Origin of the sequence: Clostridioides sp. ZZV14-6154 (assembly GCF_020657785.1) — a bacterium.
GTDB lineage: Bacteria > Bacillota > Clostridia > Peptostreptococcales > Peptostreptococcaceae > Clostridioides.
Window position 1 is genome coordinate 115,344 of sequence record NZ_JAGWCY010000002.1, and the last position, 230,686, is coordinate 346,029.

The 230,686-nt window shown below is 28.4% G+C and carries 200 protein-coding genes, 1 tRNA gene, 2 pseudogenes and 2 other annotated features (2 of these 205 only partly in view); of the genes and pseudogenes, 172 read left to right on the forward strand and 31 right to left on the reverse strand.

Annotation, left to right across the window (positions count from 1 at the left end; translation table 11 throughout):
• The 3 genes from ileS to KGF45_RS07055 all read left to right on the forward strand — a co-directional run.
• Nucleotides 1-2,512, forward strand: the 3' portion of a protein-coding gene (ileS, locus tag KGF45_RS07045) for an isoleucine--tRNA ligase (RefSeq protein WP_227829146.1). It extends 596 nt beyond the left edge of the window; the window shows 2,512 of its 3,108 coding nt (coding positions 597-3,108); its start codon lies off the left edge, out of view; its stop codon occupies nucleotides 2,510-2,512.
• A gap of 326 nt (nucleotides 2,513-2,838) precedes the next feature.
• Nucleotides 2,839-3,711 (forward strand): YitT family protein, encoded by an 873-nt coding sequence (locus KGF45_RS07050; RefSeq protein WP_227829145.1) that lies wholly within the window; start codon nucleotides 2,839-2,841, stop codon nucleotides 3,709-3,711.
• A 111-nt stretch (nucleotides 3,712-3,822) separates the two neighbouring features.
• Nucleotides 3,823-4,095, forward strand: coding sequence for a hypothetical protein (locus KGF45_RS07055; RefSeq protein ID WP_227829144.1), 273 nt, complete (start codon nucleotides 3,823-3,825; stop codon nucleotides 4,093-4,095).
• A 144-nt stretch (nucleotides 4,096-4,239) separates the two neighbouring features.
• Here the strand turns inward: KGF45_RS07055 and KGF45_RS07060 are convergent, their stop codons facing one another.
• The gene (locus KGF45_RS07060; protein WP_227829143.1) at nucleotides 4,240-4,812 is read right to left on the reverse strand and encodes a TetR/AcrR family transcriptional regulator; all 573 of its coding nucleotides are present in this window, start codon (nucleotides 4,810-4,812) and stop codon (nucleotides 4,240-4,242) included.
• A 184-nt stretch (nucleotides 4,813-4,996) separates the two neighbouring features.
• On the opposite strand from KGF45_RS07060, the gene KGF45_RS07065 reads away from it, so the two are divergent.
• Nucleotides 4,997-5,839: a DegV family protein gene (locus tag KGF45_RS07065; protein WP_227829142.1), complete on the forward strand. Its 843-nt coding sequence runs from the start codon at nucleotides 4,997-4,999 to the stop codon at nucleotides 5,837-5,839.
• A gap of 88 nt (nucleotides 5,840-5,927) precedes the next feature.
• On the opposite strand, the gene KGF45_RS07070 is transcribed toward KGF45_RS07065, so the two are convergent.
• Complete coding sequence (locus KGF45_RS07070; protein ID WP_227432453.1) at nucleotides 5,928-7,004, reverse strand: M24 family metallopeptidase; 1,077 nt, start codon at nucleotides 7,002-7,004, stop codon at nucleotides 5,928-5,930.
• Between the two features lie 494 nt (nucleotides 7,005-7,498).
• Here KGF45_RS07070 and KGF45_RS07075 point away from each other — a divergent pair, with 494 nt between their 5' ends.
• From KGF45_RS07075 to cplR, 13 genes are all read left to right on the forward strand, one after another.
• A complete protein-coding gene (locus KGF45_RS07075; protein WP_227828094.1) occupies nucleotides 7,499-8,902 on the forward strand; it encodes an amino acid permease in 1,404 nt (467 codons plus the stop codon).
• Between the two features lie 93 nt (nucleotides 8,903-8,995).
• Nucleotides 8,996-9,236, forward strand: a binding site (T-box leader).
• Nucleotides 9,237-9,278: 42 nt separating this feature from the next.
• Complete coding sequence (locus tag KGF45_RS07080) at nucleotides 9,279-9,977, forward strand: 5'-methylthioadenosine/adenosylhomocysteine nucleosidase (protein WP_227828095.1); 699 nt, start codon at nucleotides 9,279-9,281, stop codon at nucleotides 9,975-9,977.
• Between the two features lie 23 nt (nucleotides 9,978-10,000).
• The gene (gene trpS, locus KGF45_RS07085) at nucleotides 10,001-11,002 is read left to right on the forward strand and encodes a tryptophan--tRNA ligase (protein ID WP_227482885.1); all 1,002 of its coding nucleotides are present in this window, start codon (nucleotides 10,001-10,003) and stop codon (nucleotides 11,000-11,002) included.
• A gap of 529 nt (nucleotides 11,003-11,531) precedes the next feature.
• Nucleotides 11,532-12,734: a LytS/YhcK type 5TM receptor domain-containing protein gene (locus KGF45_RS07090; RefSeq protein WP_227842069.1), complete on the forward strand. Its 1,203-nt coding sequence runs from the start codon at nucleotides 11,532-11,534 to the stop codon at nucleotides 12,732-12,734.
• A 4-nt stretch (nucleotides 12,735-12,738) separates the two neighbouring features.
• Entirely contained in the window at nucleotides 12,739-13,509 is a 771-nt protein-coding gene (locus KGF45_RS07095; RefSeq protein ID WP_227828098.1) for a LytR/AlgR family response regulator transcription factor, read from the forward strand.
• A 146-nt stretch (nucleotides 13,510-13,655) separates the two neighbouring features.
• Nucleotides 13,656-15,077 carry a carbon starvation protein A gene (locus KGF45_RS07100; protein WP_227828099.1) on the forward strand — a complete coding sequence of 474 codons (1,422 nt, stop codon included), beginning with the start codon at nucleotides 13,656-13,658 and terminating at the stop codon, nucleotides 15,075-15,077.
• Nucleotides 15,078-15,261: 184 nt separating this feature from the next.
• A complete protein-coding gene (locus tag KGF45_RS07105) occupies nucleotides 15,262-15,744 on the forward strand; it encodes a TraR/DksA C4-type zinc finger protein (protein ID WP_227828100.1) in 483 nt (160 codons plus the stop codon).
• Between the two features lie 50 nt (nucleotides 15,745-15,794).
• A complete protein-coding gene (locus tag KGF45_RS07110) occupies nucleotides 15,795-16,559 on the forward strand; it encodes a polysaccharide deacetylase family protein (protein ID WP_227842071.1) in 765 nt (254 codons plus the stop codon).
• A gap of 301 nt (nucleotides 16,560-16,860) precedes the next feature.
• A complete protein-coding gene (gene lspA, locus KGF45_RS07115) occupies nucleotides 16,861-17,307 on the forward strand; it encodes a signal peptidase II (RefSeq protein ID WP_227828102.1) in 447 nt (148 codons plus the stop codon).
• Complete coding sequence (locus KGF45_RS07120) at nucleotides 17,276-18,223, forward strand: RluA family pseudouridine synthase (RefSeq protein ID WP_227842073.1); 948 nt, start codon at nucleotides 17,276-17,278, stop codon at nucleotides 18,221-18,223. Before lspA ends, KGF45_RS07120 begins: the two co-directional genes overlap by 32 nt.
• A gap of 361 nt (nucleotides 18,224-18,584) precedes the next feature.
• Entirely contained in the window at nucleotides 18,585-19,118 is a 534-nt protein-coding gene (gene pyrR, locus KGF45_RS07125; RefSeq protein WP_227828104.1) for a bifunctional pyr operon transcriptional regulator/uracil phosphoribosyltransferase PyrR, read from the forward strand.
• A gap of 284 nt (nucleotides 19,119-19,402) precedes the next feature.
• Complete coding sequence (locus tag KGF45_RS07130; protein WP_227828105.1) at nucleotides 19,403-20,611, forward strand: uracil-xanthine permease family protein; 1,209 nt, start codon at nucleotides 19,403-19,405, stop codon at nucleotides 20,609-20,611.
• Nucleotides 20,612-20,903: 292 nt separating this feature from the next.
• Complete coding sequence (gene cplR / locus KGF45_RS07135) at nucleotides 20,904-22,562, forward strand: ABC-F type ribosomal protection protein CplR (RefSeq protein ID WP_227842075.1); 1,659 nt, start codon at nucleotides 20,904-20,906, stop codon at nucleotides 22,560-22,562.
• A 189-nt stretch (nucleotides 22,563-22,751) separates the two neighbouring features.
• Here cplR and KGF45_RS07140 read toward each other — a convergent pair whose 3' ends face one another.
• Nucleotides 22,752-24,527, reverse strand: a complete 1,776-nt coding sequence (locus KGF45_RS07140) for an NFACT family protein (RefSeq protein ID WP_227842077.1) — start codon at nucleotides 24,525-24,527, stop codon at nucleotides 22,752-22,754.
• A gap of 310 nt (nucleotides 24,528-24,837) precedes the next feature.
• Here KGF45_RS07140 and ltaE point away from each other — a divergent pair, with 310 nt between their 5' ends.
• The 23 genes from ltaE (at nucleotide 24,838) to KGF45_RS07255 (ending at nucleotide 48,959) form a co-directional block, all read left to right on the forward strand.
• Nucleotides 24,838-25,872: a low-specificity L-threonine aldolase gene (gene ltaE / locus KGF45_RS07145; protein WP_227828108.1), complete on the forward strand. Its 1,035-nt coding sequence runs from the start codon at nucleotides 24,838-24,840 to the stop codon at nucleotides 25,870-25,872.
• Nucleotides 25,873-26,160: 288 nt separating this feature from the next.
• Complete coding sequence (gene dapF, locus KGF45_RS07150) at nucleotides 26,161-26,991, forward strand: diaminopimelate epimerase (RefSeq protein ID WP_227828109.1); 831 nt, start codon at nucleotides 26,161-26,163, stop codon at nucleotides 26,989-26,991.
• Nucleotides 26,992-26,994: 3 nt separating this feature from the next.
• Entirely contained in the window at nucleotides 26,995-27,876 is an 882-nt protein-coding gene (locus tag KGF45_RS07155; protein ID WP_227828110.1) for a YicC/YloC family endoribonuclease, read from the forward strand.
• Between the two features lie 29 nt (nucleotides 27,877-27,905).
• Nucleotides 27,906-28,523: a guanylate kinase gene (gene gmk, locus KGF45_RS07160; protein ID WP_227828111.1), complete on the forward strand. Its 618-nt coding sequence runs from the start codon at nucleotides 27,906-27,908 to the stop codon at nucleotides 28,521-28,523.
• Between the two features lie 2 nt (nucleotides 28,524-28,525).
• Nucleotides 28,526-28,792 (forward strand): DNA-directed RNA polymerase subunit omega, encoded by a 267-nt coding sequence (gene rpoZ, locus KGF45_RS07165; protein WP_227828112.1) that lies wholly within the window; start codon nucleotides 28,526-28,528, stop codon nucleotides 28,790-28,792.
• Nucleotides 28,793-28,796: 4 nt separating this feature from the next.
• The gene (gene coaBC / locus KGF45_RS07170; protein ID WP_227842079.1) at nucleotides 28,797-29,996 is read left to right on the forward strand and encodes a bifunctional phosphopantothenoylcysteine decarboxylase/phosphopantothenate--cysteine ligase CoaBC; all 1,200 of its coding nucleotides are present in this window, start codon (nucleotides 28,797-28,799) and stop codon (nucleotides 29,994-29,996) included.
• Nucleotides 29,997-30,275: 279 nt separating this feature from the next.
• Nucleotides 30,276-32,765 (forward strand): primosomal protein N', encoded by a 2,490-nt coding sequence (priA, locus tag KGF45_RS07175; protein WP_227842081.1) that lies wholly within the window; start codon nucleotides 30,276-30,278, stop codon nucleotides 32,763-32,765.
• 17 nt (nucleotides 32,766-32,782) lie between these two features.
• On the forward strand, nucleotides 32,783-33,223 hold the full coding sequence (gene def, locus KGF45_RS07180) for a peptide deformylase (protein WP_227840365.1): 441 nt from the start codon (nucleotides 32,783-32,785) through the stop codon (nucleotides 33,221-33,223).
• A 14-nt stretch (nucleotides 33,224-33,237) separates the two neighbouring features.
• Nucleotides 33,238-34,167, forward strand: a complete 930-nt coding sequence (fmt, locus tag KGF45_RS07185) for a methionyl-tRNA formyltransferase (protein ID WP_227842083.1) — start codon at nucleotides 33,238-33,240, stop codon at nucleotides 34,165-34,167.
• 9 nt (nucleotides 34,168-34,176) lie between these two features.
• The gene (locus tag KGF45_RS07190) at nucleotides 34,177-34,917 is read left to right on the forward strand and encodes a DUF116 domain-containing protein (RefSeq protein WP_227828117.1); all 741 of its coding nucleotides are present in this window, start codon (nucleotides 34,177-34,179) and stop codon (nucleotides 34,915-34,917) included.
• A gap of 80 nt (nucleotides 34,918-34,997) precedes the next feature.
• The gene (locus KGF45_RS07195; protein ID WP_227842085.1) at nucleotides 34,998-35,699 is read left to right on the forward strand and encodes a zinc metallopeptidase; all 702 of its coding nucleotides are present in this window, start codon (nucleotides 34,998-35,000) and stop codon (nucleotides 35,697-35,699) included.
• A 61-nt stretch (nucleotides 35,700-35,760) separates the two neighbouring features.
• A complete protein-coding gene (gene rsmB, locus KGF45_RS07200) occupies nucleotides 35,761-37,086 on the forward strand; it encodes a 16S rRNA (cytosine(967)-C(5))-methyltransferase RsmB (protein ID WP_227842086.1) in 1,326 nt (441 codons plus the stop codon).
• A gap of 8 nt (nucleotides 37,087-37,094) precedes the next feature.
• Nucleotides 37,095-38,126 (forward strand): 23S rRNA (adenine(2503)-C(2))-methyltransferase RlmN, encoded by a 1,032-nt coding sequence (gene rlmN / locus KGF45_RS07205; protein ID WP_227828119.1) that lies wholly within the window; start codon nucleotides 37,095-37,097, stop codon nucleotides 38,124-38,126.
• 19 nt (nucleotides 38,127-38,145) lie between these two features.
• Nucleotides 38,146-38,898 (forward strand): Stp1/IreP family PP2C-type Ser/Thr phosphatase, encoded by a 753-nt coding sequence (locus tag KGF45_RS07210; protein WP_227432480.1) that lies wholly within the window; start codon nucleotides 38,146-38,148, stop codon nucleotides 38,896-38,898.
• Nucleotides 38,899-38,914: 16 nt separating this feature from the next.
• Nucleotides 38,915-40,897 carry a Stk1 family PASTA domain-containing Ser/Thr kinase gene (gene pknB / locus KGF45_RS07215; RefSeq protein WP_227828120.1) on the forward strand — a complete coding sequence of 661 codons (1,983 nt, stop codon included), beginning with the start codon at nucleotides 38,915-38,917 and terminating at the stop codon, nucleotides 40,895-40,897.
• Between the two features lie 107 nt (nucleotides 40,898-41,004).
• Complete coding sequence (gene ymfI / locus KGF45_RS07220; protein ID WP_227828121.1) at nucleotides 41,005-41,748, forward strand: elongation factor P 5-aminopentanone reductase; 744 nt, start codon at nucleotides 41,005-41,007, stop codon at nucleotides 41,746-41,748.
• A 96-nt stretch (nucleotides 41,749-41,844) separates the two neighbouring features.
• Entirely contained in the window at nucleotides 41,845-42,729 is an 885-nt protein-coding gene (rsgA, locus tag KGF45_RS07225; RefSeq protein WP_227828122.1) for a ribosome small subunit-dependent GTPase A, read from the forward strand.
• A 4-nt stretch (nucleotides 42,730-42,733) separates the two neighbouring features.
• Complete coding sequence (gene rpe / locus KGF45_RS07230; RefSeq protein WP_227828123.1) at nucleotides 42,734-43,405, forward strand: ribulose-phosphate 3-epimerase; 672 nt, start codon at nucleotides 42,734-42,736, stop codon at nucleotides 43,403-43,405.
• Between the two features lie 8 nt (nucleotides 43,406-43,413).
• Nucleotides 43,414-44,055: a thiamine diphosphokinase gene (locus KGF45_RS07235; protein WP_227828124.1), complete on the forward strand. Its 642-nt coding sequence runs from the start codon at nucleotides 43,414-43,416 to the stop codon at nucleotides 44,053-44,055.
• Nucleotides 44,056-44,185: 130 nt separating this feature from the next.
• Nucleotides 44,186-44,815 carry an HAD family hydrolase gene (locus tag KGF45_RS07240; protein WP_227828125.1) on the forward strand — a complete coding sequence of 210 codons (630 nt, stop codon included), beginning with the start codon at nucleotides 44,186-44,188 and terminating at the stop codon, nucleotides 44,813-44,815.
• Nucleotides 44,816-44,870: 55 nt separating this feature from the next.
• Complete coding sequence (locus tag KGF45_RS07245; protein ID WP_227828126.1) at nucleotides 44,871-45,527, forward strand: nitroreductase family protein; 657 nt, start codon at nucleotides 44,871-44,873, stop codon at nucleotides 45,525-45,527.
• 401 nt (nucleotides 45,528-45,928) lie between these two features.
• A complete protein-coding gene (locus KGF45_RS07250; RefSeq protein WP_227828127.1) occupies nucleotides 45,929-46,645 on the forward strand; it encodes a response regulator transcription factor in 717 nt (238 codons plus the stop codon).
• Nucleotides 46,617-48,959: a sensor histidine kinase gene (locus tag KGF45_RS07255; RefSeq protein ID WP_227828128.1), complete on the forward strand. Its 2,343-nt coding sequence runs from the start codon at nucleotides 46,617-46,619 to the stop codon at nucleotides 48,957-48,959. The genes KGF45_RS07250 and KGF45_RS07255 overlap by 29 nt, the downstream gene beginning before the upstream one ends.
• A 102-nt stretch (nucleotides 48,960-49,061) precedes the next feature.
• Here KGF45_RS07255 and KGF45_RS07260 read toward each other — a convergent pair whose 3' ends face one another.
• Nucleotides 49,062-49,817 (reverse strand): MerR family transcriptional regulator, encoded by a 756-nt coding sequence (locus tag KGF45_RS07260; protein ID WP_227828129.1) that lies wholly within the window; start codon nucleotides 49,815-49,817, stop codon nucleotides 49,062-49,064.
• A 218-nt stretch (nucleotides 49,818-50,035) separates the two neighbouring features.
• Between KGF45_RS07260 and KGF45_RS07265 the strand changes: the two genes are divergently transcribed.
• On the forward strand, nucleotides 50,036-50,512 hold the full coding sequence (locus KGF45_RS07265) for an Rpn family recombination-promoting nuclease/putative transposase (protein ID WP_227828130.1): 477 nt from the start codon (nucleotides 50,036-50,038) through the stop codon (nucleotides 50,510-50,512).
• A gap of 97 nt (nucleotides 50,513-50,609) precedes the next feature.
• Nucleotides 50,610-50,762, forward strand: a complete 153-nt coding sequence (locus tag KGF45_RS07270; protein ID WP_009893656.1) for a hypothetical protein — start codon at nucleotides 50,610-50,612, stop codon at nucleotides 50,760-50,762.
• A 160-nt stretch (nucleotides 50,763-50,922) separates the two neighbouring features.
• Here the strand turns inward: KGF45_RS07270 and rpmB are convergent, their stop codons facing one another.
• Nucleotides 50,923-51,111 carry a 50S ribosomal protein L28 gene (gene rpmB / locus KGF45_RS07275; RefSeq protein WP_003416297.1) on the reverse strand — a complete coding sequence of 63 codons (189 nt, stop codon included), beginning with the start codon at nucleotides 51,109-51,111 and terminating at the stop codon, nucleotides 50,923-50,925.
• Nucleotides 51,112-51,471: 360 nt separating this feature from the next.
• On the opposite strand from rpmB, the gene KGF45_RS07280 reads away from it, so the two are divergent.
• From KGF45_RS07280 to KGF45_RS07350, 15 genes are all read left to right on the forward strand, one after another.
• A complete protein-coding gene (locus tag KGF45_RS07280) occupies nucleotides 51,472-51,822 on the forward strand; it encodes an Asp23/Gls24 family envelope stress response protein (RefSeq protein ID WP_227432491.1) in 351 nt (116 codons plus the stop codon).
• An 18-nt stretch (nucleotides 51,823-51,840) separates the two neighbouring features.
• Entirely contained in the window at nucleotides 51,841-53,484 is a 1,644-nt protein-coding gene (locus KGF45_RS07285; RefSeq protein WP_227828131.1) for a DAK2 domain-containing protein, read from the forward strand.
• A gap of 80 nt (nucleotides 53,485-53,564) precedes the next feature.
• On the forward strand, nucleotides 53,565-55,622 hold the full coding sequence (gene recG, locus KGF45_RS07290) for an ATP-dependent DNA helicase RecG (protein ID WP_227842087.1): 2,058 nt from the start codon (nucleotides 53,565-53,567) through the stop codon (nucleotides 55,620-55,622).
• Between the two features lie 58 nt (nucleotides 55,623-55,680).
• Entirely contained in the window at nucleotides 55,681-56,235 is a 555-nt protein-coding gene (gene rsmD, locus KGF45_RS07295; RefSeq protein ID WP_227828133.1) for a 16S rRNA (guanine(966)-N(2))-methyltransferase RsmD, read from the forward strand.
• 1 nt (nucleotide 56,236) lies between these two features.
• The gene (gene coaD, locus KGF45_RS07300; RefSeq protein WP_227432495.1) at nucleotides 56,237-56,734 is read left to right on the forward strand and encodes a pantetheine-phosphate adenylyltransferase; all 498 of its coding nucleotides are present in this window, start codon (nucleotides 56,237-56,239) and stop codon (nucleotides 56,732-56,734) included.
• A 3-nt stretch (nucleotides 56,735-56,737) separates the two neighbouring features.
• A complete protein-coding gene (locus KGF45_RS07305; protein ID WP_227828134.1) occupies nucleotides 56,738-57,262 on the forward strand; it encodes a hypothetical protein in 525 nt (174 codons plus the stop codon).
• Nucleotides 57,263-57,526: 264 nt separating this feature from the next.
• On the forward strand, nucleotides 57,527-58,843 hold the full coding sequence (locus KGF45_RS07310; RefSeq protein WP_227828135.1) for an ABC transporter substrate-binding protein: 1,317 nt from the start codon (nucleotides 57,527-57,529) through the stop codon (nucleotides 58,841-58,843).
• A gap of 98 nt (nucleotides 58,844-58,941) precedes the next feature.
• Nucleotides 58,942-59,859, forward strand: coding sequence for a carbohydrate ABC transporter permease (locus KGF45_RS07315; protein WP_227828136.1), 918 nt, complete (start codon nucleotides 58,942-58,944; stop codon nucleotides 59,857-59,859).
• A 15-nt stretch (nucleotides 59,860-59,874) separates the two neighbouring features.
• Nucleotides 59,875-60,684 carry a carbohydrate ABC transporter permease gene (locus KGF45_RS07320; protein ID WP_227828137.1) on the forward strand — a complete coding sequence of 270 codons (810 nt, stop codon included), beginning with the start codon at nucleotides 59,875-59,877 and terminating at the stop codon, nucleotides 60,682-60,684.
• A 55-nt stretch (nucleotides 60,685-60,739) separates the two neighbouring features.
• Complete coding sequence (locus KGF45_RS07325; protein ID WP_227842088.1) at nucleotides 60,740-62,488, forward strand: DUF4091 domain-containing protein; 1,749 nt, start codon at nucleotides 60,740-60,742, stop codon at nucleotides 62,486-62,488.
• 321 nt (nucleotides 62,489-62,809) lie between these two features.
• A complete protein-coding gene (locus tag KGF45_RS07330; RefSeq protein ID WP_227842089.1) occupies nucleotides 62,810-63,721 on the forward strand; it encodes a glycoside hydrolase family 5 protein in 912 nt (303 codons plus the stop codon).
• 4 nt (nucleotides 63,722-63,725) lie between these two features.
• Nucleotides 63,726-66,029 carry a glycosyltransferase gene (locus tag KGF45_RS07335; RefSeq protein ID WP_227842090.1) on the forward strand — a complete coding sequence of 768 codons (2,304 nt, stop codon included), beginning with the start codon at nucleotides 63,726-63,728 and terminating at the stop codon, nucleotides 66,027-66,029.
• Between the two features lie 10 nt (nucleotides 66,030-66,039).
• The gene (locus KGF45_RS07340) at nucleotides 66,040-67,116 is read left to right on the forward strand and encodes a hypothetical protein (RefSeq protein WP_227842091.1); all 1,077 of its coding nucleotides are present in this window, start codon (nucleotides 66,040-66,042) and stop codon (nucleotides 67,114-67,116) included.
• 16 nt (nucleotides 67,117-67,132) lie between these two features.
• Nucleotides 67,133-68,551 (forward strand): MBOAT family O-acyltransferase, encoded by a 1,419-nt coding sequence (locus KGF45_RS07345; RefSeq protein ID WP_227842093.1) that lies wholly within the window; start codon nucleotides 67,133-67,135, stop codon nucleotides 68,549-68,551.
• A 15-nt stretch (nucleotides 68,552-68,566) separates the two neighbouring features.
• Nucleotides 68,567-69,775 (forward strand): alginate O-acetyltransferase AlgX-related protein, encoded by a 1,209-nt coding sequence (locus KGF45_RS07350; RefSeq protein ID WP_227842095.1) that lies wholly within the window; start codon nucleotides 68,567-68,569, stop codon nucleotides 69,773-69,775.
• Nucleotides 69,776-69,834: 59 nt separating this feature from the next.
• Here KGF45_RS07350 and KGF45_RS07355 read toward each other — a convergent pair whose 3' ends face one another.
• Nucleotides 69,835-71,223, reverse strand: coding sequence for a cation:dicarboxylate symporter family transporter (locus tag KGF45_RS07355; protein WP_227842097.1), 1,389 nt, complete (start codon nucleotides 71,221-71,223; stop codon nucleotides 69,835-69,837).
• A gap of 339 nt (nucleotides 71,224-71,562) precedes the next feature.
• Between KGF45_RS07355 and KGF45_RS07360 the strand changes: the two genes are divergently transcribed.
• Nucleotides 71,563-72,897 (forward strand): CoA-disulfide reductase, encoded by a 1,335-nt coding sequence (locus KGF45_RS07360; RefSeq protein ID WP_227842098.1) that lies wholly within the window; start codon nucleotides 71,563-71,565, stop codon nucleotides 72,895-72,897.
• Between the two features lie 140 nt (nucleotides 72,898-73,037).
• Here the strand turns inward: KGF45_RS07360 and KGF45_RS07365 are convergent, their stop codons facing one another.
• On the reverse strand, nucleotides 73,038-73,955 hold the full coding sequence (locus KGF45_RS07365) for a ribonuclease Z (RefSeq protein ID WP_227828146.1): 918 nt from the start codon (nucleotides 73,953-73,955) through the stop codon (nucleotides 73,038-73,040).
• A gap of 206 nt (nucleotides 73,956-74,161) precedes the next feature.
• On the opposite strand from KGF45_RS07365, the gene KGF45_RS07370 reads away from it, so the two are divergent.
• From KGF45_RS07370 to KGF45_RS07415, 10 genes are all read left to right on the forward strand, one after another.
• Complete coding sequence (locus KGF45_RS07370) at nucleotides 74,162-75,046, forward strand: DUF4846 domain-containing protein (protein ID WP_227842099.1); 885 nt, start codon at nucleotides 74,162-74,164, stop codon at nucleotides 75,044-75,046.
• A gap of 210 nt (nucleotides 75,047-75,256) precedes the next feature.
• Complete coding sequence (locus tag KGF45_RS07375; protein WP_227842100.1) at nucleotides 75,257-77,101, forward strand: bifunctional metallophosphatase/5'-nucleotidase; 1,845 nt, start codon at nucleotides 75,257-75,259, stop codon at nucleotides 77,099-77,101.
• Between the two features lie 327 nt (nucleotides 77,102-77,428).
• Nucleotides 77,429-78,136 (forward strand): response regulator transcription factor, encoded by a 708-nt coding sequence (locus KGF45_RS07380; protein ID WP_227828149.1) that lies wholly within the window; start codon nucleotides 77,429-77,431, stop codon nucleotides 78,134-78,136.
• Nucleotides 78,130-79,440, forward strand: coding sequence for a sensor histidine kinase (locus KGF45_RS07385; protein ID WP_227828150.1), 1,311 nt, complete (start codon nucleotides 78,130-78,132; stop codon nucleotides 79,438-79,440). Before KGF45_RS07380 ends, KGF45_RS07385 begins: the two co-directional genes overlap by 7 nt.
• Before the next feature lie 115 nt (nucleotides 79,441-79,555).
• On the forward strand, nucleotides 79,556-80,239 hold the full coding sequence (locus KGF45_RS07390) for an ABC transporter ATP-binding protein (RefSeq protein ID WP_227828151.1): 684 nt from the start codon (nucleotides 79,556-79,558) through the stop codon (nucleotides 80,237-80,239).
• A complete protein-coding gene (locus tag KGF45_RS07395; RefSeq protein ID WP_227842105.1) occupies nucleotides 80,232-82,616 on the forward strand; it encodes an FtsX-like permease family protein in 2,385 nt (794 codons plus the stop codon). Before KGF45_RS07390 ends, KGF45_RS07395 begins: the two co-directional genes overlap by 8 nt.
• Nucleotides 82,617-83,003: 387 nt before the next feature.
• Nucleotides 83,004-84,146: a pyridoxal-phosphate-dependent aminotransferase family protein gene (locus KGF45_RS07400; RefSeq protein ID WP_227842107.1), complete on the forward strand. Its 1,143-nt coding sequence runs from the start codon at nucleotides 83,004-83,006 to the stop codon at nucleotides 84,144-84,146.
• Between the two features lie 25 nt (nucleotides 84,147-84,171).
• Nucleotides 84,172-84,696, forward strand: a complete 525-nt coding sequence (locus KGF45_RS07405; protein WP_227828154.1) for an ECF transporter S component — start codon at nucleotides 84,172-84,174, stop codon at nucleotides 84,694-84,696.
• Between the two features lie 99 nt (nucleotides 84,697-84,795).
• Nucleotides 84,796-85,614, forward strand: a complete 819-nt coding sequence (locus KGF45_RS07410; RefSeq protein WP_227828155.1) for a helix-turn-helix domain-containing protein — start codon at nucleotides 84,796-84,798, stop codon at nucleotides 85,612-85,614.
• Between the two features lie 78 nt (nucleotides 85,615-85,692).
• A complete protein-coding gene (locus KGF45_RS07415; RefSeq protein WP_227828156.1) occupies nucleotides 85,693-86,004 on the forward strand; it encodes an antibiotic biosynthesis monooxygenase in 312 nt (103 codons plus the stop codon).
• A 101-nt stretch (nucleotides 86,005-86,105) separates the two neighbouring features.
• On the opposite strand, the gene KGF45_RS07420 is transcribed toward KGF45_RS07415, so the two are convergent.
• The 4 genes and pseudogenes from KGF45_RS07420 to KGF45_RS07435 form a co-directional block, all read right to left on the reverse strand.
• Nucleotides 86,106-88,109: an alpha-amylase family glycosyl hydrolase gene (locus tag KGF45_RS07420; RefSeq protein ID WP_227842118.1), complete on the reverse strand. Its 2,004-nt coding sequence runs from the start codon at nucleotides 88,107-88,109 to the stop codon at nucleotides 86,106-86,108.
• A 162-nt stretch (nucleotides 88,110-88,271) separates the two neighbouring features.
• Nucleotides 88,272-88,910 carry a recombination regulator RecX gene (gene recX / locus KGF45_RS07425; RefSeq protein WP_227432519.1) on the reverse strand — a complete coding sequence of 213 codons (639 nt, stop codon included), beginning with the start codon at nucleotides 88,908-88,910 and terminating at the stop codon, nucleotides 88,272-88,274.
• A 182-nt stretch (nucleotides 88,911-89,092) separates the two neighbouring features.
• Complete coding sequence (locus tag KGF45_RS07430) at nucleotides 89,093-90,256, reverse strand: transposase (RefSeq protein WP_227842355.1); 1,164 nt, start codon at nucleotides 90,254-90,256, stop codon at nucleotides 89,093-89,095.
• Nucleotides 90,228-90,857: pseudogene (locus KGF45_RS07435) on the reverse strand (IS607 family transposase). The gene KGF45_RS07430 and the pseudogene KGF45_RS07435 overlap by 29 nt, the downstream one beginning before the upstream one ends.
• Before the next feature lie 341 nt (nucleotides 90,858-91,198).
• Between KGF45_RS07435 and nadD the strand changes: the two are divergent.
• From nadD to leuS, 4 genes are all read left to right on the forward strand, one after another.
• Nucleotides 91,199-91,888 (forward strand): nicotinate-nucleotide adenylyltransferase, encoded by a 690-nt coding sequence (nadD, locus tag KGF45_RS07440; protein ID WP_227828158.1) that lies wholly within the window; start codon nucleotides 91,199-91,201, stop codon nucleotides 91,886-91,888.
• On the forward strand, nucleotides 91,889-92,461 hold the full coding sequence (gene yqeK, locus KGF45_RS07445) for a bis(5'-nucleosyl)-tetraphosphatase (symmetrical) YqeK (protein ID WP_227432521.1): 573 nt from the start codon (nucleotides 91,889-91,891) through the stop codon (nucleotides 92,459-92,461). It begins immediately after the preceding gene.
• Between the two features lie 116 nt (nucleotides 92,462-92,577).
• Nucleotides 92,578-92,928, forward strand: coding sequence for a ribosome silencing factor (rsfS, locus tag KGF45_RS07450; RefSeq protein WP_227828159.1), 351 nt, complete (start codon nucleotides 92,578-92,580; stop codon nucleotides 92,926-92,928).
• A 350-nt stretch (nucleotides 92,929-93,278) separates the two neighbouring features.
• Nucleotides 93,279-95,699 (forward strand): leucine--tRNA ligase, encoded by a 2,421-nt coding sequence (leuS, locus tag KGF45_RS07455; protein WP_227842120.1) that lies wholly within the window; start codon nucleotides 93,279-93,281, stop codon nucleotides 95,697-95,699.
• Between the two features lie 126 nt (nucleotides 95,700-95,825).
• Here the strand turns inward: leuS and KGF45_RS07460 are convergent, their stop codons facing one another.
• A complete protein-coding gene (locus KGF45_RS07460) occupies nucleotides 95,826-96,821 on the reverse strand; it encodes an asparaginase (RefSeq protein ID WP_227828161.1) in 996 nt (331 codons plus the stop codon).
• 120 nt (nucleotides 96,822-96,941) lie between these two features.
• Complete coding sequence (aspD, locus tag KGF45_RS07465; protein WP_227828162.1) at nucleotides 96,942-98,570, reverse strand: aspartate 4-decarboxylase; 1,629 nt, start codon at nucleotides 98,568-98,570, stop codon at nucleotides 96,942-96,944.
• Between the two features lie 655 nt (nucleotides 98,571-99,225).
• Here aspD and ilvA point away from each other — a divergent pair.
• On the forward strand, nucleotides 99,226-100,443 hold the full coding sequence (ilvA, locus tag KGF45_RS07470; protein WP_227828163.1) for a threonine ammonia-lyase: 1,218 nt from the start codon (nucleotides 99,226-99,228) through the stop codon (nucleotides 100,441-100,443).
• A 94-nt stretch (nucleotides 100,444-100,537) separates the two neighbouring features.
• The gene (locus KGF45_RS07475; protein WP_227432527.1) at nucleotides 100,538-100,918 is read left to right on the forward strand and encodes a RidA family protein; all 381 of its coding nucleotides are present in this window, start codon (nucleotides 100,538-100,540) and stop codon (nucleotides 100,916-100,918) included.
• 158 nt (nucleotides 100,919-101,076) lie between these two features.
• Here KGF45_RS07475 and KGF45_RS07480 read toward each other — a convergent pair whose 3' ends face one another.
• Together KGF45_RS07480 and KGF45_RS07485 are read right to left on the reverse strand one after the other, a co-directional pair.
• Nucleotides 101,077-102,486: an MDR family MFS transporter gene (locus KGF45_RS07480; protein WP_227828164.1), complete on the reverse strand. Its 1,410-nt coding sequence runs from the start codon at nucleotides 102,484-102,486 to the stop codon at nucleotides 101,077-101,079.
• 3 nt (nucleotides 102,487-102,489) lie between these two features.
• Nucleotides 102,490-103,398 (reverse strand): TetR/AcrR family transcriptional regulator, encoded by a 909-nt coding sequence (locus KGF45_RS07485; protein WP_227828165.1) that lies wholly within the window; start codon nucleotides 103,396-103,398, stop codon nucleotides 102,490-102,492.
• A 261-nt stretch (nucleotides 103,399-103,659) separates the two neighbouring features.
• Between KGF45_RS07485 and KGF45_RS07490 the strand changes: the two genes are divergently transcribed.
• Both KGF45_RS07490 and KGF45_RS07495 read left to right on the forward strand, forming a co-directional pair.
• Nucleotides 103,660-104,307, forward strand: coding sequence for a D-alanyl-D-alanine carboxypeptidase family protein (locus KGF45_RS07490; RefSeq protein WP_227828166.1), 648 nt, complete (start codon nucleotides 103,660-103,662; stop codon nucleotides 104,305-104,307).
• A 325-nt stretch (nucleotides 104,308-104,632) separates the two neighbouring features.
• Nucleotides 104,633-107,272: a cation-translocating P-type ATPase gene (locus tag KGF45_RS07495; protein WP_227842121.1), complete on the forward strand. Its 2,640-nt coding sequence runs from the start codon at nucleotides 104,633-104,635 to the stop codon at nucleotides 107,270-107,272.
• A gap of 62 nt (nucleotides 107,273-107,334) precedes the next feature.
• Here KGF45_RS07495 and KGF45_RS07500 read toward each other — a convergent pair whose 3' ends face one another.
• Nucleotides 107,335-108,438 carry a pyridoxal phosphate-dependent aminotransferase gene (locus KGF45_RS07500; RefSeq protein ID WP_227842123.1) on the reverse strand — a complete coding sequence of 368 codons (1,104 nt, stop codon included), beginning with the start codon at nucleotides 108,436-108,438 and terminating at the stop codon, nucleotides 107,335-107,337.
• Nucleotides 108,439-108,780: 342 nt separating this feature from the next.
• Between KGF45_RS07500 and KGF45_RS07505 the strand changes: the two genes are divergently transcribed.
• The 6 genes from KGF45_RS07505 (at nucleotide 108,781) to panC (ending at nucleotide 114,971) form a co-directional block, all read left to right on the forward strand.
• Nucleotides 108,781-109,620, forward strand: a complete 840-nt coding sequence (locus tag KGF45_RS07505; RefSeq protein WP_227842125.1) for a Cof-type HAD-IIB family hydrolase — start codon at nucleotides 108,781-108,783, stop codon at nucleotides 109,618-109,620.
• A 78-nt stretch (nucleotides 109,621-109,698) separates the two neighbouring features.
• Nucleotides 109,699-109,909, forward strand: a binding site (T-box leader).
• Between the two features lie 87 nt (nucleotides 109,910-109,996).
• The gene (gene argH, locus KGF45_RS07510) at nucleotides 109,997-111,313 is read left to right on the forward strand and encodes an argininosuccinate lyase (protein ID WP_227828170.1); all 1,317 of its coding nucleotides are present in this window, start codon (nucleotides 109,997-109,999) and stop codon (nucleotides 111,311-111,313) included.
• Between the two features lie 283 nt (nucleotides 111,314-111,596).
• Nucleotides 111,597-111,935, forward strand: coding sequence for a DUF2325 domain-containing protein (locus KGF45_RS07515; RefSeq protein ID WP_021385441.1), 339 nt, complete (start codon nucleotides 111,597-111,599; stop codon nucleotides 111,933-111,935).
• Nucleotides 111,936-112,363: 428 nt separating this feature from the next.
• On the forward strand, nucleotides 112,364-113,302 hold the full coding sequence (locus KGF45_RS07520) for a DUF2520 domain-containing protein (RefSeq protein ID WP_227861053.1): 939 nt from the start codon (nucleotides 112,364-112,366) through the stop codon (nucleotides 113,300-113,302).
• Entirely contained in the window at nucleotides 113,277-114,104 is an 828-nt protein-coding gene (panB, locus tag KGF45_RS07525) for a 3-methyl-2-oxobutanoate hydroxymethyltransferase (protein WP_227828171.1), read from the forward strand. Before KGF45_RS07520 ends, panB begins: the two co-directional genes overlap by 26 nt.
• Nucleotides 114,105-114,122: 18 nt before the next feature.
• Entirely contained in the window at nucleotides 114,123-114,971 is an 849-nt protein-coding gene (gene panC, locus KGF45_RS07530; RefSeq protein WP_227828172.1) for a pantoate--beta-alanine ligase, read from the forward strand.
• A gap of 306 nt (nucleotides 114,972-115,277) precedes the next feature.
• Here the strand turns inward: panC and KGF45_RS07535 are convergent, their stop codons facing one another.
• Nucleotides 115,278-116,567 carry a D-alanyl-D-alanine carboxypeptidase family protein gene (locus KGF45_RS07535; protein WP_227828173.1) on the reverse strand — a complete coding sequence of 430 codons (1,290 nt, stop codon included), beginning with the start codon at nucleotides 116,565-116,567 and terminating at the stop codon, nucleotides 115,278-115,280.
• A gap of 79 nt (nucleotides 116,568-116,646) precedes the next feature.
• On the opposite strand from KGF45_RS07535, the gene KGF45_RS07540 reads away from it, so the two are divergent.
• The 5 genes from KGF45_RS07540 (at nucleotide 116,647) to KGF45_RS07560 (ending at nucleotide 124,726) form a co-directional block, all read left to right on the forward strand.
• Complete coding sequence (locus tag KGF45_RS07540; protein ID WP_227828174.1) at nucleotides 116,647-117,351, forward strand: DUF655 domain-containing protein; 705 nt, start codon at nucleotides 116,647-116,649, stop codon at nucleotides 117,349-117,351.
• Between the two features lie 92 nt (nucleotides 117,352-117,443).
• Complete coding sequence (gene selD / locus KGF45_RS07545) at nucleotides 117,444-118,490, forward strand: selenide, water dikinase SelD (RefSeq protein ID WP_227839960.1); 1,047 nt, start codon at nucleotides 117,444-117,446, stop codon at nucleotides 118,488-118,490.
• Nucleotides 118,491-118,544: 54 nt separating this feature from the next.
• Nucleotides 118,545-119,924 carry an L-seryl-tRNA(Sec) selenium transferase gene (gene selA / locus KGF45_RS07550; RefSeq protein WP_227842364.1) on the forward strand — a complete coding sequence of 460 codons (1,380 nt, stop codon included), beginning with the start codon at nucleotides 118,545-118,547 and terminating at the stop codon, nucleotides 119,922-119,924.
• Nucleotides 119,925-119,998: 74 nt separating this feature from the next.
• Nucleotides 119,999-121,882, forward strand: coding sequence for a selenocysteine-specific translation elongation factor (selB, locus tag KGF45_RS07555; protein ID WP_227842126.1), 1,884 nt, complete (start codon nucleotides 119,999-120,001; stop codon nucleotides 121,880-121,882).
• 105 nt (nucleotides 121,883-121,987) lie between these two features.
• Complete coding sequence (locus KGF45_RS07560) at nucleotides 121,988-124,726, forward strand: ATP-binding protein (protein ID WP_227839964.1); 2,739 nt, start codon at nucleotides 121,988-121,990, stop codon at nucleotides 124,724-124,726.
• Nucleotides 124,727-124,852: 126 nt separating this feature from the next.
• On the opposite strand, the gene manA is transcribed toward KGF45_RS07560, so the two are convergent.
• Entirely contained in the window at nucleotides 124,853-125,797 is a 945-nt protein-coding gene (gene manA, locus KGF45_RS07565) for a mannose-6-phosphate isomerase, class I (RefSeq protein WP_227828177.1), read from the reverse strand.
• 172 nt (nucleotides 125,798-125,969) lie between these two features.
• Between manA and KGF45_RS07570 the strand changes: the two genes are divergently transcribed.
• The 9 genes from KGF45_RS07570 (at nucleotide 125,970) to KGF45_RS07610 (ending at nucleotide 134,729) form a co-directional block, all read left to right on the forward strand.
• Nucleotides 125,970-127,331, forward strand: coding sequence for a Sapep family Mn(2+)-dependent dipeptidase (locus KGF45_RS07570; protein WP_227828178.1), 1,362 nt, complete (start codon nucleotides 125,970-125,972; stop codon nucleotides 127,329-127,331).
• Nucleotides 127,332-127,418: 87 nt separating this feature from the next.
• Complete coding sequence (locus KGF45_RS07575; protein WP_227828179.1) at nucleotides 127,419-129,308, forward strand: BglG family transcription antiterminator; 1,890 nt, start codon at nucleotides 127,419-127,421, stop codon at nucleotides 129,306-129,308.
• A gap of 14 nt (nucleotides 129,309-129,322) precedes the next feature.
• Nucleotides 129,323-129,778: a PTS sugar transporter subunit IIA gene (locus KGF45_RS07580; protein WP_227828180.1), complete on the forward strand. Its 456-nt coding sequence runs from the start codon at nucleotides 129,323-129,325 to the stop codon at nucleotides 129,776-129,778.
• 55 nt (nucleotides 129,779-129,833) lie between these two features.
• Entirely contained in the window at nucleotides 129,834-130,151 is a 318-nt protein-coding gene (locus KGF45_RS07585) for a PTS fructose transporter subunit IIB (RefSeq protein WP_227432546.1), read from the forward strand.
• Nucleotides 130,152-130,175: 24 nt separating this feature from the next.
• Nucleotides 130,176-131,438 (forward strand): PTS fructose transporter subunit IIC, encoded by a 1,263-nt coding sequence (locus tag KGF45_RS07590; RefSeq protein WP_227828181.1) that lies wholly within the window; start codon nucleotides 130,176-130,178, stop codon nucleotides 131,436-131,438.
• A 104-nt stretch (nucleotides 131,439-131,542) separates the two neighbouring features.
• Complete coding sequence (locus tag KGF45_RS07595) at nucleotides 131,543-132,607, forward strand: aminopeptidase P family protein (RefSeq protein WP_227828182.1); 1,065 nt, start codon at nucleotides 131,543-131,545, stop codon at nucleotides 132,605-132,607.
• Nucleotides 132,608-132,663: 56 nt separating this feature from the next.
• Nucleotides 132,664-133,842, forward strand: a complete 1,179-nt coding sequence (locus KGF45_RS07600) for a MalY/PatB family protein (protein WP_227842127.1) — start codon at nucleotides 132,664-132,666, stop codon at nucleotides 133,840-133,842.
• A 251-nt stretch (nucleotides 133,843-134,093) separates the two neighbouring features.
• Entirely contained in the window at nucleotides 134,094-134,291 is a 198-nt protein-coding gene (locus KGF45_RS07605) for a helix-turn-helix transcriptional regulator (RefSeq protein ID WP_227828184.1), read from the forward strand.
• A gap of 3 nt (nucleotides 134,292-134,294) precedes the next feature.
• Nucleotides 134,295-134,729, forward strand: a complete 435-nt coding sequence (locus KGF45_RS07610; RefSeq protein ID WP_227828185.1) for a tellurium resistance protein TerC — start codon at nucleotides 134,295-134,297, stop codon at nucleotides 134,727-134,729.
• A gap of 173 nt (nucleotides 134,730-134,902) precedes the next feature.
• On the opposite strand, the gene KGF45_RS07615 is transcribed toward KGF45_RS07610, so the two are convergent.
• Nucleotides 134,903-135,958: an FAD:protein FMN transferase gene (locus KGF45_RS07615; RefSeq protein WP_227828186.1), complete on the reverse strand. Its 1,056-nt coding sequence runs from the start codon at nucleotides 135,956-135,958 to the stop codon at nucleotides 134,903-134,905.
• Nucleotides 135,959-136,024: 66 nt separating this feature from the next.
• Between KGF45_RS07615 and KGF45_RS07620 the strand changes: the two genes are divergently transcribed.
• The 5 genes from KGF45_RS07620 (at nucleotide 136,025) to KGF45_RS07640 (ending at nucleotide 139,397) form a co-directional block, all read left to right on the forward strand.
• Nucleotides 136,025-136,396 (forward strand): NusG domain II-containing protein, encoded by a 372-nt coding sequence (locus KGF45_RS07620; RefSeq protein WP_227842128.1) that lies wholly within the window; start codon nucleotides 136,025-136,027, stop codon nucleotides 136,394-136,396.
• A gap of 40 nt (nucleotides 136,397-136,436) precedes the next feature.
• Entirely contained in the window at nucleotides 136,437-137,111 is a 675-nt protein-coding gene (locus tag KGF45_RS07625) for a uracil-DNA glycosylase (RefSeq protein WP_227828188.1), read from the forward strand.
• Nucleotides 137,112-137,352: 241 nt separating this feature from the next.
• A complete protein-coding gene (locus KGF45_RS07630) occupies nucleotides 137,353-138,192 on the forward strand; it encodes a G5 domain-containing protein (RefSeq protein WP_227828189.1) in 840 nt (279 codons plus the stop codon).
• Between the two features lie 244 nt (nucleotides 138,193-138,436).
• A tRNA-Sec gene (locus KGF45_RS07635) sits at nucleotides 138,437-138,533 on the forward strand.
• A 156-nt stretch (nucleotides 138,534-138,689) separates the two neighbouring features.
• Entirely contained in the window at nucleotides 138,690-139,397 is a 708-nt protein-coding gene (locus KGF45_RS07640; RefSeq protein ID WP_227828190.1) for a ThiF family adenylyltransferase, read from the forward strand.
• Between the two features lie 126 nt (nucleotides 139,398-139,523).
• On the opposite strand, the gene KGF45_RS07645 is transcribed toward KGF45_RS07640, so the two are convergent.
• Nucleotides 139,524-140,360, reverse strand: a complete 837-nt coding sequence (locus KGF45_RS07645) for a ComEC/Rec2 family competence protein (RefSeq protein ID WP_227839984.1) — start codon at nucleotides 140,358-140,360, stop codon at nucleotides 139,524-139,526.
• A gap of 186 nt (nucleotides 140,361-140,546) precedes the next feature.
• On the opposite strand from KGF45_RS07645, the gene KGF45_RS07650 reads away from it, so the two are divergent.
• From KGF45_RS07650 to holA, 4 genes are all read left to right on the forward strand, one after another.
• Nucleotides 140,547-141,452, forward strand: a complete 906-nt coding sequence (locus tag KGF45_RS07650) for a DUF2156 domain-containing protein (protein WP_227828192.1) — start codon at nucleotides 140,547-140,549, stop codon at nucleotides 141,450-141,452.
• 8 nt (nucleotides 141,453-141,460) lie between these two features.
• Nucleotides 141,461-142,645, forward strand: coding sequence for a GNAT family N-acetyltransferase (gene eis, locus KGF45_RS07655; protein WP_227828193.1), 1,185 nt, complete (start codon nucleotides 141,461-141,463; stop codon nucleotides 142,643-142,645).
• 129 nt (nucleotides 142,646-142,774) lie between these two features.
• Nucleotides 142,775-144,055, forward strand: a complete 1,281-nt coding sequence (locus KGF45_RS07660; RefSeq protein WP_227828194.1) for a ComEC/Rec2 family competence protein — start codon at nucleotides 142,775-142,777, stop codon at nucleotides 144,053-144,055.
• A complete protein-coding gene (gene holA, locus KGF45_RS07665; RefSeq protein WP_227828195.1) occupies nucleotides 144,018-145,061 on the forward strand; it encodes a DNA polymerase III subunit delta in 1,044 nt (347 codons plus the stop codon). The genes KGF45_RS07660 and holA overlap by 38 nt, the downstream gene beginning before the upstream one ends.
• A gap of 189 nt (nucleotides 145,062-145,250) precedes the next feature.
• On the opposite strand, the gene rpsT is transcribed toward holA, so the two are convergent.
• Nucleotides 145,251-145,517, reverse strand: a complete 267-nt coding sequence (gene rpsT / locus KGF45_RS07670; protein WP_227432754.1) for a 30S ribosomal protein S20 — start codon at nucleotides 145,515-145,517, stop codon at nucleotides 145,251-145,253.
• A 458-nt stretch (nucleotides 145,518-145,975) separates the two neighbouring features.
• Here rpsT and KGF45_RS07675 point away from each other — a divergent pair, with 458 nt between their 5' ends.
• The 16 genes from KGF45_RS07675 (at nucleotide 145,976) to KGF45_RS07750 (ending at nucleotide 166,883) form a co-directional block, all read left to right on the forward strand.
• On the forward strand, nucleotides 145,976-147,628 hold the full coding sequence (locus KGF45_RS07675; protein WP_227842129.1) for a cell wall-binding repeat-containing protein: 1,653 nt from the start codon (nucleotides 145,976-145,978) through the stop codon (nucleotides 147,626-147,628).
• Nucleotides 147,629-147,900: 272 nt separating this feature from the next.
• Nucleotides 147,901-148,422, forward strand: coding sequence for a helix-turn-helix domain-containing protein (locus KGF45_RS07680; RefSeq protein ID WP_227842130.1), 522 nt, complete (start codon nucleotides 147,901-147,903; stop codon nucleotides 148,420-148,422).
• Between the two features lie 75 nt (nucleotides 148,423-148,497).
• Entirely contained in the window at nucleotides 148,498-149,232 is a 735-nt protein-coding gene (locus tag KGF45_RS07685; protein ID WP_413926589.1) for an alpha/beta fold hydrolase, read from the forward strand.
• A gap of 484 nt (nucleotides 149,233-149,716) precedes the next feature.
• A complete protein-coding gene (gpr, locus tag KGF45_RS07690; RefSeq protein WP_227828199.1) occupies nucleotides 149,717-150,667 on the forward strand; it encodes a GPR endopeptidase in 951 nt (316 codons plus the stop codon).
• A 17-nt stretch (nucleotides 150,668-150,684) separates the two neighbouring features.
• A complete protein-coding gene (spoIIP, locus tag KGF45_RS07695; RefSeq protein ID WP_227828200.1) occupies nucleotides 150,685-151,692 on the forward strand; it encodes a stage II sporulation protein P in 1,008 nt (335 codons plus the stop codon).
• A 29-nt stretch (nucleotides 151,693-151,721) separates the two neighbouring features.
• A complete protein-coding gene (locus KGF45_RS07700; protein WP_227842133.1) occupies nucleotides 151,722-151,985 on the forward strand; it encodes a hypothetical protein in 264 nt (87 codons plus the stop codon).
• A gap of 282 nt (nucleotides 151,986-152,267) precedes the next feature.
• Nucleotides 152,268-154,073: a translation elongation factor 4 gene (lepA, locus tag KGF45_RS07705; RefSeq protein ID WP_227861032.1), complete on the forward strand. Its 1,806-nt coding sequence runs from the start codon at nucleotides 152,268-152,270 to the stop codon at nucleotides 154,071-154,073.
• A gap of 161 nt (nucleotides 154,074-154,234) precedes the next feature.
• Nucleotides 154,235-155,572 carry a CCA tRNA nucleotidyltransferase gene (locus KGF45_RS07710; protein WP_227842135.1) on the forward strand — a complete coding sequence of 446 codons (1,338 nt, stop codon included), beginning with the start codon at nucleotides 154,235-154,237 and terminating at the stop codon, nucleotides 155,570-155,572.
• A gap of 231 nt (nucleotides 155,573-155,803) precedes the next feature.
• Entirely contained in the window at nucleotides 155,804-157,117 is a 1,314-nt protein-coding gene (locus tag KGF45_RS07715) for an APC family permease (protein ID WP_227842137.1), read from the forward strand.
• 173 nt (nucleotides 157,118-157,290) lie between these two features.
• Nucleotides 157,291-158,466: a radical SAM family heme chaperone HemW gene (gene hemW / locus KGF45_RS07720; RefSeq protein ID WP_227842140.1), complete on the forward strand. Its 1,176-nt coding sequence runs from the start codon at nucleotides 157,291-157,293 to the stop codon at nucleotides 158,464-158,466.
• Between the two features lie 102 nt (nucleotides 158,467-158,568).
• Nucleotides 158,569-159,588: a heat-inducible transcriptional repressor HrcA gene (hrcA, locus tag KGF45_RS07725; protein WP_227828206.1), complete on the forward strand. Its 1,020-nt coding sequence runs from the start codon at nucleotides 158,569-158,571 to the stop codon at nucleotides 159,586-159,588.
• Between the two features lie 29 nt (nucleotides 159,589-159,617).
• Complete coding sequence (gene grpE / locus KGF45_RS07730; protein ID WP_227432572.1) at nucleotides 159,618-160,238, forward strand: nucleotide exchange factor GrpE; 621 nt, start codon at nucleotides 159,618-159,620, stop codon at nucleotides 160,236-160,238.
• Between the two features lie 93 nt (nucleotides 160,239-160,331).
• Nucleotides 160,332-162,179, forward strand: coding sequence for a molecular chaperone DnaK (gene dnaK, locus KGF45_RS07735; protein WP_227828207.1), 1,848 nt, complete (start codon nucleotides 160,332-160,334; stop codon nucleotides 162,177-162,179).
• Nucleotides 162,180-162,387: 208 nt separating this feature from the next.
• A complete protein-coding gene (gene dnaJ / locus KGF45_RS07740; RefSeq protein WP_227432574.1) occupies nucleotides 162,388-163,542 on the forward strand; it encodes a molecular chaperone DnaJ in 1,155 nt (384 codons plus the stop codon).
• A 999-nt stretch (nucleotides 163,543-164,541) separates the two neighbouring features.
• Nucleotides 164,542-165,477: an ROK family protein gene (locus KGF45_RS07745; RefSeq protein WP_227828208.1), complete on the forward strand. Its 936-nt coding sequence runs from the start codon at nucleotides 164,542-164,544 to the stop codon at nucleotides 165,475-165,477.
• Nucleotides 165,478-165,509: 32 nt separating this feature from the next.
• Nucleotides 165,510-166,883 (forward strand): MFS transporter, encoded by a 1,374-nt coding sequence (locus KGF45_RS07750; protein WP_227828209.1) that lies wholly within the window; start codon nucleotides 165,510-165,512, stop codon nucleotides 166,881-166,883.
• 175 nt (nucleotides 166,884-167,058) lie between these two features.
• On the opposite strand, the gene KGF45_RS07755 is transcribed toward KGF45_RS07750, so the two are convergent.
• Both KGF45_RS07755 and KGF45_RS07760 read right to left on the reverse strand, forming a co-directional pair.
• The gene (locus KGF45_RS07755; protein WP_227842142.1) at nucleotides 167,059-167,826 is read right to left on the reverse strand and encodes a PucR family transcriptional regulator; all 768 of its coding nucleotides are present in this window, start codon (nucleotides 167,824-167,826) and stop codon (nucleotides 167,059-167,061) included.
• A 29-nt stretch (nucleotides 167,827-167,855) separates the two neighbouring features.
• Nucleotides 167,856-168,965 (reverse strand): ABC transporter ATP-binding protein, encoded by a 1,110-nt coding sequence (locus KGF45_RS07760; protein ID WP_227828211.1) that lies wholly within the window; start codon nucleotides 168,963-168,965, stop codon nucleotides 167,856-167,858.
• 338 nt (nucleotides 168,966-169,303) lie between these two features.
• Here KGF45_RS07760 and prmA point away from each other — a divergent pair, with 338 nt between their 5' ends.
• The 21 genes from prmA (at nucleotide 169,304) to glyS (ending at nucleotide 186,538) form a co-directional block, all read left to right on the forward strand.
• On the forward strand, nucleotides 169,304-170,251 hold the full coding sequence (gene prmA / locus KGF45_RS07765; protein ID WP_227842144.1) for a 50S ribosomal protein L11 methyltransferase: 948 nt from the start codon (nucleotides 169,304-169,306) through the stop codon (nucleotides 170,249-170,251).
• Between the two features lie 18 nt (nucleotides 170,252-170,269).
• On the forward strand, nucleotides 170,270-171,025 hold the full coding sequence (locus KGF45_RS07770; protein ID WP_227842146.1) for a 16S rRNA (uracil(1498)-N(3))-methyltransferase: 756 nt from the start codon (nucleotides 170,270-170,272) through the stop codon (nucleotides 171,023-171,025).
• A gap of 4 nt (nucleotides 171,026-171,029) precedes the next feature.
• Nucleotides 171,030-172,328 carry a tRNA (N(6)-L-threonylcarbamoyladenosine(37)-C(2))-methylthiotransferase MtaB gene (gene mtaB, locus KGF45_RS07775; protein WP_227828214.1) on the forward strand — a complete coding sequence of 433 codons (1,299 nt, stop codon included), beginning with the start codon at nucleotides 171,030-171,032 and terminating at the stop codon, nucleotides 172,326-172,328.
• A 43-nt stretch (nucleotides 172,329-172,371) separates the two neighbouring features.
• Complete coding sequence (locus tag KGF45_RS07780) at nucleotides 172,372-172,722, forward strand: histidine triad nucleotide-binding protein (protein ID WP_227432586.1); 351 nt, start codon at nucleotides 172,372-172,374, stop codon at nucleotides 172,720-172,722.
• Between the two features lie 162 nt (nucleotides 172,723-172,884).
• Nucleotides 172,885-173,064, forward strand: coding sequence for a 30S ribosomal protein S21 (gene rpsU / locus KGF45_RS07785; protein ID WP_003416618.1), 180 nt, complete (start codon nucleotides 172,885-172,887; stop codon nucleotides 173,062-173,064).
• Nucleotides 173,065-173,093: 29 nt separating this feature from the next.
• Entirely contained in the window at nucleotides 173,094-173,537 is a 444-nt protein-coding gene (locus KGF45_RS07790; RefSeq protein WP_227828215.1) for a GatB/YqeY domain-containing protein, read from the forward strand.
• Nucleotides 173,538-173,647: 110 nt separating this feature from the next.
• Nucleotides 173,648-174,145, forward strand: a complete 498-nt coding sequence (locus KGF45_RS07795) for a TspO/MBR family protein (protein ID WP_227828216.1) — start codon at nucleotides 173,648-173,650, stop codon at nucleotides 174,143-174,145.
• Nucleotides 174,146-174,337: 192 nt separating this feature from the next.
• Entirely contained in the window at nucleotides 174,338-174,901 is a 564-nt protein-coding gene (gene hpf / locus KGF45_RS07800) for a ribosome hibernation-promoting factor, HPF/YfiA family (RefSeq protein WP_227828217.1), read from the forward strand.
• Between the two features lie 215 nt (nucleotides 174,902-175,116).
• Nucleotides 175,117-175,353, forward strand: a complete 237-nt coding sequence (locus KGF45_RS07805) for a YabP/YqfC family sporulation protein (RefSeq protein ID WP_227432590.1) — start codon at nucleotides 175,117-175,119, stop codon at nucleotides 175,351-175,353.
• Nucleotides 175,354-175,365: 12 nt separating this feature from the next.
• Nucleotides 175,366-176,709: a sporulation protein YqfD gene (gene yqfD / locus KGF45_RS07810; protein WP_227828218.1), complete on the forward strand. Its 1,344-nt coding sequence runs from the start codon at nucleotides 175,366-175,368 to the stop codon at nucleotides 176,707-176,709.
• 37 nt (nucleotides 176,710-176,746) lie between these two features.
• A complete protein-coding gene (locus KGF45_RS07815) occupies nucleotides 176,747-177,763 on the forward strand; it encodes a PhoH family protein (RefSeq protein ID WP_227482837.1) in 1,017 nt (338 codons plus the stop codon).
• A 56-nt stretch (nucleotides 177,764-177,819) separates the two neighbouring features.
• Nucleotides 177,820-178,281: an rRNA maturation RNase YbeY gene (ybeY, locus tag KGF45_RS07820; RefSeq protein ID WP_227828219.1), complete on the forward strand. Its 462-nt coding sequence runs from the start codon at nucleotides 177,820-177,822 to the stop codon at nucleotides 178,279-178,281.
• A 5-nt stretch (nucleotides 178,282-178,286) separates the two neighbouring features.
• Nucleotides 178,287-179,006, forward strand: a complete 720-nt coding sequence (locus KGF45_RS07825) for a diacylglycerol kinase (protein WP_227828220.1) — start codon at nucleotides 178,287-178,289, stop codon at nucleotides 179,004-179,006.
• A 118-nt stretch (nucleotides 179,007-179,124) separates the two neighbouring features.
• Nucleotides 179,125-179,526, forward strand: coding sequence for a cytidine deaminase (locus KGF45_RS07830; protein ID WP_227432595.1), 402 nt, complete (start codon nucleotides 179,125-179,127; stop codon nucleotides 179,524-179,526).
• 64 nt (nucleotides 179,527-179,590) lie between these two features.
• Nucleotides 179,591-180,484 (forward strand): GTPase Era, encoded by an 894-nt coding sequence (gene era, locus KGF45_RS07835; protein WP_227828221.1) that lies wholly within the window; start codon nucleotides 179,591-179,593, stop codon nucleotides 180,482-180,484.
• An 11-nt stretch (nucleotides 180,485-180,495) separates the two neighbouring features.
• On the forward strand, nucleotides 180,496-181,875 hold the full coding sequence (mgtE, locus tag KGF45_RS07840) for a magnesium transporter (protein ID WP_227842148.1): 1,380 nt from the start codon (nucleotides 180,496-180,498) through the stop codon (nucleotides 181,873-181,875).
• Nucleotides 181,876-181,947: 72 nt separating this feature from the next.
• Nucleotides 181,948-182,103 (forward strand): YqzL family protein, encoded by a 156-nt coding sequence (locus KGF45_RS07845; RefSeq protein WP_227828222.1) that lies wholly within the window; start codon nucleotides 181,948-181,950, stop codon nucleotides 182,101-182,103.
• On the forward strand, nucleotides 182,069-182,842 hold the full coding sequence (recO, locus tag KGF45_RS07850; RefSeq protein WP_227840734.1) for a DNA repair protein RecO: 774 nt from the start codon (nucleotides 182,069-182,071) through the stop codon (nucleotides 182,840-182,842). Before KGF45_RS07845 ends, recO begins: the two co-directional genes overlap by 35 nt.
• Nucleotides 182,835-183,434, forward strand: a complete 600-nt coding sequence (locus KGF45_RS07855) for a DUF4342 domain-containing protein (RefSeq protein WP_227842150.1) — start codon at nucleotides 182,835-182,837, stop codon at nucleotides 183,432-183,434. The genes recO and KGF45_RS07855 overlap by 8 nt, the downstream gene beginning before the upstream one ends.
• Nucleotides 183,435-183,593: 159 nt before the next feature.
• A complete protein-coding gene (gene glyQ / locus KGF45_RS07860; RefSeq protein WP_227432601.1) occupies nucleotides 183,594-184,472 on the forward strand; it encodes a glycine--tRNA ligase subunit alpha in 879 nt (292 codons plus the stop codon).
• Nucleotides 184,472-186,538: a glycine--tRNA ligase subunit beta gene (glyS, locus tag KGF45_RS07865; protein ID WP_227828224.1), complete on the forward strand. Its 2,067-nt coding sequence runs from the start codon at nucleotides 184,472-184,474 to the stop codon at nucleotides 186,536-186,538. Before glyQ ends, glyS begins: the two co-directional genes overlap by 1 nt.
• Nucleotides 186,539-186,596: 58 nt before the next feature.
• Here the strand turns inward: glyS and KGF45_RS07870 are convergent, their stop codons facing one another.
• Nucleotides 186,597-188,144 (reverse strand): nitrite/sulfite reductase, encoded by a 1,548-nt coding sequence (locus KGF45_RS07870; RefSeq protein WP_227842152.1) that lies wholly within the window; start codon nucleotides 188,142-188,144, stop codon nucleotides 186,597-186,599.
• 277 nt (nucleotides 188,145-188,421) lie between these two features.
• Between KGF45_RS07870 and KGF45_RS07875 the strand changes: the two genes are divergently transcribed.
• The 24 genes and pseudogenes from KGF45_RS07875 to KGF45_RS07990 all read left to right on the forward strand — a co-directional run bounded on the left by KGF45_RS07875 (nucleotide 188,422) and on the right by KGF45_RS07990 (nucleotide 215,619).
• Nucleotides 188,422-189,189, forward strand: a complete 768-nt coding sequence (locus KGF45_RS07875; protein WP_227828226.1) for an IclR family transcriptional regulator — start codon at nucleotides 188,422-188,424, stop codon at nucleotides 189,187-189,189.
• Between the two features lie 291 nt (nucleotides 189,190-189,480).
• Nucleotides 189,481-189,678 carry a 4Fe-4S dicluster domain-containing protein gene (locus tag KGF45_RS07880; RefSeq protein ID WP_227432605.1) on the forward strand — a complete coding sequence of 66 codons (198 nt, stop codon included), beginning with the start codon at nucleotides 189,481-189,483 and terminating at the stop codon, nucleotides 189,676-189,678.
• 29 nt (nucleotides 189,679-189,707) lie between these two features.
• Nucleotides 189,708-190,784, forward strand: a complete 1,077-nt coding sequence (gene vorB / locus KGF45_RS07885; RefSeq protein ID WP_227828227.1) for a 3-methyl-2-oxobutanoate dehydrogenase subunit VorB — start codon at nucleotides 189,708-189,710, stop codon at nucleotides 190,782-190,784.
• 2 nt (nucleotides 190,785-190,786) lie between these two features.
• Nucleotides 190,787-191,506: a thiamine pyrophosphate-dependent enzyme gene (locus KGF45_RS07890; RefSeq protein WP_227432607.1), complete on the forward strand. Its 720-nt coding sequence runs from the start codon at nucleotides 190,787-190,789 to the stop codon at nucleotides 191,504-191,506.
• Between the two features lie 12 nt (nucleotides 191,507-191,518).
• Nucleotides 191,519-192,058, forward strand: a complete 540-nt coding sequence (locus KGF45_RS07895) for a 2-oxoacid:acceptor oxidoreductase family protein (RefSeq protein WP_227828228.1) — start codon at nucleotides 191,519-191,521, stop codon at nucleotides 192,056-192,058.
• A gap of 158 nt (nucleotides 192,059-192,216) precedes the next feature.
• Nucleotides 192,217-193,275, forward strand: coding sequence for a butyrate kinase (gene buk, locus KGF45_RS07900; RefSeq protein WP_227828229.1), 1,059 nt, complete (start codon nucleotides 192,217-192,219; stop codon nucleotides 193,273-193,275).
• Nucleotides 193,276-193,292: 17 nt separating this feature from the next.
• Nucleotides 193,293-194,186, forward strand: a complete 894-nt coding sequence (locus KGF45_RS07905; RefSeq protein ID WP_227842153.1) for a bifunctional enoyl-CoA hydratase/phosphate acetyltransferase — start codon at nucleotides 193,293-193,295, stop codon at nucleotides 194,184-194,186.
• Between the two features lie 28 nt (nucleotides 194,187-194,214).
• Nucleotides 194,215-195,423, forward strand: coding sequence for a PLP-dependent aminotransferase family protein (locus KGF45_RS07910; protein ID WP_227828231.1), 1,209 nt, complete (start codon nucleotides 194,215-194,217; stop codon nucleotides 195,421-195,423).
• Between the two features lie 23 nt (nucleotides 195,424-195,446).
• Complete coding sequence (locus KGF45_RS07915; RefSeq protein WP_227828232.1) at nucleotides 195,447-196,709, forward strand: MFS transporter; 1,263 nt, start codon at nucleotides 195,447-195,449, stop codon at nucleotides 196,707-196,709.
• 649 nt (nucleotides 196,710-197,358) lie between these two features.
• Entirely contained in the window at nucleotides 197,359-198,822 is a 1,464-nt protein-coding gene (locus tag KGF45_RS07920) for an alanine/glycine:cation symporter family protein (RefSeq protein WP_227828233.1), read from the forward strand.
• A gap of 376 nt (nucleotides 198,823-199,198) precedes the next feature.
• Nucleotides 199,199-200,338: a M20 family metallopeptidase gene (locus KGF45_RS07925; RefSeq protein ID WP_227828234.1), complete on the forward strand. Its 1,140-nt coding sequence runs from the start codon at nucleotides 199,199-199,201 to the stop codon at nucleotides 200,336-200,338.
• A 23-nt stretch (nucleotides 200,339-200,361) separates the two neighbouring features.
• Nucleotides 200,362-201,780, forward strand: a pseudogene (locus tag KGF45_RS07930) (YfcC family protein).
• Nucleotides 201,781-202,095: 315 nt separating this feature from the next.
• A complete protein-coding gene (locus KGF45_RS07935) occupies nucleotides 202,096-203,214 on the forward strand; it encodes a C45 family autoproteolytic acyltransferase/hydolase (protein WP_227828235.1) in 1,119 nt (372 codons plus the stop codon).
• Nucleotides 203,215-203,367: 153 nt separating this feature from the next.
• Nucleotides 203,368-204,237 (forward strand): AraC family transcriptional regulator, encoded by an 870-nt coding sequence (locus KGF45_RS07940; RefSeq protein WP_227828236.1) that lies wholly within the window; start codon nucleotides 203,368-203,370, stop codon nucleotides 204,235-204,237.
• 379 nt (nucleotides 204,238-204,616) lie between these two features.
• On the forward strand, nucleotides 204,617-205,162 hold the full coding sequence (locus tag KGF45_RS07945; RefSeq protein WP_227828237.1) for a PTS glucitol/sorbitol transporter subunit IIC: 546 nt from the start codon (nucleotides 204,617-204,619) through the stop codon (nucleotides 205,160-205,162).
• Between the two features lie 12 nt (nucleotides 205,163-205,174).
• Nucleotides 205,175-206,188 (forward strand): PTS glucitol/sorbitol transporter subunit IIB, encoded by a 1,014-nt coding sequence (locus KGF45_RS07950; protein ID WP_227842154.1) that lies wholly within the window; start codon nucleotides 205,175-205,177, stop codon nucleotides 206,186-206,188.
• A gap of 220 nt (nucleotides 206,189-206,408) precedes the next feature.
• Nucleotides 206,409-208,382, forward strand: coding sequence for a BglG family transcription antiterminator (locus tag KGF45_RS07955; protein ID WP_227828239.1), 1,974 nt, complete (start codon nucleotides 206,409-206,411; stop codon nucleotides 208,380-208,382).
• A gap of 50 nt (nucleotides 208,383-208,432) precedes the next feature.
• Nucleotides 208,433-208,792, forward strand: coding sequence for a transcriptional regulator GutM (locus KGF45_RS07960; RefSeq protein WP_227828240.1), 360 nt, complete (start codon nucleotides 208,433-208,435; stop codon nucleotides 208,790-208,792).
• Nucleotides 208,793-208,820: 28 nt separating this feature from the next.
• Nucleotides 208,821-209,177 carry a PTS glucitol/sorbitol transporter subunit IIA gene (locus KGF45_RS07965; protein ID WP_227828241.1) on the forward strand — a complete coding sequence of 119 codons (357 nt, stop codon included), beginning with the start codon at nucleotides 208,821-208,823 and terminating at the stop codon, nucleotides 209,175-209,177.
• 38 nt (nucleotides 209,178-209,215) lie between these two features.
• Nucleotides 209,216-210,508, forward strand: a complete 1,293-nt coding sequence (locus tag KGF45_RS07970; RefSeq protein WP_227432625.1) for an NAD(P)H-dependent oxidoreductase — start codon at nucleotides 209,216-209,218, stop codon at nucleotides 210,506-210,508.
• Between the two features lie 459 nt (nucleotides 210,509-210,967).
• Nucleotides 210,968-211,606, forward strand: a complete 639-nt coding sequence (locus KGF45_RS07975; RefSeq protein ID WP_227828242.1) for a helix-turn-helix transcriptional regulator — start codon at nucleotides 210,968-210,970, stop codon at nucleotides 211,604-211,606.
• Nucleotides 211,607-211,612: 6 nt separating this feature from the next.
• Nucleotides 211,613-212,455, forward strand: coding sequence for a pyruvate, water dikinase regulatory protein (locus KGF45_RS07980; RefSeq protein ID WP_227432627.1), 843 nt, complete (start codon nucleotides 211,613-211,615; stop codon nucleotides 212,453-212,455).
• A gap of 63 nt (nucleotides 212,456-212,518) precedes the next feature.
• Nucleotides 212,519-215,146 carry a pyruvate, phosphate dikinase gene (gene ppdK, locus KGF45_RS07985; RefSeq protein ID WP_227842155.1) on the forward strand — a complete coding sequence of 876 codons (2,628 nt, stop codon included), beginning with the start codon at nucleotides 212,519-212,521 and terminating at the stop codon, nucleotides 215,144-215,146.
• Nucleotides 215,147-215,373: 227 nt separating this feature from the next.
• Entirely contained in the window at nucleotides 215,374-215,619 is a 246-nt protein-coding gene (locus KGF45_RS07990) for a hypothetical protein (protein ID WP_227432629.1), read from the forward strand.
• Nucleotides 215,620-215,784: 165 nt separating this feature from the next.
• Here the strand turns inward: KGF45_RS07990 and KGF45_RS07995 are convergent, their stop codons facing one another.
• Genes KGF45_RS07995 through KGF45_RS08005 form a run of 3 tightly spaced genes read right to left on the reverse strand, consistent with a single transcriptional unit; the run spans nucleotide 215,785 to nucleotide 221,483 of the window.
• Nucleotides 215,785-217,101: a TolC family protein gene (locus KGF45_RS07995; RefSeq protein WP_227828244.1), complete on the reverse strand. Its 1,317-nt coding sequence runs from the start codon at nucleotides 217,099-217,101 to the stop codon at nucleotides 215,785-215,787.
• Between the two features lie 22 nt (nucleotides 217,102-217,123).
• Nucleotides 217,124-220,255 carry an efflux RND transporter permease subunit gene (locus KGF45_RS08000; protein ID WP_227842156.1) on the reverse strand — a complete coding sequence of 1,044 codons (3,132 nt, stop codon included), beginning with the start codon at nucleotides 220,253-220,255 and terminating at the stop codon, nucleotides 217,124-217,126.
• A gap of 4 nt (nucleotides 220,256-220,259) precedes the next feature.
• Entirely contained in the window at nucleotides 220,260-221,483 is a 1,224-nt protein-coding gene (locus KGF45_RS08005; protein ID WP_227842157.1) for an efflux RND transporter periplasmic adaptor subunit, read from the reverse strand.
• Nucleotides 221,484-221,733: 250 nt separating this feature from the next.
• On the opposite strand from KGF45_RS08005, the gene KGF45_RS08010 reads away from it, so the two are divergent.
• A complete protein-coding gene (locus KGF45_RS08010) occupies nucleotides 221,734-222,219 on the forward strand; it encodes a MarR family winged helix-turn-helix transcriptional regulator (protein ID WP_227828247.1) in 486 nt (161 codons plus the stop codon).
• 115 nt (nucleotides 222,220-222,334) lie between these two features.
• Here the strand turns inward: KGF45_RS08010 and KGF45_RS08015 are convergent, their stop codons facing one another.
• The gene (locus tag KGF45_RS08015) at nucleotides 222,335-224,575 is read right to left on the reverse strand and encodes a type IA DNA topoisomerase (RefSeq protein ID WP_227828248.1); all 2,241 of its coding nucleotides are present in this window, start codon (nucleotides 224,573-224,575) and stop codon (nucleotides 222,335-222,337) included.
• Between the two features lie 112 nt (nucleotides 224,576-224,687).
• Between KGF45_RS08015 and dut the strand changes: the two genes are divergently transcribed.
• A complete protein-coding gene (gene dut / locus KGF45_RS08020) occupies nucleotides 224,688-225,119 on the forward strand; it encodes a dUTP diphosphatase (protein ID WP_227828249.1) in 432 nt (143 codons plus the stop codon).
• A gap of 261 nt (nucleotides 225,120-225,380) precedes the next feature.
• Nucleotides 225,381-226,571, forward strand: coding sequence for a C40 family peptidase (locus KGF45_RS08025; protein ID WP_227842159.1), 1,191 nt, complete (start codon nucleotides 225,381-225,383; stop codon nucleotides 226,569-226,571).
• Between the two features lie 256 nt (nucleotides 226,572-226,827).
• Here KGF45_RS08025 and KGF45_RS08030 read toward each other — a convergent pair whose 3' ends face one another.
• The 3 genes from KGF45_RS08030 to KGF45_RS08040 are packed head-to-tail and all read right to left on the reverse strand — an operon-like array spanning nucleotide 226,828 to nucleotide 227,904.
• The gene (locus KGF45_RS08030) at nucleotides 226,828-227,400 is read right to left on the reverse strand and encodes a manganese catalase family protein (RefSeq protein WP_227828251.1); all 573 of its coding nucleotides are present in this window, start codon (nucleotides 227,398-227,400) and stop codon (nucleotides 226,828-226,830) included.
• A gap of 28 nt (nucleotides 227,401-227,428) precedes the next feature.
• Nucleotides 227,429-227,695 (reverse strand): spore coat protein CotJB, encoded by a 267-nt coding sequence (locus tag KGF45_RS08035; RefSeq protein WP_021385274.1) that lies wholly within the window; start codon nucleotides 227,693-227,695, stop codon nucleotides 227,429-227,431.
• Nucleotides 227,695-227,904, reverse strand: a complete 210-nt coding sequence (locus KGF45_RS08040) for a spore coat associated protein CotJA (protein WP_227828252.1) — start codon at nucleotides 227,902-227,904, stop codon at nucleotides 227,695-227,697. The genes KGF45_RS08035 and KGF45_RS08040 overlap by 1 nt, the downstream gene beginning before the upstream one ends.
• Before the next feature lie 268 nt (nucleotides 227,905-228,172).
• Between KGF45_RS08040 and KGF45_RS08045 the strand changes: the two genes are divergently transcribed.
• The 3 genes from KGF45_RS08045 to KGF45_RS08055 form a co-directional block, all read left to right on the forward strand.
• A complete protein-coding gene (locus KGF45_RS08045) occupies nucleotides 228,173-229,033 on the forward strand; it encodes a tRNA 2-thiocytidine biosynthesis TtcA family protein (RefSeq protein WP_227828253.1) in 861 nt (286 codons plus the stop codon).
• 37 nt (nucleotides 229,034-229,070) lie between these two features.
• A complete protein-coding gene (locus KGF45_RS08050) occupies nucleotides 229,071-230,108 on the forward strand; it encodes a 3'-5' exonuclease (RefSeq protein ID WP_227842160.1) in 1,038 nt (345 codons plus the stop codon).
• A 373-nt stretch (nucleotides 230,109-230,481) separates the two neighbouring features.
• A protein-coding gene (locus KGF45_RS08055; protein ID WP_227842162.1) for a flavin reductase crosses the window boundary here: on the forward strand, nucleotides 230,482-230,686 show its beginning. Its footprint extends 302 nt past the window's final position; the window shows 205 of its 507 coding nt (coding positions 1-205); it begins with the start codon at nucleotides 230,482-230,484; its stop codon lies beyond the right edge, outside the window.

Here is a 230,686-nt window from a genome sequence, read left to right on the forward strand (position 1 = left end):
TAAAGAGGTAAAGACAAATACAGTTGTAGCTAAATTTAAGAAAAAAGATGCTAATGAATACTTCTTAGCATGGACGACTACTCCATGGACTTTACCATCAAATGTTTCATTAACAGTAAATGCTGATGTTGATTACTTAAAAGTTAAAAAAGGTGATGAGGTATATTATGTATCTAAACCTTTAGCTAATAAAGTATTAGGTGAAGACTATGAAGTTTTAGAAGAAATGAAAGGTAAAGATTTAGAAGGATTAGAATATGAACAATTAATGCCTTTTGTAGAAGTTGATAAAAAAGCATTTTTCATTACAGTAGGAGATTATGTAACTACTGAAGATGGTACTGGAATAGTTCATACAGCACCAGCATTTGGTGAAGATGACTACAATACAGGTAAAAGATACGATTTACCAGTTGTACAGCCAGTAGATGAAACTGGTAAATTTACAGCTACTCCTTGGGAAGGTAGATTTGTAATGGAAGATGGGCTAGATGTTGAAATAATAAAATGGCTAGCTTCTGAAAATAAACTATATAGTAAGGAAAAAGTAGTTCATAATTATCCACATTGTTGGAGATGTCAAACTCCACTTGTGTACTATGCAAAACCAAGCTGGTATATAGAAATGACTAAGCTTAAAGATAAATTAATAGAAAATAATAATGGTGTAAAATGGTTCCCAAGCTTTGTAGGTGAAAAGAGATTTGGAAACTGGTTAGAAAATCTAAATGATTGGGCAATATCAAGAACTAGATATTGGGGAACTCCACTTCCTATATGGAGATGTGAATGTGGCCATACAGATTCAGTTGGTTCAAGAGCAGAATTAGCTGAAAAAGCTGTAGAAGATGTAAACCCAGAAACTGTAGAACTTCATAGACCATATGTAGATGATATACACTTAAAGTGTGAAAAATGTGGAAAACCAATGACAAGAGTAACAGAAGTTATAGACTGCTGGTTTGATAGTGGAGCTATGCCATTTGCACAACACCACTATCCATTTGAAAACAAAGAAAACTTTGATAAACTATTCCCAGCTGATTATATATCAGAAGGTATAGACCAAACTAGAGGTTGGTTCTACTCATTACTTGCAGTATCAACATTTGTATTAGGAAAAGCACCATATAAGAGTGTCTTAGTTCCAGACCTTGTACTTGATAAAGATGGAAAGAAAATGAGTAAATCAAGAGGAAATACAGTAAATCCTATGCAGTTGTTTGACCAATATGGAGCAGATGCACTAAGATGGTATTTACTATATGTTTCTCCACCATGGACTCCAACTAAATTTGATATGGATGGATTAAAAGAAATCCAAAGTAAATTTATAGGTACTATGAAGAATGTATATAACTTCTTTACTTTATATGCAAATACAGATGATATAAATCCAACTGAATTCTTTGTAGAATACAAAGATAGACCAGAACTTGACAGATGGATACTATCTAAATTCAATAATTTAATGAAAGATGTAGAAGAAAACTTAGAGATATTTGAATTAAATAAAACTTTAAGAATGATACAAGATTTCATAAATGATGATTTATCTAACTGGTATATAAGACGTTCAAGAAGAAGATTCTGGGCAACTGAATTAACAGAAGATAAAAAAGCTGTATACAATACAACTTATGAATTATTACATGGACTTTGCAGAGCTATAGCACCATTTGCTCCATATATGTCAGAAGAAATGTATAGAAATCTAACTGGAGAAGTATCTGTTCATTTAGCTGAATATCCTAAGTTTAATGAGAGTCTAATTGATACTAAATTAGAAGAAAAAATGGATTTAGCTAAGAATCTAGTTACTTTAGGTAGAGCTTCAAGAGAAGTTGAGAGAATAAAAGTTCGTCAACCGTTACAAAAAGTATTAGTAGATGGTAAGTTTGAAGATACAATAAGTGATGTAGTTGATTTAATAAAAGAAGAACTTAATGTTAAAGAAGTAGTATTTGCTAAAGATTTGGATGAATATATGAACTTTAGCTTAAAACCAAACTTTAAAGAAGCAGGACCAGTATTAGGTGCTAAGATGAACTTATTTGTAGGAGCATTAAATAAATTAAATGCACATGAAACTGCTAATAAACTTGAAAATGGTGAAACTTTAACAGTTGATTTAAATGGTGAAGCTTTTGAGTTTAATAAAGACTTAGTATTAATAGGTATAACTGCTAAAGAAGGATTTAATGTATCTGTTGAAAATAATCTTTTCGTTATATTAGATACTAAATTAACTGATGAGTTAATTGATGAAGGATATGCTAGAGAATTTATATCTAAAGTACAACAATTGAGAAAATCTAGCAATTTTGAAGTATTAGACAACATAGTAATAGATTACTGTGGTGATGATGAAATTGCTAAGGCTGTTGAGCATTTTAATGAATACATCAAGTCTGAGACTTTAGCTTTAGAAATAAATAGAGTGGATGATAAATCTTTAGAAGAACAAAACTTAAATGACCATATGACAGGTATAAAAGTTACAAGAAAATAAAAAATAATAAGTTGTTAATTAAGAGCCCTATAGAAATTTATTTGTAAATTTCTATAGGGCTTTTTTTAAAAAGATAGCTTATTTCTTTATTTAATTAATTGCTTTAGTAGACTAATAATTAAATGTTTTAATATTCCAAAATTTACAATAAATAAATTTATATAAATCATATAAATTATTTATAGCATATGATAAAATGTTAGTGAATAAACGTTTAAGTGAGGATGAATAATATTTTAGAGTTAACTACTTCTGGTAAATTTATTTTTGAATTTATTGTGCATTATGCAGGGTAGTTTATTTATTATGCAAAGGGGTGCGTTTTGATGTATGGTGAAAGCAAAAAACTAAGTATTGATAATAACATATTTTTGCAATATGGTCTTATTATATTGGGAATGATTTTATCAACCATAGGAATAAATTTATATCTAGCACCAGCCAAGTTGTTAAGTGGAGGAGTAGCTGGAATTTGTGTTATATTATATAAGTTATTTGGTATAAATCAGGGATTATCTAGTTTTTTGATGAACATACCGATATTTATTATAGCTAAAAAGTATTTTGATAATAAATTTTTGTTAATAAGTTTTGTCAATATGTTGCTATTTTCTGTTGCACTTGGGGTAACACAAGATATTGCTAAATATTTTCCTATAAATGATACTATGCTGCAGTGTATTTATGGTGGTGTTTTAACTGGTATAGGTATGGGGTTAACATTTAAAGCAAGAGCTACTGCTGGAGGACTTGATATAATAGCAGCTATAATGAAAAGAAAGTATGATATACCAATGAAAAATACATTTTTATTTATTAATTTTTTTGTAGTATGTGCAGGTGCATTTTTATTTGGAGCAAAATTGGTAATGTACACTCTAATTACTATGTATATAATTTCTTTTACAATGGATATAGCAAAAGATTGCTTCGATAGAAAAAAATCTATACTCTTAATATCAAATAGATATGAAGAAATATCAAAAGTAATAATGAATAAGATGGGTAGAGGCGTAACTTTTTTAGAAGCAGAAGGAGCATATACGCAGAATAAGAAAAAAATGATTTACTGTATCATATCTGCAAATGAAGTAGGTAAATTTAAGGATTTAATTTATGATATGGATAGTGAAGCTTTTATTTCTGTAAACAATGTAGAAGAAGTAAAAGGTGGAGGTTTTAAAGATAAATTTCTATAAGATATAAGTGTTAAAAAATACCATATATCTTGTTATTGTACCTAGTTAGATGTATACTGTAACTAATGGGGCACATGAAGTGCTCAATAATATACTAGGAGGTATAATAATATGTTAAGAGAAAGATTTGTAGTAAGAAATCATCATAATCCACATGCAAATGGATGCTGTGGAACTGGAGGAGAAGGATGTTGTGGAGGAGATAGCAATCAACATTCACATGAACATTCTCACAGTCATGGGCATGAACATGAGCACGTAAACGGTGTAGGGCATGACCATAATCATGATGATGGATTTTCAGGGACTCATGAGCATGGGCATGAACATACACATACACATGGGCATGAACATTTAGATGGGCATACACATCAACATAAATAGAAATATTTTAAATTAATAAAATGATTTTTATTTTGTGATTCCATGAAGGTTTAAATAAAAATTATTCATAGCAAATAAAAAAGTGAACTGTTTAAAGTAAAAAACTTTAATGGTTCACTTTTATTAATTATTAAAATATTAAGTTTAAATCCAATGATTAACTAAAAAAGAAGCAATATTTTCATAAGGTATTTTTTCTGTTTTTAACAAGCTTTGGACAACCAAACCATCAACTATAGACATAAGTAAAAAAGAAAAAGATTCAGCATCCTGTTCATTTTCATCACCACTATATTTTTCAAGGGATTCAATAATTTCAGATTTAAGGGTAGTTCGCCATTCAATATATTTTAATCTCATTCTTTCTTTCAAATCATCATTTGAAGTAATAGCCTCACAAATAAGATACATATGTACTCTACCACGACTTTCTATAGTAGATATTTTTTCTAGTATTAAGTTGACCATTTCTATTTGAGAATTTTTGGATTTGACATTTTTTACACAGTTTAATATAGCACTAGTTATAACTTCTAAATGAGTATCGGCAATGTCATATATAATATCATTTTTAGATGAGTAGTGATAATACAATGTACCCTTACTTATATTCACATCTTTTGCAATATCAGCAAGACTAGTATTTTGAACTCCATTTTTGGCTATTAAATTAGTAGCAGATAATAAAATAGCCTGTTTCATATTATTTGTTTTCATAAAACCTACCTTTCTATGTATATTTATAACAAATTAATAACATTATAAGCTTATAGAAAATTATTGTCAATAAAGCAAGAATCTATATCTATTGACTTTTTTTAATTCAAAATATAAAATAATAATTAAATCGGTCGTACGACCGACTGAATAAACAAAAACAATATATTATAGTGAGGTTAATATGGATAAAATAAAATTGATAGTAGACAGTGCATGTGACTTACCTAATCATATAATAGAGAAATACAATATTGAAGTTATTGGTTTAAATGTATCTTTTGGAGAAGAGAGCTATATATCTGGGAAGGAAATAGATAATGAAACTTTCTACAGAAAAATGGATGAAAGTAAATTATTGCCAAAAACATCATGTCCTTCGCCAGATAAGTTTTTAGAGGCATATCAATGTGAAGAGGAAAGTATATTAGTAATTAATATAAGTTCAGGATTATCTGGAACTTATAATAGTGCACTTTTGGCAAAAGATATGTTCGAAAAAGAAGGAAATAATAAAAAAATCGAAATTATAGATTCACTTAGTGGGTCAATTGGCATAGGACAATTAATATTAAAAGCGGCAATATTAATAAAAGAAGGAAAAGAACTTGAAGAAATTGTTTCAATAATAGATAGATATAAAGACAATCCACCATTTTATGGAACTCTAGAGACGCTAGAAAACGCTATCAAAGGAGGGCGAATAAATCCAATAGCAGGAAAAATTATAAATACATTAAATTTTAAGGCTATAATACAAGTTGCAGATGGGATTGTAACTCCAATAGATAAGGCAAGAGGTGAAGGGAATAGCTTGAAAAAACTGATTCAGTTAGTAGAATCAAAAATTATAGATAAAGAAGATAAGGTTTTATTTATAGGACATGCTAACTGCCCTGAAAAGGCTCAAAAAGTAAGAGAAGCTATGGAAAAGGATGTTAAATATAAAGATGTTGTAATCTGTGAAGTTGGTTCAGTAATGGGAACATATACTTCAAAAGGTGCAATTTTGATAACTGCAATATAAATAATAAATTAAAAAGTTAAAGCTGTATAAAAATGAATAAAATCATTTTTATACAGCTTATTTTGATGTTACTAAGTTAATCTTATAATTAACCAACTACACATATTTCTTTGTCATATTTGTTTAGTATTTCGCAACCATCTTCAGTAACTAGTACTAAATCTTCTATTCTAACTCCAAACTCTCCTGGTAAATATATACCTGGTTCTATAGAGAATATCATTCCTGGTTGTACAGTATCTGTATTTATAGAAGATACATCTCCCTTATCATGAACTTCAAGTCCTATAGAGTGACCTGTTCTATGAGTGAAGTATTGTCCATATCCTTTTTCAGTTATGTAATCACGAGCAGCTGCATCTATATCACAGAATCTAACTCCTGGTTTTACAATAGCTTCAGCTCTCTTATTGGCTTCAAGAACTATTTCAAATATTTCTCTACCTTTTTCAGGTATTTCTTTATAGAATACAGTTCTTGTCATATCAGCACAATAGTTATCTTTTATGCAACCTATATCTAATATTATTGCGTCACCTGGTTTTACAAGAGCATTTCCTGGTTCTCCATGTGGATTGGCTCCATTAGGACCAAATCCTATGATAGGGTCAAATGAAAATCCATCAGCACCTAAGTCTTCATATATTTTAGATAATTTACCAACAAGTTGTTTTTCTGTAAGTTCACCAGAAACAGTAGCTTTAAGTTGTTCCATACCTTTGTCATTTAATCTTGAAGCTATTCTCATTAATTCTTTTTCTTCTTCATCTTTACACATTCTTAAAGTATCTATTATATAAGATGAGTTTACAAATTTGCTTCCTCCACCTGATTCTATTAAGCTTAATAAGAATCTAGCTGGCCAGTTTTTGTCAACACCCATAGTAGCATTTTTGTCTACATGTTCAGTTACTATTTCTATTGGATTTTGAGTATCATTAAACCAAACCATTTCAACACCTAAATCTTCTGCAACTGGGAATAATTCATTTATAAATAATTTATTATTACCATTTAAATTTAGGTATAAAGCTAGTAGTCTTTCACCTGGGTGGATTAGTAATCCTGTTAAATAAAATATTGAAGTAGGATCACTTACCAACATTTGAGAAATATCATCTTTTTTCATTTGTTCAAGTACAGCATTTAATCTTTGAGTCTTCATAATAATTTCCTCCTAATCAAAATTCGATACAAATCAATTTTAGCACTATTAAACAAAAATTAGTATACTTTTCTTCTAGAAATATAAAAAATTTTTAACATATATCTTTTATATTAAATTTAATTCCTCATTTTACATTAAAAGAAAAGTAAAATCAGTTTATATTGTGAAAATTTTATAAAAATAATAACTTGAATAAGTAAAAATATATATTTGAGATAGTTATATAATTATGAAAATTAATAAAAAAATTTTTATATTAAAATAATATTGAAACAATTTTAAAAATTTAGTATCATTAAAGAGAAAGTGATGGAACTTTCAAAATTTATCACTTTTAGTAAATTTTGATTTCAAAATATCTAAATTTGAAGTATAAATATTTCTATTTAAAGTATTTTATAGGTTAAATTGAAGTATTTTATAGGCTGAATCTATTTTAACAGTTATGAAATCAATTTTTAATTAATAAAGAGAGGGGAAATTATAATAGGATGGAAAAGAAAAAAATAGGCCTATGGAGTTTGGTATTTATGAATGTATCAGCTTTATATGGTATAAGATGGATAGCTAAGTCGACAGCGTCAAGCTTCGGTTTAGGATTAGGTGCAATACCTATGTGGTTATTATTCTCATTTATATATTTCGTACCAGGAGCTTTAATTTGTGCTGAATTAGCTTCTACATACCAAAAAGGTGATGGAGGTTTATATGATTGGGTTAAGGAAGCCTTTGGAGAAAAATATGGATTTTTAGTTTCTTGGTTAAACTGGACAGCTAAAATATTTTGGTATTCTTCATTCCTAACTTTTTTAGCAGTAAATGTTTCTTATACAATAGGAAATCCAGCACTTGCAGATAATAAGATATTTGTACTTATATTATCTTTAGTAATATTCTGGGTATTATCTATTATAGCAACTAAAGGAATAAGTTTTACAAAAATATTCACTAATACAGGTGCATTAGGTTCAACAATACCAAGTGCTATACTTATAATATTTTCATTTTTAGCAGTATTAGTATTGAAAAAACATGATATAGCTTCAACATATACAATAGCTTCAATGACTCCAAAACTTAATATGGATGCATTTGTTGCTATATCAGCTATAATGTTTGGTTTAGCAGGAGCAGAAACTGCAGCTAACTTTATAACAGAAATAGATAAGCCTGAAAAGAACTTCCCTAAAGCTATATTAATATCAGCTGGAATAGTTGCTTCATTATATGTATTAGGTTCTATTGCAATAACAATGATAATACCACCAGACCAAATTACTGCTTCTAAAGGTGTATTAGATGCACTTGCAGCTGTTTGTGAATCTTTAGGAATAGGTTCTTGGTTAGTTCAATTGATAGCTTTTGGTATAGCTTTTTCAATATTAGGAGCAATAGTTCTTTATATAGCATCACCAATAAAAATGTTATTTGGTAGTGTTAAAAAAGGAGTATTTCCAGATAGTTTGGTAGAAGTAAATAAACATAAGATACCTTCTAAAGCAGTTATACTTCAAGCAATAATAGTTACTATAATATTATTGGTGACTACATTAATGCCTTCTGTTGATGCTATATACAATGTTCTTGTAACTATGACAGCATTAACTGCATTATTCCCATATGTGTTGTTATATGCTTCTTATATTAAACTAAGAAAAGAGAGACCAGATGAAATTAGACCATATACTATGGCAAAATCAACAAGTACTTGTATAGGTTTAGCTAAAATGGTTTTAACTGTAACTGTAGTTGGTATATTGTTATCAGCAGCACCAGTTATGCCTACATTTGCTGAAAATATCATATATGAAATAGAAATGATTGGTGGAGGTCTTCTAGTTATCTTATCTGGTCTATGGTTATGGAATAGATACGAAAAGAGATCAGCTAAATAAAAATGTATTTTAAATATATATTTTGGATATTATTATATATATAGTTGACAATTTATATCATAAGGAATATTATAAAATAAAGAAATTAATAAATTAAATCCTGAGATAAGAAAGAGTAAATAAATAGACTTTTACACAGAGAATTAAGGGTGCTGAGAGCTTAATAAAAAGTGTTTATTGAATGGGTCTTTGAGGAGTAAGGTGAAATGCAGTTTAAGACTGTAGATTATCTGATATCGTGTGTGCACGTTATAGCATATATTAAGATATATATATTCAGATTTGAGTATATATAAATTTAGGTGGTACCACGGAAAATATATCCGTCCTATTGATTTAGGACGGATTTTTTAATATAGAAAATTTAGGAGGCAAAATGAACGTAATAGGAATTATAGGTGCAATGGATGAAGAAGTAAGTATATTAGTAAATTTAATGGATATTAAAGAAATTGTAAAAAAAGCTAGCTTAGAATTTCATAAAGGAACTTTAGAAGGAAAAAATGTTGTATTAGTAAAATGTGGTATAGGAAAAGTTAACTCTGCTCTTTGTGCACAAATATTAATAAGTGAATTTAAAGTTGATGCTATTGTTAATACAGGTGTTGCAGGGGCTTTAAATGAAAATCTTGATGTCAATGATATAGTAATTTCAACTGATGCGATACAATACGATATAGATACTACTGCATTTGGAGACCCTAAAGGTGTTATACCAAGAATGGAAACATCTGTATTTAAAGCAGATGAAAGACTCGTAGAAGCTGCCTATAAATCTTCTGTAGAAGAAACAAAAACTCATAAAGTATTAAAAGGAAGAGTAGTAACAGGAGATATATTTATAAACTCTAAAGAATTAAAAGAAGAATTAGTAAATGATTTTGGCGGGTATTGTGGAGAGATGGAAGGTGGAGCTATAGCTCATGTATGTTACTTAAATAATGTTCCATTTGTTATAATAAGAGCGATGTCTGATAAAGCAGATGGAAGTGCTGGTGTTGCATATGAAGTATTTGTACATGAGGCAGCCAACAATTCTAAAGATATCGTATTAAGCATGTTAAAATCAATATAAATATATAAGGAGGTACAAATCATATGAGTGAAAAAAAGGTTATATTTAGTGGTGCACAACCATCAGGTAAGATGACTCTAGGAAACTATTTAGGAGCTATAAAAAACTGGACTGAACTTCAAGAAAATTATAATTGTTATTATAGTATTGTTGATTTACATGCAATAACAGTACCTCAAGACCCTAAAGTTTTGAGAGCCAATACTATAGAATTACTTGCTCAATATCTAGCTTGTGGATTAGACCCAGAAAAAAATACTATATTTATACAATCACATGTTAAAGAACATGTTGAACTTATGTGGATATTAAATACAATGACTTATATGGGTGAATTAAGTAGAATGACTCAATTTAAAGATAAATCACAAAAGAGTGAAGCAAATCTAAATGCAGGATTATTTACGTATCCAGTTCTTATGGCTGCTGATATACTATTATATCAAGCTGATTTGGTTCCAGTTGGAGATGACCAAAAACAGCATTTAGAATTATCTCGTGATTTAGCAAATAGATTTAACAATAGATTTTCACCTACATTTGTAGTTCCAGAAGGATACTATCCAAAAGGTGGAGCAAGAGTAATGAGTTTACAAGAACCAACTAAGAAAATGAGTAAATCTGATTCAAATGACAATGCATTTATATTATTGGCAGATGATTCAGATACTATAAAGAGAAAGATTAAGAGAAGTGTTACTGATTCTTTAGGTGTTGTAAAGTACACTGACGAACAACCTGGTATTAAAAACTTACTTGATATATATTCTAATTTAAGCAAAAAGAGTGTAGAAGAAATTGTAAATATGTATGAAGGTAAAGGTTATGGAGTATTTAAAGAAGATGTAGCTGAAGTAGTATCAGAAGCTTTAAGACCGATAAGAGAAAAATACGTTGACCTTCTTAATAATAAAGATTATTTAGAAAAAATATATACTATGGGAGCTGAAAAGGCTGAAAAACAAGCTAGAAAAACTCTTAGAAAAGTTTATAAAAAAGTTGGATTTATAGAGAGAAGATATTAATTATATTATATATCTTCTTTAGTAAACAAATTTTAAAGTTATTAAAAAAGTATATTATAGGAAATAGAGAGGATATTATTAAGATAATATCCTCTTTAGTTTTGTAATAAAAAAAGATGAGCTTTTGCTCATCTCAAAGGGGTTAGATTATTCTTACTTTGGGGAAAGTAGAATAAAGGTAAAAGTTAACTGACGTTAACTTTGTTCTTTTTTGCATATCACTACTGAGCATAAAAAAATCAGAAAACCAGAGCCTTCTGAACTAACCTTGAACATACATCCATTATACTTTATACTCAATATGTAATTTATGAATTAATTTTAACTCTTATAAAGAAAATTGTCAATAATATATCAAAAAAACGTTTTAAAAAATTTATATATATAATTAAATGAGTTTGATTTTATGTTTAACTGATATGATACAATAATTAAGGCAATTATTTTTTATGTATTTAATAAACCATAAAAATAATACCAATAACATATGTAAAAATTATTTTTAACAGGGAAAATAAGAGGGAAAAACATGAAAACATCAATTTTAATAGCATTAATAGAAAAAACAAGTCTTATTGTAGTATTATTTCTTCTAATAACAAAGCTAAAAACATTTAAACAAATATTTCAAAAAGAAGAATATAGCTTGAATGATTTGATTTGTATATCTTTAGTTTTTACTTTTCTAGCTATATTTGGTACTTACAATGGTATAAATTATATGGGGTCAATAGTAAATACTCGAATAATATCTATAGTATCAGGTGGTGTTTTATTTGGACCAATTGTAGGTATTACAGCAGGGTTGCTGTCAGGTATACATAGGTATTTTATGGATATTGGAGGTATAACATCCATGCCCTGCCTTTTATCAAGCATACTAGCAGGTGTGTTATCAGGGTTTTTATATAAAAAGATACCAAAAAAGCATAGAGTGATATATGGAATACTAGTAGGTATGATTTCTGAAAGTTTTACTATATTACTTATATATTTAATATCACAGCCTCATTCTCTGGCAATTAAAATAATTAATGTGATATATTTACCTTTAATTGTCGGACAAATTGGTATAGGGTTTGTTATATCTATAGTTGAGGGAATTGAAAAAGATAAAAAGGATATAGAAGCAAGAAATAAAGCGGAAATAAAAGCACTTCAAAGGCAAATTAATCCACATTTTTTATTTAATTCTTTAAATACGATAGCATCCTTTATAAGATTTAATCCAGATAAAGCTAGAGAACTCATAATAAATTTATCAACTTATTTGAGATACAATCTTGAATATAGTGATAACTTGATAGACATAAATAAAGAGATTGAGCAAGTTAAATCTTTTGTAGAAATAGAAAAGGCTAGATTTGGAGATTTATTGACTATAATTTATGATATAGATGATGTAAATATAAAAATTCCAAGCTTAATTATACAGCCAATAGTAGAGAATGCAATAATACATGGGATTTTGGAAAGTGGAAGAGCTGGTGTAGTAAAAATATCTATAAAAAAGTTACAACATTCATTAGAAAATACTGTGAGAATATCGATTGAGGATGATGGTATAGGTATAAGTGAAGAAGTTATAAATAATGTATATCAAGATAATATGCCAGAAAATAAGATTGGCCTTTATAATGTTCATTTAAGACTTAAGCTAATGTATGGAAGTGGTCTTAATATGAGAAGAACTGATAAAGGAACTTTAATTATGTTTTATGTAAAGGAGTAGGAAGATGAAAGCGATAATAGTTGAGGATGAGTTTCCAGCAAGAAAGGAATTAAGATATTTTATTGAAAATAAAAGCAAGATTGAGGTAGTAAGTGAATTTACTAATGGTATAGAGGTACTAGATTTTATTCAAGAAAATAAAATAGATGTAATTTTTTTGGACATAAATATACCTCATCTTGATGGAATGTTACTTGCAAAAACATTAAATCAATTTAAAGCAAGACCCAAAATAGTTTTTATAACGGCATATGAAAATTATGCAGTAGATGCTTTTTCATTAGGTGTATTTGACTATGTACTTAAGCCTTATTCTGAGGATAGAATTACATCAATGTTGGATAAGTTAGAGAAAAGTGAAACAAATAGTAGTGAAATATCTAGTGATAATAATTATGTATCTAGTGATAAAAAAGGTACAATAAATCAAAATATAGAGGAAATAACACATAAAATTAGCCTTTGGAAAGGTGATAAATTGGTTGTAATAGATATTGATGATATATACTACTGTGAGGCTAATGAAAGACAGACATTTATATATACTGAAAAGGAAACTTTTATACTGAAAGAGGGCATATCAGAAGTAGAAAATATAATAAATGATAAAACTTTTTTTAGAACACATAGGTCTTACATAGTAAATTTAACTAAAGTAAAAGAAATTATCCCATGGTTTAATAATACATACATATTGAAGTTAAAAGATAGCAATTATGAAGTAACTGTAAGTAGAAGTAAAATAAAAGAATTCAGGCTATTAATGCATATATAAAGTCATTTCATGTACTTAAATATGCACTTAATGTGATTAACATTTATATTAGTACAAAAAAGTATTACTATTTGAACTGGAAATAGTTTTCTTAAACTTATAAAAATTTATAAAGCAATTATATAAAAAACTAAGGGGATGAATTTATGGTAAGTTTTTTAGGTTCAATAGTGGTACTTATAGTAGGTTATTTTATTTATGGTACATTTGTAGAAAAGGTTTTTGGAATTAATGATAAAAATCAAACTCCAGCTATAGCTTGTAGAGATGGTGTAGATTATGTTCCAATGAAATGGAAAAGAATTTTCTTAATTCAATTCTTAAATATCGCAGGTTTAGGTCCTATATTTGGTGCTATACAAGGTGCATTATTTGGGCCATCAGCATTTTTATGGATAGTATTTGGGACAATTTTTGCAGGTGGTGTACATGACTTTGCTTCTGGATATTTATCAATGAAGAATAAAGGTACATCTGCGTCAGAATTAGTAGGTCTTTACTTAGGTAATAGTGCAAAAATAGCAATGAGAATATTTAGTGTTATTCTTTTGGTATTGGTTGGAGTTGTTTTTGTAACAGGTCCAGCAGGATTACTAAAAACATTAACAGGAGTAAATACACAAATATGGGTTGGAGTAATAATTCTTTATTATATAATGGCTACTGTTTTACCAATAGATAAGTTAATTGGAAAAATATATCCTTTATTTGGAGCTGCTTTATTAATTATGGCAGTAGGTGTAGCAGGAGGATTAATAATAAAGGGTTATAACATACCAAATATAAATTTACAAAATATGAATCCAAATGGAACACCTCTATTCCCATATTTATTTATAACAATAGCATGTGGGGCAATATCAGGTTTTCATGCAACACAATCACCACTTATGGCAAGATGTGTTGAAAGAGAGAGTGAAGCAAGACCAGTATTTTATGGTTCAATGGTTGCAGAAGGAATAATAGCTTTAGTTTGGGCAGCAGCAGCTATGTCATATTTCCATGGTATACCTCAACTTAATGTAATATTTAATGATGGTGGAGCAGCTACTGTTGTAAATACAGTGTCTGTTGGATTAATGGGACCTATTGGAGGAGCTTTGGCTATACTTGGTGTTGTAGCATGTCCTATAACTTCAGGTGATACAGCATTTAGGAGTGCCAGATTAACAATAGCTGATGCAATGAACTACAATCAAGATGCAGTTAAAAATAGATTTTTAATAGCTTTACCATTGTTTGCAGTAGGTGTTGCTCTTACGTTTATAGATTTTAATATAATCTGGAGATACTTCTCTTGGGCAAATCAAACACTTGCTATGATAATGTTGTGGACTGGTTCTGCATATTTGGTTAAAGCAAATAAAAATCACTACATAACTACATTGCCAGCACTTTTTATGACTGTAGTGACATTTAGTTATATAATGCAAGCAAAAGAAGGTTTTAGACTACCAGTAAATATATCTAATGGAATAGGTATTGCTGTTGCAATAATTCTTGGTATTTTATTCTTTAAAAAAGCTAAAGATATAAAAGAACAAAATACTCATAAATTAGCAAGTTAATACAATCATTACAAAAAATAAAAAATATAAAATTTAAATTATGTTTTAAAAATTTGTAGGTGAATTTAAAATTTGCCTACAAATTTTTTTTGAAAAAATCAAATCTTACTTTTTATTGTATTTTTAATTTAGTTTTCCACATACTATTTTTACAATATAAATATTAAAATTAGAGGTGTTGAAAATGGATACTAACAAATACAAAGATAAATTATTGAAAGAAAGAGAAAATTTGACTAATTTAGTGGGAGATATGAAAGACAATACTTTATTTGGAGATACAACTAAACATACCAGTGAAAAGTATTCATCAGGAGAGTTATCTAGTTATGATAATCATATAGGAGATATGGGAACAGATTTATATATGCAAAATATGCAAAATAGTTTAATAAATCATGAAGAAGGCAGATTATATCAAATAGATTTGGCATTATCTAAAATAGAAAATGGAACATACGGACTTTGTGATTTATGTCATAATCAAATAGATTTAGAAAGATTGGATATACTACCTGATACAAATTTATGTAATGAGTGTGCAAAAAAAGAAGAGGATTTATTAGGAGATGCAAGTGAAAATCCTGATGTGGAGGATTCTAATTTTTATTCAACAGACTTAACAAATTTAACTGATTTAAACAAAAATGGAACATTAAGAGATTAAAAAATTGACATCATATATTGTTAGAATGAATTAAGAAAAGAGGTAATGACATGAAAAAAGCAATGTGGGGTATATGTATATTCGTATTATCAATAGTAGGTGTATATACATATAATCAAAATATCTCAAAAGAAGCCTATAGTTTAAATGACAATATAAAGGACGATTATGAAGATGTAATAATCAAGAAAGGAAATGATGACGAAAAAATTCTAGCATTGACTTTTGATGATGGACCAGATGAGGACTTTACACCACAAGTACTTGATATATTAAAGAAAAATGATGTAAAGGCAACTTTTTTTGTAGTTGGAGAAAAAGTTGAATATAACAAAGAATTGCTAAAAAGACAGTATGAAGAAGGTCATGAGATAGGAAATCATACATTTACACATATAAATGTTGAAAAAAATAGCTATAATAAAGTAGAAAAAGAAATAACAGATACACAAAATGCTGTAAAGAGTGTAATTGGAGTAGAGCCAAAAATATTTAGACCTCCATATAGAGCCATGAGCAAAAGTGTTTGTGATATTATAGTTTCTAAACGTATGAATATAATTCTTTGGTCAAACTTAGACCCTAGAGACTGGTCAAATCCTGGTGTTGATAGTATTATTAATACTATTCTTACAAAAGTACAAAACGGAAATATAATACTTTTACATGATTACAATAATAAGAGAAATAATAAATCTCAGACTATACAGGCTTTGGAAGTAGTAATTCCCAAGTTAAAAGAAAAAGGGTATAAATTTGTAACAGTATCTGAACTTATACAACATTTAGATAAAAATGAACAAGTGCAAAAATAAAGGATATTTGTTTAAAGATTAATGATGCTTGTAAATTTAAAATACAAGCATCATTAATCTTTAAGCTATAAAATACACAAAAGTATTGAATAATAGAGTACTTTTAAATCTTTTATATATAATAATACAATTTTAAATGTGTAACGGTTTATAATACAGAAAGGTTAATATTATTTTTGATTAGTTTCACTAAAAAATTCAATTTTAACAGAGTTGCTCTTTATAGTATTTTTTTTGTATAATGGTAATAGTGAATTTAAATCAAAATTGATTTTTAAATAATTTATAGGGGGAAAAATCATTGTTATATGTGTTAATAATAATTCTGCTTATAGGATTAGACCAATTGTCTAAACTATGGGTGTTAAACAATTTGGTTAATGTATCTACAATACCAATAATAAAGAATGTATTTCATCTAACTTACGTTGAAAATAGAGGTGCAGCATTTGGACTATTACAAAATAATCAATGGATATTTATAATAGTTGCATTACTTGCAACAGTGTTTGGGTTATACTATCTCAATACAAGAAAAGTACATACATCTGGGAAGTTGGGAATCATATTAATAATATCTGGTGCATTAGGAAATCTAATTGATAGAGTTAGATTAGGGTTTGTAGTAGATTATTTTGACTTTAGGATTATATGGGAGTATGTATTTAATGTAGCAGATGTATTTGTAGTTGTAGGAACTGTATTTTTATGTATATATGTTTTATTTTTTGAAAGTAAAAGTAGGTGATTTGATGGAGAATGTAAGAGAGTTTTTAGTGCTTGAAGAGGAAGAAGAGGTTAGACTTGATGTTTATCTAGCAGAACAATTAGGAGATATGTCAAGAAGCTACATACAAAAAATTATAAAAGATGGTAAAGTAAAAGTTAATAATAAAGTAGAAAAAGCAAAATATTTAGTTAAAGAAGAAGATAAGATTATTATAGAAATACCAGAACCTAAAGTTTTAGAGGTTGTAGCTCAAGATATACCAATAAATATTGTATATGAAGATGATGATATTTTAATAATTAATAAATCTCAGGATATGGTTGTTCACCCTGCTCCTGGAAATTATGAAAATACATTGGTAAATGGAATTTTGTATCATTGTAAAGATAAGTTATCATCAATAAATGGTGTTATTAGACCTGGCATAGTTCATAGAATAGACAAAGATACTTCTGGTCTTCTTATGGTAGCTAAAAATAATTATGCACATAATTTTTTAGCAGAACAATTAAAAGAGCATTCTATAACTAGGGAGTATGAATTTATATGTTATGGTGTAGTTAAAGAAGATAAAATAACTGTAGACAAACCTATAGGAAGAAATCCTAAGGATAGATTAAAAATGGCTGTAGTAAAAGATGGAAGAAATGCAGTAACTCATTTTGAAGTGGTAGATAGGTTTGATAAATTTACTCATATGAGAGCTAGACTTGAAACTGGTAGAACTCATCAAATAAGAGTGCATGCTTTATCTATAAATCATCCACTTTTAGGTGATAGTGTATATGGACCTAAAGAAAATAAGTTTAAACTAAAGGGACAAACTTTACATGCTAAGAAATTGGGATTTATACATCCTACCACTAAGGAATATATTGAATTTGATTCAGAATTACCAGAATACTTTAAGGAAGTTCTTAGAAAAATTAAATAAAAATTTATATGATATTATAAATCATCTAATTAGATTTATACAAGTCATAAAATTAGTGAAGTTTAGCTAAAATATTTTATATTAAAGTATTTTGATTAAAAAAGCTTGAAAAATTTGAAATATAAATATATAATTTGAGTTAATGGAGTATAAAAATTATCTTTAAACGATACAGAGATATCGTAAGACAATTGCTGAATTAGACTATATATTTTTTATATAAAAGCTTCTTGTCTTGTGATGAGAAGTTTTTTGTTGTTTAAATTGAAAATTTTAATAAAGTGGTGTTGTAAAAATTTAAGAGAGAGGAGTAGATTTGTCAAAATAAAAGAGAGTATATTTTTTTGACAATAGTTATGATATGGTAGAAAAAGCTCAATTAATGGATGAAAAGGCTATAGCAAGAGCAATTACTAGGATAAGTCATGAGATAATTGAAAGAAATAAAGGTGTAGAAAACCTAGTATTAGTTGGAATAAAGACTAGAGGTGTACCAATTGCAAATAGAATCTCTAAAAGAATAGAACAAATAGAAGGAACAAAAGTAGACACTGGAGATATTGATATAACACTTTATAGAGATGACTTAGAAAAAGTTAATGTTGAACCAGTAGTCAAGGGAACATATCTAGACTTTAATGTAGATGATAAAACAGTAGTTTTAGTTGATGATGTGTTATATACAGGAAGAACTGTAAGAGCAGCACTTGACGCTATTATTGATATAGGAAGACCTAAATCAATACAATTAGCAGTATTAGTGGACAGAGGACATAGAGAGTTGCCTATAAGAGCAGATTATGTAGGAAAAAATGTCCCTACTTCAAGACATGAAATTATATCTGTTAGTTTATTAGAAATTGATGGAGAAGATTCAGTTACAATCAAAGAATAGTGATTTTTTAATATTATATAAAAGCTCAGCATTGTATAGTCATGGAGGAGGATAAAGCTTACATATATTGCACAAAATAAATAATACAAGTTTATTAATGTGTAGATTAATGTAGTTTCTATTCTCCTTTATTTGGGCTTTCAATGTCGTAAAATGTAAAAAAATGATGATTTGCATAATAAGTATATAGAGATTAAAAAATAGAATCTAGGGAATTATAATTAATTAAAATATATTAATTGAACAAAGGATTTATTCATATATAATAATTTTTGGAGGTTTTTATGAAAAAAACGATAATGTCTTTACAACATTTATTGGCCATGTTTGGAGCGACAGTATTAGTTCCCATTTTAACAGGCTTTAACCCATCAGTTGCAATTTTTTGCGCTGGTGTTGGTACATTGATATTTCATTTTTGCACAGAAGGAAAAGTACCTGCATTTTTAGGTTCAAGTTTTGCTTTTATTCCTGTTATACTAGCAGCTAAAGAAGCTTATGGAGGAGATTTAGCATATGCTCAGGGTGGTATAATAGTAGCAGGATTAATTTATATTATAATGTCAATTATAGTGAAAGTAGTTGGGGTGGATAAAATTAAGTTATATTTTCCAGCACAAGTTACAGGAGCTATGATAGCAGTTATAGGTTTAAACTTATTGCCAACAGCTTTTAATATGGCTTCAGCTAATTTTATAATAGCATTCATGACCTTAGCAATAGCAATTTTGACTAATAAGTTTGGTAGAGGATTTATAAAACAATTAGGTATATTAATAGCCGTTTTTTCTGGATATATAATATGTTTGGTACTGGGATTAGTAGATATAACTACAATTACAGAAGCAAGTTTACTTGCGATACCTAACTTTACAATTCCTAAGTTTAGTTTAGGTGCAATTGTGATTATATCTCCAGTTGTTTTAGCTGTATTTATGGAGCATATAGGAGATATGACTACTAATGGTGCCGTTGTAGGAAAAAACTTTATAGAGAATCCAGGATTAAACAGAACGTTACTTGGTGATGGATTTGCAACTATAGTAGCAGGTTGCTTAGGTGGACCAGCTAACACAACTTATGGAGAAAATACAGCAGTACTTGCCATAACTAAAAACTATGACCCTTCAATACTTAGACGTACAGCAGTATTTGCTATATTGCTTGCATGTGTAGGGAAGTTTGGAGGATTTCTTCAAAGTATACCAGGTTCAGTTATGGGTGGAATCAGTATAATGTTATTTTCAATGATAACTTATGTTGGATTAAAAACTATAAGAGATAGCTCTTGTGTAGAAAGTAAAGTAAATATATTGATAATAGCAGTTATATTATTGATAGGTCTTGGAACAACTTACTTATCTAATAAAGGGATTTCTATAGGAATTCCTATAACAAGTACTGTAAAGATAACTGGTCTTAGTTTGGCTGCAATTGTCGGTATTGTACTAAATAGAATATTGAATAATCAAGATTTTAAAGTTGAAAAATAATAATTAATTAAGTATATATTATTTTAAATAATTAATTTTATATAGACATTAGTAACTAATGTTGATATAATGATTAAAAATAAATAAAAGAAAGGGTAAGGTAACTGGGAAGATGAGAATATAATCTATTTTTTATAATTTAAAGTATTGTAAATTTTGAAAAGCCTATATTGGTGGCTTTATTTATGATGCTTAAATTAAGGAGAGTAGATTATAGTCTATACGTTTAGTTATTGTGCCTATTTATGTAAATCTCTCCTTATATTTAAGTATACCAGGGAGGGATTTTTTTATGATGTTAGTAAAAGTAGAAAATTTAAAAAAATATTATGCTGATAAATTAATTTTGGATATAGATAAACTTGAAATATTAGAGAATGAGAGAATAGGTTTAGTTGGTTCAAATGGTCAAGGAAAAACAACTTTATTAAAAGCAATATTAGGTGAAATAGAAATTGATGAAGGTTGTGTCTATCTTACAGATAGCTATTCATATATAAGTCAGAGTGAAAATAATATTGAAAAATGTAATGATAGTAAAGAAAAGAGTCTATTAAATGCACCAGATAAATTTGAAGATTATTTATCTGGTGGAGAAAAAGTTAAGCTAAAGATAGCAGATGCACTGAATAATAAGAAAAATATAATAATAGCAGATGAACCAACTTCAAATTTAGATAAAAAGGGTATAGATATTTTGGAAAATATGTTTAAAAGACATAAAGGAGCATTATTATTAATATCTCATGACAGACGTTTTTTAGATGAATTATGTACAACTATATTGGAGCTGGAAAGTGGGAAATTAAAAGCTTATAAAGGTAATTACACTGATTATTTAGAACAAAAGGATGAAGAAATAAAAAGAGCTGACTTTGAATATCATGAATATATAAATGAGAAAAAAAGATTGGAGAAGGCTCTTTTAGGTAAAAAATCTTTAAGTGATGGTATAAGGAAGACTCCAAAACGAATGGGGAATTCAGAAGCTAGATTGCATAAAATGGGTGGTCAAAAAAATAAGAAAAAAGTAGACTCAAGTGTAAAAGCATTAGAAGGTAGAATTGAAAAATTGGAAGTGAAAGATAAACCTAAGGTCTCTGCAGATATGAATATTAAAATACAGGATGGTATGGAAATAATCAGCAAAAACTTAGTGGAATTAAAGGATTTAACTTTAAAGGTAGGAAATAAGCTTTTATTGGATAATATTTCTTTCAAGGTAAAAAGAGGGAAGAAAATAGCTTTATTAGGTGATAATGGATGTGGAAAAAGTACTCTGATAAGAGAAATACTTAGTAATAAAAACGATTGTATAAAGATAAATAACAAGGTAAAGATAGGTTATTTTGACCAAAACCAAGATTCATTAGATAAGGAAAAGAGTATTTTGTACAATATCAAATCAAATAGTTCATTTGATGAGTCTTTTATAAGAATAAACTTAAGTTTATTTGGATTTAAAGGTGATACTGTTTATAAAAAAGTTAAGGTTCTTAGTGGAGGAGAAACGGTAAAGATAGCTCTATGTAAAATAATACTAGAAGATAATAATTTTTTAGTTCTTGATGAGCCAACTAATTACTTGGATATAAAATCTATGGAAGCATTGGAAAAAGCATTGATAAATACTGATAAAACTGTGCTTATAGTGTCTCATGATAGAGTATTTATATCTCATATTTGTGACTATTTTTTAGAAATAAAAGATAGGCATATAAAGGAGTTTGATTGTAATTATAATGATTATATCATTAGTAGAAATAAAAAAACTCCTAGTAGAGAAAGTAAAGTTAAACAAGAAAAACTTTTAGTATTAGAAAACAGACTTACAAACATTATATCTATGCTGTCAATAGAAAAAGATAACTTAAAAAAAGAGTGTTATGAATTAGAATATAATGAGTTATTAAAACAAATTAGAAGTATAAAAAATAGTTCTCAAAATTAAACTAATTGTTGGATTTTTATAAAAACAGAAATTAATTGATTTAAATATATACATTAGTTATTAAAGAGCTAAAAATAAATAAAATTAAAAGTGGCATTCTTATATAATAAGAATGCCACTACTTTTAGTTAATATGATAAATATATTATTATTTATCAGTCAGTAATTTTTATATTTATGAGATATACTTTATTCAGATTTAATCTTAAGTTTAGCTACCATTTCTTCTTCAGGAGTAACATAAATAGTACTATTAGTTTCATAGATAACCATACCAGGTTTAGAGCCACTAGGTTTTTTTACATTTTTTTTCTTTGTATAATCTACAGGTACTTGAGAAGAAAGCTTTGACTTGCTAAAAAATGCAGCTAACATAGCTCCCTCAAATATAGTGTTATCAGGGACTTCTTTACCAGCAGATTTTATTATTACATGAGAACCTGGAATATTTTTTGTATGCATCCATAAATCATCATTATCAGCAAGTCTTAGTGTAAGATAATCATTTTGTTTGTTGTTTTTTCCAACTAAGATTTTAAATCCATCAGAAGAAATAAATTCATGAGGTTTTGTAGAAGGCATAGTGTCTTTTTTACTACTTTTCTTTTGTGCTTTGATATATCCAACTTTACCAAGTTCTTCTTTTATATCTTGTAATTCAGCCAAATTTTCACAGTTTTCAATACTCAAAATTATGTTTTCTAAGTAATCTATTTCTTCTTTGTTCAATGAAATTTGGTGAGATATTTCAACTTTGGCATGTTTCATTTTAGTATACTTTTTAAAATATTTTTGAGCGTTTTCAGATGGAGTCAAGTTTTTATTTAATTCTATTGTTACATTTTTACACTCTTCATCATAGAAATTGGCAACCTCAACACTTTCCATCCCTTTCTCTACCATATATATATAAGACGTAATTAGTTCACCCTTTACTTTATAAATAGCTGCATTTTCAGACTCTAACAATTCTTCTTCTTGCTTTCTAAGTTTGTTATAAAGTCTATCCAGTTTAACAGATATGCTTTTCTTTAAGTCAGATGAACGTTGATTGATTCTATCTTTAATATCTTTATTTCTGTAGAAATCTTCTAGTATAGTAGACATACTTTCCTTATTGATATATGATAAATCATTAAACAATGTAAGATTGACACAACTGAAATCAACCACTTTATCTAATTTTTTATCTATAACAATACAAGGTGAAAATTTATTAGAGTTTATATCATTAAATAAACTACAAAATTCCTTGTATAAAGAATCAAACTGCTGACTAGATATATCTTTGATAATATCATTTTGATTTACATCTGCCCTATAACAAATTTCTTTGGCGATAGTAGGGCTTATACCTAAAAATTTAGAATATATGGACTTAAAAATAGGGCCGTCAAATTCATTTAGATTGCCAATAAATGAATCTTTAGATATATTATCAAGAGGGTTAAGTTTATCTTGCTTTGGTGGCAATGAGTAACTATGACCAGGTAAAACCTGACGAACTCTACTTATACTAAAAGGCACTCTTTTTATAGAATCTATAATTTTATCATCTTCATTATGAGTTACTATTATATTACTATGTCTTCCCATAATTTCAATTATAATATTTTTGATTGTCTTTTCTTTTAATTCATCTAAAGACTCAACACTGATTTTTATTATTCTTTCAAAACCAATTTGAGAAATTTCTATAATATTTCCACCTTGTATATATTTTCTAAGCAACATACAAAACATAGGAGCCTTTAGGGGATTTTCTTTTTTATAATTGCTTGTTAAATAAACCCTAGGATTTGAAGCACTTGCACTTAAAACCAATCTAAAATTTTCTTTGTTGTTTCTTATATTAAAAATTACCTCATCATCTTCAGGTTGATGAATCTTATCTATTTTTCCACCTGTAAGTTTTGATGATAATTCATCTACTATTGAATGTATAACTAATCCATCTAATGCCATATATAGCACCCCTTTCTTTGACCAAAATAAGTCAGTAAATTAATTATACACATAATATATGCTCTATGACTAGGGGGAATTTAAACAACATGGATTAATGTATAAATTTTATAATTATTTATACTTACAGGATATACTCACAATAGAATCAGCATTATATTTTCAAATTAATAATTTAAATTTGCTTAAATATAAAACAAATGTAGTATAATTAGTGTGTAAAGAATAACTTATAAGAGTATATAAACTTTACAAAACTAAATAAATATTAAAGCTGTATAATATATAAATATGAAAGAAGGTTGAAAAAATGAAATTTATTGATTTAAGAAGTGATACTGTTACTATGCCTACTGATGAAATGAGAGAAGCCATGGCAAAGGCTCCTGTTGGAGATTCAATCTTTAGAGATGACCCTACTGTAAATAAACTTGAAGAATTAGCAGCTGCTAAAGTTGGAAAAGAAGATGCTATTTTCCTTCCAAGTGGAACCTTTGGAAATCAATTAGCTTTGTTTACTCACTGCCTAAGAGGTCAAGAAATCATTATTGGTAAAGGATATCATATTGTGACTCATGAAGTTGGAGCACCTGCTGTAATAGCTGGAGTTCAACTTAGAACTATAGATGAAGATGAAAGTGGAGCTCTTAATCCTGAGCTTGTTGAGAAGGCAATTAGGAGAGATGATATACATGAACCACAAACAGGTCTTATATGTGTAGAAAATGCATACTCAGGTGGAACTGTTGTAAGTCTTGACAATTTAAAAGAAATTAAAAAAATAGCTGAAAAACACAATTTACCAGTGCATTTAGATGGAGCGAGATTATTTAATGCAGCATTAACTTTAGGTGTAGAAGCTAAAGAAATTGCACAATGTTGTGACAGTGTTATGTTCTGTGTATCAAAAGGTTTAGCTGCACCAATGGGTTCTATTCTTGCTGGAAGTAAAGAATTTATAGCAAAAGCTAGAAGAAAGCAAAAAGTTATGGGTGGTGGAATGAGACAAGTTGGTATAGTTGCAGCAGCTGGTATAATTGCTATTGAAAAAATGACACTGAGATTAAATGAAGACCATGATAATGCAAAATATTTAGCTTGTGAGTTGGATAAAATTGAAGGCATTGAAGTAAATAACACTAATCCAGACCTGAGTATGGTATTCTTTAAAATGAGTGAAGATGTAATAAAAGAAGATGTTTTAATAAAAGAGTTTTTTGAAAGAAATATAAAAATCAATAAAATGGAAAATGGGGAGTATAGATTTGTAACTCATGTAGATATTACTAGAGAAGATTTAGATTATGTTTTAAAAACACTTAAAGAATTAATAGGTGTATGCTAATTAGGTATGTTCAAAAAAACTAAATAGCATATGTTAAATATTTTATTTTAAAAATTCATATACAGTTTAAATAAACTATACATAAAATTCATATAGAAATATTATTATATAAACATAGAAAGAACTAGCTTAAAAACATAATATAATTACCCTAATTGTAATGGCAACTCTCCCTCACATCCTCAAATTATAGTTGTCATTACAAAACTTTTCCCATAAATTATAAGTTTATGGGAATTTTTTTATGTTATAATAGTTTAAGTGTTAATTTACAAAGGAGCGATACTTATGAAATTTTGGAAACTACATGGAATAGGCAATGATTTTATTGCAATAGATGGAAGATTTGACCAAATAGATTCATCAAATTATACTGTTTTAGCAAAAAAAGTATGCCATAGAAGATTTTCTGTAGGAGCGGATGGGTTACTAGTTGTGAAAAATTCAGAAATTGCAGATGTAGAAATGGTGTATTATAATTCTGATGGTTCAAGAGCAGCTATGTGTGGAAATGGACTTAGATGTTTTTGTAAGTTTGTTTATGATAATGGCATAGTTAAAAAAGAAAACTTTACAGTAGATACACTAGATGGTATAAAAAATATAAAAATAAACACTATAAATGGAGAAATAAATACTATAAAAGTTAATATGGGAAAAGGAAGTTTTTTAGCTAAAGATGTTCCTGTGTTAACTGATAAAGAACATTTTGTACAAGAAAATATAAAAGTTTTAGATAAAGAGTTTAAGATTACATCTATGTTGATGGGGGTTCCTCACACTGTGGTTATAGTGGATGAATTAAATGTAGATGAAGTTTGTAAATATGGAAAAGAGATTGAAAATAATAAAATATTTCCTAAAAAAACGAATGTAAATTTTGTAAAAGTAGAAGATAAGTATAATATACATGTCTATACTTGGGAAAGAGGTTGTGGATATACTTTAGGATGTGGAACAGGTATGACTGCATCAGCAATAGTATGTAATCTACTTAATATGGTAGAAAATAGTGTAAATGTGACTTCTCAAGGAGGAACAGTACGTATAGATATAGGAGATTTTTCTTATATGACAGGTCCAGCAGTAAAAATATGTGAAGGTGTTTTGGAGGTTTAGGTAATGGCTATAAGTATGACTGGTTTTGGAAGAGGAGAATACAAAGACGACAACTATTATTTTTTAGTAGAATGTAAAACAATAAATCATAAATATTCAGATATAAATATACGTCTTCCAAGAAAAATTTCATTTTTAGAGGATAAAGTTAGAAATTTAGTAAAAAACTATGTAAAAAGAGGAAGAGTTGATTTATACATAAAATTTGACTTACTAGGCAAAGAAGATGTAAACTTAAATTTCGATGAAGGATTAGCATCTCAATATATAGATATATTAAAAGAAATAAAAAACAAATTTGATATTATAGATGATATTAGTGTTATGAATGTTGCAAGATTTCCTGATATTATAAAAATAGAAGAAAAAGATGAAGATGAAGATTTATTATGGTCGATGTTGAATCAAGCTGTAGAAGATGCAATGATAAAACTAAGAGAAATGAGAAGTGAAGAAGGTAAAAAACTAGCTGAAGATATTACAATGAGATGTGACTTATTAAAAAATCATATAGAAGAAATTGAAAAACATTCAAATAGTGTTGTAGAAGACTATAGAGAAAAACTAAATTCAAGAATAAGTGAAATGCTAGAAGACCCAAGTATAATAGATGAAAATAGGTTAGCACAAGAAGTTGCAATATATGCAGATAAAAGTAGTATAACAGAAGAGATAGTTAGATTTAAAAGTCATATTGGTCAGCTTAAAAAAACTATATTTAAAGACGATTCTATAGGTAGAAAAATTGATTTCTTAATACAAGAGATGAACAGAGAAACTAATACAATAGGTTCAAAATCATCTGATATAAATATAACTAATTTAGTAGTAGAAGTGAAAAGTGAGTTAGAAAAAATAAGAGAACAAATACAAAATATAGAGTAAGAATACAATATTAGAAGGGGAATATTTAAATGTTTACAAAAAAAGGATTATTGCTAGTTGTATCAGGTCCATCAGGTGCAGGAAAAGGTACTATTTGCAAAGAACTACTTAGAGAGAATGATACAATAAAACTTTCTGTATCAGCTACTACAAGAAAACCAAGAGCAGGAGAAGTTGATGGAGTAAATTATTTCTTCATAAGTAAAGAAAAGTTTGAAGATATGATAGGAAAAGGTGAGTTTTTGGAGTATGCTCAAATTTATGATAATTTTTATGGAACTCCAAAAGCAGCAATAATGGAATGTTTAGAAAAAGGACAGGATGTGCTACTAGAAATTGAAATGCAAGGAGCAAAACAAATAAAAGAGGTTTGTCCAGAAGGCGTATTTATATTTGTCCTACCTCCATCACTTAAAGAATTAAAAAATAGGATTGTTGGAAGAGGTACAGAGACAGAAGAAGAAATAGAAAAGAGATTTAGTTGTGCATATGAAGAAATAAAAATGATTAAGGATTATGATTATTTTATATTTAATGAAGATGTAAAAATATCTGCTAAAGAAATAGAAGGTATAATATCATCTGAAAAGAATAAAGTTAGCAGATATAAAAATATTATAATAGAGAAATTCAAGGAGGAATTATAATTATGTTAAAACCATCTATCAATGAGGTACTAGAAAAAATAGACAACAGATATTATTTAGTAGGGACTGTTTCAAAGAGAGCAAGAAAATTAATTGATGGAGAAGAGCCATATGTTCCAAACAAAGATAAAGAAAAGCCTGTATGTGTAGCTACTAAAGAAGTTGCAAGTGGAAAGATAACATATAGATTATTAACAGAAGAAGAAATAGAGATAGAAGAAGCTAGACACTACGCTGAGCAACACCAACAAATTTCAGAAGAGGAGTAAGGTAATGCTAAAAAATAAGACTGTTGTAATTGGCATAAGCGGCGGAATAGCTGCATACAAGGCTTGTGATGTTGTAAGTAAATTAAAAAAGTTAAATGCAAATATCCATGTTATAATGACAAAATCAGCAACAGAATTTGTTAGACCACTTACACTTCAATCACTAAGTCAAAATTATGTAGTAGAGGATATGTTTGAAGAACCAAAATCTTGGGAAGTTGAACATATATCATTAGCGAAAAAAGCAGATTTGTTTTTAATAGTACCAGCAAGTGCAAATGTTATAGGAAAAATTGCAAATGGTATAGCTGATGATATGCTAACAACTACTGTTATGGCAACAAAAGCACAAGTTTTAATAGCACCAGCTATGAATACTAATATGTATGAAAATACAATTGTCCAAAAAAATATAAAAACTTTAGAGGAATTTGGATATAAATTTATAGAACCAGAAAGTGGAAGACTTGCATGTGGAGATATTGGAGCAGGAAAACTAGCTAAATCAGATGTAATAGTAGAGGCAGTTTTAGCTAATCTTACGAAAGAGCAAGATTTAAAAGGTCAAAGTATAATAGTTACAGCTGGACCAACTGTAGAAAGTATAGACCCAGTAAGGTATTTAACTAATAGGTCTTCTGGTAAAATGGGATATTCTATAGCTAAAGAGGCTATATCTAGAGGTGCTGATGTAACATTAATATCAGGTCCTACAAATCTCTCTATTCCACAAAACCTTAAAAAATTTGTACAAATAGAATCAGCACAAGATTTGTATGAGGCAGTAGTATCAAATTTAAACGAAAATAAAATAGTAATTCAAAGTGCAGCAGTTGCAGATTATAAGCCAAAAACTTATTCTGACAAAAAGATTAAAAAGAATAATGATGATTTATCAATAGAATTAAGTAGGAATTATGACATTGCTTATGAAATAGGAAAAATAAAGGAAGATAGGATATTAGTTGGATTTGCTGCTGAAACTAACGACCTAATAGAACATGCCAAAGGAAAAATTGAAAAGAAAAATTTAGATTTTATTGTGGCAAATGATTTAACTAAAGAGGGAGCTGGTTTTAGAACTGATACTAATATTGTAAAAATAATAGATACAGAAGGAAATATTACTGAGTACCCTAAAATGAAAAAGGAAGAAGTAGCTAATGTTATCTTAAATAAGATTAAAGTGTTACTTGAGAAATAAGAACTTTTTTAAATATGATATTTGTGTATTTTATCACAGCTAAAGTGGCTGAAAGCTACAATTTACTTTTAGCGAGTAAAAACTCGCAAATGTCAGTTAAATTGTGGTTTTCAGCATTTATTTTGCCATAAAGTATAAAATATGATTAATAGTTAATTATTAAGATATATCTAATATTAGTAATAACTTGAAACTTTTTAGGTATGCTGAGATTTTTTGATATATTATAAAATGTGTTAAAATATGAGCAGTAGATTAATTTTAAGTAGGGGTTTTACAATGAAAAAATATGCAAAGGTAATAGTTAGAAGTAATACTATATACACAGACAATTTATTTACATATCAAATTCCTGTATTTTTAGAGGAAGTTATAAGTGTTGGGCATAGAATATTAGTGCCATTTGGAAGAGGTAATAAACCAACAGAAGCCTTTGTATTTCAACTTACAGATAATTTAGATGAAAAAATAAAGACTAAAGAAATCATAGATATATTAGATGAAAATCCAATATTTAGAGAAGAAGATTTAGAGTTGGTTTACTGGATGAAAAATAGATATTTGTGTACTTATATAGAGTGTATAAATTTGATATATCCAAAAGGATATAAACTAAATAATTACAAAGTAGTTTTACTAGGTGAAAAGCTAAATGGATTAAGTGAGACTGAATTAGATGAAAAGATATCGAAGCTGAGTGATAAAAATAAAGAGATAGTAGAAAAAGTAGTTGAGAGTAAAGGAAAAATTAAGGTTGATAAGTTAAAATATATACCGAATCTAAATAATTCTCTATATACAATGAATAAAAATGGAATTATAAAATTATGCTGGGAATACAAAAATCATAAAAATGAGAAGAAAGTATGCTATGTATCTTTGAGTTTAGAAAATGATAAAATTGATGATTATATAGAACAAAATAAAATAAGCATAGGAAGCAAGCAAAAAGAGATATTAAATTTTCTTAAAAACAATGAAAATGTAGAGATAAATGATTTATTGGATTTATTAAATGCTTCAAAGCAGAGTATAAATTCTTTAAGTAAGAAAGAGTTAGTAACTTTAGAATTTAAAGATTATTATAGAGAGCCAAAAAGTATTTACAAATCTATATCAAAAAGTATAAAATTAAACAATGAGCAACAACAAGCGGTTGATGAGATAAATTCAAGTATGTTTATAGATGATAAAAAGCCATATTTAATTCATGGTATAACTGGAAGTGGAAAGACTGAAGTTTATATGGAAATAATAGAATTTGCATTAAGCCAAGGTTTAGATAGTATATTTTTGGTTCCTGAGATAGCATTAACTCCCCAAACTATAGATAGATTAAAGAGTAGGTTTGGGGATTTAGTTGGAGTGTTTCACAGTAAACTATCTGAAGGAGAAAAACACGATGTTTATAAAGCTGTTAAAGCTGGAAAGATAAGAGTTTTAATTGGTGCTAGGTCAGCACTATTTGCTCCTTTTAATTCTTTAGGATTGATAATAATTGATGAATTTCATGAGTCATCATATAAGTCTGAAAAAAATCCTAAGTTTAACGCTATAGAAGTAGCTAGATTTATGGCATTAAAAAATAATCTAACTCTTATTTTAGGTTCAGCAACACCTTCAATTGAAGAGTATTATAGAGCAAAAACTGGTGAATATAAACTTATAAATATAAAAAATAGAGCAAACAATAAACCACTTCCAAATATTGAAGTTGTAGACATGAAAGATGAATTAGATAGAGGTAATAGAAGTATATTTAGCTTAAAACTTCAAAGAGAAATAAGTTGGGCGATTGAAGAAAATAGTCAGGTAATACTATTTTTAAATAGAAGAGGTTATGCAAATTTTGTATCATGTAGAAAGTGTGGTTATGTGTTTCAATGTGAAAATTGCGATATATCTTTGACATATCATAAAAAAAGTAATATTGGAAGATGCCATTATTGTGGATATGAAAGAGAAATTCCAAAAGAATGTCCAGAATGTGGAAGTCATTATGTCAAGCCATTTGGAGTAGGAACTCAAAAAATCGAGGAAGAGTTAAAATGTATTTTTCCAAATATAAAAACTTTGCGAATGGATAAAGATACAACCTCAAAAAAGGGTTCATTAGAGGAAATACTAAATAAGTTCAAAGATAAAGAAGCAGATGTATTGATAGGAACGCAGATGTTAAGTAAAGGATTGGATTTTGACAATGTAACTTTGGTAGGCATTTTATCAGCAGACATGATACTAAATTTTCCTGATTTTAAAAGTTTTGAAACAACCTTTCAGTTGATAACTCAAGTTTCTGGAAGGGCAGGAAGAGCAGATAAAGAAGGTAAAGTAGTACTTCAAACATATGATACTGAGCATTATGCTATTAAACATGCCATAGAGTACAATTATGAAGGTTTTTATGAAGATGAGATAAAGATAAGAAGGGCATTTGGATATTCTCCTTTTAATAACATGTTAAGTGTAGTTGTTAGTGGCGAAGATGAAAGATTAGTTATAAAAAATATAAAAAATATGCATGCATCTTTGATTTATTTATTAGAAAAAAGGAGTATAAATGACTTAGAGTTTATATTAGGACCCAATCCATGCTCAATATCAAAAATAAATCAAAATTATAGATGGCAGATACTCTTTAAAGATGAAAATATTGAAATTAATCTCTTAAAGGGTATAATAAAATATATATGTATAACAAAACGAGATTTGATATTTGATAAGAATATTAATGTATCTATAGATATTAATCCAAATAGTGTATTATAAATTTAGGAGGAAGTGTAATGGCTTTAAGACAAATAGTTCAAATAGGAGAACCAGTACTAAGAAAGAAATCAAAAAAAGTTGAAAAAATTGATGCAAAAATAATACAATTGTTAGACGATATGGCAGAAACTATGTACGATGCAGATGGTGTTGGACTGGCTGCACCTCAAGTTGGAATTTTAAAAAGAGTGGTAGTAATTGATATTGGAGAAGAACTTATAGAACTTATAAATCCAGAAATAATAGAAACATCTGGAGAACAAATAGATGATGAAGGTTGTTTAAGTGTTGTTGGAGAATCTGGAGAGGTTAAAAGACCAAACTATGTAAAAGTTAGAGCTTTAAATAGAAATGGAGAAACAATAGAGTTAGAAGGGGAAGAACTTTTAGCTAGAGCATTTTGTCATGAAATAGACCATCTAGATGGAATACTATTTGTTGATAAAATAGAAAAATAGTAGGGGTTGATTTGATGAATATAGTATTTATGGGAACTCCTGATATAGCAGTTCCTTGTTTACAAAAAATAATAGATGAAAAGTATGAAATACTAGGAGTTGTAACTCAGCCAGATAAACCAAAAGGAAGAGGTAAAAAACTTGGCATGAGTCCAGTAAAAGAGCTTGCAATTGAAAATAATATACCTGTATATCAACCAATTAAAGCTAGAGACAAAGATTTTATAGACACAATGAAATCTTTAAATCCAGATGTAATGGTAGTAGTGGCTTTTGGGCAGATACTTCCAAAAGAAATATTAGAAATTCCTAAGTTTGGATGTATAAATGTACATGTTTCTTTACTTCCAAAATATAGAGGTGCGGCACCTATAAATTGGGTAATAATCAATGGCGAAGAAAAAACTGGTGTTACAACTATGTATATGGATGAAGGCTTAGACACTGGAGATATGATATTAAAGACAGAAGTAAATCTTGATGAAAATATAACAGCAGGAGAACTTCATGATAAAATGATGAATATAGGAGCAGAAACTTTAAAAGAAACATTAAAGTTGATAGAAGAAGGAACTGCCCCAAGAGAAGTACAAAATCATGAGGAATTTTCTTATGCACCAATAATGAATAAATCACTAGGTAATATAGACTTTTCAAAAAATGCTAAGGAAATACACAATCTAGTTAGAGGTGTAAATCCATGGCCAAGTGCTTATACTACTTATAATGGTGTAACAATGAAAATTTGGAAAACTAAAGTATTAGAGGAAGAAAGTACCAAAGATGCAGGTACAATAATTGAGGTAAATAAAGATGGCATAAAAGTAAGTACTAAAGATAAGGTACTTTTAATTGAAGAAATTCAGATGCCAAATAAGAAGAAAATGCTGGTTGGAGAATATATAAAAGGAAATACTATAGAAATTGGTGTAGTATTGAGTTAGGTGAAAAATATGACAGATATAAAAAAGTATTTAACAAGTGTTGGTATTTTAGTCTTAATATTAGGGATTTTAATGGGAGTTACAAACTTTTTTATAATTAGTTTGACTCAAATATTTTCCTTAGGAATAAATACTGTAGTAATATCACTAATACTTATAATACTATGCTCAACAATAGTTACGTATAGAGTAATTAAAGGAAAAAATGTTAACTCAAATATAATGAAAATAAATTTTAAAATTGTTAGTGTATTATTTCCCATTATATCTTTTATTGCATCATCATTTGGTATGTCAAAAAGTGAAATTAGAAGAATATATATAAAGTTAAATAATGAATATATATACAGTAATAAATATAATTTTAATCCAGAGGATATAATAATTTTAATACCTCATTGTATTCAAGAGAATAGTTGCAAACTAAAAGTTACTAATGATATAGATAATTGTAAGAAATGTGGAAAATGCAATATAGGAGAATTAGCTGAGCTAAATAAAAGTGTTAAAGTAAAAGTATTTGTAGCTACAGGAGGGACTCTAGCTAGAAAAATTATAATTGACAATAAACCTAAAGCTGTTATAGCTGTTGCATGTGAGAGAGATTTAACATCTGGAATACAAGACATTAAAAAAATTCCTGTTTTAGGGGTATTTAACAAAAGACCTAATGGACCTTGTATAAATACTAATGTAGATATAGTGGATATTAAAAAAGCTATAAGTTTTTTAACAGGAAAAGTATATTAGCTTGTAATTAAACTGTTTTTAAGTTATGTGAATATTAAAGAGGATGTATAATAAAAATATATTTTAGGAGAGTGTTATTTATGTACCCTGTATATGGCGGTTTTTGGGGATTTGACCCAACGATGATTATATTAATTCCAGCTATATTATTCACTGCATATGCTCAATTTAAAGTGAGCTCAACAACAAATAAGTATTTAAGAGTAAGTACACGTAGAGGATATACTGGAGAACAGACAGCAAGAAGAGTACTTGATTCAAATGGTTTGTATGATGTAAGGATAGAAATGGTTAGAGGGCATTTAAGTGACCACTATGACCCAAGAAGAAAAACTGTAAGATTATCAGAGGATGTATATTATGGAACATCAATAACTTCTGTTGCAGTAGCTGCACATGAATGTGGTCATGCAATGCAACATGCTAAAGGTTATGCACCTCTTCAAATAAGAAGTAGTTTGGTGCCAGTAGTAAACTTTGCTTCAAGCATTTCTTGGTTTTTAATATTTCTAGGATTTATTATGGCTGGACCATTTCTAAAAATTGGGATATTATTGTTTTCAGCTTCAGTACTATTCCAAATAATAACATTGCCTGTAGAATTTAATGCTTCTAGCAGAGCAATTGTTCAACTTGGAAATCTAGGTATTATAGATGAGGGTGAGGTAAGACAAAGTAGAAAAGTGCTTTCAGCAGCAGCCTTAACATATGTTGCAGCAGCACTAGTTTCAATACTTCAATTACTTAGATTGTTACTAATAGCTCAAAGAAGAGATGACTAAAAATAAAGTGGGTTGTTTAGAAACAACCCTTTTTTATGTTTAATAAAAGGGAGAAATTTATATGGATGCAAGAGAAATTGGATTTAAAGTATTATGCGATATAGAGAAAAATAATAACTATTCAAATATTGCAATAAATAAGCATTTTAAAAACTTAGAAATAAGCGACATGGATAGAGGACTTGCAACAGAGTTAATCTATGGAGTAGTAGAAAATAAATATTACTTAGATTATATAATTAATAAACTTTCAAAAATAAAAGTAAAAAAAATGTCAACTTATGTTAAAATCTTTTTAAGAATGGGAACATATCAAATTTTATTTTTAAATAGTATATCAGATTATGCAGCAGTTAATGAAACTGTAAAATTATCTAAAAAATATGATAAAAAATCTTCTGGTTTTATAAATGCTATTCTTAGAAATGAAATAAGAAATAAAGATACTATAATGGACATAACTGAGGAAGATAGTGTAAAATACTTATCTATAAAGTATTCTTACAACTCTTGGATTATAAAAAATTGGATAGATAATTTTGGACAAGAATTTACTGAAGATTTATTAGAAGCAAACAATGAAAAGCCTAGTATTTATATAAGAACAAATACACTTAAAATCAGCAGAGAAGAGCTTATTGAAAAATTAAATCAAGAGGGTATTATGTGTTTGAAAGTCCCTATGGTGGAAGAAGCTATAAAAGTCGAAAAATTAAAAAATATAGAAAATAATGAGTTATTTAAGGCTGGTTTATTTACAATTCAAGATATAAGTTCTATGATAGTAGGGAAAGTAATTAATCCAAAGGAAGATTCATTGATTTTGGATGTATGTAGTGCTCCTGGTGGAAAATCTACTCACTTAGCCACTTTAATGAATAATACAGGTCAAGTAATAGCTAGAGATATTTTTGAGCATAAACTAAAGCTTATAAAAGTTACTGTAAATAGACTTGGTCTTAAAAATGTATGTGTAGAAGGATTTGATGCTTCTGAAATTGATGAAAATAGCATAAATAAATTTGATTATGTTTTAGCAGATGTTCCTTGTTCTGGCCTTGGTATAATAAGACGTAAACCAGAAATTAAATACAAGAAAGAAGAAGAGTTAGAAGATATTACTTCTATACAAAAGAAAATATTAGAAAATGCATCAAAGTATGTTAAAATTGGAGGAACTTTAGTATATAGTACATGTACAGTTCAAGACATGGAAAACATAAATATAATTAATTCTTTTATTGAAGAAAACAATAATTTTGAATTGACTCCAATTGATACAATAAATGTAGATTTAGACAATCAAGATAAAGGATATTTAAAAATATATCCCAATATTCATGGTATAGATGGTTTTTTTATAGCAAAATTAAAGAGAATAAGGTAGTGAATAGAATGGAAGAGAAAAAAATAGTATTAAAAAACTTGACTGAAGATGAACTCAAGGAATTTATGAAAACTATAGATGAAAAACCTTTTAGAGGGAGCCAAATATTTTCTTGGATATATAAAGGTGCAAAAACTTTCGATGACATGAATAATATACCAAAAAGTTTGAGAAATAAATTAGAAGAAGTTTCATGTATAGGTCATATAGATATAGAATTAAAGTTAGAATCTAAGGTAGATGGGACAAAAAAATATTTGTTTTTATTAGATGATGGAAATATAATAGAAACTGTGATGATGGATTATGACAGTAGGGTTACTGTTTGTGTTTCTAATCAAGTAGGATGTAGAATGGGATGTAACTTCTGTGCATCTACAATGGATGGACTGATTAGAAATTTAGAACCATGGGAGATTTTAGACCAAGTTATTAAGATTCAAGAAGATACTGGCAAAAGAGTATCAAATCTTGTCTTAATGGGAAGTGGTGAACCACTTGACAATTTTGAAAATACAAAACAATTTTTAAAAATAATTAATGAAAAAAATGGTCTTAATATAGGGTATAGACATATAACTCTTTCAACTTGTGGGATAGTGCCAAAAATGTACGAGTTGGCTGATTTGAAAATAGCTATAAATTTGGCTTTATCACTTCATTCACCATATGATGAAGAAAGAAGAAAGATTATGCCTGTAGCAAATGCCTATTCTATTAAAGAAATACTAGATGCATGTAGATATTATATAAAAAAGACAAATAGAAGGGTTACATTTGAATACTCTCTTATAAAAGGTGTAAATGACTCAGAAAATGAGGCAAAGGCACTAGCAAAGCTTTTAAAAGGTATGCTATGCCATGTAAATTTAATACCAATAAATAAGGTTGAAGAAAGAGAATATGAAAAGCCAGACAAGGCATTTATTTATAAGTTTAGAGATAGTTTAGAGAAAAACAATATACCTGCTACAGTTAGAATGTCTATGGGTTCTGATATTAGTGGAGCTTGTGGCCAATTGAGAAGAAAATACAAGTAATATGTAAGGAGGAAGTCGTATGGTTTATAGTTGTGCCTCCCATATAGGAAAAGTAAGAAAAAACAATGAAGACTATTGTGAGGGAGAAGTTATAGATACAGAACATGGTCCAATAGGAATATTTGCCATAGCTGATGGAATGGGTGGACATAAAAAAGGGGAAGTCGCCAGTAAGTTAGCAGTAGAAAATATAATTGATTTTCTAAAAGAAAACTTATTACAGCATGATAATGTAAAAATAGACTATATAGATGATATACTAAAACAGGCTTATAATAATGTAAACTCAATTGTGCACAAGAAATCTATGGAAGATATAGCATTTGAAGGAATGGGAACTACATTAGTTACAGCGATAGTGTATAATAATGTCTTGTATGTGGCAAATGTTGGAGATAGCAGATGTTATTTGTTAACAGATGAAAAATTTGATAAAATAACTATAGACCATTCTGTGGTTGAAGAACTTATGATGGCTCATGTTATTACAGAAGAAGAAGCGAGAAGACATCCACAGAGAAATAGAATAACTAGAGCAATTGGAACAGATGATATGGTTGTTGTAGATATTTTTAAGAAGGAAATCAAAAAAAGTGATATAATACTTCTTGCAACAGATGGATTAACCGGGTTTATTTATGACGAAGATATAAGAAGTTTAATATTAGATTATGAATATGAGAGAATTAGTGATATAAGTGATGAATTGATAAGCATGGCCAATGATGTTTCTGGTAAAGATAATGTTTCGGTGATAGTAATAAAAGTATAATTAGGACGGTGATATTGTGGGAGATACAATTTTAGGAAATAGATATGAAATCATCAGGAAGATTGGTGATGGAGGAATGGCCTTTGTATATGAGGCTAAAGACAGATTATTAAACAGGACTGTTGCACTTAAAGTACTCAGACCTGAATTTGTAGATGATGATGAATTTTTAACAAAATTTAAAAGAGAAGCAGAAGCAGTAGCAAGCCTTTCACATCCAAATATAGTAAATGTATATGATGTTGGGGAAGATGGAAAAGTTCACTACATTGTAATGGAATTTGTAGATGGAAAAAATTTAAAGGAAATTATACAGGATGAAGGGATATTAGACGAATATACTGCACTAGATATAACAAAACAAATAGCTATGGCACTTAGTGCTGCACATAAAAAGGGGATTATACATAGAGATATAAAACCTCATAATATTCTCATATCCAATGAAGGAAGAGTAGTAAAAGTAGCTGATTTTGGTATAGCCAAAGCTGTCTCAAATTCAACAATGACTAATATTGGTAGTATAATAGGTTCAGTACACTATTTTTCACCAGAGCAAGCTAAAGGAAAGTTTGTAACTAATAATGCAGACTTGTATTCTTTAGGTATAGTTTTATATGAAATGCTGATAGGAAAAGTACCATTTAGAGGAGATAGTCCAATTTCTATCGCACTTCAACATATTAATGATGATATAGATTTTACATCAGAAGAAAAAGTTAGGATTCCTCAAAGTGTAAGAACTACAATAAAAAAGCTTACAGAAAAATCTAGTGCAGATAGATACCAAACTGCTGAAGAGTTAATAGAAGATATAGATTATATAGAAAAAAATATTGACTTAGATTTTATAAAGGAATATGATGATTTTGCAACGAAGAAAATTGATGAAAAAGAAATTAGTAAAGCTGTAAATCCAGTACTTGCAAAGCCAGTTCCAGAAAAAGTAGTTAAACCTATAGAAGTTGCTGATTTAGATGAAGATGATGATTTTTATGAAGAAGATGAAGATGAGGAAGAGATAATGAGAGCTAAAAAGAATCAAAAACCTAAGAATACTCAAAGTAAGAGGGCTAAGAAAAAGAAGAAAAAACAAGAAAGTCCTAAAGCTAGAAAAAGACTAAAGGTAGTCGCAGCAGTTTTGATAGTAATCTTATGTGCACAAGTATTCTTAGCATATAAATTTTTATTTGCTGGAGGATTTGGTAGTAAAGATTTAACTGTTCCTAATCTTGTGAATATGACATTAGAGGAAGCACAAAGTGAAGTTGAAAAAGAAGGATTGTCCTTAAGTGTAAAAAGTGAAGAGTATAGCAGTGAGGTTGACAAAAATTGTATAATATCGCAAACACCTGAAGGTGGAAGTACAAATATTAAAAAAGGTGACACTATAAATGTCGTTGTAAGTAAAGGTGCAAATGAAGCTTCAGTTCCCAATGTAGTAGGTATTACTTTAACTAATGCAAAAAAAGTTATAGAGGAAAATAAATTGAAAGTTGGTACTGTCAAGTACGAATATAGTTCAGTATATAAAGAAGGTACAGTTTTAAGTCAGAGCCCTAGTTCTGGTTCATCAAGTGTTCAAGAAGGTGATGAAATAGACCTATATGTTAGCAAAGGCCCAGAAAAATCAAATACGCCAACGCCAACAACACCAAATAAGACTCCAACAACACCAAACGAGGATGATACAACAACACCTGGTTCAAACTCAGGAAATAGTGGAGGAAATTCAGGAGGTTCAAACTCAGGAAATAGTGGAGGAAGCTCAGGAGGTTCAAACTCAGGAAATAATGGAGGTAATTCAGGAAATAATGGAGATAATTCAGGAAATAGTGGAGATAACTCAGGAAATAGTGGAGGAAACTCAGGAAATAATGGAGATAATTCAGGAGGCTCAAACTCAGGAAATAGTGGAGATAACTCAGGAGGTTCAAACTCAGGAAATACTGGAGAAACTCCATCAGGAACTGGTGGAAATATTGGCAAATCAGAATAAATATTAGCTAAAAATAAAAAGCTGTCCTTTTATAGAAATTATTTTCTTTAAAGGGGCAGTTTGTTTTGTATAAAATATTAGATTAATTATAAGGGAGATAAATATTTATGAATAAAAATAATAAAACAGTTTTGGTCACAGGAGGCTCTAGAGGAATTGGAAGAGCAATATCTAAAACATTTGCAAAAGATGGGTATAATGTATTGATAAACTTTAATAAATCAGAAAATGAGGCTAAAGAACTATACACTGTATTAAATGAAAAAGGTTTTTCTGTAAAATTATTTAAAGCTAATATTTCAAATAGAGAAGAAGTTGAAAATATGATAGATTATTGCATAAAGGAGTTTGGAGGATTGGATGTACTTATAAATAATGCTGGTATAAGTCAAGATAAGTTATTTACAGATATAACTGATGAAGATTGGGATAATATGATGAATATTAACTTAAAAGGAAGTTTTTATTGTTCACAAATTGCTTTAAAATACATGATATCAGAAAAAAAAGGAAACATAATTAATATATCTTCAATTTGGGGTATATCAGGTGCTTCTTGTGAGGTACATTATTCTGTATCAAAAGCAGGTATAATAGGAATGACAAAGGCATTAGCTAAAGAAGTTGCTCCATCAAATATTAGAGTAAATAGCATAGCACCAGGAGTTATTAATACAGATATGTTATCTGAATATAATGAAGATGAGATAGATGCTCTTGTAGAGGAAACTCCTTTAATGAGATTAGGAACACCAGAAGATATAGCAAATTGTGCTATTTTTTTAGCATCTGATAAATCAAGTTTTATTACTGGTCAGGTAATTAGTCCAAACGGAGGATTTGTTATTTAAAAAAAATGTGGTATTATATAAAAATAGGAAAGAATAACACTATATACTACTCATAAACAGCATATGTTTATATAATTTTATAAAGGGAGGTATTTGATGCTAGAAGGAAAAATTATAAAAGGGATTAGTGGATTTTATTATGTAGATACAGAGAAAGGTCTTTATGAATGTAAGGCTAGAGGTATATTTAGAAAGCAAAAAGTAACACCTTTAGTTGGTGACAGAGTTAAAATAAGTGTTGTTGATGAAGATGAAAAAAAGGGAATTGTGGAAGAAATAGATAGTAGAGATACAGAACTTATAAGACCACCTATAGCAAATGTAGATAAGGCACTAATAGTATTTGCAATAAAAAATCCTAAACCAAACTTATCTCTTTTAGATAGATTTATAGTTTTGGCAGAAAAAGAAAATTTAGAAACTGTAATAATCCTTACAAAAGCAGATTTAGATGATGATAACATATTAGAGCATGTTAAAAATATATACGAGCTTAGTGGATATAAGGTTATTCCTGTAAGCAATGTCACTAAGTTAAATATAGATAAAGTAAAAGATGAATTAAAAGAAAATGTAGTAGTATTTGCAGGACCATCTGGAGTTGGAAAATCAAGCTTATTAAATGAAATAGATGAAAATTTTAAACTGCAAACAGGTGTAGTAAGTGATAAAATAAAAAGAGGAAAACATACCACTCGTCATGCTGAACTTTTAAAGTTAGAGTTTGGTGGAATGGTTGCAGATACACCAGGTTTTAGTTCACTTGCACTTGAAGACATAGAAGAAGTTGAACTTAAAGATTATTTTATAGAATTTGATAAATTTAATGATTGTAAGTTTGGTTCAAAATGTATTCATGAAAATGAACCTAATTGTGCTATAAAAGAAGCTGTTGCAAATGGAGAAATATCTAAAGAAAGATATGATAGTTATATACAGCTACTAAATGAAATAAGACAAAATAACAGTAGGAGGTATTAGAAACATGATTAAATTAGCACCATCAATATTATCAGCAGATTTTGCAAAATTATTAGAGGATGTAAGAAAAGTGGAAAGTGCAGGATGTGAATATCTTCATATCGATGTAATGGATGGACATTTTGTACCAAATATTACACTAGGACCACTTGTAGTTAAAAGTTTAAAAAAAGAGAATATAAATATGGTATTTGATGCTCATCTTATGATAGAAAATCCAGACCAATATATTGAAGATTTCGTAAAAGCAGGATGTGATATAATAACTGTTCATCAGGAAGCTTGTACACATCTACATAGAACTATACAAAATATAAAATCACATGGAATAAAGGCAGGTGTAGTACTTAATCCAGCAACACCAATAGATACTATTAAACATGTACTATCTGATTTAGATATGGTGCTTTTAATGTCTGTTAATCCTGGATTTGGAGGACAATCATTCATACCTTGTGTGCTAGATAAAATTAAAGAGTTAAAAACACTTATAGATAGTAAAGGATTAAATATTGATATAGAAGTTGATGGTGGTATAAGTCCTAAAAATGTAGCTGAAGTTGTACAAGCAGGAGCTAACGTAATAGTAGCAGGCTCTGCAATATTTGGAAGTGATGACATTCAAGAAACAGTTAATTTATTTAGAAAGAATGCTTCTCTTGAAGAATTAGTTTAGACTTAGGTATGAAAATCTGTATTGTTTTAAATGGTGAAATTGAAGACTATAAAATTACAAGAGATATTATACTTAAAGAATGTTATGACTGCATAATATGTGCAGATGGAGGCGCAAATCACACCTATAAAATGGATATAATACCAGATTATATCTTAGGAGATTTAGATTCAGTAGAAGAAGAGAAGATAAATTTCTATATAAATCAAGGTGTTAAATTTGAAAAATTTCCATCTAAAAAGGATGAAACTGATACAGAGCTATGTCTCTTTTTAGCTAAAACTATTAAAGCTAACCATATTGATTTTTTTGGTGCCTTAGGTGGAAGAATTGACCATACCCTTGCAAATATAAAGCTATTATATTATTTAAAAGAAGATGGAATATATTCTAGGATACTCTCAGATAAAGAAGAGATGTATATAGTTGAAAATGAAGAATTTACCTTGTTTGGAAACAAAGGAGATACTATTTCTGTAATAGCTGTAAAAGGAGATGCTAAAGGAGTAACACTTACTGGTTTAGAATATCCTTTGGATGATTATTATATGAAGTATTCAGTACCTATTGGAATATCCAATGTTATGTTAGGGAATTCTTGTAAAATTAAAGTAGAGCAAGGATGTGTACTTGTAGTTAGAAATTTATAAAAATGGACTTTAATAATTGATTTTATATTACAGAGCAGATACAATCAAGTAAAATATATTTATAATTGTATCTGCTTTTTAGTATATAATTATAAATATATAATAACTTTTGACGCAAGGGGGATTTTTTGTGATAGACAGTATTATTTTCGATTTAGATGGAACTCTATGGGATTCAACTGAAGGAGTATGTAAGGTATGGCAAGAGGTCTTAGATAAACGTGAGGATATAGGTTTAAATGTTACAGTAGAATTATTTAGAAGTGTTATGGGTCTTTCATTTGATGAAATAGCAAAGCGTTTATTTCCAGATTTAGATGAAGAACAAAGAATGAATCTATTAGATGAATGTTCTGCAGGAGAATGTGATTACTTATCTGAACATGGAGGTAAATTATTTGAAGATATAGAAAATACTCTTGAGAAATTATCTGAAAAATATAAATTATTTATAGTAAGTAATTGTCAAAAAGGATATATAGAATCTTTTTTAAAAGCACACAAGCTAGAAAAGTACTTTATAGATTTTGAGTGTCCTGGCAATACTGGATTGCATAAAGGTGAAAATAATAAACTCATAATTGATAGAAATAAACTAACTAACCCAATCTATATTGGAGACACTCAAGGGGATGCAAATAGTGCTAAATTTGCTGGGATTCCTTTTGTATATGCAAAATATGGTTTTGGAAATGTGGATGAATATGATTATTCTATAGAGTCATTTAAAGATTTGTTAGAACATGATATATTAAAATAAGAGAAGTATAAAGTTTGTTTTTAAATAACAAAAATAATCTACAGGGGGACTTAAAATGGAATTACAAGATACTATTTACAAAAGACAAAGTGTAAGAAAATTTAAAGAACAAGATGTTTTAGATGAAGATATTTTGAAAATGGTAAAAGCTGCAGGGGCAGCTCCATCAGGTAAAAACATTCAAAACTGGCATTTTGTAGTTATAAAGCGTCGTGATTTAATGGAAAAGATAGCAGATGTGATAACTAAAAAACAGCAAGAAATACTTGTAGAGATGGATAAAATATCAGTAGAAAAAGCTAATAGATTTAGAAAATTTGTGCCAAACTTTACTTTATTTTATTTAAAAGCTCCAGTTTTGGTATTAGTTTTTACAAAGGTATACAATCCATCTGGCTATTATGAGTTAGAACTTATAAATGCACCTAAAGAGACTATAGATAAGTTGTTTGTAAGAAATCCAGGCATGCAAAGTTTAGGAGCAGCAATTGAAAACTTTACATTATCAGCAATTGAACTTGGGTATGGTTCTTGTTGGTTGACAAGCCAGAACTATGCAGCAGATGAGATAGAAGCTGTTTTAGAGAAAGAAACAGGATTTGAAAAAGGCGAATATTTCTTGGGAGCAATGTTGGCACTTGGAGTACCAGAAGATAACTTAAGAAGTCCATCTAAAAAACCAGTAGAAGACATATGTACATTTATAAAATAAAAACAAAAATTTTTATAAAAAATAAATAAATTAAAAATAAATATGCAAAAATTAAAAAGTAGATTTTATTGATATTAAATTTATATTTCAGGTTGTTGATTTAATTAATACAATAAGGCCTACTTTTTTTGTGTATATTAAAACAAGTAAATTTAAATCTTTAGAAAATCTTTAGAAAAGTATCTATAATATCTTAAGTTTTTAGCTTTAATATTAGATATATAAATAAGGTAAAACAGTATTGAAGTTAAATTAAAGGGAGGGTTCTGAAATGGACATTAAAGATAAATAATTAGAATAGACCACTATAAATTTATAAAAAAATGGAAAAACTTCTATCATATTGTATAATCATATATGTAAAGGTAGTTTATAAATTAATTGATATAAAGGAGATTAAAATGAATTCATATAATATTTTGGTGGTAGAAGATGAAAAGGAAATAGCAGATGCTATAGAAATATACCTTTTAAATCAAGGGTATAATGTTTTTAAAGGTTACAATGGATTGGAAGGTCTTAAAATTATAGAAAGCCAAGAAATACACTTAGCTATAGTTGATATAATGATGCCTCAAATGGATGGAATAACGCTTACAATGAAGCTTAGAGAAAATCATAATTTTCCAGTGATAATGCTATCTGCAAAATCAGAAGAAGTTGATAAAATAATGGGGCTTAACATAGGCGCGGATGATTATGTAACAAAACCCTTTAAGCCATTAGAGTTATTGGCTAGAGTTAATTCTCAACTTAGAAGATATACTAAGTATCTAAATATGATAAAAAATAAAGAAGAAAGTTCAGAAAGTAATGAAGGTGTATTTGTAATAGGTGGATTAGAATTAAATGAAAATACAAAAGAAGTTAGTATTGATGGAAATTATATAAAAACAACTCCTATAGAATTTAAGATATTAAGTTTACTTATGAGAAATGCAGGAAGGGTCTTTTCTGCAGACGAAATATATGAAAGAGTTTGGAATGAAAATGCTGTAAATACAGATACAGTCATGGTGCATGTTAGAAATATAAGGGAGAAGATAGAAATCGACCCAAAAAATCCAAAATATTTAAAGGTGGTGTGGGGTGTTGGATACAAAATTGAAAAAATTTAAGGAAAAATATATAATTAGTGTGATAGTTTTTATACTTATGTTATTAGCATCATTAGGTATGATTAGTCAATATCCAACTATACAGGCAGCTGCTAAAGGTGGAGCTAAAAATCCATTTGAGCAAGAAGGATTTGTAGATGACATATATAAAGGAAGTTATGTTTTATATCACAATATGAAAGAAGAACAAGAAGGTAAGATGATACAACCTTCGAAGCTTTTTTTAAGTGAAGAAACTATAAATTATATAAAAAATGCTAGTAAAGAAAAAAGCACATATGAAGGTTCAGAGAACTATTATTCTGATGATAGTATTAATGCAGATTTTAATGAAAACTTTGATGAATGGGAATCTTTTATTAATAATTCAAGTAAAAATTTAAAATATTATTTAGTTGATAAAGAAAATAACTTTGAGCTTTTTAATGAAAATAAAGAATTAAAAGCACTTGATACAACAAAAAATGATGTATCAAAAGAAGAGTCTGATAAAAATCAGCCTCAAGATACAACTATGAATGATGAAGAAAGACAAGAAAAGATTAAAAATATAAAAGCAAATTATAGATTTTATCTTGTAATGAATTTTGATAAAGATGGAAAAGTAAATATTGTAGACTCTTATGGAGTAAATCAAAACATTATCAGCCAAATGTTATTATCTAAATCTAGAGAAGATTTGATGGATACAGATTTAGGTGGGAATTCAATCTCATATAAATTATCTCCAATAAAAAATAAAACATTAGTATATGCTGTACCTAAAGTAATAAGCCAAGATAGTTCATATAGCTCATATAATGATTATGGAATGATTTATAGTAGTGATGATATAAGTGGATATATAAATAATGTAGAGAATAATTCGTATTATAAGATTTCTGCAATGATTATAAAAATCATAGTATCTATAGTTGTAATTGTAGCTGTAGTATTTCCATATAGAAAATTTAAAGAGTTATTAGGGTTTGAGATAATCACAAGAATACCATTAGAGATACTTTTTATTGCTATTGCTATTATACAGGGTATTGTAGATTTATATCCTACTGGTATAATAAGTAACACATTGAATGGAAATTATGTAAAGTATCTAATAAATAATGATATAAGTAGTAAAATGGCAAATATATTAGTAAGCTCAATGAATTTAATTTATTGGTTTGTAGTCTTCTCAATAATATTTGTATTTATAGCACTTTTAAAACATATTTTAAACTTTGGAATAAAAGAATACTTTGTAAAAAATACTTTGACAGGAATGTTTTTAAAATGGTTTAAAAAATCAAGTAAGGTAGTTATTAATCAAGTTAGAATGACAAATTTAAAAGAAAAGCCAAATAAAACTATAGCTATAATTCTATCAGTAAACTTATTAATTATAGTTATAATGTGTAGTATGTGGTTCTTTGGAATAATACTTGCATTAATTTACTCAGTAGTTTTATTTAAGTTATTGTCAGACTACTCTAAGAAAACAATATGTGAATACAATCAACTTTTAGATGTTACAAAGAAAATTTCAGATGGAAATTTAGAAGTAAATATGGAAGATGATTTAGGGTTCTTTAATCCTATCAAAGATGAGCTTGGAAATATTCAATCTGGATTTAAAAAAGCTGTCGATGAAGAAGTTAAAAGTCAAAAGATGAAAACAGAGCTTATATCAAATGTATCACATGACTTAAAAACACCTTTGACATCTATAATCACTTATATAGATTTACTAAAGGATGAAAATATAACAGATGAAAATCGTAAAATATATATTGATACATTGGATAGAAAGTCACAAAGACTACAACACTTAATAGAAGATTTATTTGAAGTGAGCAAGGTAAATAGTGGAGATGTGCATTTAAATATAGTAAATGTAGATATTATATCTCTAATGAAACAGACATTACTGGAATTAGATGATAAAATAGCAGAGTCATCACTGAAGGTAAGAAATAATTTTTCAAGTGAAAAAATAATATTACCATTAGATAGTCAACGCACATTTAGAGTATTTGAGAATCTTATAATAAATATAAGTAAATACGCAATGCCAAATTCAAGAGTATATGTTGATATTTTAGAAACAGATAGACAAGTAAATATCATGCTTAAAAATATGTCAGCAACTGAAATTGATTTTAGTGTAGATGATATAATGGAGAGATTTGTAAGAGGAGATAAATCACGTAATACAGAAGGTTCTGGACTTGGTCTAGCAATAGCAAAAAGTTTTGTAGAGCTACAAGGTGGTAAAATGAAGATAGATATAGATGGAGATTTATTTAAAGTTACAATTACTTTTAATAAAAACTAAGTTAGATTTTTATCACAGATTATAACTATAGAATTTGCAAAATAAAATTTTTTAAGAGTGCTATTTTAAAGTAGCACTCTTTTTATTGCTTTACATTGAGTATTATCTTGTATAGAATACTATGGAATCTCTCAGAAACTTTGCCAGCCCAGGTTGTTCTTTATCATAATATGATGTAAAACGTTCATCATCTACATACATCTGCGCTAAAGTAGCATGAGCCTCCTTAGAGTACGTATTCCAAGTGTAACTCAACCATTTTTGATGTAATATTGCAACTTCTTGAGAAAGTTCATTAGATGCATCACCAGTTTCAAAAGCTTGTTTGAGTTTACTAATTATCTCAGCACTTAAATCTTGCCAATCCTCATAATCTTTTTTAGACATATTTTTAAATTTTTTATTTGATTGATTGATTACATCTTCACCATATTTTTCTCTAATTTCAGTTCCATAATTTTTTTCATTTTCATCAATCATCTTTTCTTTAAAACCTTCAAATTTTTCTAAATCTGTCATAATATATTTTCCTTCCTTTAATGCTATAGTTTTAGTTACATTTTCTATCAGTAAGTCAATTTGTTTTCTTTTAGCTAGTAATTTGCTATGATGTTGTTTTAATGCACTTAGACTGTCAAAAGTTGGTGAATTTATAATTCTTTTTATATCTTCTAAGCTGATGCCTAATTCTCTATAAAAAAGTATTTGTTGTAGCTTATTAACTTCATTTTGACCATATATACGATAACCTGAGGAATTTATTTTAAGTGGCTTAAGAAGCTCGATTTCATCATAGTATCTAAGGGTTCTAGTACTTATACCAGCTATTTTACTTAATTTCTGAACTGTATATTCCATAAGTAATACCTCCTATAAATTAAATATACACTTTTACGTAACGTCAATGTCAATACATTAAAATATAAAAATTTATATCTTTTAATAAAAATATAAAAAAATATCTTTATTGGATATTTTAATCATAAGTGTCAATAATCACTAGTGAAAATTAAAAAATAAAATTTATAGATTATTTTTATCAAAAGATAGAGAATCTATAACCTGGGAGGAATTGTATGAATTTAAAAAGAAGCAAAGAAAAACGTGAAGAATATAGAAGGCTGTATTCAGATAAAGAAAGTTTTTTAAGTTTGATTCAAAATTTTACAAGCGTCTCAATAGCAAAGGAATTAACTCTTAAAAATATAGAGTTAGAAACATCTTTCATATGTGAATATAAAGGAAAGGAGGTAGATATAATTTATAAAGTTTTTTCTAAAAATCGTAAAATTTCACACTATATAGTGTTGGAGTTTCAAACAGAAATGGATACAGAGATTGTACCAAGGTTAAAATCATACAGAGAGCAAATTTGGAAAAGCTTTATAATGAAAAAGAGTCTTGAAGAAATAGAGCGCAAAGATTTTAAACTCCCAAAAGTTATACCAGTAGTTTTATATAGTGGACCTGAAAGGTTAAGTAAAAAAAGAGGTATTTTAGATATTATAGAATCTGCATCAGAAGATAGTAATAATTCCAGTATAAAAAATTAAAATTACATAATGTGTTTATCGGTCTAAAATGGGAACTTATCGCATAAACTTAAATATGAAAATATTTGTAGATACAAGTTCTATGTGGAGGTGTTCCATGAGAAATAACAAGTCTAAGGTATTGCTAGGAATACTGTGTCTAGCAACAGGAATGGCAGTAATTTTATCTATGTTGCTTCCTGGCTGGATTTGGTCAGCACTTACCGCATTAATACTTATTGGATGTGGAGCATTATTATTTTTTTGTTAAAATAATTTTAACTATAAAGTGTGGGGTGAGTATTGATGAAAGTAGTAACAATAAAGTTACCAAAATGGATTTCAAACATAGTTTTAAAATTTATGAGAAAGAGTAAAAATGATTAAATTTAAAAAGCCTACTTTCGGAAGTAGGCTTTTAAACGTGGCTATTAAGCTCTTTCAATTTTACCAGAACGTAAACATCTAGTACAAACTTTTACTCTCTTAGGAGCTCCATCTATAATCGCTCTTACGCTTCTTAAATTAGCTGACCATGTTCTTTTATTATGTTTATTTGAGTGTGATACTTGGTTTCCAGAAACCTTACCTTTACCACATACGCTACATACTTTTGCCATCTACGCACACCTCCTTAAAATGATAACTATTTAAAGACTAAAAACATATTTATATTATCATAAATAACAAAAATTTGCAATAGAAATATATATTTGCCTTACATATATTGAAGAATTTCTTATTATCATATAAAATTATATATATAATTTTATATAAAGTAAATATATTTGAAAAATAATTATTATTTTTCTTTAAATATATAGACAATACAAGAAATTTTATCCAAAAACTTTTCTAGGTTTAAATTATACCATATTTATAGTATGATATGATTATAATTTTATATAATAAATAAGTAAAAATAGTAAAAAATAAATTAAGAACCATTTTTAATAAAAATAAACTTAAGGGGGTCAACCATGAGTGCAAAGGTAATGAATCAATATGGAAGTATAGAAATAGATAATCAAGTAATAGCTCAAGTCACATATAGAGCTGCAATGGAAAGTTATGGTCTAGTAGGTTTAGCATCTAAATCTAAAGGAATAGTAGAATTATTAAAAGGTGAAAATGCTACTAAAGGTGTTAGAGTAGAAGAAGTAGAAGAAGATGCCATAGCAATAGAACTTTATGTTATAATACAATATGGTACAAATATATCTACAGTTGCAAATAACATAATAGATAGAGTTAAATATGTAGTTGAAAAGATGACTGGCGTAAGAGTCACTAAAATTGATATTAATGTACAAGGAATAAGAGTTAAGTAATTTTATAGGAGGAAAGAAATGATTCAGTATATAGATGGTAAAAGGTTAAGAGAGATGTTCATTTCAGGTGCAAACAATCTCCAAAACAATAAAGATTTAGTTGACAAATTAAATGTATTCCCTGTACCAGATGGAGATACAGGGACCAATATGTCCTTAACTATATCTTATGCCTTAAAAGAGTTAGCGAAAGTAGACAATGATAATATATCAGACATCGGAAAAGCATTATCTAAAGGCTCTTTAATGGGTGCGAGAGGAAACTCAGGAGTTATACTTTCACAAATAATTAGAGGTATAGCTAAGTCTATAGAGGGAAAAAGTAAATTATCGACAGATGATTTAGCAAAAGCTTTTAAAAATGGTGCTGATACAGCTTATAAAGCTGTAATAAAACCAATTGAAGGAACTATACTTACTGTAGTTAGAGAGAGCGGAGAGTTTGCAGTAAAAGCTGCTAAAAAAGAAAAAGATGTAGTAAAGTTTTTAAGTATGCTTGTAAAGGAGTCAAATGCTTCACTAGAAAGAACTCCAGACCTCCTAAAAAATCTAAAGGATGCTGGTGTAGTTGATTCTGGAGGAAAAGGGCTTGTACTTATATATGAAGGTATGTTAGCTTCTATAAAGGGTAACAATATAGAAATAAAAAGTGTTAGCCTAGACACTAATGTTGCAACAAATATAGACTTCCCAAAGAATAGCACTAGCACAGATGATATAAAATACTGTTATTGTACAGAATTTATACTAGAAAGTTCTAAAGTAGAAGATACGAAAATACGAGATATAATGATGGCTTATGGTGATAGTCTAGCAGTAGTTGGAGATGATGGAGTCATAAAGGTACATGTACACACTAATGACCCAGGAGACGTGCTTCAAGAAGCTCTAAAGTATGGTCAATTATTAACTATAAAAATAGAAAATATGAAGTTACAACATGAAAATACAATATTGGAAGTAGAAGAAAAAAAAGAAAATGATAGTGAGCCTTTAGAAGAAGAAAGAGAATTTGGATTCATAGCGACTTCTATGGGTGAAGGATTAGCAAATATATTTAAAGATTTTGGTGTTGACCATATAATAGAAGGTGGTCAAACTATGAATCCAAGTACTGAAGACTTTATGAATGCCATAAGGGATATAAATGCTAAAAATATATTTATTTTCCCAAATAACAGCAATATAATAATGGCTGCTAACCAAGCTAAAGAATTGAGTGATAAAAATATAATAGTTATACCTACAAAAAACACACCTCAAGGATTTGCTGCATTAGTAACATTTAATGGAGAATTAAGTGAAGATGAAAATGAAGAAGCTATGATGAATGCTTTAAATTCAGTTAAATCAGGTCAGGTAACTTTTGCTGTTAGGGATACAGTAATGAATGAAATTGATGTTAAAGAAGGTAATATAATTGGAATTGCAGAAGGTAAATTATTATCAGCAGGGGATTATGTAGATGAAGTAACATCAAATCTTATTGAAAAATTGGTTGATGAGGATACTGCTATAATAACTTTATTCTTTGGTGAAGATGTTACAGAATCTCAGGCAAATGAACTTCGTACTTCTTTAGAAGAAAAATTTGAAGATGTAGATGTGGAATTATATTATGGAGGACAACCTCTTTATTATTACTTAATTTCAGTTGAATAATGATTATAAGAACCTGTATGACCATGTAGCTTTTATAAAGTTGGTTGTACAGGATTTTTGTGTAGTAGGTGATATATTTGTTGGATTTATATAAAGATGTTCAATATGTTAAAGGAATAGGCCCTAAAAAAGCATGTAAGCTAAATAAGTTGGGTATATTCACATTAAAGGACCTATTGTATTATTTTCCAAGGCAATTTGAAGATAGAAACAATCTTAAGAAAATAGCACAATTGGAGAATGATGAAAAAGCTACAATAAAAGCAGTAATATCAAGTATAAATACATTTAGTCCAAAAGAAGGAATGACTTTAACAAAGATTGATGTAAAAGATGAAACTGGTTCGGCTAAGTTAGTATTTTTTAATAAAACTTATATAAAAAATACATTTAGACCTGGAGATTCAATATTAGTTTTTGGAAAAGTTAAGAAAAGATTTAATAACTTAGAACTTACATCATGTGAATTAGAATATCTTACTAATTCACCTAAAAATACATGTAGATTTATGCCTGTGTATCAACTTACATATGGTGTTACAAATAAAGAGATTATGAGTATAATTAAGACTGTACTTGAAGATAAGGAATTAATTATACAAGAATACATGCCACAAAGAATTATAGAAAAATATAGATTATGTAACATAGATTTTGCAGTTAGAAACATTCATTCACCAAGCAATAAGGAATCGTTAAAAATAGCTTTATATAGAATTGTATTTGAAGAATTACTTATATTACAGTTGGGACTGTTTGTATTTAAAAGTGGAAGAAATAAAGAAAATGGAATAAAATTTACAATAAGTGAAAGTTTAAAAAATATAATAAGTTCTTTACCATTTAAATTAACTAAAGCTCAGAATAGAGCATTAGATGAAATTATAAATGATATGAATTCCGATAAAATAATGAATAGATTGCTTCAAGGTGATGTAGGTAGTGGTAAAACAGTAGTTGCTCTCTTAGCACTTGCAAATTGTGTCTTAAATGGTTATCAAGGCGCTTTGATGGCACCTACAGAGATATTAGCAGGACAGCATTATATTTCACTTACTGAAACCTTAAAAGATTTTGGCATAAATGTAGGCTTATTAATAGGTAGCCTTACAAAAAAACAAAAAGATACGGTATTAGAACAAATTAAAAATAATGAAATTGATATATTGATAGGAACACATGCGTTAATTGAAGATAAAGTTGAATTTAATAATATTGGTCTAGTTATAACAGATGAGCAGCATAGATTTGGAGTTATGCAAAGAAGTAGACTTTCATTAAAAGGAATAAATCCAGATATACTAGTAATGACAGCAACACCAATACCAAGAACATTAGCACTTATACTTTATGGAGATTTAGATATTTCTATTATAGATGAACTCCCACCAGGGAGACAGCCAATAGAAACACTTGCTATTGAAAAGAGCAAGAGAGATAGAGCTTATAATAACCTAGTAAGAAGAGAAGTTGAATCGGGAAGGCAAGTATATATTGTATGTCCATTAGTGGAAGAAAGTGAAGCAATAGAAGCTAAGTCAGCTGTTGAATTAGTAGAGGAATTAAGAGCTGAATACTTCTCAGATTTAAGACTTGGACTTCTTCATGGGAAAATGAAATCAAGTGAAAAAGATGAAGTAATGAGTAACTTTAAGAATAAAGAAATAGATATTCTGGTTTCAACAACAGTTATAGAAGTTGGTGTCAATGTGCCAAATGCAACTCTAATGATAATAGAGAATGCTGAAAGGTTTGGTCTTGCACAATTACATCAGCTTCGAGGTAGAGTTGGGAGAGGAAGCCATAAGTCATATTGTGTACTAATTTATGACTCTAAAACAGATGTATGCAGGCAGAGAATGTCTATAATGGAAGAAACAAATGATGGATTTAGAATTTCAGAAAAGGATTTAGAAATAAGAGGCCCTGGAGAGTTTTTTGGGACTAGACAACATGGACTTCCAGAATTAAAAGTAGCAAATTTGTTTAAGCATATAAAAATATTAAAGTTAGCACAGCAGGAAGCACGATATATATTAGGTGAAGATAATAATCTACAATTGAAAGAGAATATTCCACTTAAAAATGAAATTATAGATAAATTTAAAGATACATTGGAAGAAATTTCATTAAATTAATTTTAATTTATGTTAAAATATTATTGATGTAAGAATGTGCTGAAGGGAGATTGTCATATTGAGAGTAATTTCAGGAAAAGCAAGAGGATTAAAATTAAATACTCCAAAAAATGAAGATGTAAGGCCAACAACAGACAGAGTAAAAGAATCTTTATTTAATATAATAAATTCATATATAATGGAAAGTGAAGTTCTAGATTTGTTTGCTGGAACTGGTTCTTTAGGGATAGAGTGTTTGTCCAGAGGTGCAAAAGCATGTACTTTTGTAGATATTAGTAAAGAAAGCATAGAAATTGTTAAATCTAATATAAAAAAAGCAAGGGTTGAAAATGAGAGTTTTATTTTAAACCTTGATTTTAAAACTGCTATAGATAAGCTTAAGTTACAAAATAGTAAATTTGACATAATTTTTATGGACCCTCCATATTATAAAAATATGTTTATAGAAGCTATTGAAAAAATTGATAATTCCAATTTATTGAATGAAGATGGAATAATAGTTGTAGAGCATGATACTAATGATTTATTTCCAGATAAAATATGTAAGTTACAAAAAACTAAAGATAAAAAATATGGAAATACTACATTAACTTTTTATAAGGTGGAGGCATAAAATGGAAAATAAACCTAGAAAAGCTATATTTGCAGGAAGCTTTGACCCAATTACTAATGGACATTTAGATATTATTTGCAGGGCTTCGAAGTTATTTGACGAATTACAAATAGGAGTCCTAAATAATCCTAATAAAAAAGGTCTATTTAGCTTTGATGAAAGAGTAGAACTTATAAAAAAAAGTACAAGCCATCTAGAGAATATAAAAGTTGTAACTTTTGATGGGCTATTAATAAGTTACTGTCAAGAAAATGGAATTGGAGCATTAGTTAGAGGTGTAAGAAGTGGTGCTGATGTTGATTATGAGCTTCAAATGGCTCATATGAATAGAGAGCTTAATCCAGATATAGAGACTATAATTTTACCAAGTTGTACAAAATATTCATTTATAAGTTCATCTTTAATAAAAGAGGTTTTGCTCTTTGATGCTGATATAAAAAATTTGGTTCCAAAAATTGTTTTGGAAGAATTAAAGAAAAAAACTACTGGGGGTAATTGATATATGAAGATAGATTTAGAAATGATTGAACTATTTGATCAATTAGAGGAGATAATTAGAAGTGCTTCTACAATTCCTTTTTCACATAAATGTACTGTAGATAAGGATGAAGTTCTAGCAATAGTTAATGATATAAGAACTTTAATACCAGAAGAAGTAACACAGGCAGTTTGGATAAATAAAGAAAGAAATAAAATAATAAGCCAAGCTAAACAAGATGCTACAAACATAGTTGAACAAGCACAAAAAGAAGCTGAAAGAATACAACAAGAATATCAGGAAAATATAGAAGAATTAAAGAAAAATTCTGAAGATGTAGTAAAAGCATATGTAGAGTCAAGCGAACCTGTTGTTCAAGCAGACCAAAGAGCTAAGGATATAGTTGACAGAGCTGAAAGAATAGCCAATGAGATAAGAATTGGTTCAATTGAATATGCAGAAGATGTACTTTCTAGTGTTGAGTATAATTTAAAAGAAATATTAGAAGAAATAAAAAGAGATAAAGCTGAACTTAGACCTAAAAAATAAATTTTTTTAAGTAGATAAAAACAGACCATATAATTATATGGTCTGTTTTTTATGGAGCAATTTAATAAAAGAGATTTTAAAATCAAAAATTTCACTAAAAAATTCTAGTTTATCTTAACTATATTAATTACTATAAAAAATAAAAATAGCAACGTTGCTATAGAAAAAAACTATAATAGAAAAATATATATAGAAAAAACTGATTAGACAAGAAATACATGCTTTGATAATATTTTAAATGGAGTAAAATTATGTAGAATTACAATGAAAAAAGAAAAACCAAACAAGATGGAGGGAATTAAAGTGAGTATGTTGAAAAAATTGTGTTCACTAGCTATGGTGGTAATTATGACTACAACACTTATAACAGGGTGTTCAAGTGGTAGTGGAAAAGATGCAAAAAAGGATGGAGAAAAAGAAAAGCTAGTTCTTTGGATGCCACCAGTAGAAGATAATATGAAGGAAGTTTGGGACCCTATTTTAGATAAATTTGAGGAAAAAAATAACTGTGAAGTAGATTTACAGATAATTCCTTGGGAAAATTATTCAGAAAAATTTGCAACAGCCATAAGTGCTGATGAAGGCCCTGATGTTGGGTATATGTATGCAGAAATGTATCCTCAGTTTATACAAAGTGGAGCAGTAGAAGATTTAACTAACTATGCAACTAAAGAAGATAAAGAACAATCTATTTACATAAAAACATCTGAAATGATGGGTGGAATGTATGGAATGCCATTCCAAGCAGCAAATCCAGGTGTATTATACTATAACAAAGATATTCTAGATAAGATAGGAGAAAAACCTCCTAAAACATGGGAAGATTTTAAAAGAATCTGCCAAAAAGCAACAAAGGATACTGATGGCGATGGAAAAGTAGACCAATGGGGATTAGCTCAAGGATGGGGAGCTAAAACTTTTGGTAACATGAACTGGAACTGGTATCCATATTTATGGCAAGCTGGTGGAGACATATTTAATGACGATTTAAAATCAGTTAAATTTAATGATAAGAGTGGTTTAGACGCGGCTAATTTCTTAAAAGAATTACAAGCATATGTACCTGAAGATTCTTTATCTAAAGATAGTAATGAAATGATAGAAAGTGTATTTGGACCAGGAAAAGCAGCATTTACTATAATGTTGTCTTCTGCTGCAACAAGTGTATTTGATAAGTCATTTCCAGATTTAAATTGGGGATTTGTAACTGGTTTAGAAGATAAGAAAGCTGCAACTTTTGGAGCAGTAGACCATTTATCTTTAATGTCATCAGCAAAAGATAAAAAACTTGCATATAAATTAATACAACATATGTTAAGTGTTGAATCAATGACAGAATTCCATAAAGCAATACCAAGAGCACCAATAACAAAAGGTGAACCATATCAAGGTGATGAAAGATTTAAAGAAATGGTTGAAAATGATAAGGATGTATATAGACCATTAGTAGTAGGACCACATGGTGTTGAAATATATGAATATTTATGGAAAGAACTTCAAACTATGATTTCAGGAGATAAAACTCCAAAACAAGCATTAGATGATGCTGCAAAATATTCAAATGATTTATTAGCACAATAAAAGTTTAAGGCTGTAAGATGTTATAAAATACTTTACAGATTAAAATTAGCATTGTATTTATAAGTACAATGCTAATATTTATATTGGAGAGGATAAAAATGAATAACTTAGTTAGAGAGTTTGAAGAAAATTCAACAAGAAAAAAATTAAAACTAAATATTAAACCATATATATACATATTACCATTGGGCATAATTTTAGTGACATTTTATGTATTACCAATAATAATGTCAATATACTTTAGTTTTACAAAGTACAATATTATTAGTCCAGCAACATTTATAGGTTTAGAAAATTATAAAAAATTATTCACAGATGAAACATTAAAAGTATCTATTATAAATACAATTAAATTTGCTGTTGTAGTAGTACCTTGCCAGACTATTTTATCATTGATTTTGGCAGTTTGGATTACAGGAAAAGGAAATAGTAAAATAGCTTCATTTGCTAAAGGAGCTATATTTATACCTGTATTATCATCTATGGTTTTGATTGGTATGGTATGGAGAGCTTTATTAAATGGAGAAGGTTCAATTATATATCAATTATTAGGTGCTTTTGGAATAGAATCATCTAAACTTTTGGGTGATAGTAAGACAGCACTTCCTACACTTATGTTTATATCTATGTGGAAAAACATAGGATATTTTATGGTAATTTATATTTCAGCTATAATGAATTTACCAAAACATTGTTATGAGGTGGCAAAGGTTGATGGAGCTACAAAACTTCAAGAATTTATGAAAATAACAGTTCCATTACTAAAGCCAACTACAATAATGGTTGTGTTTTTAGGAACAATATGGTCGTTACAAGTGTTTGACTTGGTTTATACTGTGACAGGTGGAGGTCCAGGTATATCTACTATGAGTATAGTTATGCACGCATTTAACTTAAACTTTAAAAATTTCAATTCTGGATATGCAATGACTGTAGCAAATGTATTATTTTTGTTGATAGCAGTAGTTTCAATTTTACAAAATAAGCTTGTAAAACGAGACAGTTCAGATTTTTAGAAAGGTAGGTATAATATGAAAACAACAAAGAGATTATTGAGTGATGGGTTGCTGTTATTTATAGCATGTGCAAGCTTAGTACCATTTATATATATGTTGATAATATCATTAAAGGTAACATATAATTCGTACAATTTGGATATATCTTTTTCAACAGTAACACTTCAAAACTATATAGATATATTTACCAAAAAAGGATTTATGCAATATTTTTTAAACACAACTATAGTATCTTTTTCAGGAGTACTGTTAAATTTAGTATTTAGTACATTAGCAGGGTATTCTTTTGCGAAGATGGATTTTAAAGGTAGTGATAAGTTATTTTTATTTATGATAATGACTTTAATTATACCATCTCAAGTTACAATGATACCACTTTATATAATAATGAAACACTTAGGATGGATAAATAGTTATTTGGCTCTTATTATGCCAATACCAACTGCATTTGGTGTATTTATAATGAGACAAGCTATTTTAGGAGTACCAAAAGAACTCTTAGAATCAGCAAAAATAGATGGTTGTTCAGACCTTAGAATTTTAGTACAAATAGTGTTACCTCTAATCAAACCAGCATTAATTACACTAGCTATATTTACTTTTATGGGAGCATGGAATGAGTTTATGTGGCCTCTTATAGCAACAACTAAAGATGCAATGAGGACATTAACAGTAGGGCTATCCACTCTTAAGACATTCCAGATAACGAATTATGGACAAATGATGGCAGGAGCAACAATAACATTTTTACCTCCATTTATTTTCTATTTAATTTTACAAAGTAAATTTGTTGAAGGTGTATCTTTATCTGGTATAAAAGGTTAAATAGTCTATTTTAAAAATACAAAATAAAATTTATAGATGCGGAGGAAATTAAAACATGGAAATTTCATATGTATTGAAAGATTGCACATTTAAACACAATAAATACTCAGTTATAGAAGCTGAAACTTGGGAACATAAGGATTTAAATATTGTAGTAGCTAGAGGTGAAAAATTTGCCTTTCAAATTATGTTGAAAGCTACAGAAGAATTTAATTGCACAATTGATGGTAGTAGTGCTATATCATGGAAAGGCTTGGGAAATAGAGTAAGATTAGAACTAAATGTGTCTGATGGATTAGAAAACAATTTTAGTATAAATATATTAGGGTATGTTCAAGATGATACAAAAGCATTTGTAAATGATGCTATTTTGAGAGATAAAGATGTGCTAGTGGAACAATATTTGCCTCAAACGTTTTGGATTGAAGGGCAAGTACCTGAGGCTTTTTTAGGAAATAACTTTAATATAAGTATTGATATATTTAAAAGCTTTGGATATGAAGATGAAGAAAAAGTTTGTACAGTTGATGTGCCAATAGAAGTAAAAAATGTTGTGTTAAAGCCTTTAGACGAAAGTAAATTCTTTTTAGATTTATGGCAACATCCAAGTTGTCTAGCTAGAATGTATAAAGTTGAATTGTGGTCTGATATACATTTTGAGATAATAGATAATTATCTCAAAGAACTAGCATCTTTAGGAGAAAAAGTTGCAACAGTTATAGTTTCAGATTATCCATGGGCAGGTCAAAGTTGTTATAAAGTTTATAAAAATCCATCAAACTTATACGAATACAATATGGTGGGTGTATCAAAAGATTTAGATGGAAATATCAAGTGTAATTTTGAAAGCATGGACAAATATATAAGTATAGCTAGTAAGTACAAAATGGCTCAGGAGATAGATTTATTTGGTCTGTTGGGTAATTGGTGTGCTGGAGAGTTTGGAAACCCGATAGAGGGCTACAAAGACCCTATAAGAGTAAGATACTTTGATGAAAAAGACAAAGTGTTTAAATTTATAAATAATACAGATGATTTAAAAGCGTATATAGGGTTAGTATTAAATCATTTAATAGAATGTGATCTATGGGATAGCGTCAGAATTATAGCTGATGAACCAAATAATCCAGAGGTCGTAAAAGAGTGTATCGAATTTATAAACTCTACTGTAAGTACTCATCAAGTTAAATATAAATCAGCAACTCATGACCAAAATTTTTTAGATAGAGCCAAAGATGAAGTTGATGATATGTCAATAAATTTAAAACTTACTATTCAAAATTATAAAGATATAGAAAATCTAAAGAAAAAAATGCATGATAAAGGCGGAATATTGACTTGGTTTGTTTGTTGTTTCCCAGAAAAACCAAATAGTTTTATAAGTTCTCCTTTTGTAGAAAATAGAATAATAGGGTGGTATACTTATTGTTTTGGTCTTGATGGATTTTTAAGATGGGATTATAATTTATGGACAGAAGACCCTTGGAAAGACGCAAGTTATAAATTCCCTATTTGGAAAGCTGGAGACATGTTCTTTGTTTATCCTGGAAAAGACTTAAAGCCTGTTAGAAGTGTTAGAATGGAAAACTTAAGATTTGGCATACAAGATTTTGAGTTATTCACCATGTTAGAAAAAGAAAAGGGAAGAGAATATATAGAAGTTGAGCTTATGCAAACTTTGTTAAATAAAAAAGAAAATGCTGAGATTAAAGGTTTTGGAAATATAGAGCTTGGATATTCACTAGATAATTGTGGATATGATAAGATAAAAAAACAAGTTTTAGATTTGTTAGATAAATTGTAAAAAAAATAAGGGCAGTATATCTTAAAATAATTTTAATTATTTTAAGATATACTGCCCTTATTTTTTAAAGAATATTTGAGAAAAAATTTATAAAGAAGCATAATTAGACATGACATGATATAATTTAAATTGTTATAATAGGGTATTAATTATATTAAGGCTACTGCGGATAGAATAAACTTATTAAAATGTATCATACAAAAATGAAATTGTTAGGAGGAGAGTAATATAAAAAGAATAGGTATTAGTATAACAGCTTTTTTAAGTATAGTTTTTGTTGGCGTTTGTTTTGTAATAAGGGGAAATAGTGATACAGTTACAATGCAACGAGGAATAAATATAGGAAATTCATTGGAATCACCAAAAGATTTTCCTTGGGATGTTAAAATGTCAAATAAATATTTTGATGATATAAAAAAGGCAGGTTTTGATACAGTTCGTATACCAGTAAGATTTTCTGATTACACCTCAGATTCTAATGATTATAAAATTGATGAAGAATTCTTCAAAAAGATTGATGGGCATATAAAGTATGCATTGGATAAGGATTTAGTAGTTGTGCTAGATTTACATCACTTTGAAGAAATTATGCAAGAACCACAAACTAATAAAGAAAAGTTTTTAAAAATATGGCAGCAAATAGCTAGTAGGTACAAAAACTATGATAAAAACTTGGTATTTGAATTATTAAATGAACCTAAAGAAAGTTTGTCTTCACAATTACTAAATGAATACTTTGAAGAAGCTATAAATATAATTAGAAAAACTAACCATAAAAGGACAATTATAGTAGGTCCATACAATTACTATCAAATTGACTATTTAAAGGATTTGAATATTCCTAAAAATTCTAATATAGTAGTTTCATTTCACTATTATGAACCAAATGATTTTGCATTCCAAGGAAATATTTATCATAAAGGGTTTGAGCACTTAAGTAATATTACTTGGGAAGGAACAAATGAACAACTTGAGTATCTAAAGAAAAGATTTGATACAGTAGAGAAGTGGGCTAATAAAAATAATGTAAAAGTTTTCTTGGGAGAGTTTGGAATAACAAAAGAGGCACCAGAAGCTTCAAGAGTAGCTTGGATAAAAGCAGTAAGAGAAGAGGCTGAAAAACGAAATTTTTCATGGGCTTATTGGGAACTTGCTTCTGGATTTGGAATATATAATCAAGTTGAAGGTACTTGGGATGAAGATATATTGAATGCACTAATAGGAAAGAGGTGATTTGGTGAAGAAAAATTCAAAAAAGGTACTTATAACCTTAACTATTATTACTAATATCATATATATATTGTGGAGAATTTTTTATACAATACCCAAAGAAGAAGGGGCGTTTGCATTAATCTGTGCGATAATACTACTTTCAGTGGAGCTAATAGGAATGATGGAAATGTTTGTACATTATTATGGAATGTCTAATATTGAGTATCCTGAAAAGCCAATTATAAGTGAAGAACTTTATCCACATGTAGATGTATTTATTGCAACATATAATGAGTCTGTTGATTTGGTGAGAAAAACAATAAATGGATGTCTTCATATGCAATATCCTGATAAGAAAAAGGTGCATATATACATATGTGATGATGGTAATCGTGAGGAAATGCGTCTTCTGTCAGAAAAAATGGGTGTCAATTATATAACTCGAACAGAAAGAGAAGGCGCTAAAGCTGGAAACCTAAATAATGCAATGCAACAGACAAACTCTCCTTTAATTGCTACGTTTGACGCAGATATGATACCTATGCATGATTTTTTAATTGATACAGTACCATACTTTTTAAAAAATGAGCAAGCTAAAAAAGATGGAGAAAAAGAACAATACGAAAAGATTGGTTTTGTGCAAACACCACAAAGTTTCTATAATCCAGATTTATTTCAATTTAATTTACACTCTGAAGGTAGAATTCCAAATGAACAAGATTATTTTTATAGAGATATTCAGTTAGCTAGAAATAAAACCAATTCTGTAATTTATGGTGGTAGTAATACAGTTATTTCAAGAGAAGCTTTAAACGAAGTTGGAGGATTTTATACTTTTTCTATCACAGAAGATTTTGCAACAGGGATTTTAATCCAAAGTAAAGGATATAGATGCTATGCTATTCCAGAGGTATATGCATCAGGATTGTCTCCAACAGATTTAAAAAGCCTTATTAAACAACGTGAAAGATGGGCACGTGGATGTATACAGACGGGCAGACGATTAAATATTTTGTTTAGAAAAGGTTTAGGATTTTGGCAGAAAATAAGTTATATTTCTTCAATTACTTATTGGTATGCAAGTATAAAGCGCTTTACTTATATAATGGCTCCCATTTTATTTTCAGTCTTTAATGTAATTGTTGTAAAATGCACATTACTTCAAGTATTGATATTTTGGTTGCCTATGTATATTTTAAGTAGTCTATCTCTTAAAATATTTTCTCAAAATATAAGAAATACAAGATGGACTAACATATATGAAACTATAATGTTTCAGTCTTTAATGCCAGCAGTAATACTTGAAACATTTGCAATATCTAAGAATAAGTTTTCAGTGACTAATAAAAATAAAGCAGAAGAAAAAATAATATATAAGGTCTTGCAGGGAGCACCATATTTTATCTATATAGTGTTATCTATAATAGGAATCTTAAAGATGTTTATATCAATATTTAAAATGAATTCAATGACATACTCAGTTGTACTGTTTTGGTTAATTGGAAATCTTTTTAACCTTATTATGGCAATGTTGTTTATATCAGGAAGACAGCAATTGAGAAAATCTGAGCGTTATGTTGCTGAAATTGATTTTAAACTAAAGCAAAATTCGTACATTCTTTCTTCAAAAACGATTGATATATCAGAAAATGGATTTGCATTTTTGTTGGAAAATCCAGAGTATATTTCTCCAGAAGAATTTGAGATAGAGTTTAGAGAAAAATCAGGAAATGAAATATATATAGCTAGTATGAAGGCAAAAATAGTTAATGTTGTGGAAATAAACTCGAAATGGAAGTATGCATGTTACATTACACACATTGAAGATAATCAATTTGATAATTGGATGTGTATTGTTCATGATAGGGTACCTACTTTGCCAATGACAATATCTAATCAATTAGGTTTTTTTGATGACTTGCAAATTAATGTAAAAAAACGTATTGAAAAATCCAAAACTTTATCGCGAAGAAGTCCAAGAATTAATACAGATTTTGAACGCACTATAGAAAATATAGGTAAGGTAAAACTGGTAAATTTTAATTATCAGTATGTATTACTAAGTTTTGAAAATAAAAATATTTATCCTCAAAAAATAGAAATAGAACTTAATGAAGATATTATACTTGAATGTGATTTATGTGAAGGTAAAGCTGATGTGAGAGGTGTTCTATACAAGGTAAATAATATTGATAGTATAATGCAAAATTTATTTTTAAGAGAGGAAATGATGGAGTGGATATTACAACATAAAACAATTATAATTTCAAAACCTAATGAAAAGAAAGACGAATGCACAGATGAGTTTGAGCCCATGAAATATATTTAGGAGAGATAAAATGAAAATTTTAAAAGTGTTTTTGTGTTATTTAAAATATTTTATTTTAGTGTTTATTTTTTTTATAAACAGTATTTTTATAAGTTCAGCAATAAGTAATAAAAATTTAGATTTATCTTTTAAAAAGGTGGAAAGTAATTTAAGTGCTAACATTATACATGAAAATACAAGCATAAAAATAGAGACAGAGAGTTCTAAAAATAATAAAGAACGTTATCTATATATTTATAAAAATATAAAAGAGGACTGGAATGGATTCCATAATTTTTATATTGAGATTCAAAATAAAAATAAAAGTTCTCAGCGAATTAATTTAAATATACAAAGTAAGGATATGCTTAACTTTAAGTTAAAAGAAGGTAGCGAAATATTTATTGAAAATCAAAATATAATATATTCAGATAAAATAAAAGATGGATGCATAGATATACCAGGTGAGTTTGAGGGAAAAATTTATGTAAATTTTAGCAGTTTTATAAATGATAAAAATAATGTCGTGTTAGATTCAAATGTGCTATCAGATATTAATGGGTGGGGAATTACATTTATTCCATCTAATGAAGAACATAATGTTATTACAATAAGAAAAGTATCTTTACTTTTAGAGGAGCAACTTGAATCCTTGCATAATATTAAAATAATTGGTGATGAAGAAGTACAAATACCTGTATTGGGTCAAAGTATAAGTCAATATAAAGTGTCAGGACTAGAAAATAGTTCAAAAATTAAGTACTCATTTGTAGAAAAACAAAACAATGTAAATATATCTCAAGAAGGTAAATTAACATTAAATAATGAAGTACAACCTGGAGAAATTATTTTACAAGTTAATGTTGATGACAAATTTAAAGTTGGAAAGAAGATAGCATTGACTCAGTCTTGGAGTATTAATCAAAAAGATAAAGATGGTGTTCCATATACTTTAGTAGCTCCTAAACAATCACCAACAGTACAAAATATGAAAACAGTAAATTTTATAAATAACAGTTTAAATTTTATTCGCATTTTATTTATATCCTTAGTAGTAATATGTTTAGGTATATACTTATATTGGAAAAAATACTCAAAAACTGAGTAAAGAGAGGAGGTATAGCATGTTATTTTCAAGTTTGATTTTTTTATTTTATTTTTTGCCAACAACTCTGGTATTATATTATTTATTTAGATTTAATCGGACAATCCAAAATATGATATTACTTATTGTTAGTTTATTTTTTTATGCATGGGGAGAACCGAAATTTGTTGTTATTATGATAGCTTCGATAATAATGAACTATATATTTGGTTTACTAGTAGATAGATACAGAAAAAGTAAAGGAAAAGTAAGGCTTATTTTGATTTTGATGTGTATATATAATATAGGTGTTCTATTTATATTTAAATATCTAGCTTTTGCATTAAGAAATATTAGTTCACTTATTAATACAGAACTTGCCATTCCAAGTATTGTTTTACCTATAGGTATTTCATTTTTTACCTTCCAAGGAATGTCTTATGTTATAGATGTTTATCGTAGACATGGAGAAGTTCAAAAGAACCCTTTTTATGTAGGATTATATATAGCTTTTTTCCCACAATTAATAGCAGGACCTATAGTTAGATATGAAAGTGTTGCAGAACAAATTCATAACAGAAAAGAAACATGGAATAAATTTTCTATTGGAACCTGTAGGTTTATAACTGGTTTAGGTAAAAAAGTATTAATTTCTAATAATATGGCAATAGTAGCAGATTATATTTACACTATGAATAGTCAAGGTTCAATAGCTACATCGTTGGCTTGGCTTGGTTCAATAGCTTATACTTTACAAATATTTTTTGACTTTTCTGCGTATTCGGATATGGCCATAGGTTTAGGTCTTATGTTTGGTTTTAAATTTGAAGAAAACTTTAATTATCCATATATTTCAAAATCAATTTCCGAGTTTTGGAGAAGATGGCATATTTCTTTAGGAATGTGGTTTAAGAGTTATATATACTTTCCACTTGGTGGTTCTAGAGTTTTAAATAAAGACATTATGATTAGAAATATGTTTATAGTATGGTTATTTACTGGAATATGGCATGGTGCAGAATGGACATTTGTGATTTGGGGGATTTTGAATTTTGTTTTTTTAATTATAGAGAGATTCATAATGTTTGAAAAGATTGAAAATTATAATCTCATAAAACATATCTATACTTTACTAGTAGTAAACTTTGGATGGGTACTGTTCAGAGCTCCAAATTTAAATGAAGCATATAACTATTTTAAAGCTATGTTTGGTGCAAGTGGAGTTATATGGAGTGATTATACATATATGTTCTTGAAAGAATATTTGATTTTCTTTATATTTGCATTTATTTTTAGTGTACCTATTGCAAAGAAAGTTAATAAATTTGTTGTTGAACAAGCTAAATACAGTACATTATTTAATTTATTTTATCCAATTTGTTCTATTTTATTGTTCTTTATTTCTGTGACATATTTAGTAACTGGAAGTTATAATCCATTTATTTACTTTAATTTTTAGCTGAGGAGGAAAAGTATGAATAGATTTTTTAAAGTAAGGCTAATAACTACAATTATATTCTTAGTTGTTTTATTCACCTTCTCTATCTCTAATATCTGTTATTCTGGAAAGGATATGATACAAGAAATAAAAAATTCAATTAATGATAAGAATAGTTTAAAGGATACTATATCGTCTATTGATAATACAGTAAATGACAAAGTGATATATAAAAATACTTTTATTGAAACTTATGGATATTTACAAAAACTAATGGGTAAAAATGAATTTTCAAAGTTTAGTGTTGTGAAAGATACTTCTGGAAAAATGCATTACACATATTTTGCTAAATCTCCAAATCAAGTTGATGTATTGGTAGATAGAGTAAGTAAGTTCTCTAAGGAAATGGATAAACAAAATACTAAATTGGTTTATTTAATGACTCCAGATAAATATATAAAAGGAGTGACACAGTTTCCTAAAGGCATACCTTATTCCTATAGTAATGAGACAGCAGATAATTTTTTAAATGAGCTAAAAAAGGATAATGTTGACTATATAGATTTTAGAGAAAATATTTTAAAAAGTGGTATTTCAAAAGATGATTTATTCTTTAAAACAGACCACCATTGGAAAGTAGAGACTTCTTTTTGGGCATTTGGAGAATTAATTGAACAGCTTAATAAAAAATATAATATGAAATTAGATGAAAATTATTATTATAGAGATAAGGAGAACTATAATTCGATTGTATATCCTAGGTCATTTCTTGGTTCTATGGGAAGAAAGACAGGAGTTTTATATGGCGGGATAGATGATTTTACACTAATTTATCCTAAATTTAAGACAAATTATACATACTATACAGATTCTAAATCTCAAAAATTTGAATTAAAAGGAAGATTTGAAGAGAGTTTGATATTATCATACCCTTTTAATGCTGACCTTAATTTAATGGATGGACAATCAGATAAATATTTTACATATTTATTGGGGAATCGTCCACTAGTTAAAATTAAAAATATAGAAAATCCAGAAGGATTAAAAGTGTTATTTGTTAAGGACTCATTAATTGTACCAACAGCAGCATTCTTTTCTTCTGTTTGTTCAACTATGGATATGATAGACCCTAGATATTATGATGGAGATATATTAGAATATGCAAAGTCTCAAGATTATGACTTTGTTTTTATATCTGTATATCCTCAAAACCTTACAAAAGAATTTTTTCCATTTTGTAAATAAAATAAAAAATAAATGGCTAACTTTGTACTATGTCAGCCATTTATTTTTTATGATTCCTTTTAAGAAATATTTTTCTTATTGAATACTTCTTTATCAACTTTTCCAAGTGATTTACCTACAGTAATTGAAGATACCATAGCTCCATTGACATTTATCATTGTACGTCCCATATCTAGTATAGGGTCTATTGCAAGTATTCCACCAACTAGTGGGAAATAAGAACCAAGACCTACTCCAGAAATAACAACCGAAACAGCTATTGTAGCAGTCCCTGGAAGTCCTGCTATCCCAAGTGAACTAATTGTTATAACAATTAACAGCATAACATAAAAACTGATATCCATATTTACTCCAGCCATATTAGCAAGAGTAACAGCCATTAAAGCAGGATATATGCCAGCACAACCATTCATACCCATATTTGCACCTAAACTTGCTGTAAAGCTTGATACACCCTCATCAACTCCGTGATTTTGTACTAAACTTTCTATCGTAACAGGCAATGTTCCCAAACTAGAACGTGAAGTAAATGCTAGAAGTAGAGCTTCAGTTGAATTTTTTATATAAGTAATAGGATTTAGACCATTTAAAGTTATAAAAATTAAATGTATAACAAATAATATTGCAACTGATATATAAAGAGCTAATATAAAATATAAAACAGAAATTATTGAACTAATACCTTGTGAAGTTATTGTATTTGCAAGTAGTGCAACTACAGCATAAGGCATAAATTTGATAACAGTCATAGAGACACTAACAATTATTTTGTAAGATGCTTCTATAAAATCTATAAATGGCTTTATAGTTTCAAAATGTTTTTTACTTAATCTCTTTATTGAGGTACCTATAAATGTAGCAAATATTATTGTAGCTACAATATTTCCATTTGCCATAGCCATTACAGGGTTTGATGGCAATAATCCTCTTAAAGTATCTACAAGAGAGTTTATTTCCTTAAGTTCTTGATTTCCACCTAAACTAGATAAATCAGCTCCTACTCCTAATTTCATTGTGTTTGCAACAACAATTCCAACAATTGCTGCTATAGCCGTAGTAATAAGGAGCATTCCTAGAGATTTAAATGTTAAAGTTCCAAGATTATTATCTTTCATGTTAATAATTACTTTTATAATTGATAAGAAAACCAAAGGTATTACTAACATTTTTAATAAGTCCATAAATCCAGAACCAAATAAACTATACCATTTGCTTACTTCTTGCAACCAAGTAATTTGAGTTGTATCAGTAGGAAAACCAGCAAAAGCTTGAATAATAATTCCTAATATAAGACCAATTATTGTAGCATATATTGTTCTCAATGAAAATTTGATTTTTTTCTTTTCAAATTGTCTAACAATAAAAAATATACCTATAAGTAATACTATGAAAAAAATCGTTTTAAAATCTGTAATCATAAGAAATTGTGATAAGAATGAGCTTTCCAATATTTTTTCTCCTTTGTCTAAAAATAAATTTTTCTAAGTTTAAATGATATCAATATATTAAAAAAATGTCAATATTATATCACAATTTACCGAGATAGAATAAAATGATTTAATTTATCAAAATGTGATTAAATAGATGGAAATGGGGTATAATATATGTTTAAAGACTTTGGATTAGGGTAATAGATGTAAGAATAACTTTTATAAAATTTGATTTCAAATAAAAAAATGTTAAAAAAATAACTAAAAATTACCATGAAAATATATACATAGAATAGATATCAAATGAAAAGTTTAAAATAAGTAGAGAAATTAATTAGACGTCTAAGGAGAGATAAAATGAGAGTAATAATAATTGGTGGTGTTGCAGCTGGTATGAGTGCTGCAGCGAAATTAAAAAGAATTAAACCTGAATATGAGGTTGTAGTTTATGAAAAAACTGAAATAGTGTCTTTTGGAGCTTGTGGATTGCCATATTTTGTAGGTGGTTTTTTTGATGATGCTAATGATTTATTGGCAAGAACACCTGAAAAACTTAGAGAATCTGGTATTGATTTAAACATATTTAGAGAAGTTATTGCAGTTGATACTGAGTCTAAGAAAATAAAAATAAAAAATGTAAAAACAGATGAGATATACGAAGATTACTATGATAAATTGATGATAGCAACTGGGGCAAGAAGCATAATGCCTCCTATAAAAAATATAAATTTAAAAAATGTTTCTACACTAAAAAGCTTATATGATGGAGAATATCTAAAAAAATTATTAAGTGGAAAAGAAATAAAAAAAATAACTATAATAGGTGCTGGATTTATAGGATTAGAAGCAGTTGAAGCATGCAAGAAATTGGGTAAAGATGTACAAGTAGTTCAATTGGAAGAGAGAATATTACCACAAGTATTTGATAAGGAAATTACAGATGTCTTAGAGGATGAAATAAGGAATCACGATGTCAAATTGCATTTGAATGAGATAGTTGTAGAATTGTCTGGAAAAGATAGAGTGGAAAAAGTAATAACAAATAAAGGTGAAATAGATACAGATGTTGTGATAATTGCTACTGGTGTAAAACCAAACACGGAATTTTTACAAAACACAAATATAAAAACATTAAAAAATGGAGCTATAATAGTTGATGAATATGGAAGAACTTCTGTTGAAGATATATATTCTGCTGGCGATTGTGCGACTATAAAGAATATAGTAAGCAATGAAAACGCATATATACCTTTAGCAACTGGAGCAAATAAATTAGGTAGGATAGTAGGAGAAAATCTAGCAGGTAAAGAAGTCTCTTATCAAGGTTCTCTATCTTCAAGTTGTATAAAGGTTATGGATATGGAGGCTGCCTCAACTGGAATTACAGAGAAACAAGCTAATGCTTTGGGATTAAACTTCAAATCCAAATTTATTTCTGATTATAATCAAACTCATTATTATCCTGGAAGAAATAAAATATATGTAAAACTTATTTATGATGCAGATACAAAAGTTATTTTAGGTGGGCAAGTAGCTGGTTTTAAAGATGCTGTTCAAAGAACTAATGTGTTAGCAGCTGCTATCTTTGGAAAAATGACTACAAGTCAACTTGGTATGTTAGATTTATGTTATGCTCCACCATTTGCAAGAACATGGGATGTATTAAATGTAGCTGGAAATGTATCTAAATAATTTTATCTAAGCAACTATTAATAATTAAATAATAGTAATAAATATTAAAGGAATGAGTTTACCCTAAAATAATTTTATCTAAGGTAAGCTCATTCCTAAATTTTTATTACGGATAATTTTTACTAAAGCTATAAAATTAATTATTCATCAAAGTTTAAGTGTAAACTAAGTCTATCTTCACCAATAATCGTATTTTCAAAAACATTAGTAGCATTTTCTAAGTACATGTTAGGCATATCTAATGATGGGCTAAAGTGTGTCAATAAAAGTTGCTTAACATTTCCTAGTTTTGCAAGATTTGCAGCTTCTCTAAAAGTCATATGCTTGTTTTTGACAGCTTTTGAAATATCTAAATCATCACCATACATAGCTTCACATATAAATAAATCACTATCTTTTATAAAGTTAGGTATTGAGTCTATAGGTCTTGTGTCTGTTGTAAGACTTATTTTAACTCCTTTTCTTGATTCTCCTAAAACCATGTCTGGAGTGTATTTTTTTGAATTTAAAACAATACTTTGACCATTTTGAAGCTTTTTCCATATTGTTTTAGGAACTTTATTTTGAGTTGCTTTATTTATATCAAATTTAGGATTTCTTTTAAAATTAAAACTATATCCTATACACTCTATAGAATGTTCTAAAGGAATTGTTGAAATCTCTATGTTTTTTAAATACTCATTATCTAAAGAAAAACTACCTTGAGGATTTTCTATAATTTTTAAAGTATAGGGTATATATTCTACTAAATTTCTCATAGAACGAATACAATCAATTATTCCAATAGGGCCAACTATAGTTAAATCACTTGTACGACCGCTATTTCCAATCGTTGATAGAAGCCCTAAAAGTCCGAATATATGGTCACCATGTAAATGTGTTATACAAATCAAGTCTATATCTTTAAAGCCACATTTTTTCAACTTCATAGATACTTGAGTGCCTTCACCACAGTCAATTAGTATTTTTCTACCTTTATAATTCATAAATACAGAAGATAGAAATCTATGTGGCATGGGTACATTTCCACCACATCCAAGTAAAGTTAAATCTATCATTTTTTCCCCTTTCTAAAATTAACACAAATCTGTTGTTTGTTTTTATTATGATATCCTATTATAATTATTTTAACATTAAATACAACAATAAATGTGTATTTGAGTCAAGAAATATTAGTAAATAGAAATTTTGTATAATAATATACAAAAACTCTATAAGTATAACTTTACATTTATTTTTGAAAAATTTATAGGAGGTAAGTCTAATGAAACTGTCAAAGAGAATTATTATTTTATCATTGATGATACTGACTTTAGTAGGATGTAGTAATGGGGAAAGTAAAAAAACAGTTGAAGGTTCTAACAAAATTCAAGGTTCTAAAAAAGAAGAGCAAGCTATTGTAGTACATAAAGATGAAAATATATTAAAAGATAGGTATGAACCACCAAAAGGATTTAAAAGGGTTGAGGTAGAAAAAGGTAGTTTTGAAAGTTTTTTGAGGAATACTAAGTTGAAAAATTATGGTGAGAAAGTCAAGTATTACGATGGTAGGACTAAGGAATCAAAAGGCATCTATGATAGTGTATTCGATGTCGATATTGGCGATAGAGATTTGCATCAATGTGCAGATGCAATTATGCTTATGAGAGCAGAATACCTGTATCAGAATAAGAGATATGATGAAATAAGTTTTGACTTTGTGGATGGTTTTAAGGCTAAGTATTCAAAATGGGCAGAAGGTTATAGGATTTCAGTAAAAGATAGTGGTTCAAGTTGGTATAAAGCAAGTGAATATTCAACATCATATGAGAGTTTTAGAAAATTTATGGATATAGTATTTGCTTATTCAGGTACTTTATCGCTTGAAAAAGAATTAAAACCTGTACAACTTGATGATATGAAAATAGGGGATGTTTTTATAGTTGGAGGCAGTCCAGGACATGCAAGTATAATTATGGATATGGCAGAAAATGAAAAAACTGGAGAAAAGGTCTTTATGATAGCTCAAAGTTATATGCCTGCTCAACAAACTCAGCTTCTTATTAATCGTAAACAACCAAATTTAAGTCCTTGGTATAACTTGAATTTTGAGGGGGATTTAACAATTCCTCAATGGACTTTTAAAAGAGACCAGCTAAAAAGGTTCTAAAAAAATACATATAAAATAAATGAAAAATATAAGTGTGAAAAAATGTAATTAGATTAAAACCTGTTGGATATGGACAAAATTAAATTGATAGATAAATATTAAAAATCGAAATGATTAACTTTGTATATTTAAATATTTATCTAAAAAGCTTTATCTTAAAATAAGAGTCTTATTTTAAAGCTGAAACTAATTTTAGGAGGATAACTTATATTGAAAATTAGAAGATATTTAATTTTAGTAATTATAATTCTAATTACAACAGGCCAGAGTTTTATTTCTTATGGACTAGAGAGCTTTGAAGAAATAACTATTTTTCACACTAATGACATACATGGAAGATATGCTGAAGGTGATGAGTATATACAAATAGGTAATCTAGCTACATTAAAAAAGGAAACTCCAAATTCAATTTTAGTAGATGCAGGAGATTGCTTACATGGGTTACCAATAGTAAATATGAATAAAGGTGAAGATGCAATTGAATTAATTAAAAGTGTTGGATATGACTATATTACTCCAGGAAATCATGACTTCAATTATGGAAAGGATAGATTATTAGAGCTATCCAAAATTGCTAATTCAGGAGATAAAACTTTAAAATTTTTAGCATCAAATATATTTGAAGATGATAAGAGCATATTTGACAGTAATGATATAAAAGAAATAGATGGTATAAAAATAGGATTTTTTGGGCTTACAACTCAAGAAACAAAAAGTAAGACAGGCTCTAAAAATGTAGAAGGATTAGAGTTTAGAAATCCTATAGAAAGTGCAAAAGAGCAAGTAAATGAATTAAAAAGAAAAGGAGCTGATGTAATAGTTGCAATATCACATATTGGAACTAATAGTTTAAGTAAGCCAAATAGTATAGATATAGCAAATAAAGTTCATGGTATTGATTTAATTATTGATGGTCATAGCCATACTAAGTTTGAAAATGGTAAACAGGTTGGTGATACACTGATTGTAAGTACAGGGCAATACCTAGAACATATTGGTGAAGTAAAGTTAACATTGGATACTAATGATACAGAACATATAAAAATAGAAAATAAATCAGCAAGATTAATTGAAAAAGAAGAAGCATTAGAGTATAAGCTTGATTCTAACGTAAGTGAAAAGATTGGTGAAATAAAGAAACAGCAGGAAAAAGTTTTAGATAAAGTGATAGGAGTAACAAAAAATACTCTAGATGGCTCATATGAAAATGTAAGGACAAAAGAAACGAATCTAGGAAATTTAATAAATGATATCTTATTAGATAAAACTAAAGCAGATATTTCGCTATTTAACGGGGGGAATATAAGAGATACAATTGAAAAAGGGGATATAACAATAGGAAGTATTGCAGATGTATTCCCTTTTAGAAACACTATAGTTACTAAAAAACTTACAGGAGAACAAATTAAAAGTGTTTTAGAACATGGAGTAAAACTTTATCCAGAAAAAAATTCAGCCTTTTTACAAGTGGGTGGAATCTCATACTATTTTGACCCAAAGCAGAAAGAAGGAGAAAAAATAACTGGTATTATGAAAGATGGAAAATCTCTAGACATGAATAAAGGGTATACAGTTGCAACTAATGATTATATAGCACTAGGTGGAGATGAATTTCCTTGTTTATCAAAAGAGCCAATGTTAAAAGATTTTGGAAGTTTAGAAAGCGCAGTAATTGAGTATATAGAGTATAAAAAAGAAATCTGTAAGAGTGTAGATGGAAGAATTAGCATTAAAACCAAGGAAGAATTGATAATTAAAAGTAATGAGAGTAACTTAGTATTAAATGGTGATGAAGACAATTTAAATGATAGTGAAGACAGTATAAATAATGAGGATACTAAAAACTCAAATGAGAATAAACGTAAAAATTTAGACAAAATGAAAGCTAGAGAAAGTTCTAATATAAAAGCATCCAAAGCAGAAATTAAAGAGAAATCTCCTAAAACAGGCGATTTAGGTATAAAAGATAGTATGTTTATATTTGCAGCTTCAAGTGTTTTAATTTACTTATTTAACACTAACCAGATAAATTTAAAAAAGAAAAAATTAAAATGAAATAAATAATAAAATAGACTCAATATCTATTTATTAATAAATAGATATTGAGTCTTAGATAAAATATAAACTTAAGCAAAGGTAATTGGATGTTTAAATACTGGATTATCTTTGTTTTTTTATATTTAGTATAGTAATATCCAATCAATAATTGTACTCTTGATTAAAAATAAATATATTATTAACTTATTATTGGTATGTTTATTTTATTATCTAAGTGTGTAAAATCTTCTTGGTGATTAAAAAATATTTATAAATTGTCAAATAAAATGGCTTAGTTAGTATGATATAATTTAGCTAGTATACATAATAATGGAGGGGAAAAGCATGAATAATATATTACTTTTAGAAGATGATAAATCTTTAAATAGAGGGATTAGCTTTAAATTAAAAAAAGAAGGATACAATGTTTTTAATACATTTAGTATAGAAGAGGCAAGAGGTATTTTTTTTAAGGAGGATATAAATTTAATTATTTCTGATATAGGTCTACCAGATGGAAGTGGGTTTGATTTTTGTGAGGAGATTAGAAAGAAAAGTGATGTTTACATAATAATGCTTACAGCGCTTGATGAAGAAGTGGATATTGTTACAGGTTATGATTTAGGAGCAGATGATTATATTACAAAGCCATTTAGTTTGATGGTGTTAATCTCAAAAGTAAATGCATTTATGAAAAGGGTAAACACAGTAAAGAATTATACTTTATTGGTTTGTGATGATTTGTTTTTTTATTATATAGAAAATAAATTGGTTATAAAAAATGATGACAAAGAAGAAGAAATAATTTTAAGTAAAACGGAAACTAAACTATTAAGATATTTGATGGAAAATTCAATGCAAGCTTTGACTAAAGAACAACTATTAGAATCTTTATGGGATAGTAGTGGTAATTTTGTAGATGATAATACAGTCGCAGTAAATATAAGAAGACTTAGACAAAAAGTAGAAAAAAATCCTTCTGAACCTAAGTATATAAAAACAGTAAGAGGAGTGGGATATATATGGGGAGAAAGGAGTATAAAAAAATGTTAAAAGATATAAATATCAAAGATAATTTGAGCATTAAAGAAGATTATATAATGAAAAAGGTTGTTATATATTCTATTTTATCTATGCTTGTAGTAACACTTGTATTTATATTTTTTGAATACAATAGACTATATGACTTATATGAATATCAAATAAAAAATACTCAAAGTATTGCAGGTATGTTGATTGAAAAATATCCAGATGATGAGGTAGATATAATAAAGTCTATTTATAACTTTGACTATAGCAAGGCAGAGGTTGGAGAAAAAGCACTTGAAAAATTCGGATATGGGCTAGAAAATAAAATGTCAAATGATAAAAACTTTGGCATATATTTAAAATCTTTTTTTAAAGAATCAATTTTTGTTTTTTTAATAATGTTTATAGCTGTTACAGGAATAATATATTATTTTATAAGATATATAAACAAAAGATTAAGCAAGATTTATTTTATAGTGGAGCAAATGTCACAAGAGAATTATTTAAAAGAAGGTACCAAGTTAGATAGTTCTGGATATTTAGTAGAATACAATGAATATTTTAAAGAGGGTACATTTAGTAAGATTAACAACTGTCTGTATGAGTTAAATAGGAGCTTAAAGATAAAGTTTATTAAATTAGAAAAAGAAAAAGAAAGTGTAAAATCATTGGTAACAGATATTTCCCACCAATTAAAAACTCCTTTAGCATCATTAAAATTATACAATACATTACTTATAGAAGAAGATTTAGACGAAGATGAAGCACAGGAATTTTTATTGACTAATAAAAATTCTATAAATAAATTGGAAAATTTAATAAATTCTTTAGTCAACATATCAAGGTTAGAGATTAGTATGATAAGCATAAAAAAAGAAGATAATGACATAAAAAGTACTATTTTAAATGCTATAGAAAGTGTAACTCCTAAAGCAAGAAGTAAAAATATAACATTAAAATTAAGTGAATTTAATAGTAGAATTATACCTCATGATAAAAAATGGACTGAGGAAAGTATTTTTAATGTACTAGATAATGCTGTTAAGTATACAGAAAGAAATGGAGAAGTAAATATATCTATAGAAGAGACTGTAAACTATTTTAAAATCATAATAGAGGATAATGGTAGAGGAATTGTAAAAAACGAATTTAATAATATATTTAAACGTTTTTATAGAGGAATAGATGAAGAAATTGAATCCATAGAAGGTAGTGGTGTAGGATTGTATTTGAGTAGAAAAATTTTAGAAGAACAAGGTGGTAATATTATGGTATCTTCTAACCTAGGAAAAGGAAGTAAATTTTCTTTGTTTCTTACAACTATGTAATGTTTACTGAAAGGAGAATGTAATCCTCTACATATATTATATAAGTATAAACAGCTCCACAAATTAAAAGTAAATGATTAAGGAGCAACATAACTTAGAGTGAGGGGATAATTTTATGAAAATATTATATACTGAAAGTTTATCAAAACATTATGGAAAAGGAGAAAGCCTAGTAAAAGCTTTAGATGATGTAAATTTAGAAATAAATGAAGGTGAATTTGTAGCTATAATAGGTAAATCTGGTTCTGGAAAAAGTACATTATTACATATGATAGGTGGTCTTGATATACCTACATCTGGCAAGGTATACATTGATAATAAAAACATATTTACATTGAAAGAAGAAGAACTTGCCGTATTTAGAAGAAGAAAAATAGGCTTTATATTTCAAAGTTACAATTTGATTCCATCTCTTAATGTGTGGGAAAATGTAGTATTACCAATAGGTCTAGATGGAAGAGCTGTGGATGAAAACTTTATAAGAGACCTTTTAAAATCTTTGGGACTTGAAAATAAACATGATGTTTTACCAAATACATTATCAGGAGGTCAACAACAAAGAGTAGCAATAGCAAGAGCTTTGGCAACAAGACCAGCTATAATACTTGCTGATGAACCGACTGGAAACTTAGATTCTAAAACATCAGATGAAGTTATGAGTATACTAAAGTCCATGTCTAAGAAATATAGTCAAACTTTAGTTATGATAACTCATGATGATAGTATAGCTCAAATGGCTGATAGAGTTATATTTATAGAGGACGGCAAGGTATCAAAGGTTGGTGACAAAAATGATTAATACTACTAAAATAGCAAAAAATAATGTAAAACAAAATAAATCAAAAAGTATATTAATAATAATCACTATAATACTTTCAACATTGATGCTTTCATCTATAGGTATTTATATTGTCGATACAAGAGAATATCAAAAGGAAAATACAATAAAGTATGCAGGAAATTATCAAGGAGTATTAGCAAATGTAAATGAAAAACAAGCTGACATATTAAGTAATCACGCAGATATTGAGCTAACTGGAAAAATGAATGGAGTAGGTGTTGAGAAACTAGAAGATGATACAACTATTTCATTATCATATATGAATGAAGAGGGCTTAAAATTAAATAATTTTGAATTTATAAAAGGAAAATTACCAACAAAAGAAAATGAAATAGTACTAGATAGTGGAGCTTTAAAAGCATTAGGTCATGGTCAAAAATTAGGTGAAAAAATAAAAGTAGCTTATGATGATTATAAAAGCGACAAAAGAATGGAAAAAGAATTTATAATAACTGGAATCTTAGAAACTAGTGAAATATATGAAGCAGGAAAGTATTATTCTGCTATTATATCAGAAACATATATGAAAAATACTAGAGATATGTCACAAGAAGATTTCAATATATATGTTAGATTAAAAGATAAGAGCGATTTATCTATAGAACAGGCAAAAGAAAAATTAAATAAGATTGCTAATGATATAGGATTAGATACTAATAATGTACTTGTAAATGAAAATTATATAAATGCTTTAAAACCAGATATGGAAACAATTATGGGTGGAGTTTTTATAGGCTTAGTAATTGTATTATCTAGTATTTTGGTAATATATAATATATTTTACATCTCAATAGTTACCAAAGTTCAAGAATTTGGAAAACTTAGAGCAATTGGTGCAACTAAAAAACAAGTAAAAACGATAGTGTTTAAGGAAGGCTTTATATTAGCTGGGATAGCAATACCAGTAGGAATAATTTTAGGCTATGCACTTGCAAATATTATAATAAAATCATTTATGGATGTAGATGTAAAATCATCACAATTACCAGTGTTATTATTAGTTGTGGTAATAAGTTTTATATCTGTTGTTTTATCACTTTTGAAACCAATGAAAGTAGCTTCAAAAGTATCTATAGTTGATGCAGTAAGATATACTGGAAATGAAATAAGTGGTAAAAAGAATAGAAAAGGGCATAAAAATATAAATTTAAAGAACTTATCAAAAGCGAATTTAGAAAGAAATAAAAAGCGTACTTATATGACATTGACATCTCTTATATTAAGTGGAACTATATTTATAACAGTATCGACTGCTTTAGAAAGTTTTAACGCTGAGAAGATGGCTAGAGAGCATTTCCCTTATGATATAGAAGTTAGATTTACTGGATATGAAATGAATAGCGACAAGAATCCTGAAAATAATTTGAATATTCTACAAATGAATAATCCATTAGGTAAAGATTTTTTAAATCAAATAAAGAGTATAGAGGGAGTCAAAAAAACTGAATTAGGAAACTCTGTAAAAATTGGAATGGAAGATTATAATGTTGAATTTGAACATGACCTTTTACAGAGCATAAACGAAAATGATGTGAATTCATTAAATAAAAATCTAATAGATGGAAAAATAAATTTTGAAAGGTTACAAACAGGAGATGAAATAGTCATTACTCACCTTGATACAGCAAAAGAAATGGGTGTAAAGGCTGGAGATAAAATAAAATTAACTCTATATGATGGAGATAAAGAGATAAAAAAAGAATTTAAAGTTCAAGCAATAGCTATGGGAACTCCAAGTTTTGGGATAGGAAAAGATTTTATAGATAGAACTTTGAAATATGACACAACAAGTACCATTGGAATATATACTGAAGAAGGAAAGTATCAAGAAGTTAAAGACACTATAAAGAAAATTGCTAAATCTAACGGATATTTAGAAACGGATTTTATAGATAGTAGAATCGAATCAAATAAGGCTACAATCTCATTTATAAAAATAATGGGCTATACTTTAACTGGTATAATAGGTGTTATTGGATTTATGAATCTTGTAAATACAATGATAACTAGTATAGTTACTAGAAAAAAAGAACTTGGGATGCTTCAAGCAATTGGACTTACTAATAAGCAATTAGTAAAAATGCTTAATTCAGAAGCTATATATTACACTTCTAGAATGATGATAGGAAGTATCGTCTTTGGAGGTACGTTAGGATACTTTGCAGTTGTATTTTTAAGAAAAACTGGATTATCATATGCAACATACGCTTTACCAATAGTACCAATTTTATTTATGGTTGTATTTATCCTTATAGCTCAATTTATAACAACTTACTTAATAGGAAGAAGTTTTAACAAAGAATCTCTTATTGATAGAGTAAGATATAGTGAATAAAAATGTATAGAAAGCTATATTTAATTTTTAAACAGAATTAGAGAAAATATAAAAATAGAATTAAATTAGGTTGATAATATATACAAATACAGGGCAAGTGGCTTAAATGTTCATATGTCCTGTTTTTTGTCGTTTTTATTGTTATAAAATTTTTATTAATATAACTTATCAATTTAAGTGGTAAGTGATAGTGTGTTTAACGTTCAGAAGATTGTTATCAGAAAAAATGTATAGATTTAAGTAGTAAATAAGAGTATGTTTAATATTCAGAAGATTGTTATTAGAAAAAAATGTATCGGTACAATTTTAAAAAAACTTAAAATTGTACCCTAAAAAATGAAAATTTTGTATAATAATCGTATAGAAAATAAAAAGGAGCTGATATATATGAATAATAAAATCAATTATGCACCAGGGCCAACAGAAACTAGAGAAAATGTAAGATTAATAAGAGCAGAGAAAACAACTAACCCAGATATAGATGTTGATTTTGTTGAATTTTATAAGAAGACATGTGAAAAATTTGGAAATATAGTTGGTACAAAGAACGATATTTACATATTAAGTGGTGAAGGAATATTGGGACTTGAAGCAGCTTGTGCATCACTGACTGAGAAGGGTGATAGAGTTCTTGTAATTGACAATGGTATATATGGAGAGGGATTTAAAGACTTTGTAAAGATGTATGGTGGGGAGTATGTGCTTTTTTCAAGTGAATATACAAAAAGTATAGATGTTGATGAGCTAAGAAAGTTTTTAGAAAAGGATAATGATTTTAAATATGCAACAGTGGTTCATTGTGATACTCCAACAGGTGTATTAAATGATGTAAGTAAGATATGTCCGCTATTGAAGGAATATGGAATCTTAACTGTAGTTGATTCTGTAGCAGGTATGGTGGGAGAAAGGTTAAATGTAGATGAATCTAAAATAGATGTAATATTAGGAGGTTCTCAAAAAGCTATTTCTGCACCTGCGGGTCTTACTATAGTTGGTATAAGTCAAGATGCAAAGAATTGTATAAAAAATAGAAAAACAGACATAGTAGGTTTTTATTGTAATTTAAGTATATGGGAAGGATATTATGAAAAAAAATATTTCCCTTATACAATGCCAATAAGTGACATAATGGGTCTTGATAGAGCATTAGACAATATACTAGAAGAGGGTGTAGAAAAGGTATTAAGTAGACATGAGAAAATAGCTTCTAGTGTAAGACAAGCTGTTAAGGAATATGGTTTAGAATTATTTTTAGAAGAAGGATATTCTAATACAGTGACAGCAATAAAAATACCTGAAAGTATAGGAGCATTAAAACTTACTGATTATATGCTTGAAAATTACAATACACTTGTTGCAACATCGTTAAATCAATATATGGATACTATTTTGAGAATAGGTCATATGGGGGAAAATGCTAATCTTGATAAAATAGTTCACATATTAAATGTATTAGATAAAAGTTTAAAAGAACTAGAATTTGATGCAAATGGAAGTTTAATAGATTTATTTAATAAATATTATTTTTAGTCACAATATAAAAGGGGGATACGGTATGGAAGCTACAGCTAAACAGAAGTTTACAACAAAAGATTTGGTGGAAACTTCACTATTAATAGCGTTGGTATTTGTTGCAACTAAATTTATAAATATAAGATTGCCAATATCTATAAATGGAGGTCTTGTACATTTAGGAACAGCAATGTTATTTATATCAGCAATAGTATTTGGAAGTAAAAAAGGTGCTTTATCTGGTGCTATTGGGATGGCTCTCTTTGATTTGATATCTGGGTGGACTCTATGGGCTCCATTTACATTTATAGTCAGAGGTGTCATGGGGTATTTACTTGGAAAGATTGTATGGGCAAATGGCAAGAATGGAGAAAATTTTTTGATTAATGTAATAGGAGTAGTAGTTTCATCAATTTGGATGTTGTTTGGATATTATGTAACAGAGGTTATACTTTATGGTAATTTTATAACTCCACTTACTTCAATACCAGGCAATTTAATGCAGGTATTAATAGGTCTTATAATAGCACTTCCTATTTCTAAAGCATTAAAAAAATGTATAAGATAGATATAGAATAGATTAAGTTTTTGATAGGATAAATTATATTGTATAATATTAAGATAGAGTATATAATGATAAAAAAATTTAGGATAGAGGTTAATTACGATGTTATCAGTTACAAGGTATGCAGTTAGAAATGCTCGTTTAAAACCCTGGGTAAAGTTTATTTGGTATCTTGAGACAAAATCAAATATATTGCTAAATAATAAGTTATTGCCTACAGATAGTGTAGATATTATCATTAATCTTTCTGATGTTATGGAATATAAGATTGAAAATAAAAATTATAATGCAAGTAATATACATTTTAATGGAATAAGAGATAAACATGGATTTGTTATTCAACGTGGAAATATACGTGTTATGGGTATTTCTTTTTATCCATTTGGGCTTTATCCATTTTTAAAGATACCAATTTCAGAGTTTAAGAGTCAAATTGTTGATTTAAAACAAGTATCAGAAGGTTTTGTTGGGAAATTGGAAAGTACATTAAATCAAATATCATCAATAGAAGATATAGTTTTACATTTAGAAAAAATATTAGTATCTGTACTAGATGAAGATTTAGTTGCAAATAAGATGGTAAATCTTCTGGATTTATTTATATATAATAATCAATATAGCACTATAAAATTGTTTTGTGATGATATGAACATAAATATTAAAACGTTAGAAAGAGCTTGTTTAAAATATACTGGATATACACCTAAAACACTAAGGAAAATATATAGATTTAAAATGGCAAGCAATCAGCTCATTTATAACTCTAAAAATAATGACTTAATTGACCTGATTTATGAAAATGAATATTATGACCAAGCTCATTTTATTAAAGAATTTAAACAGTTTTCAGGAGTATCGCCAATTAAATTTATTAATGAGCATAAAACTATTAAAGAAAATACAAAGTATAACTATTTATAATTATATTGTCGATTTTTTACAATACCTTTAATTTACTTCTTGTTATGATGTAAGAAATATAAATTGGAGGGTTTGTATATGAAAATTATTACAGAAATAGTAGAATTTAATGTGGAAGAGCATTTATCAAAAGATGCATTTGTAGAGATTGTAAATGATTTAGAAATAAATTTTCACTCTGTTCAATCGGGATTTATTGATACTGAGCTTTTATATGACGAAAAAAATCAAAAATGGATTATGATACAACACTGGGATTCTATGGAAAATCTTAAAAGTGCTTCTAGTAAAATGTTTAAAAATATATCTACTGAAAAATTTAGAAATGCTTTAAAGACACAGACTGTTAAGATGAATATAATGCCACAAATTAAAAATTGGAAGTTATAATGTCAGATGTAAAAAATAATTAAGTAGCAAGAAAATAAATTAGCCAAATAACATTTTGTATCAAAATCAAAATTGTTATTTGGCTTTTAGTAGTTATTTATCTAGATAGTATTATTTAAAAGTACTATTGCTGTGCGAGATGCAATAGGTATTTTAGAAGATGGAGGAGTAGAAGTAAAATAGATATCGTAGTCTATTAAGTTTTCTGGTCTTGTTTTTCCTCCAAATTCTATCATATCAGTACTTAATACTGTCTTGTATTTTTTGTCTTGGAACTTTGATATGTCTACTGATTGCATCAGATTAGGATGAAAATTAAATATAAATAAATATTTATCCTTACTGTATATTAAAAGTTTTTTCTCATTATCCATATGTACAAGTTCATAGCTATTCTGTGTAAAAATATCACTGTATTTTGTAAGTTCAAGCATAGATTTATCAAAGTTTAATAGTTGTTTATATTTTAAGTTATCATTTTCTGAAAGACTCCATTGTCTTCTAGCATATTTATAACTCCAATTGTTTCCTTCACGTGGAAAATCAATCCATTCAGGGTGTCCAAATTCATTTCCCATAAAATTTAGGTATCCTTCACCAGCTAGAGAAAATGTTGCTAATTTAATTAGTTTGTTTAGAGCCATAGCTCTATTAATAATATGATTATTTGAGTTTATTTCCATATTCCAGTACATTTCTTTATCTGCTAACCAAAATATAATTGTCTTGTCACCAACTAATGCTTGGTCATGAGATTCACAATATCCAATGTTTTTTTCACCAGGGCGTCTAGTAGTAAGCTCGTGCCACATTTTGCCTAAATCCCAATTTTCATCATAAGAATTTGAAATAGTCTTTATCCAAAAATCAGGTACTCCCATTGCTAATCTATAGTCAAAGCCAATTCCACCATCTCTTATAGGTATACACATTCCAGGCATTCCACTCATATCTTCTGCAATGCTTATTGAATTAGGTTTGATTTCTTTTATTAGTTCATTTGCAAATTGAAGGTATGTTATAGCTTCCATATCTGTGTTTGTACTGAAATACTTTTTATAGCTGTCAAATGAAACTCCAAGACCATGGTTATGATATAGCATTGAGGTTACACCATCAAATCTAAAACCATCAAAATGATACTCATTTAGCCAAAATTTTATATTTGAAAGTAAAAAATGAATTACCTCAGGTTTACCGTAGTTAAAGAGCTTTGTTCCCCAAGCAGGGTGATTACCTTTTGAACCTGAATGGAAAAATTGATGCTCACTTCCATCAAATTCATTTATTCCCTCTAAAGTATTTTTTACAGCATGAGAGTGAACTAAATCTAACAAAACAGCAATTCCCATTGAATGAGCCGTATTTATAAGATTTTTTAAGTCTTCAGGTGTACCAAACCTAGATGAAATTGCATAAAAGTTTGAAACTTGGTATCCAAAAGAAGCATAATATGGATGTTCCATGATAGCCATAAGTTGAATAGTATTGTATCCAGCTTTCTTTATCCTAGGAAGTATGTTTTCAGTAAATTCATTATAAGTTCCAATAGATTCTTTTTCAGTAGCCATACCTATGTGACATTCGTAGATTAAAGGAGAAGTTATGTTTTTTAAGTCAAATTCATTATCAGTCCAACTAAATCGAGTTTTTGGTTGCCATATCTGCCCATTAAAGTTACCAGAATCTTTTTGTATTACCCTCTTTATGTATAATGGTATACGGTCAAATATTTCACCATTTGCAGTGACCTGTACCTTCACCTCGGATTTATGAGGTAAGCTGTTTTTATCAGGTATGAAAATTTCCCAATTACCAGAATCTATTTTTTTTAGAGGATGGGATTTTCTACTCCAATTATTAAAGTCACCAATTAATGATAAACTATCTGCATTTGGAGCCCACTCTCTATAAAACCATCCATCATTTGTTTGATGGAATCCATAATAAAGATGACCATTTGCAAAAGAACTAAAATTTTCACAGTTAGTTAATATTTTTGCTTTTACATCTTCATAGTGTTTCATTCTTTTTTTTATGTCAGACTCGAATGGTTGTAGGTAAATATCAACATCTAAAATTTTAAATCTTTTTTGACTTTTCATTTGATTTCCCCTCCATAATAAATATTATATTTTAATAAAATAATACTTATCTCATACTATCTTCTCTATATAATTGATATATATTATATAATCCTAATAAAAAGCTTAAACCACCAATAATTAGTTTCATAATTTACCTCCTTAGTATATTTAAAAATATACTTATATATCAGATTCATCAAAATTTAAAAGTTTATTTAAAACTCTTTTAATAATATCATAATCAAAGCCTTTATAGGAAAGATGTTGAGAAATTTTTTGATATATTTTCTTTTTATCTTCTTTTTTTACTCTCTCATATCTTTTTTTTGCTAGATACATGGCATTTTCAAATTCAGTATCTTTGTCTAATTCTGATACTGCTTCATCAATTGCACTTCTCTCAATACCTTTATTGTATAAATTTTGTTTAATTCTGTTTTTACCACATTTGTTTAAATTAACGTTGGTATTAACTATTTTCTGAGCTAATATATTGTCATTTACAAGATTATAATTTTTAAGAAAATCTATAACTCTATCAATTGTATCTTCCTCAAAATCTGCTGATAGTTTTTCTTTCATTTTTTTTTCAGACTGGTCAGCACGAGATAAAATATTTAATGCTTTATTTTTAGCTTTTATATACATCTCATCATCTAAAATAGATTTTAATTCCTCTTCATTTACTTCATTTCCTTTTTTTAAATTAAATGTATAAACAAGTTCTTTAAATATAGCAATAAAAAATTTATCATCAACATAAATATTTACTCTATCATCATTTCTTTTTTGTTGTTCTATTTTTGTAATTATACTCATAATTCCTGCTACTCAAAATATGGTCAAATATATCCATATCGAGATTTTTCCTTCTTCACTGAACCTCGCCTTGCCTAAGCTACTACGATTTGGTATAGTTCTCCAAAGGCTTAAATTCCGAAGTTAGCCCTCCGTACATATATAAGTACTTTTAAGCCACGTGTGGGCGAATCACTTTGATTTTAAGCTATCTTATATTTTTTAGCATTTTTAAGATTAAGACTTGCATTTAAATCTCTATCAATAGATAATCCACATTCACATTTGTACACTCTATCTTTAAGTTTTAAACCTTTATTAACCTCTCCACATTGGCTACAAGTCTTTGATGATGGATACCATCTATCAGCTACTCTAAGTTCTATATTATTTTGTTTGCACTTAGCAGTTAGTTTAGTTCTAAATTCAAAGAACTTTTGACTTGATATAGCCTTTGATAAATGCTTATTCTTCATCATTCCACTAACATTTAAATCTTCAATAGTTATATAGCTTGGCTTTTGCTCTGTTACCTGAAATACTGTTTTATTAATATAATCAGTTCTTATATTAACTAATCTTTGATGAATTTTTTGTACTTTGGCTATCTGTTTTTGGATATTTTGACGAGTAGCTACTCCTTCTTTTATATTTTTATTTCTTACTTTTAAACTCTCATATTTTCTTGAAAGTTTTCTTTGCTCTCTTTTTAATTTCTTTTCAACTTTTTTGATAGTTGAAGTCTTATTTATATTTTTAAATTTACTTCCATTTGAACATATTGCAAAATCTTTAATTCCTAAGTCAAAACCTATTCCTTCATTAGTACATTTAGATACTTGAATATCATCTTCCTCAACTAATATAGATACATAGTATCTATTAGATTTTTGACTTACTGTACCACTTTTAACTATTGAATTTGTTGGTATATATCCAAATTCTTTTAGTCTTACCCAACCAAGAGTAGGTATTTTGACCCTATGCCTTTCAATAGTCCAATCAGTTTTGTTATTCTTTGGAAAATATGCTTTAACATCTTGATTTTTCTTTTTCTTGAATTTAGGAAAACTTTTAGTTTTTTTAAAGAAATTTTTAAAGGCTTTATCTCCATTCATAATAGCTTGTTTTGTAGCCTTAGAAGATACATCTTTAATCCATTTCATATCTTGATTATTAGGAATATATTCATTGTTTAACCATTTAGAAAAATCCATACCGCTTATAAATTTACTTTTACTCTCATAAACTTCTTTATTGTGAGCAATATAGAAGTTATATATAAATCTACTAACACCAGTCGTTTGATGTATTTTAGATTTTTGTTCAGTAGTAGGATTAATTTCTATTTTGTATGCTCTTTTCAACTTCTTCATCCTCTCTAATCTTTTTCTTGTATTTTCTTAATCCATATATGCGACAACTAAAACTATGAAGTATTGATATTATATCTTGAACTAATTCTTCTTGTGGTGAAAGACTTTAATTATTTACAACTATAATATCTACATTGAATTTACCTAAAAATCTCTCAAACCATTCATATCCAAATCGAATGAATCTATCTTTATGAGTTACAATAATCGTATTTACCTCATTAGTCATACAACTATCAATTAGTTTATTCCACTTTTTACGATTATAATTTAGTCCATTTCCACAATCTTCAATAACTTCATCTACTATTATTCCTTTAGCATTTGCATATTGTCTAAGAAACTCCACTTGATTTTTCAAATCATCTTTTTGATTAGAAGTTGAAGTTCTTGTATAAATAACAATTTTTCTATTTACCTGTTCTTTATGTATTCCTTTATATTCTAAATATTGTTCATAAGTATAGTATCTTCTATCTGTTGGAGTTTTAAAAGCCTTTAACTTCCCTTCAACATCCCAACGTTGCAGAGTTCTGACTGAAATATTAATTAACTCTGCAAACTTTTTTGGTTTATAGTTATTGTTTTTCATATAATCACCTCTTGACTATGATTTACTATAAATAACTATATTTGTCTATGTTTTTATTAACTAAAGATAACCTCCTTTTTTATATGTAATTATATTAACAAAAGTAACTAATAAAATTTAATAAAAAACTTATAATTATACGTTATATTTAATCTAAATTAAGACAAAATAATAAAAAGTTATTTTTATTAAAAAGTTAAGTGAAACTATGTTAAATAATTATTTTTTAAAGTGTTTTTTACCATATAAATATGATTATATACCAAAAAAAATAATTTATAAGCTTTAAGAAATAAAAAATAATGGTACAATAGTATTATAACATTAAAAGGAGACAAAATATGAGAAGTAAAAATCTAGTTCAGAAGGCAGAATTGAAAAATACTGAAAAACTAGAGAAATTTAATCGCCATAAAGGCAAAATCAAAATAGGTATATTAGGAGGTACTTTTGACCCTATACACTATGCTCATTTAGCAACAGCAGAGTTTATTAGAGATAAGTATGAAATTGACAAAATTATCTTTATACCATCAGGAAATCCACCACATAAATTAGGTATCACTACAAATAAGTATGATAGATACAATATGACACTTCTAGCAACTGAAAGCAATGAAGATTTTTTAGTTTCAAAAATAGAAATCGAAAGAAATAAAAGGACTTATACAATCGATACATTAAAATATTTAAAGAAAAAATACAAAAATGCTGATATTTACTTTATAACAGGGGCAGATGCTATTTGTAGTGTTGAAGAGTGGAAAGATGTAAAGCAAAACTTTGAGTTAGCTACTTTTATAGCTGCGACTAGACCAGGTATTAGCTTATTAAGGTCACAAGAAACTATAGAGAAACTGACTAAAAAATATAATGCTGACATTATAACAGTTTATGTTCCATCATTGGATATATCATCCACATATATAAGGGAACAGCTAAATGAAGGCAAGTCTATACGTTACTTAGTACCCGAAAATGTAGAAAATTATTTGTATGAAAATAAACTATATCAATATGGAGATGATTAAATGAACTTAGAGAATATTAACCAAAGATTAAATCAAATGCTACCAGTAGGGAGGCTTAGTCACTCAAAAAATGTTGCAGAATGTGCTGTAAAATTGTGTGAAATTTATGGATGTGACAAAGAAAAAGCTTATATAGCGGGGATGATTCATGATTGTGCGAAATACTTAAGTGATAAAGAAGTAGAGGATTATGTTAATAAGTATGAAATATACTTAGACCCAATAGAAGATGGAAACCGCTCTCTATCTCATAGTGTGATAGGGTCATACATATGTGAATATGAGTTTGGTATAGAAGATGAAGATATTATAAATGCAATTAAATACCATACAACAGGAAGAGAAGATATGTCTCTTTTAGAAAAAATAATTTACATAGCAGATTTAATTGAAGAAGGAAGAAAATTTCCAGTTGTAGATACATTGAGAGAATTAGCCTATGAAGGTAAGCTTGACGAAGCACTTTTAACTTCATTTAATAATACTTTAATGTTTGTCATTAATAAAAAAGAAGAAATACATCCAAGAACTGTTATGGCAAGAAACTACCTAATTAAAGAAAAGTTATTATAAAAATCTTATATAAAGGCAAACATATTAATAAAATTAAAGTTGACTATGTTACAAAATCGTATTAATATGTTAGAATAACTAAGTGTATTTAAATTAGGAAAGTGAGGAAATTTTATATGACAGTGGAACAAATGACAAAAATAGCATATGATGCCATAGAAGATAAGCTGGGTCAAGATACAGTTATAATAAATATAGGAAAAGTTTCTAGTTTATGTGATTATTTTGTTATTACTACAGCATCTTCTCAAAGACAAGTAAAAGCTATAGCTGGTAATGTTGAAGATGAATTAGCAAAACTAGGATTAGAGCCAAGAGGAAAAGAAGGACAAGGAACTCAAACTTGGGTACTTCTTGACTATGGGGATATAATGGTTCATGTATTTAATGAGGAAAATAGAGGATTTTATAATTTAGAAAAATTATGGAAAGATGCACCTTATATAGATATTGACACATTAGCATAAACATGATAATATATGTTATTATAGTTAGAAAATTTGAAAAATTGTATTGAATTGAATAGACTAGAGCAGTAAAAGATTATATTTTTTCAGAGAGTTAGTGTAAGGTGAGAACTAATATTATATAACTTTGAACTTACTAGATTAAAACCTATTCTCCATGGCTGGATTAAAAGCTATCTAAGAGAGTCTATAAAAGTAGGCTAATTAGGGTGGTACCGCGAAGATTTATCCTCGTCCCTAAACGTAAGTTTAGTGACGAGGATTTTTTATTTTCAAAGAATTATTTGGAAATTATAAGTAAATAATATTAAACAAAGTAGTTGAACGCAACTAAAAATAGGAGGCAAAATATGAGCGTATATAATTTTAAACAAGTAGAATCGAAATGGCAAAAAATTTGGAAAGATAATAACCAATACAAAATGGATACAGCACAAACTGAAAAACCTAATTATTACACATTAGAAATGTTCCCTTATCCGTCTGGAAAGATACACATGGGACATGTTAGAAACTATTCTATAGGTGATGTTGTCGCAAGATTCAAAAAAATGGAAGGTTATAATGTACTTCATCCAATGGGATGGGATTCTTTTGGTTTGCCAGCTGAAAATGCAGCTATAAAACATGGAATACATCCACATAAATGGACAATGGAAAATATAGAAGAAATGAAAGAACAATTAAATTTATTAGGGCTTAGCTATGATTGGGATAAAGAAGTAGCAACTTCAACTCCAGAATACTATAGATTTACTCAAGAAATATTTTTGAAATTTTTAGAACATGGTCTTGCATATAAGAAAAAATCTTATGTTAACTGGTGTCCTTCTTGTGAGACTGTTCTTGCAAATGAACAAGTTGTTCAAGGAGCATGTGAAAGATGTAAATCAACAGTATTAAAGAAAGACTTAGAACAATGGTATTTTAAAACTACTGAATTTGCAGAAGAATTACTTAATGATTTAGATACATTAGATGGATGGCCAGAAAAAGTTAAAATAATGCAAAGAAACTGGATAGGAAAAAGTACAGGAGCAGATTTAGTATTTGATATAGATGGAACTGACAAATCTATGACAGTATTTACAACTAGACCAGATACAACTTATGGAGTTACTTATATGGTACTTGCTCCAGAACATGAACTAGTTAAAGAATTGGTTGCTGGTACTGAGTATGAAGCAGATGTTGAAGCTTTTGTTCAAAAAATGCATACTATGACAGAAATAGAGAGAACAGCAGCTGATGTAGAAAAAGAAGGTATGTTTATAGGTAGATATGTTATAAATCCTTTAAATGGAAAAAAAGTTCCTCTATGGATAGCAAACTATGTATTAGTTGAATATGGAACAGGTGCTATAATGGCAGTTCCTGCACATGATGAAAGAGATAGAGATTTTGCTGAAAAATATAATCTAGATATAATAGATGTAATAACAGAAGATAATAAAATGATAAATTCAGAAGAATTTGATGGATTAGATGCTTCAGAAGGATTTGAAGGAATAATAAATAAATTAGAAAAAGAAGGTAGAGGAAAGAGAACAATTAATTATAGATTAAGAGACTGGTTAGTTTCAAGACAAAGATATTGGGGTTGTCCTATACCTGTAGTTTATTGTGATGAGTGTGGAATAGTTCCAGTTAAGAAAGAAGATTTACCAGTTCTTTTACCAACAGATGTTGAATTTACTGGAAAAGGAGAGTCTCCACTTACTACTTCAAAACAGTTTATGTCAGCAACTTGTCCTCACTGTGGAAAACCAGCTAGAAGAGAAGTTGACACTATGGATACATTTGTTGATTCTTCTTGGTATTTCTTAAGATATGTAGACAATAAAAATGAAGATGAACCATTTAGTAAAGACTTAGTTAACAGATGGCATCCGGTAGACCAATATATAGGTGGAGTAGAACATGCTATAATGCATTTACTTTATGCTAGATGGTTTGTAAAAGCATTTAAGAGTATGGGCATGGTAGACTTTGATGAACCATTTAAAAACTTACTTACTCAAGGTATGGTTCTTATGGACGGTTCTAAGATGAGTAAGTCTAAAGGCAATACAGTATCTCCTATGGATATAATTGATGAATATGGAGCAGATACTGCAAGACTTTTCGTATTATTTGCAGCACCACCAGAAAGAGATTTAGACTGGTCAGAACAAGGTGTGGATGGATGCTTTAGATTCTTAAATAGAGTATATAGATTAGTTGATGAGTTAGCATATGTCTTCAAAAAAGATGTTGAGTTTGGCGAGTTAAGTTCTCAAGATAAAGATATGAGATATACTATACATTCTACACTTAAAAAAGTTACTGTAGATTTAAGTGAGAAATTTGGATTTAACACTGCTATATCAGCTCTTATGGAATTAATAAATGATATGTACAAATATAAGGAGCTAGATAATATAAATGAAGCAGTTATAAAAGAAGGTGTACAAACAATAGTAACTATAATTTCACCATTTGCACCTCATTTAGGTGAAGAATTATGGACTATGATAGGTCAAGAAGGAAGTGTCTTTGATATAGATTGGCCTAAATATGATGAAACAGCACTAGTAAAAGATGAAATAGAAGTTGTTGTACAAGTTAATGGAAAGGTCAGAGGAAAGTTAACTGTTAGCTCAAATATATCTAAAGAAGATATGGAAAAAGTGGCTTTAGAAGATGAAAAAATTAAAGCTCTAGTTGAAGATAAAACTATAGTTAAAGTTGTTGCAGTTCCTAAGAAATTAGTTAATATAGTTGTGAAATAAATAAAAAAATAAAGCTATAAAATAAAATCCCCTTATTGCAATATAATTAAAAAATTGCAGTAGGGGGAAATTTTATTTTAAACTCTATGATATAATTTATTTTAAATTCTAAACGCAATAATATAATTAACAATAGATTCCTTTTTCAAAGAAGTCTTTGATTTCATCAATATTATTAGTCTTTCCAAGAGCTAAAATAAGTTTTATTCTAGCTTTTTGCCCTGGAAGGTCTCCACCAAATATACATCCTATATTTTTTAAATCTCTACCAGAACCAAAGTAACCATAACTATCAAATACTCTACCTGAATGGCATCTAGAAACTATAACAACAGGAAGCCCTTTTTCCCTTGCATATTCAACACCAGAAAGCATCTGAGGAGGAATATTACCTCTACCCATAGCCTCAATAACTATACCTTTATATCCACTATCAACAGCAAATCTTATAAAATCTGCATTTTCTCCAACATATGCTTTAAATAGTGCAACTTTAGATTCTACCTTATCAGTATCTATAATTGTTCTATTTACAATATCTCTTGTAAGGACAAGTTCGTTACAGTCGATTATTCCCAATGGACCACTAGTTAAAGATTTAAATGTATTTAAAGAAAGTGTATTTGTTTTAGTAGCTTCAGAAGCCAATAGTACTTCATTATTTAAAACTACAAGAACTCCTTTACCCATAGCATCTTTAGATACAGCAGTACAAACTGATGCAGATAAGTTGCTTGAACCATCATAACCAAGTTCAGAGCTACTTCTCATAGCACCTGTAACTATTACAGGCTTAATGTTGTCAATTGTAAGGTCTAGAAAATAAGCAGTTTCCTCTAAACTATCAGTACCATGTGTTATTACAACTCCTGTGATATCTTTTCTTGCCAATAAATCATTTACATAATTTTTTAATTCCATCATTCTATAAGGTGTTATGTGAGGTCCTGGAATTTCATCAAAATTAAAAACTTCAACATCTGCAACTTTATCAATGTTAGTGACCATGGATAATATTTGTTCCCCAGATAAAGTTGGTATAGCAGCACCTACTTTATCATCTACTGTCATAGATATAGTTCCACCAGTAAAAACTATGGCAACTTTTTTCTTAATACTCATAATATTCTCTGCCTTTCACAAATAAAATTTATAATTCCGATAGGATTATATCAAAAAAATTTATTTAGGTCTATATAAATTCTTTTATTCGCATAATTTAGATATTTCAGTGTACTAGAATTATTTCTTTGTTTTTTCCCATTCAGCAATATAACTATTCAATATCTCTCTTATGGCTTTCCCTATTTTAGTGTAGGCTTCATCATATAGATTTGCTAGAGATATTCTAATTGACCATTCAGGTCCGTAGAATCCATTTCCACTAAGTAAGACTACTGAATAATCGTTAGCCAATCTATAAAGTATATCTACTGGAGATGCATTCTTACTTATAAATCTGAATAAATCTTCTCCATAGTTTATTTTAGCCCATTCTTCAATATCAAACTGAGTATAATATGCAGCATTATTTTTATTTTTATTAACTGGAAGCTCTAAAGCTTCAAACAATAGTTTTTGACGTCTATGACATATACTCATATTAAGTTTTTTGTAGGCATCAACTTTATCAATTAATGCAAATGCAGAGAAAAATGACATTTGAACTTGTTGTGGAGTTGAAAGACCAGCAGTATGATTGAGAGCAACAAGTCTACTATCAGCAACAACTCTTTCCATAAATGAAAGGCTAGAAGGGTTAAGACTCATATCACTGTAACGCTTATCTACTGATTTCTTTAATTCTCCAGTTAAATCATTTATTTTTTTATCAAAAACATTCTTTTTATGAAGAGCGAATGTACCAAGTCTCCATCCTGTAACTCCAAAATATTTTGAATAAGAATAAACTCCAACAGTGTTATAAGGAAGTTTTGACATTAATGATGAAAAATCTTCTACAAAAGTCCCATATACATCATCTGATATTATCATTAAATCCTTATTATAATTTTCAATTACATCTATTAGATTATTACAAGATGTCTCATCCATAGCTATAGATGCAGGGTTGTTAGGATTAACAACAAATAAAGCTTTAATAGAATTGTCACGAAGCTTTTCTAATTCTTTCTTAGTATACTGCCATGTATGAGCACCTTTTTCATCAACCGCATTGGCGTTTATATTTACAACTTTAAAATCATATCGAGGAAGATTAGGTATCTCAAGATAAGGTGTAAATATAGGAGTCATTAAAGCTATTGTATCGCCCTTTTTTAGAAGTTCATTTGCCATTAATGAATCAAATATATAACACATAGCAGCTGTAGCACCTTCAACAGCGAATATTTCTACATCACCATATTTACCTGATATATCATATTTCATTTCTTGAACTAGATAATCATGTACTATTTTTTCCATATGAGGTAACATTCTATCTGGAAGTGGATAATTATCACCAATAATCCCATCGGCTAGTTCATGAACAAATTCATCACCATCAAATCCAAGTTCATTTATACCAAAATTTATAATATCTCTAGCTAAGTACGCTCCAGGCATATCTATATTTTCATTTATATATTTAAAGAATCTTTCCTTAATGCCCTTTTTTTGAGGCATACCAGCTAAATGACCTAAATCCCAATTAGAACGGGTTTCAGTAATCGCAAAATGACCAAAAGTGAAAAAAGCTTCTCTAGCAGTTGAACAAGTCCAATTTGGATTTCCACGACCTGCATCAAGCAATTCTCTATGATTTTCATTTGCAGTATGTTTCGCAATATCTATTAATTTGTCCTTAAATTCAAAAGGACTTATTTTTCCATATATGTTTTTGATTTCTTTATAAGTATTATTTTTCATGTTTAATTCCTCCTTATGTAATAAGTTTCACATTTTTATAATAAAATAAACAAGTTCCTAAAATGATTATACTTTAATTATAATAGGTTTATAGAAAAAGTAAAGTATAAAATTAAAATAATAACTCTATTTAGCTTTATAAAATGTATGTTAAAAGATAAAATACCTTTTAATAAAAAATGATTACTATATAAAATAAAACTCTAATTTAACTTGCATTTTATTTTTTTTATTTTATTTGTTGTAAAAGGTATAGTTTTATTATTATGAAAATGTATAAAATAAAACTTTCTTTTTGTTTAAAGTTGTTTATAAAAATATTTTAGGTTAGATTGGTAATATTAATGTTATTAAAGAAAATTAAAAAAACAATTTTTAATTAAACAAAATAATATAAATATAAATTTTAGTAAAAATAATAAAGAATAAACTGTTATTTTGATAAAAAAGTAAAAATTATTTTAATATTATCATTTAGTGTAATGTAACTCAATTGAATATATATGTTTATTGTATTCAATTGTTGTATTTTTAGTTTTTTTGTGATTAATTAAAAAATTATAAAAATCGTTTACATGTTGATTTTTAAAAAAAAAAGATATAGAATTATATAGAAAGTAATAAATAAAAATTGGATTTACGGGAGTGGAATAAAATGATAAATGTTACCTTAACAGATGTGAAAGAAGCTAGAGAGACCATTAAAGACATAGTTAAAAAAACTGATTTACTTGAAAGCGTTAAACTTAGCGAAAAAACAGGCGCAAAGGTTTTTTATAAATGTGAAAACCTTCAAAAAACAGGGTCTTTTAAATTAAGAGGAGCTTGTAATAAAATAGCAAGTTTAACAGACGAAGAAAAAGCAAGTGGAGTAATAGCTTCAAGTGCAGGGAATCATGCACAAGGTGTAGCATTAGGCGCAAAAATGACTGGTATAAAATCTACAATAGTAATGCCAGCAACTGCACCATTAGCAAAAGTTAGTGCAACTAAAGGTTATGGAGCAGAAGTAGTTTTAAATGGTGCAGTTTATGATGATGCATATTCAAAAGCTGTTGAAATACAAAAAGAAACAGGAGCAACTTTCTTACATCCATTCAATGATAAATATGTTATAGCAGGGCAAGGAACTATATCTCTTGAAATTTTCGAACAATTAAATAATAAGGTTGATACTATACTATGCCCAGTTGGTGGTGGAGGAATAATATCTGGTGTTGCTGTTGCAGCAAAGGCATTAAATCCTAATGTAAAAATAGTTGGTGTTCAAACTGCAAATATACCTTCAATGAAAGAGTCAATTAAAAACGGCAAAGTAACAACAGCATTTAATGATAGTACAATAGCTGATGGTATAGCTGTTAAAACTCCTGGAGACTTAACTTTTGAAATAATAAATGAATTAGTTGATGAAATAGTAGTAGTTGAAGAAACAGAAATAGCTGAATCAATATTATTTATGATGGAAAGTCAAAAGATAGTTTCAGAAGGTGCAGGGGCTGTGTGTACAGCTGCAATATTAAGTGGTAAATATGTACCAGCAAAAGACGAAAATGTAGTGTGTATAATATCTGGTGGTAATATAGATATAAATACATTATATAGAATAATAGGTGTTGCTCTAGCTAAAGAAGGAAGAAGATATTCATTTAGCACAATTATGGAAGATAAGCCAGGAAACTTTGCTGAATTAACTAGAATAATAAGTGAGAATGGTGGAAATATTTTAAGTGCTAATCAAGGTAAATTATCAGCAGGTGAAGCTCTAGGAAAACAAAGTGCGGAATTTATATTAGAAACAATAGATTATGACCATATAGCGAAAATAAAGAAAGCAATAGAAGAAAAAGGTTTTAAAATTATAGAATTATAATAAAAAGTGTATATAATATACAAGAAAAATAGTATAATAGTGTATGAAGATACATTTTATGTATAGTAGATTAACCAATTAGGAGGATTTTAATATGAAACATGAAGTATTGCATACTAATGATGCACCAGCAGCTTTAGGACCATATTCTCAAGCTATAAAAGCTGGAAACTTATTATTTGTATCTGGACAAGTTCCACTTGTACCAGAAACTATGGAAGTAGTTGAAGGAGATGTACAAGCTCAAACTGCTCAATCTCTAAAAAATCTTAAAGCAATATTAGCTGAAAGTGGAGCTGATTTTTCAAATGTAGTTAAAACTACAGTATTTATAAAAGATATGAATGAATTTGGTGCTATAAACGAAGTTTATGCTGAGTATTTTGGAGAAAATAAACCAGCAAGAGCTTGTGTAGAAGTTGCTAGATTACCAAAAGACGTTAAAGTTGAAATAGAAGTAATAGCTGTATTATAAGATTACAATATTTTTCAAACTGAAAAAAAGGGGCTGTCTCAAAATAGAGATAAGCCTTTTTTTCATTGTTGAAATGATGAAAATATATTTGATTTCATACAAAAAAAGAGTGCCTCATAAACTAAAAAGTTCATTTTAAGATACCTCCTTTTTTTATATTAACTTCTAATAGTTTGTCGTTCTTTTATAAAACATATTGATATAACTAATCCAATAAATGCAAGTGTGGCTGCTATTGAAAATGCTACATCTATTCCATGGATATTAGACAGGATAGCTGAACTCATGTGAGCTTTTTTAGTAGCAGTTGTCATTATAGTAATAAGTATAGCAGAGCCTATAGCACCAGATATTTGACGAAGTGTACTATTAATTGCTGTAGCATGAGATATAAGTTCTCTATCTAGTGTTTTAATTCCCCATGTAGTTAATGGCATTAGAACCATTGAAATACCAATCATACGAATACAATACATTAATGATACATGAATTAAAGATGTATCCTTGCCTAAAAACGCAAAAGATAAAGTTCCTAAAAATAAACATCCAGTTCCTAATATTGATAGAGCGTGAGGACCATATTTATCTAGATGACGTCCTGCGACTGGATTTAATGCAACCATTAGTATAGCACCAGGCATCATTAAAGAACCTGAAGCAAGTGCAGAGAATCCCCTTACAGATTGAATATATAGAGGTATCATTAATGTAGCAGACATCATTGAAGCATATACAATCATAATTAATAATGTAGAAATAAGAAATGGTTTATTTTTAAAAACTCTTAATTCTAAGAATGGTTCTTTAGATTTTAATTGACGCCATGTAAATAAAATTAATGATACAATTCCTAATATTATTGGTAAATATGTGGCACTATTAGTCCACCCATAATTACCTTGATTAGTAAACCCAATCAATAAACCACCAAAGCCTAAAGAAGATAGTATTATTGAAGGTATATCCAGTTTTAGTTTTTGGGCTTCTCCAACATTCTTTAATAATATAAATGAAAGTATAACATCTAGTATAGCTATAGGTGAAAGTAGTAAAAATAAACTATGCCAACCAAATGAATCTACTAACCATCCAGATAAAGTTGGTCCTATTGCTGGAGCAAATCCTACTGTAATACCGACTAGACTCATAGCTGTACCACGTTTTTCTATAGGGCATAAATATAATATAATAACTTGTAAAAGTGGCATTAAAGAGCCAGAACCTACTGCTTGTAATACACGAGCAATCAACATAGTTGAAAAATCACGAGAGAAAAGCGCAATAATGCATCCTAAAGAAAAGATAGTCATTGATGTAATAAATAATTTTCGAGTACTAAATCTATTTATCAAGTAAGCTGTTGTAGGAATAATGATACCTGCAATAAGTAGATAAATTGTAGTTAACCACTGACCAACATCAGCAGTAATTTTAAAATCTGACATTATATTGGGAAGTGCAGTTGCCAGTAATGTTTGACTAAGAGAGCTTATAAAAGCACCAGTCATTACGATTGCTATTATCAAATTTCCTTTTTTATTGTTTTTGCTATTACTTTGTATTTCCATAGTTTATAACGTCTCCTTTTTTAACTGATTTTTAATACTATTCAATAAAAGTACTTTTGGTCTCAAAATGTCTTCTTTTTCTAGATATGTAATCATTGCATCCATAATTAAAGAATCGTATAGTTGATTTTTTCCTTCTTCATATAATTTTTTTGATGCTTCTAGTAACTTAGGGTTTTCAATAAGAGAAGTGTTTGTTTTGATTAGCTCTTCTATATCCTGTATTGTTTTAAAAAATAATGATTTACTATAAAGAGAAGAGTAAGCTTCATCTTCTTGTTCATATAAAAACATTGATTTTTCAATTAAAGGATTTAGGTTATCAGCATTTTCTACAACTAAATCGAGTATTTGGATAGTAAATTCAGCAATAAAGTATACATTTATTTCTCTTTTTTGTATATGAATAATATATGTAAACTGGTGAATTAGAGCATCTAGTAAGAAAACTAAATCAAATAGAATGTTTTCTATTTTGTTGCCATAATTATCAAATAAACTCAACTTATATTCATTTAATAAATTAGCACGAGATTTTTTTTGTAACTTACTTGTCGTTTTACGTTGCACTTCAGAGAAATTTTCCCTCACATAAGTATTTATAGTAGTTCTAGAAAAAATATTTCCCCATACAGCTATTATTTTTCTTTTTAATTTTTCAGATGGATGGATATCTTTATTTTCATTAATAGAATGTATAATTTCTAAAAATTTTTCATCATAATAATTAATTATTTCACAGATAAAACTTTCTTTAGTTTCAAAATGTTTATAAAAAGTAGCTTTAGACATTTTACATTCTTTTACAATATCTAGTATTGAAGTATTTTGAAAACCTTTTTGGTCAAAGATTCTTTGAGCAATAGTTATAATAAGTTTTTGCTTGTCAGTCAATTGGCTATCTCCTTTCATATAAAAACGATAAGTACTAAATAGTACTTTAAAGTTTCCATAAATACATTATACATCATTTGGAAAAAAAATCAATATCTGGACCTGTGATATAAAAAATTTGAAAAAAATATTGTTAGTTTTAGTAATACAAAGAAGAATTTAAGAGTTTCTTAAGAATTGTTTAAAGAATTTGCAATAAATTAATGATATGATTATACTATGAAGTAAAATGTCTTTAAATTTTTTAGGTATTAAATCTAAATTATGGGGGTGTAGTATATGAAAAAGAAAAGAGGTTTGATTATAGCTTTTGCATTTTTTCTAGTTTTCGCAAAAATGTTTATTAATATCTCTAGTGGAGAAAATAAAATCATGGCATATGAAATAAGTAAGTATAGAAAAGGTGTGAACGTTTTATCAATAAATAATATTGTAGTAGCAAACAAAAAGTATAGTTTACCTGAAGACTATTCTCCACAAGAAAGTAATGAAGCAAAAGATGCTTTTTATAAAATGAATAAAGAGGCTCAAAAAGCAGGATTAAATCTAAAAGCCTTTAGTACATATAGAAGTTACAAATATCAAGAAAAATTATTTAACTCATATGCAGAAAAAAATGGTGAGAAGGAAGCAAACAGATTTTCAGCTAAGCCAGGAGAAAGTGAACATCAAACTGGACTTGCATTTGATATTGGAGGAGACGACCAATCTTGTTGGGCAAATAAAAAATTTAATAATACAAAAGAAGCTAAGTGGCTGTATGAAAATGCATATAAGTATGGATTTATACTTAGATATCCAGAGGGAAAAGAAAATATAACAGGATACATGTATGAATCATGGCACTATAGATATGTTGGAACTGAACACAGTAAAAACTTTGCAATGAACAATTTAACACTAGAAGAATATTTGCATATAGATTAAGCCATAATTTGTTAAATTTAGGTTAAAATAAAAAATAAGCTAGACTATTAATTGTGTAAAGTGTTATAATGTAAATACAATTAAAGATAACTACTCGAAGGGGAGTAGCTTACACGAAAGTGGTAATTAATCGTCAGGACAGTAGAAATACTCGGTTAATTAGCAAGGAATTCCTTGATAGCAAGACCTTCAAAATAAGCATTAAGTATGTTTGTTTTGGGGGCTTTTTTTATTCAAGGAATTTTTTATTTGAAAAATTTCAAATTTCAAGTATACATAAGAGTCCCCAAACATAAAATAAATTTATTAAAGAGGAGGGCAACAAATGTCTTACAAAAGTACTTATCAAGAAATAATTAAAAATTTAGACTCAAGCTTAAATGGTTTGAGCAAAGAAAGAGCAGAAGAGCTATTAGAAAAAAATGGAACTAACGAATTAAAGGAAGCAGATAAGGTTCCTACGTATAAGCTTTTCTTAGAAAGTTTTAAAGACCCACTGGTAATAATTCTATTGATAGCTGCTTTAGTACAAATATTTTTAGGTGAAACTGTAGAGTCCATAATAATTTTTGCAGTTATTATTATCAACTCTGTTTTAGGTGTTGTACAAACAAAAAAAGCAGAAAGTTCATTAGAAAGTTTGAAAAATTTATCTGCACCAAATGCAAAGGTAATAAGAGACAATAAGAAAATGACAATTCCAGCAAAAAATTTAGTAGTTGGAGATATCGTATTTTTAGAAGCTGGTGATTACATACCAGCAGACGGAAGACTTATAGAAGCACAATCATTAAAGGTTGTAGAAGGGATGTTAACTGGTGAATCAGAACCAGTTCTAAAACATACAGAAAAAATAAACGAAGATGTAAGTTTAGGTGACCAAAAAAACATGGTATTTAGTGGTGCTGTAGTAGTTTATGGTAGAGGTTCATTTGTAGTAACTGGAACAGGTATGGAGACTGAAATGGGTAAAATAGCTGGTCTTTTAGAAACTGCCGAAAATAAGTTGACACCATTACAACAAAAAATAGAAGCTTTCAGTAAAAAGCTTGGTGTAGGTATTGTAGTACTTGCACTCTTAATATTTATAATTCAGGTAGCAAGAAATTACATGATGGCTGGGAATGGAGAAATGACACAAATTATTCTCGATTCATTCATGTTTTCTGTAGCAGTAGCAGTAGCAGCAATACCAGAAGCTTTATCATCAATAGTTACTATAGTACTGGCTGTTGGAACAAATAGTATGGCAAAGAAACAAGCTATAATAAGGAAATTACCAGCTGTAGAGACTTTAGGTTCAACAAGTGTTATATGTACTGATAAAACAGGTACTCTTACACAAAATAAAATGACAGTTGTGGACTGTTATATGTATGGAACTAACAATGATGAGCTTAATAAAGAAAATATAAATTATTCTTACCATGCTAAATTGTTGACTATGGTTTCTACATTATGTAATGATTCTCATATAACTAGTGATGGAAAAGAAGTTGGTGACCCAACAGAAGTTGCATTAATAAATTATTCAAGCAAAAACGATTTAGATTATGATAAATTAAGAAGTAAATATATTAGAATAAATGAAATACCATTTGATTCAGATAGAAAGCTTATGTCTACAGTAAATAGTATATATGGAGATTATATAATGTTTACAAAAGGTGCTCCAGATATTGTATTTAGTAGATGTAAATATGCTTTAAAAAATGGCTCAAAAGTAGACATAACAGATGAGATAATAGAAGAATACAAGAAGAGAAATGAAGAGTTTTCAAATAGAGCACTTAGAGTATTAGCATTTGCAATAAAAGATGTCCCAGAAGAAGGTTTTACACCTTCAATTGATGATGAACATGATATGACATTGGTTGGTATAATGGCAATGATAGACCCACCAAGAGAAGAAGTAATGGATGCAGTAAAAGAAGCGAAGAGTGCTGGTATAAAAACCGTTATGATAACTGGAGACCACAAAACAACAGCAGCAGCAATTGCAAAAGAAATAGGTATAATGGAAGATGGAGATTTAGCACTTACAGGGAAAGAGTTAGATGCATTAAGTGAAGAAGAATTAAATAAAAAATTAGAAGATATAAGTGTATATGCCAGAGTTTCCCCAGAAAACAAAATTCGTATAGTAAAAGCATGGCAACATAAGAATAACATAACTGCTATGACTGGTGATGGTGTCAATGATGCACCAGCTTTAAAACAAGCAGATATAGGTATAGGTATGGGAAGTGGTACTGATGTAGCAAAAGATGCTTCTGCTATGGTATTAGTTGATGATAACTTTGCAAGTATAGTAAATGCTGTTGAAGTTGGTAGAACAGTATATAGCAATATAATAAAAGCAATAACTTATTTATTTGCAGGAAACTTGGGTGCCATAGTGGCTATCTTATTTGCAGTATTTGCAGGATGGCCAAATCCATTTACAGCTTTACAACTTTTATTTATAAACCTAGTAAATGACTCCTTACCAGCAATAGCATTAGGGTTTGAAAAATCAGAAAAAAATATAATGAATAAACCTCCTAGACATCCAGATGAAAGTATACTGGCAGGAGGAACATTAAAAGCAGTGGCTATAAGAGGTTGTATAATTGGTATAGTTACAATAATTGCACAATATATAGGGCTACAAGTATCAACAGAACTTGGTGTAGCGATGGCATTTTCAACTTTAATATTAGCGAGAATAATGCAAACATTGCCTGCACGTTCTAATAATCAGACAATAGTAAAACTAGGATTTTTTAGTAATAAATATGTTATAGGAGCAGTTTTAATATGTTTTGGACTTTACTCTTTAACATTAATGCCAGTTTTGAGAGGAATATTCTCTATTCCAACAGTATTTGGTTTATATGAATTAGGAATTTGTTTAGGTTTAGCATTACTTTCATCAATATTGATGGAACTTAATAAATTAATGAATAGAAATACTGTAAAATAATTAAAAATACTAAACTAAAGGGACATATTGATAAAATCAATATGTCCCTTATATAGTTAGATTTATTCTAAGTTATCGATTATTTGGAATGCTTTTATAACTTTAGGAAGTTCTTTTTCTTCAGGCATTCTAAATCTTATAAAGTTTTTATCAAGTCCAGTAAAATCGCTACCAGATATAACTCTTATTTTTAATTTTGCAAATTCTTGTTGTAAATCCATATCTTTGTTTTTATGTTCAACTGTCATTATAGATACAGTATCACTAGTCTCAGCTATGTTAAGGTTTTTCCATGGAATCAATAGTTGATTTTTTATAGCTTTTGTTTTTTCTTTTAATTCTTCTATAAATTGAACATCGTCTAATAAATTAGCTGCAATACTACGAGAGATTTCAGATATTTCGTAAGGAGTAGATATCTTTTTAATAGGATTAACAAGTTGTTCAGGAAGGACTGCATATCCTGCTCTTAGTCCTGCTAAACCAAAACCTTTTGAGAATGTTTTTAAAACAATTACATTGTCATAATCATTTAAAAGTTTTACAGCTGAATTTTCTTTTGGCATATATTCACCATAAGCCTCATCTACCATAACAGCTATATCATATTTTTCTGCCTCTTTTACTATATTTTCAATTGATGATAGAGGTATAATTTGTCCAGTAGGATTATTTGGGTTATCTATGTAAATTACTTTATATTCTGAATTTATTTTTTCAATAAATTCTTTTTCATTAAACTTGAAGTTATTTTCTTTCTTTAAAAGAACATAGTCATAAGTAGCACCATGCATTTTTATATCTGTTTCATATTCTGAAAATTGAGGTGAACATCCTAAAACTTTATCTCCTTTTTCAATAAATAATCTATTTAAAAGATAAATAACATGTATAGAACCATCCGCTAGACAAATTCTATCAGTAGTTAGTGTTGTAAAGTCTTTCCAATAATCAACTATATTGTCTTTTAGACTAATTGAATGCGGGTATCCTCTTATCATATCAAATTCTAAAGCATTAAAAGCTTCTACAGCTTTATTTGAGAAAGATACTGTGTTTATACCTTCGCCACAATCTATCTCGAATACATTTTCGCAATGACCAGATTCTATGGCATAACTTTTTTTCAACTGCATTTCAATAGCTTTGTTAATTTTTAATTTCATAGTTTATCACTCCTTATTTAGTCAATAATAAATGTTAAAAAAGTTGCTAGATTTAAAATATTGTGAAAATACATGATAGTAAAAAACGAATATAAATATTATAATAGCTCACTTTATTTAATATGATTATATATCATATATTGTAAAATTTCTAGCATTATAAGACTATAAATTGAAAATATTCAGAAAAATACTACAAGAAACGATTTATTTTGCTTTGATATGGAGGTATAGGAATGTTATTAATTTTATAAATTGGAATAGTTTAAGTGTAAAGTTATGATATAATTTAATAAGGGTAATTCTTTAAATTAGATTAAGGAAATATAAGTATACAATAAAATGTTATGGAGTTGGATGATGGGATATAAATTGATTGTAACAGATATGGATGGAACTTTATTGGGAAATAACCATAAAGTTACTGATGAAAATAAAACTGCACTACAAAAAGTTATTAAAAGTGGTATTAATGTAACTTTAGCAACAGGGAGAGCTTTCGATTCAGCTAAATGCAATGTAGATTTTCTTAAAGAAGATATGCCAATAATAGCTTGTAATGGTTCATTGATAAGGGAACAAAATGGAAATATAATATATTCAAATAAAATTGATACAAAAACATGTCTAGATATTTTAGATGTGCTAGACAAATACAATATTTACTATCAATGTAATAGTATAGATTCTATGCTTTCAAAAAAAATAGAAGGACGTGAAGATAGAATAAGTGTGTTTTTGGGTTCTGAAACAGAAGTCATTGTAAGAGATGATTTAAGAGAAGAGATTTCTAAAAATGACATATTAAAGTTTGTAATAATAGAAGAAAAAAATCCAGCTATTTTAGACGAAATAAGAAAAGAATTAAAAAAAGTTCAAGGCATAAAAATAACTTCTTCTTGGCCAAATAATATTGAAGTTATGAATATTGGTGTTGATAAAGGCAATGCGGTTAAAATTTTAGCTGAAAAAATGAACATAGATAGAGAAGATATAATTGCATTTGGAGATAATTACAATGATATAGAAATGATAAAATTTGCTGGTCTTGGTGTAGCTATGGGAAATGCAGAAGAATTGATTAAACAAGAGGCCGATTATGTGACAGACAGCAACCAAGAGAGTGGAGTTGCAAAAGCAATTTATAAGTTTTTTGAGTTAGAAGAGTCACTTAGTTCTTAAAAAAGGCATTTAAAGGAAAAAATAGGTTGACTATTTTATAGATAGTAATTATAATACAAATAGGTAAAATATAAAAATTTAGATTCAGTGAAGAAGAGAGTAGATATAAAGCAAGTCTCAGCGAGTTAGGGATGGTGTAAGCCTAATGATAATACTTTATATTGAAGAGAGCTTTGGAGAATATTACTTGAAATTCAGTATGGTAATAGGTAATCTCGCCTTAAGAGAATAGAGTGGGTAAACATTGTTTATCAACTAGAGTGGTAACACGGAATATTTCGTCTCTTGGTCTTTTTGACCAAGAGATTTTTTATTTTTAGCTAAAGTAAAAATATTACAATTAAAATATAAAAAATTAAAATATGAGGTGAAAAATATGAAATTATGGGGTGGACGCTTTAGAAAAGCTGAAAATCAACTTATGGAAGAATTTAATAAATCTTTTGGGTATGACTGTGTGCTGTACAAAAAAGATATTGAAGGAAGTATAGCACATGTCTATATGCAAGTAAAATGTGGGCTTTTAACAGATGAAGAGGGAAAAGCTATAACAGAAGGTCTAAATGGAATACTTGAAGATATTGAAAATGGAAAATTGGCATTAGATGGAGATTATGAAGATATACATAGTTTTACTGAGATAAACTTAATTCAAAGAATAGGTGATGTTGGGAAGAAACTTCATACAGCACGTAGTAGAAATGACCAAGTTGCAGTTGATATGAGATTATATGCGAAAGAAAAGGCAAGCGATTTAGTGGAGTTAATATCTGGATTTAAAGAAACTATAAAAGATGTTGCTGATAAAAATTCAGTAATGATGCCAGGATATACTCATCTTCAAAGAGCACAAGTGGTAACTTTTAAACATCACTTGATGGCATATTATAGTATGTTTGATAGAGATGAAAAAAGAATAAAAAATGCTATAGAGATATTGGACGAGTCACCTTTAGGTTGTGGAGCTTTGGCAGGAACTACACATGATATAGATAGAAATATAACTTGTGAGCAATTAGGGTTTAAAAAAGTTGTAGATAATTTTATGGATGGTGTAAGTGATAGGGACTATTTATTAGAACTAATGAGTGATTTTTCAATCATAATGATGCATTTAAGTAGACTTAGTGAAGAATTGATACTTTGGAGTTCACAAGAATTTGGGTTTGTTGAAATAGATGATTTATATACTACTGGAAGTAGTATAATGCCTCAAAAGAAAAATCCTGATGGTGCAGAACTTATAAGAGGTAAGACTGGTAGAGTATATGGAAATTTATTTGGTCTTTTTACAGTTATGAAAGGTATACCACTAGCTTATAATAAAGATATGCAAGAAGATAAGGAAGGATTCTTTGATAGTGTACACACTCTTGAAATGTGTATACAAATAATGGAAAGAATGATAGCTACATTAAAGGTAAATGAAGATAAAATGAAACAAGCAGTTAAAAATGGTTTTTTAAATGCCACAGAAGTTGCTGACTATCTAGTTAAAAATAATGTTGCCTTTAGAGATGCACATGGAATAGTTGGAAGTATTGTGATATATTGTGAAGACAATAAAAAAGCAATAGAAGATTTAACACTAGAAGAATTACATAAGTTTTCAGCTGTATTTAAGGAAGATATTTATGACTTTATCGATTATGAAAGTATATTAAACAAAGGAATAAAAAAGAATTTAAAATAATAGTAATAGATTAAGTTTTTAAAAGCTGTGAATTTGATGAGTGATATCATCAAATTTCACAGCTTTTTATTATATAAAACATTATTTATAATGCAATATCAATAACTTTTTAGTGTCAATAAATTTAAATTTATTAACACTGAAAAGTTACTAAAAATAAAACCTTCTATTATTAAAATGATAATTAATATCAATAAGTGTTGACAAATTTATTTCTAGATATTATTATATATAATATAAATAATAATGAAAATCGATATCAAATAAGGCGGGAGGCAGTCTAATGAACTTATTAGTGATTGGTGGCCATGAAAGAATGGAAAAAGATTATATGGTTATGGCCAAGAAAAAAGGTTATAAAACAAAAGTATACACTACTATGTCATCTAAATTAAATAACTCTATAGGAAAACCTGATGCCGTTGTTATACTTACATCAACAGTTTCACATAAGATGTCTAGAACAGTTGAGTCTCAGGCTAAAAAACAAGATATATTAATCGTAAGACATAAAAATAGTAGTAAAGTAGCATTTAATGAATGTCTAGATATGGTTGATGAATGTCTAGGAAACTGTTCAAAATGTAAACTTAATGATAAGCAAAAACAGAAAAATACATAAATATATAATTTAATAAGTTTGAGAATACATACTCAATATAAATTGAGTGTGTAAAATAAAGTGTGTATTCTTCCCAAAAGTTGTGATAATTAAAATATCACAACTTTTGGGAAGGAGCACATTTTTAATTTTTAACAAAACTAAAATGTTAAAGAGATTATGGAAGAATATGATAAAAATATTATTTTAATTATTTTTAAGTTAAGTACATTTTTAGTAAAATAAGAAAATATAAATAAAAACACATTTACTTAATTTTTGTAGAATTAATTGTCAGTTTTTTATTTAAATGGTAGAATATTCATGGATGGTATCTTGTTATAAGAACTATACTTTAAATGTTTTTAATTATTTTGTCTTATATAACTCATATCTTCATGAATGAGATTGGAAATTAAGATGTTGTATCACAAGTTGGAGGTGATACTATTAAAATAGGATTTATTGGTTCTGGAAAAGTTGGTACATCTTTAGCAAATTATTTTTTGTCAAAAGATTATTGTGTAACAGGCTTTTATGGAAGAAATCAATTATCTTTATTAGAATCAACAGATTTAACAAAAACAAAGATTTATAGTAACTTGAAAGACATTATTTATGAAAATGATATATTATTTATTACAACATCAGATGATTCTATTGAAATCATAGACAAAAAACTTTCCAAATTTAATTTAAAACATAAATACATTTGCCACACAAGTGGTTCTTTAAAATCTAGTATATTGTTCTGTTCAAAAAAAGCAGGTGCATTAATTTATTCTGTCCATCCTATATTTGCATTTTCCAATAGAAATACTGATATTAAAAAAATGAAAGACATTTGTTTTTCCATAGAAGGTGATAATGAAAAAGATGATTTATTTATTCAAAATTTTATAAATAGCTTAGGAAATCAGTTTTTTATAAGAGATAAAAATACTTCATCCACTTATCATGTAGCTAATGTTTTAGTTTCAAATTTAGTGTTATCTTTACTAGATGTAGGAGTAAGTTACTTTATTAAATTGGGTTTATCTGAAGAAGAAGCTTTAAAAGCTATAAATCCTTTGGTCAAAATAAATATAGAAAACATACTTGATAATGGATTTACTAAATCCCTTACTGGACCTGTTGTTCGTGGGGATATAACACCAATAAAAAAACATTTATCAGCATTAGATAAAAAAGATGAAGATATTTACAAAATACTCTCCTTAAATCTACTAAAAATAATTGCCTTGGAAAATGAAGATTCATTAAAATGTACAAAAAATATTTCTATAGAAAATGCAGTCGAAAATTTAATAAGTAAATCTGAAAAATACAAAGAGATTTACAAAATTTTAGGAGGAAAAAACAATGAAAAATACTATACTGACTTTTAAAAATGCTAAAAGTGAAGGAAGGAAGCTGTCTATGCTTACAGCTTATGATTACTCAATGGCAAAAATAATGGATGAATGTAACATAAATGGTATTTTAATAGGAGATTCATTAGGAATGGTAGTAAAAGGTGAAGAAAACACTCTATCTGTTACTATAGATGAAATTATATATCACACAAAAGCTGTAAAAAATGGTGCAAAAAATGCCTTAATCGTAAGTGATATGCCATTTCTATCTTACCATGTTTCTATAGAAGATGCTGTTAAAAATGCTGGCAGACTTGTAAAAGAAGGTGGGGCACATGCTGTAAAATTAGAGGGTGGCTCAAACGTTATAGAACAAATAAAAAACATTGTAAATGCTCAAATACCTGTAATGGGCCATTTAGGACTAACACCTCAATCTGTAAATTCATTTGGTGGATTTAAGGTTCAAGGAAATACTAGTGAAACAGCAAAACAACTTATTGAAGATGCTAAATTAATAGAAAAAGCAGGAGCCTTTTCTATTGTCCTTGAAGGAGTTCCTGCTAAAATAGCTGAGATGGTGACTAATTCTATTTCAATTCCTACAATAGGGATAGGAGCAGGAATTAATTGTGATGGTCAAATTTTAGTTTATCAAGATATGTTGGGGATGTTTGGAGATTTTGTACCTAAATTTGTAAAGCAATACGCAAATATAGGAGATATAATGAAAGATTCAATTAAAAATTACATACTAGAAGTTGAAACTGGTGCATTTCCACAAGAAAAGCATAGCTTTTCAATAAATGAATCTGAATTAGAAAAATTATACTAAGATTAAGGATGGTACAAAATGCTTATAAAAGAAATAAAATCACTAAGGAATATAGTTAAAGATTGGAAAAAAGCTGGCTATTCTATAGGCCTTGTTCCTACTATGGGATTTTTACATGAAGGACATCAAAGCCTTATCAAAAAAGCTGTAAAAGAAAATGATAAGGTAGTAGTAAGTGTATTTGTAAATCCAACTCAGTTTGGACCAAACGAAGATTTTAACAGCTATCCGAGAGATATAGAAAAAGATTTTAAATACTGTATAGATAGTGGTGCATCAGTAGTCTTTAATCCATCATCAGAAGAAATGTATTTGAAAGGCCATTGTACTACCATAAATGTGTCTGGACTTACAGATTTTCTTTGTGGTTCTAAAAGACCTGTTCATTTTGGTGGTGTCTGTCTAGTTGTTTCAAAACTTCTGAATATAGTAACTCCTGATAAAGCTTATTTTGGAGAGAAAGATGCTCAACAACTAGCAGTAATTAAAAGGATGGTTAAAGATTTGAATATAGACACAAAAATAATAGGTTGCCCTATAGTTCGTGAAAATGATGGTTTAGCAAAAAGCTCAAGAAATACATATCTTTCAAAAGAAGAAAGAAAAACTGCTTTAGTTTTAAATGAAAGTTTAAGCTTAGCAAAAAAAGAACTGGCAAAAGGAAATCTAGATGTAAAAAAAATAAAAGAATTAATAACATCTAAAATAAATTCTGAAGATTCAACAAAAATAGATTATGTTGAAATTGTAGATAGTGAGACATTACAACCTGTTGAACATATAGAAAATTCTGTACTTGTAGCAAGTGCTGTTTTCATAGGAAAAACTAGATTAATTGATAACTTTACATTTCAATTTGATATATAGGCTGTTATTTTATACAGTATAGATGATTTAAAAAATGATATTTTATAAAAAGGAAAATTTAAAAATCAGATTCGTTTAAGATTATGATTAGTTGTAATTATATGGGGATGTCTCAAAATAAAAATTTGGGTATCTCCTTTTTTGTATAAAAAAAGAAAAGAGGTTCTTAAGAACCCCTAATCTATTTCTAATTAAATTTTTTTATTTTAGAATTTATATTTTCAATTTAAAAACTTTAAAAATCAAATAAATATATCGTCTATTTTTATAATAAGAAATACACTTAAGTTTTATCATTAATAATTGTTATTTTCTCATATTTCTTTTTCCTCTAGACTTTTTTTTATTATTCTTTTTAATATTTGAAGCTATTATAAATATAACTAAGAGTACTAAAATAGCTATAATAATTTTAATAAAAATCATCAAAGTTTTATTTTCAGTTATAAATGGAAGACTACTATCAAGATTGTTTTTTGCAACTAAATCTATACTCTTTTCTAGTTTACCACTATTATATATATTTAAAGTACCAACCTTAGTACCTTTTTTTACAGGCAAATCAATTTTATCTAGTTCAGTTTTAGTATTGTAGTCACCTTGAGATTCATTTTGTCCTAAAGTTATCTTATAACTATGTTTTGGTTCATAAATTAATTCATGCTGTTTTGTAAATAATACTTTTTTAGTATCAGTATATTTTTCTTTATCAACAATAGTAGCACATTTAAAATTATCAAATCCATAATCAATTAAGATGCGTGAATCTAAATATAAATCGTAATTAGTTGAATTAAATACAGCAGCAATGACTCTTCTTCCATCTTTTACTGCACTAGATAAAAGACATTTACCAGCAGCATCAGTATATCCTGTTTTTATGCCATCAACTATGTCGTATTTTATATCTATAGATTGACCTTTATATGTAATCTTATCATGTGATGTTAAAAATTTATTAGTATTTACAAAATATCTTTCATAAGGGTATGCTTTTGTAGCATCAAACTTAAGTGACTTAGTTTTTACAATTTGTCTAAAAACATCATTATTCATAGCTTCTCTAGCCATAAGAGCCATATCATGAGCTGTAGTGTAATGATTTGGGTCTGGTAATCCATGAGGATTGTTAAAATGAGTGCCAGTAGCTCCAATATTTTTTGCCTCAGAATTCATAAGGTCAACAAATTTTTGTACATCTCCTCCACCAACATATCTAGCTAATACAAATGCAGCATCATTAGAAGAATGAATTAAAAGAGCGTTTAATAATTGTCTTACAGTGAAAGCTTCTCCTTCTTTCAGGTACATACTAGAACCCTCTATCTGAGGTAGGTTTTTAATTTCTATTACTTGATTTAAATCCTTAACCTTTTTCAAAACTAAACAAGCTGTCCATGCCTTAGTTGTTGAAGCTGGATAAAGCTTAGAATCTCCAGATTTATTATATAATATTTTTCCAGTTTCATAGTCCATTAAAACGGCATGTTTGGCAACTATAGCTGGTTCATCATCTGCAAAAGATATATCAGAACTTCCTAAAAATGAAGCAAATATCAAGAAACAGATTAATAAAAGTGATAAATTTCTTTTCATTGTGAGCCTCCAAAATTTAAATTCATCTTTTAGTATAGCATATTTTTGTCAATAATTAAAATAAAGGAGTGATTAATATATGAAAAAAAAGGTAAAAATTATTTTGTTTTCCATCATATGTTTTTTAACATTATCAGCAATAATCATTAATCGGCTAGATATCTTTAAAGAAGATATTTATGTTGTAAGTAAAAATAATTCACATAATGAAAAAACAGATAAGGTAGACAAAATAGTTAAAAATGAAGGTAATCAGCATAATAAAGATGAGGGGAAAATAGATAAAAATATTCAAATTAATAAAATAACTATATACATAAGTGGAGCAGTAAATAGACCGGGGATTGTAACTATAGAATCAGATAAGAGACTTTATGATGCTGTAGAATTATTAGGTGGAACAACAAAAGAAGCTGATTTAAATGGAATTAATTTATCACTAAAGTTAGAAGATGAACAACATTACATAATACCTAAAATAGGAGAAACAATATCTGTTACAAGTAGTAGTGATTCTAATAAATTAAGTCTAAAAAAAGAACCTAAAAATGAATCTGAAAGTAAAAATAGTAAAAATCTATCTGATAAATCAAAAATAAATATAAATACAGCGACATTAGAAGAACTGGATGCTTTACCTGGAATTGGAGAGGCTACAGCTAATAAAATTTTACAACATAGAGAAGAAAATGGACAGTTTGCTTCAATTGAAGATATAAAAAATGTGAATGGTATAGGAGATAAAAAATACGAAAATCTAAAAGATTTAATTTGTACAGACTAAAAATATAATACAAAACTCACTTATAGATATGGTATTATAAATATGTATGTATATGTGTGTATATGTGGAAATTTAGTAAAGGAGGTACTTTTATGAAGAAGGAACAAAAAAAACTTACAGAGATGACAACAGCAGGTGGATGAGCAGCTAAAATAGGGCCAGAGGTTCTGGCATCAGTTTTATCTCAACTGCCTAAAAATGATAATATAGAAAATTTATTAGTAGGATTAGATACAGCAGATGATGCTGCTGTGTATAAATTAAATGATGATATGGCACTTATTCAAACACTGGATTTCTTTACACCAATGGTAGATGACCCGTTTGTGTTTGGTCAAATTGCTGCATCAAATTCACTATCAGATGTATATGCTATGGGAGGAAAGCCTTTAGTTGCAATGAATATTGTTTGTTTTCCATCATGTCATGATATGGATGTACTTGCAGAAATATTAAAAGGTGGATTTGATAAGGTAAAAGAAAGTGGTGCCCTATTAGTTGGAGGTCATACTGTAGATGACCAAGAACCTAAATATGGTCTTTCAGTTTCTGGAATTGTAAATCCAAATAAAGTTTTATCAAATGCCACTGCAAAGCCTGGTGACAAGTTAGTTATAACAAAGCCAATCGGTGTGGGTGTATTAAATACAGCCATGAAAGAAGGTATGGTAGAACAACATATATGTGATAAAGTAGTAGAAATAATGATACATTTAAATAAATATGCAGCAATGAGTTTTGATAGAATTGATGTAAATTCAGTTACAGATATCACTGGATTTGGTTTACTTGGGCATGCCTTAGAAATGGCTAAAGCTTCTGAGGTAAGTCTTGAAATTGATTCAAAGCATGTTCCAATTATCGAGGGTGCTATAGAAATGGCAGAAATGGGAATCATACCTGCTGGAATGTATAAAAACATGCATTATGTATCAAAGGATGTAGAAGTTGTAGGAGATGTAAAAGTTGCAGTTCAAGATATTCTATATGACCCACAAACTTCTGGAGGGTTATTGATTTCTGTAAAAGAAGAACTAGCAGAAGAGCTTGTAAGAGATATGAAGTTAAATGGAGCAATAGAAGCAAAAATCATAGGTTCTGTAGTGACAAAAGGGGAAAAATATATTACAGTTTTATAAAATATTATATATAGAGAAAGAGTGATTATTTTGAGCAAAAGAGAATTATTTGCAATGTTACCTTCAGTTGATGAAGTATTAAGTGATAATAGAATAGTAGAAATAATAGAGGAATATCCTAGAAGTTTAGTTTTAGAATCTGTAAGAGAAGTGATAGATTTTAAGAGACAATTTATATTAAGATTAAAAGAAGATGCATCTAATTCTGTAACAATAGAATTTGATGAAATAATAGAATCTTCAATAGAGAGAGTTAAATTAAATTACTCATTATCATTAAAAAAAGTTATAAATGCAACTGGTACAGTTATTCATACAAACTTGGGGAGGTCTTTACTTAGTGAAGATATAAAAGATGAATTATGGTGTGCTGCTTCAAGATATTCAAACTTAGAATATGATTTGGATAATGGAGAAAGAGGCTCAAGATATTCTCATTTAACTAATACAATAAAAAGACTTACTGGTGCAGAAGATGTACTAGTTGTTAATAATAATGCAGCAGCAGTGCTTCTTGTACTTAGTACAATGGCCAAAGGAGGAGAAGCAATTGTATCACGTGGAGAGCTAGTGGAAGTAGGAGGTTCTTTCCGAATTCCAAGTATAATGGCTCTTAGTGGTGCAGAATTAGTGGAAATAGGTTCAACTAATAAGACACACTTAAAAGATTATAAAGAAGCTATTACAGAAGAAACTAATGTATTGATGAAAGTTCATACAAGTAACTATAGAATTATGGGATTTACAGAGAGTGTATCTATAGAAGAGCTAGTTAATTTGGGTAAAAAATATAAGTTACCTGTAATAGAAGACTTAGGAAGTGGAGTATTTATAGATTTATCAAAATATGGATTATCTTATGAACCAACTGTATTAGATTCTATAAGACAAGGTGCGGATGTAGTTACTTTTAGTGGAGATAAAATGCTTGGTGGACCACAAGCAGGTATTATAGTTGGGAAAAAAGAGTATATAGAAAAAATGAAGAAAAATCAACTTACTAGAGCTCTTAGGGTCGATAAGCTTACAATATGTGCCCTTGAAGCAACTTTAAGAATGTACCTAGATGAAACAAAAGCTGTGGAAAACATACCTACTTTAAAAATGTTGACATATACCATTGAAGAATTAGAAGCAAAGGCAAACAAATTATTTGAAAAAATAACTACCTTGAATCTAAATGCTAAAATAAACATAGAAGATGGATTTTCTCAGGTGGGAGGAGGGTCTATGCCTCTTGAAACGATAGCCACAAAGGTAATAACAATAACTCCTGAGCATATGAATGTTTCGTCTTTAGAAAAAAAATTAAGACTCAGTGAAGCTCATATAATAGCTAGAGTATATGATAATAAATATGTTTTAGATGTAAGAACTATATTTGATGATGAATTTGATGTAGTAGTTGAGGAATTAAGAAAAGCCTTTAATTAACTAAATTTGAGATAGTAATACTGTTAATTTTAATTGAAAATTAGAAGCATTTAAGCTTTGATAGGGGGCAAAAAATGAAAAACGTAGTAATTGGAACAGCAGGTCATATAGACCATGGAAAAACAACTCTTATAAAAGCATTGACTGGAAGAGAAACTGATACATTAGACGAAGAAAAAAAGAGAGGTATATCAATAAATCTAGGGTTTACTTATTTTGATTTACCAAATAATAGAAGAGCTGGTATCGTAGATGTACCAGGACATGAAAAATTTATAAAAAACATGCTAGCTGGAGCATCAGGACTTGATATAGTTTTACTTGTTGTAGCAGCAGATGAGGGCGTTATGCCACAGACAGTTGAACACTTAGATATTTTAAGTTTTTTAAATATAAAAAATGGAATAGTAGTTTTGACTAAATCTGATACTGTAGACGAAGAATTTAGAGAACTAGTAAAAGAAGATATTTGTGAAAAAATAAAAGGTACTTTTCTTGAAAGTGCAGAAATAATTGAAGTTGATTCTGTATCTAAAAAAGGAATAAATACTCTTATTGAAAAAATAGATAAGATGAGTGAGGCAATAGAAGATAAAAACGAAAATTCTCCAGCAAGACTTAATATAGATAGAGTATTTTCTATAAAGGGATTTGGTACTGTAATAACAGGTACCTTAATAGAAGGAAAGATAAGTATAGAGGATGATTTGGTTATATATCCACAAGTATTAAAAACAAAGATAAGAAGTATACAAGTTCATGGGGAAAATAAAGATACAGCTTATGCAGGACAAAGGACAGCAATCAACATATCAAATGTAAAGGTAGATGATATAAAAAGAGGAGATGTCTTGGCGGCTCCAAATTCATTAGAAGAATCAATGATGTTAGATGTAAAATTATCATTAGTAAATCATTTAGAAAAAGGGATAAGACATTGGGATAGATTGAGATTGTATCATGGTACTAGAGAAATACTTTGTAGAGTAGTTCCACTAGATAAAGATTTAATTGAAAATGGAGAGAATGGATATGTTCAGCTAAGACTTGAAGAAAGTATAGTATCTAAGAAGGGTGATACTTTTGTTGTCAGACGCTATTCTCCAATGGAAACTATAGGTGGAGGTGTGATAATTGACCCATCTCCTAAAAAGCATAAGAGATTTGATGAAAAAGCTATAGAGGCATTAAAAATAAAAGAAAAAGGTGAACTTAAAGATATAATAGAAGAATACTTAAAGAGAAACCTAAAAAATTATCCAAATATAAAAGCAATAATGAGCTATAGTGGTGCTCATGAAGAACATGTAAAAAGAGCTATTGAGATACTTATATCAGAAAATAAAGTATTGCCTATTGGAAACATGTACATGCATATAAATCAATATAATAAACTGAAGGAAAGCACGATAAATCTTTTAAGTGAGTACCATAAGAAGTATAGATTGAGAAAAGGTATGTTAAAAGAAGAAGTAAGGTCCAAGGTAGAAAGTAATTTTAAGACTAGAGAAATGGATATTTTACTAGAAAAATTATCTACAGAAAATATTATAAAAATAGAAAATAATATAATATCATTATTTGATTTTGAAGTTATCTTAAATGACAAACAAAGAGAAATAGCAAAAAAAATAGAAAAAAGGCTAAAATCATGTGGAGTTTCTTCAATATTGACAATAGATGAAGTTTCTGAAGGAAATCATAACTATGCTGAAGTATTAGAGTCAATGATAGGTAACAAAGTAGAGAAATTGGATGATTTGTATATAATGGATAAAGATATTTATGAAGATGCAAAGAATACTTTAATAAATTATATAAAAGAAAATAAGGAAATAACACTAGGAGAATACAGAGATTTGATAGATTCTAGTAGAAAAAATTGTATGATTATATTAGAAAACTTTGATAGAAATAAAATAACTAAGAGAATAGAAAACAAAAGAATTTTGTTTTAGCGGAAAATGTCTGTTTTTGCTTTGAGGTATAAAGAAGGAATTATAATGTCGAGTATCGTATAAATTAATTAGTATAAAATATTAATTAAGAGGAAGTGTAAAGTATTGAAGAATATAATACCTGCTGTGAAACCAGATATAAAAGAAAGAGAAGACATGAGCCTTTTATTTATAATAATGGGCTCAGTGCTTTTGTTATTTATTATAAAAGATACAAATAAATATGAAATTTTACTGCATGCTGTATATGCTACATTCTTAATAGCTACAGGGATGATTATATTTAATACTACAAAATTTAAGGTAGATTCATTTTCTACATTTTTGGGGTTAGTATTTGCAGCAACTGGAGTATTGGAGTGTATATATTTATTTAATTGTTTAGGTGCTAGAGAAGAAGTTATAATTGGAACTAACATTACAATATCAGCAATAACAGATTTATTTCCTATACTAGGTGTGTATTTAAGTTTTAAATTTGTTAAGGATAATAAACAAATTCATTCGAGCATAATTTTATTTGTAGTAGCTGTAGTTTTGACAACATCATCTTTATTCATAATATCTGGAATTTGTAACTCTTTAGACAGAGGGACATTACACTATACCTTAGGGGTTGTTACATCTATATTTATGATAATTGCCTCTATTATGAGTGGAATTGAACTAAACTCAAGTTCAAACGTAAATAAATGGGAATATAGTGAAAAAAAGTTTTTTAATAGAATAATAATAATAACAATCTTATCAAGAGTTCCAAATTTACTACATATAGTAATTGGTAATAGGCATATAGAAGGTATGTTATCACAAATAATAATAAATGTATCATTATACTATTTATATAATTATATAGTATCTAAGAATATTAAGAAAACAGCATTGGAATTACATGATACAAATGAAGAATTAACAATAAAAACGGAAAGTTTGAAAGAAAAAAACAAAAAATTAATATATGAAACAGAAAAAATAGAAGAACTTAAAGAAATACTTATAAAAAGAGAATTACGATTACAGTCTACTTTAGATGTTGCTGTAAATAGTATAGTTGTGTTTAGTAAGGATGGAGAAATTACATATGCAAATAAAAGTTTTAGAAATATTTTTGGAGATTATAAAGAACAAGGTAAATTAAGTAATAAAGTTAAAAATTTTAATGACTTAATAGAAAGCATTAATTATGTATTTATCAATAAAAAAAATATAGAAAAATTTATTGATACAAGTGATAATAAGGTTTACCAAGCTATATTTGCTCCTTTAATCATAGCTACACAAATAGAAGGAGTCTTATGTGTATTAAAGGATAAAACTAAGAAAAAGGAATATGAACGAAAATTTATTGAAGCAAATAAGAGAAGTGAAGACTTTTTAGAAAGTGTTGGAGATGGTATAGTAGTACTTGAAGGTAGTAATAAAATATATGTAAATAATGCATGTAGACAAATATTTAAAGAGACGTTAGAAAATATCGATTTTTCATCAATATGTAAAAGTGAAGAAAGTATAGAAAAAAGGTATGTAATAGAGGGTGAAGTAAAATATGTAGAGATGAGTTTTTCTCATTATAATAATGAAGGAACTTATAAAACTATTATTGTAATACGTGATACAACTTCTCGAAAGATATCACAAATAAAACTTGAAGAAAGTCAATCATCTTATTCAAGATTTATAGATATACTACCTGATGGTATATGCTTGTTAAGAGAAGACTTAAGTGTAAATTATGCAAATAAGTCATTTTTAGATATGCTATCTTTTACAAGTATAGATGATGTAAAAGATTCTAATATTAAGATATTAATGAATGCAAATACTGAAGAAAAAATAAAATTTACTGAAAATATGACTAAAGTTTTAAATGAAAATAAAAGTATACTTCTACTAGAATATGAATTAATAAATAATTATGATGATATAGTAGAAGTAGAATTAAGTGCATTACCTTTTGCGATATATAACACTAGATATATAATGCTTATTATAAAAGATTTAGCACATAAAAAATACTCTGAACAAGCTGAAAAAGAGTTGCTTGAAAGATTTAAAACAGATAAAATAAAAACTGAGTTTTTCGCAAATATGTCTCATGAGTTAAAAACACCATTAAATGTTATATCAAGTTCAAATCAATTGGTAGATTCTTTTTATAGAAGCGAAAAAATAAAAGATTATAATAATAATATTAAATCTCATGTTGATTTAGTTAGACAAAGTTCTTATAGACTTCAAAGATTGATAAATAATATTATAGATTTGACAAAGATGGAGTCAGGGTTTTATACACTTAAACTTGCAAAATACAATATTGTATCTGTAATAGAAGATTTGTTTATGAATATAGAAGAGTATGCAAGTAGAAAAGATATAAGAATTCTATTTGATACAGAGCTTGAAGAAATCAATGTTTATGTAGACAAGGCTGAAATTGAGAGAATTATGCTAAATCTATTATCAAACTGTATTAAATTTACTGATAATGGAGGATGGATATACGTAAACATTTATTATAAAATAGATAAAGTAATCATAAGTGTTAAAGATACTGGCGTTGGTATACCTCAAGATAAATTGGAGTTGATTTTTGAAGAGTTTTCACAAGTTGACAAGACTTTATCTAGAAACACTGAAGGAAGTGGAATAGGACTTGCTATAGTTAAGAACCTAGTAAGTCTTCATGGTGGAGATATAGAAGTAATAAGTGAAGTTAATAAGGGTACAGAATTCTTAATTTCACTGCCAATGAAAAGTTTTAGTAATGAGTACTATACAGAAGATAAGAGAATATATAATCTTCAGGAAAAAATAAAAATAGAATTTTCTGATATATATTATTAAAAATTTATTATAATTGTAAAAATAACATATTCTATATTTAGTATAGTATACTATAAAAGCTAGACTATCATAAAAAGGAGTTTTTATGTTAGTCTAGCTTTTGTTAAAGTTAAATGTATTTTGTATCTATATGTGGGAGCATATAATTTCTAAATTACCTTCAAATCCAAAATCTCCAAAGCTATTTGGTAATATAAAATGCATACCTTTTTTTAAATCATATTCTATAGAATTGTGTATCAATTTACCAGCTCCATCCAGTACACTGTACAAAGAAAAAGGTGTGTTGTGAGTAAAATTACATTTTCCAAAAATGTCTAATTTATAAACACTAAAAAATTCATTTGATACAAATGTTGTACATTTAAAGCTTGGTGTTGATACAGTTTTATAATCAGTATCAAAATTTGTATGAGGAACATTTGTAACTTCTATTGATTTTTGAACATGAAGTTCACGTTTATTTCCTAAGTTATCGGTTCTATCATAATCATAAACTCTATAAGTGGTATCTGAATTTTGTTGAGTTTCTAAAATTAATGTTCCTTTACATATAGCATGTATAGTTCCGCTTGGAACATAGAAAAAGTCACCTTTTTTTATATTAACTTTTCTAAGCAGTTTGTCCCACTCATTATTATTTATCATTTCTATAAATTCTTCACGAGATTTTGCATTGTGACCTATTATAATTTCTGCATCCTCAGAACAGTCTATTACATACCAACACTCTGTTTTACCTAATTCTCCATTTTCATTTTTTTGAGCATATTCATCATTTGGATGAACTTGAACCGATAAATTGTCATTGGCATCTAGTATTTTTGTAAGTAAAGGGAATTTATCTCCAGGTGTATTACCAAACAATTCTCTATTTTTCTCCCATAATTCAGATAGCTTTTTATCTTTATATTCTCCATTCTCTATCAGACAATCTCCATTTTTATGAGAACTTATAGCCCAACATTCACCTGTTGTTGGTGATTTTATCTCATAGTTAAATTTATCTCTAAGTGCAGTGCCACCCCATATTCTATCCATAAAAATAGGTTTTAAAAATAATGGTTCCATAATATTGTTCCTCCTATGATATTAAATTTATCCTACAAATAATTATATATAAATAGATTATAAAATCAATAGTAAAAAAGTTTTGTCCCTTGAAATGACATAAAGTATAAGGAGTTATGAAACAAGATAAACTATGATATATAATATAAAGGTTTAAATTGGAGTGATAATCATGGAGAGATTTAAAGAAGAAAATCAAAAATATAAAAAAGAATTCTTGAAATTGTTGGAGGAATGGGTAAGTATACCTTCCTTTTATGATAAAAATACTGTATCTAAAGATATGCCTTTTGGAAAAGGTGTATATGATGCATTAAACTGGTTTGAAAATTTAGGTAGAGAAAACAATTTCACTGTTAAAAATATAGATAATCATGCTGTTTATATTGAATATGGAGATGGTAAAGATTATATAGATATATTTGGACATTGTGATGTTGTAAATCCAGGAGAAGGATGGGATAGTGAGCCATTTAAGCTAGATATTATAGGTGATAAATTAGTTGCTAGAGGTGTTTCAGATAATAAGGGTCCTATGATAGCAAATTTTTTGGCATTAAAAATGATAAAAAGTCTAAATATAGATTTAAAGAGAAAAGTTAGATTAATTGCTGGAGGAAATGAAGAAAGTGGATTTAAGTGCATAAAGCACTATTATAGCAAAGAACCACATGGTGTATATGGATTTACCCCAGATGCTAAATTTCCTGTACTAAATGGAGAAAAGGGTGGAGCAATAATAAAGCTAATGCTGGATATAGATGATAAATATCTAGATTTAAGTGGTGGAATAGAGTTTAATACAATTCCAGATAAAGTGTATATAAAAAATATTAAAAATTTAAGTAATGACTATATAAATTCTGATTTTAATAATGTTTCAATAAGTTTTAATGATGGTAAGTATATTGTGAATGGGAAAGGTGGACACTCATCTAAACCTGAAAAAGCAATAAACCCCATATTAGATACAATTAAAGTTTTAGCAGAAAATCTTGATGAGGATTGGGCAAAAGACTTGTATAAGCTAATAAATAAAGATAATATAGATGGAAAACTGTTTGGCTTAAATGTTGAAGGGAAATGTGGAATTCTATCAATGGTTCCGACAATAATAAATATAAAAGATGGAAAGCTTGAAGTAATTTTAAGTGTTAGATATCCTGAAGTATTGACAGTTGAAGAGATAATAGAAAAATTTGATTTGTATATAAAAAGAAATAATATTAATAAATTTGAGTTTATTGGGGAAAATTTAAAGCAAGCAAATTATATAGATGAGAATTCAAAACTTGTAGAGAGTTTACATGAGATATATGTAAAGTATTCTGGAGACTCAAAAAGTGTTGTTAGAGTAACCAGTGCAGGAAGCTATGCAGCTGAAATGAAGAACTCAGTAATATTTGGGTGTGAATTTCCTGATGGTAGTTTTGGAAATGTTCATAGTGCAAATGAATTTGCTAGCTTAGATAGATTTATAACTGCAATAGGTATCTATGCGGAGGCAATAGTTACATTATGTAATAATATATAAATACAAAATGTCCCTTATATAGACATATTATATATACAACTAAAATTTTATTTGATATATAATTGAAATCAAAGAGAAGGTGATACAATGATAACTAAGAAACATGCAGTAATAGTAAAAAGTTTAAGCAATAAAGATGGATATATGACATCAAATGAACTAGCTATTAAATTAGATGTATCTACTAAAACTATTAAAAGATATATAGCAGATTTAAATGGTATTTTGAGTAAGTATGATTTAGAAATCGATTCTTCAAGAGGCATAGGATATAAGTTAAGTGGCTCTAAAACTAACATAGCAAAGGCTGTTAAAGAAGCAAATAAATATATAAATGGTTTCTTGGATGATTCTGAAGAAGCAAGGATATCAAATATAATATGTATGCTGATTAACAGAAATTATATGAGTATAGAAGTAATGGCAGAAGAATTAAATCTAAGTATAGCAGCCATAAATAAATTGTCTAGTAAGCTTAAAAGAAAACTTGAAAAGTATGACTTAGTTATAAAATCTAAACCTTATTATGGAAGCTATATATATGGTGAAGAAATTAATATAAGACAGTTGATTACTGATTATGCAATAAAGTTGGATGAGAAGAGTAAAATCAAAGTATTTTTGGATGATATCAGTGAAAACGATATAAATTCCATAGAAAGTATTTTAGAAAAGCATTTAAGAGAAAAAGAAACAATAATTTCAGATAAAGATTTTAATCTTTTACTTTCAAAAATAATAGTTTCTGTGTTTAGAAGTAAGAGAGGTCATAGTAAAAATATAAATTTAATAGATACAGGATATAGATTTCATAATTACAGTTTTATAGAAAAGCTTATGAAAGAAATATCTGATAAGGTTGGATTTAAACTTATTGAAGATGAAGTAATTTATATTTCAAATTATTCTGGTGTAATAGCATATAGAGGTGCACAGGGAATAAAAAATGCAAGTGAAATTGAAGAAAGAATAAGTTGTGTTATAAGTAGTGCTCTTCAAGATATACTACTTATCTCAGGAAGTGATTATACAAAAGATGAAGAGTTTATGATAGCGATATCTGACCATATAAAGAGGTTTTTAAATAGAGCAAAAGCTAATATAAAATCTAATAATCCACTACTTCATCAAATAAAAGAGAAATTTCCAATAGCTTTTAACTTAGCTGTGTTTTTATCAAATAAGATAGAAACTGAATTTAATTTAAAATTAGATGAGGATGAACTTGGATATATAGCTATTCATTTTGCTGCTTCAAATGAAAGAATGAAAAAAAATACAAGTAAGAAAATTTGTATAGTTTGTCACTATGGTATAGGTACAGGTCAGCTTCTTTCTGAAAAATTAAAGCAAAATATAAGTGATTTAAATGTTGTAGGTGTTTATCCATTTAGATATCTTGATATGGCAATAAGTCAAGATGTTGATTTGGTAGTATCGACGGTTGAATTAAAAGGATATGAAAAGCCAGTACTATATATAGAAAATATTTTTGATGATAGCGTAATTGAAAACGTAAACAAAGCCTTTTATGAAAAGGAAGAAAGAAGAAAAATAATAAGTAATATGTTTGATGAAAGAGCTTTTTTCAGTATAAAAGCAAATACAAAAGAAGAAGTTATACTTTCGCTTTCAAACAAGTTAAAAGAAAGAGACTTTATAGAAGAAAGTTCAATAAAAAGCATAATAGAAAGAGAAAATATTTCATCAACTGAAATAGGAAATCTAGTAGCTATACCTCACACAATAGTGAAGGGAGATAAAAAATCTATAATCGGAGTTGGAATACTTGAAAATCCAATAATTTGGGATAAACAAGAAGTTCAACTAGTATTTATGGTATTTTTTAATACTAAAGAAAAACATAATTTTTCAATATTTAAATACCTTTACAATTTTATAAAAGATGAGGGTGGTGTAAGAGGAATTATTAAAATATGTGACTTTGATAAATTAATGGCACTAATAGGTAACTAAGGAGGAAATTAACAATGGGAACAAACATATTTAACAAAGAATATGTATTTTTAAATACTGAGGCTAAGTCTAAGGTTGAGGTTTTAAAATTTATAGCAAAGAAAGCTAAAGAATTAAATTTAACAGAAGATGAAAATCTAGTATATGAAGGTTTAATAGCTAGAGAAGAGCAATTTACTACAAATCTAGGAGAATCTATAGCAATACCTCATACTAAAAATGATGCAATTGAAAATCCAGCAGTAGTGGTACTAAAGTTTAATGATGATGTTGTTTGGAACGAAGGTGAGGACAATGTCAAATTGGCAATAAGTTTACTTATGCCAGGAAAAAGTAAAGAAAACATACACCTTAAATTATTATCATCTCTTTCAAGAAAATTAATAAATAAAGATTTTAAAGATTCTCTTTTAAAGAGTGATAATGTGGAAGAAATCGCTAATTTAATAAATGAAGCTTTAGGTTTATAGATAAATACTAAGGTTAAAATAAAAAAATAATTAAAGTAAATAGGAGGAATTTAAAATGAATAAAAAATTAGTAGCATTATGTGCTTGTCCAATGGGACTAGCTCACACTTTTATGGCAGCAGAAGCAATAGAGCAAGCTGCAAAGGCATTAGGTTATGAAGCAAAAGTTGAAACTCAAGGTGCAGATGGTGTGCAAAATGAATTAACAAGAGAAGACATATTAGGAGCAACTATGATAATACATGCAGTAGCAATAACACCAGAAGGTATGGAAAGATTTGATGGTTGTGAAGTTTATGAGGTTGAATTACAAGAAGCTATAAAGAATGCAGAAGGTGTTATAAAGGAAATAGAAGAGGATTTAGGAATATAATAAATTTACTGTGGAGGAAATAGAATGGCAATCAAGAAAAAAGTTATAAACAGTTCAGGTGCTTCTACAACAGGAGGCAATAACGCAGGAAAAACTACTTCATCTAATCCAACTCAATCAAAGGGAAATGGAAAGTGGAAAGAAGTTAGTAAACATATAATGACAGGTATATCGTATATGATACCAGTCTTAGTAATGGGTGGACTTATAGGAGCTTTATCTCAATTAATACCATATGCAATATTAGGACTTGACCCATCTGTAGGTATAGTTGATGCTATGAACTCAGGTGAATTTACAGGATTTAAGCTTAGTCTTTTAAACATGGCACAATTAATGTCAAACTTCGGATTTACTCTGTTTGGATTTGCAATACCACTATTTGCAGCATTCTGTGCAAATTCTATAGGTGGAAAAACAGCCTTAATCGCAGGATTTATAGGAGGATATGTAGCTAATAAACCTGTAGGGGTACCACAATTCGTAGATGGACAATGGACAGAAGTTGTACCAGTTGCATCAGGATTCTTAGGTGCAATATTAATCGCATTTATAATAGGATATTTTGTAAAATGGTTAAATAAATCTATAAAAGTTTCTCATAACTGGTTAGCTTTCAAAACAACATTTTTAATACCACTAATAGCATCATTAACTTGTATGGTATTGATGATATTTATAATAACTCCATTTGGTGGATTAATTAATGAAAGTATGAAAAACTTCTTAACAGCAGCAGGAGCAGCAGGAGAGTATGTATATGCAACAGCTTTAGCAGCAGCTACAGCATTTGACTTAGGTGGACCAATAAATAAAGCAGCAGGATTCGTTGCACTTGGTTTGACTACAGAAAATGTATTACCAATAACAGCAAGAACAATAGCTATAGTTGTTCCTCCAATTGGATTAGGACTTACAACTTTATTAGATAAAAGATTAGTAGGAAGAAGAGTATATGATAGACAATTCTATCAAGCAGGAAAAACTTCTATATTCCTATCATTTATGGGTATATCAGAGGGAGCAATACCATTTGCACTTGAGAGACCAGGTTTTGTTATACCTTTAAATATAGTAGGAAGTATAATAGGAGCTATTACAGGTATAATTTTAGGGGCAATTCAGTGGTTCCCAGAATCAGCTATATGGGCATGGCCTCTAGTAGATAACTTATTTGGATATATAATAGGTATAGCAGTTGGTGCTATATTCATAGCTGTAGGAAATGTATTTTACAGAAATAAATTAATAAAAGATGGTAAACTTGTTGTAGATTATATTGATTAATTTATAAATTTTACTATCTAGAATAACCTTGGCTGGTAATATTGTTTCAATCAATATTACCAGCCTTACCTATATGACTAATTAAGGGTGGTGAAGATAAAATTATGAATAAAATAGAAAAAATAAGAAAGTATCTTAAAGAGTATAATATAGATGGAATTCTTATTAATAGTTCTACCAATAAGTTTTATATTGGAAATTTATTTAGTTCATCAGGCTATGTTTTTATAACAAAAGATAAACAATATATAATAGTAGATTTTAGATACTTTGAAGAAGTTAAAAGAAAATCAGATTTATTTGATGTTATATTAATGGATAAAAATAGAAGGTATTTTGACATAATTAATGATATTTGTAGAAATCAAAATATAAAAGAAATTGGCTTTGAAGGAAGTGAAGTATCTTTTGACTCATATAAAAGTATGAGTAACAAATTAAATGTAACTTTAAAATCAGTTGATTTATCTACTCTAAGAAAAGAGAAAGATGAAGATGAAATAAAATATATAAAAAAAGCTTGTGAAATAGTAGATGCTACATTTTATCATATAATTGACTTTATAAAAGTTGGTATGAGTGAAATGCAAGTAGAAAATGAAATTGTACGATTTATAAAAGAATTAGGTGGACAAAAAGAGTCATTTGATACTATAGTTGCATCTGGTTTGAGAGGAGCCTTACCTCATGGAAAAGCAAGTGAAAAAATTATAGAGTATGGAGATTTTGTTACATTCGATTTTGGAGCAAAGTACAATAATTATTGTTCAGACATTACTAGAACTATTTGTATGGGAACTACAAATAAGGAGCTGGAAAAAATATATAATATAGTAAAGAAAGCTAATGAAGAGTGTATAAAAGTTTTAAAGTCAGGTATGACTACTGGTGAAATAGATAAGGTTGCAAGAGATATAATTAGTTCATATGGATATGGTGATAATTTTGGACACAATCTAGGTCATGGTGTAGGTATTATGGTTCATGAGTATCCAGCATTAGCTCCAGAATCAAATGAAGTATTAAAAGAAGGTATGGTTGTAACTATAGAGCCTGGTATATATGTACCAGAACTTGGAGGAGTAAGAATTGAAGATGATGTACTTATAACTCAAGATGGCTGTATGAGATTGACTACATCTACCAAAGATTTAATAGTTGTAAATTAAAAATAAATTGTAGCTAAGTATTTTTATAATAATAAGAAAAGACGAGGTAAATTTAAATGTATAATTTTGATGATAGACCAAATAGAGTAAGTGAAAAGTGTAGAAAGTGGGATTTGAACATTATAAGAGATAAATTTGGAGATATTAAAGAAGATTTTGTGCCAATGTGGATTGCTGATATGGATTTTAAAATACCAACAGAAATAGAAAATAAATTTATTGAAGCTGTAAAAAGAGGTGTATTTGGATATACATACTGTTATGACGAATTCTATGATTCAGTTATTGGATGGCAAAAAGATATGCATAAAGTAAATGTAGAAAGAGAATGGATTACATTGACTTATGGAACTGTGTCAACACTTCACTATGTAGTACAAGCTTTTTGTAAAAAAGGAGATAGTATAATATTAAATACACCAGTTTATGACCCATTTGAATCATCAGCTAAAAAGCAGGGTGTAAATGTAGTTTGTAATACATTAGATGTGATAAATGATAGATATTATATAAATTTTGATAGATTAGAATCTCAAATTAAAGAAAATAAACCTAAGCTAATGATGTTTTGTACACCACATAATCCATCAGGAAGAATTTGGTCAATTGAAGAAATGACGAAAGTAGCAATTATATGTAAAGAAAATAATGTTATTTTAGTTGCAGATGAAGTACATGCAGAGCATATTCATTATGGAGAATTTAATTCTATTCTTAAGCTTGAAAGGGAACTTTTAGAAAATATTATCCTATTGACATCACCAAATAAAGGTTTTAATCTTGGAGGATTAAAGACTTCTTATTCAATAGTCATAAATAAGGATATAAGAGATATTTTTAGAAATAAATTAAAACAAAATTCTATAACTTCTCCAAATGTGTTTGGAATAATAGGATTAATAACAGCTTATGATGAGTGTAGAGAGTGGTTAAGTGGTGTAAATAAATATATAAAATCAAATTATGAACTTTTAGAAACTTGGGTAAATAAATATAGTAAGATAAAATTGATGAAGATGGAATCATCTTACTTAGCTTGGATGGATATAAGTGGATTAGGTATAAGTGCAAGTGAGTTTACAGATAAGTTGGCTATAGATACGGGAGTATTGTTAGAAGATGGAAGTCATTTTGTAAAAGATGGTGAGAACTATGTTAGAATAAATTTAGGAACTCAAAAAGAAAACGTAATTGAAGCTTTAAATAGAATGGATTTGTTTGTAAAGTCACTATAAAAAGTTAGTTGTATTATTTATTGAAAATATAAAAATGTAGGTTGTTGTAGGGATATACTAAAAAACATCAAAAAATAAGGTTTATAGACAACAAGATGTAATTCAATTGTAAAAGTAAATATATTTAATGATAGGCATTTCTGATGAAATGTCTATTTTTATATATGTTTTGTAAAGTTTCCTTTACAAAAATAAAAGCAAGTGCTATATTATATATGTAAAGGAAACTTTACAAAAAGGAGGAAATATTTTTGAAAAACCGTGTAGAAGATTTAAGAAAGAAAAAAGGTCTTAATCAAGAGGACTTTGCAAAAATTCTTAAGGTTTCAAGGCAGACGATTAGTTCTATTGAAAATGGAAAATATAATCCATCTTTAGAACTTGCATTTCAAATATCTGATTTTTTTGAAATGTCGATTGAAGAAATATTTTTATGGAAGGAGATATAGTTCATGGAAAAGAGAAATTTAAGAATAGGAATTGTATTTGTAGTTTTAGGTGTTACTTTCTTGTTTCTTTGTTTAATGACTGGTAATAAGTTAGGTTCTTTGTTTGCTGGATTAGCAGGAGGATTTGGATTTGGTGGAATTTCTGCAATTTATCGATATTTTTACTGGAATAAGCATAAAGAGGAATACAAAGAAAAGCTTGAAGCAGAAGACATCAATCTTCATGATGAAAGGAATGTTATGTATAGAGATAAAGCAGGAAGATATGCTTATATTGTGTGTATGATAATAATTCCTATATCTGCTTTTGTTTTCTCTGTACTACATGCCTTAGATATATACAACTCATTGGTAATCATTATATATCTATCTGTTTTATGGATTGTTTTGTATGTTGTAGGTGTTATTTATTATCGAAAGTTAAAGAATAATGGGTAGTGTTTTATATAAATTAAACTATAAATATGGTATATACATAAGTACAATTTGTTTTAGATTACTTAGTATATACCATATTTTATATAAAACTTAAATTTTCATTAGTTGTATGATAACTATTTAAGTTCTTATGTATTTTGTATGTATATAGACATTGACATTATTTAAACTCACTATTTATTGAACTTTTCAATAGAAAAAGCCTTGTCTGTAAGTTTAAAATTATTTTGTATGCCATTAGTTAAATATACTTTTTTATCTTTGGTTATAAATATAGCATCTACATTATCAATACTATTAATTAAATCCATGCCTTTTTCAAGTCCAAGTCCAAATGTAGAAGTGGATAAAGCATCACAATTAATAGATTTATCAGATATTATTGTAACACTACTTAAGTTGTTCTCAAAAGGATACCCTGTAAATGGATTTAACATATGGTGATATATTTTGCCATCTTTTTCTATAAATCTCTCATAAATTCCAGATGTAACAACAGATTTATTTGTAGTTTCTATATTTCCTATAGATTCTCCATTTTTGCTAGTTGGGTCTTGAATACCAATTTTAAAAGGTTTGTTATTTTTGCTATCTTCTAGAGTAAATATATTACCTCCCAAGTTTACTAAAGCTTTTTTTACACCTTCTAATTTCAAATAGCCTACGATTTTATCAGCAGCATATCCTTTAGCTATTGCCCCTAAATCAATTTTCATATCTTCTTTAGCTAATTTTATAGATTTATTTTTTTCATCTAATATAATATTTTTGTAATCAATGAGAGGAAGAAGTTCGTTTATCTCAGAGTCATTTGGGACTTTAGCCTTGTCTGTTCCAATTGCCCATAGATTGGATAGTGGACCAATTGTTATATCAAAGTATCCATTTGACAACTTAGAGTATTCTATAGCCTCTTGTACAACAAAAAATGTATCATCAGAAACTTTGACAAAATCTTTACCAGCATTATCATTTATTTTAGAAACATCGCTTCCTGGTATATGAGTACTCATCTTGTTATCAATATATCTTAAAATTGAATCACATTCATTTAAAATTTTATCACTTTTTGATTCTTTTGTATTAAATATAGTAACTTCATTTACTGTACCAAGGTAATAGCTTGTCTTACTATATTTAGTATTTTGACTTGAACTCCTAAAAAATGAAAATAAAATTAATGCTAAAATCAATATCACAAAAATAAATGTGATTTTTTTCTTATTCATGGTATATTCCTCCTATGAAATTGTGTTATTATCTTATTATAGCATAATTTCATAGGAGGACAAAAAATGAAGAAAAAAGACATTCTTCTTGTTTTAGGTGTTTTGATTGTTATTACAGCATGTTATGGAATAATAACTGTTATAAATTCTAAAAATGCTGGAAGTATTGAAATTTATGTAGATAATAAATTGTATAAGACTGTTTCAATAAATGCCAAAGAAGAATTTAAAATAGAAAATAGAGGAGGGTACAATATAGTTAAAATTCACGACAAAGGTGTAGAGATAATAGATGCTTCATGTCCTGATAAGGTGTGTGTACATACAGGTTTTATAAACAAACCAAGTCAAAGTATAGTTTGTATACCTAACAGAGTGAGCATAAAAATAAATACTAATGAAAAAAATGACAATCAAGAGGACATAATTTCTAAATAAAACAATAAATAAAAATAGCTGAAAGGAATTGGTGATAACTATGGTTAATTTAGGAAACGATTGGAATGAATTATTAAAAGAAGAATTTGAAAAAGAATATTATTTGAATTTAAGAAAATTCCTTATAGATGAATATAAGACACGTCAAATTTTTCCTAATATGCATAACATATATGAAGCTTTAAAACACACTTCATATAAAGATACAAAAGTTTTAATACTAGGACAAGACCCCTACCATGGAGATAATCAAGCTCATGGTTTAGCTTTTTCAGTTCAACCACAAGTAAAAACTCCACCATCTCTATTAAATATGTACAAAGAGTTAAAAGAAGATTTAGGATGCTTTATACCTAATAATGGATACTTAATGCCTTGGGCAGACCAAGGTGTTTTACTTTTAAATACAGCACTTACTGTTAGAGCACATGAAGCTAATTCTCATAAAAATAAAGGGTGGGAAATTTTCACAGATAGAGTAATTTCTATTTTAAGTGACCGTGAAGACCCAGTAATTTTTGTATTGTGGGGAAGTAATGCACGTAAAAAAGTAGAATTGATTGATACAAGTAAGCATTATATTTTGGAAGCACCTCATCCAAGTCCATTATCAGCAAGTAAAGGTTTTTTTGGATGTAATCACTTCTCTAAGATAAATGAAATTCTCGAAAAGCTAGGAAAAGAACCTATCAATTGGCAGATAGAAAATATATAAAGATAAAAGGTAACAAAACGATAACAAAACAACAATAAACAATGACATTGTTGTAACTAATAGAAATATGCTTTAATAGTTGAAAATACTATATATGCATATTTCTATTTTTTTGTCAAGTTGACAACTCTTGAAAAAATAGTTACAATTTAGTTACACAAAAAACAAAAAAGAAATTTACGAAGCAGAATATTACGAAGCAAAATATATAGTGTAAAAAATTTGAGGGAGGAAATTTTATATGAATTTAAAGAAATTGAGTAATGTTAAAGTCTCGGCAATGGCGGTTGTTTTATCAGTTGGAATTTTATCAGGATACTCTGCACTTAATAAACAAGTAACATTGGTAGTAAAAGGAGAAGAGAGAACTGTATCTACATTTAGATCTAATGTAGGAGACCTTTTGGAAGCTCAAAACATTAGCTATGATGGAAATGATATAGTTAGTTTGGATGTAAATTCAAAGTTATCTAATGGAGATAAAATAGAAGTAATTGATGTTAAGGAAAAAACAGTTGTAGAGACTAAAGACATTCCATTTGAAGTTACAGTTGTTGAAGATAACTCTTTGTCAAAAGGAGATTCTAAAGTTAAAGAAGAAGGAAAATCTGGTAAAAGTGAATTAGTATATAAAGAAACTTATCACAATGGTAAGAAAGTAGAAAAGGAATTTGTGAAAAAAGTTGTTACATCTGAGCCAGTTAATAAAGTTGTAAATAAAGGAACAAAAGTAGAAATGCAAGTAGCTTCATCAAGGGGAGAAAGTTCAAGAAGGATGGCTTCATCTTCTTCAAGTAGCAGTAGTAGTAACAATGGTAGAAGTATGAGAGTTGTAGCAACTGCATATTCTGGTCATAGTATAACTGCAACAGGAACAAAGCCTAAGTGGGGAACAATAGCTGTAGACCCTAAGGTTATACCATATGGAACGAAAGTATATATACCTCAATTTGATATGGTATTTACTGCTGAAGACTGTGGTGGTGCAATAAAAGGAAATAAAATTGATATATTTATGAATGATTCAAAGACAGTTTATAACTGGGGAAGAAAAACTATAGATATACGTATATTAAAATAATTAAATAATTTGTATTTATACTGGAAATTATATTTTGATTAAATAGAGGAAAATTCTTTATAGATAATTAAAATATGCTTTCCAGTTTTTAAGTTTATAAATATAATAAGAAGATATATAAATATTAATTGCTATAGATAAAAACTATTTAAAATATGATTTACTATCAAATTAATCTATAAAAATTGTTGCAAAGAGTCAAAATATATGATATTATAGATTTCGTTGAGAAACGTTTCGTTATGGGAGTGGATGGGTGCCGGTGTGCCCTCTAGTCTTCAAAACTAGTATGAGGGGTTAAGAGCCTCTTAGGTGGGTTCGATTCCCACGCATTCCCGCCAGTATAAAAGGTATCTTTTAATATTAAAAGATACCTTTTTAAATTTAAAAATTATTTTGAGATAATTTACTTTTAGTGATATATAATATTTAGTATTATATAATGGAAATTTTCTAATACTAATATTATGTATATAAAAGTGTAGGAGAGTGGAAAAATGGAAAATAACTTTACAACGAGAACTAGTTTTCTAGTTGGAGATGATGGAATAGAAAAACTTAAAAATTCAAATGTAATAGTATTTGGAGTTGGAGGAGTCGGTAGTTTTACTGTTGAAGCTTTAGCAAGAGCTGGAGTGGGTAATCTCACTATTGTCGATTTTGATGATGTAGATATAACAAATATAAATAGACAAATACCAGCATTACATTCAACTGTGGGAAAATATAAAGTTGATGTTATGGAAGAAAGAATTTTAGATATAAATCCTAATATTAATATAAAAAAAATAAGAAATCTTTATAATAAAGATACTAGCAGTGAAATATTAATTGAAAAATATGATTATGTTGTGGATGCAATAGATATGGTAAGCTCAAAGATACATTTAATTGAAACATGTGAAAAAAAAGGTTTAAAAATAATAAGCTCTATGGGGATGGGAAATAAATTAGACCCAACTAAAATAGTTGTTACTGATATACACAAAACAAGCACTTGTCCTCTAGCTAAAGTCATGAGAAAAGAGCTTAGAGATAGAGGAATTAAAAAATTAAAGGTGGTATATTCAACTGAACAACCAATAGAACTTAAAAAGAAAGTTATGAATGGGAAAAAGGTAACACCAGGTAGTGTATCATTTGTGCCATCTGTTGGAGGACTAGTAATTGCATCTGTAATAGTTAATGAATTATTAGGGGAATAAATGTTAAATGTTTTATTTATAAATTTTATAGACACATTTTAAAGGCTAAAAGCATCAATATAAAACCATTTTATGTTGATACTTTTAGCCTAGTTCTGTTATGTAGTTACAGTTTTATTTCTTATGTTAAGTGTCTATTTTATATTTGTGTTTTGTAAATATCATTTTACCATCACTATAAAAAACAATATCACCTATTTTATCTGTCCTATAAATTGATATATTGTTTTGTTTTAAATTATTGATAACTTCCTTATGAGGATGACCGTATTGATTTTTATATCCACATGATATTGCGGCTATATCTGGATGAATTTTTTCAATAAATTCTGAAGTAGTTGATGAATTGCTTCCATGATGACCTATTTTTATAAAATTGATATTATCTAATTTAAAATAATGTAAAATTTCTTTTTCAATTGGTTCTTCAGCATCGCCCATAAATAAAAATGAGGTGTCATTAAAGTTTAATTTAAAAACTATTGAATTTAAATTAGATTCTTCTTGTATATATGAAGGACTTAATACATATATATTTATATTGTTATCAATATTTAAAACATCATCTCTGTATAGATACTGAATAGATAGGTTTTTATCATTACAAGAACTTATTAGGTTTTGATAAGCTTCACTTTCTGTTGATTGTTCAGGCATATAGATGGAGTTTACATTAAATTTTTTTATGACATTATCAAGACTACCTATATGGTCGGAATCTGGGTGTGTGGCTATTATTATATCGATGGTTTTTATTCTTTTTTGTTTCAAGTAACTAGTAACTATATTTCCACTATCTTCATCACCTCCATCAATTAATATATTTTTCTTTGTAGGTGTTTGTACTAAAAGACTATCACCTTGTCCAACATCTATCATATGTATAGATAGTAGAGATTTTTTGTCACAACCACTTAAAAGTGATATTATAATAAGTGTTAATAAAAAAATTTTATTTCTCAATAAAAAATCACTCCAGTCATTACATGTTTATATAATTTTATGATGGGTAATATAAGATATATGGGAACTATCCTATTTTATATTTTAGACAATATAAGTGAAATTAATACCATAACTAAATTGGAGTTTTTATAGATACAAAATAAAATTTTAAAAAATTAAGCAATAAAAAGGTAGGAGGATTTTATGTTTTTCAAAGATATTGAACTAAATTCAAAAAAGGAGCTAGACCCTTATTTTGATTTAGTAGATTATGAAGCTTGTGAGTACTGTTTTAGTACTTTATATATGTGGCAACATGTTTATAAGACAGGATATTATATAGGTGAAGATTTTGCTGTTTTAGTTGGTGAATACGAAGGAGATAGTTTCTCAATATTACCACTTGCTAAAAAAGACAAACTTCCAGAAGTTGTAGATTTTGTACTTGAGTATTTTTCACATAACAACAAAAAAATATACTTAAGGGGTATTACTACTGAAGTGGTAGAATTTCTAAAAGAAAAATACCCAAATAGATTTGAGTATATAGAAGAAAGAGATTTATTTGACTATATCTATGATGCAGAAAGTTTAAGAACATTAGCTGGTAAAAAGAATCAAAAGAAGAGAAATCACATAAATTATTTCTTAAAAGAATATGCAGGTAGATATGAAGCAAGATTATTAGATAAAGAAAACTTCAATGAATGTTTAGTATTAATGAAAGAATGGGAAAGTAACAAAGAAGAAAATAACGAATTTGATGAAAGTATGGATGATGAATTGGTTGGTATCAAAAAGATATTTAACAATTACGATATTTTAAAAGATAAAGTAAAAGTGTTTGGTGTATATGTGGATGGAAAATTAGAAGCATTTAGTATCGGAGAGCTTTTAAATAAAAACATGGCATTAATTCATATAGAAAAAGCCAATCCTGATATAAGAGGTTTATATCCATTTATAAACCAACAATTTTTAGTAAGTGAATTTGAAGATGTTGAATTTGTAAATAGAGAAGAAGACTTAGGTATTGAAGGTCTGAGAAAAGCTAAACTTTCTTACCACCCTTGTAGATTTGTTGAAAAGTACAGTGTTAGGGAGGCTTAATAAACTATATGGAGATTAGGTATGCTAAAGACGAAGAAATAGAAAGTATAAAAGAAATATGGAGTTATTGCTTTAATGACAGTGAAAGTTTCATGAAATACTATTTTAATGATAAATATAAATATGAAAATACTGTAATAGCTTTAGATGAAGGAAAAATTGTTTCCTCTCTTCAGCTAAACCAGTATAAATTAAGCTTAAATAGTAAGGTATACAATACATCGTATGTAGTAGGGGTTTCTACACTTCCTGAGGGGAGAGGAACTGGTTATATGAGTAAAGTTATTAAATTTACTTTAAATGAGTTGTATAAGAAAGGACAACTAGTATCTATATTAATGCCAATTGACTATAGACTTTATAGAAGATTTGGATATGAGCACTGTTATGACCAAATTGAATATACTATCAAAACAGATGATTTAAAAAATTTCAAGGCAAATGGAAAAATGATAAAAGCTGATTTATCACAAATTGATGATTTAATTAAAATAGATAAAGTATTTTTAAATGAGGTTAATGGTAATGTGTTAAAAGATGAACATTATTATGAAAACTTATTTAAAGAAATCCAAAGTGAAGACGGACATTTATATATCCATGAAGGTAATGAAAAAGATGGATATATAATTTATTTTCTTCAAGGAGATAAAATGTTTGTCAGAGAGCTATTTTATAAAAACATAGATGCTCTTAAATCAATGCTTAAATTTATATATAATCACAATACTCAATGTAAGATAGCTTCTATAGCTACTCCTACAATAGATAAGATAAGGTTTATATTAGACAACCCTAAAGATTGTGAGATAAAAATAAAACCTTTTATGATGGGAAGAGTTATAAATGTAAAGCAATTTATTGAAGATATAGATATTGATAAGGATATTAATAGTTCTATAAAATTATATATAGAAGATAAATTTATAGAAGAAAATAATGGACTATTCAAAGTCTCTATACAAAATAAGAAAGTAATAGTGGAAAAATTAAATAAAGAATGCACAGAAGGGCTTCAAGAGTGTTTTGATATTAAATTAGATATAAATGCTTTAACACAATTGGCATTTTCTTATACAGACGTTGAAGAAGCACTTTTATTAAATAATATAGAAGGTATTTCAAAAGAAACAATAGAAATACTTAATTGCATTTTTTCTAAAAAAGACAATTATATAAATGAATATATATAGAAGTGAAAATACGTCAAAAGATTTTAATAAATCTTTTGACGTATTCTTTTGTTTATAGAATAATTTCTTTTGTTTAAAAAATCTTTATTTGAAAATAATCTAAATAATATGTTTTATAGAGGAGTGATTATGATTCAAATAAGAAGACCTTTACTAATTATATTAATATTTGTGATAGCTGTATCTTTTATTATCACAAATAAGAAGAAAGAGGATGAAAAATTTAATGATAAGATAATAACTATACAAGGAACAGTCAAAGGAAGATTTGAAAAGCCTAGATATAATCAGTATAAAGTAGGAGCTTTCCTAATAAATGATTACACAAGAACTAAAAATTTGAAAATTGGTCAGAAAGTTAATGTTACAGGTAAATTTAAAAGTTTAGGTAAAATGAAATATGAAGATTTTGATTATGGAAGATATATAAAAAGTACTGGATATAAAGGTATAATATATATAAATAGTTATAAAATTATTGGTAAAAATAAAATATATGACTTAATAGGTAAAATAAAGCTTTACATAAATAAAACTTATAGATATTTATATAAGAAAAATTCAGATTTTATAAATTCTATATTGTTAGCAGAGGTTGAAAATTTGACAGATGAACAAAAAGAAATGTTCACTAGGACAGGAACTAGTCATGTAATATCTATATCTGGTCTTCATACAAGCATACTATGTGTTGTAATTGCTTTTCTATTAAGAGGTATAAATAAATTGTATAAATTATTAATATTGTCGATTTTTATATCTTTATATTGTATAATGGTAGGTGCGTCTCCATCTATAATTAGGTCTATAGCATTTGTTATGGTTTTCTATTTATCAGTCTTTATTAATAGAAAAAAGGATGGAATATCAACACTGTCTCTAATAGGGATAGTTTTAATTATAAATAACCCCTATGTTATATATAATGTAAGTTTTCAATTATCTTTTTTAGCTACATTCTCTATACTAATATTTTACAATAAAATAAATAGTATTATAAAATTAAGTATGGTATCATTGACAATATCGTCAAATATATTAACCTTGCCTATAATATATTATACATTTAAAGGTATACCATTGGTTTCAATCATAGGAAATTTAATAATAGTACCATTTATAGGTATAATAATGTATTTGAGTATTGCAAGTTTAATAATATTTAAAATAAGTGTAGTAATAGCTAAAATAATAGCTTTATTCAACAGCACATTGATAGAAATCATATTTTTTTTACTAGATAAACTCAGCAATTTAAATTTTGCATATATTGATATAGATAACCCTAAACTTTATATTGTAGTGATTTATTACATAGGAGTATTTTTTTACATATTTTATATAGAAGGAAAAGAGATAAAGGAGCAAGAAAATGGATTACAAGGATATTATAAGGAATATAAAAGATAAAAAACTTGAGAAAATGTATCTTTTTTATGGCAGAGAGTATTATTTAATAGAAAATGCAATAAAAGTCTTTAAAGAGAATTTAAACGAAGGAATGCTCGATTTTAACTTAGATATAATAGATGGAAAGGAAATAGTCTTAAATCAGCTTATAAGCTCTATAGAGACACTTCCTTTTATGGATGATAGAAAAATAGTAATAGTAAAAGACTTTGAGTTACTAAAAGGAAAGAAAAAGAATTTTACAGATAGCGACGAAAAATACTTGATAGAGCATTTAGATAATACTCCAGACACTACCACTATAGTTTTTGTTGTATATGGAGATATTGACAAAAGAAAATCTTTAGTTAAAAAGATAGGTAATAATGGAATTGTTTTTAATTGTGACAAGCTTTCTGATATGGACTTATTTAAGTGGATAAAAAAATCTTTTGCTCTAAATGAAGTTATAATAGAAAACTCTCAAATAATGTATTTTATTGAACAAGAAGGATATAGAGATAAAAGTAGTGAAAAGACTTTATCAGACTTAGAAAACGAGATAAATAAAATTAGTTCATTTGTTGGAAAGGGAAATAGTGTAACTAATGATGTAATAGATAAATTATCTCCTAAAAAGGTTGAAAATGATATATTTAAGTTAATTGATTATATTGGAGAGCAAAGTGCTTCTAATGCAATGAAAATATTGAATGATATGATACAAGAAGGCGAATCTGTTTTAGGTATATTTTCTATGATAGCTAGACAATTTAAAATAGTTATGCAAGTAAGACAATTACAACTAGAGGGATACTCAGCAAAACTTATAGCAGATAAATTAAAAATGCATCAATTTGTAATAGGAAAAGCATTAAAACAGACTAAAAACTTCTCTGATGATATAATCATAGAAATTTTAAATTATATATTAGAAAGCGATTATAAAATAAAAACAGGACTTATAAGGGATACTTTAGCAGTAGAAATGTTGGTTAGTAGATACTGTAAAAGGCAAGCAATGTAAAAAACTTATATATTAATAAAAAATAAATAGCAAGATATGTTATAGTTCAAAGTACAAGTAGGCTAAATTGAGTCTAAGAGTATATAATCCACTATAATATGTCTAACTATTTATTTTTTATTGTATAAATTTCCAAAATAAAAAACCCCTACATAGGGGTTATTATATATAAGAAATATAAACTGGTAATTAAGCGTTCATACCGTTTAACTTTTGAGCTAATTTAGCTACTTTTCTAGCTGCAGCATTCTTATGTATAGTTCCTTTAGAAGCTACTTGGTATATTCTCTTTTGAGCGTATTGGAACTTAACAACAGCATCCTCTCTGTTTCCAGCTGCAACAGCATCTTCGAATCTTCTTATTGCAGTTTTTATTTGAGATTTTCTAACTCTATTTAAAGCAGTTTTCTTTTCGATAACACTTATTCTTTTCTTAGCTGATTTTATATTTGCCACCGTGTTCACCTCCCTGTATTTTTTTCTCATATTCATCGTCAACATATTAGATTTTAACAGAAATAAATCTAAAAATCAAGGATTATTATTTATATATTTTAATAATGTTTTTTATTTTGATTTTTTAGACTATAGATTGTGTATAAATAATTTGCAATATCTTGTTTTTAGGTTGGTATATTTTGTGTTTTAAATATTTTAATATATATAAATTAATATTTCATTTTTGTAACAAATATTTTGATATAATACAAACTATTTACATACATTTTGATAGTATTTCCAATAATTATAAGATAATGCAAGAAATTACTCATTTTTGTAAATTTAATAAAAAATTTATAAAAATATAAATTTATATGTTTAATTAAGATAATTTTTCTAATAATTGAGATGTTTTTTTCATTTTATAGTATATTATTTAAGTAGAACTATAATATTTAGGAGGTATTTATATTATGAAAATATGTAAAAAATTATTAACTATGGGAATTTCATTCTTGTTAGTGATTTCTACTTTTCCAATAGTATCAAATGCACTAAGTTCGATTGATAGTATAAATGGTAAAGATAAGTATGAAACTTCAGCTATTATTGCAGATAGGCAGAATTATACTAAAGCCATCCTTATCAATGTGGATAATAGTTTAGCAGATGGATTATCAGCAAGTGGATTGGCTGGAGTTGAAAACGCACCAATATTATTGACTAAGAAAGATGAGATACCAGACTCAACATTAAAAAGACTTAATAATGTTAAAAAAGTGTACATAATAGGAGGAAATAATTCTATAGGAAGCAAAGTAGAGAATTTATTAAAGGAAAAAAATATTGACGTTGAAAGAATTGAAGGAAAAGATAGACTTAGTACAAGTTATAAGGTAAGTGACAAGATTTTAGAATTAAAAGGTACTTCAGGTAATGTACTGGTAGCAAATGGATTTAAAGGTGAAGCTGATGCTATAAGTGCAGCTTCAGTTGCATTTAAAAATGAGATACCTGTATTACTTACTAATGGCTCAGATATGCCTGAGCTTAAAATTAAAGGAGATAAAATATTTGCATTTGGTTCAACAAATACTATGAGTAATCAACTTGTAGAAAAATTAGGAGCAACTAGATTAGGTGGAATTGATAGATATGAGACTAATAAAAAGATAGTTCAACAGTTTTATGGTGGTGCTAAAGAATTTTATGTAGCTAGTGGCAGTGACCTAGTTTATCCGCTAATTGGCTCAACTCTAGCTGAAAGTAAACCAATTGTATTAGTTGGAAATGGAAGTAACAAAAGTATACTTAAAGGTGCTACTAAAATAACATCAATAGGGAATATTGATGCTTCTATAATAACACAATGTTTGAATGTAACTAATAATGTAGGTGACACTAATACAGGCGTAGTCAAAAACAATACAAACGAGGAGTATCCTTTAAAAGGAATGTTAGAGCAGTTTGGTCTTAATACAACAGGAAAATTTGGATGGGACATTAATTATGGTGGAAATGAAAATGGGAATGAACTTAGAGCAGATGGCAAATATTATTATATAAATAAAGGATATGCAGGATTAGGTGCATACGCTGCTGCATTTGCAGGTGAACCATACAAGAGTGTAATATTTAAAAATCTTGACCCTATAAAAATTATAGCAGGCAAAGAGTTGCTTACTTATGAGCAGACTAAAAATGAACTTGTAGTAATTAGAAATTTCCTAAATAGTTTCGATTGGAGAAATGCATCTGATATGGAAAAGGCGAATAGAGCTGCAAAACTGGTAATAGAGTCAAAATATGTGAGTGGGATAGCACATGATACAAATGTATATGGAAATCTTGTTGAAAAACGTGGTTCATGTGGAAGTTTTGCAAGTAGCTTTCATGTATTGACAAGGCTAATGGGAATGAATTCGATATATCAGGAAGATGGAGCCTTAAACCATGCTTGGAACTATGTGCAAATTGACGGTAAGTGGTATGAATTTGATGGTTCTGAAGTTGTATTATATAGAACTTCAGCAGAGTTTAATTTTTCTAGACTAGAAAATGCAACAAAAACTATGCCTAAGTACTATGATGCTAAGGCATTATCTGTATTAGGCTTCAACCAATAAAACAAGAAAGGTTCTTTAGGGAGCCTTTTTTATGATTGAATATCTTTAAACTCTTCAAAAAGTTGGATAAACACTTTCAAAAATATGTTTATCATTTAATTATTTATATTGAAAAAACATGTACATATATGATGGATTTTATAAATGTATTATTAACAATAAAATAAATATCGAAAAACTAACATGATTTTTAACGTTTTTACAGTGAACAGTTGAATAGTCTAAAAAAATAGACTATAATATTTTTATAGATTAAAGAAAGGGATGATAAGATGGATGTAGTAAAATTGATTCTAAATCCTGCTAGACTTCGTATTTTACAGTATATTCGACTTCATGGCAGTGTTCGTACATCTGATATAGTGAAGTATTTGAATGATATTCCTCGCGCAACGGTTTATCATCATGTCAAAATTTTAGAAGAGAATAATATGATTGAAGTAGTCAAAGAAAATCGTGTGCGTGGTACGATTGAAAAGGTTTATGCACTAAAGGAAGATGAAGTGCCAATGGAAGGTGATACATTTGTTGCACTTTCTACAGCATTTCATATAGGATTAATGCAGGAAATGAATGAGTATTTTAGCAGGAAAAATCAAGACCATAAAAAAGATAATGTACTTTTTACTTCAGCATTGTTATATATGACTGATAATGAATATAAAGATCTTCTTCAAAATATAGCTAATTTATTGAAACCATATGTAGATCAAAAACCTAAATCGAATCTAAGGCTTCGAAAACTCTCAATTATATCTTCTCCACCTGTAGTGGATGATGACAAGAAGAAATAACATTCATTTTATTTTTATAAGGAGAGGTGACATATGAAATTTCATGAATTTGGAAATAAAAAAAGTCCACATATAATGTTGATTCATGGAGGTGGGAACGCATGGTGGAACTATTTACGACAAGCACAGGTTTTGTCTGAAAACTATTATGTAATACTTCCTACATTGGATGGTCATGGAGAAGAATATGAGAATACATATATTTCCACAGAGGATACAGCAGACAAGTTAGTAGAATATATAGATAAAGAATGTGGTGGTCATATTTTTGCTTTGTGTGGTGTGTCACTTGGTGGTCAAATTGTGATGGAGCTTTTATCTCGAAAACCTGATATTACCCAAAAGGCAATTATTGATGGTAGTATATGCTACCCAAGACCTACTATGGCAAGGTTTTGTATTGCTGGTATTCGTTTTTGTGGAGGACTTCTATTTAGTGAGAAGGCCTGTCGTTTTCAAATTGCTATGATGCCAAAGCTATTACCTAAAAATATGCAGTACCCAGATGAAATCAAAGCATATTATATGCAGGATATGCCACATGTCAGAAAAGAAACATTATATAATATGTATCGTACTTATATGATGCAATATACACTTAAGGATAGCGTCAAAAAAACCACAGCACAAGTGATGTACTGGTATGGAGAAAAAGAAATGAAGTGTGTCAAAAGCTCTGCGAAAATGTTTCAGTCTTATGTGGCCTCATGTAGGATTTATGAAGCTAAAGGTTATAATCATGGTTATCTCTCTCTTTATCTTCCAAATGAGTGGCTAGCAATTGCTGAACCATTCTTTCAACAGAAATAAATGAAGTGAACAAGTCATTCTACTATGAACATAAAGTTTAGAAGATGCAACAAAGAACATGCCTATTTACTATGATGCTAAAATATTATCTGTATTAGGCTTCAACCAATAAAACAAGAAAGGTACTTTAGAGAGCCTTTTTTATGATTGAACATTTTTAAACCCTTCAAAAAGTTGAATAAACACTTTCAAAAATATGTTTATCATTTAATTGTTTTAGAGGAAATATATAATGAATGAAATCTTGGGAAGAAAGTGATAAATAGATTAAAAGGTAGCGCCTATGTAAATAGTTGCTACCTTTTTATATTTGTAAATAAATGATAGATAAGGAAGTTTACTGACCATTTACTGACCAAACTCGATTTTCTTACATTGAAAGCCTTAATTTTACTTGTTTTAAATAAATTTATAGTTTTTTGTTATAAAATACTAAATTTTGTTAACAATTATAATTAGCATTTAATTTATACTGGAGGTTTATATGATTAATGTAAGAACAGATTTAGCTTTAGAAGCTAGTGAAATGTGTGAAAAGTCTCAAGAAGGAAGTAGTATTCCTGGGGTAGAAATAGAAACTAAAGAATTAGAAAATTGTATTGTAACAAAAGTTGAAGTAATAGATGAACAAGGTTCAGAGATAATGAACAAAGATATAGGAAAATATATAACCCTAGAAAGTAATCTTATGAAGTTTGATGATGATGAGTCAAGAGAAGAAATGATAAGTTATTTAAAAGATGAATTGGTAGATGTGTTTGGACAAGACAAAAACAAAAAGACACTAGTAATTGGTCTTGGAAATAGAAATATTACTTCTGATGCATTGGGTCCAAAAAGTGTATCTAAAACACTGGTAACTAGACATCTCTTTAAAAATTATAACAAGGATTATGATGATGATTTTACTGAGGTATCAGCTTTAAGCCCAGGGGTTATGGGTGTTACTGGGATAGAAACTAGTGAAGTAGTGAAGTCATTAGTTGAGAAAGTGAAGCCAGATAGAGTAGTAGCAATAGATGCACTAGCATCAAGAAAAATGGAAAGAGTAAACTCTACTATACAAATATCAACAGCAGGAATATCACCTGGTGGAGGTGTTGGTAATACAAGAAAATCTCTCACTAAAGAAACTTTAGGAGTGGATGTTATTGCAATAGGAGTTCCAACTGTGGTTGACGCAGCAACTCTTACTATAGATGTTTTGGATATGGCAATAGATAATTTAATATCTCAGTCAGAAGAAACAGAAAGTTTTTATAATATGTTGAAAAAACTTAAAGAAGAAGAAAAATATCATCTAATAAAAGATTCATTAGACCCATATGATAAGAATTTAATCGTAACACCAAAAGATATAGATGATACAATTGAAAATCTATCTATAATAATAAGTGAAGGTCTAAATAGGTCTTTACATCCAGGTAGATTGTAAAATAAGGAGGAGCAAATATGTTTAAAAAATGCATTAAAGTAGTAACCTTGACTTTTATATTAGCATGCATTTTACCAGGAAAATCATTGGCTTTAAATCAAGATGACTTTTTGAAATTTTTAGTAAATTCATCTTATCCAGAAGCTAAAGTCGAAGGAAATAATACAGAAAATAAAAAGAGTGATAAAAATAAAGAAACAAGTAAAGAAAGTAAAGATGAAAATAAAAAATCTGAGGATGTAAGTAAAGCTGATAATAAGAAAGAAAGTGAAAAAGAATATATAAAACTTTATGTTGGTAAAGAAAATGTTCCAGACATTGAGTCAAAAAACTCAGATACAACTGAAACTAGTACTGCATCTAGTGAAGATTATAAAGATGATTTAAGAGTGACTAAAGAAAATCCAAGAATCTTGATATATCATACTCATGGATGTGAAACTTATTCAAATTCACCTGATGGAAATTATCATTCAAGAGATAAGAAAAATTCAGTAATGGAAGTAGGAAATGCATTAACTAGTGCTTTAGACAGTAAGGGATGGGGTGTAGTCCATACTACTAAATACCATGACTATCCATCTTATAATAACTCTTATGCAAGTAGTTTAAAAACAATAAAAAGTATACTCCCTAAATATAATACAGTGGACATAGCAATAGATTTACATAGGGATGCTAGGGATTTAACTAATCCAGCCACTAAAGAAAAAGACCATTTAAAATATACAACTATGATAAATGGAGAGAGAGTATCTAAATTCTTCTTTGTTGTAGGAGGAAAAAATGAAAATAAAGCACAGCTTAGAGCTTTAGCAGATGATATAACTGCTTTTGCTGAAAAGAAATATCCAGGCTTGGTGTCTCCAATAGTAGAAAAAGATTATGCTAGATTTAATCAATTTGCAGTTAAAAATCACATGTTAATAGAAATTGGAAATAATGCAACAAGTATAGAAGAATCTAAGGCTACTACAAAGTATCTTGCTGAAATTTTAGATGAATATTTTAAACAAAAAAATTAGATTGTTTAGTATAATTAGGAGCATGTTGAATGAGCCGATTAGAAAGAAATATAGAAGGTAAAAGTAAACAAAGAAAATATAAGTATATTATGAGAATTATATTTTTAGTTATTATGATTATAGGTACATCAGTTTGTGTATTTATAGTTGACAGTAATGCTAAAAGTATGTTGGGAATAAAACAACATAATTATTTCTCAAGTATTAAATTTGATATTACAAAGCTTGATATACCAAAGCTTGATATACCAAATTTTGATATACACAAAATTGTTGAAAAATTTAATAAGTAGTAAATAAGTGAATAAGGTTTATTGATTAAAATAAGCCTTATTTTAGTTATGTATCTTTAATTGTATAAAATAAAAATACATTAACTATCTTTTATAGGATTTACTTTAAGTTTATGATATTATATAATATTTAGTGTTAGGCTTGATAATCCACATATAATGTGGATAATTTTGTTTAATGCCAATTAGTTTATATTCAAAAATTTAAAATTTGATATATAAAAAGTTTTTATATAATATAAAATGATAACTATAAGAATAATCAAGAGGAGGGAATTTAAGGTGGACAATAAACAAAGTAGAACTAGAAATTTTAGTATAATTGCACATATAGACCATGGAAAGTCTACCTTAGCTGATAGATTAATACAACAAACGGGGCTTGTCAGTGAAAGAGACATGAAGAGTCAATTACTCGATAACATGGATCTTGAAAGAGAAAGAGGAATCACTATAAAGCTCCAAAATATAAGATTAATGTATAAGGCGAAGGATGGAAATGAATATTATTTAAATCTTATAGATACACCAGGACATGTAGACTTCAATTACGAGGTATCAAGAAGTTTAGTTGCGTGTGAGGGAGCATTATTGGTAGTTGATGCAGCACAAGGTGTTGAGGCACAGACTTTAGCTAATGTGTATCTTGCAATAGACCAAGATTTAGAAATATTACCAATAATAAATAAAATAGATTTACCAAGTGCAAGACCAGATGAAGTAAAACATGAAATTGAAGATATAATAGGGCTTGATGCAAGTGAAGCACCTCTTATTTCAGCTAAAACAGGTTTAAATATAGAAGATGTTTTAGAAGATATTGTAAAAAATGTTCCTGCACCTAAAGGAGATAATGAAGCTCCATTAAAGGCGTTAATATTTGACTCTTATTACGATGCTTATAAAGGTGTTGTAGCCTATGTTAGAGTGTTTGAAGGAACTGTTAAAAAAGGTATGACAATAAAAATGATGAATACTAAGAAAAAGTTTGAAGTAACTGAAGTTGGTGTTATGGCTCCAGGGCAAACTGAACTTAGTGAATTATCAGCAGGTGATGTTGGTTATGTTGCTGCTAGTATAAAAGATATAAGAAGTTGTCGTGTAGGGGATACAATAACAGATTCAAATAATCCTACAGAAGAACCTTTACCAGGATATAAAAAAGCTACTCCAATGGTATATTGTGGTATATATCCAGGAGAAGGTGAAAAGTATGAAAATGTAAGAGATGCTCTTGAAAAATTACAAGTAAATGATGCTGCTCTTGAATATGAGGCTGAAACTTCAGCAGCACTAGGGTTTGGGTTTAGATGTGGATTTTTAGGTCTTTTACATATGGAAATAATGCAAGAAAGACTTGAAAGAGAATTTAATCTTGATATAATCACTACAGCACCATCTGTTATATACAGAGTTACAAAAACTGATGGAGAAGTTGTAATGATACAAAATCCTGCAAATTTACCAGAAGTAGCTGAGATAAGAATGATAGAAGAACCTATAGTAAAAGGAGATATAATAGTTCCTAAAGATTATGTAGGTGTTGTTATGGAACTTTGCCAGGAAAGACGTGGAAATATGTTAAACATGGAATATATAGATGAGAGAAGAGTAATGCTTCATTACGACCTTCCTCTTAATGAAGTTGTTTATGATTTCTTTGATGCCTTAAAATCAAGAACTAGAGGATATGGTTCTCTTGATTATGAGATTAAGGGATATGTTGCATCTACTCTTGTAAAACTTGATGTTTTAATTAATAAAGAGCAAGTTGATGCTCTTAGTTTTATTGTACATGAAACTCGTGCTTTCCCTAGAGGAAAGGCAATGTGTGAGAAATTAAAAGGAGAAATTCCAAGACATCAATTTGCTATACCTATACAAGCTGCTGTTGGTAATAAAGTTATTGCAAGAGAGACAATAAGTGCTTTAAGAAAAGATGTACTTGCTAAATGTTATGGTGGAGATATATCTCGTAAGAAGAAACTTCTTGAAAAACAAAAAGAAGGTAAGAAGCGTATGAGACAAATTGGCTCTGTTGAAGTTCCTCAAAAAGCATTTATGTCTGTACTTAAGTTGGATGAATAATTTATTAAATTTTTATAAATTTAGATAAAAATACTTAAAAGCTAGAGTGAATTTAGAATTATTTCTAAATTAATCTAGTTTTTTTGTGGTATATTTTAATTAAACACATAGAGAATATAAGTAAGTGTATATTAAAGAAAAAATAAAAAAAGGTGATATTTATGACTAATATAGAAATTCCTAAAAAAGTGGATTATATAATTAAAGAATTAGAAAAAAATGGTTATGAGGCATATGTAGTTGGAGGATGTGTGAGGGATTGTTTATTAGAAAGAATTCCAAATGACTGGGATATAACAACTAGTGCAAGACCTGAAAAAGTAGTAGAGATATTTGAAAGAACTATTCCAACTGGTATACAACATGGTACTGTAACAGTCATGATTGAACATGAGCCATTTGAAGTGACAACATATAGAATAGATGGAAGCTATAGTGATGGTAGACATCCAGATTCAATAGAATTTACAAATGATATAGTTAAGGATTTGTCAAGAAGAGACTTTACTGTTAATGCAATTGCATACAATTCAAAGACTGGATTAGTTGACCCATTTAATGGCTGTGAGGATATACAAAATAAGTGTATTCGTTGCGTTGGAAATCCAATAGACAGATTTGAAGAAGATGCACTTAGAATGCTTAGAGCGATTAGGTTTTCTGCACAGCTTAATTTTAAAATAGCTGAAGGTACTAAACAAAGCATATACAAAAAAGCAGATTTAATAAAATGTGTGTCTATGGAAAGAATTCAAGTAGAATTCAATAAAATGCTAGTATCTGATTCATCTAAGTTAAATTTATTAATTTCAACAGGATTATTGAAATTTATAATTCCTGAAATATGTGATTTAGAAGATGTTATTCAACATAATCCATATCATATTTATAATGTTGGGAAACATACTTTGATAGCTACTGAAGTAATTGAAGATGAATTATATCTAAAGCTTACAATGTTATTTCATGATTTGGGTAAAAAAATTACTAAAACGACTGATAAAAATGGAATTGACCATTTTTATAGTCACAGTAGGGAGTCTTTTAAAATAGCAAAGCAAATTTTAAAGAGGCTTAAGTATGATAATTATACTATTAATAAAGTTCTAATATTAATACAATATCATGATTATAGAATAGAACCAAAAAGAAAAATTATTAAAAAGTTATTAAATAAACTGGGAGACATTGAACTATTTGAAGATTTAATAAAAGTTAATTGGGCTGACACACTTGCTAAAAACCCAAAATATGCAAAACAGAAAATATTAAACCTTATTGAGAGTGAAAAGGAATTTAAACATATAATAAGCCAAAATGAATGCTTTCATATTAAAGACTTAGCTATTAATGGAAACGATTTAATGTCTATAGGTGTTAAACCAGGTAAAGATATAGGGTATCTATTAAATAAGATGCTTGAAATTGTCATCAATAATCCAGAACTAAATGAAAAAGAAATTTTAAAAGAAAGAGTATTAGATATATACACATTTTAAGCTAGAAGATTAAACTTTAATTTAAGATAGAAAATATAATCCACATTTAAAAAATAGACAATCTTTAAAGATTGATATTCTATAATTTTAAATGTATAGCAAATTAATATAAAACTAGTAAGTTAATATAAAATTAGTAAATTAATATAAAAAAAAACTTTGGGAATACTAAAACCATAAATTTATAAAATTAATATTTTATGCACTTATAAAACAGTGAGGAGGGACATCATGCGTACTCAACTACAAAAGACTATTGGTCTTTCAGCAGCTCTTTCTACTGTTGTAGGTATGGTTATAGGTTCGGGAGTTTTTTTTAAGCCACAGGCAATATATACTACAACTAATGGAGCTCCAGGTCTAGGTATTATAGCATGGCTTTTAGGTGGATTTATAACAATAACTGCTGGACTTACAGCTACAGAAATATCAGCTGCTATCCCAAAAACTGGCGGTATGATGATTTATATTGAAGAGATATATGGAGAAAAACTAGGATTTTTAACTGGATGGATGCAAACTGTATTATTTTTTCCAGGCACATCAGCCGCATTAGGGGTAATATTTGCCCAACAAGCATCTGAACTTTTAAATATGAGTCCGAACAATATGTCAGTTGTGCTTCCAATAGCAATTGGAGTAATACTGTTTTTATCATTACTTAACATAATAGGTTCATCATTGGGAGGAAAAGTTCAGACTGTAGCTACTATTGGAAAAATGATACCATTAGCTCTAATAATAATCTTTGGATTTATTAAAGGTCAAAGTAGTGAAGTATTAAATCCATTTGTAGGTGATGGAGTTAATGTATCAAGCGCACTTGGACAAGTATTAATAGCAACATTGTTTGCATATGATGGATGGATAAATGTTGGGGCTATCTCAGGCGAGATGAAATCGCCAGAAAAAGATTTACCAAGAGCAATAGTTGGTGGGTTATCATTAGTTATGGCAGTCTATATTATAATAAATGTAGCATATCTTCGGGTTGTACCAGCAAGTGAATTAGCAACTGTTACTTCACCAGCAACATTAGTTGCAACAAAATTATTTGGAAATTTAGGTGGAAAAGTAATAACTGTGGGTATATTAATATCAGTGTTTGGTACATTAAATGGATATTTATTAACAGGGTCAAGAATACCATATACATTAGCTGAAAGAGGAACTTTGCCAGCTTCTAAAGTTTTATTAAAAGTAAATTATGGTGGGTCTCCTGTAAATTCAATACTGCTTATAACTGTATTAGCATGTATATATGCTTTATCTGGTCAATTTAATCTTTTGACAGACTTAACTATATTTTCAATATGGGTATTTTACGTATTGACTTTTGTTGGGGTTATAAGGCTTAGAAGAGAACAACCAGATTTACACAGACCATATAAAGTTCCTTTATATCCAATAATACCAATTATAGCTATATTAGGTGGGTTATTTGTAATAATAAATCAAATATTGACTTCAACAGCAATATCCTTAGGTGGTATATTCATAACCATACTTGGATTACCAGTTTATTATTATATGAAGAAAAGATAATCATTTGTTTTAAGTTAAAAAATTTGGATAAAAGTAAAAATCTACTTTTATCCAAATTTTTTATGATATTACATAGTGAAAATGTTTTATATGTGGCTTGATGAGTTATTTTGTTTGATTTATAATTTAATAACTGATGCTTTAAGATAATTTTAAGAAATGAGGAATATAAAATGTTAGGACTTTATATACATATACCATTTTGTGTGAAAAAATGTAAGTATTGTGACTTTAATTCTTATAAAATGGACCTAGATTCAAAAAAAAGATATATAGAAGATTTGAAAATAGAAATGGAGTTACACAGCAATAAATTAAATAGAGATGATAAATACAAAAATAAAGAAGATTTCAATTTAGACAAAAACAATATAATAACAAGTATATTTATAGGTGGAGGAACACCTAGTATTTTGACATCTGAAGAAATAAGAGAAGTATTTGTAAGTATAAAAGAAAAATTCAATATAGATAAAAATGCAGAAATAACTATAGAATGTAATCCTGGTACACTTACACTAGAAAAATTAGAAACTATGAAAGAAGTTGGTATCAATAGACTTAGCATAGGGTTACAAGCTGTCCAAGAAAAGCATTTGAACTTTATAGGAAGAATACATAGTTATAAAGAATTTGAGAAAAACTATATGGATGCACTGAGTGTAGGATTTAAAAATATTAATGTAGATTTAATGTATAGTCTTCCTAATCAGACACTATGTGATTGGAAGGAAACTCTTGAAAAAGTTACAGATTTAAATCCAACACATATATCAGCATATTCTCTTATATTAGAAGAAGGTACTGAACTATATAATATGTATGAAAATAATCAATTTGACCTTATAGATGAAAATATAGATATAGAAATGTATGAGTATACAATAAACTATTTAAAGTCAAAAGGATACAACCAATATGAAATATCAAATTACTCACAAGAAGGCTATAATTGTAAACATAATATTTTATATTGGGAATGTGAACATTATATAGGTCTTGGAGCAGGAGCTTCTGGTTATATTGATAATAATAGATATAATAATTTAGAATCTTTAGAGGATTATCATTTAAGTCTGATTAAAAGAGAGAAGCCAATAGAAGATAGTGAAAATCTTTCTATAAAAGATATGATAGAAGAAAAGATATTTATGGGTCTTAGAATGAATAAGGGAATAAAATTTAAAGATTTTGAAAAAAAATTTGGAATAGATTTTAGAGAAAAATACAGTAAGCAGATAGAAATGTTACTAGCTAGAAACCTTATAAACCAAAGCTTTGAGGGCATACAATTAACTCAAAAGGGAAGAGAAATATCTAATAGTATATTTATAGAATTTATGGAATGATTTTTAAGGTGTTGACAAAATAAATTTATAATGGTATATAATATATATAATCTTTTTAGCACTCGAACTTAGTGAGTGCTAACAGCTAGGAGGTATAATAATATGGAATTAAATGAAAGAAAATTAAATATCCTCAAAGCTATAGTTAAAGATTATATAGAAACAGCTGAAGCTATAGGTTCTAGAACAATATCTAAAAGGCATGATTTAGGTGTTAGTGCTGCCACCATAAGAAATGAAATGGCTGACCTTGAAGAATTAGGATATTTAATTCAGCCACATACTTCTGCGGGTAGAGTACCATCTGAAAAAGGCTATAAGTTATATGTAAACTCTCTTATGAGTAAAAGTGAATTGGATGATAATGATAAGATTCTTATTGAACAATGTATGAATCATAACATAAATCATATAAAAGAATTAATTCATGAAACGTCTAAGCTATTATCTCAATTAACTAACTACACAACTGTAGCAGTTACTAAGAGTTTGATAAATCAAAGCGTCATAAAGCATATACAGTTAGTTGCTATGAATGACAATAATATTTTACTTATAGTTGTAACAGATAAAGGGGACTTAAAAAAAGCTAACCTTACAACTAATGTATATTTAGATCAATCTAAGTTAAATTTGATTTCTGATAATCTTACAAAGAAGCTCTCAGGAAAAAGTATAACAGATTTAGATGATAATCTGATTGCTTTTATTAAATATGAAATAAGTGAGTATTCAGGGTTTATAGATGAACTTTTAAATGCCCTAAACTCAAATATGGAAGAAGAAGATTTTTCTCTATCATTAAATGGAGCCACTAATATATTTAGTTATCCAGAATTCAATGATGTGTTAAAAGCAAAGTCATTTTTAAATATGTTAGAAAGAAAGGAAACAATAGCTGACATAATTAAATCAAAGGGAATACAAAAAGAAAATCTAAATATAATAATTGGTAGTGATAATGATTGTAAATTGGCACAGGATTGTAGTATAGTTACAGCAACTTATAATGTAGACAGAGACTTAGTTGGGCGAATAAGCTTCATAGGACCTACAAGAATGGATTACGCTAGAATTTACTCTATAATAAATTATATGAGTTTATTAATTAATAGAAAGTAAAGAAATTTTAAATTGAGGGGTGTAAAGTCTTGGATAAAAAAAATGAGCAACAAGAAGTAAAAGAAGAAAATGATACTTCTATTAACCAAGAATCTGAAACTCAAGTAGAGTTAGAAGATGAAGTTGTTAATGAAGAATGTGAAGAGTCAAGCGAAAAAACTGATGAAGAAAAAGCTGATGATGAAAATGTAACAGATATAAATTCTAAATTAGCAGAAAAAAAATTAAAAGATGAAGTAGATGAATTAAATGACAAATATCAAAGACTTCAAGCCGAATATGCAAACTATAGAAGAAGAACTCAACAAGAAAAAGAAACAATTGGTGTGTTTGCAAATGAGAAAATAATAACTGAGTTAATACCAGTTATAGATAGTATGGAAAGAGCCTTAGATGCATGTGAAGATAAGGAAGATACTATGTATAAGGGTATAAGCCTTGTACATAAGCAATTAATAGATACTCTAGTAAAATTTGGAGTAGAAGAAATAGAAGCAGAATCTAAGGAATTTGACCCAAACTTACATCTAGCAGTTATGCAAGAGAGTGTAGATGGAGTAGAAGCAAATCAAATAGTGATGGTACTTCAAAAAGGATATAAACTAGGAACTAAAGTTATAAGACCTTCAATGGTTAAAGTTTCTTGCTAAGTATATAAATTAAGGTTAAAATATTTAGCCTAATATAAAATACACAAATAAGTAAAATTTAATTATACAATTACTCAAGGAGGATTTTTAGTCATGGGAAAAATAATAGGAATAGATTTAGGAACAACAAATTCATGTGTTGCAGTATTAGAAGGTGGAGAAGCACAAATAATAGCAAATAATGAAGGTATGAGAACTACTCCATCAGTAGTGGCATTTACAAAAGATGGTGAAAGAATAGTTGGAGAACCTGCAAAAAGACAAGCAGTTACAAATGCAGATAAAACAATAACTTCAATAAAAACTCACATGGGAACTGATTACAAAGTAAATATAGATGGAAAATCATATACTCCACAAGAAATATCAGCAATAATATTACAAAAATTAAAATCAGATGCAGAAAGTTACTTAGGACAAACAGTAACAGAAGCAGTTATAACAGTTCCAGCGTACTTTACAGATGCTCAAAGACAAGCTACTAAAGATGCTGGTAGAATAGCAGGGTTAGATGTTAAGAGAATAATAAACGAGCCAACAGCAGCTGCACTTGCTTATGGTATGGACAAATTAGACCAAGAAAAGAAAATATTAGTATTTGACTTAGGTGGAGGAACTTTTGACGTATCTATACTTGAAATAGGTGATGGTACTTTTGAAGTTTTAGCTACAGCTGGTAACAATAGATTAGGTGGAGATGACTTCGACCAAATAGTAATAGACTATTTAGCAGATGAATTCAAAAAGGCTGAAGGTGTAGATTTAAGAAATGATAAGATGGCTCTTCAAAGATTAAAAGAAGCAGCAGAAAAGGCTAAGAAAGAATTATCATCAACAATGAATTCAAACATAAACTTACCTTTCATAACTGCTACAGCAGAAGGTCCAAAACATTTGAATATAGATTTATCAAGAGCTAAATTTGAAGAATTAACTAGAGGTTTAGTTGAAAAAACTATGGAACCAACTAAGAGAGCTTTACAAGATGCAGGACTTTCTACAAGTGAAATAGATGATGTATTACTAGTTGGTGGTTCTACAAGAATACCAGCAGTTCAAGATGCTGTTAAGAAATTTATAGGAAAAGATCCTCATAAAGGTATAAACCCAGATGAATGTGTTGCAGCAGGAGCTTCTATACAAGCAGGCGTTTTAGCAGGAGATGTTAAAGACTTATTACTACTAGACGTTACTCCATTATCTCTTGGTATAGAAACTATGGGTAATGTAATGACTAAGATAATAGAAAGAAACACTACAATACCAACTAAGAAGTCACAAGTATTCTCAACTGCTGCTGATAATCAAACAGCTGTTGATATACATGTACTTCAAGGTGAAAGAAGTATGGCTTATGACAACACAACTTTAGGAAGATTCCAATTAACTGATATACCACCAGCACAAAGAGGAATACCTCAAATAGAAGTTACATTTGATATAGATGCAAATGGTATAGTTAATGTTTCAGCTAAAGATTTAGGTACAGGAAAAGAACAAAAAATAACTATAACGTCAAACACTAATTTATCAGAAGCAGATATAGAACAAAAAATAAAAGAAGCTGAAATGAATGCAGAAGCTGACAAACAAAAGAAAGAGAAAATAGAAGCATTTAACCAAGCTGAATCTACTATATATCAAACTGAAAAAACTTTAAATGAACTTGGAGATAAAATAAGTGCAAGTGATAAAGAAGATATAGAAAAAGCAATAGCAGACTTAAAAGTTGTAAAAGACAATCAAGATGCTACAGCAGAAGAGCTTAAGAAAGCTACAGAAGAAGTAATGACTAAGTTCCAAAAAGTATCTCAAGAAATGTACCAAAATGCAGCACAAGAACAGCAAGCAGCCCAAGGTGCAGAGCAAGCTCAAGATAATGGACCTAAAGATGACAATGTAGTAGATGCTGACTTTAAAGAAGTAGATGAAGATAAATAAGCTATATAATATAACATCAAATGATAATTGAAGAATAGATTATTTATGAAAATCATATAGATATTAAAGATATATGGACAATATACATCATAAAGAATATAATATATCATAGATTATATAACTTAAAGTAGAATATAAGAATTAATGATAGCTTGTAGTTTATTATTCTACAAGCTATCATTTTGTAAAATGAAGGTGGTGTCAATTTTTGAGTACAAAAAGGGATTATTATGAAGTCTTAGGTATCAGTAAAGGTGCAGAAGCTCAAGAGATAAAAAAAGCTTACAGAAAGTTAGCAATGAAGTACCATCCAGATAGAAACCCTGGTGATGAAGAGGCTGAGGAAAAGTTTAAAGAAATAAATGAAGCTTATGAAGTACTTTCAGATGATACAAAGAGAAAGACTTATGACCAATTTGGACATGATGGGCTAAATGGTCAAGGAGGCTTTGGAGGCCAAGGTGGATTTAATGGCCAAGGCTTTGGTGGATTTGAAGATATGTTTGGAGATATATTTGGCGACATGTTTGGAGGAGGCTTCGGAGGTGGAAGACAAAGAAGAAGAGGTCCTCAACGTGGTGCAGATATAAGACAAAATGTTACTATATCTTTTGAAGAAGCTGCATTTGGTAAAAAAATGTCTATAAAGTTAAATAGAAGTGAAGAATGTGATGAGTGTGATGGAACTGGAGCAAAACCAGGAACATCAAAGAAAACTTGTTCAACTTGTAATGGAACTGGTCAAGTTAGAACTGTTCAAAGAACTCCATTTGGAAATATAGCAAGCTCAAGACCTTGTAGTACTTGTAATGGAACTGGAGAAGTAATTGAATCTCCTTGTAGCAAATGTCATGGAACTGGAAATACAAGAAAAGTTAAGACTATAGAAGTAGATATACCTGCAGGTATAGATGATGGTCAAATGATAAAACTTGCTGGTCAAGGTGAAGTGGGAGAAAAAGGTGCTCCAAGAGGAGACTTGTACATTGTAGTTAATGTAAAGTCTCATCCACTGTTTACTAGAGATGGAAATGATATTTACTTTGAAATGCCAATTACATTTGTTCAAGCAACTTTAGGTGATGAGATAGAAGTACCTACTTTGGATGGAAAAGTTAAGTATAGTGTGCCAGAAGGAACACAAACTGGAACTGTATTTAGACTTAAAGAAAAAGGAATTCCTAGAATTAGAGGTAATTCAAGAGGAGACCAATATGTTAAAGTTGTAGTCGAGATTCCTAAAAAATTAAATGATAAGCAAAAAGATCTATTAAGAGAATTTGCGAAGGAGTGCGGGTCGAACGTCCACGAAAAGAAAAAAACATTCGGACAGAAAATAGAAGATATGTTTAAGAAAAAGTAGTTAAAATAGCCAATATAATGTAATCATATTCTTTAGAATCTAAATTATTTAGTTATAAGATTTTGAATTAATATAATATGATTTTTATATTGGCTATTTTTAATTTTATAAATATATAAAAATAGTTTTTATTAAAAAAAATAAAACTGAATATAAGTAATTTTCTGAAAAATTCTTGTCCCTACATATATAATATGCTATAATATAATCAAATAAGAGAAAGGGGTGATTCCAGTGGGAACGGATGTGGCACAGCCAAATGATGAAGAAAACTCAATTATAATCTATGAAATAAAGTTAGATGCTTTTAGTGCTATATTAAGTACTGGAAAAACTCAAAAGCTGGGATAATTATTGGAATTGCCTAGACTTAAAATTTTGGTAGTAAAGTAGTCATATTGTATAGCCAAAGCATCTAAGTTTTAAAGTTATTTGTAAGAATTAAAACTTTTGCAAATTGCATATTTGCTTATAATTTAGTTAGAAAAATTTACGTAAAAAATTGCTTTCGATATGTGCATGTGTAAAGAAATATGTATGTATGGTTAGGTAATAGGCTAGATATGTATGTAAAGAAATATGTATTTAGTCAAATATATGTATATGTAAAGAAATATATATTATGTGTATAAGATTTTTAGTATAGATTGGTGAATAATAAAAGCAACTTATTATGTTATGGAAAACTAATTTATGTTTGTAAAAAATATATTTAAGATTTGGTTGATATATAGTTGCAAAAATATTGTTTAGTACAAAAAAATAAGTCAAGATAAGAGTTTAAAATAATTGATTTAAATATAGTTTGTTTTGACATCTAATAAATTGAAATAATTTATAAAAATAGACACCTTCTCATAGTGAAAATATACTATGGGAAGGTGCTTTTGTTTTGTATTAAAGATATTATTAAAAATTTGCATGGTTTTACATTTTAATATAATATAAACATGATAAAATATATATATTAATAAAATTTAAAAGAGAAAGGTGAAAAAGATGTATTATATAGGTGTAGACATTGGAGGAACAGGCATACAAGCAGGTGTGGTTGATAATCAAGGAAAGATACTTTTTAGAACAGAATGTAAAACTGTGGTTAAAAAGGGCTTTGAAGGAATACTAGATGATATAAAAATAATGATTGATAAACTGTTAGAAGAAAACAATCTAAATATGAAAGAGATAAAGTCTATTGGATTTGGAGTACCTGGGTTTATAAATAAAAAAGGTTTAGTAACTTGTGTAAACTTAAAATGGGATGGAGAAAGTTTTGAGAATGAACTAAAAAGAAGGTTTCCAAATGTTGAAATTCATGGAGAAAATGATGCAACAGTAGCAGCACTTGGAGAATCAAAGTTTGGAAGTATGAAAGGTGCAGATGTTGGAGTTTTATATACTTTAGGAACTGGAGTAGGTGGAGGAATAGTAATTAATCAAAAAGTTTTTTCTGGAGCACATGGATTAGGCTCAGAAATAGGTCATCAAGTAATAGGAGAAAACTATTTTGATTGCAATTGTGGAAATAATGGTTGTGTGGAAACTTTTTGTTCAGCAACTGCCATTATAAAATATTCTCAAAAACTTATACAAGAAGGTAGAAAAAGCAGGATTTTAGATTTAGCAGAAGGAGATTTAGAAAAAATAAATGCAAAGATGGTGTTTGATGCATATAGAGAAAACGACATAGTTGCAATTGAAGTAATAACTAGATTTAAATCTTATTTAGCAAAAACATTTGCAAATACAATAAATACATTAGACCCAGAAATTATATCAATTGGAGGAGGCGTTTCTAAAGCAAGTGATATAATACTTGATGGGATAGAAGATTTGGTAAGAAAATACATATTGTACAAAAAAGAAGATATAGCAAAAATTGTATGTGCAACTTTAGGTTCAGACGCAGGGATTATAGGAGCTGCTTTTTTATAAGGGAAATGAATTGCTTATTGGAGGCGTGATATATGGGTAAAACAAACACTAGAAGAACACTTTTTTTGATAGCAATAGGTTCAGGAACTATGCTGAATCCTCTTAATTCTTCTATGATTTCACTTGCTTTACATAGTATACAAAATGATTTTCATATTAGTTTTACAACTGTATCTTGGATTGTTTCAGCATTTTATTTAGCTAGTGCTATTGCACAACCAGTTTCAGGTAAGATAGGAGACTTAATAGGTAGAAAAATCTTATTTTTGAGTGGTTTGATACTGGTAATTTTATCAGCATCTATAGTACCATTTGTTCAATCATTCTTTATATTGATTTTTATAAGAGTAATTCAGGCAATTGGAACAAGTACTCTATATCCATCTGGGGTTGCTCTTATACAAAATAATATAAAGGAAAGACAATCTTCTGCCTTAGCAGTCCTAACCATTTTTGCTTCAACTACAGCAGGATTAGGTCCAACACTTGGGGGATTATTGTTGGATTTAGGAGGATGGCATGCTATATTTCTCATAAATATACCTATTGTTGTGGTTTCTATATGTTTAGGATATTTTTTATTTCCAAAAGAAGCAAAAGAGAAAAAAGGTGTAAAGGAGACTTTAAAAAATGTTTTATCAAGATTAGATATTATTGGTATACTTCTATTTTCAATTGCTATGATTTTTTTATTACTATTCTTGCTATCTATGAAAGAGTCTTTTAATTTAGAACAACTTGTATTAGGTGTAATATTGATATGTCTTTTTATTTGGCATGAGCTGAGAACAAAATTACCATTTATAGATATTAAACTATTTGTAAATAACCCTAAATTGTCAAAGGTTTACTTACAGTTTATTATATTAAATTTCTTTAATTATATTTTGTTTTTTGGTCTTCCTAGTTATTTTCAAGATGCATTACATTATAGTGCAAAAGCAACTGGTCTATTTATGTTGTTCATGTCTGGTATAGGTATATTTATATCTCCATTGACTGGAAGATGGATAGACAAATCTGGAACTAGATTGCCTCTTATGATGTCATCAATTTTTATGCTGATTAGTGCAGTACTTCTTTCAGTAATTTTTGTTTATATACCAGTAATAGGTAAGGGAATTATTTTATCATTAGCAGGTGTTAGTTATGGAATTGGTAATGTAGCATTACAATCTTCAATGTTTAAAGAAAGTCCTCCTGAGAGCATAGGTACAGCCTCTGGTCTGTTTCAAACTAGCCGTTATTTAGGTTCTATTTTTGCTACTGTACTACTTGGAATGGTATTTGAAGCAACCATAACATCAGGACAATTTAAAATATTAGGATATGTTATGGTGATTTTAGGTACAATAAGTTTTTTATTGAATTTTGTTTTAAAGAAAGAATTAGGAAAAGTAAGATAGTGGATTTATTTAATAGGTCTAGTATTTAATAAATTTAAAAATACTATTTGCAAAATATGACTGATTGGATATTCATAAACTTGAAGTACAGAATACTTTATAGGTATACAATATTTTGAATTAAAATTAAGCAGAAATTTGAACTAATATACAAAATTTCTGCTTAATTTAGTAGTTAAATTTTTTTATATAGAAAATAAGATTTTACACTTAGATAAAAAATCATTGCATTCTCAAAGTTTTTTAAATCAAGGTTGAGTATTTCATTAATTTTTTCTAGCCTATACACCAGTGTATTTCTATGTAAAAACATATCACTAGATGTTTTAGAGATGTTTAAGTCATTATTTATAAATTTTATTCCTGTAGATAGAAGCTCTTCATCAATAGATTTTATCTTATTGAAGTCTATCAGTCTATTAAGTACATCGTCCTTGTTAATTAAGTCTAAAGTTTTATATCTAATAAGGTCAAATAAATTTAAAAATTTATCTTTAGCATTATCTTTTACAATATGAGATAGTAAATCAGAGCATAACTGTAATCTAAAATTAAAATCAGATTTGTTATCTAACTCACCAAGATAAAAAATATAAGTACTTTGATAAGTTTCAGTTTCAATTATATTTTGTGTAGTTACATTAATATCTAAGTTATATTTAGAGTTTACTACAAAAAAACTACTATGTTGCATTATATTTATATCATCATATAAGTTATAAAAAATACCTTTTAAATATTCAAAATCTATATGTGGCTGATAAATTAAATAAAAGTGACCATTTAGATTATCTAAGTTATTTTCATCTAAAAAATCAATAACATAAACAGTATCATTAAAAGTAACTAAATGACTATTGGCATCTAAACTTTGATTTTTATAAGGGTAAATATTTATTTTTTTATTGAGTTGTTTTTCAAAAAAACTTTTCAAGTCTTCCATAAAGTCTCCTTAGAAATAAGATTATACTCTTATCTTATAGCTAAGTCAGTTTCTTTGTCAAATAAGTGTATTCTATTATTATCAACTGAAAGTGTTAAGTTATCACCAACATCAACTCTATTTTTGCTGTCAAATCGAATTGTTATTGTATTTACATCTAATTTTAAATGAGCATAAGTCTCTGCTCCCATAAGTTCTTTTATTTCAACTGTTGACTTAAAGCAAGTATCTTGATTAGCTTTAATAAAAGTATCTTCTATATGTATATCCTCTGGTCTAATACCCATAATAACTTCTTTTCCAATATAGTTGTCTTTTATTAAATCATAGTGTTTTTCTCTATTTAATTTTATCTTAATGTATTCGTTTTTAGCATATATTTCTTCATTCTCTTCTATCAATGTCACATCAATAAAATTCATCTGTGGAGCTCCAATAAATCCTGCAACAAACACATTAGCTGGATAGTCGTATACATCTTGTGGAGTTGCAATCTGTTGTACCACTCCATCTTTCATTACCACTATTCTATCGGCCATAGTCATAGCTTCAACTTGGTCATGTGTTACATAGATGAATGTAGTTCCAAGTTGTTGATGTAACTTAGTTATTTCTGTTCTCATGGCAGTTCTCAGTTTTGCATCCAAGTTAGATAGAGGTTCATCCATTAAGAATACCTTAGGGTTTCTAACTATTGCACGTCCTAGAGCAACCCTTTGTCTCTGACCTCCAGATAATGTTTTAGGTTTTTTATCTAAAAGAGGAACTAAATCCAATATTTTAGCAGCTTCTTTAACTTTTTTATCTATTTCATCTTTTGGCATTTTTCTAAGTTTAAGTGCAAATGCCATATTTTCATAAACAGATAAGTGAGGGTATAAAGCATAATTTTGAAAAACCATTGCTATATCTCTATCCTTTGGTTCTATATCATTGACAAGTTTATCTCCAATATATAATTCTCCAGAAGATATTTCTTCAAGACCAGCAATCATTCTAAGCGTTGTCGATTTACCACAACCAGATGGGCCTACTAAAACAATAAATTCCTTGTCTTTAATATCTATATTTATATTTTTTACTGCATTAAATCCATTAGAATAAAGTTTTGATATATCTTTTAATATTACTTCTGACATTATAGTTCTCCTTAATAATTTAAATTTTAATTATATAATATCAGATGATTTTATTGTAGGAAACATATAAAATAACTAAAAATTTTTGTTTAAAATGTACATTTTGGTGATTTGTATGTAATAAATATAATGCTCACTGTTTAAAATGCATTTAGGAAAAAGTATAATCAAATAAAGTGCTAAAAATAAGCTAGACAATTTATTATAAATTAAGTAAATTTACTATAATATAGATATAAACTAATAAAAAATTTATAAAACAAAAAAGTATGATATTTATGATATAATAAAAGTTATGGAAAAATAGGAAAATTAATATAGAAAAGAGAGGTAAACTTATGAATAATTGGATAGAAGTAACTATAAAAACAACAACAGAAGCAGTTGAAGCAATAACAAATATACTATATGAACAAGGAGCTGGAGGAGCTGTAATAGAAGACCCAAAAGATTTCTTATTTCAAAAGAAAAATGAATTAGATTGGGATTATGTAGAAGAAGAAGTATTTAAAAAGAACGAAGAAGAAGATGTATTAATAAAGACTTATGTTTCAGAAGAAAAAAATGTGATGGAATTTGTCGAAATTATAAAACAAAAAGTTTTAGGCTTAAGAGATTTTGGTATAGATATAGGTGAAGGAAGTGTGTCACTAGACCAAGTAAATGAAGCTGATTGGGCAAATGCATGGAAAGCATACTATAAACCAACAAAAGTAGGACAAAGGGTGGTAGTAAAGCCTACATGGGAAGATTATGATATGCAAGAAGGGGATTTGATAATAGAACTTGACCCTGGTATGGCTTTTGGTACAGGAACACATGAGACTACTAGTATGTGTATTAGAGAATTAGAGAAATATGTAAATAAAGATTCTAAAGTATTTGATATTGGCTGTGGTAGCGGAATTCTTGCAATAGCAGCAGCTAAATTAGGGGCAAAAGAAGTTGTAGCTGTAGATTTAGACGAAGTTGCAGTAAAAGTTGCAAAAGAAAATGTGCTTGAAAATAAAGTTGAAGAGAATGTATCTGTAATGCATGGTAATTTAACAGATGTAATAAAGGATAAAGCTGATGTTATAGTTGCAAATATAATAGCTGATATAATAAAAATACTTGCAAAAGATGTACAAAATTTTATGAAAGAAGATGCTATATTTATATCTTCAGGTATAATTTTGGACAAAGTAGAGGAAGTTAAAGAAAGTTTAATCGAAAATGGATTTGAAATAGTTAAGGTTCAAAAACTAGGCGAATGGTCGGCAATAGTTTCTAAACTTAAAAAGTAAAAGGCAGGGTGGAGTGTAATGGATAGATTTTTTGTTGAAAAAAATAATATAAATTTACAAGACAAAGCCTGCATTATAGAAGGTGAAGATGTAAAACATATTTCAAAAGTTTTAAGGTGTAAACTAGGAGAAAAACTTGAGATATGTGATAAAGATAATAATGAGTACATTTGTGAGATAACAAATATAGAAAAAAATATGGTTAATTTAAAAATTTTAGAAGAAGTTGATATAAATAGAGAATCTAAACTTAGGGTAAAGTTATATCAAGGTCTTCCAAAAGCTCCAAAGATGGAAATGATACTTCAAAAATTAACTGAAGTTGGTGTAGATGAAATAATATTAGTTCAAACTAAGAGAAGTGTTGCTAAAGTTGATGATAAAAAAGAAGATAAAAAATTTGAACGTTGGGAAAGAATAATTTATGAAGCCGCAAAGCAAAGTAAAAGAGGTAAAATCCCAAATTTAAGAGGTGTTTTAAGTTTCAAAGAAGCTTTAGAAGATATGAAAAAAAATGATGTAAATATCTGCCCTTATGAAAATGAAAGAACTGTCTCAATAAAACAGGCACTTAAAAATTGTGATTCTAATATAGATAGGGTTGGAATTTTTGTAGGTCCAGAGGGTGGTTTTGCTGAGGAAGAAATAGAACAAGTTCAAAAAAATAATTGCAGCATTGTATCATTAGGACCTAGAATATTGAGAACTGAGACAGCTTCTGTTGTAGCATCAACAATAGCTTTGTATGAGCTAAGTGATTTAGGAGGAGAATAATAAATTGAAAAAAGTAGCTTTTTATACACTTGGGTGTAAAGTCAATCAATACGAAACTGAAGCTATGCTAGAACTATTTGAAAAAGATGGATATGAACAAGTTAATAGTGAAGAATATGCAGACGTTTATGTTATAAATACATGTACAGTAACTCATATGAGTGATAGAAAATCTCGTCAATATATAAGACGAGTTAAAAAGAAAAATCCAGATGCAATAATAGCTGTTGTGGGATGCTATTCGCAAGTATCGCCAGAAGAAATTTTGGATATAGAAGAAGTAAACCTAGTCATGGGTACAAATGATAGAAGAAAGATTGTTGAAGAGATTAGAAAGATAGATGCAAGTAAAAAAGTTAGCACAGTTGATGATATAATGAAGGTAAAGGCATTTGAAGAAATAGAAATTAGTCAGACTAATGGAAAGACTAGAGCATTTATGAAAATTCAAGATGGATGTGACAGATTTTGTACCTATTGCATCATTCCTTATGCCCGAGGACGTGTTAGAAGTAGGGATATTGATAGTATAGTTGATGAAGTGAAAAAATTGGCTAAAAATGGCTATAAAGAGATTGTATTAACAGGAATACATGTAGCATCTTATGGAAAAGATTTAAAAGATAAGAATATTAAACTTCTTGATGTAATAAAACAAATAAATGAGATAGATGCAATAGAGAGAATTAGACTTAGCTCTGTTGAACCAATTTTGTTTACTGATGAATTTGTGAATGAAGTTTTAAAGATGGAGAAGGTTTGTCCTCATTATCATCTATCACTTCAAAGTGGATGTGATGAAACTCTAAAAAGAATGAATAGAAGATATACAACTTTAGAGTATAAGACTATTGTGGATAGATTAAGAGATAAAATGCCAAATGTAGCAATAACTACAGATGTAATAGTAGGTTTTCCAGGAGAAACAAATGAGGAATTTAAACAAACATACGAGTTTTTAAAAGATATAGAGCTTTCACAAATGCACATTTTTAAATATTCGCCAAGAAAAGGAACTCCAGCTGCAACTATGGAAAATCAAATTGACCCTCAAATAAAACACTTTAGAAGTGAACAACTTTTAAATTTAAGCAAAGAAAACTTTAATAAGTTTGCAACTAAATTTATTGGCAGTGAATTAGATGTTTTATTTGAACAAAATATAGAGGGGAATAAGTTTGAGGGACTAACTTCAAATTATATAAGAGTTGTTGTTGAAAGTGACAAAAACATACAAGGTCAGATATTAAAAGTAAAAATAAATGATGTAAAAAATGAATATGTAGAAGGAATTTTGCTATAACATGTAGAAATTATAATATTTATAAGATAGGAGGTGGAAGGAAATGGATTGTATATTTTGTAAAATAGCGAACGGAGAAATACCTTCAACTAAAGTTTATGAAGATGAAAGAGTATTGGCATTTAATGATTTGAACCCAGTTGCTCCATATCATATATTAGTTGTACCTAAAAAACATTATGATAGTGTAATTGATATTCCTGATATAGAAATGGATATTGTGTCACATATTCATGTTGTTATTAATAAAATAGCTAAAGAGAAAGGTTTTGACCAAACTGGATTCAGAATCATAAATAATTGTGGAAGCGATGGAGGGCAAGAAGTTAAGCATTTGCACTATCATATTTTAGCAGGTAAAAAGCTTCCTAATTACGAAGCAGAACAAAACTAAACTAAATTATTGAAAAATTGAGTTCCTTCTTGATAAAAATACTTGATAAAAGTAAAAATTTAGTTTATAATAAACAAAGTGTTAGGTTGTAATGCATATTATGCAAAAAGAACATAGTTACAGTCCCAGCATAATTGCGCTATTGGAGGGAGGGAAAAAGAAATGTCAGAAGTAAGAGTTAGAGAAAATGAAACATTAGACAGCGCTTTAAGAAGATTTAAGCGTCAATGTGCAATGTCTGGCATCATGTCAGAAGTAAGAAAAAGAGAGCACTATGATAAGCCAAGCGTTAAGCGTAAGAAAAAAGCTGAAGCAGCAAGAAGAAAAAACGCTAAAAAATAGTAGTAAATAAGAATAAAGAGGTGAAGGGGATGTCCCTTAAGCAAAAGTTACAAGAGGATTTGAAATCTTCGATGAAAAACAAAGATACAGTGAGAAAATCTGTAGTAACTTTAATAAGAGCTTCCATAAAGCAGTATGAAGTTGATAATAGAACTGAACTTAATGAAGATGGAATTATCGATGTAATAGCAAAACAATTAAAGCAACGTAGAGATGCATTAGTTGAATTTGAAAAAGCTGGAAGAGAAGACTTAATAAAAGAAACAGAAGCTGAAATTGAAGTTTTAAAAGAGTACCTACCTCAACAATTAAGCGAAGAAGAGTTAGAAGAAATTGTAAAATGTACTATATCTGAAGTAGGAGCAACATCTATGAAAGATATGGGAAAAATAATGTCAGTTATTCAACCAAAAGTTAAGGGTAGAGCTGATGGAAAACTTATAAATAAGTTGGTAAAACAAAACTTACAATAGATTGATATAGCCTAGAGAGAAATCTCTAGGCTTTTTATAATTTTTGAGAATAACAAGTCATATCTAAGCATATCTATAATCAAAGAAAATTTTGAAAGAAGGGGAAAAATTTGATTATATCGGTAAAGGAAATTAGAAATTTTTTGATAAACATATCAATACCATTAATAATAGGTTATTTAAGTAGTATTTTGACCATGTTGATTAGTGGAACAGATATTTCAACGTACTATTTACAACTTACAAAACCAAGTTTTGCACCACCAGCTTTTATCTTCCCTATAATTTGGACTATATTGTACATATTGATGGGTATATCTTCATACCTAATATTAAAAAAAGGTTACAACTTGCCTAAAGTAAGAGATGCAGTATTTTATTATGGATTACAACTTGCATTAAATTTTGTCTGGAGTATATTATTTTTTGGATTTGGACTTAGATTTACAGCTTTAATAGACATCATAATAATGATTATGGTTTCTATAGTAGTTATTTTGAAATTTTCTAAAATAGATAAGAGAGCTGGATATATAAATTTGGTTTATCTAATGTGGTTGGTTTATGCTGGATTTTTGAATTATTTTATATGGTTTATTAATAAATAGAATGTAAAGGTTTTGTAAATTACCCCGTACTTTTAATAATATCATATCAAATAAAAAATAAATAGACTATTAAAAATAATCATTTTCATATACAATTATATTAATTTAAATATAATAAATGTATCAAAAATATATTTAAAGATGAACATATTAAAGTATTAGAATTGGAAAGGCTCGAAGGGAGAGGTTTTTATGCAAATAATAGTATCTGGGAGACAAATGAAATTAACTGACGGAATAAAAGGATACGTAGATGGAAAATTAAGTAGGTTAGAAAAATACCTTGATCCTGAATCAGAAGTGAAAGTAACAGTAAGTGCGAAAAAGGATAGACAGAAAGTGGAGGTTACAATAATTCCTATTAGTGGTCAAATAATAAGGGCAGAAGACGTAGAAGAAGATTTATATGCAGCAATTGACATTGTTTGTGACAAATTAAGTAGACAAGTTGTAAAGTATAAGACTAAGGTTAAAGACAAAGTTCAAAATAATAAGAGCATAAGATTTGAAAATATTGACTTTATAGATAATAGTGGCGAATTTAATGATTATGATTATGATGATGAGGAAGATGAAAATATAGTTATAGAAAGAAGAAAGAAATTTAATGTAAAACCTATGAGTTCAGAAGAGGCAATTCTTCAGATGGAGTTGGTAGGACACAATTTCTATATGTTTAGAAATCAAGATAATTTTGAAATAAATATAGTATATAAGCGTAAAGCAGGTGGATATGGTTTAATAGAGCAAGACTAATAAAAAAATTGTATACTTTTTAGATTTTATATAAAAAAAAGTAAAAAGGTAATCATGTTGATTTTTATCAATATGATTACCTTTTTCTTGTTTAAATAATATATTAAATATTAGGTATTTACTGTCTAAAAAATTTTAAAACTACTCCATGATAGTATCAATAAAGTGCATAAATACCTATTTTAAGCATAAAATTAATTAAGGGGGTAATGCTCATGTTAGAAATATCCACTGATTTACAAGTAAATCAACCAGTTGTTACTGTTACAAGTAATACTTTTATGAGTATAGAAAATTATCTATCAATACTAGAATATGAAGTTGATTTAATAAAAATAAAGACTAAGGTAAAAACAATTAAAATATCTGGGGATAAACTTTCACTTAAGTATATTACTGACAGTGAGATAGGTATAAAGGGAATTATATACAATGTGGAGTATGTTGATTAGGAGGAGATACACTTGATAAGTTTTATAAGGGGATACTATGTTATAGTTGTGGAAGGAGTAGGGCTTGAACAATTTTTAAATCATCTTATAAGAAACGGGATAAATGTTTACAATGTAACTAGAATAAAAAATACTAAAATCGAGTTTAATATAAATAGACAAGATATAAAAGAATTTAAGAATATTTATAGAGGGAGTAAGTTTGATATTAAGGTAAAACAAAAAACAGGAGTTCCTTTTATTATTAAAAGAATTTATAAGCACAAAGGTATGTGGATTTGTGCTATTGTTTCTTTACTTTTATTGATGTCAACATCACAATTTGTAACGGATGTGTATATACAATCTCCAGAAGGTATAAAAAAAGAAGCTCTTAGAAGTGAACTTTATAAAGTTGGAGTGAGACCAGGAGTATACAAAAAGAGTGTTGATAGAAAAGAAGTTAGAGACCATATGATGTCAAAATTTAATGATGTTGCATATTTATCTATTAATGTAAAGGGAACCAATATATTTGTTACTGTTACAAAAAAGGCTGAATCCTTAAAATCTACAGACCAATCAAATTATTGTAATGTAATTGCTTTAAAAAATGGTATAATAGAAAAGGTAATCCCTAGAAGTGGTAAATCTGTTGTTAAATCTGGAGATATAGTCCAAAAGGGAGATGTCTTACTAAATGGTGCTAATACAAAATCAATACCAGAAGTATGGGCAAGTACTTTCTATGAATCTACTAAAAAGGCAAGCTATGTAGATACTGTAAATAAAAAAACTGGAGAAAAGAAAAAAGTACACACAATAAGTTTTTATGATAAAGAATTTACAATTAGAAAAAATATAAAATATAAGAATTATGTTGTTGAAAATAAAGAAAAAAGACTTTCAATGGGAGACTATACTTTCCCTATAAAAATAAAGACGAGTACTTTTTATGAAACCAAAAAAGTTGAAGTGAAAAAGAATAAAGAAGAGTTGAAAAAAGAACTATCTGAAAAAGCTTTAAAAGAATTAGAATACATAATACCAGCTTCGGCTAGAATAATAGATGTAAAACATAGCTATAAGGTTAATAAAAATATGTTAGAATATTTAATAACAGTTCAAACTAGTGAAAATATCGCTAAAATTTATCCTCTTAGTAAATCAGAGGCAGAAAGATTTATAAAGGAAGATAGTAAACCGAAAGAAGGAGAAGAGGAAGTTCCTTCTAATCCACAAAAAAGACCCATAAATGATATAAGAAATGAGTTTAATGAGGATAATAAAGATAATAACGACCAAAATAATTCTGATGGAAATAATAGCAATCAAAATAGTAACAATAGTCAAAATAATAATAGTAACAACAATTAATAAAATTTAACCTAAAACTTGAGGAGGATTAATTCAATTGATAATACAAAAAAAATTTACAATAGCAGATGGCAATTTTGAAAGAGAGTTATTTGGCAACTTTGATGAAAATGTAAAATTAATAGAGAAAACTTTAAATATAGATGTAATACTTAGAGAGGGTAATATAATTTTAATAGGAGAGGAAAAAAATGTAGATTCTGCATTAAAACTTATGAATGAATTGCATCAAACTGTATCAAATGGTAAGCATTTAGATAAACAAAGCATTTCTTATTCATTATCTCTTTTACTTGAAGGCAGTGAGCAAAAGATAAAAGAACTTGAAGGTACAATTGTTATAACTCAAAGAGGTAAAGCTGTTCAACCTAAAACTTTAGGGCAAAAAGAGTATATAAAGCTTATAGAAAATAATGATATAACTTTTGGTGTTGGACCGGCTGGAACAGGAAAGACTTATCTTGCTGTGGCTATGGCAGTGAAAGCTTTTAAAAGAGATGAAGTTAGTAGAATTATACTTACAAGACCAGCAGTGGAAGCTGGAGAAAGTTTAGGATTTTTACCAGGAGATTTAAAAGATAAAGTCGACCCATATTTAAGACCATTATATGATGCATTATTTGAAATGTTGGGTGCTGATAAGTTTAATAAATATTTAGAAAGAGGTACTATAGAAGTTGCACCACTTGCATTTATGAGAGGTAGAACTCTTGATAATTCTTTTATAATATTAGATGAAGCTCAAAATACAACTTCTGAGCAAATGAAAATGTTTTTAACTAGATTAGGATTTGGTTCTAAGGCTGTAGTTACAGGTGATATAACACAAACAGATTTGCCACAAAATAAAAAAAGTGGTCTTATACAAGCTACAGAGATTCTTAAGGGCGTTCAAGGGATAGGCTCTATAATGTTAACAGACAGAGACGTTGTAAGACATGAGTTAGTACAAAGAATAATAAGGGCTTACGAGAAGCATGATAAAAAAGAAGAATTTAAAAAAGAAGAGCGCAAAAAAATGAAAATACAGGAAAAGACTTTCAAAAGAAAGTAAAAGTGTAGTAATATAGATGTATAGCATTATTAATGAATAAAAAGTAGGTGTAATTAATGGATTTGATATTAGATGATAGACAAGATAAATTAGAAGTAAATGAAGAACTAATAGAAAAAATAAAAGATATAATTTTAGAGTGTTTGGATTATGAAGGATATGATGATAATTATGAAGTGAGTCTTTCTTTTGTAGATAATAAAGAGATTCATGAATTAAATAGAGAATATAGAGGGGTTGATAGACCAACTGATGTTTTATCATTTCCTCTTTTAAGTGATGATTTTGAAGATATTGAATTGGAAGAAGAATCTTTAGGAGATATAGTAGTATCTCTTGAGAGAGCTTTAGAGCAAAGCATAGAATATAATCATAGTTTTGAAAGAGAAGTATGTTTTTTAATATGTCATAGTATGTTTCATCTTTTAGGGTATGACCATGATACAGATGAAAATACAAAGGAAATGAGAGAAAAAGAAGAATACATATTAAATAAGTTAAACATAACAAGGGAGTAATTCTTATGAAAACAGGAAAAACTCGTCAAGGTATAATTAAAGCTTTTAACGCAGCTATAGAAGGAATATTATATACATTTAAATTTGAAAGGAATATGAAAATACATTACTTAGGTTCAGTTGCTGTGCTTATAATAAGTTTATTTTTTAACTTTTCAAAATTGGAAATGATAATGTTACTTATGTCTATCTGTTTAGTTGTAGTTGCTGAGATGTTTAATACAGCTATAGAAAAAGCAGTAGACTTGGTAACTGATGAATATCATGTACTTGCAAAAATAGCAAAAGATGTTGCAGCAGGTGGTGTACTAGTAGCAGCATTAAACTCAGTGGTGGTTGGATATATTTTATTTTATGATAAATTGACAGATATATCTGGGATTCTAATTTATAAGATAAGAGAATCAGAACTGCATATAACCTTGATATGTATATTATTGGTTCTTATAGCTGTAGTAGTAGTAAAAGCATTGACTTCAACAGGGACACCTTTAAAAGGAGGTATGCCAAGTGGTCATGCTGCTTTAGCATTTGCTATAGCAACTGCAATTACGCTTATGACAGAAAGAGTAGTTGCATCTACTCTTGCATATATAATGGCTGTATTGGTTGCTCAAAGTAGGATTGAGGGAAAAATACATACATTCTGGGAAACTATAGCAGGAGCTTTGTTAGGCGTGTTAATAGCAATATTAGTATTTCAGCTTGGAATGTTTTATAATTAAAATGAATGTACATAAAATATTTAAAATGAAACAAATCTGTGATAATTAAATTTTTATGATATAATGTAGAGTATTAAATAAAAAGAAATTCTAATAAGTGTATACAGGAGGAGATGTTGTGGACAACATAGAATTGTTAAAGTTGGCAGAAGATGCTAGACAACATTCTTATGCTCCTTACTCAAGTTTTAGAGTGGGTGCAGCTCTTTTAACTAAGAGTGGAAAAGTTTATACTGGATGTAATATAGAATGTGCATCATTAGGTGGAACAAATTGCGCAGAAAGAACAGCTATTTTTAAGGCTATATCAGAAGGTGACAAAGATATATATAAAATAGCTATAGCAAGTGATAACTCAGAAAATAATGAGCAAACATATCCTTGTGGAATATGTAGACAAGTAATTATAGAGTTTGGTTCTGATATAAAAATAATAACAGGATATACTAAAGGAGAGGTGTTTGAGCATGATATAAAAGATTTGCTACCAAACTATTTCTCTGGAAATGATTTAAAATAAATTAAAAAATTAAAATGAATTTAAAGTAGTTAAATACAAGAAGGTAAAAGTTAGGAGACAGTTAATGTTCAAATCAGGATTTGTCAGTATAGTAGGTAGACCAAATGTAGGGAAATCTACTTTAATGAATAATGTAGTAGGGGAAAAGATAGCTATAATGAGTGATAAACCTCAGACTACAAGAAATACAATACAAGCAGTCTATACAGATGAAGAAACTCAAATAGTATTTTTAGATACACCAGGTATTCACAAACCTAAAAATAAATTAGGTGAATTTATGGTAAAGGCAGCAACAGAAGCTTTTAAAAATGTAGACTTAATATTATTTGTAGTTGATGACTCTAAAAAAATAGGTCCTGGAGACAGAAAAATAATAGAGGATTTAAAATCTGTTAAGACACCAATAATTCTAGTTGTAAATAAAATAGACCAACTAGGCCAAAAAGATGAATTGTTTGATATAATAAAAATGTATGATAGAGAAGGTATTTTCAAAGAGATAGTACCAATATCAGCATTAAAAGGGCAAAATACAGATACTTTAATAAAAGTTATACAAAATTACTTAGAAGAAGGACCAAAGTATTTTCCAGATTATATGATTACAGACCAACCAGAGAGAGTATTAATAGCAGAACTTATAAGAGAAAAAGTTCTTCATTATCTTAATGATGAAATACCTCATGGTGTAGCTGTTGAAATTGAAAAAATGAAAGCAAGAAATGATAAAGAAATAGTAGATGTATCTGCTGTAATATATTGTGAAAGAGATTCACATAAGGGAATAATAATAGGAAAGAATGGTAGGAAGCTAAAAGGAATAGGTAAATCAGCAAGACAAGATATAGAATTACTTTTAGGTTCACAAATAAATCTCCAATTATGGGTTAAGGTTAAAGAAAATTGGAGAAATTTACAAAATTATATAAATAATTTTGGATATAATGATAAATAAAGGTGGGTTATATGGATAGGAAACTGGATGCTTCCCAAGATTTATTATATGAAGTAAAATCATTAATTGATAATAATAAAGTATTGGAGTTAAGAGAATTAATAGAGGAATATCATATAATTGATATATTCGATATAATGGAAAATTTAGAGGAAGACATGAAAATTCAACTGTTTGAAGTACTTCCTCTGGATATGGCATCTTCTATATTAGAAGAAGGTAGTGTAGAGTTTTTTATTAGTATTTTATCTAAGTTAGATGTAGAACACGCAAAAAACATACTTGAACTTATGTCTCTTGGAGATATGGCAGACAAACTTAGTGAGCTTGAAGAAGAAGAAAGAGAACATATAATAAATCTTTTAAATCAAGAAAACGCTGACTATGTAAAAGAATTATTATTCTATGATGAAGACTCTGCAGGTGGAACGATGACCACTGGATATATTTCTATAAATAAAGATATGACAGCTCTTGAGGCAATAGAACATATGAGAGAAGAAGCTGATGAAGCTGAGACTATTTATTATATATATGTAGTTGATGATGAAGAAAAGCTAGTTGGAGTATTATCGTTAAGAGAGTTAATAATAGCGAGAGATGCAAATATAGTAGAAGACTTAATGAGTGAAAATATAATCTCTGTTTATGTAGATGAAGATAGAGAAGAAGCAGTTAGGTTAGTATCGAAATACAATTTAATAGCAATTCCAGTAGTAGATAGACAAGAAAAGCTAAAAGGGATAATAACAGTAGATGATATAATAGATGTTATGGAAGAAGAAGCAACTGAAGATATGTATAAATTTGCAGGAAGTTCAGAGCATGAAAGAGAAGTGGCTGAAAAGGACAATCCTACATTAAAAGAGCAGACAATATCAGCTCTTAGAGGTAGACTGCCATGGTTAATTATTACATTAATTGGAGGTCTATTAGCTTCTTTAATACTTTCTAATTTAGATTATATAATGAATCCTATATATGCTCCGTTGGTATTTTTTATACCTGTAGTAATAGGTATGGGTGGTAATATTGGAACACAATCATCATCTGTTACAGTAATAACATTGTCTAACAAAGATTTGAATTTTAGCAATGTAGTAAGAGAAGGTATTGTAGGAATTATTACAGGCCTTTTGTGTAGTATAATAACAGGTATTGTAATTTACTTTGTCATGAAAAAATTAGATATTGTATTAATTGTTTCAATATCATTATTTATAAATATGGTTTTGGGTGCAACGATAGGTGCATTTATGCCTGTTTTATTAAAAAAGATGGATGCAGATCCATCTACAGTTTCATCACCAATTATATCTACAGCGCTTGATATAACTGGTATAGCAGTTTATTTTATAATAACGACAGCATTATTGTCAAAAATTGTTTAATAACTTTATGTATGATTTATCCTCTTCTTACTAAAAATATAAGTATAAATGTAAGAAGGGGGTTTTTTAAAAATGAACAATATCAGTTGGGAAGTTTTTAAAAAAACAGGTAGTGTAGATGCATATCTATATTTCTGTGATTGCAAAAACCTAAGTGAAGAAGTCGAAGAAGTAAGGGAGAAAAAAGAAGACGATGATAATCCTGAACACCCAGGGGATAGTACTTAAAGCTATAAGGTACAAGGAAAGTGATATAATACTTACTCTGTTTACGAGAAAGCTTGGAAAAGTATCTGCAATAGCAAAAGGAGCCAAAAAAAATAAGAGCTCTTTACTTTCATCATCACAGTTATTTTCTTATAGCAATTTTACTTTAAAAAAACAAGGAAATATGTACAAGGTTACCCAAAGTGAAATCATAAAAAGTTTTTATAATATATCCTACGATATAGAGGCATTTTCTTATGCTACATATATTACAAAATTAGTTGAAAATTCTATACTTGAAAATCAAACTAATAATAGGTTATTTATATTACTTGCACAGACGCTGTATTTATATACACAAGAGAATACAGATAATAGATTTGTAACAGCTGCATTTGAGTTAAAGTTCTTGGACTATATAGGATTTAAACCGATAGTAAATAAATGTATTAATTGCGGAAGTAAAATTTTGCAAAATTCTATGTTTAATATTTATGAAGGTGGTATACTATGTAGTAAGTGTAATACACTTTTTGATAATAATATAAAATTGGATTTAACAACTGTTAGTCTAATGGAATATGTATTAAGGAATGATATTTTAACATGTAGCAAAGCTAAAGTATCAAAATATATAACACATGAACTCGAAAATATACTAGAAAAATATTTGAAGGTTTATGTTGATAATATTAATCTAAAATCATTACACGTATTGCAAAGTGTAAAAAATAATAAGGGAGTGGATAATAATGAGTAGTAATATAACTATTGAAATGGTTGATTCAGTCTTTGAAAGAGTTCCAGGAGCAACTTATGCAGAAGCAAAAGAAGCATTAGTGGAATGTAATGGAGATGTAATTGAGGCAGTAATATATTTAGAAAATAAAAAGAATACTTGTAATTGTAAAGCTAAATCTGCTAAAGAAACTATGGAAGAAGTATTTGGTAAAGATGGAGAAAATATAAAATATCAATTAAAAGAACTTCTTAAAAAAAGTAGTGTTGTAAGAGTAATAGTTGAAAAAGATGGAAAAACTATGATGAATATTCCTTTAACAGTAGGAGTTGTTGGATTAGCTTTTGTACCATTAGCTACTCTAGTTGGTTTATCAGCAGCTGTTATAAGTAAATATCGTATAAAAGTTCAAAATGAAGAAGATGGTGAAGTTGTAGACTTAGGTGAATTAAATGAAGAAAAACTTCATGCTTTGAAGAATATGATAACTAATGCAGCTAAAGATGTAAAAGATGTAGTAGTTGATAAAAAAGAAGATGATAAAGACGTAACTGCTGATCTTATGAAAGAAGAATCTGAAAAGAATAATGAAAACGAAGACGAAAATAAATAGATATAAAGTGACTTTTAAAAAATGAAAAGAAGATAATTATAAGAATTATCACTAACATTGACAAATTTTATAGAATTTGATATTCTAAAAGTTGTAGAAGAACTATTAAAATAGCCTTTCGTGTAGACGAGAGGCTTTATTGTTATAGGAGGGATTTTTATGAATTTTCAAGAAATGATACTGGCATTGCAAAAATACTGGTCAAAGCAAGGTTGTATCATGATGCAACCTTACGATGTTGAAAAAGGTGCTGGAACTATGAATCCTAATACTTTTTTAAGATCATTAGGACCTGAGCCTTGGCAAGTATGCTATGTAGAGCCTTCAAGAAGACCAGCAGATGGAAGATATGGTGAAAACCCAAACAGATTATATCAACATCATCAATTCCAAGTTATACTAAAGCCATCTCCAGATAATATACAAGAATTGTATTTAGAGAGCTTAAAAGAAATTGGAATTGACCCAAGTGAACATGATATAAGATTTGTTGAAGACAACTGGGAAGCTGCTACAGTTGGTGCTTGGGGACTTGGATGGGAAGTTTGGTTAGATGGTATGGAAATAACTCAATTTACATACTTCCAACAAGTAGGTAATATTGAATGTGAGCTTGAGACAGGAGAAATTACATATGGATTAGAAAGATTAGCTATGTACATTCAAGAAGTTGATAGTGTTTATGATTTAAAATGGAATGATAAAATAACTTATGGCGAAGTGTTTAATAAAGCTGAGTATGAAAACTCAGTGTATGCGTTTGAATTATGTGATGCAGATATGTTGTTTAATCTGTTTGATATATATGAAAAAGAAGCATTAAGACTTATGGAAAGCGGTCTTGTAATACCTTCATATGATTATGTATTAAAATGTTCTCATGCATTTAATACATTGGATGCAAGAGGAGCAATAGGTGTTAGTCAAAGAGCTTCATTTATAGGTAGAGTTAGAAATATGGCAAAAACTGTTGCAGAAACTTTTGTAAAACAAAGAGAAGAAATGGGATTCCCTCTTTTAAAGGACGGTGACAAATAATGAAAAATTATCTTTTATTTGAAATCGGTGTTGAAGAAATGCCATCAAGATTTATGGGTAGTACACTAGAACAATTAAAAAACAATCTTAATAAATTATTTGAGGAAAATAGAATATCTTTTAATAAAATAGATGCCTATGGAACACCAAGAAGATTGACTTTAGTAGTTGAAGGCTTAAGTGATAAGCAAAGTGATTTAGAAGAAGAAATAAAAGGTCCTGCCAAGAAGATTGCTGTTGATGCAGAAAATAATTTCACAAAACCAGCTTTAGGATTTATAAAAAGTAAAGGATTAAGAGAATCTGACATATATTTTAAACAAGTTGGAAAAGATGAATATATTTTTGCTACTATAAAGCAAGCAGGGAAAGACACTTCAGAAGTGTTAAAAGAGATATTACCAGAAACTATAAAATCTGTAGTATTCCCAAAAGCTATGCGTTGGGGAGGAAAAAACCTAAAATTTGCAAGACCTATAAGATGGATAGTTACATTGTTAAATGATAAGGTATTAGAATTTGATTTAGAAGGAATAATATCTTCTAATGTAACAAAAGGACATAGATTCTTAGGGGAAAGTACAATAGAAGTTAATTCTATAGAAGAATATTTTGAAAAATTAGAGAAAAATTATATAGTTTTAGACCAAAATAAGAGAAAAGAAATTATAAGAAAACAATGTATAGAAGTAGCCAACTCTTTAGGTGGCGAAGTTGAGTTTGATGAAGATTTACTTGAAGAGGTAACTTACTTAGTTGAATATCCAACTGCTTTTTATGGCGAATTTAATACAGACTATATAAAACTACCAAAAGAAGTTATTATAACTCCTATGAAACAACATCAAAGATATTTCCCAGTACTTAAAGAAGGAAAACTGTTACCTAACTTTATAGCTGTTAGAAATGGAGACTCTTACAGAATAGATAATGTTAAAGCTGGAAATGAAAAAGTTTTAGAAGCAAGACTTGCTGATGCTTTATTTTTCTATAGAGAAGATACTAAGAGAAACTTGGAAAGCTACATAGAAAAATTAAAAACTGTTGTTTTCCAAGTAAAATTGGGTACTATTTATGACAAAACTTTAAGACTTGAGAAACTAAGTGCTGATATACTTGATAGTTTAGGATTAGCAGATGAAAAGGCAGACACTATAAGAGCTGCTAAATTATCTAAAGCAGATTTAGTTACTGGAATGGTAGGAGAGTTTGACGAATTACAAGGTTTTATGGGAAAAGAATACGCGAAGGTTGGAGGAGAAAATGATGTTGTAAGTGAGGCTATTTTTGAACATTATTTACCAAGATTTGCAGGAGATATTCTTCCTAAAACTAATGCAGGAGTAGCTTTATCAATAGCTGATAAATTAGATTCAATAGCAGGATTTTTTGCCATAGGAATACAACCAACAGGTTCTCAAGACCCATATGCTTTAAGAAGACAAGCTTTAGGTATACTTAGTATACTTATGGATAGAAAAGTAGCTGTAGACTTAAAAGTACTTATTGAACATGCTTTAGATAATTATTCTGAGTTAGATTTTAATAAAGAGGAAGTTGTTGAGCAAATAATGAACTTCTTTAATGAAAGAGTAAAAAATCTATTTAAAGATTTAGGGATAAGATATGATGTTGTTGATGCTGTTTTAAGCTCTGATATAAATGATATTTCTGATATGCATATGAGAGCTTTAGAGCTTAATAATTGGCTAGAAAAAGATGAATTAGTGGAAATGCTTACTGCATTTAATAGGGTTTCTACTTTGGCTCAAAAAGCAGAATGTGATAGAATTGATGAAAATCTATTAAAAGAAGATGCTGAAATTAAGCTCTATAATGAATTTAAGCAAGTAAAAGTAAGAGTAAAAGAATTATTAAAAGACAAGAAATACGGTACTGCTTTAGATGAGTTTGCATCTTTAAGACCTGTAGTTGATAACCTATTTGATTCAGTTATGGTTATGGATAATGATGAATCTATTAAAAATAACAGACTTGGTTTACTTAAACAAATATATGATACTATGCTAGAAATTTGCGATTTATCTAAAATAGTTTATAAATAAAATACAATTGATTATAAAAAATGAGATAGCGATAAGCTATCTCATTTTTTTAATCAATTTATATTTTATATTTATCAGTTATGTTATTTAATAAATCATCATTTAAATTTATCCATTCATAAAAATTTCCTGATGAAACCTCAACTATTTCATAAAGCATCTTTGGAAGGTCACTAGCTTTAAAATCTCCTAGAGATTTTCCTAGTTTAGTCTTACCTATTTCAAAACTACCTCCAACAAATAATTCAAATGCATCAGTAGATACACCATTGACATTCTTCTTTTTACCACATAATCCTATACTACCAATTTGGTGAACACCACATGAATTTAGACATCCTGAAATATATAATTTAGGAGCTTTGTTTAAAATTTCTTCATTGTTTTGTAATCTAAAATAATCTATTATCTCATGCAACATTTTTTGGCTATTTTGTATACCCATCTGACAAATAGGAACACCTATGCAGGAGATACTCTGTTCTAATTGAGAGTTGCAACTAATAGTCTTGCTTATTTCTAATATTCTTTTTGCTTCATTTCCATCTAAATTTAAGATGTACAATCCTTCTGTCATACCTAATCTAATCATAGGATTTTTAATATTATCTAACTCTTGAAGTAAAATTTTTAAATCTTTAGTCAATAATAGACCTCCTATTGGATGTATATATACAGTGTATAAGCCAGATTGTTTTTGATGGATTAATCTAGAGTCATGTAAATCTATCTTAATTCCAGGCTTAGAATAATCAATTTGTTCAACATTAAGTTCAAGATTACCTTTTTCTTTTTCTAATTTATAGTATTCTTTAAATTTTTCTAAAAACATCTCCTCTCCAAGAGTTTCAACCATATATCTAACTCTAGCTTTGTTTTTATTTTCATAATTACCATAAGCCATAAAGAATTTAATCATTCCTTCTACACAATATAATGCATCTTTAGGTTTTATAAATTCATCAAGTTCTAAAGCAACTTTAGGTTGTTTACCTAAACCTCCGCCTAAGAAAACTCTAAAATATGGTTCGCCATTTTTTAGAGTAGCTACAAATCCTAAGTCCTGTATACTACAATGGGCAGCATCTGTATAACAACTAGAATAAGAAACTTTTAGTTTCCTAGGCAAGTGATATGTAGTAGCATTTTTGATAAAATATTTATCAGTAGCAACTGCATAAGGAGTAACATCAAAAGCTTCGTCAGGGTCAACTCCTGATAATGGAGATAAACCTACATTTCTAGGATAGTTACCACCACCGCCTCTAGTGAAGATATCATTTTTTATTCCCTCTTCCATAACATCAACTATAGAGTCTATAGACAAGTCATGTAATTGTATAGCTTGTCTAGTTGTTAAATGTATCTTATCTAGCTTATGTTTGGTAGCCATTTGGTAAATTTTTTCAAGTTGAGATTTCGACAATACTCCAGCAGATACTCGAAGTCTTATCATAAATGATTTTTTGTCTCTTTGAGCATAAACTCCATATCCACCAGAAAATCCTTTGTATTGCATTTTATTTATTTCTCCATTCAATAATTTTAAAGAATATTCTTTAAAATTATGTAGTTCATTTAACAATGTCTCTTTTAAATTATCCATTATTTCACCTCGTTATTAGACTTGTATAAAAATAAATATACTGTATAATTATATATATATTATTATCTAGATATGGTAAAAATATAACAGTAGAATACTATCAAAAGTCAAAATAAGGAAGATATACTGAGTATGACTCTTTATTTTGTTAAATAAGTATAATATTTTTGTTTTATAAAATATAATTAAGATAAATAGATAATTTTGTGATTTTAATATATAATATTTAGTATAGTGTTGAATAAACGCTTAATATTCGCAGGAGGAGTATTTGTATATGGGAGAAATAATAAATGCATTAGATAGAGCCCTAGACATAATTTTGCTATTATATCATGAAAAGAGAGAGATGGGAATAACTGAAATAAGTAAGGTTATGGGAGTATATAAGAGTACTGTACATAGAACTTTAGTAACTCTTGAAAACAAAGGTTTTGTTATACAAAACACTGAAAATGGTAAGTATTGGTTGGGAATAAATTTATATGCAATAGGTATGGTTGTGGGAGAACAAATGTCTTTGACTGAAATAGTAAAACCATATACGAAAAAATTAAATCAAGAATTTAACGAAGTGGTGAATGTGTCTATACTAGAAGAAAGAGCTCAAGATTCTCCAAGAAGTATCATAATACATAAAGAATATGGTTCAAATCAATTACTCTCAGTAAATCCGTCAGTTGGCTCCAGTAGTGAATGTTATTGTTCAGCAGTTGGAAAATGTCTTATGGCATTTAATGATTCTATAGATTTTGAAAAGTACAGAAAAACTCCAATACACAAATATACAGAGCATACAATTGATAATTGGGATGATATGATGATTTTTTTGGCAAAAATAAAAGAGCAAGGATATGCTCTAGATGACCAAGAACTAGAACATGGTTTAACTTGTATTGGAGCACCTATTTTGGATAAAAATAATAGAGCTATAGCAGCAATAAGTCTATCAGGTCCTACTATAAGAATGCAAGAAGGAGACCTTGAATATAAGATTAAAAGAGTTATAGAAACTGCAAAGAGTATATCTGAACTTTTTAGATAATTTTAAAAAATAAATTTGAATAATAAAAAGGGACTAAATTTAAATTGTTATTTGTAAATGCCAGTTTAGATAGGGTCTCTTTTTTATTGAATATAAAAATTAAATATTTTTAAAATTGAAAAAATTATTGAAATATATAAGCGAATGTGATATCTTTTAATTAAGCAATACAAAACAGAACAGCGTTCTAAAGAATAGAACAACAATGAAATATATATAATAAACCCACATAAATATTATATATTTAAAATTAAGTAAAAAAATTACTACATAAAAGAGGAGATTTGAAAAATGGAAAAAGTCAAGTTGAGTGTTGAAAGATGTAAGGGGTGTTATCTTTGTATTGAAGCTTGCAAAAAAGAAGCAATAAGTCTTTCTGATTACACAAATAAAAAAGGTTTTGTAACAGTCAAAGTCGATGAAGAAAAGTGTGTTCAATGTGGCGCTTGTTATACAATGTGTCCTGATTTAGTATTTGAGATATTATAAATAACTTTTTATTGGAAGGGAGAAAACGTATGCAAAGTTTATTAATTAAGGGAAATGAAGCCTTAGCAGAAGGAGCTATACGTGGTGGATGTAGATTTTATGCAGGTTATCCAATAACACCACAATCAGAAATATTAGAAATGATGGCTTGGAGACAAAAAGAGGTTGGAGGAGTATTTATTCAAGGTGAATCTGAAATAGCCAGCGTAAATATGGTTATGGGGGCAAGTGCACTTGGAGCAAGAGCTATGACGTCTTCATCTGGACCTGGATTTTCATTAAAACAAGAAGGAATTGCATATTGGGTATCAGCTGGTTTACCAGCAGTTGTAGCATGTGTACAAAGATATGGTATAGGAGATGGATTTATAGGAGCTGGTCAAGATAATTACTGGCAAGCTGTAAAAGGTGGAGGAAATGGAGATTATCATTTAATTGTATTGGCACCTAATAGTGTTCAAGAAAATATGGATATGGCATATGAGTCTTTTGAATTAGCTGAAAAATATATGCATCCAGTACTTATACTTTCTGATGCTACAATAGGTCAAATGGTAGAACCTTGTATGGCACCACCAATGAAAGAATATGATAAGGATAAAGCTCCATGGGCAGCAAAAGGAACTCCTGTTGGAGAAAAAAATAAAGTAATAACTGATATAACATATTTTGAAGACCAAGATACATGGCAAAAAGGTTATATAGAAAAAATGAGAAAAGTTCAAGAAAATGAACAAAGATGGGAAGAAATAGAGATAGAAGATGCAGATGTGGTATTTGTTGCATATGGAATTTCTTCAAGAATAGCAGAAGGTGCAGTTAGAGATGCAAGAGCAAGAGGTATAAAACTTGGATTAATAAGACCCAAAACATTGTGGCCTTACCCAAGAAAAGCTTTCAAAAAATTAAAAGATTCATTAAAAGGGCTTGTAACAGTTGAAATGAACATGATGGCACAAATGAAGGAAGATGTCATTATAGCATGTAATAATAGATTCCCAGTATATTCAGTAGCAACAGCTCAATATATGGCAGAAGTAAATCAATTAATAGATTTTGCTCAAGAGATTATAGATGGAAAAGCTAAGCAAGAGGAGGTATTTTAATTATGGCTAAAAAAGCACCAGCAATAATGATGTGTGAAAATATGTTCTGTGGAGGCTGTGGACACTCTATAGTCGATAGAATTATTGGAGAAGTATTAACAGAAATGAATATATGTCAAGATACGATTATATGCTCAGATATAGGCTGTAATCATATGTTTCAATTTAGTATGAATGTAGATGTTGTTGTTCCTCCTCATGGTAAAATGGGTGCAGCTATGGCAGCTATGAAAAGAGTTAGACCAGATAAATATATATTTACAATAGCTGGAGATGGTGGAGCTTATGCAATAGGGCTTGGAGAAACTATGTCAGCTGCTACTAGAAATGATAATGTAATATTTTTAGTTATGAATAATAATATGTTTGCAATGACAGGTGGGCAAATGGCTCCAACTACTGTACAAGGTCAACATACAGCTTCTACTCCAGCAGGTAGAACATATGAAGACCATGGTTCAACATTTGATGTTGTAAAAGTTATGGGAAATTTAGATATAGCATATTTGGCAAGAGGAACAATAACTAACCCTAAAGAAATAAATACAACAAAAAGATATATCAAAAAAGCACTTGAAAAACAAAAAGATAAGAAAGGCTTTTGCTTAATAGAAATACTTGTACCATGTCCAACAAACTGGGGATTAAAGCCAGTAGATGCTATGAAGAGAATAGAAAACGAACTTGTTCCAAAGTATCCACTTGGAGAATTTATTGATTAGGGAGGAAATAATATGTTAAATGAAATTATATGTGCTGGTTTTGGAGGACAGGGAGTTCTTACAGCAGGAAAAATTATAATGTATGTTGCATATAAGGCAGAAAAGAAGATTACATGGTTCCCATCTTATGGAAATGAGATGAGAGGAGGAAGTGCAAATTGTAATGTTGTTGTAAGTGATGAGAAAATTGCAAATCCTTGTGTAAAAAATCCAGATATATTATTGGGAATGAATAGTGTATCAATAGATAAGTATGAAAGTTTAATGAAAGCAAATGGTTATATGTTTGTCAATGAATCACTAGTAAATAAGGATAGAAAATATAGAGAAGATATTAATGTTATAAAAGTACCTGTTACTGAAATAGCTCAAAATTTAGGCAATGAAAAATCTGCTAATATTTGTATGTTGGGTGCTATGGTGAAGAATTTAGATTTATTTACAAAAGAAGAATTTGAAAGTGGTATGTGTGAGTACTTTGAAAATCAAGGTAAAGGAAAGTTTAATGCAAAAAATGTGGAAGCATTTGAAGCTGGATATGATTATGAGTGAATATTTTAAATATTTAAAATTATTATTGAAATACTCATTTTTATGTGTTAGTATTTAATTAATAAAATATAGAACGTCGTTCTGAGTGATAGGACGACAAAATTTTTAAAAAAATAACAGAACGACGTTCTACAGTATGAAACCGAGGAGGCGTTGAAGTGAAAATTTTAGTAATTAATCCTGGTGGTACATCTACAAAGATTTCTGTATTTCAAGATAAAGATGAAGTTTTGAAGAAAAATATAACTCATACAAGAGAAGATTTAAAAAATTTTTCTAAGGTATTTGATGAATACGATTATAGAAAGCAATTAATAGTGGATGTTTTAAGTAGTGAAAATCACGATATAAATTCTTTTGACGCAGTAGTAGGTCGTGGTGGACTTATGAAGGCTATAAAAGGTGGTACTTATATCGTAAGTAAAGAAATGATTGAGGATATGAGAAATGAAATAAATGGAGAACATGCATCAAACTTAGGTGCCTTGTTAGCTAAGACTATAGCAGATGAAATAGGAGTTCAATCATTTGTAGTAGACCCAGTTTCTGTAGATGAATTTGATGATGTATCAAGGATTACAGGTATATCAGATATAGAAAAAGCTAGCTGGTTGCATGCACTAAATCATAAAGCTGTCTCAAGAAAAATAGCACAAAAACTAGGTGGAAAATATGAAGATTACAATTTTATTGTAGCACATCTAGGTTCTGGAATATCAATTGTAGCACATAAAAAAGGAAAAATGATAGATGGAAGTGGTGGAAGGTCTGATGGTCCATTTTCGCCAGAAAGAAGTGGAGGATTACTTGCATACCCTCTTATAGAATTATGTTACTCAGGAAAATATACTCATGATGAAATGGTTGCAAAAGTAAGTTCAATTGGAGGTATGTACGATTATTTAGGAACAAAAGATATGATAGAAATCGAAAATAGAATTAAAGATGGTGATGAAAAAGCTAAACTTATAATGGATGCGTTTATCTATCAAACAGCTAAAGAAATTTCTATGTATGGAGCCTCACTTTCTGGAGATATAGATAGGATTATTTTAACAGGGGGAATATCACATTCGGAAATGGTAACTAAAGGAATAATAGAAAAAGTTTCATATTTAGCACCAGTAGAGATAGTGGCAGGTGAGATGGAAATGGAAGCACTTGCTCTTGGAGCTCTTAGAGTTCTTAATGGAGAAGAAATGGCAAAAACTTATTAATATTTAGGAGAAAAAATATGTTAAAAGATTTTAATAATTTATTAGAAGAAGCTAAAAAGCTTGAACCTGTTATTGTAAGTGTTGCTGTTGCAGAAGATGAAGAAGTGTTAAAAGCTGTCAAATCAGCAACAGATTTAAATCTTATAAAGCCAATTCTCGTAGGGGATAAAGATAAAATAGAAAATATATCAAAAGAGATTGGACTAAAAGCATATGAAATAATAGGATGTCAAAATCCTGATGAATCAGTTAAAAAAGCTGTAGAGGTAGTTAAAAATAAGGATGCTAAAGTTCTTATGAAGGGGTTAGTAAATACAAGTGTTTATATGAGAGCTATATTAAATAAAGAGTTTGGTCTTAGAACAGGAAGGCTTTTAAGTTTACTTGCAGTATATGAATTACCTCAATACCATAAACTTCTTTATTGTACAGATAGTGGGATAAATGTATCTCCAAATTTAAATCAGAAAAAGGATATAATGATAAATTCACTTCTTACTATGAAGAGTATAGGTATGGAAAATCCTAAAACTGCAATACTCACTGCAAATGAAATGGTAGACCCCAAAATACAATCTACAGTAGATGCTAATTCACTTGTAGAGATGGTAAAATCAGGAGAAATACCAAATTGTATAGTAGAAGGTCCAATAGCCTTTGATGTTGCATTTGATGCATATGCAGCAAAGCATAAAGGTATCAAAAGTAATATTGCTGGCGATGTTGACTTACTTGTATTTCCAAATATAGAGGCAGGAAACATATTAGGAAAGTCATGGCTTAGATTCAATAAAGCTAAGTGGGCAGGGATAGTTTTGGGGGCAACAAATCCAATAATTTTAGGTTCACGTTCTGATACAGCCGAAATTAAAATAAATTCAATAGCATTAGCCTGCTTAGCATCACAATAAGAAATTATTTAAAAGGGGATGAATTATTATGAAATATGCAAAAAGAATGGATATGGTAAAGGCTTCAGCTATAAGAGACTCTCAAAAGAAGATAGCTCAAAAAGTGGCAAGTGGTGGAACTGTTATATCTTTTGCAGCAGGACTTCCTGACCCAAACTTATTTCCAATAAAAGAAATAAGTGAAGTAACTAAGCAAGTACTTGATGAAAGAGGAAAATTTGCTTTAGCTTATGGACCTACTAAAGGTGAAGATGAGTTGTTAGAAATAATAGCTAAGAGAATGAAAGAAGAAGAAAATATTGACACAAAACCAGAAAATATTATAATAACTACTGGTTCACAACAAGGTATAGCTCTTAGTGCTATGATTTTATTAGAAAAAGGAGATATAGTAGTTACAGAAAATCCAAGTTACTTGGGTGCAATAAATGCATTTAGACCTTATGAATGTGATTTTTTAGGAGTAGATACAGATGAAGAAGGAATGGTAACAGAAGATTTAGATAAATTATTATCTGAAAATTCAAACATAAAGGTGATATATGTAATACCAACATTCCAAAATCCTACAGGAAAAACATGGTCTCTACAAAGAAGAAAAGATTTTATGGAAGTTGTAAACAAGTATGATGTCATAGTAATAGAAGATAATCCTTATGGAGAGATAAGATTTACACAAGAACCACTACCTACACTTAAATCACTTGATACTAAAGATAAAGTACTATATCTAGGGTCATTTTCAAAAGTGTTATGTCCAGGATTTAGAGTTGCTTGGATGTGTGGGAATATAGATATTATAGATAAAGCAGAACTTTTAAAGCAAGGTATCGACTTACAATCAAATCAATTTTCTCAAGTACAAGTAATAGAATTCTTAAAGAAATATAATTTAAATGAACATGTAGAAAAAATAAGAGCTGAGTATAAAAAAAGATGCTTCTTGATGCTAGAAACTATGAAAAAATATTTTCCAGAAGAAGCTAAATATACAGAGCCAGATGGAGGTATGTTTATATGGGTTGAACTTCCTGAAAGTATAAATGTAGATAATTTACTAGATAAAGCTATTGATGCTGGAGTTGCCTATGTTTCTGGAGAATCATTCTTTGCAAATAATGGTCCAAAAAATACTATGAGACTTAATTATACAACAATGTCAGAAGAGCAAATAGTTGAAGGGATTAAAATACTTGCAGAAGTTATAAAAAAAGAACTCAATTATGCTTGTGAATAAATATTAAAAGTGAGGGCTTAATTATGGGAGAAAAAGGGAACGGGCTAAAGTTTGGAAAGTTAATGATTCAACTTGTTATCATAGCTATATGTTGGGAATTAGTTTATATTATACCATTTATCCAATACACATTGTATGATCCAATTTTAAAAGCATTACAGTGTTCAAATACTCAACTAGGTTTTTTACTTACTATTTATGGTTTAGGTAATATATTTGGAGCTCCTATAGGAGGATGGTTAGCAGATAGATTTGATTATAGAAAGATAATTTTAGGTTCTGTATTTCTTAATGGAATAGTATCATTTTTATTTGCATTTAACATGAACTATACATTTGCTGTTATAACTTGGGTAGGTTGTGCAATTACATCATTAGTTATGAACTATCCTTCTATGGTAAAGATACTTAGAGTTATAGGAAAAGAAAATCAAGGTAAAGTTTATGGATTTAATGAAGCTATGGTTGGAGTTTCTGGAGTAGTAATGGGAGCTATATTCTTATATATTTATACATTATTTTCAACTCCTGTTTTAGGTATGAGATGGGTAATGATATCTTTAGGAATATTATCTATAGTGATGTGTCCAGTATTATGGTTTGTCATTAAAGATGTAGATATTAGCGAAGAAAAAGAAGAAGGTAAAAATGAAAAAATGGCTGCTAGTGACTTTATGGTAGTTTTAAAATCACCAAATACTTGGTTAGTAGGTATAAGTATATTCTGTGTATATTCATTTACAGTTACAATGTCTTACTTTACACCTTATATAACCTCAGTACTTGGAGGTTCAGTCGCACTATCTGGAGCATTAGCTATAATAAGACAACATGGATTAAAACTATTTGGTGCTCCATTTGGAGGGTACTGTGCAGACAAAGTAAAATCACCTACTAAAGTGCTTTTACCAATATATGTACTTGGTATAGCAGTAATAATTTTATTCTTAGTATTGCCTTCATCAACGCCAATGACTTTATTTATAGCATTAACATTTGTAGTAGGTATATTAGGTTATATGGGAAAAGGTATATACTATGCAGTTCAAGAGGAAGTAAATGTTCCAGTTAAATATTCAGCTACTACTATAGGTATAGCAGCAGCTTTAGGTTTTTCACCAGATGTATTCCAATTTGCATTAATAGGGCATTGGATAGATACTTATGGTAACAAAGGATACACGTATACATTTATATTCCAAATAGCTATTTTAGTAATAGGAATATTATCTTGTTTATATATATTAAAAGTTAAAAAGAGAAGATTGGATAAGTTAAAAGTTTAAAAGTTTCATTTGATAATAGAGTATTTTTTTCAGTATAATCTACTGACATAAATACTGTATAAAAAGTAATACTAAATTAAAATTTATAGTTATATTTAATGAATAAAGTGTGGAAAAATTAAAATGTTATCAAGTGTTTTTAATATAGTTTTAGCATAAAGTTACCCCTAAAAGTATAAGATTGAGTAGCAATTATCACCTATTTGTATATTTACATAAGCTTGTTTAATATAAATTTTACATGGATTTTAGTAATAGATGATATTTGCACTCAATTTTATATCTAATAATGAATAAGAAAATTATGAAATCTAACTATATATTATCTAACCACGTATTAATAGTGTACTGTTTATGCTATTTATGTAGTAGAATTGGGCTTTCCTTATATGTATTTCAATTTATATTGTTTGATTGTTTTTCAAACACATATCGTTAAAAAATTTATATACTTATGTTCATGTATCAATTGATATTCTTAATTTTGGTAATAATTGCTGTAGTTTACATATTAGAAGATAGAAATAAGATAAATAAAATAAAAAATAAGTCTATAAGATATGTTGAGTTAAATAAAGTTTATACAAAATATTAATACATAGCTGTTTAAATTATTGTCTATAAATTAAAATGAATGGTGGTGAGTTGAGTGACCGATTTAGTTAACACCATTAATGGAATTGTTTGGTCACCTGTATTAGTTGCAATGTGCTTATGCATAGGATTGTATTTTTCACTGAAATTAAAATTTTTCCAAATAAAAGACATAAAAGAGATGTTTACTCTTTTACTTGAAGGAGATAGTTCTCAAGTTGGTATATCATCGTTTCAAGGGTTTGCTACATCAATGGCTGGTAGAATTGGAACTGGTAATATAGCTGGTGTGGCTGTAGCAATAGCAATGGGAGGTCCAGGAGCATTAGTATGGATGTGTATAATGGCTACATTAGGCTCGGCAACTGCATTTGTAGAATCTACTCTAGCTCAAATATATAAAGATGAACATGATGGGCAGTACAGAGGTGGTCCTCCATATTACTTTGAAAAAGGTCTTGGATGGAAAAGATGTTCAATTTTATTTTCAGTAGTTGCAATTATAAGTTATACATTTTTTATGCCTGGGACGCAATCAAATACTCTATACTTAGCAATGAATCAAGCATTTGGATTTTCAAGAATGACAATTGCAGTTGCATCTTCTATTGCATTGGGAATAATAATTTTTGGAGGAATTAAAAGAATTGGTTTATTTGCTGAAAAAGTAGTACCTATAATGGGTGGAGCATATCTTATCATGACAATAGTGATAATCATAGTAAATATAAATTTAGTTCCAGATGCTATTATAACGATGTTTAAATCTGCATTCGGGTTTGGTTCAATGTTTGGAGGCATGTTAGGTGCAGCAATATCTTGGGGAGTTAAAAGAGGTATATATTCAAATGAAGCAGGCGAAGGTTCTGGAACTTATGGTGCAGCGGCAGCAGAAGTAAGTCATCCAGCTAAACAAGGATTGGTTCAAGCTTTCTCTGTTTATGTGGATACATTATTAATATGTATGGCTACAGGTATTATGATTATAATAACAGGAAAATACAATGTTACAGGAGTTTTAACTGCACTACCAGGTGTAGAGCCAGGTCCACAATATGTGCAGAGTGCAATAAATACATTACATCCTCAATTGGGTGATATTTTTATAGCAATAGTTTTATTATTATTTACCTTCACAACATTATTAGCATTCTCATATATGATGGAGACCAATGTATCTTATTTGGTAACTAGAATTAAAGCACAAAAACATGAAAAGCACATAATAAATGTCTGTAGATTTATGCTTATAATATGTGCAGCAATGTGTTGTTTTATAGAACCACTTACAAGTTGGGCATTAGGCGATATATGTATAGGTGTTTTAACATATATAAATTTAATTGCTATCTTTACACTGCAAAAGCCAGCTATAAAAGCATATTATGATTACCTAAGACAGAAAAAATTAGGAATAAAGAGAGCTGATAGGATTTTTAATCCTGTTGAATTAGATATAAAAAATGCTGAATTTTGGGAAAATAGATGCTTAAAAGAGAGTGAGCATAAATTAAATTAATTATTTGTGAAGTATTTTATATAGATATTTTAATTAAATTTTCAAAATAGATATCACAGATATATAAGTTCAATATAATACATAATAGTAGAATTATAAGTTTTGATTGATATGTTTATATTTTTACTTATTAAATGTTTGATTTATACATGTAGAAATATATATTTATATTTAAAACTGTTATTTTAAAGGATAGTATATATAGTAAGATTGTTTATTTTAATAGATAAAATAATAGATAGAAAAATTTATACTGTTGAATAAGTCGTTAGGTTTTACAATAAGTGTAGAAATCGTTTTAATGCAGTAAATATAAATTTGTTCTATCTTATATGAATAAATATATAAATTAATTTTAATGGGAGGTAAGGTTGATATGAAGGAAAAAATAATACAAGTGGCGGATTTAAAGAAAGAAAAAGTTTTGGAGCTATGTCAATCTTTGTATGATGAACCAGAAATTGCTCTACAAGAGTATAAATCTGCTAAAAAAATATCAGAATTTTTAAGAGAAGAAGGTTTTGAGGTTGAAGAAAATTTAGCAGGTATGGCTACAGCTTTTAAAGCAACTAAGAAAAATGGTGATGGTCCAAGAATAGTTTTTATAGCAGAATATGATGCTCTTCCAGGAAATGGTCACGCATGTGGTCATCATCTGATAGCATCTATGGGAGTTGGAGCTGGAATAGCTCTTTCAAGTATATTAGATACTTATGAGGGAGAAGTGAGTATAATTGGAACTCCTGCTGAAGAAACTGGGGATGGAAAACCTTACTTAATAGAACATGGTGTATTCGATGGTTATGATGCTGCAATGATGATACATCCAAATTCAAAAACTTGTGTAAGTCCAGAAATTATAGCTATTGGTGGATTAGATTTTGTATTTACTGGTAAAGCATCTCATGCAGGAGCTAAGCCATATAATGGAATAAATGCACTAGATGCAGTTGTACTATTATATAACAATGTTAATGCGCTAAGACAACAGTTAGTAGATGGAACTAGAATCCATGGTATAATATTAGAAGCAGGAACCGCTGCAAATGTAATACCTGATAGAGGAAAAGTTAGATTAGAAATAAGAGCAAAAGAACAAGACTATTTTGATGAGGTTGTAGAAAAAGTAAAGAACTGTGCTAAAGGAGCAGCAATAGCAACTGGATGTGAACTAGATTTTTACCATTTTGAACCTACATGTCAAGGGTTGAATGAAAATAAAGTTTTAATAAATATATTTAAAGATATAATGCAAGAATTTGGGATTGTTGATGAAGAAGAACAAGTAATGCTTGGTTCTACTGATATGGGAAATCTCAGTCAAATTATGCCATGTATACATCCTTTGATAAAATTCTCTGAAAATGGTGAAGAACTACATACAAAAGAATTTTTAGAAGCAGCTATAAAGCCATATGCAAAAAATAGAGTAATTGATGGAATAAAAGTATTAGCTTTGACAGGATTACGTTTATTTGAAGAACCAGAAACACTAAAAAAAATGAAAGAAGAGTAAATTCTAACAAAGGGGATTAGGCTATGACTAATAAGAGTGAGAGCAAAAAGAAAAAATTAGCATTCCCAGATGCATATGTTTTGATGATAGGTTTAATTATATTTGCAGCAATTATGACCTATATTGTTCCCTCTGGAACCTATAACAGAATAGAAGATTTAAATAATGGAAATATGATTGTACAAGCGGGAAGCTTTACATATGGAGAACAACATCCAGTTAGTTTAATAGACTTGTTTAGAGCTATACCAAGTGGGCTTGGAAAAAATTCTGTAACAGTTTTCTTTGTACTTATTATTGGTGGTGCATTTGGTATAGTAAATTCTACAGGTTCATTGGACGCATTAATTGGAAGGGTTATCTCTAAGAGTCAGGGAAGTAAAAGAGGGGAAATTATTATTACTTGCTTAGTACTTACTTTTTGATTAGCTGGTGGAGTTGTAGGTATGTATGAAGAATGCATAGCATTTTTACCAATTTTGATGACATTATGTATAGCTTTAGGTTATGATGCTTTAGTGGCTGCGGCTATTCTCTTATTGGGACTTGCATCAGGATATGGTTCAGCTACAATTAATCCTTTTACAGTAGGATTAGCTCAAGGTATTTCTGGATTACCACTTTTTTCAGGAATGTGGTTTAGATGGATATTTTGGATTTGTACAATGATTTTACTTTCTGCATATATAATTTCTTATTGTAAAAAGATAAAAAAAGACCCAAGTAAAAGCTTAGTATCAGATATTGATTATAGTCACTGGCAAATTGATGAGTCTTCTGTTGGGGATAAGTTGTCTTCTGGAAATATTAGAGTATTAGTTACATTCTTTGGAGGGATACTCGTTCTGATGATATTGATTATAAAATTTTCTTTAGGAATGTCAGATTTATCAGCTTATTTCTTTGCTCTAGGAATTTTATGTGGAATAGTCTATGGTATGAGTCCAAATAAAATTGCTTCTGGATTTGTAAAAGGAATGCAAGAGATGGTCTATCCAGCTATTTTGATAGGATTTGCATCTAGTATAGTAGTTATATTAGAGCAAGGAGTAATTTTAGATTCGATAGTTCATGGATTGTCATTAGTATTAAATTATGTTCCTAGGATTTTTAGTGGAGGAGCAATGATGATTATGCAGTCTGTAATCAATTTCTTTATACCTTCAGGTACAGGTCAAGCTATGGTAACTATGCCACTTATGGCTCCACTTGCAGATGTTATTGGAATACCTAGACAAGTTGCAGTTTTAGCTTATCAAATGGGTGATGGATTTGCAAATGGAATAGTACCAACACTAGGAGTTCTTATGGCTGGAATATCTATTGCTCATATCCCTTATACAAGATGGTTTAAATTTGCATCAAAGATAATACTTATGGAATTAGTTTTAGGGTTTGTATTTTTGATGATTGCAGTACAAATTAATTTAGGTCCTTTTTAGATAATAAATATTTTTATAGAGGCTTTAAAGAAAGAATATATTAAAAGTTGAGTCTTTTAAATTAAAATATATTTTGCTAAATTTAAATTAAATAGAATCTCGAAAATAAACGGTGAACTTTGTAAAGTTCACCGTTTTAGTTTACTATTTTTTATTTAAATGTGTATTTATAACTTTGACTAGTTTAGTAATGTCTATTAATTCAGAAATAAGTTCATTTATTATTTATAAATTTGTTATAGCAAAAAATATCATGAAAAGATATATTTTAGGTGCTAAAATCAAATATACATAGATACTAGAGGAGGAAGATATATGGAAACTTTAAAAGTAAGAAATATTGAATTATGTGGAACGAATTATGAAATAGGATATGAACTTGGAAAATCAATTGTAGATATACCAGAATTAATAGGAAGTCAAATTGGTAAACCTAATGTTTTAACTAAAGAAGAAGAAAAGTATATGAAAGAGATATTTGATAAATACTGCCCAGGTCTTAATGAAGAATTACAAGGTTTTGCTGATGCTATTCATGTAAATCAGAATCAAATTTTATACTATACTATGACATATCTTAGACCCGGTTGTAGTCAAGTTGCACTAGCACCAGAATTAACTGAAAGTGGTCATGTACTATTTGCACGTAATTTTGACTTTTCACACAAGATGGAGGATTTTGTGTTATGCGAAACTAAGGTAACTGGGAAATATGCACATATTGGGACTACAGTAATGCAGTTTGGTAGAACTGAGGGAATGAATGAATGTGGTTTAGGTGTAAGTCAGTCATCTTGTGGTTTACCTGTAGGTAATTCAGAAGGACTGAGAAAGCCAGCTATTGTAGGTTTACAATTTTGGGCTGTTATTAGATATTTGTTGGAAAACTGTAAGGATGTAGATGAAGCATTGGTGTATATAGAAGATATGCCAATAGCATATAATATTAATTTATTGATTGCAGATAAGTCTGGAAATATTGCACTTGTAGAAACTTTAGATGGAAGAAAAGAAGTAAATAGAATAAATAAGGCAGAAGACAAAAGAGAATCATTTTTACATTCTACAAATCATGTCCATATTGATGAACTTCATAAATTTGAGCCACAATCAATGAGCAATTCTATTCATAGATACAAATTAATTAAAGAATATATAGAGAGTTCTAAAAAGATTGGTGAGAGAGATTTAATGAATTTATTGACTTCAAAATATCCACAGGGTCTATCTTGTAATTATTATAATGATTTTTTTGGAACTTTAAAAAGTATAGTTATGGACTTAAATACGGGAAAATTTAATATCTTATGGGGGGGATTAGAAGATAATGGATGGAATAGTTACTATCTAAATGACAATTTTAAGTGTACAACGCAACTTATAAATATAAATATAGAGAAAGTACCAGCTGATTTTTTTAAATTAATTGAATAAGAAATATTCTAATTATCTTAGATAGTTATAGTATACAAAATAAAAGTGCTGTATTATGTTGAATTGTTTATTATATTTTAGTATAGTAAACAAAATAGTATTACTTGAAATATTATAATATTTGAGAATATTAAAGAGGATAGAGGTATAATATTGGATTACTTAAAATATTTTGAAAAAGCTATAATATATATTGAAAATAACTTAAAAGAAGATATAAGTGTAAATGATGTAGCAAAAGAATCTGGATACTCGTATTATCATTTAACACGTTTATTTAAGTCCATGTTTGGTGAGAGTGTAGGAAGCTATATAAAAAAAAGAAGATTAGTTAATAGCTCAAAAGAACTTTTATATAGTGATAAAAAGGTAATAGATATAGCAATTGATAGTGGTTTTGAATCTTCAGAAGCATTTAGTAGAGCATTTAAAGCTATATACAAGGTCAGCCCTATAGAATATAGAAAAAATAGAATAGATGTATTTGTTGGGAAGAAGAAAAAGCTAGAATTAGATTTTATGAAACACTTAGTCGAGAATGTAACAATCAAACCAGTTATAAAAAAGATAGATTCAATAAAAGTAATTGGTATAAGAGATAAAGTAATATTAGAAGATGACTCATTACCTAGCTTATGGGAAAGATTTAGAGAAATACATCATATGGTACCAAACACTTTGCCATCAAATAGAGCATTTGGAATTTGTGAAGCAGCTCCACAAATACATCTACTTAGTGAAACTATGGAATTTAACGAAATAATAGGGCTTGAAGTTAGTAGCTATGAAAGTATACCAAGTTTATTTGTTTCAAAAAATATTGATGGAGGAAAATACGCTGTATTCACTCATACTGGTAGCTTGGACAAGCTAGATAAAACTTATGAATATATATGGGGAACTTGGTTCTTAAGCACAAAGGAAGAAATTGATATAAGAGATGATTTCGAAATATATGATGAAAGATTTTTAGGACCTGATAATGTAGATTCACAGATTGATATTTGTATACCTATAAAATAACTGTAAATAAAACTAAAAATAAATTGAAATAGAAAATAGATGCTCAGAAAAGGGCATCTATTTTTTTATTTATATCAGCTATAGACGATTTTGATAATAAAATAAATAAAAACAAGTTCTTAAATTTTTAAGAAAAATTTAAAATATAGTCGAAATAAAATTTGTATATTTCTGAAAATTCTAATTAGTACAACTTTTTCCTTTGCAAAGTTGAAAAAAGATGTATTAATTTATCAAAAATATTATATTAAAATGATATTAATCAAACAAAAACATTTATAATAATAGTATATCTTACAGAAAAAGAATGTAATTTGTAGAATTAAAGCTGGTTAATCAAATTAAAAATTTAAAGAAATTATAGGGAGGTTATAATCTTATGGAAAACGTTATTACAGGTCTAAGTAAAGGTGCAGAGTGGTTTATTGGTTTATTTCAAAAGGGAGGAGAACAATTTGTAGGTCTTATTTCAGGCACTCTTCCAACCTTAATTGTTTTAATGGTAGCTATTAACTCATTGATTAAAATAGTTGGTGAAGAAAGAGTAAATAAATGGGCTTCTAAACTTGGAAGAAATGCTTTTACAAGGTATACTTTACTTCCATTAGTGTCAGTATTTTTCTTAGGAAATCCTATGTGTTATACATTTGGTAGATTTCTAAAAGAGGAACATAAAGCAGGATTTTATGATGCAGCTGTTTCATTTGTACATCCAATTACAGGACTTTTCCCACATGCAAATGCAGGAGAACTTTTTGTATGGCTAGGTATTTCAGCAGGTTTAACTACATTAGGTAAGGAAACAACTACATTAGCATTATGGTATTTTATAGTTGGTCTAATTGTGATTTTTATAAGAGGTGTAGTAACAGAAAAAATGTATGCATTTTTAACAAGAAAAAATAAAGTAACAAATAAGGCTTAGGAGGGATTTAAAATGGATGAAAATAGAATATTAAAAATAGAAAAGGGAACTTCTGGTTGGGGAGGACCTTTGTACATAAAAAAAGAAGCAACTAGAAATAAAATATTGTCAATGACTGCTGGTGGTATTCATGAAGTGACATTAAAAATAAAAGAATTATTGGATTGTGAGGTTATAGATGGATTTAAAACTGGAATTCCTGATGAAGAGGTGGCAGTAGTTATTATTGATTGTGGGGGAACAGCAAGATGTGGGGTTTATCCAAAGAAGAAAATACCTACAATTAATGTAAATCCAGTGGGAAAAACAGGCCCTTTAGCAAAATTTATAACTGAAGAATACTATGTATCAGATGTTAATACTAATTGCATAAGTATTGTAGATGGGGAAGAAACACCAAAAAAATCTCAAGAAAATAAAAAAGAAAGTCAAAGCTCTATTAGAAAGCCTGATAATTATAATGAAGTAAAATCAAAAGCTCAAGAAGAATATGCGAAGAAAAACATAATACTTTCTATTGGACAAGGAGCAGGACAGGTAGTATCAAAGTTTTATGATGCAGGTAGAGATACTATCCAAATGATAATGAATAACGTAATACCATTTATGGCATTTGTAAGTATGCTTATGGGAATTATATTGGCATCTGGGTTAGGTGATTGGATTGCAAAGGTAATATCACCACTTGCAGGAAATATTGGTGGCTTGTTAGTTATATCAATAATTTGTACACTTCCATTTTTATCACCTATATTAGGCCCTGGAGCAGTTATAGCACAGGTAGTAGGTACTCTTGTAGGAACACAAATTGGTCTTGGTGCAATACCAGCATATTTAGCACTTCCTGCTTTATTTGCAATAAATGGGCAAGCTGGTTGTGACTTTGTCCCAGTAGGATTAAGTTTAGGAGAAGCAGAACCAGAAACCGTGGAATATGGTGTACCAGCATTATTTTACTCTCGTTTAATAACTGGGCCAATATCTGTCATTATTGCGTATGGAGTCGCAGTATTTGCATTGAGATAGTATTTAACATTACTATAAGATTTAAACTTGATTAATAAAATTGTAAATACAAACTTAAGCTAGTCAAAATTTTAGTTAATGAAAGACTAGCTTTTGTATTATTAATTAGGAGTGATTATTGATTTAGATTAATACTAAATTTTCCTCTAGCAAAGTGAAATTTTATGTATTAATTTGGTTTCAAGTTTGTACTAGAATGAAATCAAGGAGGAGATACAAAATGAATGTAACTGAGAAAATTCCTTCTATTGACCGCAAAATATTTAAGATATTGATTATGTGTAGTAAAAAAGAGTTTGTAAGTATTAATTCAATAGCAGACGAATTGAATGTTACAACTAGAAGTGTAAGAACATATATAAAGCAATTGAATAAAGATTTAGGAAGTGACATAGCAATAATAAAATATATAAAAGGTCAAGGCTATAAATTAGAGATAAAAGATAAGCGAATACTCAATAAGATTATTGATGTGAATAAAAAAAGTGTATTTTCATTAAATTCAAAGGAAGATAGGGCAGAGTTTATACTAAATTATTTGATAGAACTAGATGGATTTATTACACTGGATAGTCTAGCAGATGAGATGTGTATAGGAAGAACTACCTTGGTAAATGACTTTCAATATGTAGAAAAGGTATTAAATTCTTATAATTTGAATTTAGTAAAAAAGCAAAATACAGGAATGAAATTACATGGCAGTGAACTTGATATTAGGTTACTTATATTAAATCAGTTGTATAAAGACTCAAGAAAAGATTTAAATAATTCTAAGTACTTTAAATGTATTAAAAAAGAAGAAATTGTAAATTTAGAAGAAGAATTATTGACTTTATTTAAAAATAATAATTTTTATGTTACAGATGAAATGCTCAGAGAAATTTTTAATTATATAGTAGTTTTGATGTATAGAGTAAAAGAACAGAAGATAATAAAAGAGTACGATGTAAAATTTGATTTACTTAAGTCATATGATGAGTATCTTATTGCTAGGGAAATAAAGAATATTTTATCAGAAAAATTTGAACATATTTTAAATGATGAAGAAATTATTTATTTAACTATACCATTAGTAAGTGGAAATGCACCAGCATCAGAATGCGCTTTAAATAGTAGTAGAATTAATAAAAATATTGATGATTTAATGGAAAGCATATTTAATCAGATATATGTTGATATGGGTATTTTTATAAATGAGGATGAATTAAGGGTAGGACTTGGATATCATCTTAGTTTTACACTAAATAGGCTATTATTTAATATAAAATTAAAAAATGTCTTGTTAGAAGAAATCAAACAAAACTATATACTTCCATTTAAGCTGGCACAAATAGCAGGAAAAGTAATAGAGAAAAAATATAATCTAGAAGTCTCAGAGGATGAAATTGGTTATATAGCAATTCATTTCAGTGGATATTTAGAAAGAAATAGTAGTAGATTTTATTCAATTAAGAAAATAGCAATTATATGTGGGACAGGTCTTGGAACAGCAAAACTATTAAAAATAAGAGTTGAAAAGTTGATAGGAAATAATCCTAAAATTGATACTCTTTCAAGTTTTAACTTGAGAAATATTAATTTAGATGAATACGATATAGTTTTTACAACTATTGATTTAGATACATCAAATATAAATACAATAGTATTAAAAATCAATACAATATTTGATGAAAATAAATTGAGGGAAGAATTAAAAACAGTATTATGCCTAAGAGAAGGCAACATAGATACTACTGATTCTCCAAATTTACTAATAAATAATTTATTAAATGAAAATAACTTTATGATATTAAATGAAAAAACGATACTTGCTTCCTTAGAGAAAATGATGGACAATCTTATGGATTTAGGATGTATTGATGATAATTTTAGAAAAAATATAATCAAAAGAGAAGAAAAATCTCCTACAGTTTTTGATAAAGGTTTGTTATTTCCTCATGCTGTAAATGAAAAGTCAGATAAATTTTTAATGGCAGTTGGGATTTTAGAAGAGCCAATAGTTTATGCAAATAGAAGTATAAAAATAATACTTATGACGATGTTTCCATGTGAGGACAAGGTGGATTCAGATTTATTGGTAAAGATTTATGAAGAAGTTTTAAAAATAGGACAAAATGTAAAATTAACAAATAAGATAAGTAAATGTAGAAGCTTTGTAGAATTTAAAAAAGTATTGATTGAGAATATTATATAGGTTTTGTATAGGATTTAAAAAACAAATTAATTTATGAAAGGTGTGTAAATATGAAACTACTTATAATTTTATTTGTTGTTTATGTTTTAAATACTTTATTTGTAATGAAACAAAATAAACTATATTTCAAAGCTTTAAATAAAGCTAAAAAAATGGGCGATATAGTGTCTACAGGAAAAAAGAAAAGTTATTTTTCTAAAGGAAGTATAGCTATTATATCTTCAGATTCAGAGGGATTTATAAAGTGTGGAGAAATTTTAAAAGGTCGCACAGTAATGGCTAAGTTTAAAGAGATTGAAGATATAAAAGGATTAGATATATATAGTGCAGAGCAAAAATTTAAAGATGAAGAAAGTATTGTACAAGCTATAAAATTTATAAAAGAAAAAATAAATATTTCTTTTAATTAATCTAATATAAATTATCAGGAGGGATATCATGAAATATGAAGTTAAGATAAGTGGGATAGGCAGTTTAGTTGAAGAATTAATAAATGAAAGCAACTGTCTTATTATATACAATGAAACTATTAATGATGAAGATTTGAAAGATATATCTGTAATTCATTCAATATCAACATTAAAAAGTGATGTTGAAATAGGGGATACACTTACAATAGGAAATCGAGATTATTGTATAGTTTCAGTTGGTGATATTGCTCAAAATACTCTTAGAGAAATTGGTCACTGTACAATTAAATTTGATGGAGAAGATAAAGTAAATTTACCTGGAGAAATACATGTAGAAATTGGAAAACCAGATATAAAGATTGGAGATTTAATAACTATTTATTAATTTGAAAAAATAAAATTATTATAACAGGAGGAATTGATATGTTAGATTTAAACAGAAAACTTGCAAAGTTAGAAGAAGAAGGTAAAAAAATAAAAGTAGCTCTTATAGGTGCTGGTCATATGGGTAATGGAATGGTAAGTCAAATGGCAAATATGAAAGGAATGGAAGCATCTATTGTTGTAGATATAAATCTAGAATTAGCTCGTAAAGCATTTACTGATGCAGGTATAGAAGAAGAAATTATAGATAATGTAACAAATGAAACAGATGCAGAATTAAAATTACAAGAAGGAAAAGTATTAACATGTAATGACTTTCTTGTAGCTTGTAAAACAAAGTCAATAGATGTAGTTATAGATGCAACAGGAGGTATTGCAATTGGTGCAGAAATAGCACTAAATGCTATTTTAAATAAAAAACACATAGTAATGTTAAACGCTGAAACTGATTGTGTTGTTGGGCCAATACTTAAAAAATTAGCAGATGACGCAGGAGTAATATTTACAGGTTCTGCAGGAGATGAACCAGGGGCAGTAATGGGTCTATTTGATTTTGCAGATGCAATGGGATTTGAAGTTAGAGTAGTAGGTAAAGGTAAAAACAATAAATTAGATTTAGACTGTAATCCTGATACTGTTAAAGAAGAAGCAGAAAGAAAAGGAGCTTCACCTCATATGATAGCTTCTTTTAAAGAAGGTACTAAAACAATGGTAGAAATGGCTTTAATGTGTAATGCAACTGGATTTGTACCTGATGTAAGAGGTGGACATGGTATTGAAGCTACAGTTAATGAAGTACCTAAGAAATATGCATTAAAGAGCGAGGGTGGAGTATTAGATAATTATGGTGTAGTTGATTTTGTAAATGGTATAGCACCTGGTGTTTTCGTTGTAGTTGCTCATAAATTAAAAGCAGTTAATGATGAATTAAAATACTTAAGTATGGGTGATGGACCTAATTACATATTATATAGACCATATCATTTATGCAGTTTAGAAACTCCTTTATCAGCAGCAATGGCAGTTTTAGAGCATAAGGCTACAATAGTGCCTAAAGCTGGATTAGTTGCAGAAGTTATGACTATAGCTAAGAAAGACTTGAAAAAAGGTGAGTATATGGATGGATATGGTGCATATACATGCTATGGTACTATAGAAAAATATGATGTTGCAAAAGAAATGAATGCTGTGCCTATTGGTTTAATTAGTAAAAAGACTAAGGTTATTAAAGATATTAAAAAGGGTGAAGTTATAACATATGATATGGTAGAGATAGAAAAAGATACTACTTTATATCATTTAAGACAATTACAAGAAAAAATATTTGGATAAAATTTATTGCAGAATAATATAATATAGATGATGTTATTTAAAAGAGGGTTGATGGTTATTTTAAAATCAGCCCTTTTAAATTTTTTTATATTTTTTGAGAGGGTGTTTTACTAAATCTTATTTTATAGTTTGTTTACAGTTGCAAATCTTACTAGTAGGTTTAATTTAAATTAATTCTGCAATTTTATATTCATATTTAAGACAATATAATTAAAAATTTTAATATAAAATGAATTAAATTAGCCAATTATGTATTATAATATTAACTGTAATACTAATATAGTTCTATTAATTAAAGAAATATCCCCCATTAATATATAATAAATATCTTTAAGCAAAAGAACTTAGTAAAAAATATATCGTATTCAGTAAAAAATCTGTTTACAGAATGGTATATATAGTTATATAATATACTATATAAGATACAAAAAGATAAAAAGTATAGCACAATGAAAGAAGGTGATTATTATTCAGCTTAATGAAAGACAACTAAAAATAATAGATATAGTTAAGGAAAATGAACCAATAACGAGTGAAAGTATTGCCTCCAGCTTGAATGTGACTCGTGCTACACTTAGATCTGATTTAGCTATATTAACAATGACAGGAATACTAGATGCAAGACCAAAAGTTGGATATTTTTATTCAGGAGTTAGTGAAATTAATCTAATTGGTAAAAGTATAAAAGAAAAAACAGTAGAAGATATAATGAGCATGCCTGTACTAGCTAAGAAAGATGAAAGTATATATGATGTAATAGTCACTATGTTTTTATCTGATGTAGGGAGTATAGTTATTATAGATGAAAATGAAGAATTATGTGGAGTTGTCTCTAGAAAGGACTTATTAAAAGCAACTATAGGAGGTTCTGATATAAATAAGATGCCAATAGGTATGATAATGACAAGAACCCCAAACGTAGTTACTTTGAATAAGGGAGCGAGTGTTTTATTGGCTTCAAAAAAAATAATAGAACATGAAGTAGATTCGATTCCAATTGTTGAATATAAAGAAGAAGACAAAAATCATATGAAGGTTGTTGGGAGAATATCAAAAACCAACATAACTAAGCTATTTTTAGAAATAGTTGACAATTAAGGAGGTATGCTGGTGAAAAACCTAATTATATATGCAGTATCAGACTCAGTAGGGGAGACTGCACAACAAGTTGCAAAAGCATGTATGTCACAATTTTATGTAAATGAAACTTATGAAATAAAAAGATTTCCATATATGATTAATAAGGGAGTATTACTTGAAACGTTAGAAAATGCAAAAGCTGAAAACGCTTTGATTGTATATACATTAGTTGATGAAGAATTATGCAGTATTGTTGAAAGATATTGCGAAAGAGAAGGTCTTAGTTGTATAGACTTGATGACTGATATATTAAGAGAAATAAGTAAAAGAACTGGAAGAAAACCTAAAAGAGAAGCTGGTATAATCAGAAAATTAGATGAATCTTACTTTAAGAGAGTTGAGGCTATAGAATTTGCAGTAAAATATGATGATGGAAAGGACCCTAGAGGAGTTCTTCAAGCAGACATAATTTTAGTGGGAATATCAAGAACATCTAAAACCCCTTTAAGTATGTATTTAGCTAATAAAAATATAAAAGTAGCTAATGTACCATTAGTTCCAGAAATACCAATTCCTAAAGAAGTATTTGAAATAGAAACTAAGAAGATAATAGGTCTTACTAATTCACCTGAAAAGTTGAATGAAATAAGAACTCAAAGATTAAAAGCTTTAGGGCTATCTAGTAAAGCTAATTATGCTAACTTAGAAAGAATACTTCAAGAGTTAGACTATTCAGAAGAGATAATGAAGAAAATTGGATGCCCAGTAATAAATGTTTCAAATAAAGCAATTGAAGAAACTGCAGGTATAATTTTAGACATAATGAAAGAAAATGGTCTAAAAATATATAAAGAAATAGAAATTTAATAAAATGTCTAATAATAAAAATGATATAAATTAAAATAAAAAAGATTAATGGGGGATTTAACAATGGAAACTAAGTATGTTTATAGTTTTGGTGAAGGAAGCAAAGACATGAAATCTTTACTAGGAGGTAAAGGTGCCAATTTAGCAGAAATGACTAAGATAGGCTTACCTGTCCCTCCTGGGTTCACTATAACAACAGAGGCATGTAATGACTACTATGTTAATAATGAAAGTATAAGAGCAGAAATAATAAAAGAAATAGAAGCACATTTAGCTACTTTAGAAAAAGATTTAAACAAAACATTAGGATGTAATAAGAACCCACTATTAGTATCAGTTCGTTCTGGTGCAGTATTCTCTATGCCAGGAATGATGGATACAATACTTAACTTAGGTCTTAATGACAATAGTGTCATTGGTCTAGCAGAAGCTACACAAAATGAAAGATTTGCATATGATAGTTACAGAAGATTCATACAGATGTTTTCTGATGTTGCTATGGAAGTGCCAAAATACAAATTTGAAAATGTACTAGATAGAATAAAAGAGGCAAAAGGATACACAGTTGATACAGAACTTACAACTGATGACTTAAAAGAAATAGTAAAAGAATTTAAGGCAATATACAAAAAAGAAATAAAAAGTGATTTTCCACAAGACCCAAAAGAGCAATTAATGCTTGCTATAGAGGCAGTGTTTAGATCATGGAATAACCCTCGTGCAATCGTATACCGTAGATTGAATGATATAGCTCATAATTTAGGAACAGCAGTAAATATTCAATCAATGGTATTTGGTAATATGGGAGAAACTAGTGGTACAGGTGTTGCATTTACTAGAAATCCAGCTACAGGAGAAAATAAATTGTTTGGTGAATTCTTAATGAATGCTCAAGGTGAAGATGTTGTTGCAGGTATAAGAACTCCTCAAAATATATCAACTCTTGCTGAAGTAATGCCAGCTGTATTTGATGAATTCGTAAAAATTACTCATATACTTGAAGGTCACTATAAAGATATGCAAGATATAGAGTTTACTATAGAAAATGAAAGATTATATATATTACAAACTAGAAATGGTAAAAGAACAGCAGCAGCAGCAATAAATGTAGTAGTTGATTTAGTTGAAGCTGGAATAATAGATGAAAAAGAAGCTATAATGAGAATTGAGCCTAATCAATTAGACCAGTTATTACATCCAAAATTTGAAGATAAAGCTTTAAAAGAAGCTAAAGTTATAGCAAAAGGTTTACCAGCATCACCAGGTGCAGCAAGTGGTAGAGTTTACTTCAATGCTGATGATGTAGTAAAAGCAAATGAAAAGGGAGAAAAAGTAGTTTTAGTTAGACTAGAAACATCTCCAGAAGATATAGAAGGTATGGTTAAGGCTGAAGGAATTCTTACAGCTAGAGGTGGAATGACATCACATGCAGCAGTTGTTGCTAGAGGTATGGGTAAATGTTGTGTTGCTGGATGTGGAGAAATAAAAGTTGATGAGTTTAACAAAGAAGTAAGAGCTCTTGATGATATAGTTATAAAAGAAGGAGAGTACATTTCTATAGATGGTTCTACAGGAAATGTTTACTTAGGAGATGTTAAGAAAACAGAAGTTTCTTTAACTGGAAACTTTGAAAAACTAATGCAATGGGTAGATAAGCATAAATGTATGATGGTTAGAACTAACGCAGATAATCCTAGAGATGCTCGTGCAGCTATAGAATTTGGTGCTGAAGGTATAGGTTTATGTAGAACTGAGCATATGTTCTTTGATGAAGAAAGATTACCAGCAGTTAGGGAAATGATATTATCTAATACAGTAGAGCAAAGAGAAAAAGCTCTTGAAAAAATATTACCAATGCAAAGAGAAGATTTTGTAGAGTTATTCAAAGTTATGGATGGAAAGCCAGTTAATATAAGATTACTAGACCCACCGCTACATGAATTCTTACCTCATGATGATGAAACTATAGAAGAGCTTTCAAAATCTATGGGAATAAAAGTAAGTGATATTAAGAAGAGAATAGTTGACTTAGATGAATTTAACCCAATGCTTGGACACAGAGGATGTAGACTTGCAATAACTTATCCTGAAATATGTGTAATGCAATCTAAGGCAATAATACAAGGTGCTATAGAAGCAATAAGAGCAGGTGTTAAAGTATCTCCAGAAATAATGGTTCCATTAGTTGGAGAAGTAAATGAGTTAAAGATAATAAGAAAAATGATAGTGGAAACTGTTGATGCTATAATAAAAGAAGAAGGAGTAGAAGTTCCTTATACTGTAGGTACTATGATAGAAATACCTAGAGCTTGTTTAACAGCTGATGAAATAGCACAAGAAGCAGACTTCTTCAGTTTTGGTACTAACGACTTAACTCAAATGGCATTTGGATATTCAAGAGATGATGCTGGTAAATTCTTAGGCCAATATGTAGATGAAGAAATATTAGAAAAAGACCCATTCCAAGTACTAGACCAAAATGGTGTTGGTAAGTTAGTTAAGATGGGAGCTAAATTAGGTAGAGAAGTTAAACCAGAATTAAAACTAGGAATATGTGGAGAGCATGGTGGAGAACCATCTTCAGTGGAGTTCTGTTATAGTGTAGGACTTAACTATGTATCTTGTTCACCATTTAGAGTGCCAATTGCTAGACTTGCAGCAGCTCAAGCATCTATAAAAAATCCTAGATAATAATATATTATAAATATATAATTAAACTAAAATATTATATCCCCTATACATCAATGTATCAAATAGAGTATTTGTAAATTGAGTATAGGGGATTTTTATTTTATATTATTATAAAAAATATAATTTATATTATAGTAGGTGAAACGTTATTTAATTATGTTGCATATATTATTGTAAGAGAGAAATTTCAACTAATAATTAAATTGAGTTTACTGGAGGGGATAAAGTTGACAAAGTGTCCTAAATGTGGAAAAGAAGTATCATCACGTCCAGGTAGTATATGCCCACGATGTGGATTTAAAGTAGTAGAAGAGAGTCTTAAAATGAGATGCCCAGAACCTAGCTGTAGAGCATTAGTATCTAGGAAGTTAGACTATTGTCCTAAATGTGGATGTAAGCTGAAAGGATATAATATTTCAGAATTTGTTAACATGGTCAGATGTAAAATAGATGAAACATTTGATAAAAAGTAATTAAATTCAGCTTTAGACTTTATTTTGTGGTGAAGAATATATGTGTTCTTAGAATCAATGATATTTTAGTAAATAGAAAAAGAGTTGAACTAATAATAAGCCAACTCTTTTTCTATTTTATTGAGCAAATTTATTTTAGTAAATAAATGTTTCTATACAACAGTATTACTTTTTACTTCCATCACTAAGTATCCAAGGTTTTTCTATACCATTTTTTAATGAATTGTAGTTTACAATAAGTGTATCATAGCTATTTTTGGCATCTTCATTGCTTACTACTTGTTTTTTATAGTCAGTTAGAGTAATCAATCCTAAATCATATCTTAACTTAGTATTTTTTAATTGTTTTTCCGATAATTCAAGCTGTTTTTTAGTTGTTCCAATTGTATCTTCTAAAGCAAGTAATTGTGCATAGCTATCAATCAAGCCTTTTTTTAGAGCTTTTTTACTATCCTCTAGTGTAACTAAGCCATTTTCAGTATTATATTTTTGTTGAAGATAATTTGCATATGTAGTAAGTCCAGCAGCATAAGTCTGTCTTTCGTTGTTATACTCAGCAACATCTATTTTATATTGCTCTAAATCTTTTGCATATTTCTCCATAAGAACCTTATATTCATCATCAGTTAGACTACCTTGTTCTGGTTTTGTAGGAGCAACTGGTCTTGTAAGGTTAGGTCTATCTGGTAAATCTGCCTTATTTTCATCATCATCATTAAAACTTTCTTCTGTACGTTCTAAAATCAATTGGTCATACTTTAAGTATTCATTAACCTTACCTTCCATGTATGAATCAACTGAACCACCCACTCTAAAAGACTCAAAACGGTATTCTTTATCTAATTGATAGTTGTCTAAATTTATATTAGTCAACAACTTAAAATAATCTTGATTGTTTTTTAGTTCTTGAAGTTTAGCTTTTTGATTATTTTGCAATGTCTGAAGTTCAAGCTCAGCTGATTCAGTTTCTAATGATGTCACTAGACCTAAATCCTTTTTTAGTTTCATATCTTTAATTTCTTTAGCTTTTATCTCAAGATTATTTTTTATTTTATCTAACTCATTTTCTCTTGAGACTAAGTCATTGTACTTATTAGTAATATCATTAGCTATTTGGTCTTCCATAAAATATTTGGCCTGTTCGCTTTGATTTTTAAGAAGTCCAATTTGGTCATATGGAAATGAGTTATCGCTTCCAGTAAAACTATCAAATTCATCCTGTACTTCTAGTTTTTCTTTTAACATTTTTATTTCTTCTGATTTCATCTTTAATTTTTCGCTATTTTTAAGTGCAGCACTAACAGCATCTCTAGCAGTTAAAAGTTCTTTTTCAGCTGTTCTTTTAGTCGAGTCACTTAAGGTAGCATTATCAACTTTATTTATAGAAGAAGTATTATCATTTGCATAGGCTGGCATTAAATTAGCTGTTATTATACCAACACCACATCCAATTGCAATTATTTTACTAACTTTTTTATTCAATACAATCGCCCTCCATTTATATTTAAATTTTAGCTTTTAATTTTGGTTTTTTGAATATCTTTCCTTTTAAATCTCCTATTTTATCTGTTATTTTACCAAATATTTTAGGCATCTTATCTGAAAACTTATTTTCCCACTTATCAAATATTAAATATATAGTAGGGATAAGTACTAGGGTTATTAGTGTAGATACAGTAAGACCACCCATTATAACTACGGCTAGTGGTTGCATTGTTTCTCCACCTTCACCAAGAGATAATGCTGTTGGTAACATACCTAAGATTGTTGTTGCTGTTGTCATTAAAACGGGTCTTAGTCTTGCAGCACAACCAATTGAAACCAATCCAATTAAATCATTGCTACGATTTGCTTTTCTAAGTTGCTCTATGTAGTCAATAAGAACTATACCATTGTTAACAACGATACCAATAAGTAAGATTATACCTAACATACCTACAGTACTTAAACTTTGACCAGTTACCAAAAGAGAAAGTACAACTCCAACAAATGCAAATGGAACACAGAACATTATTATAAATGGTTTACTAAATGATTCAAATTGGGCTACCATTACCATATAAACAAGTGCTATGGCTATAACCATTGAGAATCCAAGACTGGCCATAGATTCATTCATCATTTCTGTTTCTCCACCAACACCAATAGAGTAGTCTTTAGGGATTAGCATCTTGTTAGTTTTTTCTAATGCTAATTTTGTAGCAGTACCAGCATCTAAATTATCAAGTGTTGCAGTTATATTTACAGAAAAATCACCATCAGTTCTTGATATAGACTGTAAACCATCTACCATTTTTATGTCTGAGAAAGCTCCAAGAGGTACTTCATTTCCAGTCGCAGAATTTACTTTTAACTGTTTTATATCCTCTAGATTATCAATACTATCTGCTTTAAACTTTAGATTTACATCGACTTTATAGTCATCAATAGTGGCAGTAGTGACTGAATCACCATTTATTGCAGTACGTAATAATCCTGCAATTTCTGCTGTATTTACACCGTATTCTTGAGCCCTATGTTTGTCTATTGTAAATTGAGCTTCTTGTGTTGTATCTGCAAGAGAAGTCTCTACATTTCTAAATCCTTTTATAGAACTGAATTCTTTTTCAACTTCTTTTCCTAATATCTTTAATACATCCAAATCAGGGCCCTTCATCTCTAATGTGAAGTCTGCTCCTGAAGTTCCGCCCATAACACTACTATTTTGACTTACATTTATTTTACAATCTGGAACAGTAGCAACTCTATCAATTATTTCTTTTTCTATTTCATCAGTAGTTCTCTTTCTATTTTTTTGAGATTCCAATTCAATTGCTATATTTGCACCATTATTATTTGAGTCTGATGTCAAACTTGTTATTAATGTCTTGACTTCTGGAATATCTGAAACTTTTTTCTCTGTCATAGACACATAATAATCATTAGCCTCTAAGCTAAGACCCTTTGGAAGTTCTATAGAAATAGCCAATTCTCCTTTATCTGCTGCAGGCATAAAGTCCATACCTATAAAGCTCATTCCAAATAGAGAAGCTACAAATATAAGTAAACTTGATATTACTACTAATTTCTGATGTCTTAAACATACACTTAGTAATCTTTTATATCCTTCACTTACCTTATCAAATATAGGGCTATCTTTTTCCTTCATTTTTTCACTACTTTTACCTCTACTTAGTTTTGCAAATACACTAGGAACAAGAGTAATTGCGCCTATAAAAGAGAAGGCTAGGGAAGCTATAAGTGTTTTACCTAAAGCCCCAAATGTTATTTTGGCTATACCTTCTGTAAACATAATAGGTAAGAAGATAGCTATAGTGGTCAATGTTGATGCTAATATTGCATTGGTAACAGTTCTTGTACCTTCAATAGCACAATCATCAATACTCAAACGGCCACTTTTCCTGTATTTAAATATGTTTTCAATTACAACTGTAGCATTATCAACAACCATACCAACTGAAATTACCAATGAACTTGCAGTGATAAGGTTTAAACTTTCACCTGTAAAATAGAGAACAGCTATTGCTCCTATTATAGAAATTGGTATTGCAACTGCAACAACTAATGAAGCCCTTACACTTTTTAAGAAAGCAAAGATTACTATAAACGCAATAACTGCACTTATAAGTAAATTGCTCATTACACTGTTTATTGATTCGCTTATGTAAGCACTTGTATCATTAGCAATTTTAATTTTAAATTGTGGGTTTTCTTTATTCAATTCATCTACATATTTATATGCATCTTGCATAACTTTTACAGTATTTGCATCTTGTTGCTTAGAAATATCTATTACTAAACTGCTTTTTCCGTTGTATCTATAAATACTATCTTTGTCTGCAAATCCATAATCTACACTACAAAGAGTATCTAAGTTAACTGTGTTTCCTCCTTTTACAGGAATTTGAATCTGTTTTATATCATCTAAAGATTCTAATTTATCAATTGATCTTAGTACTATCTTATCCTCACCTTGAGTAATTGAACCATAAGGGAATGTTTTATTACTAGATGATAAAATACCTTTTATAGTTGACAAACTAACTCCATAATTTGAAAGAATTGATGGGTCAGCTATTACATTAACTTGAGCTTTTTCTCCACCTTTAATGTCTGCTGATGTAGTACCATCTATAGATTCTATTTTAGGCTGAATTACATCTTCAGCGTATTTTCTTAGTGCTTGTGCATTATTGTTTCCACCAGATATAACAAGCTGACCTATAGCTTGTGCATTCATATCTAATTTTAGTACTGTTGGCTTAGCTGCATCATCTGGTAAGCTAGTTTGTAATGCATCTACTTTAGACCTAACATCGTTCATTATTTCATCCAAGTTGGTTCCAAATTCAAATTGAGCTACGACCATAGAAACACTTTCTTGTGAACTTGATATAGTAGAGCTTACATTTGAAACAGCTGATAAACTTTCATCAACTTTTTGGCTAACTTGTTCGTCAACGTCCTGAGGACCTGCACCTGTCCAAGTAGTCATAACCATTACAACAGGTATTTCTATATCAGGCATTAGATTTATTGACATTTTTTTATATCCAATACCACCAAAAACTATTAAAACTAAGAAGACCATTATGATTGTGAGAGGACGCTTAACGGAAGTATGTGTTAAATTCATAATACTATTTCTCCTTTTCTACAGGAAATATCTTAGTTCCATCAGAAATAAGACTTATCCCTCCAATAACCACTGTATCTTTTTCACTTACACCACTTTTGATTGCTATTTTATCCTCTGTTACAATTCCAGTTTGAACTAATGTTTTCTTTGCTATGTTATCTTTAGTTGCTATGTATATATATTTTTTTCCATTTTCTTCAAATATTGCTTTTTTAGGTACTGTAACAGCTCCATTTTCTTTTTCAACACTTAAGTTTACTTGTGCAGACATTCCTGCCTTAAATTTGTTGTTAGTATTAGTAACAAGTATTTTAACAGGATATAAAGATGTCTGAGGGTCAACTACTGAGGGAACATAATCTATCTTTCCTAAAACTCTTTGATCTTCAATGACAACATCTACATTGCCATCCTTTTTAAATTTAGCTATATCTGCTTCTGCTACATTTAAGTCTACTTCTAATATATTAGGATTAGAAATAACAAAAGCTGGTTGTGATTGTGTTATCATCTCTTTTGAGTCAAAGTTTTTGGCTGTGATTGTTCCATCTACTGGAGCTTTTAATGTCAACTTATCTAAGTTACTCATTGCTAAATTATATGATACTTGGGCTTGGTCAAGTTGTTTTTTAGCAAGTGATTTAGCTTGAGGTATACTTTTTGAAGTTGCTGTATTGTATGCCCTTTGTGCAGAATCTAGTTGTTGTTTTGATTGCTCTAAAGCAACTTCTATTTTTTTGAATTGGTCTAAACTAATTACTTCCTGCTCATAAAGAACCTTATTATTGTCATAATTTCTTTGGGATTCATCATATTGAAGTTTTGCGCTATCAAGAGCTGTTTTTGCTTGATTTACTTGAGCTTCTAATGCACCTCCAGTGGCACTTGCATAACTTGCTTTTGCTAAATCCAGTGATGCTTTAGACTGTTTTACACTGTTTTCTAGATCTTCACTGGTTATACTCAATAAATCATCACCTTTTCTTACATTTTGCCCAAGTTTTACATAAACTTCTTGAACTGTGCCAGCAGTTTGAGCAGTAACTGATGTCTCATCTTTAACTTTTGTAGTTCCTGAGAAAGCATTTGTATTTTCTATTTCTCCACCTACTGCCTTTTGAACAGAGACTGCTATAGGTTTTTCTGGTTCAGGTTCATCTGTTTTTCCACATCCAACTAAGAATAGTGAACTACACATTAAAAAAACTACTAAATATCTTTTCATATATCCTCCTATTATATTTTACACTAGCTTGTTGTAGAATTTAAAGTGTCTTATAATTTAAGTTTAGTTTTAGGCTAATTAAAAAACTTCCCTTTTTTGGCATTTTATAATTCTCTAATTTGATTATAAATTTATAATTATTATGAGTCAATAACTTTTTCTTGTTTTAAATTTATTAATAGTTTATAATTTATACTATAATAGATAATGAATATTTTATTACAGTATTTATTGAAGGGATGTTACAAATATGGATAATGATAATATACTTAAAATAGCGGACTCTTTTTTAGACTTTTTATTTGTACTTCAAAATAATATATTCAAAGAAAACGATTTGTTAAAAAAATTTCAAAACAACTCAGATATGATGAAAGAGTATTTTGGAGAATGTCCAATGGCTCCATCACATGCAAAGGTAATTCTTTATCTTATGACATCAAACTCATCATCAATTTCTCAAATAGCTTCTAATTTAGGAATATTAAAATCAAATATGACACCAATTATTGATAGATTGGTAGAGCATGATTTAGTAAATAAATTTCCTGACCCAAAAGACAGAAGAGTTCTTAGAGTTGAATTGACAGATAAAGCATTTGAATTATTTGATATTGTACAATCTATTCTTAAAGAGTCTATAGTAAAAAAACTATCAAATCTTTCTGATGAAGAGCTAACTTTATTAGATGAACATACACTTAAACTATCAGAAATAGTAAAAAAATTAGTTTAAATGTACATAGGAGAAGCTATCATTATAAAGTTGAATTTTTACACAAAGCAGAAATAGCAGTAGTATAATATATCTAATATTATACTACTGCTATTTCTGCTTTTATGAATATTATTTAATTCTCAAATTCTATTTTCCAGTTGAAGTAGCCAGTATCTGGATTTTTATTGTATTTTAATGTAGCATCAAATTTATTTCCATTTTTAGAAGTTAAAGATTTTACTTTGGTCTCACCTTTTTTTAAAATATTTTTGACCATAGTTTTATTAACTTTCTTTTTGTAGAGACTTAAGTATTTGTCATTTTTCCAAATAACGAACTTACACTCTTTATGATTTTTACAAGCAAATCCTTTATCAAACTCAAGGACATCACCTTGACAAATAGGACATTTACCAAGAGAAGTATTTTCATTATTAGTTTTATTTTCTTTTTTAATATCTGTATCCTTTGATACAGCAATTTCCTTTTCAGAATCAGTCAAACTTTTTTTTGAGCTATTTTTTGAATCTTTTGCTTTTACCTTAGTAAATTTTTTAGTTTTTGAATCAAAAGTATAAGCCTCTGTATTTATATTTTTTGAAGCATCCTGTTTTATGATATTAACATTTTGATATATAAAACTAATAATATGAGTAAGATATTCTTTTCTAGTGTATTTACCTTTTTGAATATCACTTAAACTTTTTTCAAGTTTACCAGTGTAGTCCACATCAAATAAGTCCTTAACAGGAAAAATTTCAACTAAATTTTTTCCAAGGTCTGTTATAAAGTAAGATTTGCCTTTTTTCTTTACATAGCCAACCTGACTTATTTTTTTTAGTACATCGGCACGTGTGGCTGATGTTCCTATTGAATATCCTGAAAGTACAGTTGTATCTTCTTCAGGTACATTTTTACCACAATTTTTCATAGCTTTTAAAAGTGTATCTTCAGTATATGATTTAGGGGGTGTTGTTTGTTTAGTTAATGGCTTTATCTCTAAGACATCAACAATATCATCTTTGTTTACAAATGGAAGTAAATCGTTTTTTTCTTCCTTATTATATACCTCAAGGTATCCCTTTGATTTAAGTACTTTTCCTTTTGTTAAAAAAGTGCAATCATCTACTTTAGTTTTAATTTCTGTGTTCTCATATTCAGCAGGAGGCATAAAATTTGCTATAAATCTATCTTTTATAGCATCATAAACCAATTGCTCATCTTTAGATAAATTTTTGGGTATTATATAAGTAGGAATTATAGCACTATGCGAATCTACCTTAGATGAATCAAAGACCCTTTTTGTTTTAGAAAATTTAATTTTATTTTCATATTCAAGACCAACTTTTAATTTTTCTAAGGTTTGAGAAGCCTTTGAAGCTAAACTTTCTTCTAAAAAAATAGAATCGGTTCTTGGATAAGTTATATACCCACCCTTACCATTACCTTCATAAAGAGATTGACAGACATTTAAAACTTTATCAGAGGTAAAATTAGAGTACTTAGAAGTTATATATCCTTGAAGTGATGTTAAACTAAAAAGTTTTGGTGCATACTCTTTTGACATAGTAACTTTTTTATCTAGTATTTTGCCAGTTTGAGATGTAATTGAAGCTATGATTTTATTTGCATCTTCAAGTGTATCAAATTTACTTTCTTTACCTTTAATATATTTACCTTTATATTCACCATTTTCAGCTTTAAAATGACCCTCTACCTCATAATAAGTTTTGGGAACAAAATTCAGTATTTCCATATCCCTATCATAGACTAATTTGACTGTTGGAAGAATTACTCTACCTATATTTAATAATTTTCCATTTCCATATTTTAATGTAGCAACAGAAGTGAAGTTTATTCCAATTAGCCAATCAGTAATAAGTCTTGTATATCCAGCAGCTTGAAGATTTCTCATTTCATCTTCATCTTTTAAGTTTTTTATACCCCTTGTAATGTCTTCTGGAGTCCATTCATTTACCAAGATTCTTTTTACTGGTTTTTTATTTTTTGCAAGTAAAAATATTAAAAATGCTATAAGTTCTCCCTCTCTGTCATTATCAGTGGCATTTATTACATATTCCACATCTTTTCTGTTTAAAAGTTTTTTTACAGTATTGAATTGTTTAGTTTTAGAACTATCAATTTTGAATTTAAACTTATTTTCAGGCACAAATGGAAAATTATTCATTTTCCAAGAGCCAGAATACTTATCTTTATCATAATCTTTCATATCATATAATGATACTAAGTGTCCAACTGCATAAGTAATTATATAATCATTTCCTTCAAAGTAACCATCTTGTCTAGTCTTTGCACCTAAAAATGATGCTATAGTTTTTGCAACGGATGGCTTCTCAGCAAGTACAAGTTTCATAAAAAATCCTCCTTTAAAACACTAATAATTATATTACCACAAAAAAATAAAAAACTTCAAGAGGCTGAAATTTAAGTTATAATATTTATAGGAAATTGAAAGGAGATATAAAATGTACAATTTAAAAGTAAAAAAATTAAATGACGACGCTATAATACCTAATTTTGCTCACAAAGGTGATGCGGGTATGGATTTGTATTCTATAGAGGAGGTTGTAATACCTTCTGGAGAGACTAAACTTATTAAAACTGGAATATGTATAGAACTTCCTGCTATGACAGAAGCACAAGTGAGACCTAGAAGTGGACTTGCTTTAAAACATTCAATTACTGTGTTAAATACACCAGGAACTATTGATGAAGGATATAGAGGAGAGCTTAAAATCATATTAATAAATCATGGAAAAAATGATTTTAAAGTTGAAAAACATATGAAGATTGCTCAAATGGTAGTAAAACCTATATACGAGATTAATATAGAAGAAGTTAAAGAATTAAGTGATTCTGAAAGAGGAAAAGGTGGATTTGGTTCAACAGGATTCTAAAAAGTTACAAAAAAGTTAAAAAATATAAAATTATTTAATAAGATATAGATTGGCTATATAACTGAGTTTTAAGCTCTTTATGATTAAAAAATATTTATGGTAATTTATGGTATAGAATTATTACTATAGACAAATAGTTACAAGTTTGTAATAATATTAATATAAAAGAAATAATTGATATTCAAAAATAGTGTCATTTATTTCTTTTATGTTAGAAATAAAAAATAAATCTACTAGAAAAGAGGAGATGAGTGGAAAGTTATGAATTTTAATCAAAAGAGAGTAGCAGCCAGTATAATGGCTACCGCGATAATAATGCCTACAATGGGGAATTTAGCATATGCTAATGAGTCTGAAATAGAAAGTTCAACTGTAGAAAGTAGAACAATAACAGGGAATGCAGTAAATTTTAGAAAAGGACCAGGTACAAATAATGCATCTATAGGAAAGTTCTACAAAGGTGATAAAGTTGAGTACATAGGAAAAGATGGTTCTTGGGTAAAAGTTAAATATAATGGGAATACAGGTTATGTACATGAAAACTATGTATCAATAAATAGCCTAGGAAATAGTAATGAAAGTAATGATGCTTCAGTAAAATCAACAAAAGTTGTTACAACAAAGGGATTAAATTTTAGAACAGGTCCAAGTACAGGAAGTTCTAAAATATCTACTTTGGGATATGGTACTGAAGTTGGATACATATCTGAGTCAAATGGATGGTCAAAAATAAGTTCTAATGGTAGAGTAGGTTATGTTTCAAGTAAATATTTAGGAACTAACTTAAGTGATTCTACAAGTGGAAATTCTGGAAACAGTTCAAGTAATCTTGTAAAGGATACAAAAGTTGTAACAGCAAAATCATTAAACCTTAGAACAGGACCAGGAACAGGACACTCTAAAGTGGCTACATTAAGTTATGGTACTGAAGTTGGAAGTATTTCTGAAAATGGAGGATGGACAAAAGTAAATCATGATGACCAAACAGGATATGTATCAAGTCAATATCTTGCAGAAAAAGGTTCTGTTGATACTTCAAGTCCATCTGATTCAACTAATTCTCCAAGTCAGGGAGCTGATAGTGTAATAAGCTTTGCAAAGACACTACTTGGAAAACCATATGTATGGGGAGCAGAAGGTCCAAATAGTTTTGACTGTTCTGGATTCACACAATATGTTATGAAAAAATCTGCTGGAGTTAGTATACCAAGAGTATCTAGAGACCAAAGTAAGTATGGAGCATATGTAAATAGAGGAGACCTTAGAAGTGGAGATTTAATATTCTTTGATACAGAAGGCTCAAATAATGGTTCTGTAAGTCATGTTGGAATATATATGGGAAATGGAGAGATGATACACGCATCTTCAGGTTCATCAAAAAAGGTAACAATATCTAATATAAATAGTAGTTACTATTCAAGTAGATATGTAAATGCAAGAAGAGTTTTATAATCATTTAGATTTAATTATAAAACTTTACAAATAGATATTTCTTTATTGCTTATAAAATAAAAGCAGGTATGATGTCAATAGTATTGTAGATTACTATCTATATTACTGTTGATTTAGTACCTGCTTTTTGTTGTTTATTTATTCTATCTGCGTATAGAAAATGGACAGTTCTTTATAGTTTTTTATATCTTTAAGCGGATTTAAGCTAAAAGAGTAAGTTAGTAAATCGTTGTAGTTTTATATATAAAGAAGAATTTTAGAATATTTTTTGAGATTCTTCTAAGTCATAAGCATCCATTAAAGCTTCACCAAATCTTTGATAGTGAATTATTTCTCTTTGACCTAAGAATTTTAGTACATTTATAACATCAACATCATCTGTTAAGTTTATAAGTTGATAATATGTTGCAAGTGCTTTTTGTTCAGCAGCCATATCTTCATGTAAATCAGTTACAGGATTTGACATAACCGCGATAGGTCTTACATCAAATGGAACTCCATTTGAATCTGTTGGATAAATTCCATATCCATTTTGTGCATAGTTTGAGCCAAGGCCAGCAGCTTTTAATTCTTCTGGAGTCACATCAGAAGTTAACTGATAAACCATAGTACATATAAGCTCAACGTGAGCTAGTTCTTCTGTACCAATATCTGTTAAAAGTGCACGCATATTACCAGTAGGCATTGTATATCTTTGACTTAAATATCTCAAAGATGCAGCAAGTTCTCCATTTGGTCCGCCAAACTGAGTTATAAGAAACTTAGCCATTCTTGGGTCACAAGTTTTTATATTAACTGGGTGTTGTAAAGTTTTTTGATATATCCACATGAATTTTCAATCCTCCAATACTTGATGTCTAATAATTAAATTCTCTGTCCCAAGGCCAAGGTTGCTCAGCCCATTGCCAAGGGCATCTACTTGGAGCATACCCAAAGTTAGTTAAAGGACCATATTTATTTTCGTAAGCATATCTAGCCTGTGCAAATTGGTTACACAATGAATTGTAAGTGTTGATAGCATTTTTATCATCAGGATGAGTGTCTAAATATAAGTTCATATCAACACATGCAAAAGATGTTTCCTGAATTTTTCTCATAAGTTCAGCTCTAGATGAATCTTTCATTATCTTCTACCTCCTCTTAATTTTTTTGGCTTAGCATATAATTCTTTGTTGTACATTTCAGATTCTAATAAATTTAGTTCTGGAAATATAGTTCCAAATTTTAATGCATCAGAAAGGCAGTACATTTCTGTGAAAATTTGATTATTAACATATGGTCTAGCCAAAGATGAACCACAATTTTTTTTAATGTCTCTAGTTTTATTTTCCAAGATGAAAACCTCCTTGTTGTAAATAGATAGGTAAGTCTATCTAGTGTATAATATTCATCCATTTAAAAATCGTTACTCATAATAAAATATTAAATGAGAAAAATAAAAAAGATAATAAAAGAAAGGCATTATTTATGTTATTATAAGTTTATGTGTTATTGTAAACTATAAAGTATTTATTAAAATTAAAGTAAAAATCATAGTATTTTATAGAAGTAGGTAGACTTTTTTGTAAAATATTATTAACATAAATATATGAGGTGATTAAATGAGTGAGCTATCAGGAAAAGGCTGTGAAATTATAGTTCCTTTTGAGGAAAGACTTTCACTAAGGGATATAGAAAAAAGTATTATAAAAAAATATAGAAAACATTTATGGTCTAAGTTTATAAAGGCAATAAGAGATTATAAATTAGTTGAAGAAGGGGATAAAATAGCTGTAGCAATATCTGGAGGAAAAGATAGTATTCTTATGGCTAAAATGTTTCAAGAATTAAAAAGGCATGGACAAGTTAATTTTGATGTTGAATTTATTGCTATGGACCCTGGATACCATGCGAATATAAGGCAATTACTTGTAGATAATTGTGAGTATTTAAATATACCAATACATTTATTCGATTCAAGAATATTTGAAATAGCTGATGAAATTGCAAAAGATTATCCATGTTATATGTGTGCAAGAATGAGAAGGGGAGCATTATATTCAAAAGCAGAAGAATTAGGGTGTAATAAACTTGCATTAGGTCATCACTATGATGATGTAATAGAAACAACTATGCTTAATTTGTTATGTGCAGGAAATTTTAAAACTATGCTTCCTAAGCTTAATTCTACTAATTTTGAAGGAATAAAAATCATAAGACCACTTTATTATATAAGAGAAGAACATATCATAAGATTTATCCAAAATAGTGGTATATGGCCTTTAAATTGTGCATGTATGGTTGCTGCTAAAAAAACTGGAAATAAAAGATATGAGATAAAAGATTTAATAAAAAGTTTAGAGCCAAATTTTAAAAATGTAGAAAAATCCATATTTAAAGCAGCAGAAAATGTAAATCTTGATTCAATACTAGGGTGGCAAAAAGATGGGGAGAAACATTCTTTCTTAGAAAATTATGAATAAAAGTAATTAAAGGAATCACTATAAACAATTGGAAAGGGTGTTTATATTGAAGAGAGTATATATAGATTTTGAGATGAATATGCCAAATTCTAAATCAAAGAGAGATATATTAAATTCAGATATAATTGCAATTGGAGCAGTTATGTATGATGAAAAGACAAAAAATATTGATAAGTTTAAATCTTTAATAAAGCCAGTAAGTAATGCCCAGTTGTATCTTCATATACAAGAGTTGACTCATATATCTTCAGAAGAGTTAAAGTATGCACCAAGCTATGAAGAGGTCATGAGAAAGTTTAAAAAGTGGTTAGGCATATTTTCTGAGATTGAAGGAATATATACTTTTGGTAATTTAGATTTAACATGTTTCAATAACACTGATATGAGAAGTTCTAAAAAAAACAATCATCCAAGGTTCGTAAACAACATTAGAGAGTTATTTGTGGATATAAAAGAGAAATATATAGAGTGTGGTATAAAATGTATGAACTATATATCGCTAAAAAATTTACTTGAATTTGCTAATTTAGAGTTTAGTGGAGATGCACATGACCCATTAAATGATGCATATAATTTATTTATTTTAGATGAGGCAATTACAAATAATGTAGATATACAAAATATTTTAATAATGCTAGATATAATAAGACCTCCGTTTAATAACATAAATCCAGATTTAAATGATTGTTTTGATAAATTTAAAGAATCACTTTATAAAAAAGAAGGAAATTATGATATTGTAGATTTTTCTATTGAGATAATAAAAACTGTGAGAATGTACTTATTGACAATTATAAATATAAATATACAAAACATAGAAGTTATAAAAGATATAGATAAAAAATTGGATACTATAGATAAATTGAAGAATATAGAAGATGGTTATTTTTATTTATTAGAAGATGTGTATTTTGATATAAAAGATTTATTAGAAGATTTAATGCTTTATAGAGTACATGAAGATGAATACAAAAATGAAATAGAAAATATAATAAAGATGTTTGATGAAGATTTAGAGAGTGAGAAAATATATATTGATAAGAATAATAATTTAAATGTTATTAATAAAGTATAGAAAGTTACAACTAATAGAGCAAAATTTGATGATTATGATAGTTTTTGAATAAAAATAGATTTAAATGGAACTAAACTTCTATAAAAATATATAAAATAGTAATAAATGTAGAAAGTATATATGCTTTCTACATTTTTAATATTATAGTATTTTAAATTTAAAAAATGTATTATATGTTTTATAATTAATATATTTTATTGATATTTTATGATTGAAAAATATAAAAACTACTTCTTGCGAAAGTAATTGATTTGCTGTATTATAATTTACATGAATATGGAAGACAATCTTAAAAGCTGTATTATAAAAGTGCATATATTTAAATTTTTAACAAATAACTTATTTATTAAAAGATGAAGGGTAGGATGAAGTTATGGGATTTAAAGAAGTAAAAATTGAAGAGCTACAATTTAATCCATTCACTAAAATTGGTAAAGAGTGGTTACTTATAACAGCAGGAAACTCAGACAAATTTAATACAATGACTGCAAGCTGGGGTGGTGTCGGAGTGTATTGGAGTAAAAATGTTGTAACAACTTACATAAGACCACAGAGATATACAAAAGAGTTTGTAGATA

What these genes read in the sequence shown, in the direction of transcription:
- KGF45_RS07050 (WP_227829145.1), top strand. Translation starts at nt 2,839, where the DNA reads ATGTATGGTGAAAGCAAAAAACTAAGTATTGATAATAACATATTTTTG.
- KGF45_RS07055 (WP_227829144.1), top strand. Translation starts at nt 3,823, where the DNA reads ATGTTAAGAGAAAGATTTGTAGTAAGAAATCATCATAATCCACATGCA.
- KGF45_RS07060 (WP_227829143.1), bottom strand. Translation starts at nt 4,812, where the DNA reads ATGAAAACAAATAATATGAAACAGGCTATTTTATTATCTGCTACTAAT.
- KGF45_RS07065 (WP_227829142.1), top strand. Translation starts at nt 4,997, where the DNA reads ATGGATAAAATAAAATTGATAGTAGACAGTGCATGTGACTTACCTAAT.
- KGF45_RS07070 (WP_227432453.1), bottom strand. Translation starts at nt 7,004, where the DNA reads ATGAAGACTCAAAGATTAAATGCTGTACTTGAACAAATGAAAAAAGAT.
- KGF45_RS07075 (WP_227828094.1), top strand. Translation starts at nt 7,499, where the DNA reads ATGGAAAAGAAAAAAATAGGCCTATGGAGTTTGGTATTTATGAATGTA.
- KGF45_RS07080 (WP_227828095.1), top strand. Translation starts at nt 9,279, where the DNA reads ATGAACGTAATAGGAATTATAGGTGCAATGGATGAAGAAGTAAGTATA.
- trpS (WP_227482885.1), top strand. Translation starts at nt 10,001, where the DNA reads ATGAGTGAAAAAAAGGTTATATTTAGTGGTGCACAACCATCAGGTAAG.
- KGF45_RS07090 (WP_227842069.1), top strand. Translation starts at nt 11,532, where the DNA reads ATGAAAACATCAATTTTAATAGCATTAATAGAAAAAACAAGTCTTATT.
- KGF45_RS07095 (WP_227828098.1), top strand. Translation starts at nt 12,739, where the DNA reads ATGAAAGCGATAATAGTTGAGGATGAGTTTCCAGCAAGAAAGGAATTA.
- KGF45_RS07100 (WP_227828099.1), top strand. Translation starts at nt 13,656, where the DNA reads ATGGTAAGTTTTTTAGGTTCAATAGTGGTACTTATAGTAGGTTATTTT.
- KGF45_RS07105 (WP_227828100.1), top strand. Translation starts at nt 15,262, where the DNA reads ATGGATACTAACAAATACAAAGATAAATTATTGAAAGAAAGAGAAAAT.
- KGF45_RS07110 (WP_227842071.1), top strand. Translation starts at nt 15,795, where the DNA reads ATGAAAAAAGCAATGTGGGGTATATGTATATTCGTATTATCAATAGTA.
- KGF45_RS07120 (WP_227842073.1), top strand. Translation starts at nt 17,276, where the DNA reads ATGTTTTATTTTTTGAAAGTAAAAGTAGGTGATTTGATGGAGAATGTA.
- pyrR (WP_227828104.1), top strand. Translation starts at nt 18,585, where the DNA reads ATGGTAGAAAAAGCTCAATTAATGGATGAAAAGGCTATAGCAAGAGCA.
- KGF45_RS07130 (WP_227828105.1), top strand. Translation starts at nt 19,403, where the DNA reads ATGAAAAAAACGATAATGTCTTTACAACATTTATTGGCCATGTTTGGA.
- cplR (WP_227842075.1), top strand. Translation starts at nt 20,904, where the DNA reads ATGATGTTAGTAAAAGTAGAAAATTTAAAAAAATATTATGCTGATAAA.
- KGF45_RS07140 (WP_227842077.1), bottom strand. Translation starts at nt 24,527, where the DNA reads ATGGCATTAGATGGATTAGTTATACATTCAATAGTAGATGAATTATCA.
- ltaE (WP_227828108.1), top strand. Translation starts at nt 24,838, where the DNA reads ATGAAATTTATTGATTTAAGAAGTGATACTGTTACTATGCCTACTGAT.
- dapF (WP_227828109.1), top strand. Translation starts at nt 26,161, where the DNA reads ATGAAATTTTGGAAACTACATGGAATAGGCAATGATTTTATTGCAATA.
- KGF45_RS07155 (WP_227828110.1), top strand. Translation starts at nt 26,995, where the DNA reads ATGGCTATAAGTATGACTGGTTTTGGAAGAGGAGAATACAAAGACGAC.
- gmk (WP_227828111.1), top strand. Translation starts at nt 27,906, where the DNA reads ATGTTTACAAAAAAAGGATTATTGCTAGTTGTATCAGGTCCATCAGGT.
- rpoZ (WP_227828112.1), top strand. Translation starts at nt 28,526, where the DNA reads ATGTTAAAACCATCTATCAATGAGGTACTAGAAAAAATAGACAACAGA.
- coaBC (WP_227842079.1), top strand. Translation starts at nt 28,797, where the DNA reads ATGCTAAAAAATAAGACTGTTGTAATTGGCATAAGCGGCGGAATAGCT.
- priA (WP_227842081.1), top strand. Translation starts at nt 30,276, where the DNA reads ATGAAAAAATATGCAAAGGTAATAGTTAGAAGTAATACTATATACACA.
- def (WP_227840365.1), top strand. Translation starts at nt 32,783, where the DNA reads ATGGCTTTAAGACAAATAGTTCAAATAGGAGAACCAGTACTAAGAAAG.
- fmt (WP_227842083.1), top strand. Translation starts at nt 33,238, where the DNA reads ATGAATATAGTATTTATGGGAACTCCTGATATAGCAGTTCCTTGTTTA.
- KGF45_RS07190 (WP_227828117.1), top strand. Translation starts at nt 34,177, where the DNA reads ATGACAGATATAAAAAAGTATTTAACAAGTGTTGGTATTTTAGTCTTA.
- KGF45_RS07195 (WP_227842085.1), top strand. Translation starts at nt 34,998, where the DNA reads ATGTACCCTGTATATGGCGGTTTTTGGGGATTTGACCCAACGATGATT.
- rsmB (WP_227842086.1), top strand. Translation starts at nt 35,761, where the DNA reads ATGGATGCAAGAGAAATTGGATTTAAAGTATTATGCGATATAGAGAAA.
- rlmN (WP_227828119.1), top strand. Translation starts at nt 37,095, where the DNA reads ATGGAAGAGAAAAAAATAGTATTAAAAAACTTGACTGAAGATGAACTC.
- KGF45_RS07210 (WP_227432480.1), top strand. Translation starts at nt 38,146, where the DNA reads ATGGTTTATAGTTGTGCCTCCCATATAGGAAAAGTAAGAAAAAACAAT.
- ymfI (WP_227828121.1), top strand. Translation starts at nt 41,005, where the DNA reads ATGAATAAAAATAATAAAACAGTTTTGGTCACAGGAGGCTCTAGAGGA.
- rsgA (WP_227828122.1), top strand. Translation starts at nt 41,845, where the DNA reads ATGCTAGAAGGAAAAATTATAAAAGGGATTAGTGGATTTTATTATGTA.
- rpe (WP_227828123.1), top strand. Translation starts at nt 42,734, where the DNA reads ATGATTAAATTAGCACCATCAATATTATCAGCAGATTTTGCAAAATTA.
- KGF45_RS07235 (WP_227828124.1), top strand. Translation starts at nt 43,414, where the DNA reads ATGAAAATCTGTATTGTTTTAAATGGTGAAATTGAAGACTATAAAATT.
- KGF45_RS07245 (WP_227828126.1), top strand. Translation starts at nt 44,871, where the DNA reads ATGGAATTACAAGATACTATTTACAAAAGACAAAGTGTAAGAAAATTT.
- KGF45_RS07250 (WP_227828127.1), top strand. Translation starts at nt 45,929, where the DNA reads ATGAATTCATATAATATTTTGGTGGTAGAAGATGAAAAGGAAATAGCA.
- KGF45_RS07260 (WP_227828129.1), bottom strand. Translation starts at nt 49,817, where the DNA reads ATGGAATATACAGTTCAGAAATTAAGTAAAATAGCTGGTATAAGTACT.
- KGF45_RS07265 (WP_227828130.1), top strand. Translation starts at nt 50,036, where the DNA reads ATGAATTTAAAAAGAAGCAAAGAAAAACGTGAAGAATATAGAAGGCTG.
- KGF45_RS07270 (WP_009893656.1), top strand. Translation starts at nt 50,610, where the DNA reads ATGAGAAATAACAAGTCTAAGGTATTGCTAGGAATACTGTGTCTAGCA.
- rpmB (WP_003416297.1), bottom strand. Translation starts at nt 51,111, where the DNA reads ATGGCAAAAGTATGTAGCGTATGTGGTAAAGGTAAGGTTTCTGGAAAC.
- KGF45_RS07280 (WP_227432491.1), top strand. Translation starts at nt 51,472, where the DNA reads ATGAGTGCAAAGGTAATGAATCAATATGGAAGTATAGAAATAGATAAT.
- KGF45_RS07285 (WP_227828131.1), top strand. Translation starts at nt 51,841, where the DNA reads ATGATTCAGTATATAGATGGTAAAAGGTTAAGAGAGATGTTCATTTCA.
- coaD (WP_227432495.1), top strand. Translation starts at nt 56,237, where the DNA reads ATGGAAAATAAACCTAGAAAAGCTATATTTGCAGGAAGCTTTGACCCA.
- KGF45_RS07305 (WP_227828134.1), top strand. Translation starts at nt 56,738, where the DNA reads ATGAAGATAGATTTAGAAATGATTGAACTATTTGATCAATTAGAGGAG.
- KGF45_RS07310 (WP_227828135.1), top strand. Translation starts at nt 57,527, where the DNA reads ATGAAAAAAGAAAAACCAAACAAGATGGAGGGAATTAAAGTGAGTATG.
- KGF45_RS07315 (WP_227828136.1), top strand. Translation starts at nt 58,942, where the DNA reads ATGAATAACTTAGTTAGAGAGTTTGAAGAAAATTCAACAAGAAAAAAA.
- KGF45_RS07320 (WP_227828137.1), top strand. Translation starts at nt 59,875, where the DNA reads ATGAAAACAACAAAGAGATTATTGAGTGATGGGTTGCTGTTATTTATA.
- KGF45_RS07325 (WP_227842088.1), top strand. Translation starts at nt 60,740, where the DNA reads ATGGAAATTTCATATGTATTGAAAGATTGCACATTTAAACACAATAAA.
- KGF45_RS07330 (WP_227842089.1), top strand. Translation starts at nt 62,810, where the DNA reads ATGCAACGAGGAATAAATATAGGAAATTCATTGGAATCACCAAAAGAT.
- KGF45_RS07340 (WP_227842091.1), top strand. Translation starts at nt 66,040, where the DNA reads ATGAAAATTTTAAAAGTGTTTTTGTGTTATTTAAAATATTTTATTTTA.
- KGF45_RS07345 (WP_227842093.1), top strand. Translation starts at nt 67,133, where the DNA reads ATGTTATTTTCAAGTTTGATTTTTTTATTTTATTTTTTGCCAACAACT.
- KGF45_RS07350 (WP_227842095.1), top strand. Translation starts at nt 68,567, where the DNA reads ATGAATAGATTTTTTAAAGTAAGGCTAATAACTACAATTATATTCTTA.
- KGF45_RS07360 (WP_227842098.1), top strand. Translation starts at nt 71,563, where the DNA reads ATGAGAGTAATAATAATTGGTGGTGTTGCAGCTGGTATGAGTGCTGCA.
- KGF45_RS07365 (WP_227828146.1), bottom strand. Translation starts at nt 73,955, where the DNA reads ATGATAGATTTAACTTTACTTGGATGTGGTGGAAATGTACCCATGCCA.
- KGF45_RS07370 (WP_227842099.1), top strand. Translation starts at nt 74,162, where the DNA reads ATGAAACTGTCAAAGAGAATTATTATTTTATCATTGATGATACTGACT.
- KGF45_RS07380 (WP_227828149.1), top strand. Translation starts at nt 77,429, where the DNA reads ATGAATAATATATTACTTTTAGAAGATGATAAATCTTTAAATAGAGGG.
- KGF45_RS07385 (WP_227828150.1), top strand. Translation starts at nt 78,130, where the DNA reads ATGTTAAAAGATATAAATATCAAAGATAATTTGAGCATTAAAGAAGAT.
- KGF45_RS07390 (WP_227828151.1), top strand. Translation starts at nt 79,556, where the DNA reads ATGAAAATATTATATACTGAAAGTTTATCAAAACATTATGGAAAAGGA.
- KGF45_RS07395 (WP_227842105.1), top strand. Translation starts at nt 80,232, where the DNA reads ATGATTAATACTACTAAAATAGCAAAAAATAATGTAAAACAAAATAAA.
- KGF45_RS07400 (WP_227842107.1), top strand. Translation starts at nt 83,004, where the DNA reads ATGAATAATAAAATCAATTATGCACCAGGGCCAACAGAAACTAGAGAA.
- KGF45_RS07405 (WP_227828154.1), top strand. Translation starts at nt 84,172, where the DNA reads ATGGAAGCTACAGCTAAACAGAAGTTTACAACAAAAGATTTGGTGGAA.
- KGF45_RS07410 (WP_227828155.1), top strand. Translation starts at nt 84,796, where the DNA reads ATGTTATCAGTTACAAGGTATGCAGTTAGAAATGCTCGTTTAAAACCC.
- KGF45_RS07415 (WP_227828156.1), top strand. Translation starts at nt 85,693, where the DNA reads ATGAAAATTATTACAGAAATAGTAGAATTTAATGTGGAAGAGCATTTA.
- KGF45_RS07420 (WP_227842118.1), bottom strand. Translation starts at nt 88,109, where the DNA reads ATGAAAAGTCAAAAAAGATTTAAAATTTTAGATGTTGATATTTACCTA.
- recX (WP_227432519.1), bottom strand. Translation starts at nt 88,910, where the DNA reads ATGAGTATAATTACAAAAATAGAACAACAAAAAAGAAATGATGATAGA.
- nadD (WP_227828158.1), top strand. Translation starts at nt 91,199, where the DNA reads ATGAGAAGTAAAAATCTAGTTCAGAAGGCAGAATTGAAAAATACTGAA.
- yqeK (WP_227432521.1), top strand. Translation starts at nt 91,889, where the DNA reads ATGAACTTAGAGAATATTAACCAAAGATTAAATCAAATGCTACCAGTA.
- rsfS (WP_227828159.1), top strand. Translation starts at nt 92,578, where the DNA reads ATGACAGTGGAACAAATGACAAAAATAGCATATGATGCCATAGAAGAT.
- leuS (WP_227842120.1), top strand. Translation starts at nt 93,279, where the DNA reads ATGAGCGTATATAATTTTAAACAAGTAGAATCGAAATGGCAAAAAATT.
- KGF45_RS07460 (WP_227828161.1), bottom strand. Translation starts at nt 96,821, where the DNA reads ATGAGTATTAAGAAAAAAGTTGCCATAGTTTTTACTGGTGGAACTATA.
- aspD (WP_227828162.1), bottom strand. Translation starts at nt 98,570, where the DNA reads ATGAAAAATAATACTTATAAAGAAATCAAAAACATATATGGAAAAATA.
- ilvA (WP_227828163.1), top strand. Translation starts at nt 99,226, where the DNA reads ATGATAAATGTTACCTTAACAGATGTGAAAGAAGCTAGAGAGACCATT.
- KGF45_RS07475 (WP_227432527.1), top strand. Translation starts at nt 100,538, where the DNA reads ATGAAACATGAAGTATTGCATACTAATGATGCACCAGCAGCTTTAGGA.
- KGF45_RS07480 (WP_227828164.1), bottom strand. Translation starts at nt 102,486, where the DNA reads ATGGAAATACAAAGTAATAGCAAAAACAATAAAAAAGGAAATTTGATA.
- KGF45_RS07485 (WP_227828165.1), bottom strand. Translation starts at nt 103,398, where the DNA reads ATGAAAGGAGATAGCCAATTGACTGACAAGCAAAAACTTATTATAACT.
- KGF45_RS07490 (WP_227828166.1), top strand. Translation starts at nt 103,660, where the DNA reads ATGAAAAAGAAAAGAGGTTTGATTATAGCTTTTGCATTTTTTCTAGTT.
- KGF45_RS07495 (WP_227842121.1), top strand. Translation starts at nt 104,633, where the DNA reads ATGTCTTACAAAAGTACTTATCAAGAAATAATTAAAAATTTAGACTCA.
- KGF45_RS07500 (WP_227842123.1), bottom strand. Translation starts at nt 108,438, where the DNA reads ATGAAATTAAAAATTAACAAAGCTATTGAAATGCAGTTGAAAAAAAGT.
- KGF45_RS07505 (WP_227842125.1), top strand. Translation starts at nt 108,781, where the DNA reads ATGTTATGGAGTTGGATGATGGGATATAAATTGATTGTAACAGATATG.
- argH (WP_227828170.1), top strand. Translation starts at nt 109,997, where the DNA reads ATGAAATTATGGGGTGGACGCTTTAGAAAAGCTGAAAATCAACTTATG.
- KGF45_RS07515 (WP_021385441.1), top strand. Translation starts at nt 111,597, where the DNA reads ATGAACTTATTAGTGATTGGTGGCCATGAAAGAATGGAAAAAGATTAT.
- panB (WP_227828171.1), top strand. Translation starts at nt 113,277, where the DNA reads ATGAAAAATACTATACTGACTTTTAAAAATGCTAAAAGTGAAGGAAGG.
- panC (WP_227828172.1), top strand. Translation starts at nt 114,123, where the DNA reads ATGCTTATAAAAGAAATAAAATCACTAAGGAATATAGTTAAAGATTGG.
- KGF45_RS07535 (WP_227828173.1), bottom strand. Translation starts at nt 116,567, where the DNA reads ATGAAAAGAAATTTATCACTTTTATTAATCTGTTTCTTGATATTTGCT.
- KGF45_RS07540 (WP_227828174.1), top strand. Translation starts at nt 116,647, where the DNA reads ATGAAAAAAAAGGTAAAAATTATTTTGTTTTCCATCATATGTTTTTTA.
- selA (WP_227842364.1), top strand. Translation starts at nt 118,545, where the DNA reads ATGTTACCTTCAGTTGATGAAGTATTAAGTGATAATAGAATAGTAGAA.
- selB (WP_227842126.1), top strand. Translation starts at nt 119,999, where the DNA reads ATGAAAAACGTAGTAATTGGAACAGCAGGTCATATAGACCATGGAAAA.
- manA (WP_227828177.1), bottom strand. Translation starts at nt 125,797, where the DNA reads ATGGAACCATTATTTTTAAAACCTATTTTTATGGATAGAATATGGGGT.
- KGF45_RS07570 (WP_227828178.1), top strand. Translation starts at nt 125,970, where the DNA reads ATGGAGAGATTTAAAGAAGAAAATCAAAAATATAAAAAAGAATTCTTG.
- KGF45_RS07575 (WP_227828179.1), top strand. Translation starts at nt 127,419, where the DNA reads ATGATAACTAAGAAACATGCAGTAATAGTAAAAAGTTTAAGCAATAAA.
- KGF45_RS07580 (WP_227828180.1), top strand. Translation starts at nt 129,323, where the DNA reads ATGGGAACAAACATATTTAACAAAGAATATGTATTTTTAAATACTGAG.
- KGF45_RS07585 (WP_227432546.1), top strand. Translation starts at nt 129,834, where the DNA reads ATGAATAAAAAATTAGTAGCATTATGTGCTTGTCCAATGGGACTAGCT.
- KGF45_RS07590 (WP_227828181.1), top strand. Translation starts at nt 130,176, where the DNA reads ATGGCAATCAAGAAAAAAGTTATAAACAGTTCAGGTGCTTCTACAACA.
- KGF45_RS07595 (WP_227828182.1), top strand. Translation starts at nt 131,543, where the DNA reads ATGAATAAAATAGAAAAAATAAGAAAGTATCTTAAAGAGTATAATATA.
- KGF45_RS07600 (WP_227842127.1), top strand. Translation starts at nt 132,664, where the DNA reads ATGTATAATTTTGATGATAGACCAAATAGAGTAAGTGAAAAGTGTAGA.
- KGF45_RS07610 (WP_227828185.1), top strand. Translation starts at nt 134,295, where the DNA reads ATGGAAAAGAGAAATTTAAGAATAGGAATTGTATTTGTAGTTTTAGGT.
- KGF45_RS07615 (WP_227828186.1), bottom strand. Translation starts at nt 135,958, where the DNA reads ATGAATAAGAAAAAAATCACATTTATTTTTGTGATATTGATTTTAGCA.
- KGF45_RS07620 (WP_227842128.1), top strand. Translation starts at nt 136,025, where the DNA reads ATGAAGAAAAAAGACATTCTTCTTGTTTTAGGTGTTTTGATTGTTATT.
- KGF45_RS07625 (WP_227828188.1), top strand. Translation starts at nt 136,437, where the DNA reads ATGGTTAATTTAGGAAACGATTGGAATGAATTATTAAAAGAAGAATTT.
- KGF45_RS07630 (WP_227828189.1), top strand. Translation starts at nt 137,353, where the DNA reads ATGAATTTAAAGAAATTGAGTAATGTTAAAGTCTCGGCAATGGCGGTT.
- KGF45_RS07640 (WP_227828190.1), top strand. Translation starts at nt 138,690, where the DNA reads ATGGAAAATAACTTTACAACGAGAACTAGTTTTCTAGTTGGAGATGAT.
- KGF45_RS07650 (WP_227828192.1), top strand. Translation starts at nt 140,547, where the DNA reads ATGTTTTTCAAAGATATTGAACTAAATTCAAAAAAGGAGCTAGACCCT.
- eis (WP_227828193.1), top strand. Translation starts at nt 141,461, where the DNA reads ATGGAGATTAGGTATGCTAAAGACGAAGAAATAGAAAGTATAAAAGAA.
- KGF45_RS07660 (WP_227828194.1), top strand. Translation starts at nt 142,775, where the DNA reads ATGATTCAAATAAGAAGACCTTTACTAATTATATTAATATTTGTGATA.
- holA (WP_227828195.1), top strand. Translation starts at nt 144,018, where the DNA reads ATGGATTACAAGGATATTATAAGGAATATAAAAGATAAAAAACTTGAG.
- KGF45_RS07675 (WP_227842129.1), top strand. Translation starts at nt 145,976, where the DNA reads ATGAAAATATGTAAAAAATTATTAACTATGGGAATTTCATTCTTGTTA.
- KGF45_RS07680 (WP_227842130.1), top strand. Translation starts at nt 147,901, where the DNA reads ATGGATGTAGTAAAATTGATTCTAAATCCTGCTAGACTTCGTATTTTA.
- KGF45_RS07685 (WP_413926589.1), top strand. Translation starts at nt 148,498, where the DNA reads ATGTTGATTCATGGAGGTGGGAACGCATGGTGGAACTATTTACGACAA.
- gpr (WP_227828199.1), top strand. Translation starts at nt 149,717, where the DNA reads ATGATTAATGTAAGAACAGATTTAGCTTTAGAAGCTAGTGAAATGTGT.
- spoIIP (WP_227828200.1), top strand. Translation starts at nt 150,685, where the DNA reads ATGTTTAAAAAATGCATTAAAGTAGTAACCTTGACTTTTATATTAGCA.
- KGF45_RS07700 (WP_227842133.1), top strand. Translation starts at nt 151,722, where the DNA reads ATGAGCCGATTAGAAAGAAATATAGAAGGTAAAAGTAAACAAAGAAAA.
- KGF45_RS07710 (WP_227842135.1), top strand. Translation starts at nt 154,235, where the DNA reads ATGACTAATATAGAAATTCCTAAAAAAGTGGATTATATAATTAAAGAA.
- KGF45_RS07715 (WP_227842137.1), top strand. Translation starts at nt 155,804, where the DNA reads ATGCGTACTCAACTACAAAAGACTATTGGTCTTTCAGCAGCTCTTTCT.
- hemW (WP_227842140.1), top strand. Translation starts at nt 157,291, where the DNA reads ATGTTAGGACTTTATATACATATACCATTTTGTGTGAAAAAATGTAAG.
- hrcA (WP_227828206.1), top strand. Translation starts at nt 158,569, where the DNA reads ATGGAATTAAATGAAAGAAAATTAAATATCCTCAAAGCTATAGTTAAA.
- dnaK (WP_227828207.1), top strand. Translation starts at nt 160,332, where the DNA reads ATGGGAAAAATAATAGGAATAGATTTAGGAACAACAAATTCATGTGTT.
- KGF45_RS07745 (WP_227828208.1), top strand. Translation starts at nt 164,542, where the DNA reads ATGTATTATATAGGTGTAGACATTGGAGGAACAGGCATACAAGCAGGT.
- KGF45_RS07750 (WP_227828209.1), top strand. Translation starts at nt 165,510, where the DNA reads ATGGGTAAAACAAACACTAGAAGAACACTTTTTTTGATAGCAATAGGT.
- KGF45_RS07755 (WP_227842142.1), bottom strand. Translation starts at nt 167,826, where the DNA reads ATGGAAGACTTGAAAAGTTTTTTTGAAAAACAACTCAATAAAAAAATA.
- KGF45_RS07760 (WP_227828211.1), bottom strand. Translation starts at nt 168,965, where the DNA reads ATGTCAGAAGTAATATTAAAAGATATATCAAAACTTTATTCTAATGGA.
- prmA (WP_227842144.1), top strand. Translation starts at nt 169,304, where the DNA reads ATGAATAATTGGATAGAAGTAACTATAAAAACAACAACAGAAGCAGTT.
- KGF45_RS07770 (WP_227842146.1), top strand. Translation starts at nt 170,270, where the DNA reads ATGGATAGATTTTTTGTTGAAAAAAATAATATAAATTTACAAGACAAA.
- KGF45_RS07780 (WP_227432586.1), top strand. Translation starts at nt 172,372, where the DNA reads ATGGATTGTATATTTTGTAAAATAGCGAACGGAGAAATACCTTCAACT.
- rpsU (WP_003416618.1), top strand. Translation starts at nt 172,885, where the DNA reads ATGTCAGAAGTAAGAGTTAGAGAAAATGAAACATTAGACAGCGCTTTA.
- KGF45_RS07790 (WP_227828215.1), top strand. Translation starts at nt 173,094, where the DNA reads ATGTCCCTTAAGCAAAAGTTACAAGAGGATTTGAAATCTTCGATGAAA.
- hpf (WP_227828217.1), top strand. Translation starts at nt 174,338, where the DNA reads ATGCAAATAATAGTATCTGGGAGACAAATGAAATTAACTGACGGAATA.
- KGF45_RS07805 (WP_227432590.1), top strand. Translation starts at nt 175,117, where the DNA reads ATGTTAGAAATATCCACTGATTTACAAGTAAATCAACCAGTTGTTACT.
- ybeY (WP_227828219.1), top strand. Translation starts at nt 177,820, where the DNA reads ATGGATTTGATATTAGATGATAGACAAGATAAATTAGAAGTAAATGAA.
- KGF45_RS07825 (WP_227828220.1), top strand. Translation starts at nt 178,287, where the DNA reads ATGAAAACAGGAAAAACTCGTCAAGGTATAATTAAAGCTTTTAACGCA.
- era (WP_227828221.1), top strand. Translation starts at nt 179,591, where the DNA reads ATGTTCAAATCAGGATTTGTCAGTATAGTAGGTAGACCAAATGTAGGG.
- mgtE (WP_227842148.1), top strand. Translation starts at nt 180,496, where the DNA reads ATGGATAGGAAACTGGATGCTTCCCAAGATTTATTATATGAAGTAAAA.
- KGF45_RS07845 (WP_227828222.1), top strand. Translation starts at nt 181,948, where the DNA reads ATGAACAATATCAGTTGGGAAGTTTTTAAAAAAACAGGTAGTGTAGAT.
- recO (WP_227840734.1), top strand. Translation starts at nt 182,069, where the DNA reads ATGATAATCCTGAACACCCAGGGGATAGTACTTAAAGCTATAAGGTAC.
- KGF45_RS07855 (WP_227842150.1), top strand. Translation starts at nt 182,835, where the DNA reads ATGAGTAGTAATATAACTATTGAAATGGTTGATTCAGTCTTTGAAAGA.
- glyQ (WP_227432601.1), top strand. Translation starts at nt 183,594, where the DNA reads ATGAATTTTCAAGAAATGATACTGGCATTGCAAAAATACTGGTCAAAG.
- glyS (WP_227828224.1), top strand. Translation starts at nt 184,472, where the DNA reads ATGAAAAATTATCTTTTATTTGAAATCGGTGTTGAAGAAATGCCATCA.
- KGF45_RS07870 (WP_227842152.1), bottom strand. Translation starts at nt 188,144, where the DNA reads ATGGATAATTTAAAAGAGACATTGTTAAATGAACTACATAATTTTAAA.
- KGF45_RS07875 (WP_227828226.1), top strand. Translation starts at nt 188,422, where the DNA reads ATGGGAGAAATAATAAATGCATTAGATAGAGCCCTAGACATAATTTTG.
- KGF45_RS07880 (WP_227432605.1), top strand. Translation starts at nt 189,481, where the DNA reads ATGGAAAAAGTCAAGTTGAGTGTTGAAAGATGTAAGGGGTGTTATCTT.
- vorB (WP_227828227.1), top strand. Translation starts at nt 189,708, where the DNA reads ATGCAAAGTTTATTAATTAAGGGAAATGAAGCCTTAGCAGAAGGAGCT.
- KGF45_RS07890 (WP_227432607.1), top strand. Translation starts at nt 190,787, where the DNA reads ATGGCTAAAAAAGCACCAGCAATAATGATGTGTGAAAATATGTTCTGT.
- KGF45_RS07895 (WP_227828228.1), top strand. Translation starts at nt 191,519, where the DNA reads ATGTTAAATGAAATTATATGTGCTGGTTTTGGAGGACAGGGAGTTCTT.
- KGF45_RS07905 (WP_227842153.1), top strand. Translation starts at nt 193,293, where the DNA reads ATGTTAAAAGATTTTAATAATTTATTAGAAGAAGCTAAAAAGCTTGAA.
- KGF45_RS07910 (WP_227828231.1), top strand. Translation starts at nt 194,215, where the DNA reads ATGAAATATGCAAAAAGAATGGATATGGTAAAGGCTTCAGCTATAAGA.
- KGF45_RS07915 (WP_227828232.1), top strand. Translation starts at nt 195,447, where the DNA reads ATGGGAGAAAAAGGGAACGGGCTAAAGTTTGGAAAGTTAATGATTCAA.
- KGF45_RS07925 (WP_227828234.1), top strand. Translation starts at nt 199,199, where the DNA reads ATGAAGGAAAAAATAATACAAGTGGCGGATTTAAAGAAAGAAAAAGTT.
- KGF45_RS07935 (WP_227828235.1), top strand. Translation starts at nt 202,096, where the DNA reads ATGGAAACTTTAAAAGTAAGAAATATTGAATTATGTGGAACGAATTAT.
- KGF45_RS07945 (WP_227828237.1), top strand. Translation starts at nt 204,617, where the DNA reads ATGGAAAACGTTATTACAGGTCTAAGTAAAGGTGCAGAGTGGTTTATT.
- KGF45_RS07950 (WP_227842154.1), top strand. Translation starts at nt 205,175, where the DNA reads ATGGATGAAAATAGAATATTAAAAATAGAAAAGGGAACTTCTGGTTGG.
- KGF45_RS07955 (WP_227828239.1), top strand. Translation starts at nt 206,409, where the DNA reads ATGAATGTAACTGAGAAAATTCCTTCTATTGACCGCAAAATATTTAAG.
- KGF45_RS07960 (WP_227828240.1), top strand. Translation starts at nt 208,433, where the DNA reads ATGAAACTACTTATAATTTTATTTGTTGTTTATGTTTTAAATACTTTA.
- KGF45_RS07965 (WP_227828241.1), top strand. Translation starts at nt 208,821, where the DNA reads ATGAAATATGAAGTTAAGATAAGTGGGATAGGCAGTTTAGTTGAAGAA.
- KGF45_RS07970 (WP_227432625.1), top strand. Translation starts at nt 209,216, where the DNA reads ATGTTAGATTTAAACAGAAAACTTGCAAAGTTAGAAGAAGAAGGTAAA.
- KGF45_RS07980 (WP_227432627.1), top strand. Translation starts at nt 211,613, where the DNA reads ATGCTGGTGAAAAACCTAATTATATATGCAGTATCAGACTCAGTAGGG.
- ppdK (WP_227842155.1), top strand. Translation starts at nt 212,519, where the DNA reads ATGGAAACTAAGTATGTTTATAGTTTTGGTGAAGGAAGCAAAGACATG.
- KGF45_RS08000 (WP_227842156.1), bottom strand. Translation starts at nt 220,255, where the DNA reads ATGAATTTAACACATACTTCCGTTAAGCGTCCTCTCACAATCATAATG.
- KGF45_RS08005 (WP_227842157.1), bottom strand. Translation starts at nt 221,483, where the DNA reads ATGAAAAGATATTTAGTAGTTTTTTTAATGTGTAGTTCACTATTCTTA.
- KGF45_RS08010 (WP_227828247.1), top strand. Translation starts at nt 221,734, where the DNA reads ATGGATAATGATAATATACTTAAAATAGCGGACTCTTTTTTAGACTTT.
- KGF45_RS08015 (WP_227828248.1), bottom strand. Translation starts at nt 224,575, where the DNA reads ATGAAACTTGTACTTGCTGAGAAGCCATCCGTTGCAAAAACTATAGCA.
- dut (WP_227828249.1), top strand. Translation starts at nt 224,688, where the DNA reads ATGTACAATTTAAAAGTAAAAAAATTAAATGACGACGCTATAATACCT.
- KGF45_RS08025 (WP_227842159.1), top strand. Translation starts at nt 225,381, where the DNA reads ATGAATTTTAATCAAAAGAGAGTAGCAGCCAGTATAATGGCTACCGCG.
- KGF45_RS08030 (WP_227828251.1), bottom strand. Translation starts at nt 227,400, where the DNA reads ATGTGGATATATCAAAAAACTTTACAACACCCAGTTAATATAAAAACT.
- KGF45_RS08035 (WP_021385274.1), bottom strand. Translation starts at nt 227,695, where the DNA reads ATGAAAGATTCATCTAGAGCTGAACTTATGAGAAAAATTCAGGAAACA.
- KGF45_RS08045 (WP_227828253.1), top strand. Translation starts at nt 228,173, where the DNA reads ATGAGTGAGCTATCAGGAAAAGGCTGTGAAATTATAGTTCCTTTTGAG.